The following is a 177,011-nucleotide window of genomic DNA, read 5'->3' as shown; positions in this document are numbered from 1 at the left end:
CGCGATCCAGCACCTTGCCGGCATGAAGGATTCCAAGACCATCATCGCCATCAACAAGGATGAGGACGCCCCCATCTTCCAGGTCGCCGACATCGGCCTCGTCGCCGACCTCTTCAACGCTGTGCCGGAACTGACCGGGAAGCTCTGAGCCGCCATTAAGAGATTGTAATCACATACCCCCGGCCAGAAATGGCCGGGGGTTTTCTTTACTTTCGCCCACTGGTTGCGCCGCACGCACGAGCCGGAGGGTATCGGGCTTGGACGGTCGAGTGTGAACGTCTTCCGGTCCGGCGAAGCGGATCAGCCCGGCACGCGCTCATACAGATCGAGCACCGCCGCCTGATCCTCTTCCGGCGCGTGGCTGTCGTACCGGACGAACCCCAGCGCCGCCGCTACCCGTTCAGACGCCGTGTTGCCCTGCTCGATCATGCAGACGATCCGCTGCCGGCCGTGCGTCTCGTCGAACCATGAGAGGACGGCGCGCATGACTTCTCCGGCAACTCCCTGGCCCCAACAGTCCCGCCGCACGATCCAGCCGGCCTCGGGCACATCGTCCATGCCCTTGCCGAAGCCGCGCCAGGAGTGGAACACGCCGCAATTGGCGATGATCTCGCTCTCGCCCCGGCGGCGCACGTAGAAGCTTCCGTAGCCGTAGAGCGCCCAGCTTCCTGCATTGCGCGTGAGGCGCTCGTACTGCGAGATGGCATCGGCGCGCGATGGCCCCAGAAAACGGGTCATATCCTCGCCTTCCAGCAGACGGACGAGGCCATCGAGATCGCCGGGCGCGGGTCTGCACAAGTCGAAGCGGTCGGTTTTCAGGAAAGCGCGCGCAGTCACAGGAGGCGGTCTACCGTGTGGATCGCCATGCCCACAAGGCCCCCGACCACCGTGCCGTTGACGCGAATGAACTGGAGGTCGCGGCCTACCGCCCCTTCGATACGGTCGGAGACGGTCCGCGCGTCCCAGCGTTTCACCGTTTCCGAAACCAGCCGCACGATTTCCGAACCGTAGCGGGACGCGACGCCGACCATGGTGCGGCGGGCGAAGCGGTTGACGAGCACCTGCAGGCGCGGGTCCTCGCCAAGCGCCCGGCCGAGCTGCGAGATGGAATCGCCGAAGCTTCCCGCCAGCGCCTTGTCCGGATTGCGCATGGTGTGCAGCAGCGACTCGCGCGCGCGTTCCCACATCGAGTCGATCCACGCGCTCAGCGCCGGGTTCTCCAGCAGTTCGAGCTTCGCGCGCTCGACCTTGAGGCGCATCGCCGGATCGTGACGCAGATCCTCCGACAGCTTTGCCAGCGCATCGTCGATCTTGCCGCGCAGCGGGTGGCCGGGATGGACGATCACTTCGGCCAGAAGGCGATAGGCGCCGTCGAGCACGCCATTCGCCAGCTTCTCGTCGAGGCCGGTCAAGCGCAGGATCGCGTTGGCGCGCTGGTGGATCATCTCGCGGATCATCGGCTCGTTCGCCTCGATCGTCTCGCCGATCTTGCGCAGCACGCTTTCCAGCACCGGCAGATGGCGCTGGTCGGCAATGGCATTGGCGAGCATCTGGCCGAGCAAGGGCGCGAGGTCGATCCGCGCAAGCTGGCGGCGCAGGCCGGCCTTGACCATGCCGCCCATCTGATCGGGATCGAGCGATTCGAGCACGTCCGCCAGCAGGCCCGCGGTGCCCGCGCGCAGTCGCGACTGCTCGTCGCGACGCGGATCGGCAAGGAAGGCGCCCGCGCTGGCCGCCAGATTGAAGCCGTGCAGGCGCCGGGCGACGACTTGCGGCGTCAGGAAGTTGTCACGCAGAAACGTCGCCATCGAATCGGCGATGCGGTCCTTGTTGACCGGTATGATCGCGGTGTGCGGGATCGGCAGGCCCAGCGGACGGCGGAACAGCGCGGTCACCGCGAACCAGTCGGCCAGTCCGCCGACCATCGCGGCTTCGGTGAAGGCGATGGCATACCCGAGCGCCGGGTCCCATTCGGGCCGGACTTGCGCCAGTTGCTTCAGCGCAACGAACGATACCGCCATGAGCAGCAGCAGCCCGGTCGCGATCAGGCGCATGCGCCGGGCCCGGTCCTGCGGAATCGCTAGCGTGCTGCGCCCTGCTGGCGGCAATTGTTCTCTCTCACCTATTCGGCCGGAACCGCATTTCCATCGCCCTTGCCCGGCGCGCCGGTCTCATGAGCGTGGTGCGGCTCGAAGGTCAGCAACGACTTGCGCAGCTTCGGGCCGACGCGCTTCTCGAAGCCGTCGGCAAGACTGAAGGCCGCCGGGACGATGATGAGCGTCAGCAATGTCGAAAGCAGAAGCCCCCCGATCACGGTTATGCCCATGGGCGCGCGGAACGCGGAATCGCCCGAAAGCGAGATCGTGGTGGGCACCATGCCGGCGGTCATCGCCACGGTGGTCATGACGATCGGCTGCGCGCGCTTGTGGCCGGCATCCATGATCGCGTGGAGCTTGTCGACGCCGCTCGCCATCTCCTCGAGGGCAAAGTCGATGAGCAGGATCGAGTTCTTGGCGACGATGCCCAGCAGCATGAGGATGCCGATGTAGACGGGCATCGAGACCGGCTGGCCGGCGACGGTGAGCGCGATCATCCCGCCCAGCGGCGCCAGCAGCAGCGAGGCCATGTTCACCAGCGGCGAGACGAAACGCTTGTAGAGCAGCACCAGCACCGCGAAGACCAGGAAGATACCGCTGATGACCGCGATGACGAAGCTGTTGATCATCTCGGCCTGCCACTGATCCTCGCCCACCGGCGCGTTCGACACGCCCGATGGCAGGTCCTGCATGATCGGCAGGGCCTGGATCTGCTGCATGACCGGCCCCTTCACCTGGCCCGCGCCAAGGTCTGCACCCACGAACACGCGGCGGGACTGGTTGTAGCGCTGGATCTGCGTCGGCCCGGCGCCGAAGCGGATTTCGGCCACGCGGCTGAGCGGCACCGAACCGCCGCTGGCGGTCGGCACCGGCAGGTTTTCGATGGTCGCGAGGTCGCGGCGCGACGCCCGCGGCATGATGACCCGAATCGGGATCTGCCGGTCCGTCAGCGAGAACTTCGCCGCATTCTGGTCAATTTCGCCGAGCGTGGCGATGCGGATGGTCTGGCTCAGCGCGGTGGTGGTGACGCCCAGTTGCGCGGCGAGATCGAGGCGGGGAACGATGACCAGTTCGGGCCGCTTCAGGTCGGCGGCGATGCGAGGAGCGACCACGCCGTTGATGCCGCGCATCTGTTCGACGAGCTTCTGGGCTGTCGCATTGAGCAGGTCGGGATCGCTGCCGGAAAGCATGATCGAGATGTCGCGGCCGGTGCCGAAGCCTCCCGCCTGGCTGGCGAAGGAGACGCGGGCGTCGGCGATCGTCTGGAGCTGCGGCGTCATCCGCCGTTCGAATTCGACGCTGGTCGTGTCGCGTTCGCTCGCCGGCTTCAGCGAGACGTAGAGTGTCGCATTGGCCTCGCGAGAGGCTTCGAGCACGTGCCGGACTTCGGGCTGTTGTTCGATGAGATCGGTCACGCGGCCGGCGACGGCAGCGGTCTGTTCGATGGTCGTGCCCGGAACCATCTCGATGTTGACCTGGCTGGTGTCATTGTTCTCGTTGGGCTGGAACTGCTGCTCCGCGCCGGCCAGCAGTGCGAAGGTGACGACCAGGGCGTAGACGCCGCCGCTGAAGGCAAAGAAGCGGTGGTCGTGCATGCGCGCGAGAATGCGATCCGAGAAATACCGATACCAGCGGCCGAAATGGCCGAAGAACGCGGCCAGGAAGCGGAACAGCTTGCCGATGAGCCAGCCGGCGACGGGCACGCCGATGGGGGCGATGATGGCGGCGATTACCAGAGCGCCCCGGTCCAGGCCCGCCAGCGTCAGCACCGGGTGCAGCACATAGTAGACGCCGTACGCGGCTCCGCAGCCGATGGCGAGGATCGCGGTCAGGAGCAGGATGCCCACGGGGTAGTACCAGAACCGGGCCGCAACCGGCTTCAGAAGCGCCTTGCGACGCAGCGATTCGGAGCTGTCCAGCGTCCAGGCCAGGACCTTCATGTAAATGTCCATGGCCTTGCCTTCGCCATGCGCGGCGTGGCCGTGCGCCTTGAGGAAATAGGCCGCGACCATCGGCGTGATCAGGCGCGCGACGGCAAGGCTCATCAGCACGGCGGCAACCACGGTAAGGCCGAAGGCCTTGAAGAACTGACCGGGAATCCCGGGCATCAGGCCGACTGGCAGGAATACCGCGACGATCGAGAAGGTCGTCGCCACGACGGCCAGGCCGATCTCGTCGGCGGCGTCGATGGAAGCCTGGTAGGCGGTCTTGCCCATGCGCATGTGGCGCACGATGTTCTCTATCTCGACGATGGCGTCGTCCACCAGCACGCCCGCCACCAGGCTGAGCGCCAGCAGCGAGAGGAAGTTGAGCGTGAAGCCCAGCATGTCCATGAACCAGAAGGTGGGAATGGCCGAAAGCGGGATCGCGATTGCCGCGATGAAAGTCGCGCGCCAGTCACGCAGGAACAGATAGACGACGACGATGGCAAGAACGGCGCCCTCGACCAGCGTTTCCATCGAGCTGGTGTACTGCTCCTTGGTGTAGTCCACCATCGAGAACAGCTCGGTGATGTGGACGTTGGGATTGTCCTTCTTGATCTCTCCCAGCGCCTTGATCGCCTCGTCGTAGACGGTCACTTCCGAGGCGCCCAGCGCGCGGTCGAAGCCGAAGGTCACGACCTCGCGGTCGTGAAGCTTCGCGATGCGAGACTGCTCGGAATAGCCGTCATAGACGGTGGCGATGTCCGACAGCTTGACCGAGCGGCCTCCGCCCAGGTTGATCCGGGTCTGGGACAGGTCGAAGGCGGTATCGGCATTGCCGAGCACGCGGACCGATTGGCGCGAGCCCGCGATCTCGGTCTGGCCGCCGGCGGCATCGACGTTCACCTGGCGCAGCACGTTGTTGATGTCGCGGGCGGTCACCCCCAGCGAGGCCATGCGGTAAGGGTCGATGACGACGCGGATTTCGCGGTCGACGCCGCCGTTGCGGCTGACCGAGGCAAGACCCTCGATCGACAGCAGGCGCTTGGAAATGGTGTCGTCGATGAACCAGCTGAGCTGCTCCATCGTCATGTCTTCCGCGCTCACCGCGAAATAGGCGAGTGCTCCGTCGCCGCCGGCCTCGACCTTGGTGACCTGCGGTTCGAGGATTCCGTCGGGAAGGTCGGAACGGATCTGGTCGACGGCGTTCTTGACCTGGTTCGTCGCGACATCGGCGTCGGTGCCGATGGCGAAACGCACGAAGGTCACGGAACTGCCCTCGGATGCCGTGGACTGGATTTCCTCCACGCCGCTGATGGAGCGGCCCGCGCCTTCGATCTTCTGCGTGATCTGGGTTTCGATTTCGGTGGGGGCCGCGCCGGGTTGCGACACCCTCACTATCACGCCGGGAAATTCGACGTCCGGCATGTTGTTCACGTCCATGCGCGCGAACGAGACCATGCCGGCGATCATCACGCCGATGAAGAAGACGATCGGAATGATCGGATTGCGGATCGACCAGGCCGAGATGTTGCGCAGGCTCATTTGTCCGCGCCCCCGTCAGTTCGCTTGGGCGACGAGTTGAGGCTGGACCTTGTCCCCGTCGTTGAGGAACCCGCCGGCGCGCACCACGATCTTCTCCGTCCCGTTCAGGCCGGTCTTTATGGTGATGCCGTCCGCCGTCACCGTGCCGGTGGTCACGTTCCTGCGATGCGCCACGTTGTCGCCGCCGACGACATAGACGAAGGCGCCCCTCTCGTCGTTCTGGATCGCCGATTCCGGAAGCATCGGCGCCACCACCGCGCCACTGGCGATCGTCGCCTTGGCAAAACCGCCGGGCCGCAGTTCCCTGGCATAATCAAGCGCGATGCGCGCGGTGCCCTGGCGGTTCTCCGGATCGATGACCGGAGAAATCTGCCAGACCTGACCGGTAAAGGTCTTTTCCGCGCCAACAGGCCTCACTTGCGCCGTCACGCCGACATGCAGCTTCGCCAGATCGTCTTCGCTGAGGTCGGCAAGCAGCTCCATTTCGCCGCCCTTGGCCAGGCGGAACAGCACGCCGCTGCCGCCGCCGACCACCTGGCCGGGTTCGACATTGCGTTCGAGCACGAGGCCCGCTTCCGGGGCGACGATGTTGAGTCGCGCGGTCTGGGCCTTGAGCTGGGCGAGCGTGGCCTGCGCCACCCGCACCCGCGCGTTCGCGGCGTTGCGTTCGGCCGTCAGCCGATCGACGTCGGCCTTCGAGATAAAACCGCGATCGACAAGCTGCAGCGCCCGGTCGAGGTTGGACTGCGCAAGCTGCGCATCGGCGCGGGCGACGTCAACTTGCGCGGCCTGGCTGGCGATCTGCTGACTTTGTACCGAGCGGTCGACCAGCGCCAGGACCTGCCCCCGTTCGACCCAGTCGCCGGGTTCGACCAGCACCGAACGGACCTCGCCGCCTTCGCCGACCGAGCCAACCGGCATCTCGCGCCGCGCCGCCAGTGTGCCGGTGGCGTTGATCTCGCCCTGTATCGTGGACTTGCCGGGCACGATGACTGTCACCGCCGGCGTCTGGACGCTGTCGTCGGCAAATTCGTTGCCGCCTTTCCCGTGGGTGAGGAACCAGATGCCGAGAAGCAGGACGAGCGCGATCGCGCCCCAGACCAGGACGCGGCGTAGCCGGGCGCGGTCCTGCTCCGCGTCGCCGGGAAGCGGACTTTCGATTTCGGCAACACCCTCGTTGGCAACAGGTTCAATTTTGGTGTCGTAGTTCATCGGTTCACCGCAACAGCCCCGCACCGCCCGTTTCTGGCCGATGTGGCGCGATTTGCCGCTTCAAGCCCGGAAAACGACAGTCCGGGCCGCTCGTGCGGCAGAATTTCCTGCGAGCCGCCATATACTCGTGGTAACCGGCTGGCAACTTGCAGTCGGTTCACCGTGTGATCTGGCTCGACGAATGTTGATGCGCCTAAATATCCGGGATTGTAACCGGAAATCGCGGTGTCTGGCATCAAAAACGGCGGCAAATCGTGGTTTGCCGCCGTTCGATAACTGTGAGGTCCGACGCAACCGGACGGATATTCAGTATTTCTGCTGCCGCTCGTAGAGATCGCGGTAGTGTTGAATTCGAGTAACACGCAGCCCCTGCATGCCCGAACGATCCACGGCGCGCTGCCACGACGCGAATTCTTCCAACGTGAGCTGATAGCGTTCGCAGACTTCGTCGATCGTCAGCAGGCCGCCATTGACGGCCGCAACGACCTCTGCCTTGCGACGCACGACCCAACGTGTCGTGCTCGGCGGCGGCAGCGACTCAAGCGTCAGCGGCTCACCGAGTGGCCCGATTACCTGGGCAGGGCGAATCTTCTGGTTCTCGATCATCGTTACCCTCGTTCGCCGGCGTCTGGCTTGCCGGTGACTGGAGTGACCTTGCCCCCGTCAGACTTGCCATTGCTTGAAACTTCTAGGTTAACGGGCCTTGAGGATATTTCGTAAGTATTGAGCAACGCCGCGGTGTCGTCGGCGAAGCTGCCGCGAGTCCGCAGTCGCGCCGGCGCCCCGTCACCGGCCAGCGCGGTGCGCACTTCGTACACCGCGAAAAGGCGGGAGCGCAGGTCCCTCCAGTCGGGTGCTGCCGGAAAGCCCGCGAACTGCTCGCCCGCGCGGCCCGGCGCATGTCCTGCTCGGCAGGTTTCACGATCGACAGCCATGTTCATGCCCGCACCTTAGGCCCGACAAGGTGAAAGGACGGTAAAGAGGCCTCACAGGGAGGTAGGAAAACCGCGCGCGGGGCTGTATGGGGCCGGGCATGACCATCATGCCCCAGATCTCCGGACTGCCGGCCGGGCTCGATGCCGGCGCGCTGTTCCAGCTGTCGGGGCCGCTGTCCGGGCGTCGGATCGTCGTCGCGATGTCGGGCGGCGTCGACAGCTCGGTTGTCGCCGCGCTGGCCGCCGCGAGCGGGGCCGAGACGATCGGCGTGACCCTGCAGCTCTATGACTATGGCGCCGCGAGCGGCCGCAAGGGCGCCTGCTGCGCGGGCGACGACATTCGCGATGCGCGCGCCGTCGCCGATCGGCTCGGCATCGCCCACTATGTCTTCGACCATGAGAGCAGCTTTCGCGAGGAAGTGGTCGAGCGTTTCGCGGACGATTATCTTTCCGGCCGCACGCCGATTCCCTGCATTCGCTGCAACATGGGGCCGAAGTTCACCGACCTGCTGGCCATGGCCCGCGAACTCGGCGCCGATTGCCTGGCGACCGGGCACTACGTCCAGCGCGCGGAGGGACCGGCGGGAGCCGAACTGCACCGCGCCGCCGATCCCGCGCGCGACCAGAGCTATTTCCTCTACGGCACGACCGAGGCGCAGCTCGATTTCCTGCGCTTCCCGCTCGGCGGCCTGCCCAAGACCGAGACGCGGCGGCTGGCCGAAGCAGCAGGCCTGCGCGTTGCCGCCAAGCCGGACAGCCAGGACATCTGCTTCGTGCCCGACGGCGACTATGCCCGCGTGGTCCGCCAGGTCCGGCCCGAGGGCGAGGCGCCGGGAGAGATCGTGCATGCCGGAAGCGGAGAAGTGCTCGGGCCGCATCGCGGGATCATCCACTATACCGTCGGCCAGCGCCGGGGGCTCGAGATCGGCGGCCAGAGCGAGCCGCTCTACGTGGTGCGCCTCGATGCCGAAACGCGGCGCGTTCTCGTCGGCCCGCGCCGTATGCTCGGCGTCGCCGCCGCGCGGCTCGTCGAAACCAACCGGATCGGCCCGCTTCCCGGCGCGCCGCTGACGGCCAAGGTCCGCTCGCTGGCGAAGCCCGTCGCGGTGACCCTCGAAGGCCCGCTGGGCGAAGGCGCGGCAACCACGATCCGCTTCGCCGAGCCCGAATACGGCGTCGCGCCGGGGCAGGCGGCGGTGATCTACTGCGGCGAGCGCGTGGTCGGCGGCGGCTGGATCGACAGCACCGAGCCGGCGATGGAGATCGGCGGCCCCGGCGAATCGTGACGAGCGGCCGCTTCGCCGGCCCGGTCAGTCATCCCAGGGTTCGAGCTGGCAGCCGCTGCTTTCGGCGTAGGTCGCGCTCTCGCCGGCGAGCAGCGGGACGCTTGCGCGGACCGTCTTCGTGTCGCTGTTCTCGGACAGGCGCATCAGGCGCGCCGTGCGGCCCAGGCTCGCCGCGACGATGTCGCCTTCGCAGCTTTCCAGCGACCGGTTCGAGACGAAGCGGCATGTGCAGGCCACGCGCGCGCCATAGGCGGTGCTGATCCGCGCCTCCTCGCGCAGGCCGCCCCAGGAAAAGGCCAGCGCCGCGCCGGCCGCCAGCAGCACGAGCAGAACCGCATTGCGTTTCCAGCGCGAGGGCTGCCTGTCACCAGTCCAGTTCATCTTGGCGGTTGCCATCCCTTCGCGCCTCGCACATCACACCGGGCGTCATGCCGGTGCGCCGCCTCCCCCATATCCTCGCCTTGCTCGTGCTGCCAACCCTCTGGGCCTGTAGCGACAGTGGACCGGCCGTGCCGCCCCCGCCGAGCGTGGAGGCGCAGGCGGCGATAAAGGATGATGGCGGCGCTCCCCGCGATGCGCTCGGCCGTGCCCTCGATCGCCTCTTTGACGGCGAGCACGTGGGCAGGACCGACGCGCTCGTGGTGTTGAAGCGCGGGACGGTCATCGTCGAACGCTATGGCGAAGGAATCACGGCGAAGACCCCGCTTCCCGGCTGGTCGATGGGTCAGTGCGTGACATCGCTGATGATCGGCCAGCTCGTCAGCGACGGACGGCTGCGGCTGGACGAATCGGCGCCGGTGCCCGCCTGGCAGCGGCCGGGCGATCCGCGCGGCGTCGTCACGGTCAGGCAGCTCCTGCAGATGCGTTCGGGCCTGCGCCACGCGGAGTCGGACGGCATCGTGGAGGGCGGCCCGGAACAGCAGTCGGACCGCATCCGCATGCTGTTCCTCGACGGTCGCGACGACATGGCCGCCTATGCCGAGGCGCAGCCGCTCGAAGCACCGGCGGGGCAGATCTTCGAGAACTCCTCGGCAAGCGCGGTGATCCTCTCCGACCTCGCCGCGCGGGTTCTTGCGGAGAACGGGGATCCGGCCAGCCGCCGCCGCGCGGTGCAGGAATATCTGGGCAACCGTGTGCTCGACCCGCTCGGCCTCGCGACGATGCGGCTCGAGTTCGACCGTGCCGGGACCATGATCGGGGCGGCGATGGTCGATGCATCGGCGCGCGACTGGGCCAGCATCGGCGAATTCCTGCGCCATACCGGCTCGGTCAAGGGCGCGCAGGTCCTCCCGCGCCGCTGGATTCAGTTCATGCTCACGCCCAGCCCCCGCAATCCCGGATATGGCGCGGGCGTGTGGCTCAACCGCGCGGGCGCCGACGAGGGGGGGCGCCTGTTCCCCGGAACGGCCAACGCGGATGTTTTTGCCTGCCTGGGCGAGCGCGGCCAGTACGCGATCGGTTCGCCGCGGCAACTGCTGACAGTGGTTCGTCTCGGCGCGAGCGATGCCGCGCAGGAGCAGGCGCTGCATCGCGAACTGGGCGCGCTGCTGACCCTGTTTCCGTCGAACTGACGTAGGCTGTAATCGGCTTAGTCGGTTCCGTTGATGCGGATCGGCGGCAGGACATCCTTGCCCGCGTCGCCGACCTCGTCGACGAGACCGTCGGGATCGGTGTGGATGAGGACTTCCACTTCCGGGAACTCGGCGTGAATGCGCGCCTCGAGCTCGTCCATCACCCGGTGTGCCTGGCGCACGGTCATCTGGGCATCGACCCAGACGTGGAACTGGACGAAATCCTTGTTGCCCGAGGTGCGCGTGCGCAGGTCATGGACGCCGCTGATGTCCGGATTGAGCGCGATCAGTTCGAGCACGCGCTGCTTTTTCTCGACCGGCCATTCGTGGTCCATGAGCTGGTCGAGCACCGCCTTCGACGCTTTCCAGGCGTTCCAGCCGAGCCAGAGCGCGATACCGAAGCCGAACAGCGGATCGGCGCCGCGCAGCCCCGCGTACTGGTCGAGCGCGAGCGCGGCGATCACGGCGAGGTTGAGCAGCAGGTCCGACTGGTAATGGACGCTGTCGGTATGGATCGCCAGACTGCCGGTCTTGCGCAGGACATGGCGCTGCCAGGCGATCAGCGCGAAAGTCACGAGGATGGCGGCGAACGACACGCCGATGCCGCCGGCCGCCGCCTCGACGCGCGCGCCTGACAGGAACTGCTCGACCGCGCGGCTGGCGATGACGAGCGCCGAGATCGAGATCAGCACGATCTGGAACAGCGCCGCGATCGCCTCGGCCTTGCCGTGCCCGAAGCGGTGCTTGTCGTCCGCCGGCTGCGCCGCGATCCATACGCCCAGCAGGGTGGCGAGGCTGGCGATCAGATCGAGCGTGGTATCGGCCAGGCTGCCGAGCATCGCCGTCGATCCGGTCGACCATGCGGCCCAGCCTTTCAGCGCGAGCAGGAATAGCGCGGCCGAAATGCTGGCGATGGCGGCGCTGCGGTTGAGATCGGCCGCGTGCTGGACGGGGTGTGCGCTCAAGCCTCGAACCTCACGGGTAGAGCAGGGTGCTGGTCCATTCGCCCGCGGTGCCGTCGGCGGCCACGTCGCGATCGAAGCGGCGGCGTTCGTGCAGGCGATGGGGGCGATCATGCCAGAATTCGATGACTTTGGGTACGACGCGGTAGCCGCCCCAATGGGCCGGGCGCGCGACGTCGAGCCCCGCGAATGCGTCGCGTGCGGCCTCATATCGGTGGAGGAAGGTCTCGCGGCGGTCCAGCGGCGCCGACTGGTCCGAGGCCACCGCGCCGAGTTGGGAATCGCGGGCGCGCGAGCGGAAATAGGCGTCGGCTTCCACGCCGCTCACCGGCTGCACGGCGCCTTCGACGCGGATCTGGCGGCGCAGGCTTTTCCAGTGGAACAGTAGCGCTACATTGGGGTTCTCCGCGATCTCGCGGCCCTTGCGGCTGCGGCCGTTGGTGTAGAAGACGAAGCCTGCCGGGCCATGCCCCTTGAGCAGGACCATGCGCACCGACGGCACGCCGCCAGGCGTGGCCGTGGCGAGCGCCATGGCGTTGGAATCGCCGGGCTCAGTTTCCCGCGCCTCGTCGTACCAGGCCTGGAACAGGGTGAAGGGGTCGCCGTGCGGGATAACCTCGCGGGCTTCATCAGCGTCCATGGTGTTTTCCTGTGGGATTCGATCCACTCCCATTCGTCCGATCACATGGCAAGCGCCTTGATCGTGGGCAATTCGGAAGCGCGAATAAGGGCATATGACCCGAAATAGCTTTCGGCCCCGCGATAGGAAAGCCGTAAGGTGCGCAATTGCACAGAGCGCTTGCCGTAACTCGCAAGGACACCTAGCTAAACGGGATCATGGCAGTAGACCCTTATTCCACCCTCGGCGTATCGCGCGGCGCGAGCGAGAAGGAAATCAAGTCCGCCTATCGCAAGCTCGCCAAGGAGTTCCACCCAGACGCCAACCGCGACAATCCCAAGGCGGGGGAACGATTCAGCCAGGTGACCGCGGCTTACGACCTGCTGTCGGACAAGAACAAGCGCGCGCAGTTCGATCGGGGTGAGATCGACGCCGACGGCAACCCGACGATGGCGGGCTTCGGCGGCGGATATGGCGGTCCCGGCGGAGGCTTCGGCGGTTCGGGCGGTCAGCGCGGGTTTGGGGGAGGTTTCGGCGGCAACGACGGGATCGACCTCGAGGATCTGTTCGGCGGCATCTTCGGCGGGGCCGGGCAGCGTGGCGGCCCCGGCGGCGGCTTTGGAGGCGGGCGCAATCGCGCCGCGCCGCGCGGGGCCAATGTCACCTATCGCCTTGCCGTCCCGCTGACCGATGCGGCCGAACGCAAGGAGCAGCGCATCACGCTGGCGGACGGCAAGACGATCGACCTCAAGCTGCCCGCCGGCGTCGACGACGGCACGCAGATGCGCCTCGCGGGCAAGGGCGAACCCGGTCCCGGCGGTCCCGGCGACGCCACGGTGACGATCCAGATCCAGCCCCATCCCTTCTTCCGCCGCGATGGCGACGACCTCCGGCTCGGCCTGCCGATCACGCTCGACGAGGCGCTGGCCGGCGCCAAGGTCAAGGCGCCCACCGCATCGGGCGCGGTCATGCTCTCGATCCCGCCGGGGTCCAGCTCGGGCAAGGTGCTGCGCCTCAAGGGGAAGGGTTTCTCGCGCAAGGACGGATCGCGCGGCGATCAGCTCATTACGCTGGAGATCGTCCTGCCCGAAGAGGACCAGGAGCTTGCCAGGCGCCTCGAGGGTTGGCGCGATACCCGCGACGTGCGCGGCAGGCTTGGGGTTTGAGCGTGCGCGCCCTATGACGGCGTGGTGCAACTGGAACCGCCGATAGAGCAGGCCGACCCGGCCGATCTCTCGCCCGAGGCGAGGCGCCGCGATGCACTCAGGCGGGGGGAGCGGCTGCGGCAGCGTATCCAGCGCAACGCCGGGCCAGGCTCGCGCTTCTTCGCGGTGATGCGCCGGGTGCTGACAGGGGCATGGAACGACGGTTTCATCCATGCCGGCAACCTTGCCTACATGACATTGCTGGCGCTGTTCCCGTTCTTCATCGCGCTCGCGGCGATCTTCTCGGCGCTGGGCGAGCAGGCGCGGCTCGATGCCTCGATCGATGCGCTGCTGGTCGCGATGCCCCCTCGGGTCGCCGAAGTGATCGGGCCGGTCGCGCGCGACGTCGTGGCCGCCCGCCACGGCTGGCTGCTATGGGTCGGCGGCCTCTTCGGCCTGTGGAGCGCGACCAGCCTGATCGAAACGATCCGCGACATTCTCCACCGCGCCTATGGAATCCGCAAGCATCGCGGCTTCTGGCATTACCGGCTGTTCTCGACCGGCCTCATCTTCGGTTCGGTGCTGCTGCTGCTGATCTCGCTGTCGCTCCAGGTGCTGATCGGCGCGATCCAGCAAGTGTTGCTGGCGCTGTTCCCGAGCCTCGATTCGATGATCGACCAGATCATCGTCTCGCGCGCGATCATCACGGTCACGCTGTTCGGCTCGATCTACACGCTGTTCTACCTGCTCACGCCCGAGGCCTACCAACGCCGGATCTACCCCAAATGGCCGGGCGCGGCGCTGGTGACCGGCTGGTGGCTGCTCGTGCTGTGGGCCCTGCCGCAGATCCTGAGGACCTTTTTCGTCTACGACCTTACGTATGGAAGCCTGGCCGGAGTGATGATCGCGCTTTTCTTTTTCTGGCTTGTGGGCCTAGGGATGGTCGTCGGTGCCGAACTCAACGCGGCGCTGGCGGAATCGCCCGAGGAGCGAAACATCCGCGAGCAAGCCGCGGCGTCCTCGGAGCCAGACGACAACGAAGTACGGGGTGAATGCGAATGACCGGTCTGATGCAGGGTAAACGCGGCCTGATCATGGGCCTTGCCAATGACAAGTCGCTGGCCTGGGGCATTGCCAGGAAGCTGCGGGAACACGGCGCCGAACTGGCCTTTTCCTATCAGGGCGAATCCCTTGCGAAGCGGGTGAAGCCGCTGGCCGAAAGCCTGGGCAGCGATTTTCTTTTTGATTGCGACGTGTCCGACATGGATGCGCTCGATGCCGCCTTCGAAACGCTGAAGAGCCGATGGGAAACGATCGATTTCGTGGTCCACGCCATCGGATATTCGGACAAGAACGAACTGCGCGGCCAATACGTCGATACCAGCCTCGAAAACTTCCTGATGACGATGAACATCTCCGCCTACAGCCTCGTCGCGGTAACGAATCGCGCGGCCGCGATGATGCCGGACGGCGGCTCGATCCTGACGCTGACCTACTACGGGGCGGAGAAGGTCGTGCCGCACTACAACGTGATGGGTGTAGCCAAAGCGGCGTTGGAAACCTCGGTGAAGTACCTCGCGAACGACCTCGGCCCGCGGAACATCCGCGTCAATGCGATCTCGGCCGGCCCGATCAAGACGCTCGCCGCCAGCGGCATCGGCGATTTCCGCTACATCCTGAAGTGGAATGAACTGAACGCCCCGATGCGCCGCAACGTCACCATCGAGGACGTGGGCGGTTCGGGCCTCTACTTCCTTTCGGACCTGTCCTCGGGCGTGACGGGAGAGACGCATCACGTCGACGCCGGCTATCACGTCATCGGCATGAAGCAGGAAGACGCGCCGGACATCGCGCTGAGCTGAGGCAACCATTATCGCGACAGGAAAAAGGGCCGGAGAAAATCCGGCCCTTTTTCATGCCCGGCTCATTCCGGACCCGGCGGAAGCAGGGCCGGGCGCCGGCGGGGAGCTGTTCCCTTCTATTGCGCTGCTGGCTCTTCCACCGGTGTTGACACCGTCGCCTCGCCGCTTTCGTCCTCCACGGCGGCCTGCTCGGCCTGCTGGCGCTGCTGCTGTTCGAAATAGGCCTTTTCCGCCGCTTCGACGCGGGCCTGCTGTTCGGCGGCCTCCTCGTCGATCTTGGAAAGTCGCCTCTGGCGTTCGGCGGCGATCAGCTCGCTGAAACGCACGTCGGTGGCGTTTTCCTTCTCGGCATAGGCGCGGTCGATCAGCTGCTGCGTGCAGCCCAGCGAGCCGCCCGGGCCGACCGGCGAACAGCTCAGGGTACCGAATGCGCCGACGGTTTCGTAGGCCTCGACGCGGTTGGTCCAGGCTTCGGACTTGGGCGAATCGATACCGCGCAATGGCGCGGGGATGCGGTAACGCTCGCCTTCGGGCTTGCGCGCGCAGACGGTGATTTCGTTGCCGGTCGATGCGGGGCAGGGGTCGTCGCCATAGACGATCACCTGATTGACGCGCTCTCCGTCCTCGTCCTGCGCGGTGGCCGGCATGGCGGCCAGAGTCAGGCCCGTGGACAGTGCTGCAACGGCAGCGGCGGCAGTGAGGAGGCGGGCCATCGGATATGCTCCATGCGAAAATCTTCGGGTACCAAGCGGGATATAGGCCCGCTCGGGCTTGAACGATAGGTTAAGCGCCGGCGAATGCCGTGACACCGATCAATAACTGGCCGGCGGTCAAATCCGTTCCGAAAGCCTGATCGCCACGCGGCAGCCCAGCCGGATCGCGCCCGACAGCAGCGGATAGGCGGGTGCCCGCTCCGCTCCGGCGGCCAGCGCCGCATCGCGATGTTCGCGCTCGTCATCGCGGAATTCACGGATCGTCTCGCGCAGTTCGGCGTCCTCGTCGTCCTCCAGCGCCTCGAGCTGCTCGGTATAGTGCCGGTCGATCTCGGTCTCGATCGCGGCGGTGCAGGCCATCGCAGCTTCCGGCCCGAGCAGCGCCGTCGCCGCCCCCAGGGCATAGCCCGCGGCCGACCATACCGGCTGCAGCAGCGTGGGCCGCACACCGCGCTTCGCCATCATCGCGTCGAAGCGGGCGCGGTGATCCTCTTCCTGGGCGGCCATGCCGGCGATCTCGGTCGTATGCGGGCCGCGCGTGCCCATGACCGCCAGCTGGCCGGCGTAGATCCGCGTGGCGCCGAATTCGCCGGCCTGATCGACGCGCAGCATGCGGGCGTTGCGCTTGGACGTCATGGGGTGTTCGGAAGTCATCGGTTCACTTGCTCCTGCCGCTGCCGCTGCGGGCGATGAGCGCGAATATCACCAGCGCCCCGCCGGTCGAGACGAGGAAGTTCCAGCCCGCCAGCGAAATACCCCAGAGGGTCCATGGCGCCACGTCGCAGCGGATCACCGGTGCCTGCATGATCGCCGCGAGCGGATCGCCCCCGCCGTCGAAGACGCTGGCGGTGCATTCGGTCACGCCTTTCCACCAGCCGTATTCGACGCCGGCGTGAAAGCCGCCGATCAGGCCCGAGGTCAGGATCGCCAGCGCGGCCACCGCCACCAGCGGCGCCACCGGCCGCCAGAAGAAGGCGAGCAGCGCGAAGGGGATCGCGATCATGTGCGGATAGCGCTGCCACCAGCACATCTCGCAGGGATAGAGCCCGAAGCCGTACTCGCTGACATAGGCGCCGCCGAGAAGCAGGGCGGGCAATGCCAGCGCGAGGACGCGGGCGGCGCGCAGCGGGGAAGCGACGGAAACGGGCATCGTTCGGCGATCCTCGGGCGAACGTCAGTTCTTTCCGGCTTGCGCGGTGGCCAGCGCGGGCTTTCCGGCGGTGCGCTGGAGCGTCGATACCGCGTAGTGCAGCTGGAAGTCCTCGATACCCTGCTTCTTCAGCTCCTCGGCGGACACCTTGAAGCGCGGGTCTTCCATCTTGTCGGTTTCCAGATCCTTGTCGTCCAGCGAAGCCTCGTTGATGAGATGGCCGCGCAGGTCGGATTCGCGCACCGCCCGCGCGGCGCGCGCGCGCGCATCCGGGTCGGAAAGCTGCGGCACCCTGATATCGGGCGTGATTCCGCCTTCCTGCACCGAATGGCCAGCGGGCGTGTAGTAACGCGCGGTCGTCAGCTTCACGGCGCTGTTCTTGTCGAGCTGGATGAACGACTGCACCGATCCCTTGCCGAACGTGCGCTCGCCCATCACCACCGCGCGGCGCTGGTCCTGCAGCGCCCCGGCGACGATCTCGGAGGCGGAGGCCGAACCGGCGTCGACGAGGACGATCACCGGCATGCCCTTGACGATGTCGCCCATGTACATGGTCTCGGCCCGGTAGATCTGGTTCTCGTTGGCAAGGCGGCCGCGCTGTGAAACGATCGTGCCCTTGGCGAGGAACAGGTCCGAAAGCGCCACCGCCTCGTCGAGCGATCCGCCCGGGTTTGAGCGGAGGTCGAGCACGAGACCGGTCAGCTTCTTGCCTTTGGTTGCGGCCTGCTTGCGCAAGTCCACGATGGCGGTGTCCACGTCTTTGCCGACATCGCGCGAGAACTCGTTGACCGAAATGACGCCCACGTCGTCCTCGAGCTCCCAGGTGACCGGTTCCAGCTCGATCACGCCGCGCGTCACGGTGACATCGAACGGTTCGTTGCGGCCGGGGCGAAAGATGGTGAGCTTGATCGAGGTTCCCGCCGGTCCCCGCATCTTGGCGACCGCTTCGTCGAGGTCGCGTTCGTAGTAGAGCACGCCGTCGAGGTGGGTGATGTAATCGCCCGCCTTCAGGCCGGCCTTTTCCGCCGGGCTGCCCTTGAACGGCGAGATAACCTTGACCGCGCCGTCCTCTTCCACAACCGAAAGGCCAAGGCCCGAATAATTGCCGTCGATCATCGTCTCGAGCCGCTGCAGCGAGGCGCCGTCGAGATAGTTCGAATGCGGATCGAGGCTGGAGAGCATGCCGTCGATGGCGCCCTTGATCAGCTTGTCGTCGTCGACCTTGTCGACGTAGTTCTCCTTCACCAGCTCATAGATGGTGAAGAGCTTGCCGAATTCCGGATTGACGCGGCTGTCCACCGCGGCGAGCCCGCTCGTCGCCACCGGCAGCACCGCGACGGCGGAAACCAGCAGGCTGGCGCGCAGGAAGGATGCGATCTTCATCGGGCTTGTCTGCCTCTCGTCTTCGTCACGCCGGCTCCGGGCGGACCTTGGGTACGTCCCCGTATTCTACCGGGGCTTTGCGGCAAAGGCCAGCGCCCGCGCACTTCGCCGGGATTCGGCGCGTCATAGCGATCTGACGAATTGCACGGGATTGACCGGCGTGCCTTCGCGGCGCAGCTCGACGATCACCTGCGGCTGGCCCGGTCCGGTTATCCCGAGCGGCGAACCCGCGACGACGCTTTCGCCGACCTCGACGTCGAGCCGGGCAAGGCCGGTGACCAGCGAAGTCCATCCGCCCTCGTGCTCGATGATGACGATGCTGCCGTAGCCGCGATAGGGTGCCGCATAGGCGACGCGGCCCGGCGCCGGGGCCACGGCCTGGGCATTGGCCCGAGTCGCGAGCGTGATGCCGCGCGAGGGGGCGAGGCCGGGCGCTTCCTCGCCGAACCCGGTCACGATGCGTCCGGTGACCGGCAGGATATAAGTGGGCAGGCCTTCCGGCGGGGGCACGAACTGCGAAGCGGCGATCACGCGCGCCTCTTCGGGTTTCGGCGGGCGCATGATCGGGCCGGGCAGGGCGGCAAGTTCCCGCCGCAACGCGCCCTGGCGATCGATTTCCTCGACGAGATCGCCGAGATCGCGTGCCTTTTCGGCGAATGCCAGCGCGCGCGTGCTCTCGCGCGCGGCGATGCCCGAGGCCTTGCGGCTGGCGAGGCGCTGGGCCGATTCGATCGTCGCGAGTTTCGCGCGCCGCTCGCGCATCTGGGCCTGCGCCTGCCGCAGGTCCTCGGCCGCCGCCTGGGCATGACGCTCCAGCGTCCGGCCGCGCTCTATCTCGCCGCGCAGCGAGGCCGTGCGCCGTTCGACCTCGGGCAGCATCCTGTCGAGCAGCGCGCGCATGTACACCGCGTCGCGCACCGAGCCGGGGCGCAGCAGCGCCAGCAGCGGCGGGCGGCGCGTCAGCCGCTGCAGCGATCCGGTCAGCCGCGCGAGAGGGGCCTGCCGTTCGGCGAGCAGCGCCCGCAGCTCCGCGCGCTGCGAGGCGATGAGCTGCACCTTGGCGGTCTGCGCCGCGATCAGGGCTTCGGTCTGCTGGATGCGCGCCGCCACGGCGGCGGCCTCGTGCGCGGTCTTCTCGGCCTGCCGGGTGACGTTGCGCGCCTGCTTTTCCAGCTTCTCCGCGCGTTGCCGCGCCGCTTCGCTTTCGCGCCGGGCGGCCAGCATGTCCTCTTGCGCCCTGGTGGCGTCGACAGCGGGATCGAGCACCGCAAGCGCGCCCGCCTGCGTCATGCCCTCGCCCGCGAGCGCGATTGCGCCCAGCGCGAGGCAGCCGGCGGAAAGGATCAGGATCGTGCGCGAATTGGGCTTCACGGCGCCTTAACTAGTGCGGGCGCGGGGAAAAGGGAATGTCGGCGGCCGGCCGTCACCCGAAAGAAGAAGGGACCGGCGCACTCGATACCGGCCCCTTCTTCGTCCCGTGAGCGGGATTCCTGGAGTGTTTCCGACTTTGATTGCATCAAAGCCGGCACTCCATGTATTTGTTTTACAGCGATTTCCGAGTCAGCAGGCGGTTCCACCTGCTTCGAAATCACTCTAGCGCGCGGCGGCGGCGTCCTCTGCGGTCACCGGCGTGATCTTGATCTCGACGCGGCGGTTGAGCGCGCGCCCTTCCGCCGTCGTGTTGTCGGCGACCGGATAGTTCTCGCCCATGCCCTGCGTCTGGATGCGCGCGGAGGAAACCCCGCGCGAGATCAGGTAGCGGGCGACCGAGTCCGCGCGGCGCTTCGACAGATCCATGTTGTAGGCCTCCGAACCGGTGGAATCGGTGTGCCCGTAAACGTCGATTAGGCTGTTGGGATACTGGATCATGCTCTGCGCCACCTTGTCCAGATTGGCCTGGAACGAGGGGCTGATCGCGGTGGAATCGACGGCGAACGTCACGTCGGGCAGGTTGACGAGGATGCCGTCGCCTTCCTGGGTGACGTCGATGCCCGATCCGGCGGTCTGTTCCTTCAGCTCCTTGATCTGCTTGTCCATCTGGTAGCCGACAACGCCGCCGGCGACGCCGCCGATGCCTGCGCCGACGATGCGGGCGGTCTTGCCGCCAATCACGCCGCCCAGCAGATAACCCAGTCCGGCACCGCCGATGCCGCCAATGGCCGTGCGAGAAACCTTGCGCTCGCCGGTGTTCGGATCGGTCACGCAGCCGGAGACCGCGATGAGCGAGAGAGCGGCGGCAGCCGATGTGAAGAGGCGCGATCGTTTCATGGTCTTGGCCCTTTCTTATTGAAAACCTTGCACGAGATGGGGTGTGTGCCAGTGAATATGAACGACGAATGGATGATTTGCGTTACAACGCACGCCGTTCGCTGCTGTTCCACGGGGGGCGGCGGACCTCGCGCGCGGGCTGTCCGATGACGCGGCGCTTCGCTATTGCCGCAATCTCTGCTAGCGCGGGTTTACTGTGACCCCCTTTCCCTGGACCGACCTTCTCATCATCGCCGGCCTGATCCTGCTCAACGGCCTTTTCTCCATGTCCGAACTGGCCATCGTGTCCGCGCGCACGGCGCGGCTGAGGGTCTCGGCGGACAAGGGCAGCGGGGCCGCGCGGACCGCGCTTGAACTGGCGGCCGACCCCGGCAAGTTTCTTTCGACCGTGCAGATCGGCATCACCCTGATCGGCATCGTCGCCGGCGCCTATTCGGGCGCGAGCCTGGGGGGACCGGTCGGCGAAAGGCTGGCCCTGCTCGGCATCCCCGCGCAGTATGCGGGCACGACCGGCTTCGCGCTGGTAATCATCGCGACGACTTATGCCAGCCTCGTCGTCGGCGAACTCGTGCCCAAGCAGCTCGCGCTCAGGGCGGCGGAGCCGATCGCACTCCTCATGGCGCGGCCGATGCTGCTGATGGCCCGGCTGATGGCGCCGTTCGTCTGGCTGCTCGACAAGTCATCGGGCTTGCTCCTGCGGCTGATGTCGATACGCGGCGGCGGCCAGGAGCAGCTCACCGCGGAGGAGCTGCAGATGATCTTCGCCGAAGCCACCCGTTCGGGCGCGATCGACGAGGACGAACGGGCGATGATGGCGGGCGTCATGCGCCTTGCCGACCGCCCGGTGCGCGAGCTGATGACCCCGCGCAACCAGCTCGACTGGATCTCGGTCGATGCGAGCGTGGCCGAACTGCGCGCCCGGATCGCCGAATCGCCGCATTCGCTGCTGCCCGTGGCGGAAGAGGACGCCTCCGATCAGGTGCTCGGCATCCTCAAGGTCAAGGAAGTGCTTGCCGCGCTCGTCGACGGCCGCGCAATCGACATCCGCGCGATGATGAAGAAGGCCGAGGTCATTCCCGACCAGCTCGACGCCATGGATGCGCTGCGCAAGCTGCAGCAGGCCGAAGTCTCTATGGCCGTGGTCCACGACGAGTACGGCCATCTCGAAGGCATCGTCACGCCTTCGGACGTGCTGGCGGCGCTGGCGGGCACTTTCGTCAGCCATCAGGACGAGGGCGACGAGCCGCTGGTCGTCGAGCGTGCCGACGGCTCGCTGCTGGTGTCGGGCGCGATGCCGGCCGACGCTCTCGCCAATCGCCTCGACATGACGCTGCCCGATGACCGCGAGTTCGCCACTGCCGCCGGCTATGTCCTTGCCGTGCTCAAGAAAGTTCCGCGCGAAGGGGAATTCTTCTCCGATCAGGGCTGGCGCATCGAAGTGGTCGACATGGACGGCCTCAGGATCGACAAGCTGCTGGTCGAGCGCGAGGATGACACGGCAGTGGACGATGGCGTTTCGGAGGACGGGTGACGCGATCTTCCCCTCCGCTTCATAAGGAGGGGAGCCAACGAAAAAGGCCGGACTCTCGCCCGGCCTTTTCGATTTTCGCTGGCTCGACGCCTACCCCCCGATCGAGGTCTGCGCGTATTGCCCGTCACCTTCGGGCGCGGCGAGGATCGAGCGGGTGACCTGGCCCTTGGCCACGGTGTAGGTCGAGGGATCGCCGACGGTCGAGCGGATCGCCGGATCGGGCGTGCCGGCCATGCCCAGCGTCGTCTTCTCGATATCGCTGCGGGCCTGCGGGCCGCCGAACAGGGCGTCCAGCGTCTGCTGCTGCAGGGCGCCGTCGGTCGGGCGCGGCTCGCCCTGCTTTGGCGGGCTCAGCGTGAAATCGGGCGGCACGACCAGCGGCGACTGGCGCTGCACCGCGAATTCGTCGGGACGGCTGCGGTCGAACAGGCCGGTGCTGCCGCAGCCGGACAGGAGCACGGCGCCTGCCGTCATGAGGAAAAGGGCTCCAGCTTTCATCTTGGGCATCAAATCAACTCTCCGGGGCCGTTTCGACCGCTGAATCGGGCTTTTCGCGCGAAAACAGCGACCGGGCAAGGATAATCAGGACGCCGATAGTAATGGCGGCGTCGGCGATATTGAAGATCAGGAAGGGGCGGAAATTCCCGAAATGCAGGTCGGCATAGTCGATGACGTAGCCGAACAGATAGCGGTCGCGGATGTTTCCCGCCGCGCCGCCCAGGACGAGGGAGAGGGCGGCGATGTCGGCCATCTTGCGTTCGCGCATCATCCAGATGAACACGAACAGCGCGATGGCCGCCGTCATTGCCACCAGCGCCCAGCGGCCCTCGGTCGAACCGGCGGTGAACAGGCCCAGCGAGACGCCGAAGTTCTGCGTCCAGCGCAAGTCGAAGAAGGGCAGCAGTTCGATCAGCCCGACCTCGCGGAGCTTCAGGTCCTTGACGACCCAGCCTTTGAAGCCCTGATCGACGAGGAAGACCAGCGCCGCGATCAGCAGCCCGATGAGACGATTGCGCAGAGTAGGGCTCACGCAGAGGTTTCCACCGCGCCGACGACGCCCTCGCAGCGGCCGCACAGCGCGCCGCCCTCGGAGACTTCGGGCAGATGCCGCCAGCAGCGGCCGCATTTGTGGTGGGTGGTGCGTGTTACCTTCACGCCCTCGCTTTGCTCGGCAGTGACTGACGAGACGATGAACAGCTCCGCGAGAAAATCGTCGTTGATGAAACCGCCAAGGATCGCTTCGAGGTCATAGATCCTGACGTTGGCCTGCAAGCTTGAGCCAAGCGTCTTGTCCCGGCGCAGCGGCTCGATGGCTTCGGTGACTTTCTCGCGAAGAGTGCGCAGTTCGGCCCACTTCACCATGTCGGCTTCCACCGCGGGCACCTCCGGCCACTCCAGCAGATGCACGCTCCCGCCCTCGGGATAACGCGTGCCCCAGACTTCCTCGGCGGTGAAGACGATCACCGGCGCGGCGTAGCGGATGAGCGCGTGGAACAGGGTGTCGAGGACGGTGCGATAGGCGCGGCGCTTCGGGTCCGAAGGGGCGTCGCAGTAGAGGCAGTCCTTGCGGATGTCGAAGTAGAAGGCCGAAAGGTCTTCGTTGCAGAAGTCTATCAGCGAGCGGACGTATTCGTTGAAATCGTAGTCGGCGACCGCCTGCCTCAGTGTCTGGTCGAGCTTGCCGAGCAGCGCCAGCACGTAGCGCTCCAGCTCGGGCATCTCGGTGACGTTCTGTACCGTCTCTGTGTCGCTGTACCCCTCCAGCGCGCCCAGCATGTAGCGGAAGGTGTTACGCAGCTTACGGTACTGGTCGGCGACGCCTTTCAGGATCTCGTCGCCGATGCGGTGGTCCTCGGTGAAGTCGACCGAGAGCGCCCAGAGGCGGATGATGTCCGCCCCGTTGGTTTCCATGACCTTGAGCGGGCTGACCGTGTTGCCCTTGGACTTGGACATCTTCTCGCCTTTGGCGTCCATCGTGAAGCCGTGGGTGAGCACCGCCTTGTAGGGCGCATGGCCGCGCGTCGCGCAGCTTTCGAGCAGTGAAGACTGGAACCAGCCGCGATGCTGGTCGGAGCCTTCGAGGTATAGGTCAGCGAGCGGGCCGGTGTGGCCTTCCGGGCGCAGCAGGTCGGGCCACTTGCCCGATTCCAGCACAAAGGCATGGGTCGAGCCCGAATCGAACCAGACATCGAGAATGTCGGCGACGCGTTCGTAGTCCCCGGCCTTGTAGTCCGGCCCGAGCAGGTCCTGCGCGGCTTCGTCCGACCAGGCATCGACGCCCTTCTCGCGAATGGCGGCGACGATGCGGGCGTTGACTTGCGGATCGACGAGGTATTCGCCGGTCTCGCGGTGGACGAAGAGTGTGATCGGCACGCCCCAGGCGCGCTGGCGGGAGAGCACCCAGTCGGGCCGCCCCTCCACCATGGCGCCGATGCGGTTGCGGCCCTTGTCGGGGACGAAACGCGTGTCGGCGATGGCCTTGAGCGCGGTCTGGCGCAGGGTATTGCGCGCGACGGGAGAGGCGAAGCCGGTGCCGGCATCGGGCGTGACGGCAACGTCATGGACCAGCGCGACCACGCGGCCGTCCGCTTCGGCGCTGGCGCCTTCCAGCAAGGCGCCCTTGATGAGTGCGACCATCTGGAATTTCGCGCCGATGCTTTCGAGGTAATCGAAGGCCAGCGGTTCGCAGACCACGTGCTGTTCCTCGCCCACCTGGAGCACGAGGTAGTCGAGGCTGCGGTTGTAGGCGACGGTCTCGCCCACCGGACCGGCGACCACGATGCGCGCGCCTTCGAGGTCCGCATCCTGCGGAACCTGAGAAAGCGGCACCGTCGAGACCGTTTCCGCCCCGGCGCCCGCGCCGCCATCGCGCGGCTTGTCCATCGGCACGAACCACTGCGGGGTGCAGCGATAGATCACCTTGGCCTTGGAGCGCCACGAGTGCGGGTAGGAGTGCTTGTAGTCGGCCGAAGCCGCCAGCAGTCCGCCACCCGTCTTGGCCGCCTCGCGCAGGTCCGAGCAGATCGGGCCATGGGGCGCGTTGAATTTCGGGTTGATGACCGAACCTTCGCCGCCCAGCCAGAGCCAGTCGGTGCGGTACTTGCCGTCGGCCTCGACCGCGAATTTCGGGGCGATGTGGTGCGCCTTGCAGAGGTCGAAGTCGTCCTCGCCATGGTCGGGCGCCATGTGGACGAGACCGGTGCCGCTCTCGGTGGTGACGAAGTGACCGGGCAGGAACGGCCGCGGCTCGGCGAAGAACCCGCCGAGGTGGTGCATGGGATGGCGGGCGACGGTGCCTTCGAGTTGGGAGCCTTTGATAGTCATTTCGACATTGCCCGGCGCAAGCCAGCCGTATTGAATCCGTGAGTGAAATTCCTCCAAAAGCTCTTTTGCAACGAGATACTTGAAATCCTTAAGGAGGCGATTCTCGGTAGGATTTGAGGTCGGCACGCCTACCGCTGTCTCGACGAGGACGTACTCAACCTCCGGCCCAAAGGCCAAGGCCTGGTTCACCGGAATCGTCCAAGGCGTCGTCGTCCAGATCACTGCATAAGCGCCGACCAGTTCCGGGATCGGGGATTCCATGATCTCGAACGCCACATCAACCTGCGTCGAGACGATGTCCTCGTACTCGACTTCCGCCTCGGCCAGCGCGGTCTTTTCGACCGGGCTCCACATCACCGGCTTGGCGCCGCGATAGAGCTGGCCGGTTTCGGCGAACTTCATCAGCTCGGAAACGATGGTCGCCTCGGCTGCAAAGTCCATCGTCAGGTAGGGATTGTCCCAGTCGCCGCCGATGCCCAGGCGCTTCAATTGTTCGCGCTGCACGTCGACCCAGTGGCGGGCATAGGCGCGGCATTCGGCGCGGAATTCTTGCGGAGGAACCTCGTCCTTGTTCTTCTTTTTCTTGCGGTACTCTTCCTCGACCTTCCACTCGATGGGCAGGCCGTGGCAGTCCCAGCCCGGCACATAGGGCGCGTCCCTGCCCAGCAGCGTCTGGGTTCGCACCACCATGTCCTTGAGGATGTGGTTCAGCGCATGGCCGATGTGCATGTCGCCATTGGCGTAGGGCGGGCCGTCATGCAGGATGAACTTCTCGCGGCCCCGGCGCGCGTCGCGGGTCTTCTCGTAGATCTTTTCGGCCTGCCAGCGCGCGAGAATGCCCGGCTCCTTCTGGGGGAGCCCGGCTTTCATGGGGAACTCGGTCTTCGGCAGGAAGACGGTGCTTCTATAGTCGCGCTGCTCGGTCATGATCGGCGGGCACTAGAGCAAATGGCTTAACGTTGGAAGAGTGCGACTTGCGTGTTCGGGCGGCACGAGCAGGTAAGGAAGGTTACGCAACGTCATCCCGGCGAACGCCGGGACCGCTGGCGGTCGTTCGGCACGCCCTATCGGCGGGGCAGCGCGTAAACACAGCCACCGGTCCCGGGGCAAGCCCGGGATGACGAGTGCTTCAAGTCGCTGCCAGCAATTCCCGCGCCTTGTCGCAGTCCGCCGCGATCTGCGCGATCAGCGCTTCGAGCGAATCGAACTTCGCCTCGCCCCGCAGGAAATGGTGGAAGACCACTTCGATTTCCTGACCGTAGAGGTCACCGGAAAAGTCGAAGAAGTGCGGTTCCAGCAGTTCCTTGGGCGGATCGAAGTGAGGCCGGATGCCGAGGTTTGCCGCGCCGGGCATGATGCGGCCGTCCGGCAGGCGGCCGGTCACCGCATAGACGCCGTAGCGCGGACGCAGGTACGCGCCGAGTTCGAGATTGGCGGTGGGAAAGCCGATCTCGCGGCCCAGCTTGTCGCCGTGCAGCACCGTGCCGCGAATGGCGAAGGGGCGGGTGAGCAGGCGCGCGGCGGTCTCGCAGTCGCCGGCCTTGAGCGCTTCGCGGATGCGGCTGGAGCTGATTGGGCCGATCTCGTCGTGGACCGCGCCGACCGCGCGCACGGAAATGCCCAGCGCGCCGCCGACATCGCGCAGCACGGCCGGATTGCCGCCGCGCCCTTTGCCGAACGTGAAGTCCTCGCCGGTGACGACGCCCGCCGCGCCGAACTGTCCCGCCAGCGTGCTCTTGATCCAGCTTTCCGCCGTCATGCCCGCCATGGCGCCGTCGAAGTGGAACACCAGCATGGCGTCCGCCCCCGCGGCCGCGAACAGTTCCTGCCGCTGGTCGAGCGTGGTGAGCCGGAAGGGTTCGACGTCCGGATTGAAGTGGCGCATCGGATGCGGATCGAACGTGGCGACGACGGCGGGGCGCCCCTCGGCCCGCGCCCACGACACGGCTTCGCCGACCACGGCCTGATGGCCCTGGTGGAAACCGTCGAAATTACCCAGCGCGATAACCGCGCCGCGCAGGGAATCCGGGAAGGGGTCGCGGTTGTCGAGGCGAATCATGGTTTGTGCTTCCAGCGCAGCACGGAAGCCCCATCTTCTCCCCTCCCGCTGGCGGGAGGGGCTGGGGGAGGGATTGTCACGACAGAGCACATGGTGCGCATCACATGCCCTCCCCTGCCCCCTCCCGCAAGCGGGAGGGGGAAAGCCGCAAGAGCGTCACGAAAGCATGGGCGGGGCGCTCACCTTCCGCGGGATGCTCTTCGCGCGCCGTTTCGCGCCATTCGGGGCCGAGCGGGGGCATCACGGTGTCGCCCTCGTAGTCGGCATGAATTTCGGTCAGCTCGATCCGCGCCGCCCTGTCTTGCAGCAGCGCGTAGATCTCCGCGCCGCCGATCACCGCGACTTCGCCCTCGCCCGCGCGCGCCAGTGCCTCGTCCACCGAATGGGCGACTTCGGCCCCAACGGCCCGCCATGCCCGGTCGCGGGTCAGCACGATATGGCGCCGGCCGGGCAGGGGGCTCGGGAAGCTCTCGAAAGTCTTGCGGCCCATGATCATCGGCTTGCCCATGGTCAGCGCCTTGAAGCGCCTGAGGTCGGCGGGCAGGTGCCAGGGCAGGCGCCCCTCGCGGCCGATCACGCCGTTGGCGGCGCGCGCATAGATGAAGACGAGCTCCTGCGTCATCGGCGCCCCTTTCCCCCCGTCATCCCGGGCTCGACCCGGGACCGGTGGCGGTCGTTCGGCGGGTCTTCGCGGCTGGGCCGCGCGCAAGCACCGCCACCGGTCCCGGGGCAAGCCCGGGATGACGGGGGGAGGGCAGGACTTTTCATCCGAGCGTCAGGCGGGTGACGTGGCCCATCTTGCGCCCGGGGCGGGCCGCCGCCTTGCCGTAGAGGTGCAGGTGATTGGCCGGATCGGAAAGGATCGCCGGCCAGTCGTGCGCCTCGTCGCCGATCAGGTTGCGCATCTCCACCCCTTTCGCGGCCAGGCGCGTGTCGCCGAGCGGCAGGCCGCAGATGGCGCGCACATGGTTTTCGAACTGGCTGGTGAGCGCGCCCTCGATGGTCCAGTGCCCCGAATTGTGGACGCGCGGGGCCATTTCGTTGAACACGGGACCGTCCCCGGTCGCGAAGAATTCCAGCGTCAGCACGCCCACGTAGCCGAGCGTCTCAGCGATCCTGGCGGCGAGTTCGCGCGCGGCGGGGACTTGTGCCTCGACCTCGGGAGCGGCGGGCACCGTGCTCACGGAAAGGATGCCGCCGGCATGGACATTCTCGGGCGAATCGAAATAGCGGATGTCCCCGTCCGCGCCCCGGCACAGGATCACGGAGAATTCTGCCAGGAAGGTGACGAAGCCCTCATAGATCAGCGGCTGTTCGGGCAAGTCCAGACCGTCCGCGTCGCCGGGCTCCATGATCCGCCACTGGCCCTTGCCGTCGTAGCCCTCGCGGCGGGTCTTGAGGATGCCGGGCGTGCCGATCCCGGCCATGGCGGCGGCAAGGTCCGCCGCCGACGCGACGGGGGCGAAGGGGGCCGGCCTGCCGCCCAGCGAGACGACGAAGTGCTTTTCGGTCAGGCGGTCCTGCGCGGTTTCCAGCGCGCGCGGATGCGGATGCAGCGGTACGTCGCCGATCGCCGACAGCGGGGCCACCGGAACGTTCTCGAACTCATAGGTCACGACCGCGCAGTCGGCGGCGAAGCGGGCCAGCGCTTCGGTGTCGTGCCACTGCGCGTGGGTGAACGCCGCGCTGACCTCGGCGGCGATGGAATCGGCTTCGGGCGCGTAGATGTGGCAGCGGTAGCCGAGCTGGGCCGCGGCCATCGCGATCATCCGGCCAAGCTGGCCGCCGCCGAGGATGCCGATGGTTTCACCGGGGGGGATCATGCCGGCACCCGCGTCACGATGGCCTTTCCGCCACCGAAGCGCTCTGCTCGGCCCGGAAGGTCTTGAGGCGCTCGGCAAGCTCGGCATCGCCGGTCGAGAGGATCGCGGCGGCAAGCAGCCCGGCATTGGCCGCGCCCGCCTCGCCGATCGCCAGCGTGCCGACCGGAATGCCGGCGGGCATCTGCACGATAGAAAGCAGGCTGTCCTGCCCCGAAAGCGCCTTCGACTGCACCGGTACGCCCAGCACCGGCAGGTGCGTCATCGACGCGACCATGCCCGGCAGATGCGCGGCGCCGCCGGCCCCGGCGATGATCACCTTGAAGCCCTCGGCCTCGGCGCCCTTGGCGAAGGCCACGAGGCGGTCGGGCGTGCGGTGGGCGGAAACGATGCGCGCGTCATAGGCGACGCCCAGCTTGTCGAGCATCGCGGCGGCTCGCTGCATGGTCGGCCAGTCGGACTGGCTGCCCATGACGATGGCGACAGGCGGGGCGACAGGTGCCGGTGCCTCGCTCATCTCAGCGCTCCGAGAGATAGTAGCGGTCGGTCACCGTCAGGTCGTCGGCCATTTCGTAGATGATCGGCTGGCCGGTGGGAATCTCGAGCCCGGTGATCTCCTCGTCGGAGATGCCCGAGAGGTGCTTGACCAGCGCGCGCAGCGAATTGCCGTGCGCGGACACTATGACGGTCGCGCCGGCCTTGAGGTGCGGGACGATCGAGCCCTGGTAATAGGGCAGGGCGCGCGCGATGGTGTCCTTGAGGCTCTCGGTCTGCGGTACGTCGATGCCGGCATAGCGCGGATCGGACGAGAGATCGAACGTGCTGCCCTTTTCCAGCACCGGCGGCGGCGTGTCGAAGCTGCGGCGCCAGATGTGGACCTGCTCCTTGCCGTGCTTCGCCGCGGTCTCGGCCTTGTCGAGGCCGGTCAGGCCGCCATAGTGGCGCTCGTTGAGGCGCCAGTCCTTGGTTTCCGGGATCCACAGGATGCCCGCGGCCTCGAGCGCGATGTGCAGCGTCTTGATCGCGCGGGTCTGGACCGAAGTGAAGGCGATCGAGGGAAGGATGTTCCTTTCCCTGAGCAGTTCGCCGGCGGCGCGCGCCTCAGCCTCGCCTTTTTCGGTCAGCCCCACGTCCCACCAGCCGGTGAAACGGTTCTCGAGATTCCATTGGCTCTGGCCGTGGCGAACGAGGATCAGGCGAGGCAAGGCGTGTATTCCTTATCTTGCGGCGCTTTTTGGCCGGGGAGGCACCCTTCGGTTGTTCAGGCCGCAGCCCCTAGCTTTCCGGGGGCGATTTGGAAAGCCTGCCCGATTCGTTTTCCTGCGCGTCGTCCTGTGTACCGGAAGCGCCGGCGCCCAGCGCCCGCGCCTGCGCCTTGCGCCGCCGCAGGTTCTCGCGCAGCTTGGCGGCCAGCCGTTCCTCGCGCGTCATGCTCGCGTCGTTTCCCATGGCAAGCGCAATGCCGCCGTGGCCCCGAAAGCGCAAGGCAGCGCTTGACAATCGGCCCCCGCGAAGACAATAGCGCGCCCCTGTCCCGGACTATCGGGACCAGCGGGCTGCTGTAGCTCAGTGGTAGAGCGCACCCTTGGTAAGGGTGAGGTCGGGAGTTCAATCCTCCCCAGCAGCACCATTCTCCCAATATAATCAACCCCTTAGAGGGGCGCCGATTTCTGCCTCGCAAACGGGGTATAGAGGCGGGGGTAGAGAGCTTTCGATGATCTCTCAACCTAAGCGCATAGCAGAAATGTTCGACGGTCTCCCGCAAGGTGCTCGAGACGCTATCGCTAGACGCGACGGCAAGGGCAATCACACCGCGTAGGGGCTCACGTCTGCATTTGCGCAGGGATATCCGCAGTCGGCGTCATTCTCCGGTGAACTTGGTGGGGATGATGGAGAAGGCGAGGATAAGGAGTAAAAGAGATGGCCAGGCCATAAAGCCCATGGCGCGCCACATGGCGGAGAGGATGCCAGTGCTGGCGCGAGCGGCGGCTTCCTGCCGAAGCCTAAGCGCGTGGATTAGAACGCCGGTGACCGCGAGGCCGGTCAGCGCCGCGCCGCACAGGAACCAGAGGATTCGGGTCGGCAGACCGCCCCAACTGCCGAAGTGCAGCGGATCGGCCGCTTCGGAAATGCGCTGGTGGAGCGACAATTCCTCGCCGCGCACGACCTCGACGACAGCCTGACTGTTCGGATCGATCATCACGGCATTGGCGCGTTCGCGCACCAGCAGTGCTTCGGCGTTGCCCATGACGATGAGGCCGCCGGGCTTGCCCTCTGGGAAATAGATCGAGGTGATGCGCAGTTCCGGATAATGCCGCTGCGCGAGCGACACTGCCTGGTCGAGCGTCGGGCCGTCGGCCTGCGCCTGCGGCAGGGTGATTGGCGGGCGTGGAACTGGGGCCTGCCCGCCGCCCCATTCGGTCAGATACCATAGCCCGGTGACACCGATCAGCGCCACGAACCATAGGCTCCAGAGTCCGGCAAAACGGTGCAGGTCGCCAGTGAAGCGGCGGCCGTCGTTGCGCCGGTCTTTCCTGCGGCGGGGCAAGCGGAAGAAGCCGCGCCACCACTTCTTGTAGACGAACAGCGCCGTTATCACTGACGCCAGCATCGGGACGGACAACGCGGTGACGATGGGGATACCCCACTTTGGTGGTAGCATCAGGTGCCGGTGCAGTTCCCGGAAAAGGCGCTGCGCATTGAACCAGGTCGAGTATCCCTGAACCTTTGCCGTCCAGGGATGAAGCTGGATGCGAAAGCGCTGGCCGTCCGGACGCTGGGCAATGGTTTCGGCAGCGAACCAAGGATCGAGCGGCGCGCTGATCCGCTCGATCCGCGCGTCACCTGCCGCCGCGCGCGCCGATGCGGCAAGTGCCCCCCAAGATGCCGGCGCCCCTTCCTGCGGCGCCACCCTCATAGCGGGCGTCAGCAGCCAGTCGATCTCATGGGAGAGCGTCGCGATCGTTCCGGTCGCCAAAATGAAGGCAAGGAGCAGGCTCAGTTGCAGACCCGCCCATTGGTGGACGCGCCACCAGAGCGAACGCTTGGCCTGGCGCTTCGCCTGCGTTCCGGTGGCGACGACCGATGCCACTACAGCTTCCAGCGCAACTCGGCAAAGACGGTGCGCGGCTCGCCGGGGAAATGACCCGTACGGTCAATGAAGCCGGATGCGGCATAGGTCTTGTCGAAGATGTTATCGACACGCAGCAGGACGCTGAGGTGCGGCGTGATCTGCTGGATCACCGAGGCGTCGAAAATGGCGTAGGGCTTGACCGTCTGCCCTGAAATGCTGACGCGCTCGCCGATATATTCGCCGCCCAGCGCCACTGCCGTTCCGGTCGGGCGGAACTGATAGCGGGTCCACAGGCCCGCCTGATGCTTCGGCGCATTGGCGAAACGGTCGCCAACCGCATTGGTCAGCGACTGACCGGGCACGGTCGCGGTAATACGCGCGTCGTTATAGGCGTAGTTGGCGGTGAGCACCCAGTCAGGCGTCAAGTCGGCTGCAATCTCGATCTCGAAGCCCTTGCTGGTCACTTCACCGATGGGCGCAAGGTCATCGAAGCCATCGGAGCTGTCACCGTTCGGATCGGCCTGCAGCATATTGCGGCGCTTGATCTGATAGACGGCAGCATTCGCTTGAAGTTTGCCACCCAGGAGCGCCAGCTTGACGCCGGCTTCGATCTGCTCACCGGTGATCGGCACGAACGGTCCTCCGGCGAGCGGGTTCTGCGAGTCCACGGATTGGGGCTCGAAGCCCTGCGACCAGCTTGCGTAAAGCGAGGTGTCGGAACGCGGCTTGAAGATCAGGCCGCCCCGGAAGGTCCAGTCGCCGTCCTCATATTCCGTCCCGCCAAGCAGGTCGGTATCCTTGTAGCGGTCGTAGCGCGCACCGCCGACGACGATCCACTGGTCCGACAGGCTCAGTTGGTCCTGGAGGTAGAAGCCGTAGCGCGTGCTGCGCGTCTCGGTCGGGCGCTTGGCGATTGCTTCCAGATCGTAGAAGGAGGCGCCGGACAGGCCATAGACCGGATTGGAAAGACTGAGCAGCGGAATATTCGGATGGGTCACCGTGCGGCCCCAGAATTCGGCATCTTCACGATACCAGTCGGCGCCGATCAGCACGCGATTGTCGAGGCCGGCGATGGGCTGGTCGATGGTCGCATTGCCGGAAAAGGTCAGCCCCTTGGTGATGCGTTCCTGATCGCGCAGTTCGCGCCGCGAGGCGTCCACGATACCGTCGGCATCGGTGTCGACCAGGCCGCGCGCCTCATGATATTGCTGCCGCTCGCGCGCGTCGAAATAGCGGGTCGCCAACTCGACCGCGATACCATCGGCCGGTTCGGCCTGCAGGCGCGCCTGATAGACGGTCGCGCGCAGGTTGAGGAAATCACTCTTCTCGTTGGTGTTCCAGCTTCGGCTGGCGAGGAAATTGCCGTCATCGTCGGTGGGAACGCCGCGCAGCCGCGCCGCACGGTTCTTCTGGTCATAATGCGTCACCTGACCGATGATCCGCGCGTCCTCGCCCAGCTTCGCTTTCAGGCCGCCATCGAGGATCAGGGATTTCTCGCGCGTGTTGTTCCGGAACGGGTCCATCTGCTCATAATAGGCCCCCGCCCGCCCCAGCAGCGCGCCATTGCCCGTGATCGGCCCGGAAATCTCGCCCGATGCGCCGTAGCGTTCATAATTGCCGAGCGTCAGGTTGGCCTGCGCCGCCAGCTCCTCGGTCGGCGTCTTGGTGACATAGTTGATGAGGCCACCCGGCTCGCCGGGGCCATAGAGCATCCCTGAAGGGCCTTTCAGCACCTCGACGCGCTGGATGTTGAACAGCCTGGGCACCGAGAAGGCGATGAAGGGATCGCCGCGCAGATTGTCGTAGAAGACCCGGTCCTGCCTGAAGCCACGGAATGTGACGCCCGAATAGCTGAAGGTCGTGACCCCGGCGATATTGCGATAGAGATCGGTCGCGTCGCGCGCGCCCTGATCGTCGATCAGCGATTCGTTGATGACCGTCACCGACTGCGGAATGTCGCGCGGGTCGCTCGCGCCGCGCGCCACCGATGTCGATTCCACCCGGTAGAGCGCCTCGGCCCGGCCGGTGACGATGATCTCCGACGCGGCTTCGTCAGCCTCTGCAGCCCTCACGGCATATGGCGCGGTCAACAAACCCAATGCGGTGGAGATGTGGCAAATGCGGATGATTCTGTTCATGTAACCCCCTGTTGGGGTCGCCATTAATAATAATTAGTCGCATTAGCAAGAGTTCGCATGGAGAAAACGACATTCTAGCGCACAGCCCGCACCCACAGGGTGAGGGCAAGGAGGGTCGCAAAAAGCCACGAGCCGACGACGACGGTGACACCCAGCGGGATCGTCGGCAGCTCTCCCTCCAGCCCCCAACGCAGCATTTCTTCATGCGCGAAGGGGACGGATGCACCCAGGGCACACGTGGTAGCGGCGTAGGCCGCCAACACGGGACCACGGCGTTCCGCCATGCCATGCCTCTGCTGCCGCTTCGCCTGGAGGTATGCCCCCGTGAGGCATAGCCCGGAAAGGCCGAGGCCGAAGAGGAACCAGACGGCCTTGCTCCACAATCCTCCGAAGTTCCCGAAATGCAATGGATCGGCCGTGTCGATCCAGCGATGGAGCGGGCGCATTTCAGCGGCGCGGCGGATGCCGATGGTGCTACCATCGCGCGCATCGAGCCACACGCGGACGCCCCGATCGCGGACCAGCCACGCACCGTCCTGGCCCTGCACCTCGAACAGGCCGCTGCTCATCTGGTCAAGCACGACCGTGCGGATGTCCAGGGCCGGATAGGCTTGCCGCGCCCGAGCAACCAGCATTTCCACGGGGAGTGTCTGAGATACGCTGCCCTCGGCTGCCGGCGGGTCAGGCGCTGGCGCTTCGGACGTGACTTTCCATTCCACGAGATACCAGATGCCCGTCGCAGCGATGAGGGCGACGAACCAGAGGCTCCAAAGCCCAGTGAGCTTGTGCAGGTCGCTCCAGAAGACCTTCGCGCCCTTGCGCCGCTCGAGTTTGAAGAAACCGCGCCAGAAGCGCCGGTAGAAGATCAGGCTCGTGACGAACGAGGTCGCCAGCACGAAGGCGGCAAGTCCGACCAGCCAATAGCCAAAAGGTATGCCCCAGATCCGCCACCCGTCGATGAACAGCGACATATGGAAACTTCGAAAGAAGCGCTGGACATTGAAATAGCTGGTCGTGCCCAGCACCTCGCCGGAAGCAGGATCGGTCCATACCCGGTGCCAGATGTCATCCGGATCGGCAATCCACACTTCGGCCGCGAAACCGGGATGGAGCGGCGCGCTGATGGCAAGGATATGCCATCCGGGCTTTGCCGCCTCCACCTTCTCCTCGATCGTCTGCCACGCCACCTGCCGGGCCGGCGGCGCGCGCAGGCGCTCGTCCGCTAGCCAGTCGAGCTCGTGGCTGAACACGGCCACGGTGCCCGACCAGCAGATGACGAAGAGCAACAGGCCGGCGGTCAGCCCTATCCAGCTATGCCAGGCAAAAAATGTCCGCCGCCGCAGCCCCAAATCAGAACCGAGCCTTATAGCCGACCGTCACCCGGCGGCCTTCCGCCTGATAGTAGAAGAAGCCCACACCTTGGTCAGCAACGCTCACATATTTCTCGTCCAACAGGTTGGATGCGGCGACGAACAGCTCGCCCTTGCCCAGCTGGTAACGAATGCTCGCATCCATCAGGAACGTAGACTCCGTATTGACGAAACCGGCCGCTTGCTCGGCGGCGGTATAATAATCCGCCGCACCATAATAGGTACCCTGCAGCGACAGGCTCAGCGGCTCAATCGGGCGATAGCTCGCCGACCCGGTGAGCCTGAACGGCGCGACGGTGTCGGTGCTGTATTCAATGAAGCGTCCCAGACCCTCGTCGAAGATCTTGCCGCGCTGCCAGGTAACGACGGCGGCAAGGTCGAGCTGATTGCTGACCTGCCAGTCGGCGCTGCCCTCGAAGCCCCAGAAGCGCTGGCGCGCCCGCAGCGGAACGAGGGGACAGAGCGTTTCGCCGGCACAGCTCTGGTCCTCCTGTAGCAGCGACGCCCGGTCCGAAGTCGACCGGAAGCCTGCGACCTCGAAGCGCAGCCCTCCCGTTCGGCCGCGAATGCCAAGCTCGAACTGGTCGGAGGTGGCCGGTTCTGGAGTAATGAGCGACGGATCGGATTGACCGCGGGCCGCGCGCCCGAGCTGCGCGATTTCCGCGCCCTGGCTGAAGCCGCCATAGAGCTGGACGGCATCGGTCACATCGAACACCGCCCCCAGATTATAGAGCGCAAGATCGCTCTTGCCCAAATCGCCCGGCGTCGCGGAACCGGGAATTGCCGGGTCGAAGTCGCGGTCTCCGATCTCGCCGCGATACCATTCCTGTCTTGCGCCGCCGACCAGGCGCAAACGACCGAAGTCGAGTTCGATCTGCCCGAACAATGCATAGGTGTTGAAGATCACCTCTGGCGAGACATAACCGAAGATCGCGTCGCCCGCTGCCGGATCGATAGCGGGGCGATAATAGCTGTTGTAGGTGTAGTCGAAGCCGTAGCTGCCGACGAATTCGACCGCGCCGAGGTTCGCCTTCTTGACCAGCGTAGAACGGAAGCCGAAGCGGTCATGATAGGAATCGGACGCGAAGAAGTCGTTGCCGAAGGTGAGATCGAAGAAGTTGTCGCGCTGCCGATAGAGTTGGTCCTGATAATAGCCGCTGACGGACAGGCTGTGGCCCAGCACATCGGGATGATCGTAGAACAAGGCGACCGTGGTCGAGCGCATCACGCCCTCGTCGAGCTGCGGATGGCTGTCGACCGGGATGACGGGTGCGAAATTGCCGATGTCCTGAGTGCCGTCGGCAGAATACTGTTGCCCCTTGTCCTCGCGATACCAGGTGCCCGTCACGCGCAGTTCGCCACCTGCCAGATCGACGCCCAGCGAGCCATTGAATGCCACACTTTCATATTCGCGCCCGGGTACAAGTCCGCCATTGGGCGTGCGCTCCACGCCGCCATCGGTATAGGCGGCGCCTACATAATAGTCCCAGCCGTCGAGCTTCTGCCCCACGCCGCCGTAGAGATCGGTCGTGAACGTGTCATCGAGCTTTGAGGTGTTGAAGCTGGTCTGCGCCACCACATCGACCTCAAGCTGGCGGCCCTTGGCGCGACGGGTGATGAAATTGATGACGCCGCCCGGAGAGCCCGCGCCGTAGAGCGCCGTACCGCCGCGCAGCACTTCGACCCGCTCGATCGCGAATGGGCTGAGCTGGTACATCTGGTCGCAGGTGCTCTGCCGGATGTTCTCGTTGACCGGAATACCGTTGACCTGGATCGACGTCTGACGGCCGCGGATATTGGGAGAACAATTGCTGCGGGATTCGCGCTGCGGCGCGAGGCCGGGGATCGCGAACTCCAGCGCGCGCATGACGTTTGTGTTGAAATCGAGCTGCTGGGACAACTCCTCCTCGCCGACCACCGACACCGAGGTGGCGAGATCGACAAGGGCCGTACCGCTGCGCGTGGCGGTGACGATGATCTCATCGCGGTCCGAAGATTCGGCTGCCTGGGCTCCCGCGATCGGCGCAGCCACGGACAAGGCAATCAAAGACGCTGAACGGCAAAATCTCATATGTTCCCCCTGTTCGATTCACCGGCCCACTAGGCTCTGATCGTAGCTAATGCAAGTTATTCGCATTAGAGGGGGTCGCAGAGAACTCACGATCAATCAGCTGTCCATGATCCTTGGTCGCTGCAAAGCAGATGGTAAGGCTTTTCAGGGTCAGCTGGCTTATTCCGCGCATCGTTGAAGCCATCATTCTGGGCGTGCAGCCACGGGGCGGCCCAAGAAGCAGATCGACGCATACACGACGCAGGCTCAATACAAGGTCGCCTTCTCGGCGCGGCTAGGTCACCGACTCATTATGGCGCAACCCGATACGACAAACGCGACGACAAAGTCCTCGCATCCGTCCAACTCGCCTCAATCAGGGTCTGGTTGCGCCATAATGAGTCGGTGACTAGAGGTCGGACTCGGCCACGAGCGGCAAGGAAAGCGTGAAGGTGGTGCCCGCGCCAATCGCGCTGTCGCACGTTATGAGGCCGCCATGGCGCGCCGCCACCGCCTGGACAAAGGCGAGCCCCAGACCGGAGCCGCGTGTGTATCTGCCGGCGGGACCGCGCCGGAAACGCTCGAACAGCGTCGCCAGCAGCTCCGGGGCCATGCCTTCACCCTGGTCGCTGATCAGGCAGTTGGCGACGGGAATGCCGCCGGCTCTCCCTGGCAGCACCGAGCATTTCAGATGGCCGCGATCCGGGCTGAATTTTACGCCGTTATCGACAAGATTGATCAGCGCCCGGGTCAGCAGGGATCGCTCGCCCAGGACAGGTACGCTCCGGTCCGTGCCGATCAGTTCGACCGACAAGCCCTTCTCGCCGATTTGCGGCCAGAGCTCGTCGACCGCTTCGATGAGCAGATCGGCCAGATTGAGCGGCACCGGCTCGTAGTTCAACGTCTCCGCCCGCGCGAGATGCACCATGCCGTCGGCAAGGGCTAGTGTCCGCCGGGCGTACCGCTCGATCCGCTGTGCCAGACCGGCGGCGATGTCGTCCGCCTTCGCGCTCGACGTGAGAGCCAGGATCGAGGCCTGCGGCGAGCGCATGTCATGTGTCAGGTAGTGGAGCATGTCGTCGCGTTGCCGCTGCGCCATACGAATCGCGCTGACGTCGCTCATGCGCAAGATCCAGCCGGCCGCGCGACCTTTATCGTCGCGATGCTCGCTGAGCCAGATGTCGAACACCCGCCCGTCGGGCGCCAACGCTTCGTGGCGCCCGCCCGCGCCGGGCGGCGGCCAGCGAAGCGCGCCGCCGTCGCCGATGGGCTGAAGCCACTGCAGCAGAGCGACGAGGCGGCCCTCTTCGTTTGGCGAGGCAGCGTGGAGCAGGTTCTGCGCGTAGCGATTTGCGAGTGCGATCGAGCCCTCCCTGTCGACGACGAAAACGGCGTCGGGAAGCTGATCCATGCTGTCGGCAACAAACCGCCGCATCGTGCGCAGCTTCGATACCGCATCGCCCAGCAGCATTGCCTCACGCGTCACCGGGTCGGTTGAAGCATTCGGGCGGGCCAGCGAGGGCAGCAGTTCGGGCTCGCCGCGCAGTCGCTCAAGCTCATGCACCATGTAGCTGTTTACGCCCACCAGGCGCCGCCATCCCCAAAGAGGATAAACCAGAACCAGCCCCACAAGCGCCGGCGTCGGCGGGATCCATGTCGCGAAGAAGTGGAACGCGCCTGCGCTGAAAGCAGTCACAAGCGCGATCAGCCCGCCCAGCACAAGCATGGTGGTGCGCGGACCGAACCTGCGCAGCGCCAGCAGCAGCAGCCAGAGCGGCATCAGCGCCGCAAGCGCGCGAACGGCAAGGCTGCTTTCGGTCGTGAATGTCCCCCGCAGGAGGCCGTCAAGCAAGTTGGCCTGGATCTCGACTCCCGACATGCCTCCGTCGATACCACTGAGCGGCACCGCGTAATGATCTCCGAGGCCCGACGCCGTCGCGCCCACCATGACGATCCGGTCGCGCAGCAATTCGGGTGGAAGCTCGCCTCGCAGCACGGCATCCGCACCAATGGCGGGAAAATGCCCCGCAGGACCGGCGAAAGGCAGCAGGACGGCGCCTGCAGATTCGGTCGCCTCGGGTGCCTTCGAATGCGGATCGACGTATCGCGATACGAGTTCCATCAGATGAGGCCAACGCCTGTCCCCGTCCGCTTCGAACAGCCTGGCCCTCCGGATCACGCCGTCCGGATCGGGCAGCAGGTTGACGTGGCCCAGACCGGTCGCTGCGCGCCGGATCGGCGGCACCGGCAGCATCGGTTCCAGTCGGGCTCCCTCCTGGTCCGGGGCGGCCAGGACGATGGGAAGAAATACGGGACCGGCCCGGCTGATTGCCTGGCCGAGCTGGGCGTCACCGGGGCCGGGCTCGACGAACAGCACATCGTAGGCGATCGCGCGGGGGTGGCCGCTGGCTATCCGATCGAGCAGTCGGGCATGCGCCTCACGAGGCCAGGGCCAACGGCCGATCTCTCTCAGGCTGCGATCGTCGATAACGACAAGCAGGATGCGAGGGTCCGGCGCGTGCACTTCCAGTTGCAGCAGTGCGTCATAGGCGAGGTCGTCCAGTCGCTCGGTCGCGCGGGTGTGGACCAGCGCAAGTACGAAGACGCTGGAGAGCAAGGCAACGAGCCACCACTCGGTGGCCAGGCGGCGCAGCCGGATCGCGAGCTTCATTCGTCGCGCGAGATCGTCAGCCGCTCGATGGGCGACCATTTCGAAAAGGCGCCGCCATCCGCGAACTGGATCGACATCACGCGCCAGTAGTAGGTACCCGGCGGCAGATCGGTTATAACGAAGCGGTCGGCGACGAGGCCGACCTCGTCGACCATGGGCGCGGCGTCGGGCCGATCCTTCATGAGCTGGAACCGATACCGGCGAGTGCCAGAGCCCTCCACGATCCAGCGGAAAAGATACTCGCGGTAGCGCCCGGCCCGTCGCCGCTCGAGCGCGGTTTCGATGCGTTGCAATCGGCGCTCGAAGCCGTAGGTGGCGGGCAGGCCCTCGATTCCGGCGTCGCCGATCGCGGTTGTCCGGACGAACCAGGTGCCATCGGGAATCGAGGGCAGCGTGATGCTCTCTCCCGGCGTGGTTGCTTCCGAGATCACGTCCAGAAAACCGGCGTCGCTCGCCACCTGCACGCGATAGGCAGCGGCATCGCGGAGGGGAGTGACCTCGAAGGCCAGCTCGGATTCGTCCTGAACGCGGCCGGGCCGTTGCAGGGCTGGCGACGGGAGGAGCGCGATGGCATCGGCCGTGCCGCTCGCCGTGGCTACCGTGCCGAAACCCGCCGCCACGGTGAGGGCCTTCTGTTCCGCTCCCTCGACAGCCACCGAGACCCGGCCTTCAAGCACTTCAGTCGCCGCGCGGGCAGCTTCCTCGTCATAGCGCGCACGGAATTCCGTTCCGCGCACCGCCGACACGGCGACGGGTGTCGAAACGCGAAAACTGTCATCATCATTTGCGGCGGGCGTGACGATCGCCCGCGCTCGCCCGCGCTCAAGCGCGAAAAGGCGTTCGATCCCGCCGGTCAGCAGAATTCGGCGCAGCCGGCGCACGCCCACCTGGCTTTGCGAAGGCAGCGAGACGACGGAACTGTCCGGCAGGCGCAGCGAGACAAATGCGTTGTTGGCCGTGACGATTTGGTCGCCTTCCCGCACCGTGCTGCCCGCCTTGACGGCGCGGACCTGACCGCCGCTCCGGATCGCCACCGGGCCGCGATGCGCGATCACGGTGGCGGTGAGCGGCTCAAAGCGCAGCAGGGCGCGGGGAATTCGCAGAACGCGCCCGACGGGTAGCCGGTAGGGATCGCTTACGTGGTTCAGGCGCTGCACGCGGACATAGTCCTCGATGCGGGTGAAATAGCGGCGGGCCAGGGTGTAGAGATTGTCGCCGGCCCGCGTGGTGTAAAGCACCGGATCGGTGGGAACTGCGGCCGGGGCAGCGCGCGGGGATGCAGCGGCACCGATTGACGGCAGCAACAGCAGCGCCGCGACTGCGGCTACCATCCCCTTGAGAATCATGCGGTTTGCTCGGTCATCGCCTCCAGCCGGTATCCGTGGGCATAGACGGGGACAAGCCTGAAACCGCTGCTCGCCCGCAGACCCAGTTTCGTCCGCACCTTCGAGATGTGGGCGTCGAGGGTCCGTGTCTGCAGATCGGGGTTGGCGCCCCACAGCGCCTCGAAGATATAGGAGCGCGACAGGCTGCGGTTGAGGTTGCGGAACAGCATCAGCGCAAGCGCAAATTCCCTGGCGGTGAGCTGCACCGGCTCGGTTTCCACGACAACGGTCTGCGTTCGCGTGTCGAAAAGGTAGTCGCCGAAACGCTCCGGCTCGGCCGGGTTCGGCTGCGGATAGACCCGCCGGCACAGGGCGTCGATACGTGCCAGCAGCGCGGCCGGTTGGATCGGTTTCACGACGTATTCGTCGGCGCCCGCTCTCAGGGCGGTGACGATGTCCTCCTCGGCAGTCCGGCTGGTCAGCACGACAATCAGGGGATTGCGCGTGGCACTTTGCCGCGACCAGCGGATCACATCGAGGCCCGAAACGTCCGGAATGTTCCAGTCAAGCAGGAGCAGGTCCACCGTCTCGCGGGAGAGAAAGCCGATCAGCTTTTGTCCATTGTCGAACACGAAACAGTTGTGGCCGGCCGTTGCCAACAGTGTGTGGAGTTGATCCGCCAGCGCCGAATCGTCCTCGAGAATGCCGACTCGCATCGTTTGTCTGTCTGTCTTCTAAATTGGAACACTGCGCACGCCATTCCGAATCGGCCGAAAAAACGCAGCGCGAATAGGAGCTTGGCGAGGGGGCCATAGCAGGATTGTCCCGTTTGGGGGCGCTACGATGCCCGGAATTCACATTTTTTTACAATTCCGGACCGGATTGCCCCTGACGGCCACCCATTTAATCTGGAGCGGCTGTTGCATCATGAATGAAGATTCCACCATTTCGGAGTGTACCAAAGAAAAATCCCTGCATAGGTTGTAGAAGAATCGCTAAAAGTAATGGTTAATTATTGGGAGAAATTCATTAATCTTTGGATTATGTTAGCCGGATGTCGGCGTCAGCAAAGCGTCATAATTTATTGATTATAGACATTTAACAATTCGCCCGTTGACGGAGTCCGCGTTGCCTCCATAAAGATGCGCTTCGAACGAAATGACTGATCTCCAACGGAATTTCGTTTTGATACATACGGGGGCATCCACAATGAGTATTTCGCTCAACCGACCTTGCGCGTCTTCCCTGAACTGCGACGCAAATCGCGCCGGCAAGATCGCCACTATTCTTGCGCTCGTCTTGGCCTTGCCGGCGCAGGCCGCCGCCGCGGAGGCTGCGCCGGCCGCGGCGGGGAAGGCGTCCGAGGCGAAGCCCGATCTGTTTGCGCAGCAGGCCGGCCAGCTTCGGGCAAATGCCTGCGCGGGCCTTTACTCCGCGCTCGGCAACGGCGCTGTGGCGGGCTCGACCTACACGCTGAGAACCGAAGCCGATCCCGCCGCGCCCGACGCTCATACGGTACAGGGGACGGTGGGGATGACCTATAATCTCCCCGACGCGAAGGGTCAGGCCGCCGCCCTCGTTTCCGCCGCCCCCGTGGGCAACAGATGCGAAGGCCAGTTCGTCCGCGTCGTGCCTTTCCAGACTGGCTGTAGCCAGGTTCTCCGTGACTTCCCTGAGGGAAGCAGGCCGATCGGCAACCTTTCCGGCGTCCCGCTCTATCAGCTGGGCGGCAACGGCGGGCAGGTGCTGACGATCCCGAGCGGCGAAACCTGCGTGGTTATCTCGATCGTTCAGGGCCAGCAGCAACTGTAGCCCCGGGGCGGGTCGGTCCCTCCTCCCCCCTCCAACTGGCCCGACCCGCTTCCAAACCCACCAGATCACAATCGACAAACGCGCCCGAAGCGCAGGGAAGACCTGTGCCTTCGTTCCGCGCGCCCTCCAAGCTTGCATCAGGAGAGTACATCGTGAGGAACTTTAAGATCGTCGCGAACAGGCCCCGCCATGCCGCCTTCATCGGCAGCTGGACCGCAGGAGCGGAGGGCGCAAGCTGGTCTCAGCGCCGCCGCCTGATGGCCGTGCTGCGCATGGCGCACCGGGTACTTGGGATGAAAAGAGACAGGCTGGGCGTTGGAACGCTCGGAACCGGTGGCTCCGTATCGTCTTCGGACATTTCGAGTGCTGCTTCGGCGGCGACGCAGGGCCCCGGTTCTTTGAGCGCAGAGAAGGCGCTGCTCTATGCCGGCGCCCTCTCGATGCTGCTGGCCTCGGCCAGTTCGAGGAGCGTGATCGGCGGACTGATCGCCGCCGCCGCCTTCGGCGTCGCCTCGCCGGCCTTTGCGCAATATCAGGCGGGCGGCGGTTCGGCGACGGCTCCCAACTCCATCGCCATCGGCATCGCGTCGGCATCCGGATCAGGCTCGATTGCCGAGGGCGTCAACGCCAATGCCAGCGCCACCAACGCCATCGGGATCGGCGTAGGGGCGACCGCATCGGAGGTCAACTCGATCTATCTCGGCGCGCGCACGGTGCCCGGCACGGGCGCCACGGGAGCCGGAGCTATCGCAATCGGCACGGACGTAGAAGCAAGCGACTCATGGGCCATCGCGATCGGGCTTCAGAGCGCAGCCTCAGGCCCGGGCGCTGTAGCACTGGGCCGCCTCAGCATAGCGTCAGACAGTGCCGCCACCGCCGTTGGCAACCGCGCCCAGGCGACGGGGAACAGCGCGACCGCACTCGGTGCGCAGGCCTTGGCCATTGGTGCAAGCACCGTTGCCGTGGGCCAGGGTGCCGGCGCCGGATCTACCACGGGCAATGCCAGCTCCGTTGCGGTTGGCATTGCTGCCGGCACGCTCGTTCAAGGCGCGCAGAATACGGCAATGGGCGGCGGCATCGCCAGCGTGATGCGAGGCGCCGGTTCCGGCGTTACGGGGACGCGCAATATCGCCCTCGGGACCGGCGATGGCACCGTTGCCTACGATGCTAGCCTGTCGGCCTCCGCAGGCAGCCTGGTTACGGGCAGCGACAATGTCGCGATCGGAACCAATGCAGGCATCGGCGTCGCTGCCAACGGGACAACATCGATCGGCCACAATGCTAAAGCCAGCCAGACCAACGGCACTGCCATTGGCTTTGGAGCAACAGCCACCGGCGTGAACGCCATCTATCTGGGCGGACGCACCGGCGCCGGAACGGGTGCTCTCGCCGAGAGCGCCATCGCCATCGGCACGGACGTGACGGCAAACGTGGCCGACGCCACCGCGATCGGACGCCAAAGCGTGGCATCGGCCCAGTTCGCCGTTGCGATCGGAGTGAATTCCCGTGCGTCGGGCATAAGCTCATCAACGCTCGGCCCCAACGCAGACGCTTCGGGCAACTTCGCGCTGGCACTGGGCAATGCTGCTGTGTCGAGCGCAATTGGCTCGGTCGCAATTGGCTCGGGTGCCCAGGGTACAGCCGATGCCGCCGTAGCGCTCGGCAATGGCACCCGTGCGACCCTCGCGCGCTCGACCGCGCTGGGGGTTAGCGCATTGGCAAGCGGGGCGAGCGCGCTGGCCATGGGCGACACCGCGAACGCGAGCGCCCAGAATGCGATCGCCGCCGGCACGAATGCGGTCGCCAATTCCGCGGACTCGGTCGCCATCGGCACCAACACGACCGCCACCGGCGGCAAGGCCGTGGCAATCGGCGCCGGCAACGTCGCCAATGGCGACGGCGCAGTCGCGATCGGCGATCCCAGCACCGCGACCGGTGACGGCGCCATCGCGCAGGGCAAGGACAATACCGCCACCGGCGACGGCTCGGTGGCGCTGGGTAACACCAACATGGTCGGCGGCGGCGGGCAGGCGATCAGCACGCCCGGCACGGCGGCGCAGGGCGCAGTCGGCATCGGTTACCAGAATACCGTGATCGGCCAGGGCTCGGTTGCGATCGGCAATACCAGCAGCGCGCTGGCGGCCGGCGCCGTGGCCTTTGGTGACACCGCTGTCGCCAACAATGCGGGCGACGTGGCGCTGGGCTCTGGCAGCACGACCGACGTCGCTGTTGCCACCACCGGAACGACGATCAACGGCACGGCCTATGCCTTCGCGGGTACCGCGCCCACCTCGACGGTGAGCGTGGGCGCTCTCGGCACGGAGCGCACGATCACCAACGTGGCGGCCGGCCGCATCGGCGCCGGCTCCACCGATGCGATCAACGGATCGCAGCTCTTCGCGACCAACCAGGCGGTGGAAACGATTGGGCAGGGCTGGTCGATCACCGCCGAAGGGGCCAACGCGACCAATGTCGGGGTCGACAGCGCGACCGGCAACAGCCTCGATCTCAACAATGGCGACGGCAACATCGTCGTTGCGAAGAGCACCACCAGCAATGACGTGGCCTTCGACCTTGCCGACGATATCACGGTCAACAGCCTCACGGCGGGCGGCACGCTGCTGAACACTGGCGGTCTCACCATCGCCGGCGGGCCGAGCGTGACGACGACGGGCATTGATGCCGGGAGCATGGTGATCGCCAATGTCGCGCCGGGCGTGGCGGGCACCGATGCGGTGAACGTCGATCAGCTCACCACCGCTACCTCCGGCCTGACCACCACGGGAATGGATTTTACCGGCAACGACGCGACCGCAGGCGTGGTGCATCGCAATCTCGGCCAGACGCTGGCGATCCGGGGCGCCGCCACAACCGCCGGCACATATTCGGGCGGCAATATCAGGACCGTCACCGATCCCATCACTGGCGCGATCAACATCGAGATGGCCGATGCGCCGACTTTCGGCACTGTCACCGTCAACGATGGTGGCTCGGGCAAGATCACCGGCGTCGCAGCCGGCGACGTGACGGCAACCTCCACCGAAGCGGTCAACGGCTCGCAGCTCAATGCCGTGCAGCAGGTGGCGAGCGCCGGGTGGAACATCAGCGCCCAGGGCTCCAATGCGACCAACGTAGCGCCGGGAGAGACCATCGACCTGAGCAACGTCGACGGCAACATCACCGTGTCGAAGAGCCTGGCGAGCGACGACGTCACCTTCGAGCTTGCCGACGACATCACGGTCAACAGCGTGACGGCGGGCGGCACCGTGGTAGATACCACCGGCCTTACCATCGCAGGCGGCCCGAGCGTCACCACTGGTGGCATCGACGCCGGCAACATGGTCATTACGAACGTGGCGCCGGGTGCGGTCAACGGCACGTCGACCGACGCGATCAACGGCTCGCAGCTCTTCGCCACCAACCAGCAGGTGACGCAGAATACCACCGACATCGCCAGTCTGGATGGCCGCGTGACGACGGTCGAGGGCGACCTCACGAACCTTGAAAGCACTGTCACCAACATCAACAACGGCGCGGGCATCAAATACTTCCACGCCAACTCGACGCTGGCCGATTCCCAGGCTCTGGGAACGGATTCGGTCGCGATCGGTCCGAATGCGGTTGCCAACAATGCAGGCGATGTGGCGCTCGGCAATGGTTCGGCCACCAGCGCGGCCGTAGCCACCACCGGCACGACGATTGGCGGTACAGTCTATGCTTTCGCGGGCACGGCGCCGACCTCCACGGTCAGCGTGGGCGCGGCAGGTTCCGAGCGGACCATCACCAACGTAGCGGCCGGCCGCCTTGATGCGACCTCGACCGACGCGATCAACGGCTCGCAGCTCTTCGCCACCAATACGCAGGTGACGCAGAACACCACCGACATCGCCAGTCTCGATGGCCGCGTGACGACGGTCGAGGGCGATCTCACCAACGTCGGCGATACGATCACCAATATCGCCGGTGACACTTCCGACGCCTATACCGACGCGAATGGCGACGGCATCCGCTATGCTCGCACCAATGAGGCGGGGCTTCCCGAAACCGATGCGTTCGCGCAAGGCATCGGCTCGACGGCACTTGGTTATCAGGCAATGGCAAGCGCCGACAGCGCGGTGGCACTGGGCCGGGGAGCGCAGGCCAGCGTCGATGGCTCGCTGGCATTGGGCGCCGGTTCGGTCGCCGATCGGGCACTCGCCCCGGCCAGCGGGACCATACCGGCGGGGACGGGGTTCGTGCCTTTCAATACGAGCGATGCCACGTTGCTCGGGTCGGTATCGGTCGGCGATGCAACCACCGGCTCCTACCGCCAGATCACCAATGTCGCGGACGGCACCCAGGCTCAGGATGCCGTGACGGTCAGGCAGTTGCAGGGCGCGATCAGTTCGGTCACCGCCACCGGCACCAAGTATTTCCACGCCAACTCCAGCGCCGGCGATTCCCTTGCCGTCGGGCAGGAATCGGTGGCGGTCGGCCCGACCACGGTGGTCAATGGCGACAACGGCATCGGCATCGGCAACGGCGCGATCGTCGACCAGACCGCGCCGGGCGGTACTGCCATCGGACAAGGCGCCCATGTCTCGCAGGCCGACGGCATCGCTTTGGGCACGAGCTCGACCGCGGACGGCATCCAGTCGATTGCGATCGGCGCCGGCGCCAATGCCAGCTTCTCGGGCAGTGTCGCGCTGGGCGCCGGGGCAACGACGAGCGTGGGCTCGCGGACCGGCTACACCGGGTACGGCCTTGCCGCGCCGCAGAATTCGGCAGGCGAGGTCTCGGTCGGTTCGGCTGGCGCCGAGCGGCAGATCACCAACCTCGCCGCCGGCTCCGCGCCGACCGACGCCGTCAACGTCAGCCAGCTGAACCAGGTCGCGCAGAATACCGCGAGCGGGCTGGGCGGCGGCGCCTCCTACGACCCGACGACCGGCGCCTACACCGGGCCGACGTACAATGTGGGCGGAAACACCTACGACAACGTAGGCGATGCCCTGGGCGCGCAGGACACGCAGATCACCGGCCTCGACAATCGGGTGACCACGATCGAGGGCAGCGTAGCCAATGTCGACGGGCGCGTCACCGCGGTAGAGAACAACGTCACCAATCTCGGCAACAGCACGGCCGCCGGCCTGGGCGGCGGATCGACTTATGACCCGGCGACCGGGACGGTTACGACCGCGCTGAATGTCGGCGGCAACACCTATAACAGCGTCAACGAAGCGCTGACGGCGGTCAACCAGACGGCGGGTGCCGGCTGGAACGTCCAGGCGAACGGCGGCCCCGCGACGAACGTACCGTCGAATGGCACGCTCAATGTGACGGCCGGCACCAACACGGTGGTGACGCTGAACGGCAATCAGCTGCAGATCGCGATGGCGGACAATCCGACGTTCACTGGCGTGGTGAATGCCGGCGGCGGCCTCGCCGTTGGAGAGAACACGACGGTCAACATGGGCGGCAATGTCGTGCAGAATGTCGGCGCTGGCGCGGTGACGGCGGGATCGACCGATGCGGTCAACGGCTCGCAGCTTTACGAGGTGCAGCAGGTGGCCGCCAACTCGATCCAGTATGACAACGCCAGCCGCACTTCGGTGACGCTCAATCCGGGCGGCGACGCCGCGGTCCTGCACAATGTCGCGGCAGGCGTCGCGCCGACCGACGCGGTCAACGTCGCTCAGCTCAACAGCGGCATCGACAGCGCGGTCTCGAGGGCGAATGCCTATACCGACACGCGCCTCGCGGGCATCGAATTCGACCTGGGTAACGCGCGGCGAGACTCCTTTGCCGGCACGGCGGGCGCCCTTGCGGCGGCCGGTATGCCTCAGGCGTTCGAGCCCGGCCGCGGCATGGTCGCGTTCGGAGCGGGCACCTATCGTGGGCAATCCGCCTTCGCGGTCGGCGTCTCGCGGGTGATGGACGACGGCAAGACCATCATCAAGCTCGGCGCCACTTATGACACCCGGGAGCATGCCGGCGCCAATGCCGGTGTCGGCTTCCAGTTCTGACCCAATCAAGCCACCACAGCATCAGGAGGGCACAATGAACGCCAAACAGATCGCACTGCCCCTGCTTTCGGTCCTGGGCCTCGCCAATGTTGCGGCCCGGGCGGAGGAAGCGCCGATTTCCACCGCCTATGCCGCAAGGGTGGACCCGGCCGCCTTTTCCGACCGCGCTTCCGACAGCAGAAAGCTCGGCGTCACCGCCAGCCCCGCGACCGTGCGGCTGATTACGCCTGGAGTGGACAAGTTCAGCATATACAACCTCATCGGCCCGCCGCATTTCGACGAGGGCATTACCCGCAGGTGGAACTACGTCCTGCTTTTCCCGACAGAGCCGGGCGGAACGGAGAGGCTGCGTTGCCGGATGGAGATACGCTTCGGACGAGACAGGAAGGACGGTTACAATGTGACCGTTTCCGAGGTCGTGTGGCAGGATCAGGCTTGCGCCGACCGGGTTGCGGCCGCGGACTGATCGGGTAACAGGCGGAGATATGCGCTTGATAAGACTTGTCTCCGCCGCTCTGCTTGCCTGCACGGCCGCCTCGCTTTCGGCACAAACTTTCGGCCCGCCGGTCGCAGGGATGTGCCTGTTGTCGCGCACGGCCGCCATCGGCGCCTCCCGTGCGGGCCAGTCGATGCAGGCCCGGCTCGGGCAGATGCAGACAATGCTGAAAGGCGAGCTCGCCCAGCGCCGGGGCGCCATCGACCAGAAGCGCCGGGCGCTGGAAGGGCGACGGAACGCCACCGCACCGATCGAATACCAGCGGCAATCGGCGTTGCTCGACCAACAGGCGCAAGCGCTGGAACAGCAGCAGAATGCCCGCTTCATTGCCGCGCAGACCCATGGCCAGCAGCAGATCGACCGAGCGCTGGGCGAAGCCCTGGCGCGAGTGATCACCCGCCAGGCTTGCGGTGTCGTCCTCGAGAGGGACCAGTCCTATGGCTGGAACAACGCGATGGATATCACCGGCGCTGTGACCAGCGAGATGGACGCCATTCTGCAGGCCGTGACGATCCAGTAATCCATTACTCAGAGGACGGAAACCGAGTGACTTTGCTCGGCGTGGATGAAGGGGTGGAACGGCGGGACGAAAAACGGGGTCTGCGAACTTGCGGCAATTTCAGCTAGTCGGGCGTGCAATGCGGTCCAACCTGATCGGTTCGCGTCGATATCAGACCACGATTTTTTGAATTGCGTGAACAAAGGACCGCTTCCTCGCATTCTACCCCAGAAGGAGCCGTTCCGGATGGGCCAGTTGCCGTTCGATGGCATCCGCGTTCCACAGCCTATTCCGTTGAGCAGCGTGGCAGCCATCGCGCGAAAGCCATGGGCGGTCATCTCGTCCTTGCCGTAACCCATGCGGCGAAGGGCCGCGTTTCGCTGCAGGTCCATCAAATGATCCATCAATTGATTGAGAATGGGTGGAGCGTATCCGGAACTTCCCGGACATTATATCACCGAAAAACCCGCAGAAAACCGCCACTTATGAGGCGTTTTCGGACCCCCTGAGAGGCGGTGTTGGAGCGGGTAGCGGGAATCGAACCCGCATAGCCAGCTTGGAAGGCTGGAGCTTTACCACTAAGCTATACCCGCTAAATCAGCCGCTTGGAGCCAATTCGGCAGCCGAACCCTGCAGCGCGTTTTTAACCGGCCGCTGAGGCGTTTGCCGATTGCCATGACTGTCGCCGCCTCGTCAACGTATCTTTTTGCCCACGGCGCGTTCGGGGGGGCGGCCGCGCGCCGGATCGGCGGATCGCACCGGCGGCAACTGGACGAAGCGCCTCGTGCGTCCGTTCAGTCCGGCTTGTCACGGATCGTTCGCGCATTTCATGATACTCTCGCACATGCAGCAATGATATGGTGGAGCGGCAGTGAGATGAGGACGCCCCTAGCAATGAACACAGCCCGGACGCGCAAGCAGAACGATTCCCAGCCCTCAGCCAGGCGGCGCAATCCGCTTGACCTGTTGATGAATTCGGGTCTCGGCAAGCTTCTGCGCGGTATCGGCGTTGCGCCGCGGCAGGACAGCGGCGAAAGCCTGCTCGACATTGCCGACGCCCTGCTTTCCTTGCGCGGGCGCGCCTCCGGGCCGGCGCTGGCTTCCGCCTTCTTCGACCTTTACGAGGCCACCGACCTCAAGGCGCGGCAGGATTTCCTCGCCAAGGTTCACGACCTCCATCCCGCTGACTCGACCGCGATCGACAAGGCCATTGCCCTGTGGAACGAGAAGCAGGACGAGGCGTCCGCTCTCGCGCTCAACGAGGCGACCGAATCGCCATGCCGCCGGCTGATCAACCAGCTCAATCTTGCGCCGCAGGGTACGCCCCGCCTGATTAACCTGCGCGAGGATCTGCTCGCCGTGCCCAGGTCCGCGCGCTCGGCCGGCCTTGCCGCGCTCGACCGCGAACTGGAGGGCGCCTTCACCGCATGGTTCAACGCCGGCTTCCTCGAACTGCGGCGAATCGCCTGGGATTCTCCGGCCTCGCTGCTCGAGCACATCATCCGCTACGAGGCCGTCCACGAGATCGCCGGCTGGGATGATCTGCGCCGCCGCGTCCAGCCCGCCGATCGCCGCTGCTATGGCTTCTTCCATCCGCAGATGCGCAACGATCCGCTCATCTTCGTCGAAGTGGCGCTCACCGCGCAGTTGCCGGGGACCATCCGCGAGATCATCGCGGAGGAGCGTGAATCGGTCGATCCACTGGAAGCAAGCTGCGCGATTTTCTATTCCATCAGCAACTGCCAGGTCGGCCTCAAGGGGATTCCCTTCGGCAATCACCTGATCAAGCGCGTTGTCGGGCTGCTCAAGGAAGAGCTGCCGCATCTCGGAACTTTCGCCACCCTTTCGCCAGTGCCCGGCTTCGCCAGGTGGCTGGCCAAGGAGCAGGGCGCCGATGCAAGGGTGCCGGGACCGGGCGAGCTGCGTGCGCTGGCTGCGCGGTACCTGGTGAATGCCAAGGGGCAGGGCAACCAGCCGCTCGATCCCGTCGCACGCTTCCATCTCGGCAATGGCGCGCGGCTCGAGGCGGTCCATGCCAATGCCGACCTTTCTCCCAACGGGCAGAAGCAGGCCCACGGCGTGATGGTCAATTACCTCTACGACCTGGACGAGATCGAGACGAACTACTTCGCGCTCACCGAACTCGGTACGGTCGCGCATTCCAAAGCGGTTCAGGCGCTTTTCGAGGAGACCGAGGGCAAGGGCGGCAAGAAGCCGGGCAAGGCCAAAGGGCAGGATACCGTTCCGGCCTGACCCAGCCGCGTCCCGGAACGCGGAGGGGGCCGTGAGCTCTGTCCGCGCCCCGGTCAGTGGCCGGGGAAGTCGATCAGCCAATCGACGGTGACGCCCGCCTCGCGTAGCCTTCCCGCGCCGCCAAGGTCTGGCAGGTCGATGACGAAGAGCGCGCGCTCGACGAGGCCGCCCGCCCGTCGGATCAGTTCGGTGGCGGCGAGAGCGGTGCCTCCGGTGGCGATGAGGTCATCGATCAGCACGACCCTGCTGCCTTCTCCGATTGCGCCGGGGTCGATCTCCAGCGTGTCGGTTCCGTATTCCAGCGCGTAGTCGATCGCGAGAGCCGGGACCGGCAGCTTGCCGGGCTTGCGCACCGGAACGAAGCCGAGGCCCGTCCGCGCCGCGACCGCCGCGCCGAAAATGAAACCCCGCGCCTCGATGCCGGCGATCACGTCGGCCTCTGCGGCCAGCGCCTTCTCGCTCAACATGGCAACCGCCGCCGCGAAGCCGGGGCCGTCGCCGATCAGCGTGGTGACGTCGCGGAACAGGATTCCCGGTTGGGGGAAGTCGGGAATGGAGCGGACGAGAGCCTTGAGGTCATCGCGGGTCATGTTCGTGCTCCCTAAAAAGCGAAGCGCCCCTGCCATCGCCGGATGGAGGGGCGCTCGCATTTCAGTCAATCGACCGGATCTCAGTGCTTCTTGTCGGCCCAGATGTTGCGGTACGACATGTAGCCTAGGATCGTGGCGAAGAGCAGGAAGCCGAGGACCGGCCAGCCGGTCTGCTTGCGCTTCTCGAGCTTGGGTTCGGCGGCCCAGGTCAGGAACGCCGCGACGTCTTTCGACATCTGGTCGACGCTCGCCTTGGTGCCGTCGCCGTACTCGATCTGACCGGCGGCGAGCGGCGGGGCCATCGCGAGGTTCAGGTTGGGGAAGTACGGATTGTAGTGAAGGCCGGCGGGCGTCTTGGCATCCGGGAACTCCTTCAGGAGTTCGGCGGGCTGCTCCTGATATCCGGTCAGCAGCGAGTAGACGTAGGCGCTGCCGTGGTGGCGGGCCTTGGTGATCAGCGAGAGATCGGGCGGAATCGCGTTGTTGTTCGCGGCGCGCGCGGCAACATCGTTCGCGAAGGGCGAGGGGAAGTAGTCGGTCGCCATGCCCGGACGCAGCGTTTCCTCGCCGGTATTCGGATCGGTGCCCGGAACCTGGAAGCCCGCCGCGATCGCCTTCACTTCAGCCTCGGTGTAACCCAGCGCGGCAAGATCGCGGAATGCGACGTGCTTGAGCGCGTGGCAGGCCGAGCAGACTTCCTTGTAGACCTGGAAGCCGCGCTGGAGCTGCTGGTTGTCGAACTTGCCGAACGGCCCGTCGAACGAGAAGTGGACGTTCTTGGGGGCCACGTGGAACTCATGTTCCACCATCGCCGGAGCGGGTTCGGTCGCCGCCGTGATGGCGCCGAGAACAAAGGACCAGGCCAGGGCTACCGTGAAGAACAGCCCGACGAGGATCGAGAGAATGCGTACCATGTCTTTCGTCTTTCGTTCTAGCTGTTGATCACGCCGTGGCGGTCTGCGCCGGGGCCAGCTGAGCGGCTTCGTCCTTGCCGAGCACAGACTCGGTGATCGAGTAAGGCAGCGGCAGCGGCTTCTCGATCGCGGAGACGATCGGCAGGATGATCAGGAAGTGCGCGAAGTAGTAGAGCGACGCGATCTGGCTGAGCATGACGAAGGGTTCTTCAGCCGGGGCACCGCCGCAGTAGAAGAGAACCGCCATGGCCGGGATCAGGCCGAACCAGAAGAACTTCTTGAACATCGGGCGATAGGTGCCCGAGCGCACCGGCGACTTATCGAGCCAGGGCAGGAAGAACCAGACCAGGATCGAGCCGAACATGGCGAGCACGCCCATCAGCTTGGCCGGAATGAAGAAGAAGTCCTGGGTGAAGGCGCGCAGGATCGCGTAGAACGGCCAGAAGTACCATTCGGGAACGATGTGCGCCGGCGTGCTCATCGGGTTGGCCGGAATGTAGTTGTCCGGGTGGCCCAGCGCGTTCGGGAAGAAGAACAGCACAGCGCAGAACAGGAAGGCGAAGGCGCCCACGGCCCAGCCGTCCTTGGCGATGTAGTAGGGGTAGAACGGGATCGTGTCGCTCTCGCTCTTCACCTCGACGCCGGTCGGGTTCGACGAACCCGGGATGTGCAGCGCCCAGATGTGCAGGATAACCACGCCCACGATCACGAAGGGCAGCAGGTAGTGCAGCGAGAAGAAGCGGTTGAGCGCGGCATTGTCCGGCGCGAAGCCGCCCAGAAGCCACTGCTGGATCGGCTCGCCGACGAGCGGAATCGCCGAGAACAGGCCGGTGATGACCTTGGCGCCCCAGAAGCTCATCTGGCCCCAGGGAAGCACGTAGCCCATGAAGGCGGTGGCCATCATCAGCAGGAAGATGACGACGCCGAGCAGCCACACCATTTCGCGCGGGGCCTTGTACGAGCCGTAGAAGAAGCCGCGGAAGATGTGGATATAGATGACGACGAAGAAGGCCGAGGCGCCGTTGGCGTGCGCGTAGCGCATCAGCCAGCCCCAGTTCACGTCGCGCATGGTGTGCTCGACGGTGTCGAAGGCGACCTGGGCGTTCGCGGCGTAGTGCATCGCCATGACAATGCCGGTGACGATCTGCAGCGTGAGGCAGACCAATGCGAGGATGCCGAAGTTCCAGAAATAGTTGAGGTTACGCGGGACGGGATAACCGGAACCGACCGAGTTGTAGACGAGACGCGGCAGGGGCAGCTTCTCGTCCATCCATTTCATGAAGGGATGTGACGGCTTGTATTCGTTGGCCCAGGGAAAGCTCATGATCGTGATCCTCTCTCTTGGCCTCAGCCGATCTTGACGACGGAGTCGGAGGTGAATTCGTATTCCGGAACCTCAAGGTTCGTGGGCGCGGGGCCCTTACGGATACGGGCTGCGGTGTCGTAGTACGAACCGTGGCAGGGGCAGAAATAGCCGCCGAACTCGCCCCTGGTTTCACCCTCGCCGGCACCCAGCGGCACGCAGCCGAGGTGGGTGCACACGCCCATGGTGATGAGCCAGTTCTCCTTGCCTTCCTTGGTTCGCTCGGCCAGCGTCTGCGGGTCGCGCAGCGTGTCGAGAGGAACCGCGTTCGCTTCCGCGATCTCCTGCGGAGTCAGGTTGCGCACGAAGACCGGCTGCTTGCGGAAGACGGCCTTGATGGCCTGGCCCGGCTGAATCGCGGAAATGTCGACTTCGGTCGACGATGCCGCAAGCACGTCGGCCGATGCCGACATCTGGCTGACCAGGGGAATAACCACCCCAACGCCAGCGACACCCGCCGCGCTTACCGCGGCGATATTGATGAAATCGCGCCGCCGCACGCCAACTTCTTCTGCCATGTTAGCCCTTGCCTTGCTTTAGACGTCTTGCTTTTGACAACCCGCTGCCGGGGACCGACAACGGGCCATGTGCCTACCAATGGTACGCCTGGTAACCCCCTTGACGACGCCCTGACCGGACGCATTCCGGGCCGGACCCGACTTGGGCGGCCTGATATACGCGAAAACCGGCGCTGCCAACCGCCTTTTTGGCCTATCGTGAAAGCCCTGAAAGAGCGGCGCTTTCGGCTTGACGGGCGGATCGGTCGCCGAGCAGGCCGCGTGCCGGCATGTGCGCCTCAGCCCAGGCCGATCAGGGAAATCTCGCGGCCATAGGTGGGTTCGCCGCGATGTGTCGCGCGGCGATAGGAAAAGAAGCGGTCGGGCACGGCGTAGGTATCGAGGCCCAGCCGCTCGACCGCGCCGATTCCGGCGGCTTCGAGGCGGGCGGCCACATAGCCCTCGAGATCGAACTGGTGATGCCCCTCGCGGCCTGTCCGGAAGAACCGGGCATTGGCGCTGTCCTCTTCGCGGAAGCGGTCGCGAAATGCCTCGTCCACCTCGTAGGATTGCCGCGCGATGCACGGGCCGATCGCCGCGACGATGCGCGCGGTGCTGGCGCCGAGCGATTCCATCGCGGCGATGGTGCGGTCCGTCACGCCGCCGATCGCCCCTTTCCATCCGGCATGCGCGGCGCCGACGACGCCGGCCTCCCGGTCCGCCAGAAGCACGGGCGCGCAATCCGCCGTGAGCACGCCGAGCAGGACGTCCCGGCGGGTGGTGACGAGGGCATCGGCGGAAGGGCGGTCCCGGTCCGACCAGAGATCGTCCGCGACGATGACGCAGTCGGGCGAGTGGACCTGATAGACCGTGACGAGCCGCGCGCCGGGCCGGACGGCGGCGACCGCGCGCGCGCGGTTCTCGGCGATCGCCGCCGGATCGTCGCCCGAGCCGGGGCCGACGTTGAGGCCCGCGACATCGCCGCGGCTCACCCCGCCGCGCCGACCGAGGAACCCGTGCGGCACGCCTTCGAGCACGGCGGCGCGGTTGACTTCGACGGCTTCGGTTTGCGTCATGTCAGCCAAGGCTCTTCGTCACCTGCTCGCGCACGTCGCGCGAAAGCGTAGGCAGTGCCGCGATCTCTTCGAGTTCGGCGCGCATCAGCCGGGCACGGTCCGGCTCGATTCGCCGCCAGCGGCCGAGCGCGGGAACGAAGCGCGCGGCGGTCTGCGGATTTATAGGATCGAGCCGACGGACGATCTCGCCGATCATCGCGTACCCCTCGCCGCTCGCGTCGTGAAACGCCTTCGGATTGAGCGCGGCCGACATGTAGAGCGCGCGCGCGCGGTTCGGATTGGACAGGGTGAAATCGCCATGCTGCGCCAGCGTGCGGATATGGTCGAGCACGCGGGGATGGAACGAGCCGGCCTGGAGCGAGAACCATTTGTCGATGACCAGCGCGTTGCCTTCATGGCGCTTGTGGAAGTCGGCCAGGGCTTCCTCGCGCTCGGGCACGTCAAGGCCGCACAGCACGGTCAGCGCGCTCTGGCGGTCGCTCATGTTGTCGGCGGCGCGATATTGCGCGAAGGCGCGGCGGGCGCCTTCGGCCGGATCGCCGGCGGCGATGTAGACGAGCGACTGCGCCTTGCACTTGCGGGCACCCCGCGCCGCCGCGTCGCGGCCGAAGGGCACGGCCGAGGCGCGGTCATGCAGGGCGCGGAACGAGTCCAGCAGCTCCGCCCCCAGCCAGGCCTTCAGCGCCTCGCGCGCTTGGTGCAGCGCGCCGGGATCGGCGACCAGGAGCTGTTCGGAGAGATACGCGACGGTCGGCAGGATCAGCAGCTCGCCGCGAATCAGATCCTCCAGCGCCTCGTCGGCGAGGACGGCTTCGCAGGCCTGTCGAACGGCATCGCGCCCGGCTTCCCGCCCCGTCTTGTCCAACCCCGTCTCGTCCAGGCCCGCGCTCACCGCGCGGATGAGGTGACGGACGATCAGGCTCTGCATGGCCTCGTAGCGGGCGAAGGGGTCGTCGTCGTGCGCGGCGAGGAACACGAGATCCGCGTCGGGGCGCTCCACCTCCAGCGCGACCGGCGCGGAAAAGCCGCGATTGACCGAGAGCACCGGCGGGCGAGGGCATCCCTCGAAACGGAAGGTATCGCTGGCCTTGTCGAGCACGATCAGCCGTTCGCCGGAGTGGCTGGCCGTCTCGCGATCGAACAGCGCGACCCGCAGCGGGATCGGCATGGGCTGCTTGATCGCCTGGCCGGGCGTTGCCGGGACGGCCTGGTCCGCGGTGAGGATCGCCGTGTCGCCTTCGTGGCGCATGGCGATGGCGACGCGGGGCGTTCCGGCCTGCGAGTACCACAGGCGGAACCGCCCGAGGTCCAGCCCGGTTCCGTCCTCGATGGCCCTGACGAAATCCTCGCACGTCGCCGCTTCGCCGTCGTGGCGCTCGAAATAGAGGTCGGTGCCTTTGCGGAAGCGTTCCTCGCCGGCCATGGTCCGCATCATGCGGATCACCTCGGCCCCCTTGTTGTAGACCGTCGACGTGTAGAAGTTCGAGATCTCCTGATAGGAATCCGGGCGGATCGGATGGGCGAGCGGCCCCGAATCCTCGGGGAACTGGCCACCGCGCAGGATGCGCACGTCCTCGATCCGCTTGACCGCCTCGCTGCCCATGTCGGCGCTGAAAAGCTGGTCGCGAAGGACGGTGAAGCCTTCCTTGAGCGAAAGCTGGAACCAGTCGCGGCAGGTCACCCGATTACCCGACCAGTTGTGGAAATACTCGTGGCCGACCACGCTCTCGATGGCGTCGTAATCGGCATCGGTCGCGGTGTCAGGCTCGGCGAGGACATAGCGGGTGTTGAAGATGTTGAGGCCCTTGTTCTCCATCGCCCCCATGTTGAAGTCCGACACCGCGACAATGTTGAACAGGTCGAGGTCGTATTCGCGCCCGAAGGCCTCCTCATCCCATTTCATCGCCGCGATCAGCGAATCGAGCGCGTGCTGCGTGCGGTTCTCGTCGCCGGGGCGGACCCAGACGTTGCATTCCACCTGCCGCCCGCTCATAGTCGTGAACCGGGCGGTGTTGGCGACCAGATTGCCGGCGACGAGCGCGAAGAGATAGCTCGGCTTGGGCCAGGGGTCGTGCCAGTGCGCCCAGTGGCGGCCTTCCGCGCCCTCGCCCCGCGCCGTGCAGTTGCCGTTCGAAAGCAGGATCGGGAAGCGCGCTTTGTTTCCCTCCATGCGCACCGAATAGGTCGAGAGCACGTCGGGCCGGTCCGGGAAGAATGTGATTCGGCGGAAGCCTTCGGCCTCGCACTGCGTGCACAGCATGCCGTTCGAGGCGTAGAGGCCCATGAGCTGCGTGTTGGTGACGGGCTGGACCAGCGTCTCGATCTCGATCGCGTGCCGCTCTCCATCCAGTTCGAGCAGCAGGTCCGGGCCATCCATCCGCCAGTCGCGCGCGGCGCGGCCGTCCACTTTCACCACCAGCGGCGAAATCTGGTCGCCATTGAGGCGAAGGACGTCGGAGCCATTGCCGTCCGGGTTTCGCGTAACCGTCAGCTTCGAGCAGACGTGCGTTTCCTCCACGCCCAGCCGGAAGGACAGGGCGATCTCCGGCACCAGCCAGGCCGGCGCAAGATAGTCCTCCCGGTGGATGACCTGGGGCGCGTGCGGCGGCGGGGCCGCATCGGCGACCTGCGTGTTTTCTTCAGGCTCGGCGGGGCTGCTGGCAATGTCCATGGTGCTGATTTAGAGGCTCGCCTTGCGATTGCCAGCGGTCGGACTACCAAACAGCGTAAAGTTCCGGAGATTGGCGGCGGGAGGCACAGGAACACAATGCACCGGCGGTTCTTCATTTTCGGCCTGGGCTATGCCGGCGGGGTCATTGCCGGACATCTCGCCGCGCAGGGCTGGGAAGTGATCTCGACGGGAAGCAAAGGCACGCTCTCTTTCGATGACGAAGGCACCGTGCGCCTGGCGCTCGCCGATGCCGACCACGTGCTTTCGTCCGTGCCGCCGGGAAGCGAGGGGCTCGACCCCGTTCTCGATCGCTACGGCGCGGCGCTCGCGGGAAAGCCGCTCTCCTATCTCTCCTCCACCGGGGTCTACGGCGATACCGGAGGCGCCTGGGTGGACGAAAGCGCGCCTGTCGGCACCGGCCGCCGCGTCGCGCGGGCCGAAGCGGACGCGGCCTGGCTGGCGCGCGGCGCGCGGGTCTACCGCCTGCCGGGCATCTATGGCCCCGGCCGCTCGATCTTCGATCGGATCGCACAAGGGCGCGCGCATCGCATCGACCTGCCCGGTCAGGTCTTCAGCCGCGTCCATGTCGAGGACATCGCCTCGGGCGTGATCGCGGGAATCGGCGCGCCGCCGGGGGCCTACAACCTTGCGGACGACCTGCCCTGCAGCCAGAACCTGCTGGTCGAGGAAGCCTGCCGCCTGCTCGGAATCGAGCCGCCGCCGCTGCAATCGCTGGAGGAAGCGGGGCTCTCACCGATGGCGCGCGCCTTCTATGCCGAGAACCGGCGCGTCGCCAATGGCAAGGCGAAGCGCGTGCTGGGCTGGCGGCCGTGCTTTGCGGACTATGCCGCGGGCCTGCGCGCGCTCAGGGCGATGACCAGCCCGGCCACCGCCAGCACCGCGCCCGCCGCCGCCAGCAAAGACCAGCGATAGTCTTCGAGCACGGTCGAAATCAGCATGGCGACGATGACCACGGCAACCCCATTGTATGCCGCCCGCCCGGCGCCAAGTTTGCGGATCAGTGTGTAATAGAGCGGAAAGGTCACGACCGAGCCCAGAATCGCGAGGTAGGCGGTGCCCAGCCAGTAGGCGAGGCTGGCGGGGATCACCGGCGGACCGCTGGTAACAAGGGCCACCGCGACGTCGCAGATCGTGCCGTAGAGCATCGCCCAGGCAAGCAGGCTCTCCATCGGCACGGCCTGCCCCGTCTCGTTGGCCTGGATCACGTTGGAGAACGAGGCGCACAGCATCGCGATGACCGCAAAGGCGATGCCCAGCAGCACCTTGCCCCCGACCGGCGCCTCGCGCGCCTCGTGCAGCAGGAGCAGGGCGATCCCGGCCAGGGCGATGGCGCTGCCGACAAGGAAGCGCGGGGTGATCGGCTGCTTGAGCAGCGCCCGTGCGAGCATGGCGTTGGGTACCAGCAGCAGCGAAAGCATGACCGCGACGATGCCCGAGGTCAGGTGCAGTTCGGCGCGGTAGACGAAGTTGTAATTGCCGCAGAACTGCGCCGCGCCGATTACAAGCGCCAGCCGGTGCCCGGCCGCGCCCAGGCGCAGGCTCCTGCCCATCGCCAGCGCGACGAGGAACATCGCCGGCGTCGCCAGCGCGAAGCGCCAGACGACCGACCAGCTTGCCGGAACGCCGTCGATCTGCCCGATGATGACCCACCAGGTGGAGCCCCAGATCAGCGCCACCAGCGCAAATGGCATGGCGATGGCCGGGCGCAGCACGGCCCGCTGCACGGGAGCGTTCACCTCACCTGCCTCACAGGCGGGCAATCGTGCGCGCCAGGGCGGAGGCGTGTTCCATCCGGGTGTCCCACGAGGCGACTAGCCGCGCGGCGTCCTCGCACCGGTCATGGAAGGCGAAGCCTTGCCCCCGCAGCCCCTCGCGCTCGGCGGGATGGACGGACGCGGCATTGTCGGAAAGGGACTTCATGGCCATATGCCCTGCTCGGCGCCGGGCGCCTCGTCAAGCGCCTCACCGCACGGGAAAATGCTGCTGGAGATAACGCATGGTCGCTGTGACCATTACCAAGCACGAACTGGGTTCAGGGGGCGAATACATCGCCCATGTCGCGGACAGCGATGCGGTCGGCAAGCTGACCTGGATGGAACACAACGGCGTCCATTATGCCAATCACACGCTGGTGCCCCCGGTGATCGGGAATCGCGGCGTCGCCGCGCGGCTTGTGGAGGCAATGGTGGCCGATGCCCGCGAGAACGACTTCAGGATACGCCCCGTATGCAGCTACGTCATTGCCGCGTTCGAACGGCATCCTGAATGGGCGGACGTGCAGGCGTGACGTGAAGGCGCCCGCGCCTCAGCCGAAGCCGCTGTCCAGGAAAGTCCGCGCCAGACCCGCAAGATAGGCCGCGCCCTGCGGCAGGACCGTTTCGTCGACCATCATCTTGGTCGAGTGGATGCCGCAGCAATGCTGCCAGTCCGCCCCCTGATGGCTGACGCCGAGGAAGAACATCGCGCCGGGCACTTTCTCCAGCACATAGGCGAAGTCCTCTGCGCCCATGATCGGATCGCGCAGGCGCAGGAACGCCGCCTCGCCGAACATCGATCGCGCCACCTGCTCGCCGAACGCCACGGCGGCCTCGTCGCACACCGTGACCGGAAAGCCCTCCACGAACCGCACTTCGGCGGTAAGGCCATGCGCCCCGGCGATCCCGGCCGCGAGCACGGGCAGGTCTTCCCTGAGGCGGGCGCGGTTCGTTGCCGAGAGCGTGCGCATCGTTCCCACCATGCGGGCCTGATCGGCGATGATGTTGTGCGCGGTGCCGCCCTCGATCCGGGACACGGTCACCACCACGGGATCGAAGACGTTGAACTTGCGCGCTACCATTGCCTGTATGGCCATGACGATCTCGCAGGCGACCGGTACCGGGTCGAGTGTGTCGTGCGGCATGGAAGCATGGCCGCCGCGCCCGGTGACCGTGATTTCGATCTGATCCGCCGCCGCGAGCAGCGGCCCCGTCCGACCGCCGATCAGGCCGTGCGGCGCGTTGGGCATGACATGGAGCGCGAAGGCGGCGTCCGGCAGCGGGCGATCGAAGCCTTCTCCGCCCAGCAGCCCGTCCTCCAGCATGAAGCGGGCGCCGTGATACCCTTCCTCGCCGGGCTGGAACATGAAACGCACCTCGCCTTCGAGGCTGTCCGCCTGCGGCGCGAGGATCTCGGCCGCGCCGGCCAGCATGGCGACGTGCGCGTCGTGCCCGCAGGCGTGCATCACGCCGGGGATCGTCGAGGCGAAGTCGAGCCCTGTCTCCTCCGGCATCGGCAGCGCGTCCATGTCGCCGCGCAGGAGGACCGCGCGCCCCGGTCCGGCCCCGCCTTTCAGCGTGGCGACGAGCCCGGTGGTCGAAGGCCCCTCCCGCCATTCGAGCGGCAGGTGGGCGAGCGCCGCGCGGATCTTGTCGCGCGTCCTGGGCGTATGGAGGCCGAGTTCGGGTTCGGCGTGAATCGCCCGGCGCAGGGCAACGATACGCTCGGACAGGTCAGCGGCTTGTGCGATCAGGGCTGAGGATGACATGCATGCATGATAGCCGACGTCACTCGCCTGTCGAGCCGCGTTCAGCCTCCACAGGCTCGATCTGCCCGCGTTCTAGCCGCTGCAGCGTCCACCATGCCATGACGCCCATCGCGAGATAGGACGTCGCACCGCCCAGGGCCACGGCCCAAGCGGCACCCGAGGGTCCGAACGGGATGAACAGGTAGAGCCCGACAGCCAGCGCGATCACCGCCAGCAGCCTTGCGAACAGCGAGAGCCGGGCGCGCCCGGTCGAATGCAGAACCGGTTCGAAGGCGACACTGGCAAGGTCGAAGCTCGCGGCGATCGCCAGCGGCACGAGGATCGAGGCCCCCTGCTCGAAATCAGGCCCCGCGATCAGCTCGAGCAACTGTCGGCCCGCGACCAGCGCGATGCCGACAACCACCACCCCCGCAATCCCGGCGATCCCACTGGTCTGCAGCGCGAGCTTGCGAAATTCGGCCAGTTCCGAGGCAACCCGCGCGCGCGCCACTTCGGCATAGACCGAGCGGGTCAGCAGCGTGGAAAGCTTGCTCAGCGCCTGCGAAAGCTGCGACGCGAGGCGATAGAGGCCCGCCGCGCGGGTGCCGATGAAGGCGCCGACCGCGAGCAGCGGACCGTTGCGCATCGTCGCCTCGATCGTCGCGCTGGCATACGTAACCATGAAGAACCGCCCGACGCCTTCGTTCTCGGCAAAGGCCTGGCGCCACCGGGCAAGGTTCGAGAGGCGCACGGCCTGCGGGCACAGGCGGCGGGCCATGATCCAGTAGAGCACCGCTTCGAGGATATCGATGGCCGCCCAGGCGATGAGGAACCGGCTGACGCTGGGGCCGGTCCACCAGATCGCAAGCGCCGCTATCAGGCGCCCGGTCGGCACCACCGCCTCGACATAAACCGCCATGTCGAAGCGGTGCAGCGCGCGCACGATGCCGGTCGGGGCCGAAACCAGCGCCCAGAGCGCCGCGCAGGAGAAATAGAAGGCCGTGTCGATATAGGCCGGGTTCAGATCGAGCACCCCGGCGAAGCCGTAGATCACGACGGCGGCGAGCGCGCAGCCGAATACCGCCCCGACCGCATCGAGCATGCCGCACAGCATGCCCAGCCGCCCGAACTTGTCCCAGTCCTCGGCATGGACATGCTCGCTGCCATAGCGCACCACGACGCGCCAAGTCTGGAAGCCGGCGATGGCGATAAGCGCCTGCGCGGTGCCGAAAATCAGCGAAAAGTGCCCGAAGTCCTTCAGGCCGAGCGTGCGCGTCAGGATGGCAAGGTACACGAGGCCGCAAACGGCGCCGAAACCCTTGCCGCCCAGCAGCCAGGCCGTGTTCTGAAGTATCCGCCTCATGGGAGAAGCGCTCTCCAGGCGGTCGCGTTTGGCGGACATCGCCGGTGCATTTGGACGAGAGAGGATACACATGCAAGGCTTCGCGCAGTCATCCGCCGCGGCGCACCTTTCCCTTTTGTCCCGTAGCCGCTAGAGGGCGCGGCTTGCGCCAATCAGGTTGAATTCATGATCGAACACGCCATCCTCCTCAGCGCCGGCCAGGGCTCGCGCCTGCTTCCGCTCACCGCCGAGCGTCCGAAGTGCCTGATCGACTGCTCCGGCAAGTCGCTGATCGAATGGCAGATAGAAATGCTGGCACGCGGCGGCGTGAAACGCATCGATGTCGTCACCGGCTTCATGACCGACATGGTCGAGGAGCATCTTGCCGCGATCCGCGACCCGCGCGTGGATATATCGATCCGTTTCAATCCGTTCTACAAGGTCGCCGACAACCTCGGCTCGTGCTGGATCGCGCGCGAGGCCATGCGCGGCGACTTCCTGATCCTCAACGGCGATACCCTGGTCTCCGAGGAGATCGTTCGGAAAGTCCAGCAGCCCAGCGACTGGCCGGTCGCCGTCACCGTCGACGTCAAGGACGCCTACGACAGCGACGACATGAAAGTCGAACGCGAAGGCGAGCGCCTCGTCCACATCGGCAAGACGCTGACGGCGCAGCAGTCCAACGCCGAATCCATCGGCTTCCTCGCATTTCGCGGCGAAGGCGTCGAACTGTTCCGCGAAACCGTGCGCCAGGCGATGCGCACACCCGAAGGCGTGCAGCACTGGTACCTCAAGGTGATCGATTCGATCGCGCCTACCGGCAAGGTCGGCACCGTCTCGATCGAGGGAATGGACTGGGCCGAAGTCGATTTCCTCAACGATATCGAGATCGCGACGAAGCTCACCGATACCTGGGTATAGGGCTCAGAAGAACCCCTTGAGCCAGGCGACCAACGCCGAAAGGTCATCGCCCTCCAGCGCCACGGCGTGCCCGAGATCGGGCACCTTCGGCCAGCCGCAGTCGACGAATTCGCGCCCCTGCCATTCGCGCGATCCCTCGTAACGGGGGATGACGTGGAAGTGGACGTTGGGGTCCACCATCATCAGCATGAGGTAGTTGAGCCTTTCATAACGCACCGCCTCGCCCAGCGCCGCCTCGATGGCCGAGGTCACCTGCTTGAGTTCCGCGTGGGCCTCGGCGGGAAGGTCTCCGAAGGCGGTGGCGTCGGACTTCGCGGCGAGGACCAGCGAGCCGAGCGTCGGTTGCGCGGGTCGGGCGAGGACGACCCAGTACCGAAAATCGGCCACCAGCGTTCCCGGATAGCCGAACTTCTCCATGGTCACATTCATGCCTCAGTCCTCCGAAAGCCAGGATGTGATCGTACCGCCTCTTGCGCGCACGATCCATGCCTGGACCAGACGCACGGCATGAATCAGACACGAAATGGCGGTCCACCACGCCACCGCGATCAGGCCGAGGTCCGGCCGCGCAAGCAGCGTCGCGACGAAGAGGATCACCATATTGGGGTTGCGCCGCGCGGTAATCAGGCGGAACCGGCTGTCGAACCGGCGCCAGACATGGATGTGCATCATCCCGTTCTGGCGCATGAACACACCCTCGATCAGCCGCTGGACGAGATAGCCGCCCTGGATCGCACCCTGCACCCACCAGAACGTCGCGGTGTCGTAGGCGAGGCCCCAGGCGCCAAGCCCGGTCGCCCAGAACCACCACCAGAACGGCGGGTGGACGAGGTCCAGGCCGTGATCGAAGATGTTGCCCCAGTATGACGACGTGATCGTGCAGCGCGCGAGCTTGCCGTCCACCGTGTCGAGCACCATGAAGACAAGCCCCGCCGCCATCCCGGCCCAGTAATGGCCATAGGCGAAAAGCACCGTCGCGGCGACGCAGAACACCGCGCCCACGCTTGTCACCATGTTCGGCGTGATGTGCAGCTTCGCGCAGATGCGCGTGAGGACCAGTGCCCATTCGGGCCAGAGGTATTTGGTCAGCAGGTCGGTCACGCCCTTGTAGGCGCCGAAGTAGCTGGCACGCTCGACCTGGCGCACGGTGTCCTTGCGCAGCGGCAGGAGGAACGGCGTCTCGCGCTTGCGCAGCTGCTTGTTCTCGATGGTGGGGCCGCTCTCGAAAGCGACGAGCGTAAGCCCGGAGGCGTCGGCGAGCGGTGCCGACGAGGCCATGGCACCCGCGATCCGCCTTGCCTGGCTCGCATCCGCGGCATGGGCAAGCGCAGGAACCCCGCCCAGAGTGAGCACCATGCCGGGCCGGGTAACGATATGCCTGAACCATGCCGGATCCCAGGCGGCGTCGGCGCTCGACAGCACGGCCGGCCCCTGCGGCACCTCGTTCACGGGCACGAGCTTCGCCGCCTTCGCGATCCGCGCCACGCGTTCGGAAACCTCGAGGCCCCAGAGTTTTACGGGATTGTCGCCGATCGTGACGACCGCCAGTGCTTGCGCGTTTTCGAACATGGGGCGTGGCCGTAGTCGAGCCGGCGCCCGCTGGCAATCGGACAGGAGATGTGCCTGACGGCGGGCGCAAAAGCCGATGCGGCGTGGCCATGGAACTGTAACTTTAATGTGTCACATTATGTTTCTTGGTGATTTTCAGCGCGGGCGGCACTACATAGACGCCCGTGCACGGAACGATTTACGAATTTGAAGCGCTGCCGCGGTTCGGCAAGCAGGAACCCGAAGGTTCTTCGCGGACGCCATCGCGCGCCGCGCGCGGACGTGCGGTTCCGCTGGTCGGTATCGTGCGCAATCCGCGCAGCCATCGCAACAAGGGCATCGCCCCGGAGATGGCCGACTGCTCGAATATTCTCACCGAAACGCCCCGCACCCGCGAGGAACTGCGTCTGACGCTCGACGGTTTCGCGCGGCGCGGCATCGACTACCTCGTGGTCGACGGCGGCGACGGCACCGTGCGCGACGTGCTGACCTGCGGCGCGGACATTTTCGGCGACGACTGGCCGACGCTCATGATCCTGCCCAAGGGCAAGACCAACGCGCTGACCGTCGATCTGGGCCTGCCCAACCACTGGTCGCTGGCCGAGGCGCTGGCCTCGGCGCGGAAAGGCAAGACGATCTCCCGCCGTCCGCTGCGGATCACGCCCGAGCAGGGCGGCGGCTGCGTGCAGGGCTTCATTCTCGGGACCGGGGCATTCGCGCTCGCCACGGAGGCCGGGCAGGAGGCCCATCGCCGGGGCGCGTTCAACAGCTTCGCCGTGGGCCTCTCGATCCTGTGGTGCGTGATCCAGACGCTGTTCGGCGGCGCCGGCAATTCCTGGCGCGCCAACACGCCGACCCGGCTGGTCGATCGCCACACCGGCCGCGATCTGCCGCACAGCGGCCCCGGCGCCCCCAACGAACGCTTCGTGGTCATCGCCACGACCTTCGAGAAGTTCCCGCTCGGCGTCCGCCCCTTTGGCCGCCGGCCCGCGCCCGGTCTCAAGCTGGTTGTGCTGGACGCGCCCGTGCGCCGGGTCGTCATGCAGATCCCGGCAATACTCTTCGGCCTCCACAGCCGTTTCCTGGCGCGCAGCGGCCTGCATCGCTTCCGTGCGAGCGACATCGACATGGAGATCGGCGGCGCGTTCATTCTCGACGGCGAGGCCTTCCCCGCCGGCCGCTACATTCTCGACGAGGGGCCGCAGCTCACTTTCGTCGTGCCGTGAGCCGGCAACCGTGAACGATACTCTCGACGCGCGCATCGCAGCCGCGCTCGACCGGCCGGTGGAACTCGAAGTGCAGGCCTTTGCCGCGCGGCTCGCCTTGCCGGCGAAAGCGCTGGGCGTGCTGTTCTACGGCTCCAATCTCAGGACCGGCTCGCTCGAGGGCGTGCTCGACTTCTACGTGCTCACCGAAGGCGAACAGGCCGAGAAGATCTGGCCGCGCGTCAGCTATCACGAGTGGGAACGCGGCGGCGTGATCCTGCGCGCCAAGGTCGCGACCATGGCGCTGGAGACCTTCCGCACCGCCGCTGCCGGAGAGCTGATCGACACGACCATCTGGGCACGCTTCGTGCAGCCGAGTGCGTTGGCCTGGCGGCGCGGCGATGCCGCCGCCGATACGATCGCCGCCGCCGTTGCGCGGGCCGCGTGCACCGCCGCGCGTCTCGCCGTCGCGCTCGGCCCGGAAGCGGGAACGCCCGAGGATTACTGGCGCGCCCTGTTCCGCGCGACTTACGCCGCCGAGTTCCGCGTCGAGAAGGCGGGGCGCGAGGATTCGATCCTCTCCGCCAACCACGATCATTTCGATGGCCTGCTGCCGCTGGCGCTCCTCGCCGGGGGGATCGGCTTCGCGCGCGGACCGGACGGCGTGATCCGCCCCGCGCTAACCGCAGACGAGAGGGCGCGCCTGCTGGGCTGGTGGAAGCGGCGCCAGCGGCTCGGCAAGCCCTACAACCTGATGCGCTTGCTCAAGGCCTCGACCACGTTCGACGGCGCGGCGCGCTATGCCGCCTGGAAGATCGAGCGCCACACCGGCGTGCATGTCCCGGTCACGCCCTGGCGCGAGCGTCATCCCGTGCTCGCCGCGCCCGGCGTGCTGTGGCTGGTCTGGCGCGCCAGGAAAGCCGCCGGCGAGAAGGAAGCCGCGTGAGCGCAGCAGACCTGCAACAGGTGTCCGCACTGATACTCGCCGGATCGCGGCCCGGCGCGTCCGATCCGGTGGCGGACGCCGAAGGCGTCAGCCACAAGGCGCTCGCGGAGATCGGCGGCAGGGCGATGCTGGCCCACGTCGTCGCGGCGCTGCGCGGCGCCGGAATCGCCCGCATCGCGGTGGCCGCCAATGACCCGCAAGTTCTCACTCTCGCCGGGGAACTCGGCTGCGAGACGGTGCCAGCCGCCGAAGGCCCGAGCGCCAGCGTCGCCGCCGGGTTCGAACGGCTCGGCGCGCCCATGCTGGTGACGACTTCGGACCACGCCCTGCTGCGCGCCGGATGGGTGAGGCAGTTCCTAGACGACACGCCCGGCGATGCCGACGTCGCGGTCCTCCTCGCGCGGCGCGAGGCCATAGAACAGGCGATGCCCGGCAGCCGGCGCACCTACCTGCGCTTTGCGGACGGGCAATGGTCGGGCTGCAACCTGTTCCTGCTGGCGCGCGCCGATGCCCGCGCCGCGATCGAGACCTGGAAGATGGTGGAGGCGGACCGCAAGCGCCCCTGGCGGATCGCGGCCCGGCTCGGGATCGGAATGCTGGCGAGCTATGCTCTCGGCCGTCTGACCCTCGCCGCGGCGCTCGCGCGGCTGGGCCGCCGGGTGGGCATCGAGGCCCGGCTGGTCGCCGCGCGCGACGGCCTTGCCGCCGTCGACGTCGACAAGCCCGCCGACCTCGCCGACGCCCGCGCCATCATGGCCTCGCGCGCTTCGGAGTGATCCTTTCGCAAGCGCTTCACGCGAAGGCGCGCAAGACGATTGCGATAGCCCCTCACATGTACCGCATCTGGATGCGGATCGACTTGACATCGCGCCCCACCGGCACCCCGACCTTCGTGTAGCTCGGCTTGCCGAGGTTGAAGATGTTGATCGAAGGATTGTTGGACATGCCGCCGCCATCGGACATGATATCCGTATCTCCGTTGCCGTTGAAGTCATGGCGTACGGCGATAGCGTAAGTGCCCGATGCCGGGACCGGCAGGCAGAAGGTCATCGTCCCGGCCTTGGCCGGCACGTCTATGCGCGCGAGCCACTTGCCCTTGGCCATCCATTCGGATGAGGTCGCGCGATAGCTCTGGACGCGCAGCTTGCCCTGCGAGGCCTTGATCCCGTCGACCGTGACCATCACCGCCGGGCCGGAGCCTTGCGTGCAGCGGCTCATGTCGTTGCGGATCTCGTGGCGGTACTGCGCTACCGCCGGCGCGGCCGTCGCCAGCCCCAGAGCCGTCACGGCTCCGAACGCGGCGATCAGCCGTGCTCTTTTTCCGATGGATCCTTTCGGAATGTTCGTGATCATCTGCATCTTTCCACATGTCGCCGGCGGCGGCCCGACCATCGTCTGACACGTGCCGCAAACCCCAATATTTCCGCGGGGAAATGCCCTAAGCACCGTGAATGACGACTGAATTGCACCGTTGGCGGACAGTCAGACAAGCCGGGCGCACCTCTCCCCGATCCCGATCCGGTACCATTCCCGGCGTCTTGACCCAATATCGCGTGTGGAAAACGGCCCGAAGCGTCCTTGTCGCCCCAAGATGTGGTGCTTTATGCCGCGTTAGGGAAGGAGTCCCGATTTCTCGCATGGCAACACCCCTCATCTCGCCCTCGATCCTGTCCGCCGACTTTTCCCAGCTGGGTGAGGAAGTGCGCGCCATCGACGAGGCCGGCGCCGACTGGATCCATGTCGACGTGATGGACGGCCATTTCGTGCCCAACATCACCATCGGCCCCGCCGTGGTGAAGGCGCTGCGCCCCCACAGCGCCAAGACCTTCGACGTCCACCTGATGATCTCTCCGGTCGACGCCTTCCTCGAGGCCTTCGCCGATGCCGGCGCCGACGTGATCACGGTGCATCCCGAGGCCGGGCCGCACGTCCACCGCACGGTGCAGACGATCCGGGGTCTCGGCAAGAAGGCCGGCATCTCGCTCAACCCGGCGACGCCCGCCAAGATGCTCGACTACCTGATCGACGAGATCGACCTCGTACTGGTGATGAGCGTCAATCCCGGTTTCGGCGGCCAGAGCTTCATTTCCAGCCAGCTTCGCAAGATCGAGGCGGTGCGCAAGATGATCGACAAGTCGGGGCGCGACATCCGGCTCGAGGTCGACGGCGGCGTCGATGCCAAGACCGCGCCGCTGTGCGTTTCGGCGGGCGCGGACGTACTGGTCGCCGGTTCCGCCACGTTCCGGGGCGGGCCGGGGCAATACGCGGCGAACATCCGCACGCTCAAGGGCCTCGGCCCGGCGGAGGCGGACTGATCCCATGGCGCTCGACACCCGACACGGCGCGGAGGCCTGGAACCCGGACGAGAGCCGGGCCATTCCCCTGTCAGACGCGGCCGAGGAGGGTGCCTTGATGGACAGCGCAGGCGAGATTCGGGCGCAACCGGACGACGCGGCCGTGCCCGTCGGTAGCGAGAACATCGAGCCGGGCCGTTCGCTCGCGCTCGTCGATTTCTCGCCGCCAGCGGTCGGCGGGGGCGAGCGGCTGATCCGCTTTGCCTATCGCTTGGGCATTCCCGCCTCGATGCTCATCGCGCCGATGGGCAGGAAGACCCGCACCCGGCTGCTGGCGACCGTCAGGAACACGGTGCCCGGCAACCGCGTCGCCGGCACCGCGCTGCGCGCCGGACATTTCCTGGTGCACGGCGCCAAGACGCCGATCGCGCAAGTCGATTTCAACGGCGCTGCGCGCGTCGTCCCGCCGCTGGAAACCGTGATCCACAGCTTCTCGTGGCTGACCGACCTGGAGGCCTGCGCGGCGCGCGAGCAAGGCGTGCCGGTCGCCGAACGGATCCTTTCCGCCTGGCTCCAGGCCAACCCCGCGCCGCCGTCCCGGCCCGGCAAGGGCCCGGCCTGGACCGTCGGCTACACCGGCGCGCGGCTGTTGAACTGGCTGGTTCACGCCCCGCTGATCCTCTCGGGCGAAAAGGCGCTGCGCCTGCGCACGCTGCGCCACATCAACGAGACCGCGCGCTGGCTCGACCGCCACGTCCACCGCGCCGAGGACAACCTTGCCGAAGTCTCCGGTTGGTGCGCGGTGATCGCCGCGGGGCTACTGCTGCCCGACGGGCGCCCGCGCCGGCTTTACGGCGAGGCGGGCCTGATCAAGGCGCTGGGCGATCTGATGGGCGATGACGGCGGCGTCCTCTCGCGCAGCCCGCTGGCGCAGATGGACGCCATCGCGCTGCTGGTGCGCCTGCGCGACTGCTATCAGGCCACCCGGCGCGACCCGCCCGAGACGGTGGAGCGCGTGCTGGAGATGCTGGTGCCGCCGCTGCTGGCGCTCACCCACGGCGATGGCTCACTGGGAAGCTGGCAGGGGGCCTGGGCGGTCAGCGGCGAGGAAGTCGGCGCGCTCGTGGCCGCGAGCGGCGTGCGCACCCGCCCGCTGCGCGATGTGCGCCAGTGGGGCTACCAGCGCACCGTCGCGCGCAAGACGATCCTGCAGTTCGACGCGGCGCCGCCGCCGATGCCGGCCCATGCCCACTACGGCTGCGCCTCCACGCTCGCCTTCGAGCTGTCGCATGGCGGCCACCGCCTGATCGTCAACTGCGGCGGCGCGGCGAGCGGCGGCGGGCTCGTGCCGATCCGGCTCGAGCAGGGGCTGCGCGCCACGGCGGCGCATTCGACGCTGACGCTGGACGACGTCAACTCGACCGCGATCCTCATCAACGGCGTGATCGGCTCGGGCGTGAGCCAGGTCGATGTCGACCGCAAGACGCTCGCCGGCGAGGGCGGTTCCACCGCCACCCGGCTCGAGGCGAGCCATAACGGCTATGCCGCGCGCTATGGCCTGACACACCGCCGCATCCTGATCCTGCGCGACGACGGGACGGAACTGCGCGGTGAAGACCTGCTCCTGCCCTCGGGTCGCAAGGGGAAGCGGGGCAAGGTCGGTTTCGCGCTGCGCTTCCATCTCGGCCCCGACGTGGAAGTCAAACTGGCCGAAGACGGCCAGGGCGCGGGACTGGCCTTGCCCGACGGCTCCTACTGGCAGTTCCGCAGCGGCGCCGGGGAAGTGGCCATAGAGGACTCGCTCTGGGTCGACGGCCACGGCCGCCCGCAGGCGACGCAGCAGCTGGTGATACAGGGACTCGTCTCGCGCGGCGGCGGGAACTTCGGGTGGCTGCTCAAGAAGATGGGGTGAGGGAGGGCCGGGCGGCGGGGGGATGTCTGCCTGCCTTGGCGTAAAGAGCCCACCCCGCTGCGACTAATCCTTCCTTCGGAAGGCCAAGTCTCGCACCCCTCCCGCCTGCGGGAGGGGTGCCCGGCCCACGCCGTAACAGTCGAGGAGCGACGGTAAATGCAGTCCGTCATCATCGGCAGGCGCGGGACCTATCCGGCGACACCTTCGGCCCGAAGGCGCCGCGCCGCAAGGTCGCGGAGCTGCCTGAACTTCACCTTGCCGCTGCCCGTTGTCGCCATTTCCTCCTCGCTGAAGAACAGCAACGCTCGCGGCACCTTGTAGCTGGCGAACTGGCCTTTGAGGAACCCCATGAGCGCGTCGGTCGAAAGGTCCACGCCGTCGTGCGGGATGATGCACGAGACGACCATCTCGCCAAGCAGCGCATCGGGCACGCCGACCGTCTGCGAGCGTTTGACTCCGGGAAAGTTGGCAAGCGCAAGGTCGATCTCGATCGGTGAGACGTTGGCGCCGCCGGTCTTGATGATCTCGGTCAGGCGCCCCTCCCAGAACAGAAGGCCGCTTTCATCGACGTACCCGCCGTCGCCGGTGCAAAAGAACCCCTCATCATCGAAGGTGTTTTCGATGGTCTTGCCGACATAGCCGATCATCAGCGTCGGCCCCTTGATCGCGATCTCGCCGCGCTCACCGACGGGTACCGCGGCGCCTGTGTCCGGATCGAAGATCTTGAGGGTATTGCCTGGCAGCGGCCGACCATAACTGCCCTTGTGGACTTCCGGCGCCACATTCGCGCCGACCGCCGTGCAGATGGTCAGCGTTTCGGTGGTGCCGAACGCCGGACACAGCTTCCAGTCGGTGCGCACCGTCGGGTGGCTCATCAGGATTTCGGAGTAGGTAATGTAGTGGAGCGAGCTCAGGTCCACGGCGTCCCAGTGCGGCGAGGCCTGCAGCCGGGCCCACTGGTGGGGACGGCCATTGGGATAGCTGACCTGCTCCTTCTCCATCAGCTCCAGCGCCTCGTCGGCCTCGAACACCGGCTGCAGGACGATGGTGCCGCCGGTGGTGAGGGCATTGCCGACGACCATCGAGATGTTGCCGGACCAGAAGAAGCCGTTGCCAGTCCACGCGCGCACGGGGAAGTTCACGGGATCTATGGCGTAAATGCGCGGCCAACGCCACCACTGCAGCGCCAGCGCGCGCTGTGCGTGGACGATCCCTTTAGGCAGGTCGGTCGTGCCCGAGGAGAAAAATATCGCGCCCGTGTCCGCCGCGTGGACCGATGCCGCGCGTGCGCTCACGACCGCGTCCGGTACGGTGGCGCCAGCGGCCAGGAAATTGGCCCACTTCTGCACGATCGGCGGATCGGGTGCGGCGGGTCCCGAGACCCTGGTCACCGGCTCCAGCGCAACGAGGCGCGACAAGAACGGAAAGCTCGCGGACGCCAGGTCCTGGTGTGCCGCGGCGTCGGATATAGCCGGCTCGAGCTCGCACAACATCGCGCCAAAGTCCTTCTTGAGCACCTGGCGTTCATAGAGCAGGACCGACACTGCGCCTGATCGCAGCAGATACCCGAGTTCGGCTGCCGTGGAAAACGTACTCAGCGTGACGGTAACGCCGCCGGCCATCGCGATGCCAAAAACCGCGGCCAGATATTCGGGCCGGTTGGTCATCAGTATTCCGATGCGCGCATCCTTGCCGGCGCCTGCGGCGACGAGCGCCTTCGCGACCTCGACCGAGCGCTCCCATAGCTCAGCATACGTCCAGCTGATCCGGTCGCCATCCGGTGCCCACAACACCAGCGCCTCACGCTCGGCAAAGCGGCTCGTCACTTCGCGCGCGTAGCCGGGAATCGTCAGCGTGCCGATGCCCGGCTCATCGTCGAGCGGCGAGCCGTGGACGATCGAAGCTGCGGGCGAAAGCGGGTGGCGGATATCGGGGTCGCTCATGCCGTTTTTCCTGTCGTCGCGGTCAGGGAAGCTGGACTTGTGCAGTCCCCTTCAGGATCACGGCACCTTCCTGCGTGGTCATCGTGGTCTTCACCTCGACCGTCGGCACGCCGAACGCGGATTGTTCATGCTTGGCCACGACCTCGCCATCGACGTAGGTCACGTCCCCTTCGAAGGCAGGGCTGCGGAACTGCGTCTTCGAATGCCAGATGTAGCCATCGTGACCCGCCCAGTAGGCGATGGTGTCGAGGTGCCATGCGTTCATCGACGAGCCGTAGCCGTAGACGCCGCCCATGCCGACTTTTTCGCCCTTTTCGGGATTGATGTGACCCGAGGACGGGCCGGCGTGAAGCCCGTCGCCTTCGCGGGGATCGATCTTGCGGGCCTCGTGGTCGTACGTCATGTCGGAGCCGAAGCCAGCGTCGTCCTTCGCCGGATCGTAGACGCCGTCGGGCACGTTCCAGCGCCAGGTGCCCCAGATGTTCTGACGATGCGCGCGGCATTCGAGCGCGAAAGTCACGCGGGAATGCGGGCCGATTACCCTGCGCGGAAGTTTGTCGCCCACTTTCACCTCGACGAATCTGGGGGAGATCCCGTCACGGTTCGACTTGATCCAGGCAAGGCGGATCCGCTCGACTTCCTCCAGTTCGCTGCGCGTCCAGAGCTTGGGGGGCACATTGCCCTTGTCGTAAACCTTGCGCTTGGCCGCCTCCTCGACAAGGTAGCGGATCGAGGTCGCGCGCTCTTTGGCGACCAGCGCGCCGTGTTGATTGCGGTGAACGGTATCACCATCGGCGAACATCGTCGGGCCGGCGAAGGCAGTATCGGTCACCTTGTAGCCAGCCAAGGTGCGTTCCTGCACGAGTTTGTCGCCAGGGCGGATGGGTGTCCCGTAAAACCACCACTCCTCGCCTGCGAAAATCAGATGCGAACCCGGGATCTTGCCGACGCAGGAGGGGTGACAACCATGGCCGTAGTCCATCGCGACGGTGAAGCTTTGCGGCGCAACGATGCCGCCAAATTTGGACCGCGCGGCGAACTCCTGGTCCCAATGTAGCGGGTTGGCATAGTCCATGGCCTGAACCCAGCGGCGAATGTCGGTCGCGTTGCAGGGATCCCAGAACTCCGCGAACACGATCGGTTTGCCGATCCAATTGTCCACGTCGCTGGTATCGAGTACCGGGACAACATCGGTGGTGGTGCTCATGCTTATTCCTTCCCAGTTGCCAAGGCATGCCAGTCTTCGATGCCCGCCGGACGCAACCGCGTATGTGCCCTAGTTGCTGCGAGATCTCACGTCTCCGAGGTGCACTTGCATTTATCCGAACGGGAACCTCGCGGCGGGAATCAGTCAGTCGACGCTGGAGATCCGAGGAAACCGTCGGCCTATTCTGGGTTCGTCGGAGCCATGCCCGAACGACCGGAAAGTGGCGCCAAGTTGCGCGCGCTTCCGCTACTCCTCCAGCTCGATGTCCCAGTAGAGCCAGTCGCGCCAGGTTTCGTGGAGGTAGTTGGGCGGGAAGGCCTTGCCGCGTTCCTGGAGTTGCCAGCTCGTCGGGCGGATCGGCGGGACGAGCGGCGGCATCTTCGCCTGCTTGGGGGTGCGCCCGCCTTTCTTGAGGTTGCACGGGGCGCAGGCGGTGAGGATGTTTTCCCAGCTGGTCCGGCCGCCCAGCCGGCGGGGAATGACGTGGTCGAACGTCAGGTTGTGCGGGCTGCCGCAATACTGGCAGCTGAAACGGTCGCGCAGGAACAGGTTGAACCGGGTGAAGGCCGGAAACTCGTTCGGCTTCACATATTGCCTGAGCGCGATCACCGAGGGGACCTGCATCGTCCAGCTCGGGCTGTGGACGGCGCGGTCATAGCTGCTGACGACGTCGACCCGTTCCAGCACGATCGCCTTGATCGCGGTCTGCCAGGGCCAGAGGCTCAGCGGGTAATAGGAAAGCGGTGTGTAATCCGCATTGAGAACCAGGGCAGGGCAGTCCGAGAGACTTCGGGAGGGGTCGTCCTCCGCGCTGCGGAACCGGGCCGCGCGCTCAATCAGCTCCGACTTGAGCATGGCCCTCTGTCGCAGGCCGTCATTGCGGTTTGATGGCAGCGCATGGACGCAGTGCAGCATGAGTGCGAGTCCGCGTCAAGCCGGCAGTGGCGAGGCCCATCGACAATCCACAGCCTGCGCGTACCGTCATCCCGGACGTGATCCGGGACCGCTGGCGGTCGTTCGGCGGGGCCTCTCGGCAAGGCCGCGCGTACACATCGCTACCGGTCCCGGATCACGTCCGGGATGACGAGAGGATTCTCATCTCGTGCCAATCGTTTTAAGAGGGCCGCATGATCCGCACCCGTTTCGCCCCCAGTCCCAACGGCTCGCTGCACCTGGGCCATGCCTATGCGGCAGTAGTGGCGCATGACCTCGCCCGCGCGCGCGGCGGCCAATTCCTGCTGCGGATCGAGGACATTGACGGCGCGCGCAGCCGGCCGGAATTCGTCGAGGAATTCTTCCGCGACCTGGAATGGCTGGGCCTCGCTTGGGGCGGGGAGCCGGTGTTCCAGTCGCGCCGGCTGGCCGCCTACGCCGAGGGGGGTGAGCGCCTGAAGGCGATGGGCCTACTCTATCCCTGCCGCTGCACCCGCGCGGAAATCGCTGTCGCCGCCGCCGACTCCGGCCCCGACGGCCCCGTCTATCCGGGCACCTGCCGAGGGCGGAATGTCGATCCCGAAGGCGCGGCCTGGCGGCTCGACATGGCGCGCGCGATCGTGGCTGCCGGCCCGCTCGAATGGACCGACGAACTGGCCGGGCCGCAAGCGGCCGACCCGGCGCGCTTCGGCGATGTCGTGCTGCTGCGCAAGGATCTGCCGGCCAGCTATCACCTCGCCGCCACGCTCGACGACGCGGCGGACGGGATCACCCTCGTCACGCGCGGCGCCGACCTTTTCGCCGTGAGCCACGTCCACCGTCTGCTCCAGGCGCTGCTCGGCCTGCCAGTGCCGGTCTGGCACCATCACGCGCTGCTGGTCGAAGCGGACGGAACGAAGCTCGCCAAGCGGCGCGGCTCACCCTCCATCGCGGATCGCCGGCGCGCGGGCGAGGACGGCCGGGCGCTGGCCGATGCCCTGCGCGCCCACCGCTTCCCCGCTGGCATTTCGCTGTCTGGCAATTGGACGGCAATGGGCCTACATGGAGAGACATGAACTACATTCTTGTCCCCATCATCATCGTGCTGATGGTCATGGTCGTCGTCAGCCTCGTGCGCGGGATCATCGCCTTCATCAACAACACGAAGGAAGACCTCAACCGCAATCCCGACGCGGTCGGGGCGACGCCGAACCAGCTCCTGCAGAACAAGATGATGTTCAATCGCATCAAGTACCAGGCCGCCGCCGTGCTCGTCTGCGGTCTGCTGCTGGCCATGGCGCGCTGAAAGCGGCGCTACCCCTTGGTACGCCTCAACAAGATCTATACCCGCACCGGCGATGACGGCACCACCGGCCTTGTCGACGGATCGCGCCTGCCCAAGCATGCGGCGCGTATGGAAGCGATCGGCGCGGTGGACGAGGCGAACAGCGCGATTGGGCTGGCCGTCTGCGCGCTGGGCGGTTCGCCGCACGCCGCGACGCTGACGCGCATCCAGAACGACCTGTTCGATCTCGGCGCGGACCTTGCGACGCCGGGCGAGGATTTCACCCCCGGAGAGATGACGCTGCGCATCGTCGACGCCCAGGTCAAATGGCTCGAGACGGCGATCGACGCGATCAACGAACACCTCCAGCCGCTCAGAAGCTTCATCCTGCCCGGCGGCAGCGAAGCGGCGGCCCGCGTCCACATCGCCCGCGCCTCCGCCCGCAGCGCCGAGCGCCGCGCCGTGGCGCTTGCAGCCGCCGAGCCGGCCAACCCCGCCGCGCTCGCCTACATCAACCGCCTCAGCGACTACCTCTTCGTCCTCGCCCGGGCGGTGAATGCGAACGGCGCCGATGACGTGCTTTGGGTGCCGGGGCAGAATCGCTAGGTTCCCTCACGAAGCGCAAGCCGCTAGGCAACGCGCGAATCCGGTTCATGTGAGGGAGCATAGGCGTGCAGTCAGTCGGTATCATCGGTGCGGGCATCATGGGTTCGGGCATTGCCCAGACCGTCGCGGGCAAGGGCATGGACGTGGTCCTGACCGACGTTTCGCTAGAGATCGCCGAGAAGGGCAAGGCGGGCATCGCAAAGGGCCTGTCGAAGCTCGTCGCCAAGGAGAAGATGAGCCAGGCCGACGCCGACGCGCTGCTTGCGCGCATTACCCCGGTGGCCGACTATGCCGCGATGGCCGGCTGCGACCTCATCATCGAGGCCGCGACCGAGCGCGAGGACATCAAGGCCAGGATCTTCGAGGCCGCCGGCAAGGTGCTGGGCGCGAATGCGATTCTGGCCTCGAACACCAGCTCGATCCCGATCACCCGCATGGCCGCCGGCTCGCCCGATCCGGCGCGGTTCTGCGGGCTTCACTTCTTCAACCCGGTGCCGGTCATGGGTCTGGTCGAGGTCATCCCTGGCCTGGCCACCTCGCAGGACACCATCGAGCGCATGAAGGCCTTCGGCGAAAAGCTGGGCAAGACCGTGGTGCTGGCGGGCGACGCGCCGGGCTTCGTGGTCAACCGCATCCTGTGCCCGCTGCTGAACGAGGCGATCTTCGTGCTGGGCGAGGGGCTGGCCTCGGTCGAGGACATCGACGCCGGCATGCGGCTGGGCGCCAATCACCCGATGGGGCCGCTGACGCTGGCCGATTTCGTGGGGCTCGACACGCTCTACGAGATCATGAAGGTGTTTCAGGCGACCACCGGCGATCCCAAGTACCGCCCGGCGCCGCTGCTGCAGAAGTACGTCGAGGCGGGCTGGTACGGCCGCAAGACCGGCAAGGGCTTCTACGACTATTCGGGCGAGAAGCCGGTTCCGACACGGTAGGGCTCAGCGCTCAGGGTGAGCGGAGTTGGTGCTGAAACCAGACCCGCTCGCCCCGCCGCGCTCATGCTGAGCCTGTCGACGCATCATGCCGAGGCCGAACTTTCCTCGGGAACGCGGGAGTAGCCCGCTCGTTATCCGGTCGAAGGAGATACTCCGATGACCGCACGCCCCGACGATCTCGCTCCCGAGACGGTCAACAACGAGCAGCAGGAGGACGAAACGCAGGCCCAGTCGGTAACGGATGAGGCGCGCGTCCACTCTGTCTCCGTGCTGAGCCTCGAACAGAGCGAGAAGCTGAGCAACAGCCTCAACCCCGCGCAGGAGCAGGATCTGGTCGAACACATGCGACAGATGGACACCAGCGGTACCATCGACATGTCGGCCTATGCCGGCGAGGAAACGCACGACGATCTGGAAGGGAGGTACGGCCGGGCCGCCGCCGCCGATCCCGACCTCGGGGATGACGACAGCTGATTGCCGGCTCAGCCCTGAAACCAGAAGGCGGCGATGAGCGCCAGTCCGCCGAGCGCGACGCTATAGGCAATCCATCTCAGTTTCGGGGGCTGGGAGCCGTCAACCTTGTGAGACGTCATTCGCTTCAGGCCAATGGAGGCCCGGCGTTCGGCGGTGATGGCGATCATGGCGCCGAGCAGGATGAAGACGGTCGCGATAATGCGTGCCAGCCAAGGGGGATCGAGCTTCCCGAACAATCCCTGAAACGCCAGCCCGATGCCGATTGCGCCGAAGGCTGTCCGCATCCAGCCGCCAAAAGTCCGCTCGATGGCAAGGACCGTGCGGTCTTCGGCAAGATCGGTCCGGTCCTCCGCGAGCTCTTCGGTCTGTGCTTCGCCTTCGCTCATGTCTTGACGGCTACCATGCGGCGTCCCGGCGGCACAAGCTCATGGAGCGGGCCAGCGCTTACGTTTCCGCACCGGCCTCTCGCTTGAGGTCGTAGAGCACTTCCAGCGCATCGCGCGGGCTCAGCGCGTCCACATCCATGTCGCGCAGCTTGTCGCGCAGGGTGTCGCACTGTTCCTCGCGGTGCTCCTGCGCGGCGGCGAAGAGCGGAAGTTCGCCAAGCCCTGCCGCGAGCCCGCCGGTTTCGGCGCGGCCCTTTTCCAGCTTTTCCAGCACCGACTTCGCCCGGCTGATGACCTTGGGCGGCACGCCGGCAAGGCGCGCGACGGCAAGGCCGTAGCTGCGGTCCGCCGGGCCGTCGGCCAGTTCGTGGAGCAGGACGAGATCGCCCTTCCACTCCCGCGCGCGGACGTGGTGGAGCGACAACGCCTCGCAGGTCTCCGCCAGCCGCGCCAGCTCGTGGTAGTGTGTGGCGAAGAGGCAGCGGCAGCGGTTGGTCTCGTGCACCGCCTCCGCCACCGCCCAGGCCAGCGCCAGGCCGTCGTAAGTCGAGGTGCCGCGCCCGACCTCGTCGAGGATGACGAAGCTGCGCTCGGTCGCCTGGGCGAGGATCGCGGCGGTCTCCACCATCTCGACCATGAAGGTGGAGCGGCCGCGCGCGAGGTTGTCGGAGGCGCCTACGCGGCTGAAGAGGCGGTCGACAAGGCCGATGCGGGCGGACTTCGCCGGCACGAAGCCGCCGGCCTGCGCCAGGAGCACGATCAGCGCGTTCTGGCGCAGGAACGTGGACTTGCCGCCCATGTTGGGGCCGCCGATCAGCCAGAGCCGGTCATGGCTGGCGAGCCGGCAGTCGTTGGCGACGAAGCGCTCGCCCTGCGCCGCCAGTGCCGCCTCGACGACAGGATGGCGTCCGCCCTCGATCTCCAGAGAAAGCCCTTCGACCACCTGCGGCCGCGCCCAGCCGCCTTCGGCCGCGCGCTCGGCCTGCCCGGCGGCGACGTCGATGCGGGCGAGCGCCGCGGCGGTGCGCGCGATCTGGCGGCGCGCGGCCACCGCTTCGGCGACCAGCTCCTCGAAATGGGCTTCCTCGGCCGCGAGGGCGTGGGCGCCGGCTTCGGTGATGCGACCCGCTTCCTCATGGAGGGCAAGCGCGTTGAAGCGCATCGCGCCGGCCATGGTCTGGCGGTGCGAAAAGCCGCTGTCGGCTTCGAGCAGCTTGTCCGCGTGGCGCTGGGGCACTTCGATGAAGTAGCCGAGCACGTTGTTGTGCTTGATCTTAAGCGCGGCCACGGCGGTCTGGTCGCGATACTTCGCCTCGAGCGCGGCGATGGCGCGGCGGGCATTGCCGGCGGTTTCGCGCAGCACGTCGAGCGCGGCGTCATAGCCGGTGGCGATATAGCCGCCCTGGCCGCGTTCGGTCGGCGGCGAGGGCACCAGCGCCCGCTCGAAATGATCGACCAGCGCGCCGTGACCACCGAGATCGGGCAGCAGCGCCTCGATCAGCACCGGCAGGTCGTCACGCCGCGCAAGCCGCTCGCTGATGGCACGGGCGCCCGAGAGGCCGTCGCGCAACTGGCCGAGATCGCGCGGGCTGCCCCGTCCCGCCACCACGCGGCCCAGCGCGCGGCCCACGTCGGGCAGGGCGCGCAGCGCGGCGCGCAGGTCCTCGCGCAGCAGGGCGTCGTCGTGGAGCCATTCGACCAGTTCGAGCCGCTCGGCGATCGCGGCGCGGTCGGTCAGCGGGGCGGAGAGATCCTCGGCCAACTGCCGCGCGCCGGCGCCGGTGACGCAGCGGTCGACGGCATCGATCAGGCTCCCCCGGCGCCCGCCGGACGAGGATTCGAGGATTTCCAGGCTGGCGCGCGTCGCCTCGTCCATGGCCAGCGTCGCCTCACCCCGGCGCGCCTCGGGCGGCAGCAGCAGCGGCAGCGCGCCGCGTCCGACGTGGTCGAGATAGGCGATGAGCCCGCCCGCCGCCGCCAGCATGCCCCGCGTGAACGCGCCGAAGCCGTCGAGCGTGGCGACGCCGTGGACCAGTTTCAGCCGCTCCTCGCCGCCTTCGGAAGAGAATTCATGTCCGGAACGGCCGATGGCATCCTCGGGCGCCTCGTCCCAGCCATCGGGAACGACCAGCTCGCTCGCCCCCAGCCGCGCCAGCGCGGCGCCGAGGCGGTCGGGCGCGCACTCCTCCAGCTCCATGCGGCCGGTGGAGATGTCGCAGGCGGCGATGCCGACCGTGCCCCGCACCTCGCAGGCCGCCGCCAGCACATTGGCGCGGCGCGGCTCCAGCAGGGCTTCCTCGGTGAGCGTTCCGGCCGTGACGAAGCGCACGATGTCGCGCGCGACGAGCGCCTTGGAGCCGCCGCGCTTCCTGGCCTCGGCGGGCGTTTCGGTCTGCTCTGCAATGGCAACGCGGCATCCGCCCTTGATCAGCCGCGCCAGATAGCTTTCCGCCGAATGGACGGGCACCCCGCACATCGGGATCGGCGCGCCGTTGTGTTCGCCGCGCGTGGTGAGCGCGATATCGAGGATCGCGGCGGCCTTCTTCGCATCGTCGAAGAACAGCTCGAAGAAGTCCCCCATGCGGTAGAACAGCAGGCAATCGCCGGCTTCCTCGCGCAAGGCGAGGTACTGGGCCATCATCGGGGTCGCGCCGGACGTCATCCGCGCCAGCGTTAGCGTGCCGTTCCGGTATTTGTGAAGCGTGTCTGTCGCTCCTTTCCCCTATCGCGTCGCGACAAGATTCGTTAGGGGACCAGCCGAAAGCTGGAGGTGGCGCGTTGTCCGAGAAAAGCAGGGTTCAGTTCACCGAGCGCGAGGCGCTCTTCTATCACGAGACGATCCGTCCGGGTAAGATCGAGATCATTGCCTCGAAGCCGATGGCGACACAGCGCGATCTCAGCCTCGCCTATTCGCCCGGCGTTGCCGTGCCGGTGCAGGCCATCGCCGACGATCCGCAGACCGCGTACAACTATACCGCCAAGGGCAATCTGGTCGCGGTGATCTCGAACGGCACCGCGATTCTGGGCATGGGCAACCTCGGCGCGCTGGCCTCCAAGCCGGTGATGGAAGGCAAGGCGGTGCTGTTCAAGCGCTTCGCCGACGTCGATTCGATCGACATCGAGCTGGCCAGCGAGGATACCGATGCGCTGATCGAGGCGATCGCCATGATGGAGCCGAGCTTCGGCGGCATCAACCTGGAAGACATCAAGGCGCCCGAGTGCTTCATCATCGAGCAGGCGCTGCGCGAGCGGATGAACATCCCGGTCATGCACGACGACCAGCACGGCACCGCGATCATCGCGGCGGCCGGCCTGATAAACGCCTGCCACTTGACCGGGCGCGATCTCGACAAGATCAAGGTGGTGGTGAACGGCGCCGGCGCTTCCGCGCTGGCCTGCACCTCGCTGATGAAGTCGATGGGCGTGCGGCATGAGAACGTGCTGGTGTGCGACACGCGCGGCGTGATCTATCCCGGCCGCGAGAACGTCGACCAATTCAAGTCGGCCCACGCAGTCGCCACCGACAAGCGCACGCTTACCGAAGCGCTCGAAGGCGCCGACGTGTTCCTCGGCCTCTCGGCCAAGGGCGCGGTGACGCAGGACATGGTCAAGAAGATGGCTCCCGAGCCGATCATCTTCGCGATGGCCAACCCGGACCCCGAAATCACCCCTCCTGAGGTGAAGGCCGTGCGGCCCGACGCCATCGTCGCCACCGGCCGTTCGGACTATCCCAACCAGGTTAACAACGTGCTGGGCTTTCCCTTCATCTTCCGCGGCGCGCTCGACGTCCATGCGACCGCGATCAACGAAGAGATGAAGATCGCGGCCGCCCGCGCCATCGCCGAGCTTGCGCGCGAGCAGGTGCCTGAGGAGGTCGCCGCCGCCTATGGCGAGACGCAGCAGTTCGGCCGCGAATACATCATTCCGGCCCCCTTCGATCCGCGCCTGATGGAAGTCGTGCCCTCCGCTGTCGCCAAGGCGGCGATGGAAACGGGCGTCGCGCGCAAGCAGATCGAGGATTTCGACCTCTATCGCCAGCAATTGAAGGGCCGCCTGAATCCGACGACCTCGGTGCTCAGCCAGGTCTATGCCAAGGTCAAGGCGAACCCCAAGCGCGTGATCTTCGCGGAGGGCGAGAACGACGTCGTGCTGCGCGCCGCGGTCCAGTACCGCGAATTCGGCTACGGCGAGCCGATCCTCGTCGGCCGCACCCAGCAGGTGCTCGACAAGATGGCCGAGCTGGGCGTTGCCGATCCGGAGAGCTACCAGATCGAGAACTCGATGGTTTCCGAACACGTGGGGCCGATGGTCGAGATGCTCTACGAGCGCCTCAAGCGCCGGGGCTTCCTGCAGCGCGACGTGCAGCGCATGGTCAATACCGATCGCAACATCTTCGCCTCGAGCCTGCTCAAGCTGGGCATCGGCGATGCCATGATCACCGGCATGACCCGCCCCTTCGCGCATTCCATGCGCGACGTGCGCCGCGTGCTCGACCCGGCGGAAAGCAAGCTGCCCTTCGGCATTCATGTCATGGTTGGCAAGAACCAGACGGTGTTCCTGGCCGATACGACCATCAACGAGCGCCCGAATGCCGAGGAACTGACCATCATTGCCAAGGAGACGGCGGCGGTCGCCCGCCGGCTGGGCCACGAACCGCGCGTTGCCTTCCTCAGCTACTCGACCTTCGGCAACCCCGCCGGCCGGTGGCTCGACACGATTCGCGACGCGGTCCATATCCTCGACGAAGAGCAGCCCGGCTTCGAATACGACGGCGACATGGCGCCCGACGCCGCGCTCAACCCCAAGATCATGGCGCTCTACCCGTTCTGCCGCCTGACGGCGCCGGCGAACGTGCTGATCATGCCGGGGCTCCAGTCGGCGAACATCTCCGCCAAGCTGCTGCGCGAGATTGGCGGCACGACCGCCATCGGGCCGATGCTGCTGGGCATGGAAAAGCCGGTCCAGATCGTGCCGATGACCGCGATCGCGCCGGACGTGCTGACCAGCGCCGTGCTGGCGGCGGCGGGGATTGCGGGCTGAAGAGGAATTACAGGAGGGTGTAGTTTGTGGAAGCCATACCCTCCTGAAAGGCCGTAACAGGGATCCGGTGGAAACCCATCTGCTCCGCCTGCCGGTTCGCACCCGCCAGGGTTTTCCCGGAACCCGTGCCGCGCTCGACGCATGCGGCACGCGTGGAAGCGCGTCAACGTAGCGCGTCCTGCCACTGATAGGGCCGTTTCGGCGGGCGACCTCGGCCTTCGAGGTCGTGATCCATGAGTCTTTCGTGCCGATGAGCGATCTTCCCACCATCGCGGGGTAATCCGACTTGGCCGATTTCCTTTTGCCATCGGCAGCGACATTGATCGTGATCGGCCGCTCATCGCCGTCACCCGTGCAACTTTTCGAAAGCGCGAATCGTCCTTGTTGCAGTAAAGTGCGTTAACTGATGCAACTGCCATGGTGCCGACAGGCAAGACAGCCCGAGCGACCGAGGAGGTACATTGCGGCTGTTACTGATCAATCATCGCTACTTCGTGGCGAGCGGCGCGGAGCGATACCTGTTCAACGTCGAACGCGTGTTGCGGCGCGCCGGCCACGAGACGGCAGTCTTCTCCATCGATTACGATGAGAACGAGCCAAGCGACTGGTCCGGCTATTTCACGTCGCCGATCGGCAGGCGGGACGAGGTCTATTTCGACGAACACCGCCGCCATCCCGCCACATATGCCAAGACCATAGCCCGCCTGTTCTACTCGAGGGAAGTCGAACGCGATCTGGCGCGTCTGATCGAAGCGTTCCGGCCCGATGCCGCCTATGTGATGCTGTTCCTGCGAAAGCTGTCCCCTTCCATCCTCGTCGCGCTTCGCAAGGCGGGAGTGCCGATCGTCGTCAGGGTATCGGACTATGGCTTTCTGTGTGCCGAGCACCATTTCCTGCGCGACGGGAAGATGTGCACCCAGTGCCTCGGCGGCCGGCTGTTGCCCGGCGTCGTGCATGGCTGCGTTCACGGCAGCCGGGCGATATCGGCGCTGGACGCGGCGGCCACATGGTTTCACCGCAGGCGCGGCTATTTCGACCTTGTCGACCGGTTCGTGACGACCAATCCCTTCCTGACGAAGATGATGGTCCAGGGCGGTTTTGCCCCTGACAGGCTGACCTGTATCCCCACCTTTGCCGACGAGACCATTTTCGTCCCTCGCGGCGCCGGTTCGGCGGACTACCTGCTCTATGCTGGGCGCCTCGATCCCTCCAAGGGGCTGGAGACACTGATAGACGCCATGGCGATCCTCAAGCGCCGCATGGGCACGCCGCCGCGACTGCGCATCGTGGGAGGGCCGCAATACGAGGAATATGAAAGAGCACTGGTGCGGCGCAGCCAAAAGGCCGGTCTGGACGACTGCATACGCTTCGAAAAACCCGTCGCGGTCGAAGCGGTCGCCGAACTGGTGAGCAACGCGATCGCTTCGGTCATCCCCTCGCTCTGGTTCGAGAATTTGCCCAACTTCTACCTTGAGAGCATTTCTGCCGGCGTGCCCGTCATTGCTTCGGACCTCGGCTCGCTTGCCGCGGCCATCCGGGATGGCGAGGACGGCCTGCTGTTCCGCCCGGGCGATCCCGCCGCGCTGGCCGGCTGCATAGAACGGCTGCTGTCGGACGCGGCGCTGGATGCACGCCTGCGCCGCGCCGGCCCGCGCAAGGCGCAGGCGGACTATTCCGCCCGGCGGCACCTGCAATTGCTGACGGACCTTTTCAGTGAAGTCATCGCTGCCCGCTAGGGCGAATTGAGCCTTGCGAATTCGATGCCCGACTGCCCCTGATAGCCGCCGCTCCGCCAAAGCCGGCCGATCAGGCCCTTTGCTGCCGAAACCGGCAGCGCCCCCGCAAGCATGGCGAAAAAGACGGGATCGTATCGCATGATCGAAAGCGCCAGCCCTGCCACCTCATGGATGCGCCCGCTTCGGATCGCGCGGTGGAAGAGCAGGCGGCTCAGGCGATTGCGGCCGGACCGGAAGGCGCGCTCAAGCTCGGGGTGGCGGGGCGACAGATCGGCGGTGCACAGATCCCGCGAACGCAGCATCTGCAGCACATCGCTCGACATATTTTCGGGAAGGTCGCGATAGCCCGTCAGCGGTTCGGCAACAACGCCGAAGTGGTAACGTTCAGCGATCTCGAAATAGAGCTTCCAATCCTCGCAGCCCTGCCCGCCGCGTGCGCGCAAGGTGGGATCGTAGCCGCCGGCACGATCGAACGCCTCACGCCTGATCAGGGCCGAACTGCCGTTGCCGATGAAGTTATGGAAGGCGAGCGCCGCGAGGACGTCGCCCTCATGCCGAGGTCTATGGCGAAGCTGCACGACGCGCGAATGCCGGTCAATCAGAGCGAACCAGCTGTAGACGAGGCCGAGCTTCTCTCCGCCCTCTCGAAAGACGCGCAATTGCCGCTCGATCTTCGCCGGATGCCACAGGTCGTCGGCATCGAGCGGTGCAAGGAACGCCCCGCCAGAGGCCGCGATACCTGCGTTGCGCGCGGCCGCGACGCCTGCGTTCGGCTGGCTCAGCAACCGGATACGTCGATCGGTCGCGGCGTGGGCCAGGACGATTTGCGCGGTTTCGTCGGTGGAGCCGTCATCGACGACGAGGATCTCCAGGTCGGCATGGGTCTGTGCGCCGACGCTTTCCAGCGTCTCTGCGATCGTCCGACCCGCATTGTGGGCCGGTATGACGACCGATACCGTGCTGTTTCCCATCAAGGGCAAGAACGTCTCCTATCCGCTCTCTTTGTAGACTGTCCGAAGGTGGAGGCCAGGGAAAGCGCCGTTTACCTCAAAATCGAAACCTCCTACCCTTCTTCGAGATTGTGCAATCGCCAACTTTTCGCTTGGTGGGTGCGTCATCAACAAGGGACGTTTTTGGATGTCGCGCATCGCCATCGCACACGTCGATGCATCCCACATGCCGCCCGAACTGTCTCGCGAGACGCCCCGAACGCTGATCGTCTTCTGGTGGCAGGACGTTCCCGTCGGACAGGTGATGGACGAAGGCGCGCCGGGCGAGCTTCTGGACCTCGGGAATCATTGGAACGCCCTTTCGGGGTCGCCCGCCCTCACGCGCGCACGGAGCCTGTGCGAAGAGCCGAAGGTTCCGGCTCTCGATGCTTCGGTGGTTATCTGCACCCGCAACCGTCCCGATGAGCTCAGGACCTGTCTTGCCTCGCTCAAGCACCAGAGCTTCATGCCGTCCGAAGTCATCGTTGTCGACAATGCTTCCGACGACGAGCGGACCCGTCAGGTGGCGGAGGAGGCGGGGGTGATATACGTGCGAGAGGACCGGCCAGGCCTCGACATCGCCCGCAACAGCGGCGCGCGCCGTGCCGGTTGCCCGGTCATCGCCTTCACCGACGACGATGTGCGGTTGCACCCACGCTGGCTGGAGCGGCTGACGCTGGCGCTGGAAGAGAGCGACGCGCTCGCGGTTACCGGCCTTGTCCTTCCGGCGGAGCTGGAAACCGAGGCGCAGATCATTTTCGAAACCTGCTGGAGTTTCGGCCAGGGCTACGCCCCCCTGCGCTTCGACGAGGCGTTTTTCGCCGCCGATGCCCGCACGGGCAGCGAGGTATGGAAAATCGGCGCGGGGGCGAGCATGGCCTTTCGCAGAAGGGCCTTCGAGCTTGCGGGATTTTTCGACGAACGGCTCGATGTCGGCGCCGCGGGCTGTTCCGGCGATTCCGAATTCTGGCACAGGATCCTGAGCCGAGGCGGCGTCTGCCTCTATGAACCCGCGGCGGTCGCCTTCCATTTCCACCGACGGGAAATGGAAGGACTGGCATCGCAGATCTACCATTACATGCGGGGTCATTCAGCGGCCCTGCTGGTGCAGTACGAACGCACCCGCAACCGCGGCAACCTGTGGAGAGCGTACTACTTGCTGCCGTGCTATTACGCGCGAAAGCTGTGGCAAAGGGTGCGCTATGGCGAGCGGCCTCACAATCGCCTTCTGCGACAGGAAATCGCAGGCTATTTCGCCGGTCTCATCTATTACTGGCGGCATGACCGGCCGCACATGCTATGAGCGCCGTTTCGGTCATCATTCCCGCGCGCGATGCGCAAGACACCCTGGCCTTCACGCTGGACAGCCTGCTCGCCCAGCAATGCGAAGACTGGCATGCGGTGATCGTCGACGACGGATCAATGGATGACACGGCGGCCATCGCCTCGGATTATTGCGATCGCGACAGGCGTTTCAGCCTTGCCGAACTGGCCGGCTCGGGTGTGGCAGCGGCGCGCAACGCGGGCCTGCGCCATGCGCGGGGCGATGCCTTGCTGTTCCTCGATGCGGACGACTGGATCATGCCCGACCATCTGGCGCGGTTGACGGCTGGATTGGAGTACGATCCCGGCGCGGGCGCCAGCTATTGCGGCTATGTCCGCGTCACACCAGAAGGGCAGGCATTCATGCCGCGCTTCGCGCCGGGTATTGCGGTTGACGCACGGGCAGTGTTCGAGCGGACCAATCCCCTCCCCCCTGCCGCGGTGATGCTGGCACGCGACCGGGTCGAAAGGCTTGGCGGCTTCGATACATGCCTTCGAACGTGCGAGGACTGGGATCTCTGGCAAAGGCTCGCATTTTCCGACGCCCGTTTCGTGCCCGTTCCGAGCCTGCATGCCCGCTACCGGCTGCATGAGGGATCGGCCTCGTCGGACGTCGGGCAATTGTTCCGGGATGCCGCCACGGTAATCGGCAATACCTTTGAAGGGCGACCGGGCGAGAGCAAGAAGGCGGCGCGTAGCCTTGCGTGGTTCGGGCTCTGGTGCGGTGCGGTCTCGGCCGGACAGAATCGCATGCTCCCCAACGATCTGCCTGAACCAGCGCCGATTCCCGTTGACAAAGACGAAGCGCGAACGACCGCGTCCATGCTGATGGAAGCGCTATGCACAGGCGCCTGCTGTACGCCGGCCCGTCTGGCGCGCGACTGGCGACGAACCGGGGAACGGCTTCGAAGCCTTCTGGAAAGTCACGTGGAACCGGATGCGCGAGACATCGTGTTCGACGCCTTCGCCCGGATGCTGGGCGTGGATTCGCAGCATCCGTCCGAATTGGTGAGTGTCGTCATCCCGGCCTATCAGGCGACGGGTTCGATCCATGAGACATTACAAAGCGTGCAGACCCAGACGCATGCGCTGCTCGACACCATCGTGGTGGACGACGGTTCGCTCGATGGTACGCCGGAGGCCGTGCTGTCCTTCGCGGCAAGCGATCCGCGTATCAGCCTGATGCAGCAGGCCAATGCCGGCGTGGCCGTCGCACGCAACCTTGGCTGGAAGGCCGCCGCTTCCGATCTCATTGCCTTTATTGACGCGGACGATCTCTGGGCACCGCCCAAGATCGAGCGGCAATTGAACGCGCTGAATGCCGAAGGCCCGGAGGCCGGACTTGCCTATACCTGGTATGCCCGCATCGACGGGGACGGCCTGATCACCAGCCGGAGTCACAAGCCCGATGCGCGAGGCGATGTATTGAGGGAGATATTCCTCGGCAATTTCATCGGCAACGGGAGCGCCGCGCTGATCACCCGGGCCGCCCTGGAAGAAGCGGGAGGTTTCGATTCCACGCTGCACGCCCGGGGGGCGCAGGGGTGCGAGGATTTCTCGCTCTATTTCCGCATTGCCGAGAAATACCGGTTCGCGCTCGTGCCTGAGCGGCTTACCGGCTATCGCGTATTGCCCGCCAACATGTCGAGCGACCGTCGGCGCATGCTCCGTTCCTTCGATCTGGTCACGCAGGAGATGCTGAGCCGTCATCCCGAACACTGCTCCATGATCCGCAAGGGGAGGGCCATCTTCCTGGAATGGAATGTGCTCGCGGCGGCGGAAAGGGGCAATTTCCGAGGGGTGATCGATCTTTGCCTCACGGGCCTGCGGGAAACCTCGGCAGGCCCCATCATTGCGCTGGCCTGGAGGCTTCCGCGTGCCGCGCTTCGCGGCCTGCGTCTTCGCGTCAGGGGAAAACCGCGCAGACGGCGCGACCATTCCCCCACCCGTTTCCCGATCGGCAGCTACGATGGCATTCTGGCAATGGAGGCCGATCATGGCTGAGGCGGGCGAGACCGGCAGGGGGGCCAGGATCGCGGCGCTCAGGGACCTGCGCGTGCTGCTCGACATCGTCCCGGCGGCCAAGCGCGCGGCCCCCTTGCTCGTCGGGCTGGGCGTGATTGCGTCGCTCGCCGAAACCGCGGGCATCAGCCTCATCATCATCTTCCTCTATGCCGCGCTGGGTCAACTGGACGACCCGGGCGCGATCGCCCGCGATTTCGGTCATGCCGCGACCAGCGTTCTGCAGACGCTGGGAGGGCCGGCGCAGCTTGCCGCCGCGATCTTCGGCCTGATCGTCCTGAGAGGCATCATCGGCTATATCTACAGCAGGATTTCGCTGAGCCTGGGTGCGCGCATCAGCGAGATCGCCCGGAACTTCATCCACGGCCGGTATCTCGACGTTTCCTACGACTTCGTCCGCCGCCACAAGCAGGCCGAGCTGATGGAGATACTGGGCACCGACAGTTGGACCGTGGCGACGGCCTACAATGCGTTCACGCGCCTCATCATAAACGTGTGCGCGATAGCGGTATTTGCCGTTGTCCTGCTGCTGCTGTCCTGGAAGATCACGCTGATAGCGATCCTGTGTGCCGGCCTGGTATCGCTGTTCCTGGCGCGCCTGTCGCGCCCGGTCACACAACTCGGCGCCTCCGTGAAGGCGGAGCACCAGTCGATGGGCGGCCTCATGCTGATGACGCTTCAGGGAATGCGCGCCATCCGCGCCTACGGGCGGGAACGGGCGCAACATGCCACCTTCCTCAAATCGTCCGCCTCCGCGCGGCATAGCCTGACCCGGATGGAAAGACTCTCGGCGGCGATCAACCCGGCGACGGAGATCGGCTATCTCGCGATCATCTGCCTAATCGTCGGGGGGGCGGGGGTGCTCGAGGTCGATTTTCATGCGACGCTGACGATCGTTGCCCTGCTTTACCGGTTGCGGCCGCATCTGCAGGAGTTTGAAAGCAACTCGCTTTTCCTCGCTCAGTCCGCTCCGCAACTGCGTGCTGTCAGGAATATGATCGACCCGGAAGGAAAGACGTTTCCCGAGCCGGGCACACTCGCCATGCCCGATGATTACGAGCGCATCGCCTTTCGCAACGTCGCTTTTGCCTATGACGGGAAACAGGCGCTCGATGATGTAAGCTTCGACATTCCGCGCGGACAAATCACCGCGCTTGTGGGCGCGAGCGGTTCAGGCAAGACGACCATCGTCAACCTGCTTCTGCGGCTCTACACGCCCGAAAGCGGACAGATCCTGATCGGCGATGGCGACATCGCGAATATCCGCCGGGATGAATGGCTTCAGACAATTGCCGTAGCTGGCCAGGATATAGATCTGGTGGAAGGCACCGTGCGCGACAACGTGCTGATGGCCCGCCCCGACGCCGATCAGGCAGCGCTGGCGGATGCCTATCGGATGTCCGGACTGACGGACCTGCTGGCCGGCCTCGAATACGGAGACAAGGACTGGATCGGGCAGCAGGGCCTCAATCTGTCGGGCGGGGAACGCCAACGGGTGGGCATCGCCCGCGCCATCTTGCGCGACCCCGGTATATTGATCCTCGACGAGGCCACGAGCGCGCTGGACACCGCATTGGAAGCAAGAATTCGCAAGGTGCTCGAGGAACGCTTCGCAGGGCGGACCGTGCTGATCATCACGCATCGGCTGGAAACGGTGCGGCACGTCGACCATGTGATCCGGATGAGCGAAGGGAAGGTGCTGGCCGAGGGCCCGCCCGCCGAAGTACTGGCGCCGCTGTCGGGTCCTTCGCTGGCCGCTATGGGTTAGAGCGCCGCTCCAGCCGCGCTCAGTCTGTGCCACGCGAGGGCCGTGCGCACGATGGTATCGATGTCCGAAATTGCCGGCTTCCAGCCCAGTTCGCGCCGGGCTTTCGCGGCATCGGCGATCAGCATCGGCGGATCTCCGGCGCGGCGGGGGCCGATGCGCGGCGGATGCTCGGCTTCGCAGATGCGGGCGACCGCGCGCGCGATCTCGAGCACGGTCGTGCCTTGGCCCGTGCCCAGATTAAAGGGGTGAAAGCCCCGCCGGTCCATGATCCACTCGCCGGCCAGGACGTGCGCCGCCGCAAGGTCGCCGACATGGATGTAGTCGCGCACGGCGCTGCCGTCCCTCGTGTCGAAATCGGAACCGAATACCGTGAAGGGCTGCTCCCGGGACAACGCCCCCGCTATGGCGAGCGGAATGGCGTGGGTCTCGGGCTCGTGACATTCGCCGATCTCGCCTTCGGTGTCGCATCCGGCGGCATTGAAATAGCGCAGTGCGACGCTGTCGAGCCCGTGCGCCACCGCGTAATCGGCGAGCATCCGCTCCACCATCAGCTTCGACCAGCCATAGGGATTGATCGGCCATTGACGATGATCTTCGTCGATCGGCACCTGCTCCGGCACGCCGTAAGTGGCGCAGGTGCTTGAGAAGATGAGCTTAGAAACGCCCGCCGCGCGCATCCGGTCAAGCAGGGTGAAGCTGCCGATGCTGTTGTTGCGGTAATAGATCTCGGGCTGCTCCACCGACTCCTCGACATAGGCGAAGGCCGCGAAATGGCCGATCAGGTCGGGCCGGTGCCTGGCGAACGCCTGATCCAGAGCCGAGGCGTCCAGAATGTCGCCGACGATCAGCGGCCCCCATTTGACCGCTTCGGCATGCCCGCGCGAGAGATTGTCGAACGTGACCACGTTCCAGCCTGCCCGGGCGAAGGCCTTGCAGCAGTGCGAGCCGACATAGCCCGCCCCGCCTGTCACCAGTATGGTCCGCCCGCTCATGCCGGTATTCGGCCCCCGTCCATCAGCGCGCGGAAATAGGCGATGGTCTGGCCGAGTCCTTCCTTCAGCGGCACCGCCGGCTGCCAGTCCAGTGCCTGCCGGGCAAGGCCGATGTCGGGCCGCCGCTGGCGGGGGTCATCCTGCGGCAGCGGCCGGTAATCCAGTTGCGACGAACTGCCGGTCGCATCGATCACCGCCTGCGCCAGTTCCAGCATCGTGAATTCGACCGGATTGCCGAGGTTTATCGGCCCCGTGACATCATCGGACGTATCCATCAGCCGGATGAGCCCTTCGATCATGTCGTCGACGAAGCAGAAAGAGCGCGTCTGCTGCCCGTCGCCATAGATGGTGATGGGCTGGTTTCTCAGTGCCTGCAGGATAAAGTTGGAGACGACGCGGCCGTCATCCGGCTGCATGCGCGGACCATATGTATTGAAGATCCGCGCCACCTTGATCGGCAAACGGTGCTGCCGCCAATAGTCGAAGAACAGCGTCTCGGCACACCGTTTCCCTTCATCGTAGCAGGACCGGGGGCCGATGGGATTGACCCTGCCCCAGTAATCTTCGCGCTGCGGATGGATTTCGGGATCGCCGTAGATTTCGGACGTCGAAGCCTGGAGAATCCGGGCGCCGGTGCGCTTGGCGAGGCCCAGCATGTTGATGGCGCCATGCACGCTGGTCTTGGTCGTCTGAACCGGGTCGTGCTGGTAGTGGATGGGGCTTGCGGGGCAGGCGAGATTGTAGATCTCGTCCACTTCGACATAGAGCGGGAACGTCACATCGTGGCGAAGCAGTTCGAAACGATGGTCGCCCAGCATGCTCGCGACGTTGTCCCGCGTGCCGGTGAAGAAATTGTCGGCGCACAGAACCTCATTGCCCAGCGCCAAGAGTCTTTCGCACAGGAACGATCCCAGAAATCCGGCACCGCCGGTCACGAGCACCCGTTTCTTGCGCATCAATTGCCGCTTTGCCATGTTCAAGCCATGATCCGAGGGAAATGCCGCAACCGACCGGTTTTCCGCATCTTTCAAGCTAACCGGCCTGTTAACCATCATTGCGTATCGGCCGTCGCAAGACAAGCGCCACGCGAAGGGCGCACGGCGGATCGTCTCGTACAAGGCGCGCTCTGGCCTGTCGTACCGGCACGCCCATCCCGAACCGACGCGCCATTGAACGCCAAGGTATCCACTGGCCGGGTCAGAATCGAAAAACCTCGTGCGCTGGCCGCGCGCTCGTTAATCGCGAGGCAGGCATTGCTGCCTCGCGATTGCCTATATCCCGATGCCTTTAATCAATACGTTTCACGTCAGGGCTGACGCTGTGCGCCTGTCCGGCGATATTTCATATACCAGACCTCGTGCCCCAGCCGGCGGGCCTTGGCCTCGTAGCGCGTTTCGGGCCAGCCGCCGGGGCGTTTCTGGAAATCGGAGGGCTTGTCGCAGAGCCAGTCGAACTGGTCAGTGTGGCGCTGCATGACCATCAGCGCGTGGCGCAGGTAGACCGGATGATCGGTGCCGAAGCGGAACTCGCCGCCCGGTTTCAGCTTGGCCGCGAACATGTCGACCGGGCCGTCGTTCATCATCCGCCGCTTGGCGTGGCGCGCCTTGGGCCAGGGGTCGGGGTGCAGCAGGTAGAGGAACGAAAGCGTGCCGTCGGGCACGCGGGACAGCACCTCCAGCGCGTCGCCGTGATGGATGCGCACGTTGCCGATCGGCGGGTGCGCCCCATTATCGCCGCTGACGTGGACGAGCGCCTGGGCGACGCCGTTGATGAAAGGCTCGCAGCCGATGAAGCCGTGGTCCGGCAGCATGTCGGCGCGGCTCGCCATGTGCTCGCCGCCGCCGAAGCCGATCTCGAAATGAAGCGGGCACTCGTGCCCGAACAGCCGCTCGGCCGTGATCGGGCCCTCTTCCGGGACCGCGATTCGCGGCAGCAGGGTATCGAACAGCGCCTGCTGCCCCGCGCGCAGCGGCTTGCCCTTGGCGCGGCCATAGAGCCGGTTGAGCGTGGTGGGATCGCCGGATTTGTAAGCCGTCATGGCGCGGCGCGATGGCAGCGATACTCGCGGGGGTCAATGGGCGGCGTAGTCGGGCTTCCCCCAGGAAAACGGCCTGCCCTTTCGGGCAGGCCGTCGGTTCACTTCACAAGGGAACTGATGTCAGGCGGCTTCGGCCTGCTCGTCCGGATCGCGCAGCACGTAGCCGCGGCCCCAGACGGTCTCGATATAGTTGGCACCGCCGCAGGCGTGGGAGAGCTTCTTGCGCAGCTTGCAGATGAAGACGTCGATGATCTTCAGCTCGGGCTCGTCCATGCCGCCGTAGAGGTGGTTGAGGAACATTTCCTTGGTCAGCGTGGTGCCCTTGCGTAGCGAGAGCAGCTCAAGCATCGCGTATTCCTTGCCGGTCAGGTGCACGCGGGCGCCATCGACCTCGACCGTCTTGGCGTCGAGGTTGACGATCAGCTTGCCGGTGCGGATGACCGACTGCGAATGGCCCTTCGAGCGGCGCACGACCGCATGGATGCGGGCGATCAGCTCTTCGCGGTGGAACGGCTTGGTCACATAATCGTCGGCGCCGAAGCCGAACGAGCGAACTTTGGAGTCCATCTCCGAGATGCCCGAAAGAATCAGCACCGGCGTCTGCACCTTGGCGACGCGCAGCTTCTTCAGGACGTCGTAGCCGTGCATGTCTGGCAGGTTGAGGTCGAGAAGTATGATATCGTAATCGTACAGCTTACCGAGATCGAGGCCTTCTTCGCCCAGATCCGTCGAATAGACATTGAAACCCTCGGCCGAAAGCATGAGCTCGATGGCCCGGGCTGTGGTCGGTTCGTCCTCGATCAACAGCACTCGCATGAGGTAGTCCCCCTTTTTGCCCCATAGTCCGCAGGAGCTAACTCCATATCAACGGACATTGCCGTGTATTAACCATAGGAGGAATGAAGGTTAAAGGTTAATTTGCCGTAAATACAATGAACAGGGTACGAGAAAAAATACACGCCCCGGAAATGTTGCATCGCGACCACAGCCCGAAGGGGGTATCGGGCCTGTCCCGCTCAGGCCGGCCGTACTTCTCGCGGACCCGCCCGCCGGGGTGTTTTTCCACGCGGCCTTGCCGTCGCGTCGATGCGCTTCAGATAGCTCCAGAAGCCGCATTGCAGGCCCACCAGCATGAAGATGAAGGGCTGGAAGGCGATGCCGACGAAAAGCGAGCCGACCATATAGATCACATGCGCCTGCTGCAGCGCCACGGCGAGAGGCGCGGCCCAGGCTTCGTCCGGCCCCTTGCGGTCCTTCCAGCGCCGCCGGATCAGCTCCATCTGCCACAGGCCGCTGACCTGGATCAGCAGCCAGATCAGGAAACCGGGATATCCCTGCTCGCCCAGCATCTCGAAATAGCTCGAGTGGAAGGCGCGCCCCTTCTCCACCACTTTCTCACGCTCAATCGTCACGTTGGCGCCGGAAACTTCGCGGTTGACGGTGTTGTAGGCCACCTCGTTGGCGAGATAGACCTCGAACCCGCCGCCAAGGGGATGGTCCTTCACATAGTCCCAGGTCCATTTCCAGACTCCGAGCCGGGTACCCGCCGACTGGTCCGCCTGATAGTTCTCGATCGTGCTCATGCGGTTGAGGAAGGACTGCGGCAGGAACGGCAGCGACATCATCAGCGCCAGCGCCATGCCTCCGGCGATCAGCACGCGGTGCTTCGCGGTTCTGAGATAGAGCGCGCCGAGCACGCCCAGGCAGACCAGCCCGGTGCGCGCCTGGGTGCCGACCGGGATCAGCGCGCAGGCGAAGATCAGTCCGGCCGCGAAAACGCGGACGCGCCAATCGGGCGGAAAGATCGTGCCATAACGCGCCAGCCAGAGGATGACCGGAATGATCGCGATCGCGACGCAGGACAGGATCGACCCCTCGAAAAGGCCGGTGTTGTTCTCGACGAAGATGCGCAGCGTACCGTAGCCGCCCCCGCCCATCACGGTCTTGATGCCCCCGTCTATGATCAGCGCGCTGGCCGAGAGCGTCATGACCAGCGCGACCGCCTCGAACCTGAGCCTTGTGCGCACGGTAAGTGGCAGGAAGATCGCGAAGACGAGGGCCTTCCAGACCCAGGACCACTTGTGCGCCGCTTCCTCCGGATAGACCGCCGTGAACGTGGTCACCGCGCAATAGGCGAGCAGCAGGAGTAGCAGCGCCTGCCGGAACGTGAAGCGCGAATCGCGTTTGTCGTCGAACAGCAGCCAGCCGCCGAAAGCCGCGGCGAAGGCCATCAGCGAGACCGGGACGCTGGCGAGGATGCCCCAGGAGATCAGCTGCGGCGCGACGATATCGACATAGAGATAGCACAGCACCCAGAGGAACGGGCGCTTGAAGCCGAGCACCAGGAAGCAGCCGAGGAACGCCGCCAGGCCGAGGTCAAGCATTGCCGGCCGGGCCTTCGTTTTCGGACCGAACTCGCATCGCGCGTTTCGCGCTCCGTTTCGGGGCCGCTCCCTCCCGGTCGAGTTCCGGGCGTGAGAGCAGCCGGATCGCGACAAGCGCGAGCAATCCGTGCGAGAGGGCGAGGGCGAAGATGTCGACCATGGATCGCAGGCGATAGCAGCGCCGAGTTGACGCCGCGTTAAGCCTTGTTCGCTAGGGGTTCGGGGCCATGACGCGCGTTCTCCATGTTCTCGACCACTCGCTGCCGATGCACAGCGGCTATACTTTCCGCACCCGTGCGATCCTCAAGGCCCAGGCCGCGATGGGCTTCGAGGTGCGCGGCGTCACGGGCCTGCGCCACACCGCCGGGGAGGGCGCCGTGGAAGAGGCGGACGGTCTGCTGTTCCACCGCACCGCCGGCCGCGCGAGCGGCTTTGCGGGCCTGCGCGAATGGCGCGAGATCGGAATCTTCGCGCAAGGCATCGAACGCGCCGTGCGGGAGTGGCGGCCGGATATCCTGCATGCCCATTCACCGGCGCTGTGCGGCCAGGCGGCGCTGCGCGTGGCGCGCCGCCATGGCATTCCGCTGGTCTACGAAATCCGCGCCTTCTGGGAAGATGCCGCCGTCGGCAACGGAACCGGCACCGAAGGCTCGCTCAAGTACCGCCTGACGCGCGGGCTGGAGAGCCACGTGGTTGCGCGGGCGGACGCGGTGGTGACGATCTGCGAGGGACTCAAGGCGGATCTGGTCGCGCGCGGCACCGATGCGCGGCGCGTGACGGTCATGCCCAATGGCGTCGACCTGACGCTCTTCGGCAAGCCCCTGCCGCGCGACCCCGAACTGGCGCGCGCGCTGGGCTTTGAAGTCGATGGCCGCCCTTGCCCGGTGATCGGTTTTATCGGCAGCTTCTATGATTATGAAGGCATCGACGTGCTGATCGATGCCATGGCGCTGCTCGCCGAACGCCAGCCGGACGCGCGCCTGCTCCTCGTCGGAGGCGGGCCGTGCGAGGCGGCGCTGCGCGAGCGGGCCGCCGCTTCGCCCGCCGCCGACGCGATCCGATTCATCGGGCGCGTCCCGCATCACGAGGTCGACCGCTATTACGCCCTGGCCGACATCATGGCCTATCCGCGCAAGCGCAGCCGCCTGACCGACCTCGTCACGCCGCTCAAGCCGCTCGAGGCCATGGCCCAGGGCAAGCTCGTGGCCGCGAGCGACGTCGGCGGGCACCGGGAACTGGTCACGCATGGGACGACCGGCGTGCTCTTCGCCCCCGACGATCCCCGCGCCTGCGCCGCGACGCTGGCGGAAATGCTGGAGCATCGCGGGCGGTGGGACGATTATCGCGAGGCGGGGCTCCAGCACGTCCGGGCGCAGCACGACTGGGCCGCGAATGCTGCCCGTTATCGAGACGTTTACCAAATGGTGTCACCTGTGGCCGCTGGAAATGGACTTGGCGTCGCGGCATGACGCCGGCCCGCTTCCGCGAGATTGAGGTGATGGACATGGCCGAAAAAACGAGCAGGAAATCGGGCGGCAACCCGCCGATCAGCCGGCATCCACTGTTTCCCGCGATCGTGGCCCTCTGGTTCGGCGCGCTGTTCGGCCTTGCCAGCGTCGCCATCAGTCCCGCGCTCATCGAGCAGGCGGTGCTCGCGACCGGTATCGACTCGCTCCTCCCCATGGCCGCGCCGCCGCTGGGCGCGACCGCGCGCATTCTCATTGCTCTTGTCATGACCGCCAGCGGCGGCGTGATCGGCGCGCTCGTCGCGCGCCGGATCGCCCGTCCTGAAACCGCGGCGCGCCCGCGCCGGCGCGGCGCGACGGCGGCCGCCGAAACGGCGGCTCCGGCCCCTCCCGCCGCGAACGCGGCCGGGGAGGAGGCGCCCGCGCAGCCCTTGTGGAAAGTGCGCGCCATGCGGGAGAGCGCTCGCGAGACCGCGATTCTGGACATTGCGGATTTCGAGATCGGCAGCTTCGACGAAGCGGATGAGGAATCCGCGACCGCGCCGCTGCCCACGCCGCCCGCCGACGAGCCCGCCCGGGCAGAAGCGCCAGGCGCTGCTAAGGGCAGTCTGTTCGACGCGTATTCGTACGAAATCACCGCACGCCGCGACAACGGGCCGGAAAGTGACGACGATCGGTCCGATGAGGACGACGAAACGCCGCAGACACCTTACGCCCCGCCCGCGCTGTCGAACGACGACGAGGAAATCGCCCTCGAATACGATCGTGTCGAGGACAAGGACGAGGGCGGCGACTTCACCGCCGGCGCCACGCCCGCGACCGAGGCCGCCGGTGCAGCCGAGCGTATCGCTTCAGCCGAACTCGACGCGCTTTCACAGGTAGAACTGCTCGAACGGCTTGCGCTCGCGATGGCCCGGTGCCGCAGCGAGGCGGCCTACCCCGCTGCCGTCAGGGTCGCGGAACCCCCGGCCGAACCGGAACCCGAGGCTGACCATGACGTCGCGGCCGAAGCGGAACCCCGCGAGTGCGCGCAGCAGGTCTTCGAGGCTCCCCCCGTCCGGCTGCCGCGCCTGAGCGCCGTACCCGATTTCGATGCACCGGCACCGCCCGAAGTCACCGAACCTGAACCCGAAACCGCTGAAGCCGAGGCATTCGAACCCGTCGCGCAGCCGCCGCGAATGCCGGCCGCGCTGCGTCCGGTCGGTCACGATTCCGGCGAGGATGCCTACGAGGACGCCTTGCCCGGCTATATCCCGCCGCGTCACATCGGCCTCGCGCCCGCCGCCCCGACCGGCGATCTTGACCAACACGCCTACGGCCTCGACGAGGGTGTGGACGAGGACGCGTATGAAGACGAGGAAAGCGACGTGCTGGAGGAAGGCTATTCCTCGCTGCTCAACATTTCGCGTTCCGTCGGCCCGCGCTCTTCGCTCTCTCCCACGGATGAATTGGGCGCCGACGAATCGGGTGCCGACATCGGGCCGTCCCTGCCGGACGAAGAGACGCACGGAACCGACCGCGCGGAATCCTCCGCCGAGGGCCGCCGCCCCTTCGACGCGCCGGACGGGCAGGATCCCCAGGAAACCGAAAAGGCCCTGCGCGCCGCGCTCGCCACTTTGCAGCGCATGAGCGGAGCTGCCTGAACGCCGATATTCGGCGCGCGCATCGATCGTGAGGGGCCGCGGCGCTGGAAAACGCGCCGCCCGCGCCCGCCCCGCACGGGGTTCGCACCGTGCCGGCAACAATAAAATTTCCGCATTTTCAGTGTTCGCGATACCAATCCTGCGTCCAAAGGTTGCAAAAACGGCCTGTAATCGTCATGGGGACCGTGGGGTCACTATGCCGCGTGCCGGATAGTGCGCGATTCGCGCACCTCTGCGCTGCGTGAAATTGACAGACCCCGGCAAATGACAGGACGGATTATTATCGATGGGATTTCCTAAGCCCCAAGGCCTTTACGATGCGCGTAACGAACATGACTCCTGCGGTGTGGGCTTCGTCGCCCATATCAAGGGACAGAAAAGCCATGCGATCATTACCCAGGCCCTGGAGATTCTGAAAAACATCGACCATCGCGGCGCGGTGGGCGCAGACCCGCTGCTGGGTGACGGCGCGGGAATCCTTACCCAGATTCCCGACCAGATGTTCCGCAAGTGGGCGCAGGGCGCCGGCATCAACCTGCCGCAGCCGGGCGATTATGCCGTCGCCATGTGCTTCCTGCCGCAGGACGAGGCCGCGCGCGATTTCGTGGTCGCCAAGTTCGAGAAGTTCATCGTCAAGGAAGGCCAGACGCTGCTCGGCTGGCGCGATGTGCCCATCACCCTCGACGGGCTCGGCAAGACCGTGATCGAATCGATGCCGGTGATTCGCCAGTGCTTCGTGGGCCGGGGTGAGAGCTGCGCCGATCAGGACGCCTTCGAGCGCAAACTGCTGGCGATCCGCAAGCAGACGCAGAACCCGCTGGCGGCTTTGGCCGAGAAGCACGACCTGCCCGGCCTCACCGAGCTCTACATGCCGAGCTTCTCCAGCCGCACGATCGTCTACAAGGGCCTGCTGCTGGCCACTCAGGTTGGCTCGTTCTACGACGATCTGCGCGATCCCGAGTTCGTCTCGGCGCTTGGCCTCGTGCACCAGCGCTTCTCGACCAACACGTTCCCGAGCTGGAAGCTGGCGCATCCCTACCGCTTCATGGCGCACAACGGCGAGATCAACACCGTCCGCGGCAACGTGAACTGGATGAACGCGCGCCGCCGCACCATGGAAAGCGACCTGCTGGGCGCGGACCTCGACAAGATGTGGCCGCTGATCCCGCATGGCCAGTCCGACACCGCCTGTCTCGACAATGCCTTCGAGCTGCTGCTCGCGGGTGGTTATTCGCTGTCCCACGCGATGATGATGCTCATCCCGGAGGCCTGGGCCGGCAATCCGCTGATGGATCCCAAGCGGCGCGCCTTCTACGAGTATCACGCAGCGCTGATGGAGCCGTGGGACGGCCCCGCCGCCGTCGCCTTCACCGACGGGCGCCAGATCGGCGCCACGCTGGACCGCAACGGCCTGCGCCCCGCGCGCTTCCTCGTCACAGACGACGGCCTGTGCGTCATGGCTTCCGAAAGCGGCGTCCTGCCGATCAAGGAAGACAACATCGTGCGCAAGTGGCGCCTCCAGCCCGGCAAGATGCTGCTGATCGACTTCGACGAAGGCCGCATCATCGAGGACGAGGAGATCAAGGCCAAGCTCGCCGACGATGAGCCTTACCAGAAGTGGCTCGACCAGGCGCAGTACATGCTGAAGGACCTCGACGTGATCGAGGAGGTGCTGGACGAGCTGCCGCCGGTGACCACTTCGCTGCTCGATCGCCAGCAGGCCTTCGGCTACACGCAGGAAGACCTTTCGCGCTTCCTCGAGCCGATGGCGATGAATGCCGACGATCCGATCGGGTCGATGGGCACCGACACGCCGATCCCGGTGCTTTCGGACAAATCGCGTCTGCTCTACGACTACTTCAAGCAGAACTTCGCGCAGGTCACCAACCCGCCGATCGACCCGATCCGCGAGGAACTGGTGATGAGCCTGGTGTCGATGATCGGCCCGCGCCCGAACCTGCTCGGCCATGACGCCGGCACGCACAAGCGCCTGGAAGTCAGCCAGCCGATCCTCACCGACGAGGGCCTGGCCAAGATCCGCTCGGTCGAAGCCGCGCTCGACGGTGCCTTCCGCACCGAGACGATCGACATCACCTGGGACGCCGAGACCGGCGCCGAGGGCCTGGGACAAGCGATCAAGGAAATGTGCTGGGCCGCGACCGAGGCGGTGCTGGCGGACAAGAACATCCTGATCCTGTCCGACCGCGCGCAAGGGCCGGACCGCATTCCGATGCCGGCGCTGCTGGCGACGGCGGCGGTGCACCACCACCTCGTGCGCCAGGGCCTGCGCATGCAGACCGGGCTTGTCGTCGAGACCGGCGAAGCGCGTGAAGTCCACCACTTCTGCGTGCTCGCGGGCTATGGCGCGGAAGCGATCAACCCCTACGTCGCCTTCGAGACGATCGAGGACATCCGCACCCGCAAGAACCTGCCGGTCACCGCCGAGGAAGCGCGCAAGAACTACATCTACGCGATCGGCAAGGGCATCCGGAAGGTCATGTCCAAGATGGGCATCTCCACCTACCAGTCCTATTGCGGCGCGCAGATCTTCGACGCGGTCGGCCTGTCGAGCGCCTTCATCGAACAGTACTTCACCGGCACCGCCACGACGATCGAGGGCGCGGGCCTGGCGGAGATCGCGCAAGAAGCCGTCCGCCGCCATGCCGCGGCCTATGGCGACAACCCGATCTACGCCAACATGCTCGACGTCGGCGGCATCTACGGCTCGCGCATTCGCGGCGAGGAGCACGCCTGGACCAGCGACAATATCGGCCTGCTCCAGCATGCCGTGCGCGGCAACGTGCCTGACAAGTACAAGGCGTTCGCGCAGACCATCAACGACCAGTCGACCCGGATGCTCACCATCCGCGGGCTGATGGATTTCGTGCCCGCCGAACAGCCGATCCCGATCGAGGACGTCGAACCGGCGAGCGAGATCGTCAAGCGCTTCGCCACCGGCGCGATGAGCTATGGCTCGATCAGCTGGGAAGCGCACACCACGCTGGCGCTCGCCATGAACCGCATCGGGGGCAAGTCGAACACCGGCGAGGGCGGCGAGGATCCCAAGCGCTTCCAGCCGCTGGAAAACGGCGATACCATGCGCTCGTCGATCAAGCAGGTCGCCTCGGGCCGCTTCGGCGTGACTACCGAGTATCTCGTCAATGCCGACGACATCCAGATCAAGATGGCCCAGGGCGCCAAGCCCGGCGAGGGCGGCCAGCTGCCCGGCCACAAGGTCGACAAGATCATCGGCAAGACCCGTCACTCGACGCCGGGCGTCGGCCTGATTTCGCCGCCGCCGCACCACGACATCTACTCGATCGAGGATCTCGCGCAGCTCATTCACGACCTCAAGAACGTGAATCCCGGCGCGCGCGTGTCGGTCAAGCTGGTGTCCGAAGTGGGCGTGGGCACGGTCGCGGCGGGCGTTTCCAAGGCGCGCGCGGACCATATCACGATCTCGGGCTACGAAGGCGGCACCGGCGCCTCGCCGCTGACCTCGCTCACTCACGCCGGCTCGCCCTGGGAAATCGGCCTCGCCGAGACCCAGCAGACGCTGCTGCTCAACAACCTGCGCAGCCGCGTCGCGGTGCAGGCCGACGGTGGCCTGCGCACCGGGCGTGACGTTGCCGTCGCGGCGCTGCTCGGTGCCGACGAGTTCGGCTTCGCCACCGCGCCGCTGATCGCGGCGGGCTGCATCATGATGCGCAAGTGCCACCTCAATACCTGTCCGGTCGGCGTCGCCACCCAGGACCCGGTCCTGCGCGCGCGCTTCACCGGCCAGCCCGAGCATGTGGTCAACTATTTCTTCTTCGTCGCCGAGGAACTGCGCGCGATCATGGCCGAGCTGGGTTTCCGCACGATTGCCGAGATGGTCGGCCGCGTGGACAGGCTGAACATGAAGAAGGCCATCGCGCACTGGAAGGCCAAGGGCGTCGATCTCAGCCGCATCCTCTACCAGGCGCCGCAGGGCGAGAGCCCCTCGCTCAACTGGAGCGGCACGCAGGATCACGGGCTCGAAAACGCGCTCGACAACGTGCTGATCGAGGCTTCGGCCGATGCGCTCGAAAGGCGCGAGGCGGTGCGCATTGAAAAACCGATCATCAACGTCAACCGCACGGTCGGCGCGATGCTTTCGGGCGAAGTGGCGCGGCGCTACGGCCACGAGGGCCTGCCGGACAACACGATCAACGTGAAGCTCACCGGCGTCGCCGGTCAGAGCCTCGGCGCCTGGCTCGCCCACGGCGTGACGCTGGACCTGACCGGCGATGCCAACGACTATGTCGGCAAGGGCCTGTCGGGCGGCCGCGTGATCGTGCGCCAGCCGACCCACGTCGATCGTGACCCGCTCAGGAACATCATCGTCGGCAACACCGTGCTCTACGGCGCGATCTCCGGCGAGGCGTTCTTCAACGGCGTGGGCGGCGAGCGCTTCGCGGTCCGCAACTCGGGCGCGATCGCGGTCGTGGAAGGCTGCGGCGATCATGGCTGCGAGTACATGACCGGCGGCGTGGTGATGGTGCTGGGCAAGACCGGCCGCAACTTCGCGGCGGGCATGTCGGGCGGCATCGCCTATGTCTTCGACGAGGACGGCGAGTTCGACAAGCTGTGCAACACGGCGATGGTCGATCTCGCGCCGGTCTCCGCCGAGGCCGATGAGGACGAAGGCACGGGCCGTCCGCAGCAGCGCACGGGCGGGGTCAACGACCTCGGCATGGGCGACATGCTGCGCCACGACGCCGAACGCATCCGCATCCTGCTTGAACGTCACCACCTGCACACCGGCTCGAAGCGGGCCCGTGCGCTGCTCGACGACTGGGCCAATACCATTGGCAAGTTCGTGAAGGTGATGCCGCGCGATTATGCGCGCGCGCTCAAGCAACTCGAGGCCGAGCGGCTTGAAGCTGCTTCCGTGGCCGCAGAATAAGAATCGGGAATCAAGAGAAGATGGGCAAGGAAACCGGCTTCCTCGAACTGGACCGTCATGATCGCACGTACGGTCCGGTCGACGAGCGACTGACGAACTACAAGGAATTCGTGATCCCGCTGGCGCCCGACGCGCTGCGGGCGCAGGCGTCTCGCTGCATGAACTGCGGCATTCCGCACTGCCACACGGGTTGCCCCGTCAACAACATCATCCCGGACTGGAACCATTTGGTCTATGAGGACGACTACCGCAACGCGCTGGAAGTCCTCCATTCGACCAACAACTTTCCGGAGTTCACCGGCCGCATCTGCCCCGCCCCGTGCGAGGCGGCCTGCACGCTGAACATCACCGACCAGCCCGTTACCATCAAGTCGATCGAATGCGCGATCGTTGACAAGGGCTGGCAGGAAGGCTGGATTACCCCGAGGATCCCCCGGAAGCGCAGCGGCAAGTCGGTCGCCGTCGTGGGTTCCGGCCCGGCGGGCCTGGCCTGCGCGCAGCAGCTCGCGCGCGCCGGCCACTCGGTGACGGTGTTCGAGAAGAACGATCGCGTCGGCGGGCTGATGCGTTACGGCATCCCCGACTTCAAGATGGAGAAGCACCTCATCAATCGCCGCGCGGCGCAGATGGAAGCCGAAGGCGTGGTGTTCAAGACTTCGATCGAGGTCGGCGTCTCGGTCTCCGTCAATTCGCTCAAGGAAAACTACGACGCGGTCGTCTTTGCCGGTGGCGCCGAGGAAGCCCGCCGGCTTGACATTCCGGGCTCCGAACTGCCCGGCGTGCGTCCGGCGATGGAGTTCCTGACCCAGCAGAACAAGCGCAACGCGGGCGATGATGAAATGCGCGCCGCGCCGCGCGGCACGCTGACCGCCACCGGCAAGCACGTCATCGTCATCGGCGGCGGCGACACCGGTTCGGACTGCGTGGGCACCTCGAACCGCCAGAGCGCACTCTCGGTCACCCAGCTCGAGATCATGCCTCGGCCTCCGGTGCATGAGGACAAGGCGATGTCCTGGCCCAACTGGCCGCTCAAGCTGCGCACGTCCTCGAGCCACGAGGAAGGCTGCGAGCGCGATTGGGCCGTGCTGACCAAGCGCGTGATCGGCGACAACGACGTCAAGGGCCTCGAATGCGTGCGCGTCGAATGGAAGGAAGGCCGGATGCACGAGGTGCCGGGCAGCGAATTCACGCTCCAGGCCGACCTCATCCTGCTTGCCATGGGCTTCACCGGCCCGCGCAAGGCCGGCCTGCTTGATCAGGCGGGCGTCGAGCTGGACCCGCGCGGCAACGTCAAGGCCGACACCGAGAAGTACCAGACCAGCGACGAGCAGATCTTCTCCTGCGGCGACATGCGCCGCGGCCAGTCGCTGGTCGTCTGGGCCATCCGCGAAGGCCGCCAGTGCGCCCGCGCGGTGGACGAGCTGCTGATGGGCGCCAGCGAACTGCCGCGCTGAGGCGCGAGCCATCTGAATGAAACGTATGGCCCGCCCCGTCTGCAAGAGGATATTACGGTGTTCTGAGTAGTCTGCGTCAACGTATACGGTCTCATGGGCACGCCCATGGCCAAGATGGACATCCGCACGCTTGGGACCCACAAAAGGCGACGGCATCGAATGCCACTTCATTCACCGGGTTTCCAAACGTCGTTCGACTCTCAGGCCATCTTTACGATCCTTCCTGCAAACCTCATGAGCCACGCGCGCATTGTGCGTGGCCGATCTGACTATGCCGCGACGAGGCGGCCGCGCTCGAACGCTACGTCTTTACGCAAGACCGCCCAGGCAATCCTCGCCAGCTTGTTGGCCAGGGCGACCACGATCGCGTTCCGATGAACACCTCGCTCGATCATCGCTTTGAGCCAGCGGCCCAATGGCGTGTCGCTTTGGGATAGCGAGGGTAAGGCGGCTCTCGCACCGTGGACGAGAAGCGTACGCAGGTAAGTGTTGCCGCGCTTCGAGATTCCAAGCAACCGAGGCTTGCCCCCGTAGTGTGCTGACGGGGAACCAGCCCGAGCCAGGCGCCGAGGTCACGCGCTTTGCCAAAGCTGCTTCCATCACCCACAGCTGCCACCAGCGCCGTCGCATTGAGCACGCCCACGCCCGGTATGGTCGTCAGCCGGCGCATGGCTGCATCGGTGCGCGCCATTTCAACGAATTCAGCGTTCAGTGCCTCGATCTTCGTATCGAGCTCGCTCCATTCCGCGCGAAGTTGTGTGATCAGCTCGACTATACGAGCAGACAGCGTGTCATCGCCGTCTGCGAGCAAACCATCGACCCCTTGCTCGAGCTTGCGACGCCCGGCCGGAAAGTCCGTTCCGCGCTCCGACAGAATGGCGCGAAGCTGATTGATGAGACCAGTGCGTTCAGCAACCAGGCGTGATCGCATGCGGTGCAGCGTCTGGATGTCCAGCTGCGCCTGGCTCTTGAGCTCGACAAATCGCATCGTTGGTCTGGAGGCCGCCTCGGCGATCCCTTCCGCATCACGATCGTCATTCTTCTGAGCTTTCACGTAAGGCCGAACGTACTCAGGAGACATCAGTCGGACCTCGTGCCCTTTTGCAGCAAAAAGCCGGCCGAGATGATGGGCGCCGCAGCAAGCTTCCATCGCCACCACGCACGCGGGAAGCGTCGCCACGTATTCAATGAGCGTCTTGCGCCGCATTGATCGGCGAACAACAACAGCGCCTTGCGCGTCAACGCCCACGATGCTGCAAGAATTCTTGCCGAGATCAATTCCCAGGATCAAAATAGACATCGGACCGCTCCTTTCCTTTTCGAACACCAGCATCATACCCGATGCCGGGGGAAAAGGGGCGGGCCATCCCATAAGGGGCGCGCGGCAAGACGCGCCCTTTTTTTGCTAAAGCCCCCCGTCATCCCGGATCAAGTCCGGGATGACGTGTTTGCATGTGTGTATCCGCCGCCCCGACGATCAACCCCCTCCCGCGCTTGACCGCTCGCCTCGCGCGGACAAGTCTCCCTTCCAAAGCGGGAGATGATCGAATGCTGCTGGAAATCGCGGAAATCGAGGTGGCGCCGGGAAGCGAAGACAAATTCGCGCAGGCCATGCGCGAGACGGGCGTTCCCCAACTCGCCCTGTGCGAAGGCGTGGTCTCGGTCCGCTTCGGGCGGGGCGTGGAAAACCCGCGCAAGTTCACGTTCAACGTCGTGTGGACTTCGATGGAAGCCCATGTCGCCGCCCGCGATCTGGAGAGCTTCGGCAGGTTCCGCGCCGCGATGGGCGACCTGGCGGTGGGCGGCGCCATGAGCCACTACGTGATGGATGAGGCGGTGCAGGGGGCCTCGGCGTAGCGAGCGTTCTCGTCACGATTTTCCGGCTATCTTTCGCTTCGCACGCCTTGTCGAATCACGCAAATCTGTGGCATAAGTACCACGTTGCATTAGCACGTTAGCAAAACGTAAAAGCCCTGCGCGCAGAGCGCAGGCGTACTTTGGGTGGCGACCCAAATCCGCGTTGCCAGAGCGATCAAGCCGTCATCCCTTTCCCGATGGAGGATGACTGTGACTCGCTCATATATCGCTCGTGTGATCGCCCCGGCGGTCGCATCCCTTGGTCTTGTGGCACAACCGGCGTTGGCCGCCGCACCCGCCTGCTGGAACGCGGACGAAATCTCCGCCGCCCGGCTGCACGCTTTCCAGACGACGCTTCTGGTGGGCGCGATGCGATGTCGGGACGCGCCGGACACGCTCAACAGCTACAATGCCTTCGTTCAGGCCCGCAAGGCATCGCTGGAAGCCTCGCGCACGGTCCTGCAGGCGCACTTCATTCGGGCGCTGGGACCGGAAAACGGTATGCCCGCCTTCGCGGCCTACGAGACGGAGGTCGGAAACCGTGCCTCCATCATCGATCACGACACGCTGCGATGCGAAGCGGTCGCCACATACTCGCGTCTTGCGTCGTCGGCTTCGGAGAACGACCTCTACACGCTTGCCCGCATCAGCGACAACGCCGTGGCCTCTGAGCTGTGTCAGCCCCAGCGGACCGCGGCATTGCCCGCCGGCCCCGCGCCGCAGGCTGCACTGCAGGAGACCACAGCCGCGCCGGCGGCCGAAGCGGATCAGACCTTGACCGCGACCCCGCCGCCCGAAGCCTTGCCGGAAACGACTCTCGCGCAGGCCCCATCCGAAGCGGTCCAGCCGCCGACGACGCAACTTGCTCTCGCGAAGCAGGAGGCCAGCCCGCAGACGATTGCGCGGGATTCGTCCGCCGGGGCGCAGAGCGCTGCCAACGAGGTTGCAAAGGTCGATCCGGCGACCGCGCTGGAAGACGCGGCACGCGCGCTTGCGGCCGCGGCCAGTTCACTGCGGGGTGCCTCCTCGGCTAACCAGTAAAGCCGCGACTTCGGGGTACCGGTTCTACCAGTCGACCGTGCCGCGCCCATGCGCTTCCAGAAACGCGTTCGCCTGGCTGAAATGCCTGCAGCCGAAGAACCCCGCATGCGCCGACAGCGGGCTGGGGTGCGGTGCCGTCAGCACGAGGTGATGGCTCGATGCGAGACCCGGCACGCGCATCGCCTTCTTCTTCGCGTGGTTGCCCCACAGGAGGAAGACGCAAGGCTCCGGCCTGGCGGCGACGGCGGCGACGGCGGCGTCGGTGATCGCATCCCAGCCCTTGTTCTGGTGCGATCCGGCCTGCCCTTCCTGCACGGTCAGCGAATTGTTGAGCAGCAGCACGCCCTGGCGCGCCCAATGATCCAGATTGCCGCTTGCGGGAGGGCTCACGCCGCAATCCGTCGCCAGTTCCTTGTAGATGTTGACCAGCGAGGGCGGCATGCGCACGCCGTCCTGCACGGAAAACGCAAGGCCGTGCGCCTGCCCTGCCCCGTGGTAGGGGTCCTGCCCGAGAATGACGACCCTGACCTCGTCCAGCGGCGTCAGTTCGAAGGCGCGCAGGCGGTGCCCGCGCGGCGGGTAGATGCGCTTGCCGGCGGCCTCCTCGGTCTTCAGCCATCCTCCGAGCCGGCGCGCCTCGCGCGTGGCGAGCACTGGCGCCAGCGCCTCGCGCCAGGAAGGCGGAATCGCCTCCGCGCTTCCGGCAGGATTCGTCTCCGCTGTTGCATCCATGCGTCCGTCCCTTTCGAAAGCGCGCCGCTGGCGCGCCTGGCGCGCACGGCGCCCATTGCGAAACTCCGACCCAGTCCCTAAGCACTTTCGGACCATGGCTGTCCATCTCCACGAAGAAGATCTCCCCGAAGGCGCCCTTGCGCCGGGCCCCGTCGCCGTCGACACCGAAACGATGGGCCTGATCACGCCGCGCGACCGGCTCTGTCTGGTCCAGATTTCGGACGGGCAGGGCGACGAGCATCTCGTGCGCTTCGGCCCCGGAAGCGAGTTCAACGCGCCCAACCTCAAGGCGGTGCTGGCCGACCCTGCGCGGCTGAAGCTCTACCATTTCGCCCGCTTCGACCTCGCCGCGATCGAGCATTATCTGGGCACCTGTGCCGCGCCGGTATTCTGCACCAAGATCGCGAGCAAACTGGTGCGGACCTACACCGACCGTCACGGTCTCAAGGACCTCGTGCGCGAGCTGCTCGGCAAGGAAGTCTCCAAGCAGCAGCAGTCGAGCGACTGGGGCGCGGCCGAGCTGAGCGATGCGCAGAAGGAATACGCCGCGAGCGACGTGCGCTATCTGCACGCGATGCACGAAATCCTCGTCGAGCGCCTCGCGCGCGAGAACCGGACGGAGCTCGCGCAGGCCTGCTTCGACTTCCTCCCCGCACGCGCCCGCCTCGACCTCGCCGGTTGGCCGGAGCACGACATCTTCAGTCACGAAGCCGCGTGACGCGCGATGTCGGTGGAAGCCATCCAGATCCGCAACAGGCGCCGGCACTTCGCCGCGCCCGGCGGTTCGCATGACCGGCTGATCGGGTTCCTCGCCAAGGCCCTGCCGGCCGCGATCGGCGTGGTCGCGGCGGTGATGATTGTCATCCCGCTCTCGCCGCGCGGCGAAGTCAGCTTCCTGCTGGACCGCAACGAGGTGGCCGTGACCCAGCAACGCCTCCGGGTGGCCAATGCCTCCTATCGCGGACTCGACAACCAGGGACGCGCGTTCACCGTCACCGCCGGCACCGCCGTGCAGGAGTCGGCGAGCGTGCCGGTGGTGCAGATGCTGGACCTGATGGCGCAGCTCAGCCTCAACGACGGTCCGGCGAAGATCGACGCCCCGCGCGGGGCCTACGACTACAATACCGAAACGCTCGAGGTGGGCGGGCCGGTCAACTTCGCCGCGCCCGACGGCTACCGGATGGTGACGAACGGCGTTTCGATCGACATCAAGGACAAGACCGCGGTCGGCACCGGCGGTGTCCGGGGCGCAGTGCCCACGGGCACGTTCAGCGCCCGGTCGATGCGGGTCGATCTTGACGGACGCACCGTCACGCTCGAAGGCAACGCCCGGCTGCGCATGACGCCCGGCAAGCTGAGGATTCCCCAATGACGCCTAGCAGCCCGCGCCCCAGGTTCTTCCGCAAGACGGTCCGCGCCGGGATCGTCGCGCCCCTGTTCGCCGTGGTTGCCCTTGCCGCTTCGCAGCACCTCGGCGCGCAGGTCTTTCCGGGGCACGACACCAATGCCCCAGTGGACTACGCGGCGGACAGGATCGAACTGCAGGACAGGCAGAACCGCGTCGTACTGGGCGGCAATGTCGACATCAGGCAGGGCGAGCTGCGGCTGCGGGCGGCGCGCACCGTGGTCAACTTCACCGACACCGGGCAGCTCAAGCTGCAACGGATCACCGCCAGCGGCGGCGTCGTCGTGACTCGCGGCAACGAAGTGGCGACGGGCGAAACGGCGGTCTACGACTTCAACCAGCGCATCATTACGATGGTCGGCAACGCCTCGCTCAAGCGCGGCAGTGACACGCTGCGCGGCGGGCGCTTCGTGATCGACCTCGAAAGCGGGGTCTCGGCCGCTTCGGGCGGGCGCGTCTCTGGCACGTTCAGCGTCCCCAACGGGGATTGAACGCAGCCCGCGTGCGTCAAAAGGCGCGGTGGTGGACGAGGACGCGCAGCGTCAGGAGCAGGATCTGGATATCGCGCCCGATGGTCCAGCCCTCCAGATATTCGAGATCCGACTGAAGCCGATTGACCAGATCCCGTTCGTGATCGGTGGCGCCGCGATAGCCGCGCACTTGCGCAAGGCCGCTGAGGCCGGGCTTGAGGCCGTGACGCTGCCAATAGCGGGGGTCCACTTCCCAGAACAGCTTGTCGCCCGCGAGCGAACCGGTGGCGTGCGGGCGCGGGCCAACCAGGCTCATATCGCCCAGCAGGACGTTGAAGAACTGCGGCAACTCGTCGAGGCTCGTGGAACGGATGAACCGGCCGATGCGGGTGACGCGCTGGTCGTCCCTTGAGGCCGAGACGTTGCCTTCCGCGTCGCACAGCCCCGCGCTCATGCTGCGAAACTTGTACATGTTGAAGAAGCGGTTGCCGCGCCCCATGCGGCGCTGCACGAAGAGGACCGGGCCGCCGTCCTCCAGTTTTATCGCCAGGGTTATGAAAAGGTACAGCGGCAACAGGGCAACGACGGCGGCACTCGCGAGGACCACATCGAAAACCCGCTTCATCGCCCGGTCACGCAGGCCGAGAGGGCCGGAGGAAACGAGCAGCAAGCCATAGTGTCCCACGGTTCGCGCCCCGTGCGCGCCCAGCCGCATCACCTGATCGTCCAGCACTTCGCCATCGACGTTGGCGCCCTTGAGCATCATTGCCCATTCCATCCGCCGGTCCGCCGGACAGCTTACGATCACCCGGTCGATGTTCCGCAGCGCAAGGCCGATACGATCGAGCGCGTTCGGATCGTAGAGGTCCGGCCGCAAGCCGAGGGCGGCGGCCGAAACGCGAATGGCGCCGGGAATGTGCATGTGCGGGCCGCCATCGTCGATGATCAGTTCGTTTATGACGCTGGGGCCGCACCACCAGTTCACGAACAGGCGCAGCCGCAGGCGCAGCGCCACCATCAGGATCACAGCCAGAATGACCCCGCCCCCGAACATCAGGCGCGACAGATCCATGCCGGGCATCGTCAGAAACTGAACCAGGAGGACCACCCCGACGGCAACGCCGATCGCCGCCAGCGCGCGAAAGATACCGGCCCATTCCTCGCGCAACGCGCAGATGGAATAGGCACCGTTGTAGAGCGCGAGCGTGAGGAAGAACGGAAGCACAAGCATCCCGTAGAAGGCCGAATAGGTAAGCCCGTTCAAGGCCGCGTAGAAATATCCCGAGAAGGCAAAACCGCCCAGAATCGAAAGCGTATCGCCGGCCATGAGCGCCAGATAGCACTGCAGGCGGCGACGCTCGAGCGAAGGCGCGATCAGCAGTTCATCCGTGGTAGGCGGCTCGTTCAGGGCCCGTTGCGCTGCAAGCGGCGCATCCATGAATCTGCACTCCCGTTACCGGACTAAACGCTGCACGTCCCCACGCGTGATGCGGGGCACAACATGGCCGCGCCATGCTGCGCTGCAATAGGCGTGTTGCTTATGGACCTTTACGCAGAGCGGGAAAGCAGTTTCCGTTAAGCTGTTCTGTTTGTCCGTTGTTTGGCATCGGAACATGCGGTTCTGGCGATTTCCAGTAGCCCTTCGGCGAGCAGCAGTTCCGCCTCCCGGCTATTGGCCAGCAGGGACTGATGCAGCGCAACCAGTCTGCCCGCCAGCCGCTCGAGCCGCATTCCACGCCAGATGCGAAGCTGCTCGCCCAGCGCCGGCTGATCCTTCCAGAAGATCCGGCGCGCGCCGGCCTCGGCCTTGAGCAGGCCAGCGATGTCGCCGCCGCGCCCGAGCCGGGCGTTGAGCGCCGCGAGTTGCGCGGTGCGCCGCTCGAAGGCCAGCAGCAGGCCGACGGGGTTGAGCCCGAGATCGCGCATCCGCTTGAGCTCGGGCGCGATCGCCGCGCGCCTTCCGCCCAGAACCGCGTCGACCAGCGGCGCGAAGCCATCATCCTCGGTCTGCGCGCCGATGGCGTCGAGGTCCGCCGCCGAGACCGGGCGGGGCGTTTCGGGCGAGGCGTCGAGATAGAGCGCCAGCTTGTCGACTTCCGATCGGGCGATGCGGCTGTCGAGGCCGGAGGCGCGCGCGATGCGCTCGGCGAGGTCGCCGCCCATCTTGAGCCCGGCGCTGTTGGCCATCGTCCGCACCGCGCTCGTCACCGCGCTGAGGTCCGGGGGGTAGAACATCGCCACCAGGCCGTCGCCGCGATTGATGATGAGCTTGGCCGTGCGCGACTTGTCGGTGGCGCCCGTCGCCACGATCACCACCGGGCAGGTTTCGACCTCGCTTTCGATGAGGTTGCGGACCGCGTCATGCGCCTCGTCGCCCTGCGCGCGCACCCAGATGTGCCGCGAACCGCCGAAGAGCGAGGTCGAGCGGGCCTCGTCGCCCAGCCTCACCGGATCCTTGCGCAGCTCCGCGCCCGGCAATTCGATGCGTTCGCCCGGGTCGGGCAGCAGCGACACGATTCGCGTCGCGGCGTCCTGCGCGCCCGATTCGTCGGGACCGCAGAAGAAGAAGACGCGGGCCTCGCGCGCCGCGCGCGTGGCGAGACCGGCGAAGTCCTTTTGCGTCGCCTTCACTGGCTCGTGTCGCCGCGCAGGCGCAGCGCGACATTGGTGACGATCCGGCTCGCGACGTCCTTCGCGAGATTCTCGAGCGCGGCCTGCTCGGCGGCGATCGTCGCGTAGTCGGACGAGACCACGTCGATGCCCGCATCGGAGCCCGCCGTGGCATCGAGCACGACCTCGTCATTCGACATGTCGACGAGCTGATAGCGCGCGCGCAACGTCCGGCGCTCGCGCCCGACCGTATCGTCCGACAGCAGCGCGAAGCCTTCCAGCTGGTCGTCCAGCCGCACGTCGAGGCGGTAGCGCGGCGCTGTTCCTCCGGCGCCGAGCTGGTCGACCAGGGCATTGCGGACCAGCCAGCCCGCGCGCCCCTCGATCGCGGCGACCTGGATATCCGCGAGGCCCCGCGCCACTTCACCGCTGCCGCCGCCGGCGTACATCGGCTGGAGGCCGCAGCCGGAAAGCACCGGGGCCGCGAGCATCAGGGCCGCCAGCAATACAATCCTTCTCCGCCCCCTGTTTCCGTCATGCTGAACTTGATTCAGCATCCATTTCTTGCCGCAGGCCGTCGGTCCCAGCGGCGCGATGGACCCTGAATCAAGTTCAGGGTGACGAAGAGGGGGGAGGCGACGGAGCATCACGCCACTATGTTAACGAGCCGGTCCGGGACAACAATGACCTTCTTCGGCGTCGCACCCGAAAGGATAGCCTGAACCTTGGCGTTGGCCACGGCAACCGCTTCAAGGCTGCCCTTGTCCAGACCTTTGGCAACGACCTCGGTGTCGCGCAGCTTGCCGTTCACCTGGATGGCGATGGTCACCTCGTCCTCGACCAGCAGCGAGGGATCGACTTCGGGCCACATGGCATTGGCGACCAGCCCTTCACCGAACGTGGCATAGGCCTCTTCCGCAAGGTGCGGCATCATCGGCGATACAAGCAGCAGCAGCTTGCGGATCGCTTCCGAGCGGCTGGCGGAAGGCGCGGCCTTCTCGATCACCCCGGCCAGTTCGTAGATGCGCGCTACGGCCTTGTTGAAGCCGAGCGATTCGATGTCCTCGGCCACCGCCGCGACGGTCTGGTGCGCCTTGCGGTCGACCGCCTTGTCCTCGCCCTCAGCCGAAGCATCGAACTGGCCGAACAGGCGCCACAGGCGCTGGACGAAGCGGGCGCAGCCTTCGATGCCCGCCTCCGACCACGGCAGGTCGCGCTCGGGCGGACTGTCGGAGAGCATGAACCAGCGGATCGCGTCGGCGCCGTAAGTCGCGACGATCTCGTCGGGGTCGACGACGTTCTTCTTCGACTTCGACATCTTGATGACGCGGCCGACCTTCACGGGACGCCCCGTCGCCTTTTCAAAGACCTGCTCGCCTCGGCGTTCTATCTCGTTCGGCGAGAGATACTGAGTGATAGATTCATGCGCGGCTTCGTCTGTCCAGCCGAAGACGCGCTTCTCCTCCTCAGTCGGTGGACGATTAATTGTGTAAGTTTCATGCGTGACCATGCCCTGCGTGAACAGGCTGCCGAAGGGCTCCTTCACCTCGATCTTGCCGATGCGGGCGAGCGCGCGGGTCCAGAAGCGGGCGTAGAGCAAGTGCAGGATCGCGTGCTCGATGCCGCCGATGTACTGCTCCACCGGCAGCCATTTGGCGATCTGCGCCGGATCGAACGGCTTGTCGTCAGGCTGGCTGGCGAAGCGCAGGAAGTACCACGAGCTATCGACGAAGGTATCAAGCGTGTCGGTCTCGCGCCGGGCGGGCTTGCCGCACTGCGGGCAGTCGGCATGCTTCCACGTGGGGTGGCGCGCCAGCGGGTTGCCGGGGACCGAGAAATCGACATCCTCGGGCAGCGTGACCGGCAGGCTCTTCTTGGGCACCGGAACGACGCCGCAGACCTCGCAGTGGATGAACGGGATCGGCGTGCCCCAGTAGCGCTGGCGGCTGACGCCCCAGTCGCGCAGGCGCCAGACGGTTTTGCCCTCGCCCCAGCCTTCGGCTTCGGCGCGGGCGATGACGGCGGCCTTGCCCTCGGCCACGGGCATGCCGTCGATGAAACCGGAATTGACGCAGATGCCGTCGCCGGCCTCCGCCTCGCCGTCGAACGGCTTGCCGGCCTCGTCGGCGCTTGCGGCGATCACGCGCGAAATCGGCAGACCGTACTTGGTGGCGAACTCGAAGTCGCGCTGGTCGTGGCCGGGCACGGCCATGATCGCGCCGGTGCCGTAGTCCATCAGCACGAAATTGGCGATGAAGACGGGCAGGTATTCGCCCGTGATCGGGTGCTTCGCGCCGATGCCGGTATCGAAGCCCAGCTTTTCCGCCGTCTCCAGCTCGGCCGCGGTCGTGCCGCCCTGCTTGCACAGGTCGATGAACTTGGCCGCGTCGCAATTGGTCATCGCGACGGACTGCGCCACCGGGTGATCGGCCGCGACAGCGACGAAGCTGGCGCCGAAGATCGTATCCGGCCGGGTGGTGTAGACTTCGAGCTGCTCACCGTTCGACAAGTCGAATCGGAACTGCATACCCTGGCTTTTGCCGATCCAGTTCTCCTGCATGGTCCGGACTTTCTCCGGCCACTTGTCGAGCGAGCCGAGGCCCTCCAGCAGTTCGTCGGCGAAGTCGGTGATCTTGAGGAACCACTGGGAGAGCTTGCGCCGCTCCACCAGCGCGCCCGAGCGCCAGCCGCGCCCGTCGATCACCTGCTCGTTGGCAAGCACAGTCTGGTCGACCGGGTCCCAGTTGACCGCCGATTCCTTGCGGTAGACCAGGCCATGTTCGTACAGGTCGAGGAACAGCGCCTGCTCGTGCCCGTAATATTCCGGCTCGCAAGTCGCGATCTCGCGGCTCCAGTCGAGCGCGAAGCCGAGGCGCTTGAGCTGCGCCTTCATGTTGGCGATGTTCTCGCGCGTCCAGCCGCCGGGATGGACGCCTTTTCCCATCGCCGCGTTCTCGGCGGGCATGCCGAAGGCGTCCCAGCCCATCGGGTGGAGCACTTCGTGGCCCCTCATGCGCTTGTAGCGCGCCAGCACGTCGCCCATCGTGTAATTGCGCACGTGGCCGATGTGGATGCGCCCCGAGGGATAGGGGAACATCTCAAGGACGTAGCTGCGCGGCTTGGGGGAATTGTCGTCCGCCCTGAAGCACTGCGCCTCGTCCCATGCCGCCTGCCAGCGGATATCCGCCCGAGCCGGATCGAACCGGTCACTCATGTCTGTCCAGTCTCCTGCGGGGCCGCTCGCCCGCCTGCGGAAAAATTACTTCAAGGCCTGTTCGGCATCGACTCGTGCCCTGACACCGGGCCGGTGCCGCGTCTCAAACGGGATCTCAGCCACCGATGGAGCCGCGGCGCAGGTCGCGCGCGCGGGTGAGGATGATGTCTTCGAGCTTCTGCACCGTGGCGGCCTCTACCGGTGCCGACGCCCAGCCGCCGTTCGCGGCGACTTCGCGCACGGCACTGACGCGCAGCGCGTCCGCGCGCAGATCCCGGTCGAGGATCATGACCGTGACCTTCATCCGTTCACCGGGGTTCTTCGGGTTAGTGTACCAGTCGGTGACGATTACCCCGCCGGCACTGTCCGACTGCAACAGCGGCATGAAGGACAGCGCATCGAGGCTGGCGCGCCACAGATAGCTGTTCACGCCGATCGTGGTCACCTGCGAAGGCGCCATCACGCCGGCCGTTTCCTTCTTGCCGCCACAGCCCGCCAGAGCGAGCGCCGCCACGGCGCAGAGACCCGCGCGCGTCATGTTGCGGGCGGTGAAGAGGCCGGTATCGGTGCTGCCTGTCATTGTCGTTCCCAATTCCTGAATACTGGTGGCGAAGACCGCTGATACGAAACCCGCCGTCAATCGCCTCTATAGCTGTCAGCACACCTGCGGCAAGAGCGCCGGTATGGTTGTCTCGCCTGAGCCGGAACCGGTTAAACGCTTCCTGAACCGGGCCGGCGGCATTCCCGCTCCCGTTGGCGATCAGTCTGTGTTAAGTATTGCCGGTATAGGCACAGGCCCGGCGCGGGGGCGACGACCGCGCGGGCCAGAGGGATACCTGACGAGAGATTGCGATGAGTTCCGGCGCAAGCGGATCGAAGAGCGGCATCAAGACCGGCATCCTGCTGGCCGGATGCGTGTGCGTGCTCGCCCTGCCGAGCGCAGTTCTCGCCTTCAGCGCCAGTTTCAAGGTCGATGAACAGTCGGCCGCGACGCTCGATTCGCTCGACCCGGAAGCGTCGGCCGAAAATCTTTCCCGCGCGGTCGCCATGCGTTCGCTGGCGCAGGCGCGGGCGTTTCCCTTCACGCCGGCAGGTACCGCGAATCGCAGCGAGCGGTCGGTGACAGTCGCGGTCCGGGTGGACCCGGAAGCGGCCCAGTCGATCATCGTGCGCCACAGCTCCAAGTTGGCGCAGGCCACGAACGAGCCCGGAAGTCTGCGGATGGCGCCAACCGGCTTCAATCTGGGCGTCTCGCGCGGCTATCAGAACTTCGCGCAGAATCTCGTTCAGGCGCCGGCCGGCCGCAATCCCGCGGAAGCCCCGGACCTCGAGAAGTTCAGCCTTTCGCCCGGCGCGGGCGTGAACCATGACGATTCGCGTTTCACGCCGCGCATCTCGATCGACGAGAAACGCGCCGCCGGACGAGCCCCGCGCACGTTCGCGGGCGATTCGGGCGAAGTCGACCTGGGCGGCGCCTATCGCGTGACAGAGAATCTCGATGTCACCGCCGGCGTGCGCTATTCGCAGGATCGCGAGCGCCTGCTGCCCCTGACCGATGGCAAGCAGGACGGTCAGGCGGTCTACGTCGGCACGCAGTTCCGTTTCTGAAATCCTCATGCGCCGTTGCGGATTCGGCAACCGCTCTATATCAAATTGCCCATGATTAAGGGTTTTGGCGACCTTGCCCTGCCTCCCCGTATTTCATAGCACCGGGTTGGTGGAAGCCTAACTCTACGAAAGGCATCATATGACGCGCGTTGCAATCGTTACCGGCGGAACCAGAGGTATCGGAGAGGCCATTTCGCTGGCCCTGAAGGACCGCGGTCATACTGTCGTTGCCAACTACGCAGGCAATGAGGAGAAGGCCAGGGCCTTCACCGAGAAGACCGGCATCCCCGCCTACAGATGGGATGTCGGCGACCACGAGGCCTGCCTCGATGGCTGCGCCCGGGTGGCCGAGGAGGTTGGCCCGGTCGACATCGTCATCAACAACGCGGGCATCACACGCGACGGCGTGCTCCACAAGATGACCTTCGACGACTGGAACGAGGTGATGCGCATCAATCTCGGCGGTTGCTTCAACATGGCCAAGGCGTGCTTCCCCGGAATGCGCGAGCGGGGCTGGGGCCGCATCGTCAATATCGGCTCGATCAACGGCCAGGCCGGACAGTACGGACAAGTCAACTATGCCGCCGCCAAGTCCGGCATCCACGGCTTCACCAAGGCGCTGGCGCAGGAAGGCGCCAAGTACGGCGTGACGGCGAACGCGATCGCGCCGGGCTACATTGACACCGAGATGGTGGCCGCCGTTCCCCCGCCGGTGCTCGAAAAGATCGTCGCCAAGATCCCGGTCGGCCGCCTCGGCCATGCCTACGAGATCGCGCGCGGCTGCGCCTTCCTCTGCTCCGAGAATGCCGCGTTCGTGACCGGCTCGACGCTGAGCATCAACGGCGGCCAGCACATGTACTGATGGTCCGCGTCCGGCAGACGGGCGGTCCTCCGGCCGCTGCCTGCTGGACGGCCTGTCCCCCCGAAAAGCGACGAAGCGCCCAGGAAAATCGCCGTGCTCCGGTTTCCCGAGTAGATTTCGGGGCCGGAAATTGCTGGAAAATCAGATCTCCGGCCGGAAAAGGGATCATTGATGTTCAGAATAGCGCGACGCAGGATTGCAGACATTCGGCTTGAATCCGCGCTGCCCGGCCCCTTTCACCATCACCGGGCGATCTTCATCCACATTCCCAAGACCGCCGGCACCTCGCTTTCGATCGCCCTGTTCGGCCATCAGGTCGGCCACGCGACGATCATGGAGCGTTATCGCCAAGACTACGCGGCCACGCGGGACTATTTCAAGTTCTCGTTCGTGCGCGATCCGCTGGCCCGCGCCGTTTCGGCATTCCAATTCATGCAGGCCGGCGGCATGACGCCGCGCGACGCGGACTATTCGCAAAGGCTCGCGGGCCTGACCTTTCCTGAATTCGCGCGCCGGCTCGGGGAGTTCCAGGACATCGAGCACTTCCGTCCGCAACACAGCTTCATCTGCCACCCCTACCGCCGCGTGCTGGTCGATTATGTCGGCAAGGTCGAAACCATGGCCGAGAGCTTCGCCTACGTCGCGCAGGCGATGGGCTTCAAGGGGCAGTTGCCGCATCTCAACAGCGGGTCGGAAAAACGGCCCGTGGATGACGAGACCCGCAAGGTCGTGCGCGAGTTCTACGACAGGGACTACGTGCTGTTCGGCTATTAGGCTTTGCGATTCCGCGCGCTAGGCTCGCCTCCATGGTCTTCTTCATGATCCCCCCATCAAGCGCTCGGTCGAGATTGCCGGGCACAAGACATCGACCGGCGCCCGTCCGCCCAAGCGAGTGCCCACCTCATCATCAGGAGATCCAGTAACCAACGACCTTCCAGCCCTGATCTTCGCGAGCGAGCGTGACGGTTTCGGTTGCATCGGGTTTGTTGGCGAAACTGGTACGGAATTTGACCACTTCGTATCCGTACGGCGGAGCGGGCACGCTTTCCTGGCTGCTCGCGGTTCGCGAAAGCACCGCGCCGAGCGGCGGTCGAACCTCTTCGGAAACCGATGCCCATGCCTTGCTGGTATTGAGCTTCTTGAAAGAGCGCCCGGTCGCGCTCCAGCTTTCGATCCACCGTCCCTCGTCGACGAGAATCAGCCATTCCTGCGCCGATCGCACGGCCTCCGACTCGACTATCGTGGCGGACGCAACCGCATTATCCGGCGCAGTTTCATGGACCCCGGTTACCGGCGCCGTGATTGAATTCAGCGCGAGCGCTGTGAGCACAAGTGACATGGTGAGAATTCCTCCGATTGCCCAGACGAAGTGATTCCTCGTCCTTCGGCCTTCATTCGGCGCTGCATCCTCTCTCATGCGGATGGTGGGTTCGGCTTCCCCCAATTGCTTGTCCGCAAGAAAATCGGGGCCGCCACCCTCCTTTTCGAGCAACAGTCGCGCCGCCTCGCGGCTGCTGGAAACCGACATCTTGCGCCGCGCATAGCGCAGCCGTTCGTTCACAGTGTGAACCGAAAGCTCCAGATGGCGGGCAATCGATTTCGCATCATGGCCCCGGACAATCAGGCGAAGGGTCTGCTTTTCCTTCTCGGTGAGCGCCTGATAACCCTCTGCCATTTGCTCGTTCGCGTCCGCTCCGTGTCCTCAGGGCAGTCTAGGTGGTCCTCCCTGGGCGAGCCACCCCAAAAAATTGTACCTGCCCGGCGTCGGTGCCTTTACAGAGGGGCAGTCTATGACCTCCTCCTATCATCCCCCGGTAAAGCGCTCGGTCGAGATCGCCGGTCACAAGACATCGATCAGTCTCGAGCCGGTGTTCTGGGACATGCTCAAGGCGCGAGCGGCAAGAGAGGGTGTGCCGATAAACGCACTGGTGGCGCGAATCGACGCGGAGCGGCTTGAAGCCGAGACGCCGCCAGGCCTCGCCGGCGCGATCCGGGTCTGGCTGGTTTCGCAATGAGAATCGTGGCTTATGAAGACAGGCACTTCGCCAGTGTGGATCACTTGTGGCGCGCCTGTTTCCCCGATGACTCGCCGCGCAACCGAGCCGAGGCCGCAATCCCGGCCAAACTCGCGCTTGGTGATGGCCTGCTGCTCGTCGCCGAGGACGACGGCGGCCGTGTAATCGGGACGGCCATGGCAGGATATGACGGCCATCGCGGCTGGCTTTACGCCGTGGCCGTCCACCCGAACCGCAGGCGGAGCGGCATCGGCCGCAGTCTCGTGCAGGAAGCATGCGCGCGGCTTGCGGGGCGGGGCTGCGTCAAGGTCAACCTGCAAGTGCGCGCCGGAAACGCCGCTACTGCCGAGTTCTATCGCAAACTGGGTTTTGCCGAGGAGCCGCGCATTTCGATGGGGCGGGACTTGGCCTGATCGGGGATGCGAAAAGGCGGCCGTGCCAGACGGCCGCCCCTGATCGTTCAGGATAACTCAGTAGGTCGCGGGCGGGTCACTGGCGGGGAAGCTTTCGTCGCTCGCCTCGTCGACCTTGCTCCAGTTCGAAGGCCGGTTCTGCATGGAACCCGTCCCCGCGTCGCGAACCTGCGCGAAGTTCTCGTCGCCGCCTGCGTAGGCGTGGCGATCCTTGTCGCGCGTCGCGTACTTGTAGAGTGCATATCCGGCAGCGCCGGCGGCGGCCAGCTTGATCAGAACCATTGCTCAGTGCTCCTCTCGGGGGTGTTGACACAAAAGCAACGCCCAAAGAGCCGCAGAAGTTGCAGGACCGCAAATCAGTCTCCGCCGACCCGTTCCACCGCCGCGCCGACCAGCGCCAGCTTTTCCTCAAGCCGCTCATAGCCGCGATCGAGGTGATAGAGGCGGTGAACCTGCGTCTCGCCCTCGGCGGCAAGGCCGGCGATGACGAGGCTCATCGAGGCGCGCAGGTCGGTCGCCATGACTTCGGCGCCGGTCAGTTTCCCCACGCCGTGGACGATGGCGGTGCGCCCCTTCGTCTCGATATGCGCGCCCATGCGGTTAAGCTCGGGAACGTGCATGTAGCGGTTCTCGAAGATCGTCTCGGTGAGCACGCTCGATCCTTCGGCAAGCGTCATCAGGGCCATGAGCTGGGCCTGCATGTCGGTGGCAAAACCCGGATAGGGCGCGGTCGAAAGCGTGATCGGCCGGATCGGCCCGTCGGCGGCGACATGGAGGCCGCCGGCCACGGCCTCGACGTGGACTCCCGCATCGCGCAGGGCCTGTACGGTGGCTTCCATCTCCTCGATGCGCGCGCCCTTGAGCGTGACCTCGCCGCCGGTGATCGCCGCCGCGCAGGCATAGGAGCCGGCCTCGATGCGGTCGGGCATGACCATGTAGGTGGCGCCGTGCAGCCTCTCGACGCCGTGGATGGTGAGTTCCGAGGTGCCGATGCCCTCGATCTGCGCGCCCATGGCGGCGAGCAGCCTGCAAAGGTCGACGATCTCCGGCTCGCGCGCGGAATTGTGCAGCGTCGAGGTGCCCCTGGCGAGCACCGCCGCCATGACCGCGTTCTCGGTTGCGCCGACCGAGACCACCGGGAAGGAATAGCGTCCGCCCGGAAGCCCGCCGTCCGGTGCGCTTGCCTTCACGTATCCCGAGGCCAGGTCGATATGCGCGCCCAGCGCCTCCAGCGCTTTGAGATGCAGGTCGATGGGCCGGTTGCCGATGGCGCAGCCGCCCGGCAGCGAGACGGTCGCCTCGCCCATACGCGCCAGCATCGGCCCGAGGACGAGGATCGAGGCGCGCATCTTGCGCACGAGATCGTAGGGCGCGACGGAGCTGGTGATGCGGGTCGCCTGCAGGGTCATGACCCGCCCGAAATCCTCGGGCCGCGACCCGGCGATCATGGTGGAAATGCCGAACTGGTTCATCAGGTGCTGGAACCCGTCGATGTCGGCGAGACGCGGCAGGTTGCGCAGCGTCAGCGGCTCGTCGGTCAGCAGCGCGCAGGGCAACAAGGTGAGTGCTGCATTCTTTGCGCCGGAAACGGGTATAGTGCCTGACAGGCGTTTTCCGCCTTCGATAATGATCTTGTCCATCCCTAGCCATTTAGCGGGATTCGGGCGGGCGGCAAGCACACGCTCGCAACCTTCCGGCCTCGCATGAGTTGGGGCCAAAGCCGACCGGAGCCATGTTGCGCTACCGCGACCAAACGGCTTTAACCGCACTGCAACACGATGAGGGAACGACGCTGTCCATGTCCGAAACGAAATTCCGCAAGCCCGTCCGCAAGGCCGTGTTCCCCGTTGCCGGTCTCGGCACGCGGTTCCTTCCCGCCACCAAGGCGATTCCCAAGGAATTGCTCCCGATCGTCGACCGTCCGCTGATTCAGTACGCCGTCGACGAGGCACGCGAAGCGGGGATCGAGGAATTCGTCTTCGTGACCGGGCGCGGCAAGACCGCGATCGTCGAGCATTTTGACACCGCCTACGAACTCGAAGCGACGATGACCTCGCGCGGCAAGTCGCTCGACGCGCTCGAGGCGACGCGCATCCAGCCCGGCAATCTCGTCGCCGTGCGTCAGCAGGTACCGATGGGGCTGGGCCACGCCGTGTGGTGCGCCCGCGCCGTCGTTGGCGACGAGCCTTTCGCGATCTTCCTGCCCGACGAGCTGATGTACGGCTCGCCCGGCTGCATGGCGCAGATGATCGAGGCCTATAACGAGGTGGGCGGCAATCTGATCTCGGTCCTCGAAGTCCCGCGCGAGGAAGTTTCCAGCTACGGCGTCATCGAACCCGGAGACAGCTGGGGCAATCTCACTGAAGTGAGGGGCCTTGTCGAGAAGCCGAAAGTGGAAGAAGCGCCGTCGAACAAGATCGTCTCGGGCCGCTATATCCTTCAGCCCGAAGTGATGGATCTGCTCGCCAGCCAGGAAAAGGGTGCGGGCGGCGAGATCCAGCTTACCGATTCGATGGCCAGGCTGATCGGGGAGCAGCCGTTCCATGCCGTCACGTTCAAAGGCCGACGTTTCGACTGCGGCTCCAAGATCGGCTTCGTCGAAGCGACGCTGGCGATCGCGCTCGACCGCGAGGACATGGGCGAGCAGGTGCGGGCCATGGCCAGGGCCATGCTGGGTTGAGCCAATTCGTCATCCCGGGCTCGGCCCGGGACCGGTGGCGCTCGTTCGGCGGGACTTCTCGCAGGGTTCGCGCGGCAAGGTTGCTCGTAAACACTGCCAGCGGTCTCGGGTCGAGCCCCGGATGACGTCGCGCGCTTGCCGCCTTACTGGCGGACCGGCTGCGCCAGACGCGCCATGATCGCGGCGACGTAGGCCTGGGTCTCACGGATGCGGGGAATGCCGCCCGCGCGCTGGACCCGCATCGGGCCCGCGTTATAGGCGGCCAGCGCTTTCTCGATGTCGCCGCCGAATGCGTCGAGCTGCATGCGCAGGTACCGCGCGCCACCTTCGAGGTTCGCCATGGGATCGTCGGCGTCAACACCCATCTGCCGCGCCGTGCCGGGCATGAGCTGGGCGAGCCCGCGCGCGCCGGCGGACGAGACGGCGCGTTCATTCCAGCGGCTTTCCTGCCAGACCACCGCTTCGAGAAGTGTCGGGCTGATGTCGTACTTGGCCGCGAGTTCGGCAATGCGCGCACGCCAGCGGGAAGGGCCTGCCGCGTCGAGCGCCTCGGTGACCGACAGCGGATGCGGCGAGGCATCGACGATCGCGGGCGCGCGGTCTTCAGCCGGGTCAGCAACGGCGCCCATATTGGCCGGGCCGCCGGCGATCCAGGAATAGCCCGCATCGCCGATCTGCATGACATCGGCATGGGCGCCGCCGGGCAGAGCCAGCAGGGCGCCCGCCAGAACAGCATGGATGGCCTTACACTTGTGCAACGGTTCCGATTCCCTCGCCGAGGCGGTCCCCATATCGCATTTGCAGCGTGATACTCAAGCTGTCCGCGCCGCTGCCTGCATTCTCGTTCGAGACCGGAAGCCGCACGGATCGCGTGCCAGGACAGCAGCTTGAAGTTCTGCACGTCGGGCGTGTTGCCTCCGTCCTGCGCGACCAAAAGGCCTTCGGGGAAGGTCGGCCCGAAATCGCCGAGCGCGACTTCGATGCCATCGGTATCGCTGGTGCCGTCGATCGCGCCGCCCCTGAGGCGCTGGGTCTGCTATCCGTGCGCGTATCAGTTTGTATCGCGGTTCGCCCTGAAAACGTCGTTCGCGCGTGAGCCGTTCAGTCGCGACGAAGAAAGTAGATCGTGAGACCTGCTGCCACTGTCGCGTATAAGAACGAGATCATCGCACCGAGCGGAAGCAAAACCGCTCCGATCAACTCCATTCCGTTGTCAACACAGGGCCCATTCCCACAGGGCCGGCTTTCGAGGTTGTTCAACATCACGCCCCAGTAATATAGCCACGGAGCAGTGTATCCGACTCCCATCATGATGAACAGGTAGCGGACTTTCAAAGCACGCCAGTGATTATGCACATTCCATGCGAATACGATCGGAAGAACGAGAGCCAATCCCAGCAGCAAGATGCTTATCACGGTATATATGGAGGGCTGGATCACCGGCTGACTCCGCAATGAGGCGTTGCTCAGAAAAGCTGCGATCTCAGGCGGCGTCTACTGCTATCCCGTACGATCGGGGTCCGATTTCTGGCTAATCCCGAAGAAGGAGTACCCGCGGCCTGCGCGCCTTGATCGAGGAACGGACAGGGGGAGCCCTTTGGATACGAGAAGATTTGGAAGATTGAGCCGGATGGCCATCGGGAACATTTGAACCAGCGCGGGTTTTAAGGACGTTAGGCAACGACGGGTTGCCTTTTACCGTTGCGCGCGCTGGCAGGAGAGCCGGCGAAGAAGCCTCCTTAACGGTAAAACCAAAGGGGAAGAGTGATGCGAAAGATTCTGATGACACCCCTCGCTGTCAGTCTGTTCGCGTTGGCAGCTTGCCAGAGCGAACAAGCGGACCAGGTCGAGGATACGGCTGAAGCGCAAGCCGAGCGGATTGACGAAATGGCCGACCAGGCACCGACGGAGCTCCAGGAAGAGCGCCTGGAAGAGAAGGCCGATGTCGTTGAGGAGCAGGGGGAAGAGGCCGCAAACAAGATGGATGACGACGGCGAAATAGCTCCGAGCGAATCCAAAATCGGCGATACGCAGCCGTAAGCGGTCAGAAGTCAGCGACCGATCAGGCGGATCATAAACGGCATCACCAGGTCGGCCGCTGGCTCACTCGCCAAAGACGGTGGCATGTGCACCGGTGTGTCGGCCGAAAAGGCGGACATAATCACGGGGGGGGGGGCGATAGCCCGGCGCCTTCGAGCCTCCCTGACCTCACAAGAAAATCAGAACGGCAGCGGCGCCCTCGCGAGGATCAGCGCGAGCGCGCAGCCGCACACCACGGCGGCGCGCAGCCAGTCCGCGTGTGTACGGGCGGCCCGGTTCGCGGCGGGGGCGTTCTGGACGAGAGTCATGACGCGTGCCATGCTCCCGAATTTGCGCCCTGACCCCTTGCCAAATCGTTAAGACCGCCCCCATCCCGTTCAGGATGAGCGGCTTGCGGTCGTCTGGCGATTGCTCAGGTTCGCGAAGGCATCTGCTGGCTGGCGCAGTGGAACGAGCCGCCGCCCGCGAGCACTGCGTCGGCGAGGATGCCGACGGTGTCGCGGTCGGGGAAGAGTTCGGCGATGGCCGCAATCCCGTCATCGTCATGCGGTGTACCATAGATCGGCACGACGACGAGCTTCGAGGTTACCGCGAAGTTCATGTAACTGGCCGGCTCGATTCGCCCGTCCGTCTCGACCCGCCCCGGCGAGGGCACTTCGCGCACCGCCACGTCCATGGCGACAGCGCGGGCCCTGGCGAAGGCGTAGATGTCGGCATTGGGATCGTCCCGCCCGGTCGCGCGCGGCACCGCCAGCACGTTCGGAGCGACGAAGCGGGCAAGGTTGTCGACGTGGCCGTCGGTGTGGTCGTTGATCAGCCCCTCGCCCAGCCACAGTACGCGGTCATAGCCGAGGTCGCGGCGCAGCCGGGCCTCGATGTCCTCGCGCGTCAGCGAGGGGTTGCGGTTGGGGTTGAGCAGGCACTGTTCGGTCGTGGCGACAAGGCCGGTGCCGTCGCCGTCGAGCGCCCCGCCTTCGAGGATCCAGTCGGCCGTCTCAACGGGCAATCCGGCATCGCGCGCCAGTTCCTCGCCGATTTCCTGGTCGCCGTCCATCAGGTACTTGCCGCCCCAGCCGTTGAAGCCGAAGCGCATGGCCCTGCGGTTTCCCGCATCGTCCAAGAGCACCAGCGGCCCGGTATCGCGCAGCCAGACGTCGCCGTAGCGCCGGATCTCCAGCTTCACGCGCGACGAGCACAGCGCCTCGGCGCGGCGGGCATTGGCCTCGTCGCGCACGATCAGGCGGACATCCTGCCCCGAATCGGCGACCGCGCTGGCGAAGCGGGCGATCTGCTCCTGCGCGCGGCCGAGGAAGCCCGGCCATTCGACCGAGTCATGCGGAAAGCCGATCCAGAGCCAGTCCTGCGCCTGCCACTCGGGCGGCAGGCGGAAGGTCAACTCAGCAGCCGCCTTCCGCCGCGCAGGATCGGTCGCGGATGGCCCGGAACTCGTCGCCGGCATGCCAGTTCGGCCAGCGATCCGATTCCGCAAGCGCGCGGCCAAGCGTGTAATAGAGCTCAACATCCTCGACGATGCCTTCCCAGTTCCAGGTGTCCGAATATTCGTCGCTCGGCGCGTGGTAGCGCTTGTCGGTATAGGCCTGCGAGGCCGCTTCGCCCGCTTCCTTGCCGCCTTCGACAAGATCCGTGCTGCGGGCAACGTCGAACATCGGCACTCCGCGCTTGGCGAAGCTGAAATGGTCCGAGCGGTAGTAGTACCCGCGCTCGGGATGCTCCTCGGGCGCTTCGCCAAGCCCTTCGGCCGCCAGCGTGTCGCGGAAGATCGCGGTGAGTTCGGACTTGTCGCCGCCGGTCATGGAATAGCTGCGCGCGCGGCCGCCGGGCAGCAACGCGTCCATGTTCACGCCGCCCACGGTGTGATCGAGTGGATAGATCGGACTGGCGGCGTAGAATTCCGAACCGAGCAGGCCCGATTCCTCCAGCGTCACCGCCAGGAAGACCTGGCTGCGCGCGGTCGGGCCGGCCTCGACATTGGCCTTGGCGATGGCGGCCAGCGCGGCGATGCCGGTGGCATTGTCGACCGCGCCGTTGCAGATGTCATCGCCCGTCGCGTCGGGCGTGCAGCGGCCGAGGTGGTCCCAGTGCGCCGTATGGAGCACGTATTCGCCGGGCCGCGTCGCGCCCGGCAGAATGCCGACGACGTTGTGCGAGACCGACTTGCGGATCGCATTGTCGAAGCCGAAGCTGGCCTTGACGCCGAGCGGAACCGGCTTGAAGCCCTTCTGCTTCGCGGCGGCGGAAAGCGCGGCGAGGTCCTGGCCCGCCGCCTTGAGGATCGCTTCGGCCACCGGCTTCTGGACCCAGCCGTTGGCGGCCGTCTGGTCGGCGCCATCGTTCGGCGTCTGGACATAGTACTGCGCGCCGGTCCAGCTCGAGTTGACGACGCTCCAGCCGTAGGCGGCGGGGAAAGTATCATGGACGATCAGCGCGGCGGTCGCGCCCTGCCTTGCGGCTTCCTCGAACTTGTAGGTCCAGCGGCCGTAATAGGTCATGCGACGGCCCTTGAAGAGGCCCTGCTCCGTCTCGCCGGCATAGTCCGGATCGTTGACGAGGATGACGGCGGTCTTCCCCTTCATGTCGATGCCGGCATAGTCGTTCCAACCCAGTTCGGGGGCGTTGATGCCATAACCGACGAAAACCAGTTCGCTGTCCCGTACCGCCGTCTTCGGCACGGCGCGGTAGCTGGTGGCGACGTAGTCGGTCCCGAATTCATAGGAAAGCGGCGTACCCTTGCCGCCGGTGACCGTCAGCGGCGAGGCATTGTTCGCGGTGATCTCGACCGTAGGGACGGCCTGAAGCCATTTGCCGTCGTTGCCCGGCCGAAGGCCCGCCGCTTCGAACTGGCTGACGATGTAGTCGAGCACTTTCGGCTCCGTAGCCGTGCTCGGCGCGCGACCCTCGAATTCGTCCGAGGACAGGGTCTTCACCATCGACTTCATGGTATCGACCGGAATGTCCGGCGTCGTTGCGACGGCGTTCTCCTCCGGCGGCGGCAACGCAGTGCCCTTGGGCATGTCGGGGCCGGCGTAAGACGAAGTGCAGGCGCTCAGCGCCAGAACGGCAAGGATGAGGGCTGGCTGCTTCAAGGTGGCGACCTCATGGATGGCTTCGGGGGGGAGCGCACAGGTGCCAGACGATGCCGCGATGCACAAGCCGGGGCACTTGCCCTTGCGCCCGGCAGCAGGCAGGGAAGGGCCATGACCGCCGACTGGAAAGGAGCGATAGACCGCGCCCGCGCTCACGCGCCCTACCTTGCCGGCGCGCTGGATCGCCTGCCCGAACTGGCCGAAATCCTTGCCGCCGGAAACGAGGCGGAAGCTCTTGCCCGGGCCCGGGCCGCCGGGCGCGGCGTCACCGATGTCGGCGCGGCGCTGCGACGGGAAAAGCAGGCGCTCGCGCTGACGCTCGCGATCGGCGACTTGGCCGGCGCCTTTCCGCTGCTGCGGGTGACGGGCGAACTTTCCGCCTTTGCTGACCGCGCGCTCGACGCTGCGATAGCCGAGGGCATCCGCCGCCGCGTGCCCGACGCGCGGCCCGCCGGCTTCCTTGCCCTGGCGCTGGGCAAGCACGGCGCACGCGAACTGAACTACAGCTCCGACATCGACCCGATCCTGCTCTTCGACCCGGAGGCCCTGCCCCGGCGGGAACGCGACGATCCCGGCGAGGCGGCGCAGCGCGTCGCCCGCGCGGTGGTCGAGACGCTCGCCAAGGTCACGGACGAGGGATATGTCTTTCGCGTCGACCTGCGGCTGCGGCCGGCCTCGGAAGTCAGTCCGCTGGCGATCTCGATCGACGGCGCGTTGACGCATTACGAGTCTTCCGCGCTGGCCTGGGAGCGCGCCGCCTTCATCCGCGCGCGGGCCTGCGCCGGGGATGTGGCAGCCGGCGAAGCATTCCTCGCCGCGATCCGCCCCTTCGTCTGGCGCAAGAGCCTGGACTTCGGGGCGATAGCCGAAATCGGCCGCCTGACTACGCAGATCCGCGCGAACACACGGGGCAGCCGCGAAGTCGGACCGGGCTTCGACCTCAAGAAAGGACGCGGCGGCATTCGCGAAGTCGAGTTCTATGCCCAGACCCACCAGCTGATCCACGGCGGGCGCAATCCCGACCTGCGGCTCCGCGGCACTCGCGAAACCCTTGATGCGCTCGCCCATGCCGGCCTGATCCCCGCCTCGGAGGCGCAGGCCCTCGGCGAGTGCTATGACCGCCTGCGCACGATCGAGCACCGGCTGCAGATGGTGCAGGATCATCAGACCCACAGCATTCCGATTAAGGCCGAAGCCATCGACGAAGTGGCACGGCTCGACGGACTGCCGGACGGCAAGGCACTGCTCGATGAACTGGCGCAGATCACCGACACCGTGGGCGAGCGCTACGACAGACTGATCATGGCCAATACGCCCGAGGGACCGCCAACCAGCGTCGCCATGCCTGCGCAGGGAACGCTGGCCGAGCAGCTCGAACACCTGGGATTCGACGATCCCGACGCGCTCGCGGGGCGTATCATAGGCTGGGAATCGGGCCGCATGCGCGCGCTGCGCAGCGATGCCGCCCGCAACGCCTTCGAGGCGATCCGAAGCGATCTGCTGGCAGCGCTGGCCGCCGCGCCCGAGCCCGAGCGCGCGCTGCTGCGCTGGGAACAGCTGCTCAACAACCTGCCCTCGGCGATCAATCTGTTCCGCCTGCTGGAGGCGCGCCCGGCGTTGCTCGAACGGCTGGCGCGGATTCTTTCGCTCGCCCCGCCGCTGGCCGACGCACTGGCCCGCCGCGCCGACCTGCTCGACCCGCTGATAGACGCCAGCGCCTTCGAACTGCCCGGCGATGTCGCGAGCCTGATCGCCGAATTCTCCCGCTTTGAACCCGACGACTACGAGCGCATTCTCGATACCGTGCGCCGCAAGGTGGGAGAGATGCGCTTCGCCCTCGGCGTGCAACTGATCGAGGGCGTGAACGACCCGCTGGCCATCGGGCGCGGTCTCGCCCGGATCGCCGAGGCGGCGAACCGCGTCCTGACCGAGGCGACGATTGAAGAGTTTCGCCGCAGCCACGGACAAGTCCCGGAGAGCGAACTGCTGGTACTGGGCCTCGGCCGGCTCGGCGGCGGGGTTCTGACCCACGCCTCGGATCTCGATCTCGTCTATCTCTTCTCCGGAAGCCATGCGCGCGAATCCGACGGCAGGCGCCCTCTCGGCGCGACGCTCTATTACAACCGCCTGTGCCAGCGGGTGATCGCCGCGCTCTCGGTGCCGACGGCGGAAGGGGCGCTCTACGACGTGGACACGCGGCTCCGGCCCTCGGGTGAACAGGGACCGCCGGCCGCGAGCCTTGAAAGCTTCGCGCGCTATCAGGAGGAACAGGCCTGGACCTGGGAACACATGGCGCTGTGCCGCGCCCGGCCCTTGTTCGGCTCCGGCGGCGCGCGCGCCGCGCTGGCCGGCATCGTCCACAAGGTCCTGACCCGAAAGCGCGACCCGGAGCGGCTGCGCGCGGACGTGCTCGACATGCGCGGCACGATGGCGCGTCACAAGCCCGGCAAGGGGCCGCTTGACGTCAAGCTGTCTCGCGGCGGCCTCGTCGATCTCGAATTCCTCGTCCACTTTATCCAGCTTCGCGAAGGCAAGGGGCTGGCGCCCGACCTGGGCGAAGCGCTGCGCCTCCTTTCCGAAGCAGGGCTGCTGCCCGCCGGGCTGATCGAGGCCCACGACGTGCTGACGCGTTTTCTGGTCGCCGCCCGTCTGCTGGCCCCGGATTCACAGGTTCCGCTGGAGGCGGCCTGCATGGCGCTCGAGCGCGCTTGCGGTTATGGGGCCTGGCACGAACTCGAAACGGCCTTGCGACAGGCGCGCGCGCAAGTCGCGCGGGCCTGGCAGGCCGCGTTCGACGAAACATTGGAGATCTGATCGATGAGCACACGCCCCGGCGTCGGCGACGCCTTCCCCGACATTGCGCTGGAAACGCCCGACGGCGGGACGGTGAAACCCTCCGATTTCGCGGGCAGGAAGCTCGTCGTGTTCTTCTATCCCAAGGACAACACCCCCGGCTGCACGACCGAGAACATCGAATTCAGCGCGGCCCGGCCCGAATTCGAGCAGGCCGGCACCGCCCTGCTCGGCGTCAGCAAGGATTCGGCGAAGAAGCACCAGAACTTCATCGCCAAGCATGACCTCAAGGCCCCGCTGGCCACCGACGCCGAGGAGAACGGGCTGTCGGACGCGCTGGGGATCTGGACCGAGAAGCAGAACTACGGCCGCACCTACATGGGCATGGTGCGCACGACCTACCTGATCGCGCCGGACGGCACGATCGCCAGGGTCTGGAACAAGGTGAAAGTGAAAGGTCACGTCGAGGCCGTGCTGGAGGCGGCGAAAGCGCTCTGATGCGACAAAGCGTTGCGCAGGCGATCCGGGGCGCGCTTCTCGAACGCGATCCCCGCGCCAAGACGATGGCCGCGCGCAGGATCGCGCGCGACTGGCGCCTGGGGCGGCTGGATTTCGCATTCGACCTCGAAATGCCCGACGTGCCGGGTCGTCCCGACGCGCCTGAGCTGCTGCCGCCGAACCGGATGCCCAAGCGCGGCAAGGGCGGTTCACAGCGCGGCCGGATCGCCTTGTGGCATTCGATCGCCCACATCGAGTTCGTCGCCATCGACCTCGCGCTCGACATGGCAGGGCGGTTCGGCGCGGAAATGAGCGAGGCATTCGTCGGCGATTTCCTTTCGGTCGCGGCCGACGAGGCGATGCACTTCGCGCTGATCGACCGGCACCTGCGCTCGCTCGGCAGTCATTATGGCGCCTTGCCCGCTCACCACGGCCTATGGGAGGCCGCTTACGACACACGCCACGACGTCGCCGCGCGGCTTGCCGTGGTTCCCATGGTGCTCGAGGCGCGCGCCTTGGACGTGACGCCGGCAACGCTCGAGCGGGTGCGCGCGGCCGGCGACGAACGCGGCGCAGCGATCCTGAAACGAATCCTTGACGACGAAATCCGCCACGTCCGTTTTGGCGCAAACCATTTCGCCGCCGTCGCTGAACGGTTGAACGCGGAAAGGGATTCGCTGTGGAAACTCTTGGTTTCCCGCCACTTTCGCGGCGCCATTAGACCGCCGTTCAACGACTCGGCGCGCCTTGCAGCCGGTTTATCGCGGGATCTTTACCATGGGGTTGCCTGACGAGCGAGCGTCTGCATAACCCTAACTCGCGAGACGGCGGGGGGTTCCGACCATCTCATAATTTAGCGTCGACCGCGCAAATACGCGGGTCGCGCCAATTAGAACTTGCGTCACGGCCACAAAGGTCGCTGGCGGATAAACAAGGTATTGCGAGTGGTCGTAACGAAAATCTTCGCCAAGCTCCGCGCAGTGACCGGCATCGTGGTTGCGGGCGGTTTCCTGGTCGCAGCCCACCCCGCCATGGCGAACAGCAGCGCCTCTGCCGCCGACATCGCCGCCCCGCTTCGCGCGGCGCAGTCCGCGAGCCAGTCGGTCAGCGGCGGTGAGGACGACCAGTTCCGCCAGCTTTTCAACTCCTGGCAAAACTACGAGGAAACCGGCCTCGCCGTTTCCAAGGCCAAGCCCGCGGTCGGCACCGCCGGGATCGCTTCGGTTTCGATCCCCTCGCGCGATCCGCTCGGCGGGGCCGAAAGGATGTCCAGCGGCTTCGGCATGCGTGACCATCCGGTTCTCGGCGGCCGCCGCGCCCACTCGGGCGTCGACCTCGCGGCCCCGGTCGGCACGCCGATCCATGCAACCGCCGACGGCGTCATCAGCAAGGCTTCGTGGTTCGGCGGCTATGGCCTGTTCATCTCGATCGAGCATGGCGGCGAGCTGCAGACCCGCTACGGCCACATGTCGCGCCTCAATGTTGCCGAGGGGCAGAAGGTCCACAAGGGCGACGTCATCGGCTACGTCGGCAGCACCGGCCGCTCGACCGGCCCGCACCTGCACTACGAAGTGCGCGTTGACGGCGCGGCGGTCAATCCGATCCCCTACATGCAGGGCGAACGCCTCGCGGCGTCGGCAGAGAACGACGCCAAGGGCGGCTGATTACAAGTTTCGAGATCGCCAAAGCCGATGCGGGTGACGCACAGGCGAGGCGCTCAACGGGTTGGAGAGGGGAAGAGGCGGCCTTGGGCCGCCTTTTCTGATTCCGCCCCGGCCGATTTTCCAAAGAGTGCGCTTTACGCAACCTGCAATGCGGGGGACGCGCTTTCAGACCGGGCCGGTTTCGGCTACTGAACTGGTCCATGTTGGACACAGCAGACGTCCTGCTCCTGGCACGGATCCAGTTCGCCTTCACGGTGAGTTTCCATTTCATCTTCCCGGCCTTCTCGATCGGGCTGGCAAGCTACCTCGCGGTGCTTGAAGGTCTGTGGCTCAGGACCGGCAAGGCGCTCTACCTTGATCTGTTCCGGTACTGGCTGAAGATCTTCGCCGTCGCCTTCGCGATGGGCGTCGTCTCGGGCATCGTCATGTCCTATCAGTTCGGCACCAACTGGGCGGTCTTCTCCGACCGGGCCGGGCCGGTCATCGGCCCCCTCATGGCCTACGAAGTGCTGACGGCCTTCTTCCTCGAGGCGGGTTTCCTCGGCGTCATGCTCTTCGGCATGGAGCGCGTGGGCCGCAAGCTGCACTTCGCCGCGACCTGCATGGTCGCGGGAGGCACGTTCGTCTCGGCTTTCTGGATCCTGTCGGTGAACTCGTGGATGCAGACCCCGACCGGGTACGTGATGGGCGCCAATGGCCAGTTCCTGCCGGGCGAGAGCTGGATCGACGTGATCTTCAACCCCAGTTTCCCCTATCGCCTGCTGCACACCGTCACCGCCGCCTACCTGACCACGGCCTTCGCGGTGGGCGCGGTCGGTGCCTGGCACCTGCTGCGCGACCGCACGAACCTTCATGCGCGCAAGATGTTCTCGATGGCGATGTGGATGGCCGCGCTGGTCGCCCCGGTCCAGATCCTGCTCGGCGATGCGCACGGCCTCAACACGCTGGAGCATCAGCCGGTCAAGGTCATGGCCATGGAAGGCCACTACCGGAGCCACCCCGAAGGCGCGCCGCTGATCCTGTTCGGCATCCCGAACAGCAAGGAGAAGCGCGTCGACTACGCCCTCGAAGTGCCCAAGCTCTCCTCGCTGATCCTCAAGCACGATCTTGATGCGCCGCTGAAAGGCCTCGACACCGTGCCCGACGAGGACGAACCGCCCGTCGGCGTGGTATTCTGGGCTTTTCGCGTGATGGTCGGCCTCGGCTTCGCCATGCTCGGCATCGGGTTGTGGAGCCTCGTGGCGCGCTCGCGCGGCAAGCTCTACGAATGGGCATGGCTGCACCGCGCGGCGCTGGTCATGGGGCCTTCCGGGTTCGTCGCGGTCATCGCCGGATGGATCACCACCGAGGTCGGCCGCCAGCCCTGGACCATCTACGGCCTGTTGCGCACCGCCGATTCGGCATCGCCGCTCGATGCGCCGGCGGTCGCTGCCTCGCTGCTGGCCTTCATCGTGGTCTACTTCGCCGTTTTCTCGGTCGGCACCTGGTATATCCTCCGGCTGATGAACAAGCCTCCCCATCCGCACGAAAGCGGAGCCGGGCAGGCGCCGATCCGCACCGCCGGCATCACGCCGGGGCCGGCGCAGCGGGGCGCTGCCCCGGGGGAGGAGTGAGCACCGTGGACGTGAACTTCGACCTCACCGTCGTCTGGGCCTTCATCATCGCCTTTGGCATTTTCGCCTATGTCGTGATGGACGGCTTCGACCTTGGTATCGGCATTCTCTTTCCCAGCTTCAAGGTGGGTGAGGGACGCAACCGCGCGATGAATTCGATCGCCCCGGTCTGGGACGGCAACGAGACCTGGCTGGTGCTGGGCGGCGGCGGCCTGTTCGCCGCGTTCCCGCTGGCCTACGCCGTCATCCTGCCGGCGACCTATCCGCTGATCGTCGCCATGCTGCTTGGCCTCGTCTTTCGCGGCGTCGCTTTCGAGTTCCGCTGGCGCGACCCGCGCCATCGCCCTTTCTGGGACCTTGCTTTTGCCAGCGGCTCGTTTGTGGCCGCCCTGACGCAGGGCATGACGCTCGGCGCGATCCTGCAGGGCATCGAGGTCTCGGGGCGCGCCTATGCCGGGTCCTGGTGGGACTGGCTGACGCCCTACACGCTGCTGACCGGGCTGGGCGTCGTCGCCGGCTATGCCCTGCTCGGCGCGACGTGGCTGATCTGGAAGCTCGACGGGCCGCCGCAGGACCACGCTTACAAGGTGGCCCGCCGCGCGGCCGTCGCCACGCTGGTGCTGCTGGTGGCGGTCAGCCTCTACACGCCGCTGCTCGACGAGGACTACTGGCGGCGCTGGTTCGAGATGCCCAGCGTGCTGTTCGCCGCGCAAGTGCCGCTGCTGACCGCAATCCTCGCGTACCTCCTGTTCCGGGCGCTCGCCAGGCGCCACGAAGCCACGCCTTTCTGGATTTCGCTCGGCATCTTCCTGCTGGGCATGGCGGGTCTCGGCGTGAGCATGTGGCCCTATGTCGTGCCCGACCAGATCACCATCTGGGACGCCGCCGCGCCCGAGCGCAGCCAGGTTTTCATGCTGGTGGGCGTGGCGCTGACCTTGCCGCTGATCATCGCCTATACCGGTTGGGCCTACTGGGTCTTCCGCGGCAAGGTTGGCCACGAGGGATACCACTGATGAAAGGCAGGCCGACCAAGGCCGATTCGGCCCCGCTGTGGAAGCGGCTGGCGTGGATGGCGGCGATCTGGGGCGGAAGCGTTCTGGCTCTTGGCGCCGTCGCCCAGACGATCCGCTTCTGGTTGGAGTAGAATTTCACGCGGAGGCGCGGAGACGCGGAGGAGAAAATATTTCGCGCAAAGGCGCGAAGAGGTCGCGGCTGCGGCGGAGCCGCTTCCCTCTCAGTGAGTTGATCTTGGCGCAGCGGAAGCATGACGAGAATGGCACCTGCGGCGCAGAGCAATATCTTCGTGCCTTTGCGCCTTTGCGCGAGTCAAAAAAAACTAATCCTCCGCGTCTCCGCGCCTCCGCGTGAGTCCATAAAAAGACACCGCGCGAAGGGAGGTCCCCCCGCGCGGTGCCCATTCCGGCGATGGGGCACCGGAATGTCGGTCGAAACAGTCAAGCTGCTTCCTTCGCCCGCTTTTCGGCGTGGGCCTTGAACATCTCCATGATGTCGCCCGAGGTCACCGGCCGCGTCTCCTCGGTCGGAACCGAGCCGCCCGAGGATTTGGGGGACGTATCCACCCCCTTGGCCTTCGCCCTGGCATGGAGCGCGCCGACGTTGATCTCCTCGCGCTTGTAGTTCTCGAACAGCGCGTCGTGCTTCAGCCACTTGATCGCGTTGAGGTGAGTCACCTTGTCGATGTTCTCGTCGGACAGGATCCTGACCTGCTCCCAGCACTGCTCGGCCGCATCGGGCCAGAGCGCGTCGGAGTGCGGGTAGTCGACCTCGTAGGTGACGTTGTCCTCGCCGACTTCCGAAAGGTTCTTCAGGCCATAGGGGTCCCACAGGAAACAATGGCAGAAGTGGCGCTTCATCAGCTCCGACGGCTTGATGTCCTGGAAGCGCGAACGGGTCCAGGCCTTGTGCCGCCAGTTGGAAAAGTCGGCCCGCTCCATCAGATAGGGAACCCAGCCGATCGAGCCTTCGGCGACGATGATCCGCATGTTCGGATACTGGTGCAGTTCCTCCAGCTGCAACCAGTCCGCCACGCCCTGCGCCACCGACAGCGGCATCGTCGAGATCCACGCCTCGATCGGCGTCTCCATCGAGGCATGCGGCGCCGGATTGCCCGAGCCGATGTGGCAGGCAATGGTCATGTCGTTGTCGACGATCGCCTTGAAGATCGGGTCCCAGTACGCGTTGTGGATCGAAGGCAGGCCCTGCACCGTCGGGTTCTCGTTCATCGAGACGACGTTGAAGCCCTTTTTCGCCAGACGGTTGATCTCGTCGACGGTCGCCTTCTGGTCCCAGGTGGGAAGGATGCCGATGGGGATGAAGCGGCCCGGATAGGCCATGCACCACTCGTCATGGTGCCAGTCGTTATAGGCCTGCATGTGACGCAGCGAGAGCTTCTTGTCCGGCGCCTTGTGGAAGGTCTGACCGTCGAAGCCGATCGAGTTGCCGAAGCACATCGAGGCGGCGATCCCGTTCACGTCCATGTCGTCGATCCGGGCATGGACATCGTGGCAGCCCTCGCGGAGCTGGTCGAGCGAGGTCGGCTCCATGCCGTATTCCTCGAAAGGCCGGCCGACGACGGCGTTGAGGCCGACGGAGGGGCGGATATAGCCCTGGTACTCCCAATAGTTCTTGCCCTGGCCATCGGTCTTCAGCTTCGGCGCCGAGGCTAGAAGATCGCCCGAAACCTGATTGTCGAACAAGGTGGGGGGTTCGCAGATGTGATCGTCGGTACTGATGATCACCATGTCGTTCATTTGCATAGGTCCAACTCCCGGTATGCGTCTGTGATGCGTGCGGGCCATCCCGTCGCTATCTTGGCCGGCAGTTTCACCCGCTCCCGGCACCGAAGCCATTGACGAGGGTCAATCGTTTCAAGTGAGACGATGCATCGATCAGGCGATGCCCGGCAGCAATCGCCGCCGCAGGGCAGAAAAATGGGCGGCCCGTCACGAGGCGGGGCCGCCCGAAGGTGGGGAGAAGCGGTTCGCACCGGATGGTGCGAGACCGGCAATCAGCTTTCTCGCAGAAGCAGGGCGGCGCATCTTTGATCGCGGTCAAGTGTGAGAACAGCGTTCGCGGCACCGGTTTCGGCAAGGATCCGGCGCTTCTTGATCCAGGTCAAGGAAGACATCCGGCGCGCCCGATATTCAAATCAACAACACTGTTGATTACGGACATGAGGATGCTGCGATGATGTACAACCCGACCCAGTGCCCCGCCGCCGACGAGATCGACATTCCGGCGATCCGCGCCCGGTACCTCGCCGAACGCGACCGCCGCATCAAGAAGGACCACAACGACCAGTATATCGCCTCGAGCGGCAAGTACGCGGAGATCTACGAGGTCGACCCCTATACGCCGGTCACCCCCCGCGATCCGATCACCGGCGAGACCGACGTGGTGATCCTGGGCGCCGGCTACTGCGGCATGATGGTCGGCGCGCAGCTCAGGAAGGCGGGAATCGACAACTTCTACAACATCGATCATGGCGGCGACTTCGGCGGCACCTGGTACTGGAACCGCTATCCCGGCATCCAGTGCGACAACGATGCGCTGTGCTACATGCCGCTGCTCGAGGAAACGGGCTACATGCCCAGCCGGAAGTTCGCCGACGGCATCGAGATCCAGAAGCACTGCCGGATCATCGCCGAGCATTTCGGCCTCTACCAGAACGCGCTGTTCCACACGCTGATCCGCAACCTCAAGTGGGACCCCGAGATCAACCGCTGGCACGTCGGCACCAATCGCGGCGATGACATCAAGGCGCGTTTCGTGGTCCTTGCCATGGGGCCGCTCAACAAGCCGAAGCTGCCCGGCATCCCCGGCATCGACCGGTTCAAGGGAAAGATGTTCCACACCGCGCGCTGGGACTACGAATATACCGGTGGCGAATGGGGCCGCCCGGAACTGGAAAAGCTGAAGGACAAGCGCGTCGCCATCATCGGCACCGGCGCCACGGCGGTGCAGATCGTGCCGTACCTCGGCAAGTATGCGAAGCAGCTCTACGTCATCCAGCGTACTCCCTCGACGATCGATTTCCGCAACAACCGAGAGACCGATCCCGAATGGTTCGCCTCGCAGAAGCCCGGCTGGCAGGAGGAGCGCATCCGCAACTTCCACCGCGCCGCGATGGAACGCCTCGCCCCGCGCGAGCCGGACATGGTCGAGGATATCTGGACCGAGATCAGCCGCAACTGCAACGCCCAGCTCGAAGCCGAGGGCTGGCCCGACATCTCGCCCGAGGAATACGCCGAACGGCGCGAGGTGATGGATTACCGCGTGATGGAACGCCTGCGCGCCCGCGTCGATGCCCTGGTCGAGGACCCGGAGACGGCCGAGGCGCTCAAGCCCTACTACCGCTACCTGTGCAAGCGGCCCTGCTCCAACGACGACTTCTATCCCACGTTCAACCGGCCCAACGTCACGCTGATCGACGTCGCCGAAACGCAGGGGGTGGAACGGCTTACCGAGACGGGCTTCGTCCACAAGGGTCAGGAATATGAGATCGACTGCCTGATCTTCGCCTCGGGCTATGAAGTCACCAACGACCTCGACCGGCGCTGGGGCATCGACACGATAGAGGGGCGTGAAGGCGTGTCGATCTACGACTACTGGCGCGACGGCTTCAGGACGTTCCAGGGCATGATGGCCCACAACTTCCCCAACATGTTCTTCACCGGCTTCACCCAGGCCGGGGCGAACGCGACCAATTCCAAGACCTTCATCGATCAGGGCCGCCACATCGGCTATATCGCCAGCGAGGCGATCCGGCGCGGCGCCGCCATGGTCGAGCCGAGCCAGGAGGCGCAGGACGCCTACATCGCGAAGCTGCGCTCCGTCGCCGTCGACAACTCGCGCTTCCAGAACGAGTGCACGCCCTCGTACTTCAACAACGAAGGCGACCCGGTGAAGAAGCGCTCGATCTTCGGCGAGCCCTGGGGCGAGGGCTACTATGCCTTCGAGGACATGCTGGCGAAATGGCGCGACGAAGGCAGCATGGCGGGCCTCGTGCTCAACAGCGAACACACTCTCGAACCAGCCGAATGAATCCGGGGAGGATGCCATGAACAAGCCTGAGAAGATCGTTTCCGAAGACCTCTCCGAATCCCTGACCTTCCCGGCCGAGGCCTATATCAGCCGCGAATATGCCGAGGCGGAGGGAGAGCGCCTGTGGTCCAGGGTCTGGCAGCAGGCGGGCCGAGTGGAAGAGATCCCGCAGGCCGGAAACTACATAACCTACAACATCGGCCACGATTCGATCCTGATCGTGCGCAGCGATGAAAACACGATCAGGGCGTTCCACAATGTCTGCCCGCATCGGGGCCGCAGGCTCGTCGGCAACAACTGCGGCGGCGGCCCCAGGGATGCAGCGGGCGTGCTGCCGCAGAGCAAGGGCGATCACAGCGCCTGCGGGCGGCAGGGTTCATTCGCCTGCCCCTACCACGCCTGGACGTTCAACCTTGACGGCGAGGCCACGCACATCCTCGACAAGGAAGACTGGCAGGGCGCGCTGACCGACGATCGCACCGGGCTGACGCCCGTTCAGGTCGATACCTGGGGCGGCTGGATCTTCATCAACATGGACCCGGATGCCGGCCCGCTGCGCCAGTTCCTCGAACCGATCGCCTCGCTGCTCGATCCTTTCGAGTTCGACCGGATGCGCTATCGCTTCCGCTTCTGGGGCGTGTTCGACTGCAACTGGAAAGTCGCGCTCGAAGCGTTCCTCGAGCCCTACCACGTCGCCGGCACCCACCCGCAGCTCACCAAGTACGGCGACTTCTACGCCTGGTCGAAAGCGCTCGGCCTCCACGGCAACGACGGCTTCGACAGCAAGGAGCACAAGGCCGAGGGCGAAGGCACTGCCGCCGACACTTCGGTCCACCGCGCCGCCAAGGGCGAGGATGCGCGCGTCACCATCGCCAGGATGCAGCAGGAATTCTGGGACACCATCGGCGCCAGCACCACCGAAACGCTGGTCAGGGCGGCACAGCGCCTCGTCGACGAGCTGCCCGAAGGCACGCCCCCGCACGAGGTCCACAGCCACTGGATCGAACGGGCGAAGGCCGACGATGCGGCGCGCGGCGTCACCTGGCCCGAGATCACCGACGAAGAGATGGCAAGGGCCGGCCTCGCCCAGAGCGTGTTCCCCAACATGAACCTGCTGCCGGGGCCGACCTTCCTGCTCTACTACCGCGTCCGCCCCTACGGCAGCGATCCCGACAAGTGCATCTACGAGGCCGTCGCGCTCGACCGCTTCCCCGAAGGCGAGGAACCGCCGACGCAGTGGACTTTCCTCGAGCAGGACCTCGACAAGTGGCCCCACGTCATCGCCCAGGACATCTCGAACATGGTCGAGATGCAGCGCGGCCTCAAATCGCGCGGGTTCCGGGGCTGCCTGCCCAACCCGTGGCAGGAGCGCAAGGTGACCAACCTGCACCGGGGGCTGGCGAAGTACATGGGAACCGGCGGACCGAAGCCGCTGGATTAAACCCTTAACCATGCTGCCGTATTACGGGCACATGGACACCAGCCGTTTCAAGCCGACTCCGATCCTGCGTGAGCGCCGGCGCAATCAATGCACGCGCTTCACCCTCTACGATGCCAGCGGGCAGACCATCGACGTCATCGTGCGCGACATTTCCTCGCGCGGTCTCAGCGCGGCGGCCGCGGGCAGCCCGCCGGCCGAGAACGAAGTGGTGCGCGCGCAGCTCGAGGACGGCCGCGAACTGTGGGGGCTGGTGCGCTGGACCGAGGGAAACCTGTTCGGAGTCGAGTTCGACACGCGGGTTTAGGCGAAGCGCGCGATAATCCGCTCGCGTCATCCCGGGCTCGCCCCGGGACCGGGGGCGGTCGCTCGGCGCAACATCCCGGTCAGGCGCTCGGCGAGGTTGCTCGTAAACACCGCCAGCGATCCCGGATCAAGTCCGGGATGACGTTGGTTTTCGATCACACCGCCGAACTGAAGCGGCGCAGCGAATCCTTGCGATAGGGATCGAAGCGCGCCGCGATCGAGCGCGCATAAGGCACTCCGCCGGGCAGGATGACGAGATCGGCGCCGTCGAACTCGCAAAGCCGCGCATCGAGGTAAGGGGCCAGCATCGGCCGCGCCTCGCGCCGCAAGTCCGGGTCGACCCGCACCCGCCCCTGACACAGCAGCTTTTCGATAACGGCTGCCCGTCGACGGTCTTCGGCACTGCGCACGACGCCCCGGTTGGCGGTCAGCCGATCCTGGGAGAGCATCATGCGATAGCGCCCGGTGTTCTTCTCGTTCTGGACGAGAAGGTCGGGAAAGCTGCTGATCGAGGATGAGCCCAGACCGATCACCACTGGCGCCTGATCCTCGGTAAAGCCCTGGAAATTGCGCCGCAGCCTGCCGGAAAGCGCGGCCTGCGCCAGCGAATCGTCCGGCCGGGCAAAGTGATCGAAGCCGACCGGGACATAGCCCTCGCCGACAAGGAACTCATACCCGAACGCCGCCATGCGGAACCGCGTCTCGGCATCCGGCAAGGCGCTGGCGTCGATTTTCCTCTGGCGCGCGATCAGGTGCGGCACATGGGCATAGCCGAACAGCGCGATACGGTCCGCGCCCAGCGCCACGGTCTGTTCGAGCGACCCGCGCAGGTCCGCCATGGTCTGGCCGGGCAGTCCGTACATCAGGTCGAAGTTGAGCGAATGGACGCCGGCGCCGCGCAGCATGGCGGTGGCGTTCTCGATCATCGTTACCGGCTGAACGCGGCCGATCGCCTGCTGCAGGTGCGGTGCGAAGGTCTGTACGCCGAGACTGGCCCGTTCCATCCCGACCGCCGCGATCACCGATGCCCAGTCCGGCCGCAAGGTACGCGGATCCAGCTCGACCGAAATGACCGGACGGGATGCGCCGAACTGCAGCGTCAGCGTGTCCACCAGCCGTACGAAGTCGATCGGCGAAATCCCGTTGGGGCTGCCGCCGCCGAAGGCGATGCGCGTTACCCGGGAGGCATTGGGCAGATGCTCGGCGACCAGCTCGACCTCGCGGTGCAGCGCGTCGAGATAGCTCGCCACCCGGTCCTTGCGATTGGCTACGCTGGTGTTGCAGCCGCAGTACCAGCAGATCTTCTCGCAGAACGGGATATGGACATAGAGCGAGACCTCGCCCGTCTCCCCCTCCAACGCGTGCATGAACTCGCCGGCGCCAACGCCTTCGCCGAAGTCGGCCGCCGTGGGGAAGCTGGTGTAGCGCGGTACGGGAACCGCGAGGAGGTCTGGCAGATATGTCCACATGCCGGGCACCATCGCCCTGGCGGCGCGCGGCGTCATTGCGGTCGATCAAGTCGCTTGCGGCAGGACCCGGCGTGGCAGCCCTTGGCGCAGCAGGGGCCTTGCGACGGGCCGGGAGGCCCTTCGGGGGCAACGGGAATCGACAGGCTCGCTCCGCCGCACAGCGGAGCGACGAGGGAACGCGCCTCCGCCTGCAGCGGGCCGATCATCGCGGGCACCAGCGCCAGCGCGGACAGCAGGGCGAGCTGGCGCCTCATGGCCGGTTCTCGTCCTCCTCGATCAGGATGCGGTTGGCCGCCCCGTCGAGATCCTCGAACTGGCCGCTGTTCATCGCCCAGAAGAAGGCGGCGAGGCCAAGCATGCCCATCAGCAGGGCCAGCGGAATGAGCATGCCGAGGATGGTCATGCCGCCTCCTTCCCCGCCGCGCGCGCAAGACGCAGCGAATTGCCGACGACGATGAGCGAGCTGGCCGACATGGCGATGGCCGCGACGAGCGGGGTCACATAGCCGAAGATCGCAAGCGGCACCGCGAAGACGTTGTAGACCACCGCCAGCGCGAAATTCTGGCGGACGATGCGCATCGTCGCGCGCGCGACCCGAACCGCCAGCGCGACCGGCATCAGCCGCTCGCCCACGAATACCGCGTCGGCGGCCTGCTGGCTGACGTCGCTGGCACCGCCGGGTGCTATCGAGGCATGGGCGCGGGCGAGCGCCGGGCCATCGTTGAGCCCGTCACCGATCATCAGCACCTTGCGCCCTTGCCCGGCCTTGCGTTCGAGCAGGGCGAGCTTGTCCGCCGGATGCATCCCCGCCGCCGCGAACAGGCCCAGCTCGCGCGCGACCACGGCGACCGATTGCGCCCGGTCGCCCGAGGCGATGGCCGACGACACGCCTTGCGCCGCAAGCTGGGCGAGCGTCTCGCGCGCATCGGGCCGCAGCGGGTCGGCAAAGGCGATGCGGGCGCGCGTCTCGCCCACCAGCAGGTCCACCGCCAGCCCGCCGGTCTCGATTTCGGGACGCAGCAGCGCGACGTCCTGCCCCTCGAACCGGCCGGTCATGCCGCTGCCGGCCGTCTCGCCAACCCCGTCGAGCGCCGCCGGTTCCGCGCCTTCCGCCCGCAGTGCCTGCGCCAGACCGCGACTGAGCGGATGACGACTCGCCTGCGCGAGAGCAAGGGCGATGCCGCGCTTGCGGGCATCGAGAGCGGTCAGGTCGGCGGGACGCGGTTCGCCCAGCGTGAGCGTGCCGGTCTTGTCGAACAGCGCCTCGTCCACTTCGGCGAGGCGTTCGAGCGCGGAGCCATCCTTGATGAGCAGACCGCGCTTCATCAGCGCGCTTGCCGCGACGACCTGTGCCGCCGGAACCGCGAGGCCCAGCGCGCAAGGGCAGGTGATGATGAGCACGGCGACCGCGATCGTCAGCGAATGATGGACGCCGCCCCCGACGATCAACCAACCGCAGAAGCTGAGGAAAGCGAGGCTGTGGACGGCTGGCGCGTAAAGCCGCGCGGCCTTGTCCGCGAAGCGCACGTAGCGCGAGCGCGACTGGCCGGCCTCGTCCATCAGCCGCGCGATGTCGGCAATGGCGGTGTCCTGCGCCGCGGCCGTCACCTTCAGGCGCACCGGATTGCCGAGGTTGACCATGCCGGCGTGAATCAGATCGCCCGGCCCCACGGCCCTGGGGGCGCTCTCGCCGGTGAGCATGGAGGAATCGATGGTGGTGCGGCCCTCGACGATCTCGCCATCGGCGGCCAGCGCTTCGCCCGCCGCCACCAGCATGACCATGCCGGGGGCGAGACGGTCGGCCTCGACGTAGTGCGTGGCGCCGTCGGGCCCGACGACCTGCGCGCCCCGGCCCATGCGGCCGAGCAACGAGGCGATGCCCGAGCGCGCCCTGCCCCGCATCATCGCATCGAGCACCCGGCCCGCGAGCAGGAAGAACAGCAGCATGACCGCGCCGTCGAAATAGGCGTGCGCCCCCCCGGTCATCGTCTCGTAGAGGCTCATGCCCGTCGCCAGCAGGACGCCGATCGAAATCGGCACGTCCATGTTGGTGCGGCCATAGCGCAGCGCCATCAGCGCCGAGGAGAAGAACGGGCGGCCGGAATAGGCGATCACCGGAATGGCGATCAGCGCCGAGATCAGGTGGAACAGGTCGCGCGTCTCGCCTTCCGCGCCCGACCAGACGCTGACGGAGAGCAGCATGATGTTCATCATGCCGAAGCCCGCCACCGCCAGGGCGCGCAGCAGCCGCCTGGTCTCGGCATCGTCGCGGGCAAGCGGGTTCTCGGCGGCGCGCTCCGCATCGAAACCGAGCTTGCGCAATTCCCCGATAATCGCCTCGCCCGTCAGGTCGGACGCATGACTGACGGCGACGCGCCTGGCCGAGAAGTTGACCCGCGCGGCGGCAACACCGGGCACGGCGCCAAGCCCCCGCTCGATCTTGCCGATGCAGCCGGCGCAGCGCATGCCTGGCACGGTGAAGCGGCTGTCGATGCGGGCGGCCTCGGCGGGCCGGATGTCGGTCACGGGCGCGTTCATCGGATCGCCTGTTCGCTGCGCCAGGTCTGTCTTTGCGCCTCGACCGTGAAGCGCACCGTCCAGCGGCCTTCGGGGAGCGCCTCGCGGCTGACATAGGCACCGCTTGCGTCGGGGACGAACGTCAGCACCATGTCGGGCTGGCGCCCAAGCGGATGGCGGGCGATCGCGGTTACGTCAGGATAGGCCGGGGCCGCCGCCAGCTCGACGACGACGCGGCCATCGGGGCGGCGCGAGGCGACGAGCTTCCAGCCCAGCGCTTCCTGCGCCTTCGCTTCGTCGAGCCAGCCGTTGAACTTTTGGCTGGCAACGTAGGTGTTCTCGACGACGATCCCCCCGAAGGTCGAACCGGCAAGGCCCGCCATGGTGAAGTTGACGGCGACGACCACGCCGAAGCCGGCGACAAGAATCGCCGCCATGTGCTTGCCGGTGAAGGGGCGGATTCTCGCAAGCCCCTCCCCTTCAGGGGAGGGATTGGGCTGGGGGGAAGTGCGGTTGCTGCTGCTTGGCCTCATCATTCTACTCCTGGGGTGTCGAACTGGGCCTGCGCGCTGTCCTGTTCGCGCTCTTCGCCCATGGCCCGCAGGTTGAACGTGAACTCCTGCGAAGCGGTGCCGGCGGGGACCACGACATAGGCGCGCAGACTCTGCGTCTCGTCGGCGGGAACGGTGCGGGTCAGGGTGCGCGCTGCCTCTTCCATGCCGATGTCGTCGCTCCACATTTTCGCGCCGGGCAGGCCTTCGATGGCAATCTCCATCTGCCTCGGCCGGCCCTGCATGTTGCGCAGGCGCAGGGTGTAGGCGTTGCGGACCGAGCCGTCGCTCATCAGGATATACGGCGGGTTGCGGTCTTTCGCGACGGTCAGGTCGGTATGGACGCGCGCGCCGAGCAGGAACAGCAGGCCGAGGCCGATCCCGGCCCAGACCGCGAAGTAAAGCACCGTGCGCGGGCGCCAGATCAGCTTGAGGTGGCGCGTCGGCGGCTGGCCTGCCTTCTCGCGTTCCGAATCTTCCAGCGTGGCGTAGTCGATGAGCCCCCGCGGGCGCCCGGTTTCGCTCATCACCCGGTCGCAGGCATCGATGCAGAGCGCGCAGGTGATGCAGCCGATCTGCGGCCCTTCGCGAATATCGATGCCGGTGGGGCAGACCGCGACGCACTGGTTGCAGTCGATGCAGTCGCCGAACGCCTCCGGGTTCTTCTGCGCCTTCTTGACCGAACCGCGCGGCTCCCCTCGCCAGTCCTTGTACGTGACGATCAGGCTCTTCTCGTCGAGCATCGCGGTCTGGATTCGCGGCCAGGGGCACATGTAGATGCAGACCTGCTCGCGCATGAAACCGCCCAGAACGAAGGTTGTCATCGTCAGCACGAAGACGGTTCCGTAGGCGACCGGTGCCGCCGTGCCGGACCAGAATACCTGGTGCAGCGTCGGCGCGTCGGCGAAATAGAAGATCCAGGCGCCGCCGGTGGCGAAGCTGATCGCGAGATAGACGCTCCACTTGCCCAGCCGCCGCGCGATCTTGGCTGGCCCCCAGGGCGCCTTGTAGAGACGGAAACGCGCGTTGCGATCCCCGTCGAAAAAGCGGTCGACATGCTGGAACAGGTCGGTCCAGACGGTCTGCGGACAGGCATAGCCGCACCATGCGCGTCCCACCGCGCTGGTGACGAGGAACAGGCCGATGCCGGCCATGATGAGCAGGCCGGCCACGAAGTAGAACTCGTGCGGCCATATCTCGATGCCGAACATGTAGAAACGGCGGTGGGCGAGATCGACCAGCACCGCCTGATCCGGCGCATAGGGACCACGGTCCCAGCGGATCCACGGTGTGATCCAGTAGATCGCGAGGCAGATGACCATGATCGCCCACTTTAGGCGCCGGAACCTGCCATCGATACGCCGGTTGAAGACCGGCTCGCGCTTCGCATAGAGCGATGCGGGCTTGAGGTTGAGCGACTGGTCCATCTTCATCTATCTCTTCGTCATCCCGGACCTGATCCGGGACCGCTGGCGTCCTTGAGGCGCATCTTCTCGGGTGCCCCCGCCTAAAGACCGTCACCGGTCCCGGGGCGAGCCCGGGATGACGCCTGCGCGATTTCGAACTTCTCGCCGCCGCCCAGCGAGTGGACGTAGGCGGTCAGCATCTTGATCGTCACCGGATCGAGGCGCGTGTCCCAGGCCGGCATGACGCCATGGCGCGGCGCGTTGATCTGCGCGGTGACCTCCTCGCGGGTGCCACCGTAGAGCCAGATCGCATCGGCGAGGTTCGGCGCGCCGAAGTCCCGACTGCCGGTGCCGTCGGCACCGTGGCAGATGGCGCAGTTTTCGGCGAAGAGCCCGGCTCCCCGCCGCGAGGCAGGGCTGGCCTTCTCCCGGCCCGAGAGACTGAGGACATAGCTCGTGACGTCCTGCACCTGCTCGGAAGTGAGCAGCCCGTCCTTGCCGAAGTTCGGCATCATCGACTGGCGCGTCGCGTCATCGCCGGGCTGACGCACGCCGTGGACCAGAGAGGCTTCGATGGCCTGAAGATCGCCGCCCCACAGCCAGTCGTCGTCGTTGAGGTTCGGGAAACCCTTGAAGCCAGCCGCCCCCGCGCCGTGGCACTGGACGCAGTTGACCTTGAATGCCGCCGCGCCGCCGGCGATCGCCGCGCGCATCAGTTCGGGATGCCCGGGTAGTTCCTCGATCGGCATCCGCGCCAGCGCCGCCACGGTTTGCTCGCGCTGCGCCTGCTGCGCGTTGAGTTCCGCGCGGAGCTGCCCCCGGCTCGACCAGCCCAGCATACCCTCCGTACCTTTCGAGAGCAGCGGCCAGGCCGGGTAGGCCACCGCGTAGGCAACCGAAAAGACGATCGTCGCGTAGAAGGTCCACAGCCACCAGCGCGGCATCGGGGTGTCGAGTTCCTCGATCCCGTCCCACTCGTGGCCGACGGTTGCGGTGTTCGTCGCTTCATCGATGCGCCTGCCGGCAGCTGTCGGGGTCTTGTCTGCGTCAGCCATCGTTCTCGTCCTTGAAGATCAGGTTCGCGGCATGGTGGTTCTTGTCGCGCGCGCCGGGCCGGAAGGGCCAGGCCGCGAGCACGAGGAACACGACCAGCATGGCAAGGAGGCCCCAGCTGTCGGCGAAGTGCCGCAGCATGTCGTAAGTGGAATGGGTACTCATCGGCCCTGCTCCGATGCCAGTTCCTCCTGCGCGGCGGCGCCGTTGACGTCGACGAGCGTGCCCAGCATCTGCAGGTAGGCGACGAGCGCATCCATCTCGGTGAGGCGCGAGGGGTTGCCGTCGAAGTCGCGGATCTGCGCCTTGGGATAGCGCGCCGCGAGATCGTCCGCGTCGGCCTCGGGATCGGCCTGGGCCTTGAGGTCGGCCATCGCCATCTCGACATCCCTCTCGGTATAGGGAACGCCCACCCGGCGCAGCGAGGTGAGGTTCGCGGCGATGTCGGGAACCTCGAGGTCCTGATCGGCGAGGAAGCCATATTGCGGCATCACGCTTTCGGGCACGACCGACTGCGGGTTGCGCAAGTGCTGCACATGCCACTCGTCCGAATAGCGCCCGCCGACCCGCGCAAGGTCCGGCCCGGTGCGCTTGGAGCCCCACTGGAAGGGATGGTCGTACATCGATTCCGCCGCCAGGCTGTAGTGCCCGTAGCGCTCCACCTCGTCGCGGAACGGGCGGATCATCTGGCTGTGGCAGGTATAGCACCCCTCGCGCACATAGATGTCGCGTCCGGCCTGTTCGAGCGGGGTGTAGGGGCGCACGCCGTCCACCTTCTCGATCGTGTTGTCGATCCAGAACAACGGCGCGATTTCCACGATGCCGCCGATGGCGACGGTGACGAGCGCAGCGATCCCCAGCAGGGTGACGTTCTTCTCGAGCGTCTTGTGCCGTTCGGTCATGGTAGTCATGGCTATAGTTCCCTGTTCGTCGCGCTTATTGGGCAGGAGCCAGGATCGGGCGGTCGGCGGCCGGGTCGTAGGCGGCATCGCGCATAGGCGCTTCCTGGCGCAGCCTGCCGGCGATGGTCGCCCAGACGTTGACCACCATGATGACGGCGCCCGCGAGGTAGAGCAGGCCGCCGAAGGCGCGCATGATGAACATCGGGTGCAGCGCGGCGACGGTGTCGGCGAAGGAGTTCACCAGATAGCCGTCCGCGCCGTATTCGCGCCACATCAGGCCCTGGGTGATGCCCGCCACCCACATGCTGGCGGCGTAGAAGACGATACCGATGGTCGCGAGCCAGAAGTGCCAGTTGACCATCCGCAGCGAGTAGAGCCGCTCGCGGCCCCAGAGGCGCGGCACGAGGTAGTACATGCAGGCGAACGTGATCATCCCGTTCCAGCCCAGCGCGCCGCTATGGACGTGGCCGATGGTCCAGTCGGTATAGTGCGAGAGCGAGTTGACGCTCTTGATCGACATCATCGGGCCTTCGAACGTGCTCATGCCGTAGAAGGCGAGCGCCATGACCATCATGCGGATGATCGGATCGGTGCGGACCTTGTCCCAGGCGCCGTTGAGCGTCATCAGCCCGTTGATCATGCCGCCCCAGCTCGGCATCCACAGCATGACCGAGAAGACCATCCCCAGCGTCTGCGCCCAGTCGGGCAGCGCGGTGTAGTGGAGGTGGTGCGGCCCCGCCCAGATGTAGAGGAAGATCAGCGACCAGAAGTGGATGATCGACAGGCGGTAGCTGTAGACCGGGCGCTCGGCCTGCTTGGGCACGAAATAGTACATCATCGCCAGGAAGCCGGCGGTCAGGAAGAAGCCGACCGCGTTGTGGCCGTACCACCACTGCACCAATGCGCCCTGCACGCCGGCGAAGAGCGGATAGCTCTTCGAACCGAGCAGGCTGACCGGCATGTCGAGGTTGTTGACGACATGCAGCATGGCGACGGTGACGATGAAGGCGAGATAGAACCAGTTCGCCACGTAGATATGCGGCTCTGCACGCTTGATGATCGTGCCGACGAAGACCGCGAGGTAGGCGAGCCAGACGATCGTCAGCCACCAGTCCACGTACCATTCGGGCTCGGCATATTCCTTGCTCTGCGTGGTGCCGAGCAGATAACCGCTCGCGGCGAGCACGATGAAGAGCTGGTAGCCCCAGAACACGAAGCGCGCGAGGCCGGGGAAGGCGAGACGCGCGCGGCAGGTACGCTGGACGACGTAGAAGCTGGTCGCGATCAGGGCATTGCCGCCGAAGGCGAAGATCACCGCCGAGGTGTGCAGCGGGCGCAGCCGGCCGAAGTTCAGGTAAGGCTCAAGGTTCAGCACCGGCCAGGTGAGTTGCATGGCGATGAACAGCCCCGCCGCGAAACCGGCGATGCCCCAGAACACGGTGGCGATCACGCCCCAGCGTATCGGGTCGTCGTCATAGCGTCCTTCGTCGGCGGGCATTTTCAGGATGCCGCGCGCCATGGCGCCGTAATCCGCGCCGCTCACCGTGACCCACAGGATGACGAGGGCCGCCAGCGCAACGATCGTCATGTGAATGGCGAACCCGGCATCGGCCGCCAGGGCAGCCGCCACGACGGCGAGGAGAAGCACGGCAAGCCAGACGCCCGCCCGTGCAAGGACCGTTTCCATAAGCCTTCTCTTTCGAGATTGTTTGCTGAACCTCTTGCCGCATTGCAGCGCACGGGCAGACGAAACATTGACCCGCGTCAAAATCCCGCACCCATTGGGAAAAAGCACGAGAAACGGCAAATTTGCGCCCAATCAAATCAATCGGCGAGCGGGTCGAGGAACGCTCTCTTCGCAGCCGCAGATGAGGGGAGCCGTATGGTGCGGGCCCGGCGGCGATGAAAGACGAGCACTATGCGCATACTGACGATGACCGCCGCGCTGGCGGCAGCTACCGCGTTTTCGGCACCGGCCTGGGCCGGCAGTCCCGAGGGCCACTTGCAGGTCAGGGCCCTCGGCACCGCCGTGCTGCCGGACGGCAGGATCGACAGCATCAGGGCCCTCGATCCCGGCACGACCCTCGGCGCGGCCGCCGCGGCGCTGGGCAATCCGCAGACCAGGGTCAACGACAATGTCGTGCCCACGCTCACGGTCGAATATTTCTTCAACGAGACCTTCTCGGTCGAGACGATCTGCTGCTTCACGCAGCACCATGTGAACGGCGCCGGCGACCTTGCGGGAACCGAACTGGTCGACCATGTCCTGATCCTGCCGGCCACGCTCACCGCCAAGGTGCACCTCGACACCGGCGGCCCGATCAAGCCCTACCTGGGCGCAGGCCCGGCCCTGTTCATCGTCTTCGACGAAAAGCCCGGAGCCACCGCCGAGGCGCTAGGCATCGACAGGGTGAAGATGTCCAACAAGCTGGGCGTGGCCGCGCAGGCGGGCGTCGACATCGCGCTGGGCGACAAAGGCTTCGGCCTCTCGCTCGACGCCAAGAAATACTGGATGAAGCCCACCGCCTCGTTTTACGAGGACGGCACCCTCGCGCTGAAGACCCGGCATGACCTCGACCCATGGGTCCTGAGCGCCGGCGTTTCCTACCGTTTCTGATCCTTGCGACGACACCGGGAGGGAGCCGCGCAGGCTCCCTCTTGTTCGTCAGAGACGACGGAAGTTCATCGTCGCGTTGAGCACGAAGACCACTGTGCCCGCGCACAGCGAGGCGATCACGCGCGCAAGCATGTAGGGCACGCCCAGCCCCTCGGCGAGCAAGGCGAAAGCGGCGAGGATGATGACAAGCCCCAGAAGCGCATTGGCGAGGAAATAGAGGTAGCCGGCCGCAAACCCGCGCGCCGTGCCCCGAAAGACCCATGAACGGGCGAGAAGATAGTGAACGGCGTTGGCGAGGATGAAACCGATCGCCACCGCTATCGTCATGTCGAGGCCGGTCTGCTCAATCATGATCCAGATCAGCAGCAGGTCAAAAAGGAAAGAAAGCGTCGACGCCGCAGCATTCCTGACGAACAGAACCGATCCGTGCCGATTGAAGAAGCGGCTGCGCAAGGTGCGCTTCCTGCCCCGACCGGACGAGGCGGCCGCTCCGCGCCGGAAACCTGAGCCGATCGGGTGCATCTGCTTTCAACACCACGGCCGGTGTTTTGTTTCAATCGATCGGTCGTGCAGAAAGAATGCCGACATATTGAACATTTCTTCCCGGCATGCGCTTATTGCAGTCATGACTGGAGATTTCTCGCTGCCGCCCCGCTCCCGTCTGGTGAGCGCCGCCAACGTCGTCATGCGCGGGTTGCACAAGTCAGGGCTGGTCCCCGAAATCGACCTGGACGTTCAGGAAATGTGCGAGCTTGCCCGCAGGCAGACCGGCCTCCACGATTTCGGCGACCCCTGGTTTCTCGAGCCGCTGCAAGTGCTGGTCGAAGCACTGGAAGAGGAAGCCGCGCTGAACACCCTGGGGCGCTTCGCCGCGACCGGCCAGTTCGTGAAAATCATGCGCGAACGGCTCTGGGCACAGCACTGGTTCGACAGTGAGCCGGAGATCCTGGCCGAACCGCTGGCACCGCCGGTCATCGTCGTGGGACCGATGCGGTCGGGGACGACGCGGCTTCACCGGCTCCTCGCGGCAGACGAACGCTTCGAGCACTTGCGTTTCTTTGAAACCGTCTGCCCTGCCCCTCGCCCGGAATTTCGTCCGGGGGGGCGCGACCGCCGCCCGCGCGAGGCCGGCAGGCTGCTTTCCACCGTGCACCGGCTCAATCCCAGGACCGCCGTCATCCACCCCACGGGGCCGTTCGAGCCGGAAGAAGAGCTGGGGCTGCTCGTGGCCTCGGCGTGGGGCATGAAGCACGAAGCCCAGTGGCGCGTGCCGAGCTATGGCCGTTGGGCCGAAAACGAGGACGCCACTCCCGCCTACCAGCACGTCGCGCGCCTGCTGCGGCTGGTGCGCTGGGCGCGTGGCAGCACGTCACGCAAGCCGTGGGTGCTCAAGACGCCGCAGCACATGCTTGACCTACCCGCGCTGATGCGCGTCTTCCCGGACGCAAGGCTGATATTCATCCACCGGGATCCGGCGCGGGTGGTGGGCAGCAGTTGCTCGCTCGTCTGGAACCAGATGACGATCCACAGCGACAAGGCCGACGCCGGCTGGATCGGCCAGCAATGGCTGCACAAGACGAAGCTGCAGATCGACCGGATGCAGGTCGCGCGCAGCCGCATTCATCCCGGCCAGCGGATCGACGTGCTCTACAGGGACATGGACGCCGACTGGCTCGCGGTGATGAAGCGCGTCTACGCCTTCCTCGACATGGACATCGCGCCGGCCGTGCCGGGCATGGAGCGATACGTGACCGCGACCCGCAGCGAGCACCGTTGGCAGCACCACCGCTATGAGCTGTCTTCCTTCGGCCTCGATGCGGAGGCAGTGCGCCACCGTTTCGAGCGCTACATGCACGCATTCGACCTGCTGCCCGCCGATGCCGCCCCGTCGTTCGATCTCAGGCCGGCCGGCGCCCGCAAGGTTCCGGCCCATGCTTCGGCGCAGGCTCAGCCCGCTTCGGCGATCAGCGCCTCGTAATCGAGGATCGTCACGTCGCGGCGCGAGGGCAGGTCGATCACGCCCTCATTCCTGAGCCGGGTGAACTGGCGGCTGACCGTTTCTATCGTCAGGCCCAGCACGTCGGCGATCTGCTGGCGCGAGAACGGCAGGGTCAGGTGTCGCCGGTTGGGCTTGTCGGCGTCGACTCGGCAGCCCGAACCGGTCAGGCGTTCGGCCATCTCAACCAGGAAGGTGGCCATCTTCTCGGACGCGGACTTGCGCCCCAGCAGCAGCATCCAGCGCCGCGTGCGGTCAAGCTCGCCCAGCGTGCGTTCGAGCAGCTTGTGCTCGAGCGCCGGATGCTCGCGCGCGAAAGCGTCGAAATCGCGGCGGGAAAAGACACAGACCGTGGCATCGGTCAGCGCCGTCACGCCGTGGCCCGACGTGCCGCCGAAAGGCCGGCCGATGAAGTCGGAAGGATAGACCACGCCGACGATCTGCTCGCGCCCGTCTTCGGTATTGGTGGAAAGCTTGAGCACGCCTTCGATGACGTTGGCGACGAGAACGGAATCCTCGCCTTCCCAGATCAGCGATTCGCCCGCCGTGATCTTGCGCGTGCGACCGATCGCGTTGAGCGCTTCAAGCTCCTTCGCGTCAAGAGAGGAACAAATCGCCCGGTTCCGAACGACGCAAAGGTCACAGTTGGACATAAATAGTTGGTACCAGCGCACCGGGGTTGCAGCAATATGCGCCGTCTACGCGATACGGGCGGTATGCGAAACGCCCCGCCCGTCGTCTTCGCGATATTTCAGAAACCCAGGTCGACTATCGGCCCATCGAAGTTGCCGCCCAGCTTCCGTGTCGCCTGCGCCAGTTTCGACGAAGGCTCGCCGGCGATGTAACCGTCGATGATCCGCTGGTAATTGCTGATGAGACCTTCCACGTCTTTCGACAGGCGCATGAATTCAAAGCCTTCCGAATGGAGGCCCTTCTGCTGGATCGGAATGTTGGAATAGTCCTGCCGGGGGATCATCGGGAAATCCTGGCTGTCATAAGGCAGGACGGTGGGTTCCAAGGGCACCTCGGGCTCCTCGCCTTCCGCGCAGTGAGTCAGCGACCAGATCTCGAACAGGCACTTTTCCGGGCCGAGCGGCCGGATCCGGTAGGAGGCATAGCTGGTGAAAAAGGGCAGCAGGAAATAGTGCGGGAAAATGTACTCGACCGCGCTGACCGGGTCGGAAACGCACACGGCGTTGAGATCGGGCACGTTCTCGCCGCGCTCGCGCAGTTTGCGGGTGATCGCTTCCTGGACGAGGCCGAACCATACGGGCACGGCTTCGGCCACCGTGGGAGGCAGCTTGTCGAGAACCGTATCGGAGCCCAGTTCCTTCGCGATCTCGATTTCCTTGGCATGGACCATCCCCGCCATGCCCGAACCGAGCAGTTCCAGGTTCTCGATCTGCGAGGCGATGTTGTCGGCCACGGACTGGTCCGGATCGATCGGCAAACCGATTCCGCCGGTGTCATTCCCGTACCGGGCGTTATAGAGCCCCGGAACCGAACGCTGAAGCTGCGGATGCGTCATCATCACGTGGTAGCCTTCCATGAAGGCCTCCATCGCGATCTTCCAGTTGGCCGGCAACTCGGTCGCGAACCACCATTCGGAACGCACGTTCGACATGCCATGGGCGTCGAGCCGGTCCAGCACCGGGCCAAGGCACTCGCGCAGGCCGGGCGCGTTCTTGTCGTGGTTGATGAAGGCGCAGCCGCCCCAGGTCTCGCAGCGTACCGGCTTCAGGGCGAGTTCGTTCCGGTCAAGCAGGTCCGGCGAGAACAGTTCCCTGCCATAGACGAAGGTGTTCTCCCCATCCATGTTCCAGCGCCAGCCATGGAAGGGGCAGATGAACCCGCTCCGGGCGCAATTGCCATGAGCGTTGCCCGAGCCACCCGCGATCGGAACCCCGCGGTGACGACAGTGATTCTCATACGCCTTCACGCCGTCCCTGGTGCGTACGACGATGACCGATTTGCCGACATTGGAATACTCGATCCAGTCGCCGACCTCGGGGATCATCTCCAGTCGGCACGCCATCTGCCAGATATGCGGCCAGAGGTGATCGACCTCGGCCTGGTAGAATGTCTCATCGTAATAGCGCCTCGCGGGAACGAGTTCGGGGCGCGTCATCGGAAAGGGGTTGCCGGAGAGCGGCATGCCCTGGGGGTTCATCTCGGCCATTGTGCGGCATCCTGTCCTGTTGAACGGCTGTTCAGCAGAGACTGTGAAGCAGAATAGCCAAGGCAAGCTTTGATCGAACGCAAATTGGCCGGGACAATCAACCGACCGCTTCCGCCGACGCTATGGGGCGCGTCTCTGCCCTCCCGCAAGCGGGAGGGGCGCGAGACTTGGTGAGCCTTCCGGCGAACATAGTCGCAGCGGGGTGGGCTTCATGCGACGCGGCATTCCGATAGCGTCCGCTCCCCCCCAACCTTCCGGCCATTCTGCCCGGCCGGTCAGCGATCAATCGCAGGCTTCGAGCTTTTCACTCAGTTCCAGCCACTGTGCCTCGGCCGTTTCGAGTTCGTCCACCGCGGCGGCGCGGCGTCGGGCCAGTTCGCCGGCCGTCAGGCCCGCGAGCGTGTGCGGCGGGACGACCGGCTCCGTCAGCGCCCCGTCGATCTCCTCGATCCTGGCCTGAAGCCGCGTGATTGCGGTCTCGGCACGGGTGAATTGCTTGCGCAGTTCGCGCTGCTCCTTCCAGCCCGCCGTCACCGCCTTCTGATCGGGCCTTTTGGCTTTTCCGCTGGCGTCGCCCTTCCCGGCTGCCCTGGGGCCGTCCGCCCTGGGCTGGTTGCGGCCAAGCACGAAGTCCATGTAGTCGCTCATGCTTCCGGAATATTCGCGCGCCTCGCCGCCATCGACCAGCACCAGGCGGTCGGCGGTGAGTTCGACCATGTGCCGGTCGTGACTGATCAGGATCACGGCGCCTTCATAGGCATTGAGCGCTTGCACCAGCGCCTCGCGCGCATCGACGTCGAGGTGGTTGGTCGGCTCGTCGAGGATCAGCAGGTGCGGTGCATCGCGTGTCACCAGCGCCAGCGCGAGGCGCGCGCGCTCGCCGCCCGAAAGTTTGGACACCGGCGTCAGCGCCCGCTCCCCGGAGAACCCGAAGCGCCCCAGCTGTCCGCGCACGGCCTGCGGCGGCTTGCCCTCCATGGCGCGGGTCATGTGCATCAGCGGGGTGTCGCTGCCTGCCAGTTCCTCGACCTGGTACTGGGTGAAGTAGCCGATCGCCAGCTTGCCCGAGATATTCATCTCGCCCGACATCGGCGTGAGCTGCCCGGCCAGCAGCCGCGCCAGCGTGGTCTTGCCGTTGCCGTTGCGGCCCAGCAGGGCGATGCGATCGTCTGGATCGATGCGCAGGCCGAGCTTGCGCAGGACCGGCTGGTCCTCGACATAGCCCACTGCCGCGCGGTCGAGCGTGATCAGCGGCGGTCGCAGTTCCTTGGGGCTGGGGAAGTCGAAGCTGAGCGAGGGATCTTCCATCATCGCCACGATCGGCTGCATCCTGGCCAGCATCTTGGCGCGCGACTGGGCCTGCTTGGCGGTCGAGGCGCGCGCGCTGTTGCGGCGCACGTAGTCTTCCAGCTTGGCGCGCTGGGCATCCTGCGACGCCTTGGCCGCCGCGAGCTGCGCCGCGCGCTCGGCGCGCTGGCGCTCGAAGCTGTCGTAGCCGCCCGGATAGAGCGTGATCTTGCCGCCCTGCAGGTGCAGGATGTTGTCGACCACGTTGTTGAGCAGGTCGCGCTCGTGGCTGATGACGATCAGCGTGCCGGGATATGTGCGCAGGAAGCTTTCCAGCCACAAGGTCGCCTCGAGATCGAGGTGATTCGAGGGCTCGTCGAGCAGGAGCAGGTCGGGCTGCGAAAACAGCAGCGCCGCGAGCGCCACCCGCATCTTCCAACCGCCCGAGAAGCTATCGACCGGCTGCGCCTGCATCGCCTCGTCGAAGCCCAGGCCGATGAGGATCCGCGCCGCGCGCGCCGGAGCACTATAGGCATCGATCGCCAGCAGGCGATCATGCACGTCGCCGAGCCGGTGAGGATCGACGCAGGTTTCCGCTTCTTCAAGCAACCGCGCGCGTTCGACGTCGGCGGCCAGAACGGTCTCGAACGGGGTGGCACTGCCGCTCGGCGCCTCCTGGGCGATATAGCCCAGGCGCGCCCGGCGCGGCATCTCGATGGCGCCGTCGTCGGCTTCGAGTTCGCCGATCATCACCTTCATCAGGGTCGACTTGCCGGCGCCGTTGCGCCCTATAAGTCCGACCCGCGCGCCGGTCGGAATCGCGGTCGAGGCCTGGTCGAGAATTGTGCGGCCGCCGAGGCGGACCGTGATACCGGAAATCGTCAACATGCGCGGCCCTTAACAGCCCACCACCGGAATCCCAATGGTACAGAGCATGCAACCGCCCTTCGCGATCGGGTTCCGGGCCGCGAGCGCCCGACGGCCATCGCGGCAACATGGGAGCCGCCCGCAGGGAACTGCGCGCCGCCGAGGAAGAGGAGTTTTTGCAACGCACCGCCAGTAACGGGTCCGCGCAACTGTTCCTGCCTACTGCCGCGTCGAAGCGAACCAGATCACGTGCTTGGCGCCCTTGCCGTTGCTGCGGGCGGCGACTTTGACTTCGTCGACGGCAAAGCCGGATTTTTCCAGCCGGCGGGTGAAGGCCGGGTCCGCTCCGGCGGACCAGATGGCGAGGACGCCGTCCGGGGTGAGGGCTCTCTTCGCGGCGCGCAGGCCGGAAGGGGAATAGAGGACGTTGTTTTCCTCGCGCACGAGGCCGTCGGGGCCGTTGTCGACGTCGAGCAGGATCGCGTCGTAGTCGCCCTGCGCGCCGGAGATGAAGGGGGCGACGTCGGACATCAGCAGGGTCACGCGCGGGTCGTCGAGGCAACCCTGCGCCACTTCGGCCATCGGCCCGCGCGCCCACAGGATGATCTCGGGCACGAGTTCGACCACGGTGATCCGCGCATCGTCGGGCAGCACCTTGAGCGCGGCGCGCAGGGTGAAGCCCATGCCGTAGCCGCCGATCAGCACATGCGGCCGTTTCGCGTGCCTGATCCGCTCATACGACATCGTCGCCAGCGCCTCTTCGGAGCCCCACTTGCGCGTCGACATCAGCTCGTTGTGGCCGAGCACGATCATGAAGTCGCGGTCGTGGCGGTAGAGGCGCAGCTCCTCTCCGCCCGGAACCTGCGCGGTCCCGAGGAGTTCGCGCTGGATCATGGCGCCAAGGCCCGGTGAATTACGACTGACACATCAAAGCCGTCATGCTGAACTTGTTTCAGCATACGTTGCGCCGATCAGGCCATCGGTCGGAGCAGAGAAATGGACCCTGAACCAAGTTCAGGGTGACGAGTAGCGGCACGGTTCGGTTTTCTCTCGTCGCCGTCATCGCAGGTCCGGCGGCGTCGCTTCGCCCCTCAGCATGGCGAGAGCATCGTCGAGGCTCATCACCTTCTGGTGCTCGGCGCCCAGGGTGCGCACGGCGACGGTCTGTTCCTCCGCCTCGCGCTTGCCGACCACGAGGAGATGCGGGACCTTCTTGAGCGAGTGTTCGCGCACCTTGTAGTTGATCTTCTCGTTGCGCAGGTCGGTCTCGACGCGGATGCTAGCGGCCTTCAGCTTTGCGGTGACGTCCTTCGCATAGCCGTCGGCGTCCGAGACGATGGTGGCCACCACCGCCTGCACCGGGGCGAGCCATACCGGCAGCCTGCCGGCGAAGTGTTCGATCAGGATACCGATGAAGCGTTCATAGGAGCCGAAGATCGCGCGGTGGAGCATGACCGGGCGGTGCCTTTCGCCGTCCTCGCCGACGTAGCTGGCATCGAGCCTTTCGGGCAGCATGCGGTCGGACTGGATGGTGCCGACCTGCCAGGTGCGGCCGATCGCGTCGGTCAGGTGCCATTCCAGCTTGGGCGCGTAGAACGCGCCTTCGCCCGGCAGCTCCTCCCAGCCGTATTCCTCGGTGGCAAGGCCGGCGCGCACGACGGCATCGCGCAGTTCCTGCTCGGCCTTGTCCCACAGTTCGTCGCTGCCGATGCGCTTTTCGGGGCGCAGTGCCAGCTTGATCGCATAAGTGAAGCCGAAGTCGTTGTAGATGCGGTCGGCCAGCTCGCAGAAGGCCTGCACTTCGGCAACGATCTGGTCCTCGCGGCAGAAGATATGCGCGTCGTCCTGGGTGAACTGACGCACCCGCATCAGTCCGTGGAGCGCGCCGTGCGGCTCGTTGCGGTGGCAGCAGCCGTTCTCGTAGAGGCGCAGCGGCAGATCGCGGTAGGACTTGATGCCCTGGCGGAAGATCAGCACGTGGGCCGGGCAGTTCATCGGCTTCAGGGCCATCCACTCGGCATCGTCGGAGACCAGCGGGCCTTCGTCTTCAACATTCGGCACTTCGTCGGGAATGACGAACATGTTCTCGCGGTACTTGCCCCAGTGGCCGGACTGCTCCCACTGGCGCGCGTCCATGACCTGCGGGGTCTTCACCTCGCGGTAGCCGGCGCCGTCGATGGCGCGGCGCATGTAGGATTCCAGCTCGCGCCAGATCACGTAGCCCTTGGGGTGCCAGAACACCGAGCCGTGCGCTTCGCTCTGGAGGTGGAACAGGTCCATCTCGCCCGCCAGCTTGCGGTGGTCGCGCTTTGCGGCCTCTTCAAGACGGGTCAGGTGGGCGCTCAGTTGCTTTCTGTTCAGCCAGCCGGTGCCGTAGATGCGCGAAAGCATCGCGTTCTTCTGGTCGCCGCGCCAGTAGGCGCCCGAGACGCGGGTGAGCTTGAAGGCGGCGGGGTCGAGCTTGCCGGTGCTGGGAAGGTGCGGGCCCCGGCACATGTCCAGCCAGTCCTCCCCGCTCCAGTAGACGCTGAGTTCCTCGCCCTCGGGCAGTTCGGCGGCCCATTCGGCCTTGAAGGTCTCGCCTTGTTCCTTCCAGCGCGCGATCAGATCCTCGCGGCTCCAGACCTCGCGCCTGAGCGGTTTGTCGGCGGCGATGATCTCGCGCATCTTCTCCTCGATCGCGGGCAGGTCCTCCTCGGTGAAGGGGCCGCGTTCGGGATTGGGGGCGAAGTCGTAATAGAAGCCATCGTCGGTCGAGGGGCCGAAAGTGATCTGGGTGCCGGGATAGAGCGCCTGCACCGCCTCGGCGAGGACGTGGGCATAATCATGCCGGGCCAGGTCGAGCGCCTCGGCCTCGTCGCGGCTGGTGACCAGCGCCAGTTCAGCATCGCCGGAGAAGGGCCGGGTCAGGTCGACCAGCTCGCCGTCGACCTTCGCGGCGAGTGCCGCCTTGGCAAGGCCGGGCCCGATCGCGGCGGCGACGTCGGCGGGGGTCGAACCCTGCTGCATCTCGCGGACGGAACCGTCGGGAAGGCTGATCTTGAACATCTCGGACATCGATCTCGTCTTTCACTCCTGGGCCGCAGCGCCATGGCACAGAGGCGCGCGCGGCGGAAGGTCCGGCGTCGGCAAATTTCGCCCTGGTTCGGCAAAGGAGTTCAGGAGGTGACGCCCGCCGCCCGAACCCCGGGCGACGGCAGCTCGCGTCTTCAGGCCGCGACCAGCCGTGCCCGGGCGAGCCGGGTGGTTGTGGTGGTTGTGGTCGTGAGCTGCGTCATCGTGGCAGGCTTCTAGCAGCTCGGACCGGGCGAGTCACCCGTAGTCGTCCGCGCATCCGGCGAGGTCCGCCCGTACGAGCGCGGCGAGCAGGGCGGGAAGGCGCTCCTCGCCGACCAGCTTGGCGAGATCGTCTGCGCTGTCGCCGAGCTTCAGGCGGCGGGCCACCTTCAGCGCCTTGTCATCCGCGAAGGGTTGCAGTTCCGGCCATATGCCCTGCACCTCGCGGGCGAAGATCTGCGCCCCGAGAGGGCCGATGCCGTTGAATTCCTCGATCAGCTCGAGAATGCGCGCCGCGTCGCCGTCCGCCGCCGCGCGCAAGTTGCGCAGGTCACCCCGGTAGCGCTCCCGCAGGAGTTCGCAGGTCTTCGCGAGCTTGGTGGAGGTGCTCTCGTCGTAGCGGGCGTAGCCGTTCTCGTTGAGCACTCTCACGCGCTGTTCCCAGGTTGCGTCGGCCATGTGATCGACGGTGGTCAGTCCCGCTTCGTTGAGTGCCCGCGCCGCCCGCACCGCCTGCGCGGCGCCGATCCGGGCGCTGAACAGGAGCGCGGCGACCAGCCACTGAAAGAGCGGCATGGGTTCGTCGCGATCGAGCGCGATGCCGATTTCTTCGGCATAAGTCTGCCCATGGTCGGCGAGCAGGCGCTGTGCGCGATCCTTCCTTGACGGCATGATCTTCCAACTCGCCCAAGAGCCTCTCGTTCCCGGCGCGCGTTTCGCCGGGTTTTCCCCTTGCCCCCGGGGGCCGGAGTCTCCAGATCACTTGCCATGACCGAGACCCGCTTCCACGAAATGCCCGATGGCTGCCACATCGCCTATCGTCATACGCCGGGCGCAGGGCCGACGATCGTTTTCCTGCCGGGCTACATGTCCGACATGGCCGGCGGCAAGGCGAGCGCGGTGTTCGAGTGGGCACGCGGCGAGGGGCGCGCCTGTCTGCTGCTGGACTATTCCGGCTGCGGCGAGAGCGGCGGCGAATTTTCCGAAGGCACGCTGATCCGGTGGAAGGACGAGGTTCTGGCACTGATCGATTCGCTGTGCCGGGAGCCGGTTCTGCTGATCGGGTCATCGATGGGCGGCTGGCTCATGCTGCTGGTCGCGCTGGCGCTGCCAAAGGGGCGCTGCGCGGCGATGATCGGTATCGCCCCCGCGCCGGACTTCACCGATTGGGGAATGGACGAAAGCGACAAGGCGAAGCTCCAGGCGGGCGAGACGGTCTTCAAGGACAACCCCTATGGGGCGGAGCCGACTCCAACTCATCCCGGCTTCTGGGCCGACGGTCAGGCCAGCCGCCTGCTCGGCAGCGAGATTGCCCTCGATGTTCCGGTGCGCCTGCTTCACGGCCAGCGCGATCCCGACGTGCCGTGGGAAATCTCGCTCAGGCTCGCCAGGGCGCTGCGTTCAGCCGACGTGCAGGTCCATCTCATCAAGGACGGCGACCACCGGCTCTCGCGCGAGAGCGATGTGGCGCTGCTGCTGCGCACGCTCGGCGATCTCGTGGACCGGGTGGACTGACCGGAGACCCGCCTTTCATGCCAATGCCCACCGCACTTCTGCTCGCCCCGCTCATGCTTGCCCAGGCAGGATACGGCAATCCCCCGGCCTCGCAGCTTCCGCTCGAGATCATCGAGAAGAAGCAGGACGAGGCACGCAGGCGGGCAGTGCAGACGGTCGAGGCGCCGCGTCCGAGCGGGGCCGGCTGCATGGCCGCCGCCGAGACAAGTCCCGAACGAACCGTGGAGGTCGCGCGCAATGCGCTCAACGAGGCGATCGGGCGCGAGCGGGTGCGTGCCGGGCTCTGCCTCGGCGCGGCGCTCAGCGATCTCGGGCGCTGGGCCGATGCGCGGCAGGCCTTCGTCGATGCCCGCGATGCCGCCGGGGCCGACGATCACCTGACCCGCGCCCGGCTCGGCGCGATGGCCGGCAACGCGGCGCTGGCGGAGGGGCTGGCGGGCGAGGCGCTGCTGCTGCTCGGCCCAGCCGCCGCCGAGGCGAAGACGGCGGACAACAGCACGCTGATCGCGTCCATCGCGCTCGACCGCGCCCGGGCGCTCGTCGCCGTGAATCGTCTCGACGAGGCTGCCGCCGCGCTTGCCGAAGCGCGCGCGGCCGAGCCGGACAATGCGCAGGCCTGGCTGCTTTCGGCCACGCTCTCGCGGCGGCAGGACAAGCTGATCGAAGCTCAGGCGCAGATCGAGCAGGCGGCCCGGCTCGCTCCGCGCGATCCCGAGATCGGGCTGGAGGCGGGGGTCATCGCCGCGCTTTCCGGCAACGATGCGGCCGCCCGCCGCAGTTTCGATTCGGTCGTCGCGATGGCGCCCGGCAGCGAGATGGCGGGCAGGGCGCAGGGCTATCTCGACCAGCTCGGCGATGTCAGCCCCGCCGGCTCCCGCACCGTCCGGTGACAGGTCAGGGAAACTCAATTTCACCGTGCGGCATTGACGGCGCGCTAAAATTGCGGGAACGGAAGCGCCCATGAGCAAAGCAGATGTCGTTATCGTGGGAGCAGGGCATGGCGGGGCGCAATGCGCCATCGCGCTTCGCCAGAATGGCTTCGAGGGGACCATTACCGTCATCGGTCGCGAGCCGGAGTATCCTTATGAGCGCCCGCCGCTCTCCAAGGAATATTTCGCGCGCGAGAAGACCTTCGACCGCCTCTATATCCGCCCGCCGACGTTCTGGGCGGAAAAGGAAGTGGAATTCAAGCTCGCCACCGAAGTGACGAGAGTCGATCCCAAGGCGCATGAACTGACGCTCTCCAACGGTGAGACCTTTGGCTACGGCAAGCTCGTCTGGGCCACCGGCGGCGATCCGCGGCGCCTGTCGTGCTCCGGGACGGAACTCGCCGGCGTCCATGCCGTGCGCACCCGTGAGGACTGCGACACGCTGATGGCCGAAATCGATGCCGGTACGCGGAACATCGTCGTCATCGGCGGCGGCTATATCGGGCTCGAGGCGGCGGCGGTGCTGTCGAAGATGGGTCTCAACGTGACGCTGCTGGAAGCGCTCCCGCGCGTGCTGGCGCGCGTGGCGGGTGAGGAGCTTTCGGCCTTCTACCAGAAAGAACATGCCGGGCACGGCGTCCACTTGCGCACCGATGTGATGGTCGAGTGTCTGGAGGGAGACGGCCACAAGGTCACCGGCGTCAAGCTCGCGGACGGCGAAGTGATCCCGGCCGAAGCCGTGATCGTCGGCATTGGCATCGTTCCCGCCGTAGGGCCGCTGATCCAGGCCGGCGCGGCCGGTGCCAACGGCGTCGACGTCGATGAGTACTGCCGCACCTCGCTGCCCGACATCTACGCCATCGGCGATTGCGCGGCCTTCGGTTGCGACTACGCGGGCGGCACGGTGATGCGCGTCGAATCGGTGCAGAACGCTAACGATATGGCCACTTGCGTCGCCAAGGCGCTGTGCGGCGATGAAAAGCCCTATCACGCGTTTCCGTGGTTCTGGTCCAACCAGTACGACCTGCGCCTGCAGACTGCCGGCATCAATGTGGGCTATGACAAGACCGTGATCCGCGGCAATCCGGACGAGCGTTCGTTCTCGGTGGTCTACCTCAAGGAAGGCCGCGTCATCGCGCTCGACTGCGTCAACGCGGTCAAGGACTACGTCCAGGGCCGCAAGCTGGTCGAGGCGCGGTTGACGCCCAAGCTCGATGAGCTGGCCGACGCGGGCAAGCCGCTCAAGGAATTGATGTAGGCGACAGGTAAAACCGTCATCCCGGAACAGGTCCGGGATGACGGGTGATTTCTTTTACGCGGCCGCAAGCCTGTTCCTTGCCCACTGTGCCGCCTCCGCCACCACCGGATCGGGATCGGCAAGCAGCGGCTCCACCTGCTCCAGCAGCTCGCGCCGGCCGCTGTTCCCCGCCGCGTAGAGGCAGTTCCGCACGAACCGGTCGCGCCCGATGCGCTTGATCGGCGAGCCGGAGAACAGCTTGCGAAAGCCCGCGTCGTCCAGGGTCAGCAGGTCCGCCAGCTCCGGCGCCGTCAGTTCCCCGCGCGGCAGAAAGGCGCGGTGGGCGTGTGCCCGGTCAGCGAACTTGTTCCATGGGCACACCGCGAGGCAGTCGTCGCAACCATAGATGCGGTTGCCCAGCGCCTCGCGGAATTCCTCCGCGATCGGACCCTTGTGCTCGATCGTCAGGTAGCTGATGCAGCGCCGCGCATCGAGCCGATAGGGCGCGGGAAAGGCATCGGTCGGGCACGCATCCTGGCACGCATGGCACGAGCCGCAGCGGTCGCGCGCCGGGGCGGAAGGTTCCAGTTCCAGCGTCGTGTATATCTCGCCGAGGAACAGCCATGAGCCGTGCTCGCGGCTGACCATGTTGGTGTGCTTGCCCTGCCAGCCCAGACCGGCGGCGGCCGAAAGCGGCTTTTCCATGACCGGGGCCGTATCGGTGAAGACCTTGACGCCGGCCGGGCCGAGGCCGCGTTTCTCCGCCTCGGCCACGATCCAGCGGGCGAGGTGCTTGAGCGCCTTCTTCACCGTGTCGTGATAGTCGGCGCCCTGGGCATAGACGGAAATGCGGGCAATCTCCGGCGCGTTCGCAAGCGCCAGCGGATCGGCGGCCGGGGCATAGCTCATTCCCAGCGCGATAACGCTCTTCGCTTCCGGCCAGAGGCCCTGCGGCGAGCGGCGATGGTGGGCACGGTCCTGCATCCACGCCATCGAGCCGTGCATGTTCTCGGCCAGCCAGGTCTCCAGCCGCCAGGCACGGGTACGATCCTCGCTTGCCGGAGCCACGCCGAAGGCGCAGAAACCCAGCGCGCGGGCCTGCGCCTCGAGGTCTTGCACGAACCGGCCTTGCTGAATGTTAACCGAAGCGGAGTTAGCCAAGCTTGCGGATGCTCCTGTTCACTGCTCTCGACCATCCGCAGTCAGCACTACGGAGCGAGAATGAATTTCGCATTAGGAGATTGGCAATTGGCGGGCAATGACAAGGCTTCGGCCGCGTGCGCGCCCGAACAGGGCCGGCTCGCCATCGAGGCACGAGGCCTGGTCAAGCGCTTCGACGGCGTCACGGCCGTCGACGGGGTCGATCTCTCGGTGCCGGAAGGCGCGGTCTATGGCATTCTCGGGCCGAACGGCGCGGGCAAGACCACGACCTTGCGCATGCTGCTGGGGATCATCGATCCCGACACCGGCTATCGCCGCATCCTGGGCGCGGAGCGGCCGCAAGACGTGGCCCACGCCGTCGGCTACCTGCCCGAGGAGCGCGGCCTCTATCCCGCGATGAAGGCCACCGAGGCGATCGCCTTTCTTGGCGCGCTCAGGGGGCTGCCGCTGCACGAGGGCCGCCGCCGGGCGCGTGAACTGCTCGAGCAGCACGGCCTCGGCTACGCGGCCGACCGGCAGATTCGCCAGCTTTCGAAAGGCATGGCGCAGCAGGTACAGATACTCGGCACGCTGGTGCACAAGCCGCGGCTGGTGATTTTCGATGAGCCCTTCTCGGGTCTCGACGCACTCAACCAGGGCAAGCTCGAACGCATGATGCGCGCCCTGGCGGCAGAGGGAACGACGGTCATCTTCTCCACCCACGTCATCGCCCATGCCGAACGGCTCTGCGACGAAGTGGCGATCATCGCAGGCGGGCGCGTGCCTTTCGCCGGACCGGTCGACGTCGCGCGCGACCGCATTCCCGCCCAGGTCCGGCTGGAGACGCGTGCCGCCGAGGGGCCATGGCGCGCGGCGCTGCCCGCCGATGCCCGTCGCGAAGGAAACATCTGGCTCTTTCCGCTGCCGGACACGGGAATCGAGCCATTGCTGCGCGCGCTCATAGAGGGCGAGGCGGGCATTCTTTCGCTCTCGATCGAGCGGGCGGGGCTGCATGACGCCTTCGTCGCCATTGCCGGCGAGGCGGCCGCCCGCGCGCTCGCAGAGGAAACGCCCGAGGAGATTCGCTGATGAAGGAGGCCCGCCGTCCGACCGGACGGCTATCAATCGCCGCCGCCGCGCTGGTCATCGCCCGGCGAGACTTCACGGCGATCCTGTTCAGCCGAACGTTCTTCTTCTTCCTGCTTGGACCGCTGTTCCCGGTCCTTGTGGCGGCGCTCGCGGGCAGTCTGGGCGAACGCGTGCAGCAGACGGCGGAAGAACCGAAGCTGGGCGTGGTCATGCAGGCGGAGGATGCCGATGCCATGGTCCGCGCGCGCGACCGGCTGGCGCGCGATGTCGGCGACCTGCTGCCCGGCCTCGTCGTCCTGAAACGCCTGGAACCGGGCGAAACCTCCGATCCGCGCGCCGCGATCGGCGCCGGCAGGGCAAACATCGCCGCCATCCTTTCCGGCAGTCCCGCCCGGCCGGTGCTGACGGGGCCCAGGGATCAGATCGAAAAGTGGCGCAGCCCCGTCGCGCTCGTCGCGGCGGAGGCGGTTGCGGTCCGCGAGCGCCCGCTACCCGAAATCGGGCTGTCGACGACCGTGACCAGCAACGCAAGGGAGCGCGAGGTCCGCCTCAGAACCGCGCAGGGGGCGCAGACGCTGCTGTTCTTGCTGACGATGATGCTCGCGGGCATGGTCCTGTCCAATCTCGTCGAAGAGAAGGGCAACAAGATCATCGAAGTGCTCGCGGCCGCCGTGCCGATGGATTCGGTCTTTTTCGGCAAGCTTTTCGCCATGCTCGGGATATCTTTCGTGGGCATCGCCGCATGGGGCGCGGTGGGCGCCGGCATCTGGTACGCCGCCGCGCCTGCCCTGCCCGACATTCCGGAGCCGGCGGTCGGCTGGCCGATGCTCTTCGCCCTCGGCGCGATCTATTTCGCCATGGCCTACCTGCTGCTTGGTTCGGTGTTCCTGGCGATCGGTTCGATGGCGGCGACCGTGCGCGAAGTGCAGACGCTCTCGATGCCGGTGACGATGATGCAGCTTCTCGTCTTCTTCTTCGCCAGTTTCGCCATGACCCAGCCCGGTTCGCTGCTGGAACTGAGCGCGGCGCTCTTCCCGTTCAGCTCGCCCTTCACCATGCTGGCGCGCGCGGCGCGCGAACCCACGTTGTTGCCGCACCTCCTCGCGTTCGTCTGGCAGTCGGCCTGGGTGATCCTGCTGGTGCGGCTTGGCGCCGGCCTGTTCCGCAAGCGGGCGATGAAGGCGGGGCCGTCCGGCGTGAAGAGCGGCGGGCGGCTCAGGTCGCTGGTGCGGCGGGCGAGTTGACTCTCGCCGGATAGCGCCGATCTTGGCAGTTGGAAACACAGGAAGCAGGAGCAGCCATGGCCGCCGAGATGACCCCGCGATGCCCCGGCCTTGCGCGCCGGCGGATTCTGGGCTGGCTTGGCGCCGGCGCGGCGTTTGCTGTCCTCGCGGCTTGCGGCAGCGGGGATGCCGATGCGAAACCCTATCCCGTAAGCCACAGCAAGGAGGAATGGCGCAAGCGGCTGACGCCCCGGCAGTTCCACATCCTGCGCGAAGCGGGCACCGAGCGTCCGTATTCCTCGCCCCTCAATGAGGAACACCGCATCGGCACCTATGTCTGCGCCGCCGACGGCAACCCGCTTTTTTCGTCGTCGACCAAGTTCGACAGTGGCACCGGCTGGCCGAGCTTCTGGAAACCGCTCCCCGGCGCGATCGGCACGTCCACCGACTTCAAGCTGGGCTATCCGCGAACCGAAGTTCACTGCGCGCGTTGTGGCGGCCACTTGGGCCATGTGTTCGATGACGGGCCAAAACCGACGGGCAAACGCTATTGCATGAACGGCGCGGCGATGAAATTCCGCCCCGCCTGAGGGCGGGGGCATCCCGGGCCAGGGCGCTCAGCGGTCCTGCGTCTGCATGCGGTGTACACGCAGGGCGAAGTCTTCCATACTCATGAGCTGGCGGAAAACGAGGCCGTAGTTCGGATGGCGACGCCAGCACACGGTGGCTTCTGTCTCGGGAAGCTGGTCGCCTTCGATGCGAAGCGTCTGGCCGATGGCAAGGCGGTTCTGCGTTTCCAGCTTCGCGCCCTGGCGCGAAAGGTCGCAGAGCATCGCCACGATGGTGTTGCCCCCGTGAGCCAGGGTGACGGGATGGTCCAGCCTGATGCGCACGGGCCGCTTGGGAAAAGGGCCGGCTTCGGCGACAAAGCGCATGACGTTGATGGGGTCGACGAAGCGGATGCCTGCTTCCCCCTCGCGTTCCCAGACCTTCTCGACAGTAAAGCGTTCGCCCGTCGCGATCTCCAGAGACAGGTCCTCGCCCTCGACTACCGGATGGAACAGGCGCAGCTTGGCCCCGCTTTCCGAAACGTCGCGGACGATACACAGGAACTCGCCCCGCGAACTGACCAGCTTGGCGCTGCGCAGCAGCAACGCGAAGCGCGGTTGGACGCGCTTTTCATTGGTATCTTCCACTCCGCCCGATTCCGGGTCGGGCATCATATTCGGAACTTTCATTCGACGCGCACCCCCCATGGCACCCGCACTCGGCGACACCTGTGATACTGTAAAACCGTATACAAATTTACAGTTAACGCCTGTATTCCAGGTTTGGTTACCGAGTTGCAAACGCAATCTGTCACGCCTCCAGTTCCCTGGTGACTGGTGCGGACGGCGGGACTCGAACCCGCACTGGGATACCCAAGCGGATTTTAAGTCCGCTGCGTCTACCATTCCGCCACGTCCGCCCGAGCGACGGCGAGCCGGACGCATCGGTGCCTGCGATCTGGCAGATTGCGGGCCTCACGGCAACCGCCGCGCGCACTCGGCCGCGGATCAGCTTACGTTGAGCCGCGCGCGCATTTCCTTGCCCGGCTTGAAATAGGGTACGCGCTTTTCCGGTACGTTCACGCTTTCGCCGGTGCGCGGGTTGCGGCCCTTGCGGCTTTCGCGGTGGCGGGTGGAGAAGGCGCCGAAGCCGCGCAGTTCCACGCGGCCGCCATCGGTCAGCCGTTGCGCGATCTCCTCGAAGAAGGTGTCCAGCGCGCGTTCCACGTCTTCCGTACGCAGTTCGGGGTTGTCCTTGGCCAGGGCCTGCAGCAGTTCCGACCTGATCATCGTCGTTTCCCCCAAAAAAAATGCAAAAGCCTCACGAATCATAATATTTCGCGGACATTGCTTGTCACCACCGCATAAAATGACATTGCTTGGCATTTCGCGCAATGGGTGAGCACATTGCGCCGAAAATGTGGCTGAACGAGGGTGGTCTGCATGGGCGCGCAGCCGCTCGCCCCCCATTTACAGCGGCGTTTTGATTGGTAACGTCAGCGCCTTTATACCTTCTCTGCCGACAAGAACAGGCCAAGCAAGAGGTTGCATGAAGGACATTGCCAGCTGGAACGAGGGTGACTGGATCGCGGCGATCGCCGCCATCGCCCTCTTCGCCGTTCTCGCCATTGGCGGCGTGATCGCCTCTCGCCGGAGCGAGGAATTCGTCGGGCACCCCAGGGGCCTGTTCGTGCTGTTCTATGCCGAGATGTGGGAGCGTTTCTCCTACTACGGCATGCGCGCGCTGCTGATCCTCTACCTGACCAAGTTCTGGCTGTTCAACGATGGCGACGCCGCGCTGGTCTATGGCGGCTATACCAGTCTTGTCTACATCACCCCCGTCCTCGGCGGCTATCTCGCCGATCGCTGGCTGGGGCAGAGGAAAGCGGTGCTGTTCGGCGGCGTGATCCTCGCGCTCGGCCACCTGTTCATGGCCTGGGAAGGCATGCAGGGCGTGACCGATCCGGCGGTCAAGCAGTCGGACCCGGCGATCAACATATTCTGGCTGGCACTTTCGCTGATTATCGTTGGTTCGGGCTTCCTCAAGGCCAATATCTCGGTGATCGTCGGCCAGCTCTACGGCATGCGCGATGTGCGGCGCGACGGCGCCTATACGATCTTCTACATGGGCATCAACGTGGGCGCCGCGCTCGGCACGATCCTCGTCGGCTATCTGGGCGAGACGATCGGCTGGTCCTGGGGCTTCGGCCTTGCTGGCATCGGCATGGTCCTGGGCCTTGTCATCTTCGTCACCGGCAAGCCTGCGCTGAGGGGGCAGGGTGAACCGCCGGTGCCGCTCGCGAAGAACAAGGAGGCGATCCTCTACGCCACCGGCGTCGCCGCCGTCGGGGTGATCTGG

Annotated in this window: 154 protein-coding genes, 3 tRNA genes and 3 pseudogenes (1 of these 160 cut by a window edge); 66 read left to right on the top strand and 94 right to left on the bottom strand. The window is 66.0% G+C overall.

What is annotated here, in order from left to right; genetic code table 11:
• Positions 1-148, top strand: a pseudogene (locus IEX32_RS02805) (electron transfer flavoprotein subunit alpha/FixB family protein); the annotation flags it as partial.
• Positions 149-300: 152 nt separating this feature from the next.
• Here IEX32_RS02805 and IEX32_RS02800 read toward each other — a convergent pair.
• The 6 genes from IEX32_RS02800 to IEX32_RS02775 all read right to left on the bottom strand — a co-directional run bounded on the left by IEX32_RS02800 (position 301) and on the right by IEX32_RS02775 (position 7,710).
• Positions 301-837: a GNAT family N-acetyltransferase gene (locus tag IEX32_RS02800; protein ID WP_188768136.1), complete on the bottom strand. Its 537-nt coding sequence runs from the start codon at positions 835-837 to the stop codon at positions 301-303.
• Positions 834-2,054, bottom strand: a complete 1,221-nt coding sequence (locus IEX32_RS02795) for a DUF445 domain-containing protein (RefSeq protein ID WP_188768135.1) — start codon at positions 2,052-2,054, stop codon at positions 834-836. Before IEX32_RS02795 ends, IEX32_RS02800 begins: the two co-directional genes overlap by 4 nt.
• Before the next feature lie 68 nt (positions 2,055-2,122).
• The gene (locus tag IEX32_RS02790; RefSeq protein WP_188768134.1) at positions 2,123-5,563 is read right to left on the bottom strand and encodes an efflux RND transporter permease subunit; all 3,441 of its coding nucleotides are present in this window, start codon (positions 5,561-5,563) and stop codon (positions 2,123-2,125) included.
• A gap of 15 nt (positions 5,564-5,578) precedes the next feature.
• Positions 5,579-6,775 (bottom strand): efflux RND transporter periplasmic adaptor subunit, encoded by a 1,197-nt coding sequence (locus tag IEX32_RS02785; protein WP_188768133.1) that lies wholly within the window; start codon positions 6,773-6,775, stop codon positions 5,579-5,581.
• A 306-nt stretch (positions 6,776-7,081) separates the two neighbouring features.
• Positions 7,082-7,381, bottom strand: a complete 300-nt coding sequence (gene sciP, locus IEX32_RS02780; RefSeq protein WP_188768132.1) for a CtrA inhibitor SciP — start codon at positions 7,379-7,381, stop codon at positions 7,082-7,084.
• Positions 7,382-7,383: 2 nt separating this feature from the next.
• Positions 7,384-7,710: a hypothetical protein gene (locus tag IEX32_RS02775; protein ID WP_188768131.1), complete on the bottom strand. Its 327-nt coding sequence runs from the start codon at positions 7,708-7,710 to the stop codon at positions 7,384-7,386.
• A 107-nt stretch (positions 7,711-7,817) separates the two neighbouring features.
• On the opposite strand from IEX32_RS02775, the gene mnmA reads away from it, so the two are divergent.
• Positions 7,818-8,996 (top strand): tRNA 2-thiouridine(34) synthase MnmA, encoded by a 1,179-nt coding sequence (mnmA, locus tag IEX32_RS02770; RefSeq protein WP_188768214.1) that lies wholly within the window; start codon positions 7,818-7,820, stop codon positions 8,994-8,996.
• A gap of 24 nt (positions 8,997-9,020) precedes the next feature.
• Here the strand turns inward: mnmA and IEX32_RS02765 are convergent, their stop codons facing one another.
• A complete protein-coding gene (locus tag IEX32_RS02765; protein ID WP_188768130.1) occupies positions 9,021-9,392 on the bottom strand; it encodes a hypothetical protein in 372 nt (123 codons plus the stop codon).
• A 32-nt stretch (positions 9,393-9,424) separates the two neighbouring features.
• On the opposite strand from IEX32_RS02765, the gene IEX32_RS02760 reads away from it, so the two are divergent.
• The gene (locus tag IEX32_RS02760; RefSeq protein ID WP_188768129.1) at positions 9,425-10,567 is read left to right on the top strand and encodes a serine hydrolase domain-containing protein; all 1,143 of its coding nucleotides are present in this window, start codon (positions 9,425-9,427) and stop codon (positions 10,565-10,567) included.
• Positions 10,568-10,584: 17 nt separating this feature from the next.
• Here the strand turns inward: IEX32_RS02760 and IEX32_RS02755 are convergent, their stop codons facing one another.
• On the bottom strand, positions 10,585-11,532 hold the full coding sequence (locus IEX32_RS02755) for a cation diffusion facilitator family transporter (protein ID WP_229735824.1): 948 nt from the start codon (positions 11,530-11,532) through the stop codon (positions 10,585-10,587).
• Between the two features lie 10 nt (positions 11,533-11,542).
• Positions 11,543-12,169: a pyridoxamine 5'-phosphate oxidase gene (gene pdxH / locus IEX32_RS02750; RefSeq protein WP_188768125.1), complete on the bottom strand. Its 627-nt coding sequence runs from the start codon at positions 12,167-12,169 to the stop codon at positions 11,543-11,545.
• Positions 12,170-12,366: 197 nt separating this feature from the next.
• Here pdxH and IEX32_RS02745 point away from each other — a divergent pair, with 197 nt between their 5' ends.
• Genes IEX32_RS02745 through fabI form a run of 3 tightly spaced genes read left to right on the top strand, consistent with a single transcriptional unit; the run spans position 12,367 to position 15,155 of the window.
• On the top strand, positions 12,367-13,314 hold the full coding sequence (locus IEX32_RS02745) for a DnaJ C-terminal domain-containing protein (protein ID WP_188768122.1): 948 nt from the start codon (positions 12,367-12,369) through the stop codon (positions 13,312-13,314).
• Between the two features lie 24 nt (positions 13,315-13,338).
• Complete coding sequence (locus IEX32_RS02740) at positions 13,339-14,355, top strand: YihY/virulence factor BrkB family protein (protein ID WP_188768114.1); 1,017 nt, start codon at positions 13,339-13,341, stop codon at positions 14,353-14,355.
• Positions 14,352-15,155, top strand: a complete 804-nt coding sequence (fabI, locus tag IEX32_RS02735) for an enoyl-ACP reductase FabI (RefSeq protein WP_188768113.1) — start codon at positions 14,352-14,354, stop codon at positions 15,153-15,155. Before IEX32_RS02740 ends, fabI begins: the two co-directional genes overlap by 4 nt.
• A 116-nt stretch (positions 15,156-15,271) precedes the next feature.
• Here fabI and IEX32_RS02730 read toward each other — a convergent pair whose 3' ends face one another.
• The 6 genes from IEX32_RS02730 to IEX32_RS02705 form a co-directional block, all read right to left on the bottom strand.
• Positions 15,272-15,868 carry a hypothetical protein gene (locus tag IEX32_RS02730; RefSeq protein WP_188768111.1) on the bottom strand — a complete coding sequence of 199 codons (597 nt, stop codon included), beginning with the start codon at positions 15,866-15,868 and terminating at the stop codon, positions 15,272-15,274.
• Between the two features lie 117 nt (positions 15,869-15,985).
• Positions 15,986-16,522: a demethoxyubiquinone hydroxylase family protein gene (locus tag IEX32_RS02725; RefSeq protein ID WP_188768109.1), complete on the bottom strand. Its 537-nt coding sequence runs from the start codon at positions 16,520-16,522 to the stop codon at positions 15,986-15,988.
• Between the two features lie 4 nt (positions 16,523-16,526).
• Positions 16,527-17,018 carry a disulfide bond formation protein B gene (locus IEX32_RS02720; RefSeq protein ID WP_188768107.1) on the bottom strand — a complete coding sequence of 164 codons (492 nt, stop codon included), beginning with the start codon at positions 17,016-17,018 and terminating at the stop codon, positions 16,527-16,529.
• A 24-nt stretch (positions 17,019-17,042) separates the two neighbouring features.
• Positions 17,043-18,401 (bottom strand): S41 family peptidase, encoded by a 1,359-nt coding sequence (locus tag IEX32_RS02715; protein ID WP_188768105.1) that lies wholly within the window; start codon positions 18,399-18,401, stop codon positions 17,043-17,045.
• 123 nt (positions 18,402-18,524) lie between these two features.
• Positions 18,525-19,772 carry a murein hydrolase activator EnvC family protein gene (locus IEX32_RS02710; RefSeq protein ID WP_188768103.1) on the bottom strand — a complete coding sequence of 416 codons (1,248 nt, stop codon included), beginning with the start codon at positions 19,770-19,772 and terminating at the stop codon, positions 18,525-18,527.
• Positions 19,773-19,994: 222 nt separating this feature from the next.
• A complete protein-coding gene (locus tag IEX32_RS02705; protein ID WP_188768101.1) occupies positions 19,995-20,669 on the bottom strand; it encodes a YiaD family glycine zipper/OmpA-like lipoprotein in 675 nt (224 codons plus the stop codon).
• Positions 20,670-20,865: 196 nt separating this feature from the next.
• On the opposite strand from IEX32_RS02705, the gene IEX32_RS02700 reads away from it, so the two are divergent.
• Complete coding sequence (locus IEX32_RS02700) at positions 20,866-22,200, top strand: hemolysin family protein (RefSeq protein WP_188768099.1); 1,335 nt, start codon at positions 20,866-20,868, stop codon at positions 22,198-22,200.
• Positions 22,201-22,290: 90 nt separating this feature from the next.
• Here the strand turns inward: IEX32_RS02700 and IEX32_RS02695 are convergent, their stop codons facing one another.
• The 9 genes from IEX32_RS02695 to IEX32_RS02650 form a co-directional block, all read right to left on the bottom strand.
• Complete coding sequence (locus IEX32_RS02695) at positions 22,291-22,707, bottom strand: DUF3035 domain-containing protein (RefSeq protein ID WP_188768097.1); 417 nt, start codon at positions 22,705-22,707, stop codon at positions 22,291-22,293.
• Positions 22,708-22,711: 4 nt separating this feature from the next.
• On the bottom strand, positions 22,712-23,230 hold the full coding sequence (lspA, locus tag IEX32_RS02690; protein WP_229735823.1) for a signal peptidase II: 519 nt from the start codon (positions 23,228-23,230) through the stop codon (positions 22,712-22,714).
• Complete coding sequence (locus tag IEX32_RS20565; protein WP_229735821.1) at positions 23,227-26,451, bottom strand: isoleucine--tRNA ligase; 3,225 nt, start codon at positions 26,449-26,451, stop codon at positions 23,227-23,229. Before IEX32_RS20565 ends, lspA begins: the two co-directional genes overlap by 4 nt.
• A gap of 202 nt (positions 26,452-26,653) precedes the next feature.
• Entirely contained in the window at positions 26,654-27,583 is a 930-nt protein-coding gene (locus IEX32_RS02675; protein WP_188768095.1) for a bifunctional riboflavin kinase/FAD synthetase, read from the bottom strand.
• Positions 27,584-27,683: 100 nt separating this feature from the next.
• Positions 27,684-28,205, bottom strand: a complete 522-nt coding sequence (locus IEX32_RS02670; RefSeq protein WP_188768094.1) for a dihydrofolate reductase — start codon at positions 28,203-28,205, stop codon at positions 27,684-27,686.
• Positions 28,206-28,347: 142 nt separating this feature from the next.
• Complete coding sequence (locus tag IEX32_RS02665) at positions 28,348-29,406, bottom strand: 5-(carboxyamino)imidazole ribonucleotide synthase (RefSeq protein ID WP_188768093.1); 1,059 nt, start codon at positions 29,404-29,406, stop codon at positions 28,348-28,350.
• A 13-nt stretch (positions 29,407-29,419) separates the two neighbouring features.
• Complete coding sequence (purE, locus tag IEX32_RS02660) at positions 29,420-29,920, bottom strand: 5-(carboxyamino)imidazole ribonucleotide mutase (RefSeq protein ID WP_188768092.1); 501 nt, start codon at positions 29,918-29,920, stop codon at positions 29,420-29,422.
• A 1-nt stretch (position 29,921) separates the two neighbouring features.
• Positions 29,922-30,608, bottom strand: coding sequence for a 2,3-diphosphoglycerate-dependent phosphoglycerate mutase (gene gpmA / locus IEX32_RS02655; RefSeq protein WP_188768091.1), 687 nt, complete (start codon positions 30,606-30,608; stop codon positions 29,922-29,924).
• 70 nt (positions 30,609-30,678) lie between these two features.
• Positions 30,679-30,834 carry a hypothetical protein gene (locus IEX32_RS02650; RefSeq protein WP_188768215.1) on the bottom strand — a complete coding sequence of 52 codons (156 nt, stop codon included), beginning with the start codon at positions 30,832-30,834 and terminating at the stop codon, positions 30,679-30,681.
• Between the two features lie 124 nt (positions 30,835-30,958).
• On the opposite strand from IEX32_RS02650, the gene IEX32_RS02645 reads away from it, so the two are divergent.
• Positions 30,959-31,033, top strand: a tRNA-Thr gene (locus tag IEX32_RS02645).
• A gap of 231 nt (positions 31,034-31,264) precedes the next feature.
• On the opposite strand, the gene IEX32_RS02640 is transcribed toward IEX32_RS02645, so the two are convergent.
• The 7 genes from IEX32_RS02640 to IEX32_RS02610 form a co-directional block, all read right to left on the bottom strand.
• Positions 31,265-32,494: a PepSY-associated TM helix domain-containing protein gene (locus IEX32_RS02640; RefSeq protein WP_188768090.1), complete on the bottom strand. Its 1,230-nt coding sequence runs from the start codon at positions 32,492-32,494 to the stop codon at positions 31,265-31,267.
• A complete protein-coding gene (locus tag IEX32_RS02635) occupies positions 32,494-34,614 on the bottom strand; it encodes a TonB-dependent siderophore receptor (protein WP_188768087.1) in 2,121 nt (706 codons plus the stop codon). Before IEX32_RS02635 ends, IEX32_RS02640 begins: the two co-directional genes overlap by 1 nt.
• A 74-nt stretch (positions 34,615-34,688) precedes the next feature.
• Positions 34,689-35,963: a PepSY-associated TM helix domain-containing protein gene (locus IEX32_RS02630; RefSeq protein WP_188768085.1), complete on the bottom strand. Its 1,275-nt coding sequence runs from the start codon at positions 35,961-35,963 to the stop codon at positions 34,689-34,691.
• Position 35,964: 1 nt separating this feature from the next.
• Positions 35,965-38,016 carry a TonB-dependent receptor gene (locus tag IEX32_RS02625; protein ID WP_188768083.1) on the bottom strand — a complete coding sequence of 684 codons (2,052 nt, stop codon included), beginning with the start codon at positions 38,014-38,016 and terminating at the stop codon, positions 35,965-35,967.
• Between the two features lie 427 nt (positions 38,017-38,443).
• Positions 38,444-40,705: a CHASE2 domain-containing protein gene (locus IEX32_RS02620; protein WP_188768075.1), complete on the bottom strand. Its 2,262-nt coding sequence runs from the start codon at positions 40,703-40,705 to the stop codon at positions 38,444-38,446.
• Entirely contained in the window at positions 40,702-42,051 is a 1,350-nt protein-coding gene (locus IEX32_RS02615; RefSeq protein WP_229735820.1) for a FecR domain-containing protein, read from the bottom strand. The genes IEX32_RS02620 and IEX32_RS02615 overlap by 4 nt, the downstream gene beginning before the upstream one ends.
• A complete protein-coding gene (locus IEX32_RS02610) occupies positions 42,048-42,746 on the bottom strand; it encodes a response regulator transcription factor (RefSeq protein ID WP_188768073.1) in 699 nt (232 codons plus the stop codon). The genes IEX32_RS02615 and IEX32_RS02610 overlap by 4 nt, the downstream gene beginning before the upstream one ends.
• A 493-nt stretch (positions 42,747-43,239) precedes the next feature.
• On the opposite strand from IEX32_RS02610, the gene IEX32_RS02605 reads away from it, so the two are divergent.
• From IEX32_RS02605 to IEX32_RS02590, 4 genes are all read left to right on the top strand, one after another.
• Positions 43,240-43,842 (top strand): hypothetical protein, encoded by a 603-nt coding sequence (locus tag IEX32_RS02605; RefSeq protein ID WP_188768071.1) that lies wholly within the window; start codon positions 43,240-43,242, stop codon positions 43,840-43,842.
• 152 nt (positions 43,843-43,994) lie between these two features.
• The gene (locus IEX32_RS02600; protein WP_229735818.1) at positions 43,995-49,844 is read left to right on the top strand and encodes a YadA-like family protein; all 5,850 of its coding nucleotides are present in this window, start codon (positions 43,995-43,997) and stop codon (positions 49,842-49,844) included.
• 34 nt (positions 49,845-49,878) lie between these two features.
• Positions 49,879-50,310, top strand: coding sequence for an outer membrane protein assembly factor BamE (locus IEX32_RS02595; RefSeq protein ID WP_188768069.1), 432 nt, complete (start codon positions 49,879-49,881; stop codon positions 50,308-50,310).
• A 19-nt stretch (positions 50,311-50,329) separates the two neighbouring features.
• On the top strand, positions 50,330-50,860 hold the full coding sequence (locus tag IEX32_RS02590; RefSeq protein WP_188768067.1) for an OmpH family outer membrane protein: 531 nt from the start codon (positions 50,330-50,332) through the stop codon (positions 50,858-50,860).
• Positions 50,861-50,868: 8 nt separating this feature from the next.
• Here IEX32_RS02590 and IEX32_RS21040 read toward each other — a convergent pair whose 3' ends face one another.
• Positions 50,869-51,231, bottom strand: a complete 363-nt coding sequence (locus tag IEX32_RS21040; RefSeq protein WP_373285408.1) for a hypothetical protein — start codon at positions 51,229-51,231, stop codon at positions 50,869-50,871.
• Between the two features lie 127 nt (positions 51,232-51,358).
• Positions 51,359-51,432 (bottom strand) — tRNA-Gly (locus IEX32_RS02580).
• A gap of 301 nt (positions 51,433-51,733) precedes the next feature.
• Here IEX32_RS02580 and IEX32_RS02575 point away from each other — a divergent pair.
• Positions 51,734-53,092, top strand: a complete 1,359-nt coding sequence (locus tag IEX32_RS02575; protein ID WP_188768066.1) for a malonyl-CoA decarboxylase domain-containing protein — start codon at positions 51,734-51,736, stop codon at positions 53,090-53,092.
• A 53-nt stretch (positions 53,093-53,145) separates the two neighbouring features.
• On the opposite strand, the gene IEX32_RS02570 is transcribed toward IEX32_RS02575, so the two are convergent.
• The 6 genes from IEX32_RS02570 to pepN all read right to left on the bottom strand — a co-directional run bounded on the left by IEX32_RS02570 (position 53,146) and on the right by pepN (position 60,203).
• Positions 53,146-53,682, bottom strand: a complete 537-nt coding sequence (locus tag IEX32_RS02570) for an adenine phosphoribosyltransferase (protein ID WP_188768064.1) — start codon at positions 53,680-53,682, stop codon at positions 53,146-53,148.
• Between the two features lie 80 nt (positions 53,683-53,762).
• A complete protein-coding gene (locus tag IEX32_RS02565; protein WP_188768062.1) occupies positions 53,763-54,596 on the bottom strand; it encodes a cytochrome c1 in 834 nt (277 codons plus the stop codon).
• 28 nt (positions 54,597-54,624) lie between these two features.
• Positions 54,625-55,920, bottom strand: coding sequence for a cytochrome b (locus IEX32_RS02560; protein ID WP_188768060.1), 1,296 nt, complete (start codon positions 55,918-55,920; stop codon positions 54,625-54,627).
• 23 nt (positions 55,921-55,943) lie between these two features.
• On the bottom strand, positions 55,944-56,477 hold the full coding sequence (gene petA, locus IEX32_RS02555; protein WP_188768058.1) for a ubiquinol-cytochrome c reductase iron-sulfur subunit: 534 nt from the start codon (positions 56,475-56,477) through the stop codon (positions 55,944-55,946).
• 278 nt (positions 56,478-56,755) lie between these two features.
• Entirely contained in the window at positions 56,756-57,532 is a 777-nt protein-coding gene (gene pgeF, locus IEX32_RS02550; protein WP_188768056.1) for a peptidoglycan editing factor PgeF, read from the bottom strand.
• Between the two features lies 1 nt (position 57,533).
• A complete protein-coding gene (pepN, locus tag IEX32_RS02545) occupies positions 57,534-60,203 on the bottom strand; it encodes an aminopeptidase N (RefSeq protein ID WP_188768047.1) in 2,670 nt (889 codons plus the stop codon).
• A 96-nt stretch (positions 60,204-60,299) separates the two neighbouring features.
• Here pepN and IEX32_RS02540 point away from each other — a divergent pair, with 96 nt between their 5' ends.
• Positions 60,300-61,136: a Rossmann-fold NAD(P)-binding domain-containing protein gene (locus tag IEX32_RS02540; RefSeq protein ID WP_188768045.1), complete on the top strand. Its 837-nt coding sequence runs from the start codon at positions 60,300-60,302 to the stop codon at positions 61,134-61,136.
• Here IEX32_RS02540 and IEX32_RS02535 read toward each other — a convergent pair.
• Together IEX32_RS02535 and IEX32_RS02530 are read right to left on the bottom strand one after the other, a co-directional pair.
• Complete coding sequence (locus IEX32_RS02535; RefSeq protein ID WP_188768206.1) at positions 61,046-61,915, bottom strand: DMT family transporter; 870 nt, start codon at positions 61,913-61,915, stop codon at positions 61,046-61,048. The genes IEX32_RS02540 and IEX32_RS02535 overlap by 91 nt on opposite strands.
• A gap of 55 nt (positions 61,916-61,970) precedes the next feature.
• A complete protein-coding gene (locus IEX32_RS02530; RefSeq protein WP_188768043.1) occupies positions 61,971-62,144 on the bottom strand; it encodes a hypothetical protein in 174 nt (57 codons plus the stop codon).
• 76 nt (positions 62,145-62,220) lie between these two features.
• Between IEX32_RS02530 and IEX32_RS02525 the strand changes: the two genes are divergently transcribed.
• The gene (locus IEX32_RS02525) at positions 62,221-62,511 is read left to right on the top strand and encodes a GNAT family N-acetyltransferase (RefSeq protein ID WP_188768041.1); all 291 of its coding nucleotides are present in this window, start codon (positions 62,221-62,223) and stop codon (positions 62,509-62,511) included.
• Positions 62,512-62,529: 18 nt separating this feature from the next.
• On the opposite strand, the gene IEX32_RS02520 is transcribed toward IEX32_RS02525, so the two are convergent.
• Complete coding sequence (locus IEX32_RS02520) at positions 62,530-63,747, bottom strand: M20 metallopeptidase family protein (protein ID WP_188768039.1); 1,218 nt, start codon at positions 63,745-63,747, stop codon at positions 62,530-62,532.
• Positions 63,748-63,766: 19 nt separating this feature from the next.
• Positions 63,767-65,128, bottom strand: coding sequence for a lipopolysaccharide biosynthesis protein (locus tag IEX32_RS02515; RefSeq protein WP_188768037.1), 1,362 nt, complete (start codon positions 65,126-65,128; stop codon positions 63,767-63,769).
• A gap of 126 nt (positions 65,129-65,254) precedes the next feature.
• Between IEX32_RS02515 and IEX32_RS02510 the strand changes: the two genes are divergently transcribed.
• Entirely contained in the window at positions 65,255-65,989 is a 735-nt protein-coding gene (locus IEX32_RS02510) for a phosphocholine cytidylyltransferase family protein (protein WP_188768028.1), read from the top strand.
• 3 nt (positions 65,990-65,992) lie between these two features.
• Here IEX32_RS02510 and IEX32_RS02505 read toward each other — a convergent pair whose 3' ends face one another.
• Entirely contained in the window at positions 65,993-66,418 is a 426-nt protein-coding gene (locus IEX32_RS02505) for an HIT family protein (RefSeq protein WP_188768026.1), read from the bottom strand.
• A 3-nt stretch (positions 66,419-66,421) separates the two neighbouring features.
• On the bottom strand, positions 66,422-67,558 hold the full coding sequence (locus IEX32_RS02500; RefSeq protein ID WP_188768024.1) for a CDP-alcohol phosphatidyltransferase family protein: 1,137 nt from the start codon (positions 67,556-67,558) through the stop codon (positions 66,422-66,424).
• Between the two features lie 164 nt (positions 67,559-67,722).
• Between IEX32_RS02500 and IEX32_RS02495 the strand changes: the two genes are divergently transcribed.
• From IEX32_RS02495 to IEX32_RS02485, 3 genes are read left to right on the top strand one after another with little or no spacing between them, the layout of a single operon-like run.
• Entirely contained in the window at positions 67,723-68,763 is a 1,041-nt protein-coding gene (locus IEX32_RS02495; protein ID WP_188768022.1) for a diacylglycerol/lipid kinase family protein, read from the top strand.
• A gap of 10 nt (positions 68,764-68,773) precedes the next feature.
• Positions 68,774-69,688: a hypothetical protein gene (locus IEX32_RS02490; protein WP_188768020.1), complete on the top strand. Its 915-nt coding sequence runs from the start codon at positions 68,774-68,776 to the stop codon at positions 69,686-69,688.
• On the top strand, positions 69,685-70,464 hold the full coding sequence (locus IEX32_RS02485; RefSeq protein ID WP_229735812.1) for a nucleotidyltransferase family protein: 780 nt from the start codon (positions 69,685-69,687) through the stop codon (positions 70,462-70,464). Before IEX32_RS02490 ends, IEX32_RS02485 begins: the two co-directional genes overlap by 4 nt.
• A 52-nt stretch (positions 70,465-70,516) precedes the next feature.
• On the opposite strand, the gene IEX32_RS02480 is transcribed toward IEX32_RS02485, so the two are convergent.
• Positions 70,517-71,041 carry a DUF2141 domain-containing protein gene (locus IEX32_RS02480; RefSeq protein WP_188768018.1) on the bottom strand — a complete coding sequence of 175 codons (525 nt, stop codon included), beginning with the start codon at positions 71,039-71,041 and terminating at the stop codon, positions 70,517-70,519.
• Between the two features lie 284 nt (positions 71,042-71,325).
• On the opposite strand from IEX32_RS02480, the gene rpe reads away from it, so the two are divergent.
• Together rpe and IEX32_RS02470 are read left to right on the top strand one after the other, a co-directional pair.
• Positions 71,326-72,003 carry a ribulose-phosphate 3-epimerase gene (rpe, locus tag IEX32_RS02475; protein WP_188768016.1) on the top strand — a complete coding sequence of 226 codons (678 nt, stop codon included), beginning with the start codon at positions 71,326-71,328 and terminating at the stop codon, positions 72,001-72,003.
• 4 nt (positions 72,004-72,007) lie between these two features.
• Positions 72,008-73,894, top strand: coding sequence for a heparinase II/III family protein (locus IEX32_RS02470; RefSeq protein ID WP_188768014.1), 1,887 nt, complete (start codon positions 72,008-72,010; stop codon positions 73,892-73,894).
• Positions 73,895-74,082: 188 nt separating this feature from the next.
• On the opposite strand, the gene IEX32_RS02465 is transcribed toward IEX32_RS02470, so the two are convergent.
• The 3 genes from IEX32_RS02465 to IEX32_RS02455 form a co-directional block, all read right to left on the bottom strand.
• Complete coding sequence (locus tag IEX32_RS02465; RefSeq protein ID WP_188768004.1) at positions 74,083-75,837, bottom strand: class I adenylate-forming enzyme family protein; 1,755 nt, start codon at positions 75,835-75,837, stop codon at positions 74,083-74,085.
• 22 nt (positions 75,838-75,859) lie between these two features.
• The gene (locus IEX32_RS02460; RefSeq protein WP_188768002.1) at positions 75,860-77,044 is read right to left on the bottom strand and encodes an FAS1-like dehydratase domain-containing protein; all 1,185 of its coding nucleotides are present in this window, start codon (positions 77,042-77,044) and stop codon (positions 75,860-75,862) included.
• 246 nt (positions 77,045-77,290) lie between these two features.
• Positions 77,291-77,899, bottom strand: a complete 609-nt coding sequence (locus IEX32_RS02455; RefSeq protein WP_188768000.1) for an HNH endonuclease — start codon at positions 77,897-77,899, stop codon at positions 77,291-77,293.
• Between the two features lie 272 nt (positions 77,900-78,171).
• Here IEX32_RS02455 and gluQRS point away from each other — a divergent pair, with 272 nt between their 5' ends.
• The 5 genes from gluQRS (at position 78,172) to IEX32_RS02430 (ending at position 81,256) form a co-directional block, all read left to right on the top strand.
• Entirely contained in the window at positions 78,172-79,032 is an 861-nt protein-coding gene (gene gluQRS / locus IEX32_RS02450; protein WP_188767998.1) for a tRNA glutamyl-Q(34) synthetase GluQRS, read from the top strand.
• A complete protein-coding gene (locus tag IEX32_RS02445; protein ID WP_188767996.1) occupies positions 79,029-79,262 on the top strand; it encodes an HIG1 domain-containing protein in 234 nt (77 codons plus the stop codon). Before gluQRS ends, IEX32_RS02445 begins: the two co-directional genes overlap by 4 nt.
• A 15-nt stretch (positions 79,263-79,277) precedes the next feature.
• Positions 79,278-79,847, top strand: a complete 570-nt coding sequence (locus IEX32_RS02440) for a cob(I)yrinic acid a,c-diamide adenosyltransferase (RefSeq protein ID WP_188767995.1) — start codon at positions 79,278-79,280, stop codon at positions 79,845-79,847.
• A 65-nt stretch (positions 79,848-79,912) separates the two neighbouring features.
• The gene (locus IEX32_RS02435) at positions 79,913-80,782 is read left to right on the top strand and encodes a 3-hydroxyacyl-CoA dehydrogenase family protein (protein WP_188767992.1); all 870 of its coding nucleotides are present in this window, start codon (positions 79,913-79,915) and stop codon (positions 80,780-80,782) included.
• A 156-nt stretch (positions 80,783-80,938) separates the two neighbouring features.
• Entirely contained in the window at positions 80,939-81,256 is a 318-nt protein-coding gene (locus IEX32_RS02430; RefSeq protein ID WP_188767991.1) for a hypothetical protein, read from the top strand.
• 8 nt (positions 81,257-81,264) lie between these two features.
• On the opposite strand, the gene IEX32_RS02425 is transcribed toward IEX32_RS02430, so the two are convergent.
• Positions 81,265-81,642, bottom strand: a complete 378-nt coding sequence (locus IEX32_RS02425; RefSeq protein ID WP_188767989.1) for a YidH family protein — start codon at positions 81,640-81,642, stop codon at positions 81,265-81,267.
• A 58-nt stretch (positions 81,643-81,700) separates the two neighbouring features.
• Positions 81,701-84,304, bottom strand: coding sequence for a DNA mismatch repair protein MutS (gene mutS / locus IEX32_RS02420; protein WP_188767988.1), 2,604 nt, complete (start codon positions 84,302-84,304; stop codon positions 81,701-81,703).
• Positions 84,305-84,420: 116 nt separating this feature from the next.
• Here mutS and IEX32_RS02415 point away from each other — a divergent pair, with 116 nt between their 5' ends.
• Positions 84,421-86,682, top strand: coding sequence for an NADP-dependent malic enzyme (locus IEX32_RS02415; protein WP_188767987.1), 2,262 nt, complete (start codon positions 84,421-84,423; stop codon positions 86,680-86,682).
• Positions 86,683-87,143: 461 nt separating this feature from the next.
• Positions 87,144-88,418 carry a glycosyltransferase gene (locus IEX32_RS02410; protein ID WP_188767986.1) on the top strand — a complete coding sequence of 425 codons (1,275 nt, stop codon included), beginning with the start codon at positions 87,144-87,146 and terminating at the stop codon, positions 88,416-88,418.
• Here IEX32_RS02410 and IEX32_RS02405 read toward each other — a convergent pair.
• The gene (locus IEX32_RS02405) at positions 88,415-89,389 is read right to left on the bottom strand and encodes a glycosyltransferase family 2 protein (RefSeq protein ID WP_188768203.1); all 975 of its coding nucleotides are present in this window, start codon (positions 89,387-89,389) and stop codon (positions 88,415-88,417) included. The genes IEX32_RS02410 and IEX32_RS02405 overlap by 4 nt on opposite strands.
• Positions 89,390-89,555: 166 nt before the next feature.
• Here IEX32_RS02405 and IEX32_RS02400 point away from each other — a divergent pair, with 166 nt between their 5' ends.
• The 3 genes from IEX32_RS02400 to IEX32_RS02390 are packed head-to-tail and all read left to right on the top strand — an operon-like array spanning position 89,556 to position 94,520.
• A complete protein-coding gene (locus IEX32_RS02400; RefSeq protein ID WP_188767985.1) occupies positions 89,556-90,710 on the top strand; it encodes a glycosyltransferase family 2 protein in 1,155 nt (384 codons plus the stop codon).
• Positions 90,707-92,734 (top strand): glycosyltransferase family 2 protein, encoded by a 2,028-nt coding sequence (locus tag IEX32_RS02395; RefSeq protein ID WP_188767984.1) that lies wholly within the window; start codon positions 90,707-90,709, stop codon positions 92,732-92,734. The genes IEX32_RS02400 and IEX32_RS02395 overlap by 4 nt, the downstream gene beginning before the upstream one ends.
• A complete protein-coding gene (locus IEX32_RS02390) occupies positions 92,727-94,520 on the top strand; it encodes an ABC transporter ATP-binding protein (protein ID WP_188767983.1) in 1,794 nt (597 codons plus the stop codon). The genes IEX32_RS02395 and IEX32_RS02390 overlap by 8 nt, the downstream gene beginning before the upstream one ends.
• Here IEX32_RS02390 and galE read toward each other — a convergent pair.
• The 5 genes from galE to IEX32_RS02365 all read right to left on the bottom strand — a co-directional run bounded on the left by galE (position 94,517) and on the right by IEX32_RS02365 (position 99,934).
• Entirely contained in the window at positions 94,517-95,512 is a 996-nt protein-coding gene (gene galE, locus IEX32_RS02385; RefSeq protein WP_188767982.1) for a UDP-glucose 4-epimerase GalE, read from the bottom strand. The genes IEX32_RS02390 and galE overlap by 4 nt on opposite strands.
• Positions 95,509-96,486 (bottom strand): UDP-glucuronic acid decarboxylase family protein, encoded by a 978-nt coding sequence (locus IEX32_RS02380; protein WP_188768201.1) that lies wholly within the window; start codon positions 96,484-96,486, stop codon positions 95,509-95,511. The genes galE and IEX32_RS02380 overlap by 4 nt, the downstream gene beginning before the upstream one ends.
• Positions 96,487-96,818: 332 nt before the next feature.
• Positions 96,819-97,550, bottom strand: a complete 732-nt coding sequence (trmB, locus tag IEX32_RS02375) for a tRNA (guanine(46)-N(7))-methyltransferase TrmB (protein WP_188767980.1) — start codon at positions 97,548-97,550, stop codon at positions 96,819-96,821.
• 120 nt (positions 97,551-97,670) lie between these two features.
• Positions 97,671-98,366: a response regulator transcription factor CtrA gene (gene ctrA / locus IEX32_RS02370; protein WP_038576013.1), complete on the bottom strand. Its 696-nt coding sequence runs from the start codon at positions 98,364-98,366 to the stop codon at positions 97,671-97,673.
• A gap of 200 nt (positions 98,367-98,566) precedes the next feature.
• Positions 98,567-99,934: a putative O-glycosylation ligase, exosortase A system-associated gene (locus IEX32_RS02365; protein WP_188767978.1), complete on the bottom strand. Its 1,368-nt coding sequence runs from the start codon at positions 99,932-99,934 to the stop codon at positions 98,567-98,569.
• 227 nt (positions 99,935-100,161) lie between these two features.
• Between IEX32_RS02365 and IEX32_RS02360 the strand changes: the two genes are divergently transcribed.
• The 4 genes from IEX32_RS02360 to IEX32_RS02345 all read left to right on the top strand — a co-directional run bounded on the left by IEX32_RS02360 (position 100,162) and on the right by IEX32_RS02345 (position 109,424).
• Positions 100,162-101,403 carry a TIGR04063 family PEP-CTERM/XrtA system glycosyltransferase gene (locus tag IEX32_RS02360; protein WP_188767976.1) on the top strand — a complete coding sequence of 414 codons (1,242 nt, stop codon included), beginning with the start codon at positions 100,162-100,164 and terminating at the stop codon, positions 101,401-101,403.
• Positions 101,400-103,043 (top strand): hypothetical protein, encoded by a 1,644-nt coding sequence (locus IEX32_RS02355; RefSeq protein ID WP_229735808.1) that lies wholly within the window; start codon positions 101,400-101,402, stop codon positions 103,041-103,043. Before IEX32_RS02360 ends, IEX32_RS02355 begins: the two co-directional genes overlap by 4 nt.
• A gap of 286 nt (positions 103,044-103,329) precedes the next feature.
• Positions 103,330-107,970, top strand: coding sequence for a glutamate synthase large subunit (gltB, locus tag IEX32_RS02350; protein ID WP_188767974.1), 4,641 nt, complete (start codon positions 103,330-103,332; stop codon positions 107,968-107,970).
• Between the two features lie 20 nt (positions 107,971-107,990).
• Complete coding sequence (locus IEX32_RS02345; RefSeq protein ID WP_188767972.1) at positions 107,991-109,424, top strand: glutamate synthase subunit beta; 1,434 nt, start codon at positions 107,991-107,993, stop codon at positions 109,422-109,424.
• 269 nt (positions 109,425-109,693) lie between these two features.
• Here IEX32_RS02345 and IEX32_RS02340 read toward each other — a convergent pair.
• Positions 109,694-110,724, bottom strand: a pseudogene (locus IEX32_RS02340) (IS110 family RNA-guided transposase).
• Between the two features lie 248 nt (positions 110,725-110,972).
• Here IEX32_RS02340 and IEX32_RS02335 point away from each other — a divergent pair.
• Together IEX32_RS02335 and IEX32_RS02330 are read left to right on the top strand one after the other, a co-directional pair.
• The gene (locus IEX32_RS02335; protein ID WP_188767970.1) at positions 110,973-111,281 is read left to right on the top strand and encodes a putative quinol monooxygenase; all 309 of its coding nucleotides are present in this window, start codon (positions 110,973-110,975) and stop codon (positions 111,279-111,281) included.
• 210 nt (positions 111,282-111,491) lie between these two features.
• Positions 111,492-112,322, top strand: coding sequence for a hypothetical protein (locus IEX32_RS02330; RefSeq protein WP_188767968.1), 831 nt, complete (start codon positions 111,492-111,494; stop codon positions 112,320-112,322).
• 24 nt (positions 112,323-112,346) lie between these two features.
• Here the strand turns inward: IEX32_RS02330 and IEX32_RS02325 are convergent, their stop codons facing one another.
• On the bottom strand, positions 112,347-113,054 hold the full coding sequence (locus IEX32_RS02325; RefSeq protein ID WP_188767966.1) for a uracil-DNA glycosylase: 708 nt from the start codon (positions 113,052-113,054) through the stop codon (positions 112,347-112,349).
• 94 nt (positions 113,055-113,148) lie between these two features.
• On the opposite strand from IEX32_RS02325, the gene IEX32_RS02320 reads away from it, so the two are divergent.
• Genes IEX32_RS02320 through IEX32_RS02310 form a run of 3 tightly spaced genes read left to right on the top strand, consistent with a single transcriptional unit; the run spans position 113,149 to position 114,950 of the window.
• Positions 113,149-113,772, top strand: coding sequence for a ribonuclease D (locus IEX32_RS02320; RefSeq protein ID WP_188767964.1), 624 nt, complete (start codon positions 113,149-113,151; stop codon positions 113,770-113,772).
• Positions 113,773-113,778: 6 nt separating this feature from the next.
• Positions 113,779-114,426, top strand: coding sequence for an LPS export ABC transporter periplasmic protein LptC (locus IEX32_RS02315; RefSeq protein ID WP_188767963.1), 648 nt, complete (start codon positions 113,779-113,781; stop codon positions 114,424-114,426).
• A complete protein-coding gene (locus IEX32_RS02310) occupies positions 114,423-114,950 on the top strand; it encodes an LptA/OstA family protein (RefSeq protein ID WP_188767960.1) in 528 nt (175 codons plus the stop codon). The genes IEX32_RS02315 and IEX32_RS02310 overlap by 4 nt, the downstream gene beginning before the upstream one ends.
• Before the next feature lie 16 nt (positions 114,951-114,966).
• On the opposite strand, the gene IEX32_RS02305 is transcribed toward IEX32_RS02310, so the two are convergent.
• The 5 genes from IEX32_RS02305 to IEX32_RS02285 form a co-directional block, all read right to left on the bottom strand.
• Complete coding sequence (locus tag IEX32_RS02305; RefSeq protein WP_188767958.1) at positions 114,967-116,367, bottom strand: sugar transferase; 1,401 nt, start codon at positions 116,365-116,367, stop codon at positions 114,967-114,969.
• Positions 116,368-116,504: 137 nt separating this feature from the next.
• Positions 116,505-117,560: a DNA polymerase III subunit delta gene (holA, locus tag IEX32_RS02300; protein ID WP_188767956.1), complete on the bottom strand. Its 1,056-nt coding sequence runs from the start codon at positions 117,558-117,560 to the stop codon at positions 116,505-116,507.
• A complete protein-coding gene (lptE, locus tag IEX32_RS02295; RefSeq protein ID WP_188768197.1) occupies positions 117,557-118,030 on the bottom strand; it encodes an LPS assembly lipoprotein LptE in 474 nt (157 codons plus the stop codon). Before lptE ends, holA begins: the two co-directional genes overlap by 4 nt.
• Before the next feature lie 155 nt (positions 118,031-118,185).
• Complete coding sequence (leuS, locus tag IEX32_RS02290) at positions 118,186-120,753, bottom strand: leucine--tRNA ligase (RefSeq protein WP_188767954.1); 2,568 nt, start codon at positions 120,751-120,753, stop codon at positions 118,186-118,188.
• Between the two features lie 115 nt (positions 120,754-120,868).
• The gene (locus tag IEX32_RS02285; protein ID WP_188767946.1) at positions 120,869-121,333 is read right to left on the bottom strand and encodes a DUF3576 domain-containing protein; all 465 of its coding nucleotides are present in this window, start codon (positions 121,331-121,333) and stop codon (positions 120,869-120,871) included.
• A 272-nt stretch (positions 121,334-121,605) separates the two neighbouring features.
• On the opposite strand from IEX32_RS02285, the gene IEX32_RS02280 reads away from it, so the two are divergent.
• From IEX32_RS02280 to IEX32_RS02270, 3 genes are all read left to right on the top strand, one after another.
• Positions 121,606-122,361 (top strand): hypothetical protein, encoded by a 756-nt coding sequence (locus tag IEX32_RS02280; RefSeq protein ID WP_188767945.1) that lies wholly within the window; start codon positions 121,606-121,608, stop codon positions 122,359-122,361.
• A 139-nt stretch (positions 122,362-122,500) separates the two neighbouring features.
• Positions 122,501-123,223 carry an acetoacetyl-CoA reductase gene (gene phbB / locus IEX32_RS02275; RefSeq protein ID WP_188767942.1) on the top strand — a complete coding sequence of 241 codons (723 nt, stop codon included), beginning with the start codon at positions 122,501-122,503 and terminating at the stop codon, positions 123,221-123,223.
• A gap of 171 nt (positions 123,224-123,394) precedes the next feature.
• Positions 123,395-123,997, top strand: coding sequence for a sulfotransferase family protein (locus tag IEX32_RS02270; protein ID WP_188767940.1), 603 nt, complete (start codon positions 123,395-123,397; stop codon positions 123,995-123,997).
• Positions 123,998-124,130: 133 nt separating this feature from the next.
• On the opposite strand, the gene IEX32_RS02265 is transcribed toward IEX32_RS02270, so the two are convergent.
• A complete protein-coding gene (locus tag IEX32_RS02265; RefSeq protein WP_188767929.1) occupies positions 124,131-124,898 on the bottom strand; it encodes a helix-turn-helix domain-containing protein in 768 nt (255 codons plus the stop codon).
• 115 nt (positions 124,899-125,013) lie between these two features.
• On the opposite strand from IEX32_RS02265, the gene IEX32_RS02260 reads away from it, so the two are divergent.
• Both IEX32_RS02260 and IEX32_RS02255 read left to right on the top strand, forming a co-directional pair.
• On the top strand, positions 125,014-125,238 hold the full coding sequence (locus tag IEX32_RS02260) for a ribbon-helix-helix domain-containing protein (protein ID WP_188767927.1): 225 nt from the start codon (positions 125,014-125,016) through the stop codon (positions 125,236-125,238).
• Positions 125,235-125,651 carry a GNAT family acetyltransferase gene (locus IEX32_RS02255; RefSeq protein WP_188767925.1) on the top strand — a complete coding sequence of 139 codons (417 nt, stop codon included), beginning with the start codon at positions 125,235-125,237 and terminating at the stop codon, positions 125,649-125,651. Before IEX32_RS02260 ends, IEX32_RS02255 begins: the two co-directional genes overlap by 4 nt.
• A gap of 57 nt (positions 125,652-125,708) precedes the next feature.
• Here IEX32_RS02255 and IEX32_RS02250 read toward each other — a convergent pair whose 3' ends face one another.
• Both IEX32_RS02250 and murA read right to left on the bottom strand, forming a co-directional pair.
• A complete protein-coding gene (locus IEX32_RS02250) occupies positions 125,709-125,933 on the bottom strand; it encodes a hypothetical protein (protein ID WP_188767923.1) in 225 nt (74 codons plus the stop codon).
• Positions 125,934-126,007: 74 nt separating this feature from the next.
• Entirely contained in the window at positions 126,008-127,291 is a 1,284-nt protein-coding gene (murA, locus tag IEX32_RS02245; protein WP_188767921.1) for a UDP-N-acetylglucosamine 1-carboxyvinyltransferase, read from the bottom strand.
• 158 nt (positions 127,292-127,449) lie between these two features.
• Here murA and galU point away from each other — a divergent pair, with 158 nt between their 5' ends.
• Positions 127,450-128,331 carry a UTP--glucose-1-phosphate uridylyltransferase GalU gene (gene galU, locus IEX32_RS02240; protein WP_188767910.1) on the top strand — a complete coding sequence of 294 codons (882 nt, stop codon included), beginning with the start codon at positions 127,450-127,452 and terminating at the stop codon, positions 128,329-128,331.
• A 143-nt stretch (positions 128,332-128,474) separates the two neighbouring features.
• On the opposite strand, the gene IEX32_RS02235 is transcribed toward galU, so the two are convergent.
• Both IEX32_RS02235 and IEX32_RS21035 read right to left on the bottom strand, forming a co-directional pair.
• Positions 128,475-129,089, bottom strand: a complete 615-nt coding sequence (locus IEX32_RS02235; RefSeq protein WP_373285407.1) for a lytic transglycosylase domain-containing protein — start codon at positions 129,087-129,089, stop codon at positions 128,475-128,477.
• Positions 129,090-129,247: 158 nt separating this feature from the next.
• Positions 129,248-129,313: pseudogene (locus IEX32_RS21035) on the bottom strand (hypothetical protein); the annotation flags it as partial.
• 785 nt (positions 129,314-130,098) lie between these two features.
• On the opposite strand from IEX32_RS21035, the gene IEX32_RS02225 reads away from it, so the two are divergent.
• Complete coding sequence (locus IEX32_RS02225; protein WP_188767908.1) at positions 130,099-130,371, top strand: hypothetical protein; 273 nt, start codon at positions 130,099-130,101, stop codon at positions 130,369-130,371.
• A 179-nt stretch (positions 130,372-130,550) separates the two neighbouring features.
• Here IEX32_RS02225 and IEX32_RS20895 read toward each other — a convergent pair whose 3' ends face one another.
• The 3 genes from IEX32_RS20895 to IEX32_RS02215 all read right to left on the bottom strand — a co-directional run bounded on the left by IEX32_RS20895 (position 130,551) and on the right by IEX32_RS02215 (position 133,403).
• A complete protein-coding gene (locus IEX32_RS20895) occupies positions 130,551-130,679 on the bottom strand; it encodes a hypothetical protein (protein ID WP_268236700.1) in 129 nt (42 codons plus the stop codon).
• A 104-nt stretch (positions 130,680-130,783) separates the two neighbouring features.
• Positions 130,784-131,767: an agmatine deiminase family protein gene (locus IEX32_RS02220; RefSeq protein WP_229735806.1), complete on the bottom strand. Its 984-nt coding sequence runs from the start codon at positions 131,765-131,767 to the stop codon at positions 130,784-130,786.
• Position 131,768: 1 nt separating this feature from the next.
• Entirely contained in the window at positions 131,769-133,403 is a 1,635-nt protein-coding gene (locus tag IEX32_RS02215; RefSeq protein ID WP_188768192.1) for a M28 family metallopeptidase, read from the bottom strand.
• 183 nt (positions 133,404-133,586) lie between these two features.
• On the opposite strand from IEX32_RS02215, the gene IEX32_RS02210 reads away from it, so the two are divergent.
• The 7 genes from IEX32_RS02210 (at position 133,587) to IEX32_RS02180 (ending at position 141,187) form a co-directional block, all read left to right on the top strand.
• A complete protein-coding gene (locus IEX32_RS02210; RefSeq protein ID WP_188767904.1) occupies positions 133,587-136,289 on the top strand; it encodes a bifunctional [glutamine synthetase] adenylyltransferase/[glutamine synthetase]-adenylyl-L-tyrosine phosphorylase in 2,703 nt (900 codons plus the stop codon).
• Between the two features lie 3 nt (positions 136,290-136,292).
• A complete protein-coding gene (locus IEX32_RS02205) occupies positions 136,293-136,766 on the top strand; it encodes a peroxiredoxin (RefSeq protein ID WP_188767902.1) in 474 nt (157 codons plus the stop codon).
• Positions 136,766-137,557 carry a ferritin-like domain-containing protein gene (locus tag IEX32_RS02200; protein ID WP_188767900.1) on the top strand — a complete coding sequence of 264 codons (792 nt, stop codon included), beginning with the start codon at positions 136,766-136,768 and terminating at the stop codon, positions 137,555-137,557. The genes IEX32_RS02205 and IEX32_RS02200 overlap by 1 nt, the downstream gene beginning before the upstream one ends.
• A gap of 153 nt (positions 137,558-137,710) precedes the next feature.
• Positions 137,711-138,430: a M23 family metallopeptidase gene (locus tag IEX32_RS02195; protein ID WP_229735805.1), complete on the top strand. Its 720-nt coding sequence runs from the start codon at positions 137,711-137,713 to the stop codon at positions 138,428-138,430.
• Between the two features lie 200 nt (positions 138,431-138,630).
• A complete protein-coding gene (locus IEX32_RS02190) occupies positions 138,631-140,043 on the top strand; it encodes a cytochrome ubiquinol oxidase subunit I (protein ID WP_308421015.1) in 1,413 nt (470 codons plus the stop codon).
• 5 nt (positions 140,044-140,048) lie between these two features.
• On the top strand, positions 140,049-141,056 hold the full coding sequence (gene cydB / locus IEX32_RS02185) for a cytochrome d ubiquinol oxidase subunit II (RefSeq protein ID WP_308421016.1): 1,008 nt from the start codon (positions 140,049-140,051) through the stop codon (positions 141,054-141,056).
• Complete coding sequence (locus IEX32_RS02180) at positions 141,056-141,187, top strand: DUF2474 domain-containing protein (protein ID WP_188767898.1); 132 nt, start codon at positions 141,056-141,058, stop codon at positions 141,185-141,187. The genes cydB and IEX32_RS02180 overlap by 1 nt, the downstream gene beginning before the upstream one ends.
• 310 nt (positions 141,188-141,497) lie before the next feature.
• Here IEX32_RS02180 and IEX32_RS02175 read toward each other — a convergent pair whose 3' ends face one another.
• Entirely contained in the window at positions 141,498-142,820 is a 1,323-nt protein-coding gene (locus tag IEX32_RS02175; protein ID WP_188767896.1) for an amidohydrolase family protein, read from the bottom strand.
• Between the two features lie 430 nt (positions 142,821-143,250).
• On the opposite strand from IEX32_RS02175, the gene IEX32_RS02170 reads away from it, so the two are divergent.
• The 3 genes from IEX32_RS02170 to IEX32_RS02160 are packed head-to-tail and all read left to right on the top strand — an operon-like array spanning position 143,251 to position 146,852.
• Positions 143,251-145,107 (top strand): flavin-containing monooxygenase, encoded by a 1,857-nt coding sequence (locus IEX32_RS02170; RefSeq protein WP_188767894.1) that lies wholly within the window; start codon positions 143,251-143,253, stop codon positions 145,105-145,107.
• A 16-nt stretch (positions 145,108-145,123) separates the two neighbouring features.
• Entirely contained in the window at positions 145,124-146,548 is a 1,425-nt protein-coding gene (locus IEX32_RS02165) for an aromatic ring-hydroxylating oxygenase subunit alpha (protein ID WP_188767892.1), read from the top strand.
• Positions 146,549-146,558: 10 nt separating this feature from the next.
• Positions 146,559-146,852, top strand: coding sequence for a PilZ domain-containing protein (locus IEX32_RS02160; protein WP_229735803.1), 294 nt, complete (start codon positions 146,559-146,561; stop codon positions 146,850-146,852).
• Positions 146,853-147,006: 154 nt separating this feature from the next.
• Here the strand turns inward: IEX32_RS02160 and hemN are convergent, their stop codons facing one another.
• The 10 genes from hemN to ccoN all read right to left on the bottom strand — a co-directional run bounded on the left by hemN (position 147,007) and on the right by ccoN (position 156,436).
• Positions 147,007-148,320: an oxygen-independent coproporphyrinogen III oxidase gene (gene hemN, locus IEX32_RS02155; RefSeq protein WP_188768167.1), complete on the bottom strand. Its 1,314-nt coding sequence runs from the start codon at positions 148,318-148,320 to the stop codon at positions 147,007-147,009.
• A gap of 32 nt (positions 148,321-148,352) precedes the next feature.
• Positions 148,353-148,574, bottom strand: a complete 222-nt coding sequence (locus tag IEX32_RS02150) for a hypothetical protein (protein ID WP_188767883.1) — start codon at positions 148,572-148,574, stop codon at positions 148,353-148,355.
• Complete coding sequence (gene ccoS / locus IEX32_RS02145; RefSeq protein ID WP_188767881.1) at positions 148,571-148,723, bottom strand: cbb3-type cytochrome oxidase assembly protein CcoS; 153 nt, start codon at positions 148,721-148,723, stop codon at positions 148,571-148,573. The genes IEX32_RS02150 and ccoS overlap by 4 nt, the downstream gene beginning before the upstream one ends.
• Positions 148,720-150,858, bottom strand: coding sequence for a heavy metal translocating P-type ATPase (locus IEX32_RS02140; protein ID WP_188767878.1), 2,139 nt, complete (start codon positions 150,856-150,858; stop codon positions 148,720-148,722). The genes ccoS and IEX32_RS02140 overlap by 4 nt, the downstream gene beginning before the upstream one ends.
• Positions 150,855-151,274, bottom strand: a complete 420-nt coding sequence (locus tag IEX32_RS02135; RefSeq protein ID WP_229735831.1) for a FixH family protein — start codon at positions 151,272-151,274, stop codon at positions 150,855-150,857. The genes IEX32_RS02140 and IEX32_RS02135 overlap by 4 nt, the downstream gene beginning before the upstream one ends.
• Positions 151,275-151,369: 95 nt before the next feature.
• Complete coding sequence (gene ccoG / locus IEX32_RS02130) at positions 151,370-152,815, bottom strand: cytochrome c oxidase accessory protein CcoG (RefSeq protein WP_188768165.1); 1,446 nt, start codon at positions 152,813-152,815, stop codon at positions 151,370-151,372.
• Positions 152,816-152,895: 80 nt separating this feature from the next.
• On the bottom strand, positions 152,896-153,849 hold the full coding sequence (gene ccoP, locus IEX32_RS02125; protein ID WP_188767874.1) for a cytochrome-c oxidase, cbb3-type subunit III: 954 nt from the start codon (positions 153,847-153,849) through the stop codon (positions 152,896-152,898).
• Positions 153,842-154,012, bottom strand: coding sequence for a cbb3-type cytochrome c oxidase subunit 3 (locus IEX32_RS02120; RefSeq protein ID WP_188767866.1), 171 nt, complete (start codon positions 154,010-154,012; stop codon positions 153,842-153,844). The genes ccoP and IEX32_RS02120 overlap by 8 nt, the downstream gene beginning before the upstream one ends.
• Positions 154,009-154,758, bottom strand: a complete 750-nt coding sequence (gene ccoO / locus IEX32_RS02115; protein ID WP_188767865.1) for a cytochrome-c oxidase, cbb3-type subunit II — start codon at positions 154,756-154,758, stop codon at positions 154,009-154,011. The genes IEX32_RS02120 and ccoO overlap by 4 nt, the downstream gene beginning before the upstream one ends.
• Positions 154,759-154,783: 25 nt before the next feature.
• The gene (gene ccoN, locus IEX32_RS02110) at positions 154,784-156,436 is read right to left on the bottom strand and encodes a cytochrome-c oxidase, cbb3-type subunit I (protein ID WP_188767861.1); all 1,653 of its coding nucleotides are present in this window, start codon (positions 156,434-156,436) and stop codon (positions 154,784-154,786) included.
• Between the two features lie 231 nt (positions 156,437-156,667).
• Between ccoN and IEX32_RS02105 the strand changes: the two genes are divergently transcribed.
• Positions 156,668-157,366, top strand: coding sequence for an OmpW/AlkL family protein (locus IEX32_RS02105; RefSeq protein WP_188767859.1), 699 nt, complete (start codon positions 156,668-156,670; stop codon positions 157,364-157,366).
• Positions 157,367-157,414: 48 nt separating this feature from the next.
• On the opposite strand, the gene IEX32_RS02100 is transcribed toward IEX32_RS02105, so the two are convergent.
• Entirely contained in the window at positions 157,415-157,819 is a 405-nt protein-coding gene (locus IEX32_RS02100) for a GtrA family protein (RefSeq protein WP_229735792.1), read from the bottom strand.
• Positions 157,820-157,991: 172 nt separating this feature from the next.
• Between IEX32_RS02100 and IEX32_RS02095 the strand changes: the two genes are divergently transcribed.
• Positions 157,992-159,344, top strand: a complete 1,353-nt coding sequence (locus IEX32_RS02095) for a sulfotransferase family protein (RefSeq protein ID WP_188767855.1) — start codon at positions 157,992-157,994, stop codon at positions 159,342-159,344.
• Here IEX32_RS02095 and IEX32_RS02090 read toward each other — a convergent pair.
• From IEX32_RS02090 to IEX32_RS02065, 6 genes are all read right to left on the bottom strand, one after another.
• Entirely contained in the window at positions 159,314-160,015 is a 702-nt protein-coding gene (locus IEX32_RS02090; RefSeq protein WP_188767853.1) for a Crp/Fnr family transcriptional regulator, read from the bottom strand. The genes IEX32_RS02095 and IEX32_RS02090 overlap by 31 nt on opposite strands.
• A gap of 98 nt (positions 160,016-160,113) precedes the next feature.
• The gene (locus tag IEX32_RS02085) at positions 160,114-161,517 is read right to left on the bottom strand and encodes an aromatic ring-hydroxylating oxygenase subunit alpha (protein ID WP_188768163.1); all 1,404 of its coding nucleotides are present in this window, start codon (positions 161,515-161,517) and stop codon (positions 160,114-160,116) included.
• 306 nt (positions 161,518-161,823) lie between these two features.
• Complete coding sequence (locus IEX32_RS02080; protein WP_188767851.1) at positions 161,824-163,716, bottom strand: ABC-F family ATP-binding cassette domain-containing protein; 1,893 nt, start codon at positions 163,714-163,716, stop codon at positions 161,824-161,826.
• A 198-nt stretch (positions 163,717-163,914) separates the two neighbouring features.
• The gene (locus tag IEX32_RS02075; protein WP_188767849.1) at positions 163,915-164,589 is read right to left on the bottom strand and encodes a spermidine synthase; all 675 of its coding nucleotides are present in this window, start codon (positions 164,587-164,589) and stop codon (positions 163,915-163,917) included.
• 165 nt (positions 164,590-164,754) lie between these two features.
• Positions 164,755-166,752, bottom strand: coding sequence for a threonine--tRNA ligase (thrS, locus tag IEX32_RS02070; RefSeq protein ID WP_188767847.1), 1,998 nt, complete (start codon positions 166,750-166,752; stop codon positions 164,755-164,757).
• Positions 166,753-167,007: 255 nt separating this feature from the next.
• A complete protein-coding gene (locus IEX32_RS02065) occupies positions 167,008-167,643 on the bottom strand; it encodes an endonuclease (RefSeq protein ID WP_188767839.1) in 636 nt (211 codons plus the stop codon).
• A gap of 96 nt (positions 167,644-167,739) precedes the next feature.
• Here IEX32_RS02065 and IEX32_RS02060 point away from each other — a divergent pair, with 96 nt between their 5' ends.
• The 3 genes from IEX32_RS02060 (at position 167,740) to IEX32_RS02050 (ending at position 170,673) form a co-directional block, all read left to right on the top strand.
• Complete coding sequence (locus tag IEX32_RS02060) at positions 167,740-168,486, top strand: alpha/beta hydrolase (RefSeq protein WP_188767837.1); 747 nt, start codon at positions 167,740-167,742, stop codon at positions 168,484-168,486.
• Positions 168,487-168,503: 17 nt separating this feature from the next.
• Positions 168,504-169,376, top strand: coding sequence for a tetratricopeptide repeat protein (locus IEX32_RS02055; protein ID WP_188767835.1), 873 nt, complete (start codon positions 168,504-168,506; stop codon positions 169,374-169,376).
• 70 nt (positions 169,377-169,446) lie between these two features.
• A complete protein-coding gene (locus IEX32_RS02050) occupies positions 169,447-170,673 on the top strand; it encodes an NAD(P)/FAD-dependent oxidoreductase (RefSeq protein WP_188767833.1) in 1,227 nt (408 codons plus the stop codon).
• Between the two features lie 54 nt (positions 170,674-170,727).
• Here IEX32_RS02050 and queG read toward each other — a convergent pair whose 3' ends face one another.
• Entirely contained in the window at positions 170,728-171,771 is a 1,044-nt protein-coding gene (gene queG / locus IEX32_RS02045) for a tRNA epoxyqueuosine(34) reductase QueG (protein WP_229735791.1), read from the bottom strand.
• Between the two features lie 102 nt (positions 171,772-171,873).
• Between queG and IEX32_RS02040 the strand changes: the two genes are divergently transcribed.
• Genes IEX32_RS02040 through msrB form a run of 3 tightly spaced genes read left to right on the top strand, consistent with a single transcriptional unit; the run spans position 171,874 to position 174,694 of the window.
• On the top strand, positions 171,874-172,881 hold the full coding sequence (locus tag IEX32_RS02040; protein WP_188767831.1) for an ABC transporter ATP-binding protein: 1,008 nt from the start codon (positions 171,874-171,876) through the stop codon (positions 172,879-172,881).
• On the top strand, positions 172,881-174,125 hold the full coding sequence (locus IEX32_RS02035; protein ID WP_188767821.1) for an ABC transporter permease: 1,245 nt from the start codon (positions 172,881-172,883) through the stop codon (positions 174,123-174,125). The genes IEX32_RS02040 and IEX32_RS02035 overlap by 1 nt, the downstream gene beginning before the upstream one ends.
• Before the next feature lie 56 nt (positions 174,126-174,181).
• Positions 174,182-174,694: a peptide-methionine (R)-S-oxide reductase MsrB gene (msrB, locus tag IEX32_RS02030; protein WP_229735790.1), complete on the top strand. Its 513-nt coding sequence runs from the start codon at positions 174,182-174,184 to the stop codon at positions 174,692-174,694.
• Positions 174,695-174,721: 27 nt separating this feature from the next.
• Here msrB and IEX32_RS02025 read toward each other — a convergent pair whose 3' ends face one another.
• The 3 genes from IEX32_RS02025 to IEX32_RS02015 all read right to left on the bottom strand — a co-directional run bounded on the left by IEX32_RS02025 (position 174,722) and on the right by IEX32_RS02015 (position 175,942).
• The gene (locus IEX32_RS02025) at positions 174,722-175,342 is read right to left on the bottom strand and encodes a PilZ domain-containing protein (RefSeq protein ID WP_188767819.1); all 621 of its coding nucleotides are present in this window, start codon (positions 175,340-175,342) and stop codon (positions 174,722-174,724) included.
• A 145-nt stretch (positions 175,343-175,487) separates the two neighbouring features.
• Positions 175,488-175,572 (bottom strand) — tRNA-Leu (locus IEX32_RS02020).
• A gap of 88 nt (positions 175,573-175,660) precedes the next feature.
• Positions 175,661-175,942 carry an integration host factor subunit beta gene (locus tag IEX32_RS02015; protein ID WP_188767817.1) on the bottom strand — a complete coding sequence of 94 codons (282 nt, stop codon included), beginning with the start codon at positions 175,940-175,942 and terminating at the stop codon, positions 175,661-175,663.
• A 259-nt stretch (positions 175,943-176,201) separates the two neighbouring features.
• Between IEX32_RS02015 and IEX32_RS02010 the strand changes: the two genes are divergently transcribed.
• A protein-coding gene (locus tag IEX32_RS02010; RefSeq protein ID WP_188767816.1) for a peptide MFS transporter crosses the window boundary here: on the top strand, positions 176,202-177,011 show its 5' portion. The gene runs 846 nt beyond the window's last position; only the first 810 of its 1,656 coding nucleotides appear in the window; it begins with the start codon at positions 176,202-176,204; the stop codon falls past the right edge of the window.

It is taken from the genome of Novosphingobium endophyticum (assembly GCF_014640675.1).
In the GTDB taxonomy this organism is placed as follows: Bacteria; Pseudomonadota; Alphaproteobacteria; order Sphingomonadales; family Sphingomonadaceae; genus Novosphingobium; species Novosphingobium endophyticum.
Note: the sequence above shows the minus strand (reverse complement) of the source record. Positions and strands in the feature narration are given on the sequence as shown.

Coding starts and splice junctions, on each gene's coding strand:
- IEX32_RS02795 (WP_188768135.1), bottom strand. CDS start 2,054: ATGCGCCTGATCGCGACCGGGCTGCTGCTGCTCATGGCGGTATCGTTC.
- IEX32_RS02790 (WP_188768134.1), bottom strand. CDS start 5,563: ATGAGCCTGCGCAACATCTCGGCCTGGTCGATCCGCAATCCGATCATT.
- IEX32_RS02785 (WP_188768133.1), bottom strand. CDS start 6,775: ATGAACTACGACACCAAAATTGAACCTGTTGCCAACGAGGGTGTTGCC.
- sciP (WP_188768132.1), bottom strand. CDS start 7,381: ATGATCGAGAACCAGAAGATTCGCCCTGCCCAGGTAATCGGGCCACTC.
- IEX32_RS02775 (WP_188768131.1), bottom strand. CDS start 7,710: ATGGCTGTCGATCGTGAAACCTGCCGAGCAGGACATGCGCCGGGCCGC.
- mnmA (WP_188768214.1), top strand. CDS start 7,818: ATGCCCCAGATCTCCGGACTGCCGGCCGGGCTCGATGCCGGCGCGCTG.
- IEX32_RS02765 (WP_188768130.1), bottom strand. CDS start 9,392: ATGGCAACCGCCAAGATGAACTGGACTGGTGACAGGCAGCCCTCGCGC.
- IEX32_RS02760 (WP_188768129.1), top strand. CDS start 9,425: ATGCCGGTGCGCCGCCTCCCCCATATCCTCGCCTTGCTCGTGCTGCCA.
- pdxH (WP_188768125.1), bottom strand. CDS start 12,169: ATGGACGCTGATGAAGCCCGCGAGGTTATCCCGCACGGCGACCCCTTC.
- IEX32_RS02745 (WP_188768122.1), top strand. CDS start 12,367: ATGGCAGTAGACCCTTATTCCACCCTCGGCGTATCGCGCGGCGCGAGC.
- fabI (WP_188768113.1), top strand. CDS start 14,352: ATGACCGGTCTGATGCAGGGTAAACGCGGCCTGATCATGGGCCTTGCC.
- IEX32_RS02730 (WP_188768111.1), bottom strand. CDS start 15,868: ATGGCCCGCCTCCTCACTGCCGCCGCTGCCGTTGCAGCACTGTCCACG.
- IEX32_RS02725 (WP_188768109.1), bottom strand. CDS start 16,522: ATGACTTCCGAACACCCCATGACGTCCAAGCGCAACGCCCGCATGCTG.
- IEX32_RS02720 (WP_188768107.1), bottom strand. CDS start 17,018: ATGCCCGTTTCCGTCGCTTCCCCGCTGCGCGCCGCCCGCGTCCTCGCG.
- IEX32_RS02715 (WP_188768105.1), bottom strand. CDS start 18,401: ATGAAGATCGCATCCTTCCTGCGCGCCAGCCTGCTGGTTTCCGCCGTC.
- IEX32_RS02705 (WP_188768101.1), bottom strand. CDS start 20,669: ATGAAACGATCGCGCCTCTTCACATCGGCTGCCGCCGCTCTCTCGCTC.
- IEX32_RS02695 (WP_188768097.1), bottom strand. CDS start 22,707: ATGCCCAAGATGAAAGCTGGAGCCCTTTTCCTCATGACGGCAGGCGCC.
- IEX32_RS20565 (WP_229735821.1), bottom strand. CDS start 26,451: ATGACCGAGCAGCGCGACTATAGAAGCACCGTCTTCCTGCCGAAGACC.
- IEX32_RS02675 (WP_188768095.1), bottom strand. CDS start 27,583: ATGATTCGCCTCGACAACCGCGACCCCTTCCCGGATTCCCTGCGCGGC.
- IEX32_RS02670 (WP_188768094.1), bottom strand. CDS start 28,205: ATGACGCAGGAGCTCGTCTTCATCTATGCGCGCGCCGCCAACGGCGTG.
- IEX32_RS02665 (WP_188768093.1), bottom strand. CDS start 29,406: ATGATCCCCCCCGGTGAAACCATCGGCATCCTCGGCGGCGGCCAGCTT.
- purE (WP_188768092.1), bottom strand. CDS start 29,920: ATGAGCGAGGCACCGGCACCTGTCGCCCCGCCTGTCGCCATCGTCATG.
- IEX32_RS02650 (WP_188768215.1), bottom strand. CDS start 30,834: ATGACGCGCGAGGAACGGCTGGCCGCCAAGCTGCGCGAGAACCTGCGG.
- IEX32_RS02635 (WP_188768087.1), bottom strand. CDS start 34,614: ATGAACAGAATCATCCGCATTTGCCACATCTCCACCGCATTGGGTTTG.
- IEX32_RS02620 (WP_188768075.1), bottom strand. CDS start 40,705: ATGAAGCTCGCGATCCGGCTGCGCCGCCTGGCCACCGAGTGGTGGCTC.
- IEX32_RS02615 (WP_229735820.1), bottom strand. CDS start 42,051: ATGATTCTCAAGGGGATGGTAGCCGCAGTCGCGGCGCTGCTGTTGCTG.
- IEX32_RS02610 (WP_188768073.1), bottom strand. CDS start 42,746: ATGCGAGTCGGCATTCTCGAGGACGATTCGGCGCTGGCGGATCAACTC.
- IEX32_RS02605 (WP_188768071.1), top strand. CDS start 43,240: ATGAGTATTTCGCTCAACCGACCTTGCGCGTCTTCCCTGAACTGCGAC.
- IEX32_RS02595 (WP_188768069.1), top strand. CDS start 49,879: ATGAACGCCAAACAGATCGCACTGCCCCTGCTTTCGGTCCTGGGCCTC.
- IEX32_RS02590 (WP_188768067.1), top strand. CDS start 50,330: ATGCGCTTGATAAGACTTGTCTCCGCCGCTCTGCTTGCCTGCACGGCC.
- IEX32_RS21040 (WP_373285408.1), bottom strand. CDS start 51,231: ATGGACCTGCAGCGAAACGCGGCCCTTCGCCGCATGGGTTACGGCAAG.
- IEX32_RS02575 (WP_188768066.1), top strand. CDS start 51,734: ATGAACACAGCCCGGACGCGCAAGCAGAACGATTCCCAGCCCTCAGCC.
- IEX32_RS02570 (WP_188768064.1), bottom strand. CDS start 53,682: ATGACCCGCGATGACCTCAAGGCTCTCGTCCGCTCCATTCCCGACTTC.
- IEX32_RS02565 (WP_188768062.1), bottom strand. CDS start 54,596: ATGGTACGCATTCTCTCGATCCTCGTCGGGCTGTTCTTCACGGTAGCC.
- IEX32_RS02560 (WP_188768060.1), bottom strand. CDS start 55,920: ATGAGCTTTCCCTGGGCCAACGAATACAAGCCGTCACATCCCTTCATG.
- petA (WP_188768058.1), bottom strand. CDS start 56,477: ATGGCAGAAGAAGTTGGCGTGCGGCGGCGCGATTTCATCAATATCGCC.
- pgeF (WP_188768056.1), bottom strand. CDS start 57,532: ATGACGCAAACCGAAGCCGTCGAAGTCAACCGCGCCGCCGTGCTCGAA.
- pepN (WP_188768047.1), bottom strand. CDS start 60,203: ATGGACATTGCCAGCAGCCCCGCCGAGCCTGAAGAAAACACGCAGGTC.
- IEX32_RS02540 (WP_188768045.1), top strand. CDS start 60,300: ATGCACCGGCGGTTCTTCATTTTCGGCCTGGGCTATGCCGGCGGGGTC.
- IEX32_RS02535 (WP_188768206.1), bottom strand. CDS start 61,915: ATGCCATTTGCGCTGGTGGCGCTGATCTGGGGCTCCACCTGGTGGGTC.
- IEX32_RS02530 (WP_188768043.1), bottom strand. CDS start 62,144: ATGAAGTCCCTTTCCGACAATGCCGCGTCCGTCCATCCCGCCGAGCGC.
- IEX32_RS02525 (WP_188768041.1), top strand. CDS start 62,221: ATGGTCGCTGTGACCATTACCAAGCACGAACTGGGTTCAGGGGGCGAA.
- IEX32_RS02520 (WP_188768039.1), bottom strand. CDS start 63,747: ATGTCATCCTCAGCCCTGATCGCACAAGCCGCTGACCTGTCCGAGCGT.
- IEX32_RS02515 (WP_188768037.1), bottom strand. CDS start 65,128: ATGTCCGCCAAACGCGACCGCCTGGAGAGCGCTTCTCCCATGAGGCGG.
- IEX32_RS02510 (WP_188768028.1), top strand. CDS start 65,255: ATGATCGAACACGCCATCCTCCTCAGCGCCGGCCAGGGCTCGCGCCTG.
- IEX32_RS02505 (WP_188768026.1), bottom strand. CDS start 66,418: ATGAATGTGACCATGGAGAAGTTCGGCTATCCGGGAACGCTGGTGGCC.
- IEX32_RS02500 (WP_188768024.1), bottom strand. CDS start 67,558: ATGTTCGAAAACGCGCAAGCACTGGCGGTCGTCACGATCGGCGACAAT.
- IEX32_RS02480 (WP_188768018.1), bottom strand. CDS start 71,041: ATGATCACGAACATTCCGAAAGGATCCATCGGAAAAAGAGCACGGCTG.
- rpe (WP_188768016.1), top strand. CDS start 71,326: ATGGCAACACCCCTCATCTCGCCCTCGATCCTGTCCGCCGACTTTTCC.
- IEX32_RS02470 (WP_188768014.1), top strand. CDS start 72,008: ATGGCGCTCGACACCCGACACGGCGCGGAGGCCTGGAACCCGGACGAG.
- IEX32_RS02465 (WP_188768004.1), bottom strand. CDS start 75,837: ATGAGCGACCCCGATATCCGCCACCCGCTTTCGCCCGCAGCTTCGATC.
- IEX32_RS02460 (WP_188768002.1), bottom strand. CDS start 77,044: ATGAGCACCACCACCGATGTTGTCCCGGTACTCGATACCAGCGACGTG.
- IEX32_RS02455 (WP_188768000.1), bottom strand. CDS start 77,899: ATGCTCAAGTCGGAGCTGATTGAGCGCGCGGCCCGGTTCCGCAGCGCG.
- gluQRS (WP_188767998.1), top strand. CDS start 78,172: ATGATCCGCACCCGTTTCGCCCCCAGTCCCAACGGCTCGCTGCACCTG.
- IEX32_RS02445 (WP_188767996.1), top strand. CDS start 79,029: ATGAACTACATTCTTGTCCCCATCATCATCGTGCTGATGGTCATGGTC.
- IEX32_RS02430 (WP_188767991.1), top strand. CDS start 80,939: ATGACCGCACGCCCCGACGATCTCGCTCCCGAGACGGTCAACAACGAG.
- IEX32_RS02425 (WP_188767989.1), bottom strand. CDS start 81,642: ATGAGCGAAGGCGAAGCACAGACCGAAGAGCTCGCGGAGGACCGGACC.
- mutS (WP_188767988.1), bottom strand. CDS start 84,304: ATGACGTCCGGCGCGACCCCGATGATGGCCCAGTACCTCGCCTTGCGC.
- IEX32_RS02405 (WP_188768203.1), bottom strand. CDS start 89,389: ATGGGAAACAGCACGGTATCGGTCGTCATACCGGCCCACAATGCGGGT.
- IEX32_RS02400 (WP_188767985.1), top strand. CDS start 89,556: ATGTCGCGCATCGCCATCGCACACGTCGATGCATCCCACATGCCGCCC.
- IEX32_RS02395 (WP_188767984.1), top strand. CDS start 90,707: ATGAGCGCCGTTTCGGTCATCATTCCCGCGCGCGATGCGCAAGACACC.
- IEX32_RS02390 (WP_188767983.1), top strand. CDS start 92,727: ATGGCTGAGGCGGGCGAGACCGGCAGGGGGGCCAGGATCGCGGCGCTC.
- galE (WP_188767982.1), bottom strand. CDS start 95,512: ATGAGCGGGCGGACCATACTGGTGACAGGCGGGGCGGGCTATGTCGGC.
- IEX32_RS02380 (WP_188768201.1), bottom strand. CDS start 96,486: ATGGCAAAGCGGCAATTGATGCGCAAGAAACGGGTGCTCGTGACCGGC.
- trmB (WP_188767980.1), bottom strand. CDS start 97,550: ATGACGGCTTACAAATCCGGCGATCCCACCACGCTCAACCGGCTCTAT.
- ctrA (WP_038576013.1), bottom strand. CDS start 98,366: ATGCGAGTGCTGTTGATCGAGGACGAACCGACCACAGCCCGGGCCATC.
- IEX32_RS02365 (WP_188767978.1), bottom strand. CDS start 99,934: ATGCTTGACCTCGGCCTGGCGGCGTTCCTCGGCTGCTTCCTGGTGCTC.
- IEX32_RS02360 (WP_188767976.1), top strand. CDS start 100,162: ATGACGCGCGTTCTCCATGTTCTCGACCACTCGCTGCCGATGCACAGC.
- IEX32_RS02355 (WP_229735808.1), top strand. CDS start 101,400: ATGACGCCGGCCCGCTTCCGCGAGATTGAGGTGATGGACATGGCCGAA.
- gltB (WP_188767974.1), top strand. CDS start 103,330: ATGGGATTTCCTAAGCCCCAAGGCCTTTACGATGCGCGTAACGAACAT.
- IEX32_RS02345 (WP_188767972.1), top strand. CDS start 107,991: ATGGGCAAGGAAACCGGCTTCCTCGAACTGGACCGTCATGATCGCACG.
- IEX32_RS02335 (WP_188767970.1), top strand. CDS start 110,973: ATGCTGCTGGAAATCGCGGAAATCGAGGTGGCGCCGGGAAGCGAAGAC.
- IEX32_RS02325 (WP_188767966.1), bottom strand. CDS start 113,054: ATGGATGCAACAGCGGAGACGAATCCTGCCGGAAGCGCGGAGGCGATT.
- IEX32_RS02320 (WP_188767964.1), top strand. CDS start 113,149: ATGGCTGTCCATCTCCACGAAGAAGATCTCCCCGAAGGCGCCCTTGCG.
- IEX32_RS02315 (WP_188767963.1), top strand. CDS start 113,779: ATGTCGGTGGAAGCCATCCAGATCCGCAACAGGCGCCGGCACTTCGCC.
- IEX32_RS02310 (WP_188767960.1), top strand. CDS start 114,423: ATGACGCCTAGCAGCCCGCGCCCCAGGTTCTTCCGCAAGACGGTCCGC.
- IEX32_RS02305 (WP_188767958.1), bottom strand. CDS start 116,367: ATGGATGCGCCGCTTGCAGCGCAACGGGCCCTGAACGAGCCGCCTACC.
- lptE (WP_188768197.1), bottom strand. CDS start 118,030: ATGCTCGCGGCCCCGGTGCTTTCCGGCTGCGGCCTCCAGCCGATGTAC.
- leuS (WP_188767954.1), bottom strand. CDS start 120,753: ATGAGTGACCGGTTCGATCCGGCTCGGGCGGATATCCGCTGGCAGGCG.
- IEX32_RS02285 (WP_188767946.1), bottom strand. CDS start 121,333: ATGACAGGCAGCACCGATACCGGCCTCTTCACCGCCCGCAACATGACG.
- IEX32_RS02280 (WP_188767945.1), top strand. CDS start 121,606: ATGAGTTCCGGCGCAAGCGGATCGAAGAGCGGCATCAAGACCGGCATC.
- phbB (WP_188767942.1), top strand. CDS start 122,501: ATGACGCGCGTTGCAATCGTTACCGGCGGAACCAGAGGTATCGGAGAG.
- IEX32_RS02270 (WP_188767940.1), top strand. CDS start 123,395: ATGTTCAGAATAGCGCGACGCAGGATTGCAGACATTCGGCTTGAATCC.
- IEX32_RS02265 (WP_188767929.1), bottom strand. CDS start 124,898: ATGGCAGAGGGTTATCAGGCGCTCACCGAGAAGGAAAAGCAGACCCTT.
- IEX32_RS02260 (WP_188767927.1), top strand. CDS start 125,014: ATGACCTCCTCCTATCATCCCCCGGTAAAGCGCTCGGTCGAGATCGCC.
- IEX32_RS02255 (WP_188767925.1), top strand. CDS start 125,235: ATGAGAATCGTGGCTTATGAAGACAGGCACTTCGCCAGTGTGGATCAC.
- IEX32_RS02250 (WP_188767923.1), bottom strand. CDS start 125,933: ATGGTTCTGATCAAGCTGGCCGCCGCCGGCGCTGCCGGATATGCACTC.
- murA (WP_188767921.1), bottom strand. CDS start 127,291: ATGGACAAGATCATTATCGAAGGCGGAAAACGCCTGTCAGGCACTATA.
- galU (WP_188767910.1), top strand. CDS start 127,450: ATGTCCGAAACGAAATTCCGCAAGCCCGTCCGCAAGGCCGTGTTCCCC.
- IEX32_RS02225 (WP_188767908.1), top strand. CDS start 130,099: ATGCGAAAGATTCTGATGACACCCCTCGCTGTCAGTCTGTTCGCGTTG.
- IEX32_RS20895 (WP_268236700.1), bottom strand. CDS start 130,679: ATGACTCTCGTCCAGAACGCCCCCGCCGCGAACCGGGCCGCCCGTACA.
- IEX32_RS02215 (WP_188768192.1), bottom strand. CDS start 133,403: ATGCCCAAGGGCACTGCGTTGCCGCCGCCGGAGGAGAACGCCGTCGCA.
- IEX32_RS02210 (WP_188767904.1), top strand. CDS start 133,587: ATGACCGCCGACTGGAAAGGAGCGATAGACCGCGCCCGCGCTCACGCG.
- IEX32_RS02205 (WP_188767902.1), top strand. CDS start 136,293: ATGAGCACACGCCCCGGCGTCGGCGACGCCTTCCCCGACATTGCGCTG.
- IEX32_RS02200 (WP_188767900.1), top strand. CDS start 136,766: ATGCGACAAAGCGTTGCGCAGGCGATCCGGGGCGCGCTTCTCGAACGC.
- IEX32_RS02190 (WP_308421015.1), top strand. CDS start 138,631: ATGTTGGACACAGCAGACGTCCTGCTCCTGGCACGGATCCAGTTCGCC.
- IEX32_RS02180 (WP_188767898.1), top strand. CDS start 141,056: ATGAAAGGCAGGCCGACCAAGGCCGATTCGGCCCCGCTGTGGAAGCGG.
- IEX32_RS02175 (WP_188767896.1), bottom strand. CDS start 142,820: ATGCAAATGAACGACATGGTGATCATCAGTACCGACGATCACATCTGC.
- IEX32_RS02170 (WP_188767894.1), top strand. CDS start 143,251: ATGATGTACAACCCGACCCAGTGCCCCGCCGCCGACGAGATCGACATT.
- IEX32_RS02165 (WP_188767892.1), top strand. CDS start 145,124: ATGAACAAGCCTGAGAAGATCGTTTCCGAAGACCTCTCCGAATCCCTG.
- IEX32_RS02160 (WP_229735803.1), top strand. CDS start 146,559: ATGCTGCCGTATTACGGGCACATGGACACCAGCCGTTTCAAGCCGACT.
- hemN (WP_188768167.1), bottom strand. CDS start 148,320: ATGTGGACATATCTGCCAGACCTCCTCGCGGTTCCCGTACCGCGCTAC.
- IEX32_RS02150 (WP_188767883.1), bottom strand. CDS start 148,574: ATGAGGCGCCAGCTCGCCCTGCTGTCCGCGCTGGCGCTGGTGCCCGCG.
- ccoS (WP_188767881.1), bottom strand. CDS start 148,723: ATGACCATCCTCGGCATGCTCATTCCGCTGGCCCTGCTGATGGGCATG.
- IEX32_RS02140 (WP_188767878.1), bottom strand. CDS start 150,858: ATGAACGCGCCCGTGACCGACATCCGGCCCGCCGAGGCCGCCCGCATC.
- IEX32_RS02135 (WP_229735831.1), bottom strand. CDS start 151,274: ATGGCGGCGATTCTTGTCGCCGGCTTCGGCGTGGTCGTCGCCGTCAAC.
- ccoG (WP_188768165.1), bottom strand. CDS start 152,815: ATGGACCAGTCGCTCAACCTCAAGCCCGCATCGCTCTATGCGAAGCGC.
- ccoP (WP_188767874.1), bottom strand. CDS start 153,849: ATGGCTGACGCAGACAAGACCCCGACAGCTGCCGGCAGGCGCATCGAT.
- IEX32_RS02120 (WP_188767866.1), bottom strand. CDS start 154,012: ATGAGTACCCATTCCACTTACGACATGCTGCGGCACTTCGCCGACAGC.
- ccoO (WP_188767865.1), bottom strand. CDS start 154,758: ATGACTACCATGACCGAACGGCACAAGACGCTCGAGAAGAACGTCACC.
- ccoN (WP_188767861.1), bottom strand. CDS start 156,436: ATGGAAACGGTCCTTGCACGGGCGGGCGTCTGGCTTGCCGTGCTTCTC.
- IEX32_RS02105 (WP_188767859.1), top strand. CDS start 156,668: ATGCGCATACTGACGATGACCGCCGCGCTGGCGGCAGCTACCGCGTTT.
- IEX32_RS02095 (WP_188767855.1), top strand. CDS start 157,992: ATGACTGGAGATTTCTCGCTGCCGCCCCGCTCCCGTCTGGTGAGCGCC.
- IEX32_RS02090 (WP_188767853.1), bottom strand. CDS start 160,015: ATGTCCAACTGTGACCTTTGCGTCGTTCGGAACCGGGCGATTTGTTCC.
- IEX32_RS02085 (WP_188768163.1), bottom strand. CDS start 161,517: ATGCCGCTCTCCGGCAACCCCTTTCCGATGACGCGCCCCGAACTCGTT.
- IEX32_RS02080 (WP_188767851.1), bottom strand. CDS start 163,716: ATGTTGACGATTTCCGGTATCACGGTCCGCCTCGGCGGCCGCACAATT.
- IEX32_RS02075 (WP_188767849.1), bottom strand. CDS start 164,589: ATGATCCAGCGCGAACTCCTCGGGACCGCGCAGGTTCCGGGCGGAGAG.
- thrS (WP_188767847.1), bottom strand. CDS start 166,752: ATGTCCGAGATGTTCAAGATCAGCCTTCCCGACGGTTCCGTCCGCGAG.
- IEX32_RS02065 (WP_188767839.1), bottom strand. CDS start 167,643: ATGCCGTCAAGGAAGGATCGCGCACAGCGCCTGCTCGCCGACCATGGG.
- IEX32_RS02060 (WP_188767837.1), top strand. CDS start 167,740: ATGACCGAGACCCGCTTCCACGAAATGCCCGATGGCTGCCACATCGCC.
- IEX32_RS02055 (WP_188767835.1), top strand. CDS start 168,504: ATGCCAATGCCCACCGCACTTCTGCTCGCCCCGCTCATGCTTGCCCAG.
- IEX32_RS02050 (WP_188767833.1), top strand. CDS start 169,447: ATGAGCAAAGCAGATGTCGTTATCGTGGGAGCAGGGCATGGCGGGGCG.
- IEX32_RS02040 (WP_188767831.1), top strand. CDS start 171,874: ATGAATTTCGCATTAGGAGATTGGCAATTGGCGGGCAATGACAAGGCT.
- IEX32_RS02035 (WP_188767821.1), top strand. CDS start 172,881: ATGAAGGAGGCCCGCCGTCCGACCGGACGGCTATCAATCGCCGCCGCC.
- msrB (WP_229735790.1), top strand. CDS start 174,182: ATGGCCGCCGAGATGACCCCGCGATGCCCCGGCCTTGCGCGCCGGCGG.
- IEX32_RS02025 (WP_188767819.1), bottom strand. CDS start 175,342: ATGAAAGTTCCGAATATGATGCCCGACCCGGAATCGGGCGGAGTGGAA.
- IEX32_RS02015 (WP_188767817.1), bottom strand. CDS start 175,942: ATGATCAGGTCGGAACTGCTGCAGGCCCTGGCCAAGGACAACCCCGAA.